Raw genomic sequence first — 230,686 nt, forward strand, 5'->3', positions numbered from 1 at the left:
GTATTAATCAACAAAAATTTATTGTTAGTAAATTTCAGCTTTATAAACTCAATATGTCAATAGTGTGTCAGTATATTATGAATTGAGATCTTCTATTAAAATCTAATTAATAACATATTGTATGATGTTTTAACTCATTATTAATAACATTATAAAAAATAGGTTAGGGCATTATGACAATAAAAAGTTTAGGTCATTTGAATATTATTGTAGATGATATTGATTCTGCATCAAAATATTACTCATCGCTATTAAAAGCTGAACCACAACAAAGATTTCCAAACTTTAGAAATGAAGGTTTTTCAAAATCTGCTGGATTTATGGAAAGTCCTAATGATGTAGATGTATCAATAGAGTTTCTGAAAATTGATGAAAGTGATGTATTTATAGAATTGATGCAATATCATTGTCCTCAAGGTATCAACAATCAAAATCAATCAAAGCAAACGAATACGATTGGAAATATTGGACACGTATGCTTGAAAGTATCGAATATTGAAGATGAATTTAATCGAATAAAAAACCACCATGATGTTAGATTAATCTCTGATCATAACGAATATAAGCCATTTAAAATTTCAAATATAAATCAAGATGAGTTTTTCTTTTTTGATGAAGATGAAAATCAGAACCTACAGATGAAAAAAGAGGTCTGTCATATTATTAGTAATATAAAATATTTTTACTTCGTTGATAAATATGGAATTCAGTGGGAGTTTGAAGAAGGCCACACTGATATTGGTGGTTAGTTACAGGTCTACTTCCATCGCTTTATTGTTAAATGACTGTCCATAGTGGCAGTCTTTTTGTTTCAGGGAACGGCGTGATGTCTGCCAGAACATGTTCGATTGAATATGTTAAATGCTCCTATACATGTTTCCTTTTAGTTAGTTTGTGATGAGTTATGGAAATAGTTAGATATGTATCATTTGTTATTGATACATATCTAAGTGTTGAATAGTGCAATATTAGTGATAATTAACTGTGTTGTTCAATCTGTTTATGTTGATTTAACAAATGAGGTAATAATTGCATCGCAGCAACAGATCCAACAATAACAATAATACCAATGATTGATAACGAACTTAGATGGTGTGCTTTGATAAGACTTGGCCACCATCCCATTGCAACAACAAAGGCGGTCGATGTAAAACTGATCACCGGTGCTACGGCAACGACGGCACTGACTTGAGCTGCAGGCCAGAAAACTAATGCTTTTGCTAATGCACTATAAGCGATTAAGGTATTGAAGGCGCAAAATAGAGCAATACTCCAATCAAATCCCGTTAATGTCGTTAAGCGAGTAAAATCAGTTAATGGTGTGAGTAAAACCATACCAATTCCAAATACACACAGTAAAACGTTTGAGGTGGATAACTTAGCCATTAGTGATTTTTGTAGCAAGGTATAACATGCCCAAGATAGCGCTGAAAATTCAATAATGCCAACCCCAATTAAGACTTTACTTCCTGTGTTGATATGGCCACTTATATTGGGATGGAAGAAAAGAATAATGCCGATAGCTAAAGTGAATAAACACGAAAGTTGAATGGCACTTAAGCGTTCTTTAAAAAACAATAGGCTGCCAAAGGCGAGAAAAAAGGGGGCGACTTGAAAATTTAGCTGTGCTTCTCCTGGCGATAAGTATTTTAATGTTAAGACAAACGTAACATAGTTAAGCGTTAAAAAAACACCAGCAAATAAAAGTTTTATTGCCTCAATTTTTGTTATTTTTCTAAACTGGTTTAAATTATTAGAGGATAATTGAATTATAAATATAATAATAAAAGCGATAAAAAAACGGAACCAACTCAGTGATGTTGCATCAATGAATTCTTCAGAAAGTTTTAATGCAATAGGTAATATTCCCCAGAATAAAAGTGTAATACTACTATAAAGTAGGCCAAGTTTATTGTTTTTCATGATAATTATTCTTTATGTAATGATATAAATCGCAAGCAATATAAATGAAGTATTGAAAGTATTGTATGATAAATATCAAACGATAAGTTGTTGAACTTATATCTATATTTATTTCATTTATCTATATATTTATAAATAGTGGGTTTTGGTTTTAGATCTCGCTTTATAAGATTATGTTATAAAGAGAAGCTATGATTATAAATATTATCCCATATATTTTATGTATGATGCTATCAACGCAGTTGGTATTGAGTATAATTGCGAGATAATTAAGACGTGTGCATGTGTTAGTTCAACATCATGTATATAAGTAGTATTTAAAGGGTCGTTATGTCTAAAAAATATGAGTCAATGGTTGGTGATTATTGCATCGTTGTGAACGCAATTGAGTGTTATGTATCATCTAAAATTGCAGATTTTGAGTATTGGGATGCAGAAGTCACTAAATTTTTTATTGATACTGAATCTGCAAGCTATATGTATGATTATGTTGAAGCCGCTAATATTTTGGGTGTTTCAGAATTGCAAATGCAACATTTCTTAATCGTGCATTGCTGTTTAGGCGATTATTTAGATGGACTTATTGGTGATAAAGATCCAGAGGCTTGGGATATGAAAGATCAACAATTAGTCGTGACTTACAGTGACAGTTCAGAAGATGTATTCCAGATCGCTGATATTTGTGGCCTTATGGCTAAAACAGAAGCGGTAGGTTGGACTTTTGAGGATTTAGTGAAAGCGGAAAAAGAATTACAACAACAAGCCAAGCACTTAGCATAACAATAATGAGATATGTGCCATGATGTGACACATATCTCGTAACCATTTAAATCAGTCAGCGTTAATTAGTGATGGGCGCTAATAGCAACTTCGATACTGCTGTACTCGGTTTTTTGACCTAAAATAGTTAGCAGGTTAGTGGTTTCAACCAAACGTCGAAATCTTGGATGCTCAATATTAACAAAGACTAATGTGACATTACGGTGCGTCAGTTTTTGACTTAATACCTCAATCTTATCAACGGCCGTTAAATCCATATCACTGATACTACTGGCATCAATAATGATCAAATGCAGCAGTGGGCGAGTATTGGCGAGTTGTAAAATACGTTCTTCAAAATATGAAAAGGTCGTAAAATATAACGGCGCTGAAAAGTGAAGCACAGCAACATCTTCTTCAGTTGATAGATTATCTTCTGGATTTAAACGCGAGCGGTGTCCCCAATGGTCGCAGTTAGGCTCACGGAACAATTCTTCACAGTTTGGGCGAGTGATAATAAATACACTGTGTAGTAATGATAATAAAACGCCAAACATTACCCCAATATCAATTCGAAAAGTGACTATCATCAACATAGTCGCTAAACATAAGTAGAACTCTTGACGGTTTTGTTGGTAGATCCGCTTAATCTCAGTCCATTTGAAAATACTTAAGCCGACATACATTAAGATCCCCGCTAAGGTTGCTTTAGGGATTAAATGAAAAACGTTTTGAGCATAGAGTAATACCAGACAAATCACTGCTGCTGAAAAGAGTGCTGCCCATTTTGAGTATGCTCCAGTTTGTTGAATTAACATGCTGCGGGGTGGACTAGCATTACCTGGAAAGCCACCAATTAAGCCTGATAAAACAGAACCTAAGCCGATACCTGCAAAGTCGCGGTTAAAATTAGGGGTCGTATTACGGTCTTTAATGGTGTTAGAAACCGCCGATGTTTGGACAATACAAATCATTGCAATCAATAACGCTAATGGAAAAATAGTTAATGCTTGTTGCCACGGTAATCCAATAATTGCCCAATGCAGTTCAAACCCGGCAGGATTTGATAATGTTGGTATATGAATGTTGTTAGCATTTAACGCCATTTCAATTGTTATGCTTACCGTCAAGGCAACCAGTGCCGCGGGGAAGCGTTTATATTGGCGACTAAACCAAAAGATAAAGGCAAATACGCCACCACCAATTAAGGTTGTGATGACGTTAAGCTGTCCTATATTTAGTACTAAATGATATAGGGCTTGAAATGGTGATGCCAAATCATGCGGTAAGCCTAAAATAGAAGGCAGTTGGCTGACAATAATATGAATTGATACGCCAGCTAAAAAGCCTAATGTTACCGGGTAAGACAGTAAATTGGCGACCCAACCGAGTTTAAAAATATAAACTGCTAATAAGATCCCCCCAACAAGTAATGCTAATAATGAGGCGAGTGCCATGTATTGCGCACTGAACAATGCAGCATAACCTGCAAGACTCACGGCAAAAATAGGTGCAATGGTTGAATCTGCCCCACAAGATAAATAACGATTGCTGCCAAAAAGGAAAAAACCAACACTGGATACAACAAAAACGTATAAACCATAAATAACGGGGAAGCCTGCTAAATGTGCTGTTGCCATTTGAGCGGGTAACGCAATGGCTGCGACGGATAATCCTGCAAAAATATCCTGACGCCACGCCATCACATTATGTACTTTACTATGCATTTGATCGTTCGCTTTAAGATGACGTTATAAATTACGAGCATAATCGCATTCTTTATACGAATATCAAAATGTTAATGCATAAAATAGGTTGTAACATCTTGAATAGTTACAAGATGGTGATGATGTTACAACCTTTTATTAATATAGAAAAAGCTAAGCTAACGCTATTGGTGTTGTTGATTTCATTCTAATCATTAATGCGATCAATGGAGCAACGATAGCGAGCACTAAAACGCCGTTCCATCCTACGTGCTGATAAAGGTAGCCACCCGCGGCAGATCCTATTGCCATACCAATAAACATAAACGTGAATAAAATTGAATTAAGGCGTCCTCTTGCTTCAGGTTTTAAACTATAAACAATCGTTTGGTGTGACACTAATGTTGCGTTGATACCAAAGTCAAAAAGTATTACACATAAAACCAGCCATCCAATTTGAAGGTGTATAGTGAAGAGTGGAATAAATAGCATTGCGATAAATGATAAAATAACGATGCTAATACTGACTAAGAGTATTTTATGGGCGCCAATGCGATCTGATAATCCACCGATTAACGGTGCCGAGATAGCACCTGCTGCACCAGCTAAGCCGAAAGCGCCAGCAGTAGCGCTACCTAATCCATAATTATGCGACAAAAAGAGTGCTAGGGTTGTCCAAAAGGCACTAAAGGCAATTGATACGAAACATTGAGCAATAACGGATTGTCTTAACTGTGGGAATTGTTGCCATAGCGGCTTTAATGAAGCCATTATTTGTTTATATGTCAGCGTGTTTTGGGATGGCATCGTAGGTAATGAAAACCAAAAATAGATAATTAATACCATGATAATTGAAGCGGCAAGTTGGAATATTATCTCCCAACCCCAAAATTGACCAATAATACCGCTAAATACGCGGGATAAGAGTATTCCTGATAATAACCCGGTCATTACAATACCGACTGATTTTCCTCTTTGATTAGGCGGTGATATTACTGTACTAGCAAGGACGATATCTTGCGCGGATGTAGCTAAAATTCCAACACACAAACTCGTTATTAATAAGATTGGAAAGGTAGAAGAAAGGCTGCAGAGCCACAGTGCACCACAAAGAAGAACTAATTTAGAAATGATCAGTTTTTTTCGATTAACCATGTCTCCCAAAGGTACGAGAAAAAAGATCCCGAGTGCATAACCGATTTGAGTGAGCATCGCAACGAGTCCTGCTTCGCTGACTTTTACTTGGAAGGCATGTGATAATAATCCGATGATAGGCTGGTTATAATACATGGCAGAGACACTAAATCCAGCACCGACAGATAAGCCAAAGAGTTGCTTAAGAGGTAATGTTTGCTGTTTAGTCAGTGTGTAAGCTTTAAGAGTCATCGTGTGTCCGTTTGCGGAAAAAGATGAACGGAATATGCCTGAACGAATACCAATTTTATAGATGGCATAATCGTAATACTGTTATACACTCAGCGTATGAATATACAGACTCTAAAAAACCTCGACCGAATATTATTACTTAAAACATGGGTAAGAATTGTTGAAGCTGGAAGTTTAAGTGCTGCGGCTATCCAATTAAATACAACGCAACCGACGATCAGTCGACGATTGAAATCATTGGAACAAATTCTTAATTGCAAGTTAATGCTGCGCACTACGCATCAATTAAAATTAACCGATGAAGGGGACAGTTGTTATCAGCAAGCTAAACAATTATTGGCGCAGTGGTCAATATTAGAAGATTCGGTAGTGAACGATACGGCTACCCTTAAAGGGCGATTGAGAGTAAGGGTACCTCATGCTTTTGGTCAGAAACAGTTAGTTAAGCCGTTAATAGAATACCTTACGATGTATCCAGAAATGCGTGTTGATTGGTTGTTGAATGATACCTTACCTGATTTTCTTTCAGATAATATAGATTGCGCTATTCATGTAGGCGCTGTTACAACTCCAAATGTAGTTGCTAAACTCATCGCACATGTTCCTCGTATTGTGGTTGCTGCTCCTTCACTGATCGAAAAATACGGGAAAATTAATAATATTACTGAACTACAGCAATGGCCATGGATTACGATTAGTAGTTTTTATAACAATGAGCTAACGTTAAAGAATACCGCTTGCGATACAACCTCTATATTAGAATTAGATCCTATTCTATCGACAGATAACCTGTATTCTGCTGTCGAATGCGTCAAGGATGGCTTAGGGATCAGTACCGTCTCTTCATGGTTAGTTGAACCTTACTTACTAACAGGTCAACTTGTACATATTGCTGAAGGGTGGCAAGCTGATCCATTACCGATTTATTTGGTATATCCCTACTCAAATTATTACTCAAAAAGACTGCGATTATTTATGGAAATAATGACCGCAGGGATTCAAAGTATGGTAGAAATAGATCAAAAAATTTCATAATAACAATATGATGATTTGTTATTTAGGCATACGCACCATGACACTGAAATCGCCATTGACAGATTGCGTTATCGATAATCGATAGTTATTTATTTTACAAATGTTACTAACGATCGATAGCCCTAGACCATAGCGGCTATCGTTTGATCTTGAGCTGTCATATTGATACAAAGGTTGGATTAACTTTTCGAGTTCGGTTGTTGAGTAGTGAATGGTCGCGATATTAACGACTTCGATACTGATTTGTTGTGTATTGTCTAAGACATTAATTTTAATATTGTCATCGGGTAAGCTATAAAATAAGGCATTATCAATTAGGTTTGTTAAGATTGTTTTTAGACTAAATTCATCGGCAATAATTGCTGATTTAAGCTGGATATTTATTGTCATTCTGCTCGTAATATTAGAATATTTAAAGGCTAATCTTTGTTGAATTTCATCTAATAATACCATCATATAAAGCGGTTCTTTGTACAGCTCAATCGTTGACGATGTACGTTGAAGTAATAATAAATTTTCGACAATTATTCGCATTCTATTAGATATTTGCAAAATATCATCAGTAAATGTTTTAGCTAATCGCTCATCATCAGGAAAGCGCTGGTGGACTTCTGTTAGTGTAATCAGCTCGGCGATAGGGGTTTTTATTTCGTGGGCAATATCTGATGTGATGCGCTTTTCATTTTCAATACTATTACGATTAATGGCTAAGAAATTATTTAATTCGTTAATTATTAGATCAATTTCAGAGTAATGTTTATTGCCATCAAAAATAAAATGCTTATTTGAATCGTCATTATTGTTATTGAAGGTTTTAATTTGTTGGTTTAATGAATCTAAAGGCAGCAAGCCTTGGCTAACAATTTTTTTAGTCACAATTCGAATGATGACCATTGATAATAAAAAGCTGCCAATCAGCAAAAGATCTAATATCCCTGTTATACGATTAAGGCTTTTGGTTGAGGTTGCGACGGTGATATACATATAGTCACTTGATCCATCTTTGTTTCGATGAATATATGACGATAAAAGCGCTTGCCCTGGTGTATTATTTGGCATGATTATTTGAACAAGCTGATGTGAGTTAGTTGCAATTTTAGTGTGGCGTAGGTTTAGTTCAGGGTAGGGGTGAAGATTGGCCGAACGTTTGATCGTTTGATTGTTTTTCCAGATTTGATAGAAATAATGGCTACTAGAATTATCGACAATGGGAGTGACATCATCATGGAGCAGGACTTTTATCTGCTCCATTTTCTCTTTTAGTCCAGTTTTGAATTGTTGTTGAGCCCAATCATCAATACTAGTATCAATAAATGTATACACAATGATGATAAATAATCCAAAAATAGCGGAAATGGTATTAATTAAGTTTCTTTTTATTGAGCGTGTTTTAATCATTATTAACTCTCAATATAGTAGCCAAAACCACGTTTGTTTTTAAGTGGAAAAGTCGCTGTAATTGGGTGGGATTTTATTTTTTTCCGTATAGTAGAAATATGCGCTTCAATGGTGTTTTTAGAAATATAATCGAAATTATTGGCAATATTATCGCTGATCATGGCTGTACTCATCACTTGATTCGGATGATTAAAGAGGTATTCAATAATTTTAAATTCATTAGGTGTGAGATCAATATCGATCGCTTCATAACGCAAACTCATCGTGTTTGAGTCTAAAATAAAGTTATTAATTGTTATGGTGTTGGTGAAATTATTAATAATACCGCGCCGAGAAATAGCAATAACTCTGGCGTGCAGTTCATCAAAAGAAAAAGGTTTAGTAAGGTAATCGTCTGCACCTTGCAGTAATCCATTAATGCGATCTTGGTGTTGACTGTTGGCTGAAAGGATAATAACTCGAGTTTGTAGCGCAGATTGCCTTAATTGCTTGAGTATCTCCATGCCATCAATACCCGGCAGCATCAGATCTAAGATGATAATATCGTAAGGATTATTAAGTGCTAAGCTGAGTCCATCGGTACCGTTACTTGCCTCATCGGTTGTGATCCCTAAGTTATTGAACCCAACAACTAAACTACGGCGCAACGGTGAGGAATCTTCAATAATCAATAGTTTCATTATAAACTCAACGTAAAAATGTATACTCATACGGGATGTATAAGTATACATTAAATCATAGTGTTACCTTAGTCGTTTATGGTTTAACTCTACAACTAGCACTAATATCAAGTGCAGGGTTGATAACGTTAGATTGCACACCATAAAGGCCTAATAAGCTATGGAACAAATTATCTTGTGATAAATGACCAACGTCTTCTTTCGCTTTTAAACAGCTAAGATTAATGCCTTTTTGCTGAGCATATTGAGTGGGGATCCATAATAGCCACGGCACATGTTTTTGTTCTTTCGGTGCAATAGGGTAAGGCGCGCCGTGAAGATAAAACCCATTTTCACCGAGTGATTCACCATGGTCGGACATATATAACATTGCGACATTGTATTTATTTTCATTTTTCTTCAATAGCTTAATAACTTGTTCGTCTACATAGTCAGTATAGAGAATGGTATTGTCATAAACATTTTTGATTTCTTGGTCGGTACAATTTTCAATATCACTACGGTTACAAGATGGTTTGAAGCGATCAAACTGTTTTGGGTAACGTTGGTAATATGTCGGGCCGTGGCTACCGATAAGGTGTAAAACCAGCAATTTATTCTTATCATCTTTGTGTATAAAGGCTGCTGCTTTACTCAGCATTACGCCATCATAACAACTGGTGCCGTCACAATATTGGTTATGTTTTGATGTATCAGTTGTAACATAAGGCATTCTATCTGCAACGCCTTTTGAGCCACCATCATTGTCTATCCACAACACCTCTGCGCCTGCACGGTGAATAATATCAACAGCGTTATCTTGACTATAAGCACGATCTTGATTGTAGTGAGCGCGAGTTAGGTTAGAGAACATACAAGGCACTGACAATGCCGTATATGTGCCACACGACTGAACATTTTTAAATGAAATTATACCTTCATTTTTAGTATAAGGATTGGTATCTCGATCATAACCGTTATAGGCATAATCATAGGTACGAGCCGTTTCACCGAGCACCATTACAAACAATGTTGGCTTGTGGTTTTTCGTGGAGGGTAATGTCGCATCTAAGCCTTGTTTTTTATAAGGCAAAGGTTTGTAGATGAATTCTTTGTATAAGTATTTACCACCGGCGTAAACATGGCCAGGTATGATCATTCGGTTTAAATAATGGTTATTACGCCCAACGGCAGCATAACTTTTGTAGTTAGTTAGCGCGATAATAAGTAGGGCTGTGGTGGCAATACCAATAAGCATAATACGAGCGATGATTTCTTTAATAAATGATTCACGTTTAGTGATCTTAACGCAAGCAATCCAAATACTTGGCACTATACCAAATACCACAATATAGGTTATAGAATGCAAATTCACATATGACATTGCTTCATCAGAGCGTGTTTGGAAGATGCTTTCGATAACCGCATTATCAAATAAAGTGTGGTAATTGACTTCAGCAAATAATGCCATTGATGACGTTATTACTAAAAAGATCATGATGGCTTTAAACACATACGGCCAGCATAAACAGCTAAAAATAATGATAAAAGCGGCAATTAAAACAATGGGTGCTGTATAGGGAAAAAGTGGATTTGATACCGTATGGCTTAACGAAAAGATCTTTGCTAATGTCGGAAAATTGAAGCATAGAGTGAAATAAAGAGACAGCCATACAATAAAGCTGGTCATTTTTAAGTGAAAAATTTTGCGCATTGTTTATTCTTTATTAGTTAACGGATGACGCTATTATCTACAGCATAACTTAAGACTTACTTAAGACTATTCAGTTGGTAGTATGAAAGAATAGTGCAGTGTTTACTAGAGAATGAAGTCAGTAGGATATCAAATGAATGGTCTTAATTTTTATTATGGTATCTAATGATTTTATTTATACTTTATGCATAATCAAAAATATTAGGCAATGGTTTTAGTATAAAAAAGTGTAAAATGAAGTCATTATATATGTCTTTATGGTATTGATGGTGGGCGGTGGATACTATTGTGGCTTACGGTGCTTTGTTGTTAATTTTTATGTGTTAGTAGGTTAAAGCACCGTAATTGGTAAAATATTAGTTATTTTCGAAATCATTACTTGCTAGGGGAGTTGGTTGATACGGTTTAGCTCCTAAAGGGTTTGGTTTAGAAAATAGGTATCCCTGATACATTTCTATATTTAGATTTGTTAATAACTTAAAAACACTTTCGGTTTCTACACCTTCGGCAATAATAGGTAAGTTAAAATATTGTATTAACGTTACCATTGCTTGTAATGACTTTAATTTAGATAAATTAGTGTCAATATCACGTACAAAAAGTCTATCAATTTTTACGTAATCAAAAGGGTGATCAAATAGGCGGTCATTAATGTTTTTATCGCAGCCAAAATCATCTAGAGCAATTTTTATACCTTTCACTTTTAAATAATGTAAGGTCATTCTAAAATTATCTATATTTTCTAGATCATCATTTTCTAATATTTCAATAACAACATTGATAGATTGATTTAATGTTACCAGTAAATGGATGACTGGTGTCGTTAAACTATGGCTATAGATATTTATAGAAATAAATAATCCATTGTTATTATGAGGCTTAAAGTGATCGATTAGCTGTAATAAAATGCTATTGGTTAAGTTTTCAGATAGTCGCTGGTCATCTTTTATTATCGGTATGAACTCTGAGGGTAACCGGATTTCGTGGTCTGATACAATCCAACGAGAAAGCGCTTCAAAACCAACTAAGTTTTTGTTTACATTAACTATTGTCTGTATGAAAGGTTGTATTTTTCCTGTTGAAATGGCATCGGTTATTTGTGTTTTTGTAATTTCAATGCTGTTCATATTGTACCATTAAGATAAATGATTGTTTTTGTGTTTTTTTATTAGTGATTCTAATATTTTTAGGTAATGATTTTTTTCTGCTTCTGTTTTTCCTCTTAATAAAAAGGCAATATGATCTAACTTACTTAGGTTATGCTCATTATAGAAAAAAGTAATTTTTTTATTTGTAATCAAAGAAATATTAAAGAGTAAGTCAGCACGTGGAATTCGTGTTCCATTTTCAATGTCAATATATGATTGCCTTGATATGTTTAATAAATTAGACATTTCTAGTTGTGATATTTTTAACTCGGAACGGGCTTTTTTTATTTTGTTATGCATAAATTTTAAATGTCACCTCCAGTTTTTAAATTTATTATTATAGATAGTTCATTAATTTTAAAATTGTATATTTCTAGGAATTGTTCGATATCCGATAAGTCATTGTTCAATATTTTCTGTTGTATGAAATTGCGCATTATTTTTATAGACATTAACGTCTTTTTATAATGTATTTCTATCATAAATCTCGCTAATGGTATCAAGTTCGATCTTGTTGATTAATAATAATAAAACATCATCAGCATTAAGGTTATTGTCAGTGATAATGGTTTCTATTTTTTTTATATATTTATCCTCAGAATGATAAAAATAACTAATTTCCATTTCTGACAATAGAGATAGTTTTTTTATAATGTCTGCTTTAGGTGAAATCTGGCCTCGTTCAATTCTAACTAACGTACTTCTTGATATTCCTAAAGCAAGGGCCATATCGTTCTGCGATAGTTTTAATGAATACCTAAGTCTAAGTATTTTTATATTCATTTAAATATGCTGGGTAGGCAGATTGTTTAGGTATTCTACAATATGGTTATGTTTTTTTTAAATGAAATAATCAAAAAATTATGCTTTTGTATTAAAAATACGACACGGGGAAAAAACATAATCTGAGAAAGGTTATTCCATTAAGGGATGTTTTGTTTCTTGTAAGGGATAGTTGTTTATATTAACTAATAATTATTTTTTGAATAAGAAGTCGTTTTTGTTGATTTATTATGCGGTTGGTTTTTGTTCTTAGTTTTCAAATTGTATCATATGATAATAAACGCTAATTCTTTATCTTTATAAATGTGACAACCCTGTTTCAAATGAAACATTTGCTATTACTTATTTGCTCGTAACGAATACGGAAAAATTTATAATCCGCATGTTTTTGATCTCGTCAGATCATATGTTCGGAGTTAATTATAAATGAAAAAGCTTGCACTTAAAGCCGTAGCAATTGCAGTATTAACCACTTCATTAACGGGTTGTATTGGCCAAATGGGTGCGTCAAAGGTGGTAACTAAAGCCAACTTGTCTGCTGTTGATAACCGTTATGGGCGTGCGGGATTGTATGTATTGCTGAGCCCTGTGTACGGCATTGCAGCAACGGCCGATTTATTTATCTTCAATTCAATTGAATTTTGGACCGGTAAAAACCCAATTACGGGAAAATCACCAGCAGTTGCTGACATGAAACTGAATACATTTTTGAAAATCAACAATATGTTAGATCGTTCATTAACCACAGTGCCATTAGCAAGTGTACAAAATAGTGATATTGAAGCTGCTACATTTAAACAGCTTGATGATAAGACGTTAGAAATGCAAGTGTCTCATAGTGGTGGGGCAATAACGCTATTACGTGGAGAGAAAGCAGGCGATGCTGTGAATTTTTATCTCGACGGTGAGTTTATTACTGCAGTTACCGTTGCAGAACTTGGCCAGTATGCTGATCTGCAAGCGTAGTAATGGTTTGCTTTTTAATAGATAAATATGTAAATCCTGAATCAATATATTGACTATTAAACCGTATATCTCATCGAGATATGCGGTTTTTTCATTTTAAACAATGAGTTATGTGTTATTTCACGTAGGTGGTGATTTCGTAAAACTTACATTGTCCGCTTTTGGTTATTAATTGTCGAAAGAGCTATATTATGCTAGTAAGATACTGGATATAGTAGATAGCAAGTCAAGGGAATTAAATAAAAAAACGAACTACATCTTGATAACTATAATTTTTTTTGTTTTTTGATTAATTAATACTACTCTTGTTTGAGCGAGTATGCAGAATTAACTAGAATCGCAGAGGGACAATTTATGACTACATTTAACACACAACAATTAGAAAAAATGCGCACTCAGGAAGGTTTTATCGCTGCACTAGATCAAAGTGGTGGTAGTACTCCTAAGGCTTTAAAAGCTTATGGTATCGAAGAAAGTGCCTATAGCAATGATGAGCAAATGTTTGACTTAGTGCATGCCATGCGTTCTCGTATTATTACTAGCCCTGCGTTTAGTGGCGATAAAGTTATCGGCGCTATTTTATTTGAAAATACGCTAGATCGTGAAATTGAAGGTAAACCTTCTTCACTTTACCTTTGGGAAGATAAAGGAGTATTACCTTTCCTTAAAGTAGACCAAGGTCTTGAAGATAAGGTGAATGGCGTTCAACTAATGAAGCCTATTGTTGGTCTTGAAGCTCTAGTTGCTAAAGCTAAGAGCAAAGATGTATTTGGTACCAAGATGCGCTCTGTTATTTGGGACGCAAATGAAGCTGGTATCAAAGCGGTTGTAGCTCAGCAGATCGAAGTCGCTAAAACGATTATTGCAGGTGGCTTAGTACCAATTATTGAGCCAGAAGTTAGCATTGATAGTCCAGAAAAAGCACAAGCAGAAGTTATTCTACGTCGCGAGTTAATGGCACAGCTTGATCAACTTAGTGATGATCAATTAGTGATGCTAAAATTAACATTGCCAGAGCAAGCTAATTTATACAGTGATTTAATTGCACATAAGAATGTTGTTAAAGTTGTTGCGTTATCAGGTGGTTTCCCGTTAATGCAAGCATGTGAAAAATTAGCAGCTAATAATGGTATCATTGCTAGTTTCTCTCGTGTATTAACTGATGATTTATTTGCTGATCAAGCTCAAGCCGATTTTGATGCAGCATTAGCAAAAACAATTGAGCCAATTTATCAAGCATCTCGCTCATAAGTTGCTATAATCTTTGACAATAATAATGCGTATTTATTCATTTAAATATTGTTGAATATAGTCAAACGTTACAAAATAATATAAAAATCGATGTAGGATATAATGTGCATATTTATTAAGTATGTATATTATGTCCTGCATCTTTTTGTGCTATAGATATAATAACTTATGATCTAATCATTGCGATATTAATTTACTATGAGATCGATGGAACAGAAATACTTCTTAAATAATGATATGCTATGAAAAGTGGTAAGAATATATAATCACAGTAGTTATAGGAGTTACTTTGAGGTTTTTAAAAAAGCTATTTTTGAGTAATTGGAGTACTGAATTTAGATGTGTTAGACCAGCAATTACTATTCAAAATGATCATTTAAAAGCTGTTTGGAATGATGAAAAAGAGAATACATTTGGTATTGAACGTCTATTTAAATTATTTCTAGTATTATCCTCTTATGTATTTCCAGGGTTATACCTTCGTCATATATCTGGTAAATTTGGTTTGTTGCCTCGAAAAATTTGTTCAGAGGTTTATGTTATATTTAAATTGATAACACCAATTATTATTTTTAGATGTAACTTAGAGGATTCAATTTTTGCAATTATTCTTATTAGTTATCTTCTACTTGAAACATTATTATATTTACTAGGTGTTATCTTTCTTTCTGATATATATAGCCCTCCGATATCTAAAAAACGCTCTTATTTAATGCTTGTAATTAACTATATAGAAGTGTGTTTGGGATTTGCTGTGCTTTATAAAGCAACGGGTGGAGTGAGTGAATTAGTGTCTAATTTTGATGCTATTTATTTTAGTTTTATAACGGCGACAACGATTGGTTATGGTCATATGGCTCCAATAGGGCATGATGCTAAAGCATTAGCTATTATTCACTCGATGTATAATTTTATCTTTATTGGACTTGTTCTAAGTAACTTTGCTTTTAATATTACTTATAAAGATGGTACTTATCGGGTAAAAGAAAACAAAAATAAATCAGAAACTGTAAATCTAAAAAAAGAATAAATATAGCCCTCAAATATGAGGGCTAATGTCGCTTAGATACTATAAAAATGGAGACTATTAAAACTAAGGTAATGTTATTTTTTCTTCAGTCGTAGTACGTGAACTGCAGCCAAGCGAATCTTCCATTCTTGGACATTTACCACCAAAACGATGATGGGTTGTCGTGATAGTCATAGTATGGTCTGCTGAATTTATCTCTTTAATCGTGTAACTAGTATCTGTGCGTTCTTTAGTCAGCAGTACCTTATCATTATTGATGTTTTTTATGACTAATTTGCCATTATTAGAACCACCACCAGGTTGCGGATAATTAGGTAATAACGACGAATTTTCTAAATAAACGACACGTGTATTATTAGCATAGAAATGTGCATTAGCGGGTGCTAGATAATGTTGTGTTGATGTCGCAAGTTGCTGCTTGCTATTTTGAATAATAATATCATAGCCATAATTAATGCTACCACCACCAGCACCTGCTGGCTCCATCATTGCTTTTAATATTAGGTTGTTACCATTGGGGCTAAATTTATAAGGAACAAAAATAGCACCACTATTTCCTGTTCTACTTGTTGGCGCTAATGTGCCGATAATATAGGGGTGTTGATTATTAGCATCAGAGGCAACAAGTTTTAACTGCCATTTATTACAGCGGTTATTTTTGAGTATACTGCATCCAGCAAAAGTTCTTATAACAGTATTACATTGTGGGTTAACTAAAGATTTAACGTAAACATACTGACTTGGAATCAGTTGCGTTATATTTTTCGTTGGCTTAATGCTGATTGTAGGGCATTGCTTAATATTACTTTTTACTGTATTGACATATTGTCGTAATGAACTATTTACGCGTCGCCATTTTTTACTGACAGTTGCTAACGCTGTAACTTGATTTTTAATATCATACAGTTGACGTTGTAAGCTAATACGGATACAACCTTTCATATATTCTAATGTGGTACATTGTTTTTTTATTTGTTCACGCCATTGATTTTGAGTATTTGTTATAACAACATTATCGACAAGACTATGGGCTTTTTTTAATTGTGTATATTGTTGCTCAACCTGATGATTCATTTTTGTTAATTCAGGAGATGCGCAAATTGTTTTTTCGATAGCGGACGTTAACTGACTGCATTTTTGTGGCTCAGCATTTACATTAGTACTGACTATAGCTGAGGATAAAGCAATAACGACAGATAATAATTTCGAGCGAGAAGAGAATGGCATGATAATGTCCTTCATATTTTTATCAGTTATGTTATTGGCGTTATTTTTCCGTATTACTAAAAATAATCAGTTAAATATTAGAACTGATAACAGTATTTATGTGTCATCTTGTGCGTTACCGCCTGATAGTAGTACATCAACTTATAAAATAGCAAACCATTGTTTATTGGTTTTTTTTATCGATCAAAAAAAGCGCCTGTTATTATTAGAGGCGCTTAGTGGTTTAATAGCTTTGTGTAATAACGTTAATTAATGACTACGGCGAGGGCCTTTACTGACTAATTCTTTACCGTTCTCAAACACATCATCGCTAATCCAACGTCCGTAAATCAGCTGATGTTGGTTATTAAAAACAGCGACAAAGTGACGACCATCAGCATTGTTAGTTGCCATACCGATACCTTCAACCCCTTGTAGACCAAGGCCACCACTTTCAATTGAAAGTAGAAACGCTTCTAGTTCTTCAAGACTATCGATAACACTTAGTTCATTATTAATCATGTTGTACTCTTTGAGTGATTACTTGTTGCAATAGTTCATTTTAAGTAAATTCTTCTAATTAGACTAGCCTAATTATGATAACGCTATCTGTAAGCGTGGCTGATTAGCTATTTACCAGTGTAGATAAAATCATAATTGTTTAGATAATATTAATGCAGCGACAATAAGGCCATCTTGCTGTTGATGACTTCCGCCAATATAGGCATCAGCAATTGAGCTAGTATTGGTAGATAACCATAGGGTGCCATCTGATTTAATAATCGCATTGGCAACGGTACCGTGGTTATCCTGTAGCCAAATTTGGTTGTTATTTTTAAGGATAGCAAAAGGAGGCTGACTACTAATTTCATTCACCCATATTTTATTATTTTGAATAACAATTACCCCTTGGTTATTGCTCAACGCTTGAGTGATTTTATTTTTATTCATTTGGTGAAATATAATGAAATTAGGTGCTTGAGTATGGTTATTTGATAACCATATTTGGTTGTTTTTTATGACGGCATTGGGGGTGATATTTTTATGATTGCTATTTAGCCAGATATTACCATCGGCGAAGGCATTGCTAGAAAATAGTATTAGGGTCAATATTGCGATGTATATTCTTTTCATTGGGCTATTACCGTATTAGAGGTATAGATAATATACAGTATTAGTAACGAATTGTGATATGCGAATAAGAATAATCAATAACTTTTGGTTGCTAGTTTGATGGGGGTATTCATGCTATACAATGAATATTCAATAACATATGGGTGACACATTGAGGGAGTAACATGTCTAGTAATAAAATAAATACTCAACTGATTACTGCTGGACGATCAAAGAAATTTGGTCAAGGTGCGGTAAACAGTGTTATTCAACGAGCATCATCATTAGTGTTCGATTCCGTTGCAGATAAAAAGCAAGCTACAGCCAATCGTGCCAATGGTGAATTGTTTTATGGTCGTCGCGGTACATTAACGCATTTCTCATTACAGCAAGCGATGGTTGAAATAGAAGGTGGGGCAGGGTGCTACCTTTATCCTTGTGGTGCAGCCGCGGTTGCTAACTCTATTTTAGCGTTTGTGGGCGCTGGTGATCATCTCTTAATGACTGGGGCGGCTTATGAGCCAACGCAAGAGTTTTGCAATGTAGTGTTAAAAGGACTCAATGTTGACACAACGTATTATGATCCGTTGATTGGTGCTGATATTGCTGACAAAGTGCAACCTAATACAAAAGTTGTATTTTTAGAATCACCAAGTTCGATCACGATGGAAGTACAAGATATTCCTTCTATTGTTAAAGCAGTCAGAGCAATAAATCCAGAAGCAGTGATCATTGTTGATAATACTTGGGCTGCTGGGGTGCTATTTAAAGCGTTAGATCATGATGTGGATATTTCGGTTCAAGCAGGCACAAAATATATTGTCGGTCATTCTGATGCAATGTTAGGGACTGCTGTTGCAAATAGTCGCTGTTGGAATCAGTTACAAGAGCGATCATATTTAATGGGGCAGATGGTTGATGCCGATACCGCTTATGTTGCTGCTAGAGGTTTACGTACGATGGGAGTACGTTTAAAGCAACATCATGAAAGTAGTATCAAAATTGCTGAATGGTTAGCACAACACCCTCAAGTTGAACGCGTCAATCACCCTGCTTTACCTAGCTGTAAGGGGCATGAATTCTTTATGCGAGATTTTAGTGGGAGCTGTGGGCTATTTTCTTTTGTACTCAAAAAGCGTTTAGATAGCCAACAAATAGCTAACTTTCTCGATAACTTTAAACATTTTAGTATGGCTTATTCATGGGGAGGCTATGAGTCTCTTATTTTAGCTAATCAACCTGAAGAACTTAATCGTATTCGTCCTGCTGGTAAGGTTGATTTTAGCGGTACCTTGGTACGGGTTCATATTGGTTTAGAAGATTGTGATGATTTGTTAGATGATCTTGAACAAGGTCTATCACGGATTACTTAATTTTATAAACGTCTTAACATTGGTGTGTTAAGACGTTTTATTGATTGGTTTTGGCTATTGCAATAATAGCTGTAAATATTACGTTACACATTATGTTTCCTTCTCGATTTAAAATTAAAAATATCATTATAATACAATAGGTTAATTTTAACTGAAAAATCAAGATTAACTTATAGACCTCTTTTTGTCTTAATTTGGGCATTTTGTGGCTTATATTATTTTATCAGTCAGTATTGCTATGAAAACAGGAGAGTGATATCTTTATTGACATAGGCAATAATGATTATCAATAAGATTAAGGTGTTTAAGAAACACGCTAATGATGCAATGTTCTTATTGAAGTATATAAATTATTGATAGCTAAAATTATCATTTCATATTTATTTGAGTATTAATTCTCAGTCACTTTTTTATTGGAATGATTATGAATAAAACTATTATTAATAAATTTATATATTTTCCTGAAATTTATTAGCGCCGTTCTAAATATCAAAATATAATATAGAGGTTGCTATGAAAAATACTCGAATTGTTTTAATCCGTCATGGTCAAAGTCAATGGAATAAAGAAAATCGCTTTACCGGCTGGGCAAACGTACCATTAACTGAGCAAGGCGAAACTGAAGCACACTCTGCAGGTCAAAAACTAAAAGAAAATAATTTCAATTTTGACTTTTGTTATACATCAATGTTGAATCGCGCTATTAAAACGCTTGCAATTGTACTTGAAGAACTTGATTTACTTTGGTTACCTGTTGATCACTGCTGGCAGTTAAATGAACGTCATTATGGTAATTTACAAGGTTTGAATAAAGCAGAAACAGCAGAAAAATTTGGTGATGATCAAGTATTCATTTGGCGTAGAAGCTATGATACGCCGCCACCAGCTGTTGATACTTCAAGCCCTTATTATCCAGGTAATGATAAACGTTATGCGAATCTAACTGTTGACGAGTTACCTGTTGGCGAATCATTAAAAGATACTTATGAGCGTGTTATTCCATTCTGGAACGAAGAAATTGTACCTAAAATCAATAGTGGTGCAGATATTCTGATTGCAGCGCATGGTAATAGCTTACGTGCATTAATGAAGCATCTTAGTGATATCGCTGATGATGAAATAACTCAGGTGGAAATTCCTACTGGAGTACCGCTAGTCTATGAATTAGACAGCAATTTGAAAGCAATAAAATATTATTATTTATAAGAGTACTTAAGTACTTAAGAGTTAATGTCAAAGATAAAGCCTCAGTTAATACTGAGGCTTTTTTATATGAGAAAGAGAGTCGTTATGATGAACAACTGATCTCAAGGTGTTTACCCCAATTCGGTGGTAATTGAGCTAATACTTCAGCGTCTTTATGCTCATCAAAAGGGTGCGCTAGAATGGTAATTAACTGTTCAATCAGCTGAAAATCACCTTGTTCTGCTTCTTCAATTGCTTGCTGTGCAAGGTAATTACGCAGAATATATTTTGGATTATGCTGTAGCATTATAGTTAAGCGTTGGCTGGTGTTAGGTTCGAGCAGCAATCGTTGTTGGTAACCTATTAACCATGTTTTAAGCCTTGAGGTGCATGAGAATAGTGAGGTAAATAGGTGCTCACTGTAGGGCAGTTCATCCATGGCTATATAGGATAATGTTCTAAAGAATAACGTGTAATCAACGTGATGTTGTTTCAGTAATTGAAATAGATCTGAAAATAATACGGTATCAGTATCGTCTGCAATGGTTAATCCCAATTTTTGGCGCATATTATGGCTATATTGCTGCTGTAGTTCGGTTTGATAATGTTCTAAACCATGATCTATCTCGGTTTTATCAAGTAATGGCGTAAGAGCGTAACCTAAAGCTGATAAGTTCCATAAGGCGATTGCAGGTTGTTGGTCAAAGGCATAACGTCCAGAGTAATCTGAATGATTACAAATATAACTCGGTTCATAATCGTCAATAAATCCAAACGGCCCATAATCAAATGTTAGCCCTAAGATCGACATGTTATCGGTATTCATGACGCCATGTGCAAACCCAACGGCTTGCCAAGCCGCTATCATTGTTGCTGTCCGCTGACATATTTGTTTAAACATCGCGGCGTAAGGGGCGGCTTCTGTCAGTAATGCAGGAAAATGATGTTCAATGACATAGTCAGCTAATTGCTGTAATTCATCATGTTGGCCAGTATAAAAAAGGTACTCAAAATGGCCAAAGCGGATATGGCTTTCAGCAACGCGAATTAGCGTGGCAGCAGTTTCTATTTTTTCTCGTATAACAGGCGTTTGGCTGCCAATGATCGCTAATGCATGAGTTGTCGCTATACCGAGTCCTTCCATGGCTGCACTCGCAAGATATTCACGAACAGAAGAGCGTAATACCGCTCGCCCATCTCCCATTCTTGAATAAGGCGTTTTACCTGAGCCTTTTAAATGCAAGTCCCACTTTTTACCATTACTGGTAAGTACTTCTCCTAGTAGTAGCCCTCGGCCATCACCAAGATCTGGATTATATTGTCCAAATTGATGACCACAATATTTCATCGCTAATGGCGACAATCCAGCTAAGGTTGTATTACCACTAAAGATATTGATAAAGCTTGGGTCTAGAGCAGTAGTGGAAGCTAGCTCAAGTTTTTCTGCAACAAGTGGATTAAAATGTATAAGAAAAGGGTTATCTAAAGGTTGGGCTGCAACTTGAGTACCTAATGATGTAGGAAGGTCGCTATAGCTATTAGCAAACGTCAGCGTTGAAAGTGTTTTCATGGGCATACCTATAGCCTAAAAAGGGTGCTATTTAAGCTTATCGAGTTATGACAAATAAACAAGGGATGAAAAGTAGGGTTATTAGACAAAATAACTATTAATTAAACTATTTTAAAAGATAAAAAATAAAGCAATAGCTACCAATAAATATAAAACAGCCGTTATTCATAAACTATTCATAGAGTATGTTTTATAAATAAAGAAAGATACTCATCTCAATTAATATATAGGATGTTATTTAACCTAATTAGGTTTTATTTTATTTGTTATATTTTCTTTTTTGTAAATTTAGATTTAAAATATGCATGTAATAATTTGTTAAATCTTATTTTTCAACAATTAAAGTTGTCGCTGGCCTTATTTAAAGGCAATTTGTCATACTTATTGGTCATATAAGGAATGATAACGATGACAAATGAAACTTTTTTCCAAAACCTATTATCTCATGCTGATGTAATTATTAATGGCTCTCGACCTTGGGACCTACAAGTTCATGACGAACGTTTATATGAACGAGTATTAAAAGACGGTTCATTAGGCTTTGGCGAAAGTTATATGGATGGCTGGTGGAGTTGTGATGCGATTGATGAAATGATTAATCGTATATTACATGCTCGTATTGATGAAAAACTTGATTTATCCGCTAAACTGGCCGTTGGCTTGAAAATTGGCGCATCAAAAGTAAAACATCTTTTTAATCGTCAGAGTATCGATAGAGTAACTAAGGATGTACCTTTCCATTATGATCTAGGTAATGATTTATTTGAATCAATGCTTGATAAACGCATGACATATACTTGTGGGTATTGGAGAGATGCAAATGATTTGGATAGTGCTCAAGAAGCAAAGCTTGATTTAGTTTGTCGTAAAATGGGATTAAAACCTGGAATGCGATTGCTAGATATTGGTTGTGGCTGGGGTAGCTTTATGATTTATGCCGCAGAGAATTATGGTGTAATTTGTGATGGCTTAACGCTTTCAAAAGAACAGGCAGCATTAGGGCAACAGCGAGCAGATGATCTAAACCTTCCAGTGAAATTCATTTTACAAGATTATCGCTTACATAAACCAGAACAACCTTACGATCGCGTTGTGTCTATCGGTATGATGGAACATGTGGGTCCTGAGAATTATGAAGATTATTTTAAAGCAGCACATCGTTACCTTGCTGATGATGGTATCTTCTTATTACACACCATTGGTAGTCCAAACTCTAAAACAGAAACTGATGCGTGGATTAATAAATACATATTCCCTAACGGTGTCGTGCCATCAATGACGCAGATTGGTTCTGCGACAGAAGATTATTTTAATATTGAAGATGTGCAAAATATCGGTCCTGATTATGATAAAACCTTAGTTGCATGGAACGATAAATTTGAACAAAATTGGCCTCAAATATCAGAACGTTACGGTGAGAAATTTTATCGTATGTGGCGTTATTATTTATTATCGTGTGCTGGTGCATTCCGTTGCCGTGATTTGAATGTATGGCAATTTGGTTTGACGAAAAAAGGTGCTGAATTACCTTTGTGTGTACGTTCTAACTAAATAGAGTGCCATTAATAAAAATGCCCTCGTGATGAGGGCATTTTTGTCTTTGTTATGAATTGGCGACGTCGAGCGCTTTTTTAGGCTTCGATTTTTTAGGTTCTGGCGTAGTAATAGCTTCAATATCAATGATTTTTGAACGACTCATGATGATTTTCCAGCGTTGAATTCTGACTGTTTTATCTTCATCTGTTTCCTGAGTGATCAAGTTAATTAAATGTCTTTTTTCAACAGATTCTTTAGTTACTTGGCCATCATTAAGTTGATATAACCGTTGTGAACCTTTTTCCATTAATGAAGCGACCGCTCGTAGATCAAGAATGATCGATTCGCGCGTTTGTTCATAACCACTTAAGAATTTAGTCGGTGACATTCTGGTGGTACTTTTATAATGCAAAATGGTCTCTTCACGGTGAGATACATTGTGCTTACGAGTTTTACGAATAACATCCGCTAAACTGTCGTAATTAACAAACTCTAACCATTCAAGTTGTCGTCCAATGACGTGTCCAGTATTAGCATCGAAAAATTGTTTTCTCCAACGTGCTTTTCCTTTGCGCATCCATCGCCACAACATCGTTTTTAAGTCGTCTTTAAATACTTCACGTGCCGCATAAATAAAAGATAAAACCACAATAAACGAGGCGGTAATATCGCCTAACATGCCTCGCGCTTTGATCAGTATTAAAGTAACAAAAATCATCACAATACCGGCGGCTGCACCCGTGACAATTTTGCGAGTATTCTTACCTAGCTCAACAGTTTTTTCATTCATAGTGACAGGGTATTCAATTAAGCGGCGTAATAATCGCATCTTATTCGACATTCGTGTCGGATCTTGCATTGCTTTGGTTGAGTTGTAATTGTTATCTATTCGGTGCTGGGCTTCTTTTTGGCACAGTTCTAATAATTGTGGTTTAATTTCATTGTACTCACCACCACGGGGTAAGTGGGCGATAAGTTGCAGAAAGCGTTGCTCTGTAAACCATGATAAATAGTTATCAATATTTTCATAATATTTAAGCAATTTTTTATCAGTTGGAATGTTACGGCGTAACCGCTTTAGAATGCGAGCGGCTAACTGCGCAGCTTCTTCAATCTCTTCTTGCTTAGATTCGCTACTATCGCCTAACAATTGCTGCGTTGTTTTTTCCAAGGCTAACGCATATTGGTAGGCATAAAGGCTTAAACTTAAACGATACTGCTCGATAGAGAGTTTGCCACGACTTGCGAGACGGCTATGTACTAATGGCAGATGATTGATATCACTGAAATAAGTACGCTTGCCATGAATGGCATTATGATAAAACTCTTCTTCAGAGATGATATTGGCATTTAGCCCAAGTTCACCTGGGATAAATATGAACATATCAAGCTGTCGATTAGTTGTTTCATGAATCACATGAGATATTTTGAGTTTATGCCCATCTTTTTTATCGACAGTAATCACTTTTTATTTGCTCTCCAATGGCTAATGCTAAACGGCATAAAGTGGCTTTCCTTGAGATTATATTAGAATAATTTTTTGTCCATTATTTATAAATCACAATTATTGATGCTAATTGAGTCAAAAAACATCAAATAATTGCAGATAGGTTGGGCGAAGGTTAACAACATCACGTATAATACCGACATCATAAGCGCAACCCGCGCATTATAGCGCATTGCCTAGTCAGCGGTAGACATTAATAATCGCTGCTAATAAATTGATTGATAAAGATATTGAACCAACTGCACTGTAAGCGTGTTGTTGCCTATATAGAGAGTACCTGATACATGATTAAAATTGGACAATACAACACACTAGAAGTTATCAAATTGGTAGATTTTGGTGTGTTTCTTAATGGCGGTGATGATTTCGGTAATATTTTGTTACCAAAGAACACTGTGCCAGCAGGTACTAAGCTCGGCGACAAGCTTAAAGTTTTCATTTACTTCGATTCTGAAGATGAAGTGATTGCAACTACTGACGAACCATTGGTTGAAGTTGGTGGATTTGCAAAACTGCGTATTGTTGGTGCAACGACTATCGGCGCATTTGCTGATTGGGGTCTACGTAAAGACTTGCTAATTCCGTTTAGTGAGCAACGTCGTCGCTTAGAAGAAGGCGAAGAAGTCATGGTTCGTGTATATACGGATCGTGCATCAGGCCGTATTGTAGGCTCAACTAAGTTTAATCGTTTCCTTGATCTTACTCCTGCTAATTATAAAGTGGGTCAAGAAGTACAAGTGATCATTGCTGAAACAACTGAGTTGGGTTACAAAGCGGTTATTAATGGTGAGCATTGGGGTTTATTCTTTAAAACAGAAGCGTTTGGTAAGCTGTTTATTGGTAAGCAACTAAAAGCTTACGTTCAAGAAATTCGTCCAGATGGTAAAATTAACCTATCACTACAAAAAGTAGGCTTAGGCAAAGTTGATGACTTAGCTGATAAGATTCTAACGTCGCTTGAAATTAAAGGTGGTTTTATTCCGGTAAGTGATAAATCAAGCCCTGATGAGATCTTCCGTGTATTCCGTACGAGTAAAGCAACGTTTAAGAAAACTATCGGTGGCCTTTATAAGAAGGGTTTAATTATTATCGAGAAAGATGGTATTCGTCTTAACGACAACGATTAATCACTGCCTGTATTAGTGAAGATAATAAAAACCGACATTCAACTAGAAATAGTTAAAGGTGTCGGTTTTTTTATGAATCTATATTGTGGGTTATTCGTCTTTTTCGTGGAGTAGCTTTTCGAATTTAGTCATATTCCAGCCCATCAGCACACTATCCCCAATTTTTATAACGGGAACAGATCGTGCACCAGTACGACTTAACTCTTTTCTGCCTTGTGGTGTTGCGACGTCAACTAAACGAAAAGGGTAGCTCTTGGTTTTCATATATTGCTGTGCATCTTTACAGTGAGCACAGTTTTTTTGAGTAAACAGAGTAATACGTTTCATAATAATTAATTCGTTTCTCTATTAGCCGCACACCGAACAGTTTGGTTGCTTCATCAATTTCATTTCGCGCCAACTCATGCTCATCGCGTCTAACATTAAGATCTTACCTGTTAACGGTGTACCGACATTGGCTGCAACTTTAATCGCTTCCATTGCTTGTACTGCACCAACAATACCGACAACTGGCGACATAATCCCGGCTTCAACACAAGTTAATGTTTGCTGACCAAAAAGGGCACTTAGACATTGATAGCAAGGTTCACCATCGCGATAGCTATAGACACTTATTTGACCTTCCATGCGAATAGCGGCACCTGAAATAAGTGGTGTTTTAGCGGCAAAGCATAAGCGGTTAAGTTGGTTACGAGTATCAACGTTATCACAACAATCTAGCACTAAGCTGTGTTGTTGAATGAGTGGCAATAACTCGTCATCAGTTAATCGTTTAGCTATGGTCTCAACAGTTAAATAAGGGTTTATAGCAGTTAATGCGTGTTTAGCTGATTCAACCTTGAGCATCCCGACAGTGGCATCAGTATGTAAGACTTGGCGTTGTAAGTTAGAAACCTCAACCTTATCGTCATCAATAAGTGTAATTTTTCCCACACCAGCAGCAGCAAGGTATTGAGAGGAAGCACAGCCTAAACCTCCAGCACCTAAAATTAACATTGATGAGGCTTTTAATGCTTCTTGGCCTTCAAAGTCAAATTGGCGCAGAATAATCTGGCGATTATAGCGCAGCATTTCGTCATCTGATAATTCAGCACTAGTATGTTGTTCTGTTGTCATAAGTGAAATTACCGTTGTTAGCTGTTTATTCGAGCGCAAGCGCAGTTGATAATGTATTAGCCGTTTATGGGTAGATTAATGATCGGCTAATACATTAATGACAAATTAGTACATGGTGTGGTTAAACATTTCAATGGTCACTAATTCACCTGCTTCAACGCGACCGCGATCTTGTTCTAGGACGACAAAGCAGTTGGCATGGTGCATCGAACTAAATGCCCCAGAGCCTTGATTGCCTGTTGTCGCAACTTCAAATTGGCCGTCACTGTTAATACTATAAATACCACGTTGGAAGTCAGTGCGCCCTGGACGTTTCTTAAACATCGATGTTGCTTTAGCTTGTAAACGTACTGGTGGTTGGTATTGGCTATGACCTGCTAGTTTTGCCAGCATAGGTTGTACTAATTGGTATAAGGTTAGCATTGCTGATACTGGGTTACCTGGAAGGCCACAGAACCATGCATTATTAATGGTACCAAACGCAAATGGTTTACCTGGTTTCATCGCTATTTTCCAAAAACCGATTTGACCTTCTTGATCTAAAATATCTTTGGTGTAATCAGCTTCACCGACACTAACGCCACCAGATGTAACCACAACATCAGCTTCTGTTGACGCTGTAATAAATGCTTGGCGTAGTTTTTCAGGACAATCCGCAATAATACCTAGGTCGAGTACATCACAACCAAATTTTTCTAATAATGCTTTCATGCCATAACGGTTACTATCGTAAATTTGACCAGCAGCAAGCGCTTCACCAACAGGGCGTAATTCATCACCAGTCGAGAAAAAAGCCACTTTAGGGCGGCGATATACTGCGAAAGAAGCAATACCTAATGACGCTAGTAGTGGCATTTCACGAGCAGTTAAACGCGTACCTTTAACTAAAACAGTTTCACCATAATGGACATCATCACCAATAGGGCGAATATTATCGTTAGCTTTTGGCTTGATGTTAAATTGAATATTATCGCCATCGACTTGGGTTTCTTCCTGCATGATAACGACATCGGCACCGGCGGGAATTTCAGCGCCAGTCATAATGCGTACGCATTGGCCTGCTTCACAAGTACCAGTGAAAGGAATACCTGCAAATGACTTACCGATCATGGTTAATGTATTGCTCTGTTCAAGATCTGCCACTCGAAGCGCGTAACCATCCATAGCTGAATTAGCAAAAGGAGGCACATTAATAGGAGAAAGAATATCTTCGGCAAGCACCATGTCCATTGCATCAGCTAATGCCACTGTGGTGATTGTTGTTAATGGTGAAACTTGAGTCATAATATTATCTAACGCAGTTTCAATCGTCATTAAACCTGGTACGTCGCAGCATCCCATAATCGTGTCCATTTTATTTATTAGTAATAATGAAGGAGAGCAGGTCTGAAAAATTCTCAGTTTATATTTTTCTGAGTTTTTACTAAGTATTGTTCAGAACGCTAGTTTATGCGTAGTTTACCCTTTATTGACTACCTCTGTAAGGGATTGAATATACTAAAATACACTTGAAGTGGATGACCATAGGAAATTTGGTGGTGAAATTATTCTCATTTGGAGGTATTCTGCTAGGGATTTTAGTGCTGGCAAGGTCAGAAGGGTATGTCTTTTTATTCTACCTAGGTCAGCTGGAGGAAGAGAATGACAGCATTAAGTGTATCTGCAATACAAGTACGTGACGCCTTAGCCGCCCGTGGCCTAGAAACCCCTATGACGGCTGATGTTGTAAGTCGTGAAGAAAAGAAAGAAAAAATTGAATACCATATGCGTGAAGTTTTATCGCTATTAGCGTTAGATCTTACCGATGATAGTTTGGTTGAAACGCCACACCGTATTGCAAAGATGTATGTCGATGAAATTTTTTCAGGTTTGGATTACACCAATTTCCCTAAAATTACAGTGATTGAAAATAAAATGAACTGTGATGAAATGGTGCGAGTAAAAGACATTACGTTAACCAGTACTTGTGAACACCATTTAGTTACTATTGATGGTAAGGCAACGATTGCTTATATTCCGCGCGGAAAAATCATTGGTTTATCTAAAATTAATCGTATAGTACGCTTCTTTTCTCAGCGGCCACAAGTGCAGGAACGTTTAACTCAGCAAGTTTTAGTGGCATTACAAACGTTACTTGAGAGTGAAGATGTTGCTGTTACCATTGATGCCACACACTATTGTGTTAAATCTCGTGGTGTGATGGATGCGACAAGTGTGACGACAACGACTGCGTTAGGGGGAATTTTTAAACGTAACTCTGCTACACGTGCTGAGTTTCTAAGTGGAATTCGTTAATCGTTAATCGTCGTGATAACTGATTGTTATATAAATGCCCGTCAATAGATTATTGGCTGGCATTTTTTATTTATATCCTAAGGATAATAGATGGATCTGATTAAGCTTTCTCGTATTAGCATGAAGCACCTTATTACCCTGCATGTGATGTTAGATACTCTGAGTGTGACAGATTGTGCCCAACGATTGTGTGTTAGTCCTTCATCCGTTAGTAAAACATTGAGTCAGCTTCGAGATACATTGAATGATGAGTTGTTTTATCGTAATGGTAATCGCTTGGTTTCGACACCATTAGCGCGCCGTCTAGGACCAACAGTGCATCAGATGATCAGTGATATGAATCAGATCATGACCCAAGAAGAATTTGATGTCGCCAATTATGCGGGCAGTTTTTCGTTGTCAATGCGAGAAAGTACATTTGAATTAATTGCGGCACCATTGTGTGAGCATGTATTGAAACTAGCCCCTAATATTCGATTAGATATTTGGTCTAAAGATAATATCGGTGTCAGTGGATTAGCGAAAGGAGTGTTGGATTTTATAATCTTGCCTCATGATCTCAGTCAGCCACCGAACATCGATAATAACTTAGTCTGGGAAACGTTATTTACTGATGAAATGGTGTGTTTAATGTCACATCAGCATCCATTAGCGACTCAGTCTCTGACGATTGATGATTACTTGCAGTACGATCATATTGGTATTGTTGATAATGATCTCAGTGTGCCATTTTTTGAAATGCAGCTCGCACAGCAACACCGTAAGCGTAAAGTGATGGTTAATGTTGCAGATTTTGGGGTTGCAGCAACGCTGTGCAAAAATACTGAGTTATTGTTTACCTGTTCAAAAAAATGGGCTGAAGTAGCAGCGCAGGCACAATCATTAATCATGAAAGAACTGCCGTTTAATTATGGTCAAGTTGCTTATAGTTTAGTGTGGTATCAACCGAGCATGAATGATCCTGCGTTGCGATGGTTATATCAACAAATCACCACAGTAGGACAACAAATAGGGCTGGGTGAATAAATGATTAAGTAACAAGAGATATAACAATAAAAGTCAGTGATGATCAGATAATCACCACTGATAATGGGTTTTAGAGGGGGTTATACATACACACTTGGTAGTATCAGATTGGCGACACCACGGTCAGTCAGTAATGCTGCTAATGTTTCAATGTCGTCTTTTTTACATGTTGTCCAGTTGAGAGATTCACCGGTAACCCCATGGTGCTGAAAAGCATTGAGCTTAATTCGTACACTATCATCCAACGTCATTAAATAAGCAGCAATATCATCGATATATTGCTCATAATCTGTGATTCCTGGAATCTGCAATAAGCGTACTTCGTATAGTTTTTGGTGTTGGCTTAGCCAATTAATACTTGCTAATACTCGATTATTATCACGAGCTGTTAACCAGCGATGGGTAGTGTTATTCCATGCCTTTAAATCAATCATTGCCCCATCAAGGTAGGGTAATACTGTTTGCCAGCCTGTAATACTTAAACTGCCATTACTGTCGATCATACAGCTCAAGTGTTGCAAGGTCGGATCGGACTTTATCGCTTTAAATAATGCAATAATATACGGTAATTGTAATGTCGCCTCACCACCCGTTACTGTAATACCATTGATAAAGAACAAATTATCTCTAATCAATATTAAGGTATCTGCGACAGTTAACTGCTGTGTTTTAGGTGTTGATTGTTTATTACATGCAGTTAGGCACGCATCACACTCAGTACACGTCGTCATTTGCCATACAACAAACGGTTTATTGTTTTGTGTCGTAAGTTGTAATGATTGCGTTGGACAACTCGGAACGCAATCACCACATTGATTACACATATCAATTGTTTGCGGGTTATGACAATTTTTGCAGCGGTAGTTACACCCCTGCAAAAACAACACCATACGATTACCCGGGCCATCAACACATGAGTAGTTCAATATTTTGCTGACTGTGGCAGAAATCATAGTATGTGTATCTTTAATTTATTTTGTTGGGTAAACAGGTGACATTTCACGGCTAACAACACGCGGTTGACGCTCTAGGATACGTGTGTTTTCAGACGCTTCTGTCCCTAACCATGTTGTATTAGTACGAGAACCTTCTTCTTTAAACTTCGAAATATCAGATAGTTTAACCATGTAACCAGTTACACGGACCAAGTCGTTACTGGCCACGTTAGCGGTAAACTCTCGAAAACCTAATGCAAGTGCCCCTTTACATAACTGCATCAATGCCAGTGGATTGTTCTTGATAGTTTCTTCGATTGTTAAGATTTCACTGATACCAGATACGTAGTATTTATGGTGTGCAGCAAGCGCCTTAATGTGAACAACTGGATCTGGTTCTGTACCGTAAGGAATACGAATCCCTGGTGTTACTTCGTGGTCGCAACTAATCCCACCTTGTGAATGTAATAGAGCTCGACCTTTTAAGCCGTGTTTTACTGGCGTGGTAGTTACGATTTCATTCAATGCTTCACTGATTTGCAGTGCGATAGCATTTGCTTCTTCATTGTGACCGTATTTAGCGGTTGAGCCTGATTTTTCCATCAATATGTTTACCGCTTCAGCCATACCATAGATGCCAAACATTGGTGCAAAACGGTCTTCATTGATCAAACCTTCAGTGGTTAAGAAACCAGTAAAGAAGTTTGATTCTTCATGTAAGAAGGCTGAACGAGCTTCAATAAGTTCAAACATCAAGGTACTGTAATGTGGCAGGGTCGTGGTTAGAAACTCTTCAATGGTATTACTACGTAGTGCGACTTCTTTTAAATTCATACGTACGAGAGTATTAGCACCACCAGCAACGGGCAGTGAGTTATAGCAACTGACGATACCAAAACCAGGTGCACCAAAAGCTTCTGAGAACATAGGGTAGTTAGCAATGTGTGGCTTACTGCATTCACAAATGTTGTCACACGCTTGCTGTAATAGGCTTTCGGGCGTGATTTGTGGGTCGTACATAAAGGTTAAGTTTGGTGCTACTTGCTTAAGCTCGGCATCAATTTTCAAAATCATACGACAAACAATGTTGTCTGTTGGACCAATGTTTACGTGCATGAAAGCATCAGGTAGCGTGCGGTCAAGCATGATCCAGAAATTTTTCAGCTTACGATATAAAACCTCTTCGCTAACATCAGCAACAAATGGTAGTAAGATTTCGTCAAGTTGGCCAAGATAAACTGGAATGTTTGTAACTGATGGTACGTGATGATAAATAATTGTTAGTAGGTTAATTGCTTCATCTAAATTCGTTGCGGGTTCAAGTTCTAGATATTCTGAACCTTGTTGTAAAAATTTAGCATAATCAGGAAGAACATAACGAGGCTTGAATGGAGCGTTGCCTTCAAACATATCACAAAATATGCCAGCATCTTTTGCTGCTAAAACGTCGGCAGAAATTGGCATATAGTCTACAATTGCTTCAGCTTCTAATGATAGGAACAATGTTTTTTGTTTCGCACTTAATGTTGCATCAGTAATGATATTTTTAATTTTAGTTTGTAGTGACATTGCTATGTTCTTCTTATATCCATAAGTTTTGTGCGGCTAATCTAACGCATGAAGTCTATTTCCAGAAGTGAAAAAGATAGAATAATGTTTTTCCAAAATTGAAATCCATAACGGTAATCTCTATAAAAAGGAATCCATAATGAAAAAGCAGTTAGTCGTGACCACGCTGGTGGTAAGTAGTTTGACTCTCATCGGATGTTCACAAGATGAAAAGCCTATATCAGAGTCTGTAAGTAAGGCTAATCCCGCATCAGTATATTGTGCCGATCAAGGTGGCAAGGTGGTAATGAAACAAGAAGAGAAAGGGACGGTTGGTTATTGTCATTTAAGTAATGGTAAAGTGGTTGAAGAGTGGATTTTGTATCGAGAAAATAACAAATAAGCTTAATTATTAAGCTGAAATTATACGGAAAAACGAAATTCGTATTTTTTTCACATTGATATTAAGTTTTAATAAAAGAATGTTTTTTATAGTGCTATATTAAATTTAACGAATTAAAATGCTATAAAATCAAATTGTTGTACTTGCTATTTCTAATTTTTAAAGATAAAAAATCATGATAGGGCATAATTAATTTTTAAAGTTCCATTTTTTGAATTGTATCATTTGCTAAAATTTGTCTAAATATAGCAAGTTAGTTTTTTATAAACTATGGATTGCCGTCATTGCATATCAAGTAAGATAAGCTGTAATGCTAGGTATGGTGTATTTCATTCTATTATATAGGTAAGGATCGCTTTGACGATGTTAAATCCTCAACGTATTGTTGCTAAGCGTGTTAGCAAACTTTTAGTTTTGTCGCTGATGGTTCCTGGTAGTGTTTTTGCTGCTGAAGTGAGCCCTGCTGTTCCACAAAATGTCGCTGCCGTTGCACCGAATAATGTGCAGGTTGTTGGCCCAAGTACAGTACTACCTACAATGCCTGTTGGTGTGAGAAAAGCACCGTTAACAACAGGTAGTGTTGATTGGTCTTCATTAAATAATCAACATTTACTGAGTACAAAAATGTTGTGTGGTAACACGACGAGTAATGTGTGCTTTACAACACAAATAGAACAAGCTTATGCGCAAAATAAATTCTACCCACTTTGGCAAAACGCAGCGTTACGTAATGAATTTGAATTGCAGCTAAAAGCACTCGCAGATACTAATATGTTATCTGGTATTCGTCAGCGTCTTACTGAAATGCACCGATTAGAAAAAGAGGGTAATCAACAAGGTTATGATCTTTTAGCTACCGATACTTATTATGTCTATCGCGCATTCCTAAATTATATTGCTCATCACCGTGATGTATTGTTCTTATCTCAGCCTGTAAATATGAGCCAAGTAATGGTTCAATATGGCGGCGGTGAGGATGCTTACCCAATGACAATGGCGAAGCTTAAAACATATCGTCCTACCTATATTCCATTTGAATCAACCATGAAAATGATTGAGAAGTACCAACAATTGGCACCTCATCATTTAACCAGTGCAAGTTTTAAATCTGTCGTTTATCGTCCAGGAGATGTGTTACCTAATGGACATGAAGTGGTACAGGTTCTTTATCATTTAGGTGATTTAAGCCAAGCTGATCATGATACGTTATCAGTACAACCAACAGTGGCTAATTCAGGAGCATTGTTAGCGAGTCTTAAATTATTCCAGCAACGTCATGGCTTAGTACCTGATGGTATTGTAGGCCCAGCTACAATCAAGCAATTAGTGGTGCCATACAGTGATATTGCGCGGTTATTAGCGTTAAATACTTTGCGTGTTTCAGCATTAAATCGTCATAACGATAAGCGTGCTCATATTTGGGTTAATATTCCTAACTATAAGTTAGAACTGTACGATAACGGTAAAAAAGTATTTGAATCAAAAGTGATTGTAGGGCGTGATACGCGTCCAACGAATTTATTCTCATCAGCAATCACGACCATGGTAGTAAATCCATATTGGAACGTGCCTATTACGATTAAACAGCATGATGTGATTCCAAAAGTTAAGATTTCTCGTGATTATTTGAAAGAGCATAATATGCAGATTTTAAATAGCTGGAGTGATCGTACTGTTGTTCCACCAAGTAGTATTGATTGGGCGACAGTAAATCCAAAAACATTCCCGCATGAATTCCAACAAGGCCCAGGTCCTCATAACTCATTGGGTAATGTGAAATTCTTGATGCCAAATGATTACGCTATCTTCTTGCATGATACGCCATCACATGGTTTGTTTAACCGTAATAAACGTGACTTGAGTTCTGGTTGTGTTCGAGTTGAACGTGCAGATGATTTGGCAAATTATGTTATCGATTATCAAAAGCGTAGTAATATTGCGCCTTTTAAAACAATGTTGGATACAAAGCAGCATAAGGTTGTAAGTCTTTCAAAACGTATTGATGTTGATTTTGTTTACTTAACCGCATGGGTTGATCAGAATGGTCATCTACAAATGCGTAATGATATTTATGGTTATGACTCACCACGAGCAACGCCTATCAAAACAAAGTTCATCACTATGAAAGATTTTGTTAAACGCTAAATTATTGCTAATTATGTAATATATATTAAAGCCAGCACTTAGGTGTTGGCTTTTTTTATGTGCTAAATGTATTTACTCAGGGTAGAATTTAGCGATTATTTTGAAATCAATATTGTCAGGGTGTCGTGTGTGGCACAACGAGGAAGTAATGTTAAAAGCTATTTTTTTAGATATGGATGAAACATTATGCGCGACATCGATTGCAGATAAACAGGCATTGGCTACTTTAAAACATTATGTCCAATCCCAATTTCCGACCTTGAATGCAGATGTTTTTTGTCAACGTTATATTGCAGGTGTTTATAAACAGCTTAACAATGAATTTCCACAATTAGTGGCGTTATTAGATAATGAATTGCTGTTTAGGCAAACGTTAGTACAGACCTTATTTGCTCAACAACAATTAACTATTACCGTTGAGCAAGCTGTCGTTATTCAAGCTTCATTTGATGATGGTCGAATGGCAGGGTTTGATTTCTTTCCTGAAGTAAAAGCGATGTTAGCTTCTTTGCGTCAACATTATAAGCTGGTGGTGATTACTAATGGCCCTATCTTTTCGCAACATCCTAAACTTGCCGCGACAGCGATGGATGAGCATGTCGATTATATTATTGTTGGCGGGGAAGAACCGGCAGAAAAACCGGCGTTAAGTATTTTCCAAAAAGCATTAGATTTAGTGGGTTGTCAGCCAAATGAAGCGTTACATATGGGTGACTCATTAACGGCAGATATTGCTGGGGCAAACAATGCTGGTATTGCTAGCGTGTGGGTTGATACAGGCAAAGCAAGTGATCACGATAAGCTTTCACAAATTACACCAATGTATATTGTGACTGAACCTCAGCAACTATTAGATGTGATTACTCAACATTTTGCGTAGTTATCAAATCTTATTGAATAGCAAATAAAAATGCCACTGCAGTTAGCAGTGGCATTTTTTGTTTAATCAGTTAATCGTAGTGATTATTGTTCGGTTGTTTCAAGCTTACGTGTTTTCCATAGTGATGCGCTGATAGCTATCGTGATGGAAAGAATGATCACGCAAAGTGAAATAACTGTTGGAATCGCATATGGCGAACCGACAAGTAACATTTTGATACCGATGAAACTTAAAATGAAGGCTAAAGCAACACGTAAGTAACAGAAACGGGTTAGCATACCTTCTAATACGAAATATAGTGAACGTAAGCCAAGTAGGGCAAACACGTTAGCAGTAAAGACGAGGAATGCTTCTTGCGTAACAGCAAAAATAGCAGGAATCGAATCTAGTGCGAACATCACATCGGTAAGTGCAATAACCGCGACTACCACTAATAATGGTGTTGCAAGCCAGCCTTTATCGTCTTTGACGAACATTTTATGATCATGGTAATCGTCAGTAATTCTAAAAAATCGCTTTACGAGGCGAACAGGCGCTGAATTTGAGAAATCTTCTTGTTCTTCCTCACCTTCACGCCAAAGCTTAAAGCCAGTGTAAAGTAAGAAAACAGCGAAGATATAAAGGATCCAGTGGTAGTCTGCTAATAGTTTAGCACCAACGCCAATCATACCAGCACGTAAGATGAGAGCGCCAACAATACCAAGCATTAGAATACGAGGACGTAAACGTTCTGGTACCGCAAATTGACCAAAAATTAGCGCAAAGACGAATAAGTTATCAACACTTAGAGATTTTTCTAATAAGTAGCCAGTAATAAATGATGTTGCTGCTTGTTTATTTGTATATGTGCTCTCTGGTGCCATTTGTGGCCAATATAGGTAAATAAAGCCCATAAAAATGAAGGCTAAAAATACCCAAAAAACACTCCAAAGTGCAGCTGTTTTAATCGATATTTTACCACCACGTGTTTGGTACAAATCGAGCGCAAGCATTAATATTGTTAATACAGCAAACCCTTCATAACTAAAAATACTCATAGAGTTCTCTCTTTATATAAATTTCTGGCGTGATAATTTATTGCTATTAGTTTTGTTGTTTATTTGAATTTGTAAAATAATAGAGTTAAACAAAAACAAGTTTCATAACAATATGTTATTACGCAGAATAAAATACGAAAGGTATGCCATAGGCGAGCCTAAACAAAACCTTCCGCGCATTAAAAAAAACCCACGCAATTATATTGCATAGGTTCGATTACATTTTTATGTAAACGATAATGGCATTGGTCTCGTCAAAATGGTGCTAGCAGCGATATCTATGGCTGACATCGGTACTGCAAGCAAATCCATTCACGGCTGCCGGAAGCTTATGGCTTCGAGATGACGACAGGCGAACAAATGTGACTACTCCCCAAACGGGGCAATTTTAGACTTGTACGCGATAAGTTACCAGTCGTTTTTGAGGTTAATTTGGCGCAATATCTTAAATTGCTTCAATTTGGTGCGATTGCGTGTGAATTTGATGAATAAAATATCGTTTAATTATTTAGTTGTGTGGAATAGGCAGCTTAGTTCGCTGACAATATGCTCAAAAATGAAGTTTATGTTGCACTGCAAGTACGGTCACTAATTCTTAATATGAGCACGATACGATAAATGCTGTTTTGGTCTATACCAATAAAGGGCGATTAATGGACTCTTCAAATCAACAAAAAACATTTACACCGTACTGGTTTAGTGAAGCATTAGCACAAGAACCAAACAGTTATCCCATACCACTTGAGAATGATATCCAAACAGATATTTGCATTGTTGGTGGTGGCTATACGGGGTTATGGACTGCAATATTATTAAAGCAGCAACAGCCTGAGCTAGATATTGTCGTCATTGATAAAGGACTTTGTGGGAGTGGCGCATCTGGACGTAATGGCGGCTGTATGCTGACATGGTCTACAAAATATACTTCAATGAAAAAGCTCTATGGTGAACAAGAAGCAGTTCGGCTAGTGAAAGCATCAGAGCAGGCAGTGTATGCAATAGATGATTTTTGTCGTGAGTATAATATTGATGCCCAATTACGTCTAAATGGCACTTTATATACTGCGACTAACAGCGCACAACAAGGTGGTATGGATGCTGTTATGGCACAACTTGATAAGCATCAAATAAATAGTTGGCAACAATGGCAGCACGAGCATGTTCAGCAGGCTGCGGGGTCAGCATTACATCGTGAGGGATTCTTTTCTCCTGCTGCAGCGAGTGTACAACCTGCATTGCTTGCCCGTGGTTTAAAACGTGTAGCAGAGCAGTTAGGCGTAAAGATTTATGAAAATACGCCAATGGAAGCGATTAGCACTGATTCACCAGTGACGATTACGACCCCTAACGCTGATATTTTTGCGAATAAAGTCGTATTAGCATTAAATGCGTGGATGCTCGAGAAGTTTCCGCAGTTTAAGCGCAGCGTGGTATTAGTGTCTTCTGATATGGCGATCACTGAGCAGATCCCACAAAAACTATTTGAAACAGGTTTAAAAGACGGTAAAACAGTCATTGATTCACGCATTTTTGTGCATTATTACCGTAGTACGCCTGATGGACGGTTGATGTTAGGTAAAGGCGGAAATCATTTTGCTTTTGCGAATAAAATTTCAGCTGTTTTTGATCAGCCTAGCCGTTACACGCCGTTGTTACGTCAATCATTTAATCGTATTTTTCCCTCATTACAGCAACAACCTTTTGCAGCAACATGGACAGGAGCGTCTGATCGCTCGACAACGGGATTGCCTTTTTTTGGTCATTTAAATAATCATAAGGATATCGTTTATGGGCTTGGTTACTCTGGTAATGGTGTTGCTCAAACATGGATTGGCGGCCAAATTCTGGCATCATTAGTGTTAGAGCAGCAGAATCAATGGAGTCAATGCGGACTTGTTTCTGGTCCTAAAGGTTATTTCCCACCTGAGCCGATACGTTGGATAGGGGCAATGCTAGTGCGTAATGCGATTCGACGTAAAGAAACTGCTGAAGATAATGAGCAACAGCCATTTTGGATTGATATGCAATTGGCTAAATTTGCGAATGCAGCAGGGAAGGCGGATAAACGTTAATTTGTTAGCGTTGTTAGTCAGAATTTAGATGAGCTAACATGTTAGCTCATTTTTTTTTGCGTTGTTTTATGTAAGCATGCTGATGATAAAGTCGCAAGGGACTCAATACGAATAGCATCATGACGCCAATATTCTAAGTCACAATCGATTAAATTATCATGTTGATCATAATTGAGTCGTTCAACAAACATTGCTGGACTTCCAGCCGTTGCTCGTAATGCACTCGCAGTATTACCGTTAAGCGAGGTTGTACTGATGCGAAAGCGGGTTTTAGTGTAGATCCGTTGATAGTGCTCGCGGTAGGTTACTGTTAATGAATGGGTAATATCGTGTTTGAGTAAGTCAGGAAAAAATTCGGGTAGAATATAATTGGTGACCACTACCACTGGGCGGCTATCGAGAGAACGTAATCGTTCAATACGGTAAACGCTGTCGTTGGTTGTAATATTGAGTAATGTGGCAATATGCTGATTCGCATGAATCAATTGTGCAGATAATAACACTGAATGTGGTTTTCTATCTTGAGCAATTGCCATTGCTGCAAATTCAGTGGTGTAATTAGGATCATAGATAAGTGCTGGTGGAGATACAAACCAACCGCGGCGATCTTCTCGGTAAATCTTACCCTCTGATTCTAATAATGCTAATGCCTCCCTTAAGGTAATTCGGGTGGTATTAAATGACTCTGCAAGTTTTCTTTCTGCGGGAAGTTTATGGCCGATTTGTAGTATGCCTGTGTTTATTTGTTGGTTGATGGCATCCTTAATTTTTAAATATTGCACCAGTATTCTCTTTATATAAGTACTCATATGAGCGAATGAAAAAATAAGCCATGGTAACTTAAGTTACAATAACCTCAGTTATCATAACCATAGATTATCATGGCTAATAATTATACCCAGTAGTGGCTTTTTAGTTGTTGTTTTTAATTAAGATTAACGTTTACGCCATGCTTGAGTATGAGTTTCCAACCAATGCCCAATTCCAATATGCCCAAGTTTTACCAAGGCGGCAGTGAGTAAAATCATGACAGCCATTGCTGCTGCAGGACCTGTTTGTCCTGCATCATCCATATTAAGCACAGAAACAGAAGCTGGCATCGTATCGGCACCGTATAGGAAAACGATGGCAGAAGTTGTTGTCATTGCATTAATAAACAGATACACCATGATTTCTAAAATCGCAGGGGCACATACAGGTACGGTGACCTTAAAAAATGTTTTATATTGCGGTAGGTTAATTGATGCGGAAATAGCCTCGACTTCTGCGGGGAGTTGTTTAAGAGCGGTAACCGCTGTCATATGTCCTACCGTATAGTAGTGAACTACAGTGTTAATCACTAAAATAGTTAAAGTGCCGTAAAGCATTGATAATGGATTATGACTAGTATTAAAAAAGAAAATATAACCTAGGCCTAATACCATGCCGGGTACAGCCATAGGTACAATTGCTAACATTTGTAATAGGTTACGTAGTGGCCCAAGAGAACGGCCTTTTTCAATACAGTACGCGCCAATAAATACAGTTACAGTGCCAATAGTCGCGACTAATGTGCCTAACTTTAGTGAGTTAAAATAAGGTTGCCAGCCATCAGTGCTAAATTGTGAAAAGTCATAATTGTGCAGACTGATCGTTAAATTCCAAGGCCAAAATGTGACGAAAGATCCGTAGATCGCCATCCCAATAATAGTGATAATAGAAATACTGATAACGGCACAAAAAAATAAACAGGCTGTGTCTCGAATAATATTTTTTTGAGGTATATAAGCCACTGATCGGGAATCGAATAATCCTTTTTGTTTTTTTTGTACCCAACGGTCAGCGCCAAAAGCAAATAAAGCAGGGATTAACAGTATTACGCTTGTTACCGCACCCATTGAAAAGTTTTGTTGTCCAACGACTTGCTTAAAAATATCAGTAGCTAAAATATTATAGCTTCCACCAATGACTTTAGGTACACAGAAATCACATACGACCAATGTGAAAACAACAATAATGGCACTAATTAGGCCATATTTAGCGCCAGGGAGAGTGACAATAAAAAAGGTTTTTATTGGCGAAGTATTGAGAGCCTGTGCTGCTTCATAAAGGCGGGCGTCAGAAGTACGTAATGAGGTTTTTATTATCATTAAAGCATGTGGGAAACACCAAAATGTTAAACCAATGGTGATACCTATAGGGCCGTATACTGAATGCCCCATTAAGATATCTTTTGCTATACCTTGATTACCTAATAAGTAAATAAGACTAATACCGGGTAATAATGATGGCGCTAAAATAGGTGCCGATCCCAACACATTAAATAGACTTTTAAATGGCATACAACTTCGAGTTAATGCGTAAGCAAAGCCAAATGCTAACACGCTAACTAAGCTCGTAACCATAACACCAATAAAGAGGGTATTACGTAATGACTGCCACATTGCTGATGACGAAAAGTAGTCTCTAAAATTGTTCAGGCCGATAAATTGTCCACTGTTACTTTGGAGGCTTTTAAGTAGCATGGTAAAAAGTGGCGCAAGAATAAATACACTCATGCCAATCGTTAATAAAATTAAAATAGTTGCTAAAAGAAGGTTATCGCGACTTAAACTGTGACGAAAAAGCGTTAATTTAGTTGTCAGTGTTTTTTGGGGTAATAGCGCGGTGGTATGAGTGGGTAATATTGAAGCCATGATGATAATTCCTATTGCCAACGATCAGCACTGAGCACTAAAAATATGCGTGTGCTTATGATTAAGGTTTACGTTGAGGTAATGACCTTCTTCTAACGCTAAACGGCGTAATTCTCGAATAGGAACATCAACTTTGATGTTATTATGGTTATGGATTCCACGTATTTTACAATTGGCGCGCACATAAGTACCTTGGAATTCAAGATCTTCAATTTGGACAGGAAAAGAGGACGCAGAATGATGACCATTTTCTGTGAAGTGGAGATCCTCTGGGCGTAAACCCATCTCAAATCTATCACCACGTTTTAGGCTATTGCATGGTTTGGGTAAGAGTGTTTCACCTATTCGAATACAACTATCACTCACAACAGAACTGCTAATAAAGTTCATGTTACCAACAAATTCGGCAACGAAACGAGAGGCTGGTTGTTGGTATATTTGTTGGGGAGTACCTATTTGCTCGATGACACCATGATTCATGACCACGATTCGGTCAGCCATCGCTAGAGCTTCTTCTTGATCATGGGTGACCATAATTGTGGTAATTCCCAATTTACGCTGAAGTTGACAGATTTCATCACGTAAATGGGTTCGAACCTTAGCATCTAGTGCCGATAACGGTTCATCTAATAATAATAATCCTGGAGATAGAGCTAAAGCACGTGCGAGTGCAATACGTTGCTGTTGGCCGCCTGATAGTTGATTGGGATATTTGATACCAGAATCAGGCAAGCCAATCAGATCTAACCAATATTGAACGACTTCATCGGTTTGTTTTATATTTTTTCCTTGGTTTCTTAATCCGAGTCCAATATTTTCAGCTACGGTAAGATTAGGAAATAAAGCGTAAGATTGAAAAACAATCCCAAAATCACGTTTTTCAGGTGCGAGAAAAGTCGTTTCTATACCATTTTGCTCAATGTAACCAGAACTCGCTAAATCCATTCCAGCAATAGCCCGCAATAAGGTCGTTTTACCGCATCCAGAAGGTCCTAGAAAGCAGATGAATTCTCCTTTATAAATTTCCAAGGAGATATTATTTAATGCAGTAAATTGACCAAAATGCTTACAAACATTGTTAACTTTAAGGTAAGTATCCATATTATTTAACTCTTTAAAATTGGTATATACCAAATCTAGAGGTAAAGCGTGACACTTCAATGACGTAAGTTTGACGTTAATAAGACAGCAGTAAATCAGTATATTTGTTTTAAATAACGCAAAAACCCACAGCAAGTGATCGCTATGGGTATTGTTCTTTATTGGTATATATTATTAATTATGATTTTGGCTCTGATTTGCTATCAAATTTTTGCGACCATAATTTAAGAATGGCAGTGCGGTGGGAGGCCATCTTAGAAAAATCCATATTAGCCATTGCTTGCTCTACATTGGGATAGTTGGCAATTGGGTGAGATTCGGATTTGATACCAACAACGGGATAAAATTGATTATAGAGTTTATTCGCATCAGTAGACACCGACCAATCAACTAGGCGTTTTGCGGCATCGGACTGAGTATTAATGAGACCGACAGCTTCAGCTTCCCAGCCAACACCTTCTTTAGGCAAGATAATATCAATTGGAGCTCCTTGATTTTTTAAGGTCGCACCACGAATAGCCATTGAAATACCAATAGCAACTTCACCTTGAGCCGCTTGTACACAAGGCTTAGAACCTGAATGGGTATAATGATCGATATTTTTATCAAGTTCGGTCATATAAGCCCAGCCGGCTTTATCACCCATTGATTGTAGCCAAGCTGAAACTTGCATATAACCAGTGCCTGATGAGGCAGGGTTTGGCATGGCAATATGACCTTGATATTGCGGTTTAAGTAAATCTTGCCATGATGTTGGCTTTTCTAGTCCTAATTGTTTAGCAACGACTTCGTTATAGCAAACGGCAATAAAAAAGGCATCATTACCAAACCATGCTTTATTGGGTTGGGGGTCGATAAGGTTAGGTCTTATCGACTCAATTCCTTTCGGTGTATAGGCTTTTAAAATGCCATTATCTTTAAGTAATGCCATTGATGAACCCGCTAACCCCCATACAACATCTGCACGTGGAGCGTCTTTTTCTGCGAGTAATTTAGCGGTCATTATTCCTGTCGAATCACGGACCCATTTAATTGTAATATCTGGGTTTGCTTGTTCAAAACCCTGCTTGAATTTAGCTAGCATATCCGTTTCAAAAGCACTATAGACTGTGAGTTGTTCCGCAGCAAAAGCATGCGGTGTCGATAGTGTGGCAATGGCAGCTAATGGGGCAAGTATCCAGCGGTTTTTCATTAAACGATCTCCATGATATGAAATTTCACAATATTGATGTTAAATCGTATTGGTATGTACCAGTTTGAATGCTACTGATGCTAGAGCGGAGATATGACATTTCTATTATTAATAAATGGCACTTTTAATGCGGTTTTATTGGCTTTATATGACAGCATAAAAACAGCAAATAGGGTTTGTGAATGTTTTATTAACTCTGATTCTGAGGGATTTACAGGATCAACTGGATGCCGTTATAGTTTTGTCATCTGGTATAGTCCAAATGGAATTTATGATGGAAAAAACAACCAACCAATATTTGCTATTAACCCCTGGGCCCTTAACAACAACGGCCACTGTTCGAGCTGCAATGCTTCAAGATTGGTGTACATGGGATGATGATTATAACCAAGATATTGTTGAAGTTATTCGTGCTGAACTGGTGAAATTAGCGACTAAACATCAAGGCTATACCTCAGTGTTGATGCAGGGTAGTGGCAGTGCATCAGTAGAAGCCACTATCGGTTCAGTAATGACGGATGATGATAAATTATTAGTGGTAAGCAATGGTACTTATGGCGAACGAATGGGAGAAATTGCCCAATATTTAAAAATTGATCATCACGTTATTAGGCTGGCTGAAACTGAGTATCCAACAGCTACCCAAATTGCAGATATCTTAGATGCTGACAATACAATTACCCATGTTGCGATGGTGCATTGCGAAACGACAACTGGAATGTTAAATCCTATTGCCGCTATTTGTGATGTCGTAAAAACACGTAATAAAATTATGATCCTTGATGCGATGTCGAGTTTTGGCGGAATTCCATTGGATATTGGTGAGTTAGGGATTGATTTTATGATCAGTTCAGCCAATAAATGTATTCAAGGTGTACCAGGATTTGCATTTGTTATAGCTAAACAATCACAACTTGAATTATGTGAAGGGCGTGCGCGATCATTAGCTTTTGATCTATATGCACAATGGCAATGTATGCAACAGCATCAGGGGAAATGGCGTTTTACCTCTCCAACGCATACAGTACGAGCTTTTTATCAAGCGATAATTGAATTAAAGCAAGAAGGTGGAGTGAATGTTCGTCATCAACGTTATTTAACGAATCAATATTTATTAGTTAGCGGAATGCAAAATTTAGGTTTTCGTTGTTTGCTTAGTGAAGATTTACATTCTCCAATTATCACATCATTTTTATCGCCAACAGATCCAAGGTACGACTTTAAACTTTTTTATAATGAACTAAAAAATAAAGGCTTTGTTATATATCCCGGCAAGGTTTCAAATGCCGATTGTTTCCGTATTGGTAATATCGGTGATGTATATCCAGATGATATTAACCGTTTAATTGCAGTAATTAAAACATCAATGTATTGGCGTGATGAAAATTAATATTCATGAAAATTCAGATTCTATCTAATTAAATATATAAGGAAATAATAATGAAACAAGTTCAAGCTGTCATTTTCGATTTAGCGGGTACTGTCGTTGATTTTGGTTCATTCGCACCAACAACTATTTTTGTTGAGGCTTTTCGACGCGGATTTGACTTTGATATATCACTCACTGAAGCACGAGTGCCGATGGGGCTAGGTAAATGGGATCATATAAAAGCTGTTGGTGAATTACCTGAGGTTGCAGCACGCTGGCTGGCGCAGTTTAATCGTCCAATGACAGTTGCGGATATCAATATAATTTATGACACCTTTATGCCATTACAAATAGCTAAAGTTGAAGATCATGCTGAATTAATTCCGCATACAGAACAAGTGATGAGTCAATTACGATCACAAAATATTAAAATTGGTGCTTGTACGGGTTATCCAAGAGCAGTCTTAAATGCTTTGCTGCCAGCATTAAAGGATAATGGTTTTAATCCTGATTATGTTGTAGCAACTGATGATTTAATCGTTGGAGGACGACCTGCACCTTATATGGTATTAAAGAATATGATTGAATTGGGTGTCGATGATGTAAAAACATGTGTCAAAGTAGATGACTCGGCTCCTGGCATTATGGAAGGTAAAAATGCAGGCGTGTGGACAGTTGCATTGCTATTGTCTGGTAATGAGGCTGGAATGACGTTAGCTGAGTATCAAGCTGCGGATTTGGCTACTTTAGCTCAGGCGCGCGATATTGCTCAAAAGGCTTTTAGTCACTCAAAACCTGATTATATGATTGATACAATAGCTGATTTACCAACCGTTATTCGCGAAATTAATGAGAAATTAGCATCTGGAGAAAGGCCTTCTTAAAACGAATGGCCGCTGGTGGCATTTATTAAAATTATTGCTATCAGCTATTTTTAGAGTAGTGAGGGATTTTGTATATTAGTTGCTTTTTTATAATATCTAGAATGTACACTCATTGTTAAATAATTGTTTTTTCATGTGTTTTTATTTATTTATCTGTGTTGTTTTTGTGATATTAGTCGCATATTTTAATTGTGATATGTACAATTAAAATTGATATAGACGTATAGTAATTACATTCGTTAGTCCTATTAACGATGTATAGATTATATGATAATGAATATTATGTTTCTGACTAAGGATAGCTATGGAAGCAGTAATTGATAACGTTGCAGAAAATACGATTATTTATGATTATACAGGTTTCCTGTCTAAATCATGTCAGCAACGTTTGTCATTTATAGATGTTCTAAAATATCTAATCCCTTCATTTGAAGTGGCAGTAAAAACAACGGAAAAAAATCCTTTATCTTGTGCTGAGCAATTAGAAAAAAAAGCATTAAAAGTGTTATCAACTAATGTTAGTGACACACATAATTTAATTCGATTGTTATATTTAGCTAAGCAAGAGGGCATTAAGCAGCTTATTGTTTATCTTCCATACTCTCTTGATGAACAACAAATAAAGGAATTAGATAATAGAATTAATGGCACTATTGAATTTGTTCAGGGTAATAGTGAGCAACTATTGTTTAATTTAGATTAAAGTTATTAATAAAAAAGGTGACGATTACTGTCACCTTTTTTGTTGGGGCGTACTTTCTTTTTACCAGAATAACCATGTAAATACAGTTAAAAAGATAATACAGACGATATTTAAATAAAATCCGACTCGCATCATCTCACTTTGTTTTATATAACCCGTACTAAATACAATTGCATTTGGTGGTGTCGCAACAGGTAACATAAATGCACAAGATGCACTAATTGCAATTAAGGCTGATAATATAACGGGTGATACGCCAAGTGCTTCAGCCACTGTTGCAAAAACAGGGACAAGTAAAGCAGCACTCGCGGTATTACTAGCAAACTCAGTAAGAAAGACGACAAAAATTGCTACACAGAGAATCGTTAATAAAAGACCCGCTTGCTGTAACATATCACTTAGAGCAGTAGCAAGAAAGACGCTAGTTCCCGTTGCTTTAAGAATATTACTTAAGCAAATACCGCCTCCAAAGAGTAGTAATACACCCCAGTCTGTTGAATTTTTTATATCTTTCCACTCTACAACTCTTGATACGGCTAGCATTATAATTGCGCTTAAAGCCACCAAGGTATCAAACTTGGAATAACCACCTAAAAAAGCATTAATAGGGTTACTGAAAATCCACAAAGTCACTGTCACTAAAAAGATTGCCATAGTGATTAACTTACCGTTACTCCATTGGATTTGATTATGATTTAGCTCAAATTGATGGTTTAGGTCCGGTTTTAATGTCACATACAGTAATGCGACAGTAAGAGGTAATAGAATAATTGTAACGGGTACACCAAATGCCATCCATTCTGTAAAGCTTAAACCTACTTCAGCTGCTGCAATGGCGTTTGGTGGGCTACCGACAATCGTTGCTATACCACCAATGCTGGCACAATAAGCTGTGCCTAAAAGGACAAACACATACGTTTTGTGACCACTCTTAGTATTCACTTTACTTAGGACACCAAGTACAAGTGGTAACATCATCGCGGTCGTCGCAGTGTTGCTGATCCACATTGATAATCCAGCGGTAACACCAAAAAGCATAAATACGGCAACTGACATCCTGCCTTTTGCCGCAATGAGAACTTTATCTGCGATAACTTGGTCAAGTTGTTGTTTATGCAAGGCCGCAGCAAGTGCAAATCCTCCTAGAAATAAGAAGATGATTGGATTAGAAAAACTGGCTAACGCTTTGGAAGTATCAAAAATGCCAAATCCAACGGCAAATAGAGGTACGAGTAGGGCAGTAATACTGACATGAATAGCTTCAGTCAACCACATAACGGCAACGAAAAATAGAATGCTTAAACCAATAACAACATTACGTTCAAAAGGTAATGTATTGAGGAGAATAAGCATCATTAAGCTATTGCCAATAAGGATTAAACTGTTTCTATTTAATAGCCAATGTTTGAGCGTAAGTGTAAGGGTTGTCATAGGTGAATCTTCCATATATTGAGGCTACATTATTTTTATAGTTAGCTTTAATTCGCGGAAGTGATAATACGTTGTGTTGAGGTGGTGTTAATGTGATGGGGTTATATTAATAAGGTTATAGTTGTTTGTTTTTTGTGGTTATTGTGATCTTGCTGTGATTTCTTGTTTTATTTTTTATAGCGGATTGTTGTGGTTTTACTGCTGTTGGGCTTTATAAAATTTTGTAAAATATAGTCAGTGCAGAGGATTTTTATCTATGCTAGCATTGAAAATGCAACACGATGTTTATTTTGGTTTTCATTATGGTTAGTGAACAATGAAAGAAAAAAAATTGTGTTTAACTAAAAAAATTCACAAAGAGGCTCAAGAGCATATGCGACTTGTCCGTAATCGAGTCTTTGCGCAAGTGAATAGTAAGAAACCTAGTTAGTTATTTTTTGAATAATAGATAACGATAAGCCAGACGCATTTATAATGTGGCTGGCTTTTTTAATGTGCAGATATTGATGGTTGTGGTGTAGTTGTTACTGCTGAAGAGGGGGAGATTATATCAACAGCGACCTTTTCAGTTGTAGGCAATGGGGCTTGTTTAAATGTCGCTTTTATTACTGGATCTATAATGGGTACTTTAGGACCTAAGAATTTAGGTTGTACATGTAGGATAAATAAATCAATCATCGCTTTGACACGAGCAAATACTTCACGCACTCGAATTTTAAAACTAGCAATACCGCGGCGAGGTTCTTTAACCGCTAAGCAGGTAGCATTGATGTTGTAGTGATCAGCAATGAATAATGCGCGTTCACAATGGAACTGCTGAGTAATGATAACAAAATGGTTTGTATCAAAGACTTCTTTTGCTCGAACAATAGAATCAAGAGTACGAAAGCCAGCATAATCCAACACAATCTCATCTTTAGCCACACCAGCTTTTAATAAGTCACGCTTCATTGTACGAGGTTCATTATATGAACGATGAGCATTGTCACCACTGACTAAAAAAACATCTACTTTGTGTTTTTTATATAGGTCGACAGCAGCAGACATACGATAGGCATAGTAGGGATTAAGCGTTTTAGCGATATATTTACTGGTTCCCAGTACTAACCCTACGTTATAAGACGGTAGTTTAGCTGGGTCGTGGTAAATTCGACTTTCTGTTTGTGCAGAAACCCAACGATCAAGTAACAACAATGTCGCAACAAAGATGATAAAGAGAACTGCAGTAATGCGAATGATGTTGAGCAGTTTCATAATTATCCAAACTCAAAATATAATGCTTTATTAATATCTTACCTCAATAATTTATATTTTTGTCTAAAAAAGCCAAAACAGTAGTGCTAATAGAGATAGTTTGTGGATTTTGTGCGCAACCTCATGCCTTAAATCGCTTTTAGCAAAAAATCCGAAGCGTTAAATAACACTTCGGATGTTAGTGATAAATTGATATTGGGCTTAGAACGAAGTACGTTTGTAACGGCGATATTCCGATTTCCAGAAGTTCGCGTCAATTTTTTCGCGAATACGCTCATCAGAATTTTTAGGTGCTTTATGTTGCTCAACCGCTTTTTTCGCAACAGCAAAAGCAATTTTACGAGAGACTATTTGAATGTCTTCTAGGCCTGGTAATAATGGACCTTCGCCATGAATGCCTAATGGTGAACATTCAGCTAAAGCTCGACTACTTTCCATTAACATTTCGTTTGTTACGCGACGAGCATTAACAGCAAGAACACCTAAACCAATACCAGGGAAAATATAACTATTATTACATTGAACGATTGGGTAAGTTTTACCCTCATAAATGACGGGATCAAATGGTGATCCTGTTGCAACTAACGCATTACCTTCAGTCCAATGAATCAAGTCAAACGGTGTTGCTTCAACACGACTGGTTGGGTTCGATAGTGGGAAGATGATTGGACGTGGGCAATGTGCGTACATTTCACGGATCACTTCTTCACTGAATAATCCAGGTACACCAGAAACACCGATTAACACTGTTGGTTTTGCATTACGCATCACATCTAACAATGAAATATTACTATCGAGTAGTTCCCAATCTTGGATATTAGTGTTTTTCTGGATCAATGCTTGCTGGAAGTTAAGCAAGTTTGGCATGTTTTCAACTAATAAGCCCCAGCGATCGACCATAAATACTTGGCTACGTGCTTGCTCATCAGTAATACCATCAGCAACCATTTGTGCAATAATCGCTTCAGCAATACCACAACCAGCAGAGCCTGCACCTAAGAAGGCTACACGTTGATCTGATAATTTGCTGCCAGCAGCCTTACATGCAGCTAATAATGAACCAACAGTGACAGCTGCTGTACCTTGAATATCATCGTTAAAACAACACACTTTATCTTTGTAACGTTCAAGCAATGGCATTGCATTTTTTTGAGCAAAATCTTCAAACTGAATTAATGCTTCAGGCCAACGGTGCTTAACTGCTTGAATAAAGTCATCTACAAAGTTGTCATATTCTTTGCCAGTAATACGAGCATGACGCCAGCCCATGTACATTGGATCAGATAAACGTTGTGGGTTATTTGTACCTACATCAAGTACTACTGGTAAGGTGTAAGCTGGACTAATACCACCACAAGCTGTGTAAAGTGACAGTTTACCGATTGGGATTCCCATACCGCCAATACCCTGATCACCAAGACCTAAAATACGCTCACCATCAGTAACAACAATTACTTTTACATTTTGACGAGAGGCATTGTTAAGCATGTCATCAATACGATCACGGTTCGGGTATGAAATAAATAAACCTCGACCACGACGATAAATATTTGAGAAATCTTCACATGCAGAGCCAACTGTCGGCGTGTAGATGATCGGCATCATTTCTGTGATGTGATTTTCTACAAGACGGTAAAAAAGTGTTTCATTAGTATCTTGGATATTGCGCAAGTAAATATGCTTATCCATATCATTATCGAATTTTTGATATTGCTGATAAGCACGATCAGTTTGCTCTTCGATTGATTCAATAGCTTCAGGAAGAAGACCTTCTAGATTGAAGAACATACGCTCTTCAACAGAGAATGCGCTGCCTTTATTTAACAATGGCGTCTCAAGAAGTATTGGGCCGGCGTAAGGAATGTATAGAGGTCTTTTATGGTTGTTCATACGATAAACTCTGTTGCTATTAGCCAGAAAAAGGACTGAGAATTTCAATGCTGCTAATGCTAGAACTTCATCGTTGATAATTCAAAGGGTAGAGTGATTTATTTCGAGAAAGCGGTCATATTTCTGATGTTTATTTTATTAGGACGTGAATTTTTGACTGGTTTTTGCAACAATCAATCGTTTTATAAAATAAAAGCCCTTAAGTAAGGGCTTTTATTTATGAGATACGTTCAATGGCGGTACCGCCATCGAAACATGATCATCTTATTATTATTTTGCTGTTATTGGGATCAATAATGCCAAGGGAACTTACTGAAATCTTGATCGCGTTTTTCAAGGAAAGCATCACGGCCTTCTTGAGCTTCTTCCGATGCGTAAGCTAATCGTGTTGCTTCACCGGCAAATAATTGCTGACCGACAAGGCCATCATCAGGTAAGTTAAAACCATATTTAAGCATGCGCATTGCTGTTGGGGATTTACTATTAATTTCTTTCGCCCAACGAAGAGCTTCTTCTTCAAGCTTAAAATGATCAACCACTTTGTTAACCATACCCATGTCATAGGCTTCTTGAGCACTGTAGTTAAAGCCACAAAAGAAGATTTCACGAGCACGTTTTTGACCAATCATTTTCGCTAAATATGCAGAACCATAACCAGAATCAAATGATGCAACATCAGGATCGGTTTGCTTAAAGACTGCGTGCTCTTTAGAAGCGAGGGTTAAGTCACACACAACATGCAGACTATGACCACCACCAACAGCCCAACCAGGGACAACAGCAATTACAACTTTCGGCATAAAGCGAATAAGGCGTTGTACTTCAAGGATATGTAATCGACCCATACGAGCAACATCAGCAGTTCCTTCTTCAGCGCCTTCGTATTTATAGCCATCTTTACCACGAATACGTTGATCACCACCTGATGAGAAAGACCACTGTCCTTTATGAGATGGGCCATTACCAGTAATTAACACACAGCCTACATCTGACCATTGACGAGCATGATCAAGCGCGGTGTAAAGTTCATCGACAGTTTTAGGACGAAAGGCATTTAAGCAATCAGGGCGATCAATGGCAATACGTACAGTGCCATGCGCTTTAGCACGATGGTAAGTGATATCTTCAAAGTTAAAGCCCGGAACGGCTTCCCATAATTCAGGGTTAAAAATGGTTTTGGTAGTCATACGACGCAGCCTCCATAAGTAGATGTTGTAAGGCTAGGGAGTTACAGCAAAAAGTCAATTATTGAGGGGATAAACTGACATATTTACTGAAATTAACCACTGATTGTTTATGTAATCAGCAACTATGAAAGCTGTACAATGACAATACCATTGAATATTGTCACAATAAGGCAGTCAAAATCAGTAATAGATTGAATTATGTACTCTTCATTGCCTATCGATAGTATTAAGTCCGATTTTTTAGCGGCATTATCTCAACAGCATATAGTGGTTGAAGCTGAAACAGGATCTGGAAAATCAACCCGTTTACCATTATGGGCAGCAGAATTAGGCCGAGTGCTGGTGGTTGAGCCACGACGAGTAGCTTGTACCTCATTAGCGGAATACTTAACCACCAAGGCTGCAAACCCTTCTCTGATTTCAGTAGGTTACGCAATCCGTTTTGAACAACATTTTGATGCGAGTACCCAGGTAGTGTTTGCAACACCTGGTGTCGCCTTACGCTGGTTAAGTGATGATCAGTTAGCGCATTTTGATACCGTGATTATTGATGAATTTCATGAACGTCGTTGGGATACTGATTTACTGCTGGCATTATTAAAGCAGCGTCAAAGTCATCGTTTGGTTGCGACATCAGCCACCATGGATAGCCAACGCCTTGTTGAGTATTTAGAGGCGACTCACTTACATGCAGCAGGACGTAATTTCATGGTAGATGTTTATTACCATGCGAATGATAACCAAACCATGCCTAGTGGTGATCATCTAGAGCAACGAATCGTTAAGTTAGTGAGTCAGCATTATGATACTCATCAAGATATTTTAGTATTTTTACCTGGCAGAAAAGAAATTACGGCCGTAACTCAAGCACTAAGACGCTATTTTACTGATGCAGTTGCAGCCGATGAGATGGATGTTATTCCATTACATGCTTCTGTTACTGATGATGAACGTCAACGAGCATTAACGGCAAGCGAGAAACAACGTATTATTTTAGCCACTAATGTTGCTGAAACATCACTAACGATTCCCGGTGTAACGTTGATCATTGATTCTGGATTAGAACGTCGTACCCACCAGCGTAATGGACGGACGGTATTATCATTACATGCAATTTCAAAAGCGAGTGCTGAACAGCGTAAAGGGCGTGCTGGTCGTGTGAAAGATGGGGTTTGTATACGTTTATATGGTAAAGCTGCACCGTTGGAACGGTTAACACCAGCAGAATTACAACGTGAAGAATTGGTTGAACCTTATTTAGCTGCTTTGTGCTGTGATGCTCAATTTTCACAGCTATCATTTATAGATTCTTTACCTGAAAAAACATTAGCAAGTGCGTTTCAAGCATTACAAGCAATGAATGCGGTAACCGAGGATGAAGTCGTCACTGATTATGGTCGTCGTTTGTATCAGTTACCAATTGATAGTTTATTTGCCCATTTAATAACAGCAATGCCAGATCGCCGTCATCAAGAAGCGATGGTTGATTTAGCGGCAGCATTATCTATTCCACAAAAATTATGGCAACCCCCTAAATCAGAGCAAGATCAACACGCATTATGGTTATGGCTTGGACAGCAATACTGTGATGCTACGGCATTGATTAAAATTGTGCGAGCAGATGTCGTGCCTGAATGGCTAACAGTTGATGACAATATGCGTGTAGAAGCGCGACTGTTAGCAGCCAAAATGCGAGAAGTGTTGCAATTACCACAATTAGAAGTGGCGAGTGCATTTCGTCGTCAGTCATGGATTGAAGCTGTAATGGCCGCTGTTCCTGAGCTGGTGTATGTACGTCGAGAGCGGCGCCGACAAGCATTAGGCAATGGTTTTAATGAAGTAACATTAAGCCGTGATACCTTATTTGGTATAGAACATGATCAGTCCACTGAAGCAGCGGTAGTTTTTGATCAATTTGCTTTACCTGGAAAAGGCATCAAGCAAAATATTGTGTTGGCCACTTGCGTTTCTCCAGTGACGTTGTCACAAATGGTGGCGCTTGATTTGGGTGATAAACAACAAGGACAAACCGTTGAAGCCGGTGCTGGGCACTTTCAAACAGCCATTGAACGAGTTTATGCAGGACGAGTTATTGATACTCAATGGCAAGATGTTAGTGGTGAGGCGGCAGGTGTCGCTATTGTTAATTTAATTTTAGCCAATGAAGTATTAGAAGGGCTAGCTGCGCGCTTAAGCATTGATATTAAACAATGGAATTTATATTTAGGTTTAGGGCGTTATCAAGCTGATATTTGTCAGCGAGAGCCAGAGGTGATTGATCTAGCGTTGTGGTTATCACAACAAATTGCAGATCTTGGGATTGAAACAATTGATGATATTGCTTTATTCAGTGCCGAGGATTTTATTTTTGAGGGGATCCCTGACTGGGAACGTGAAGAGTTTGATAATCAATACCCTCACAGTGTTAATTTGAATGATTTTGAGATGCGGATAGAGTATCAAATCAGTCGTAAAACCGTGATTGCTCATTATCAACAAGGTAATCGTAAGCAAGATCCTAAGCGGTGGGAGTTACCACGCTGGCAGGGGTGGCGGATTAAATATAAGAAAGCGAGTCGTACCATTGATATTCACTAATTTTCTTGTAGATAATAACCACGGTAGCAAATAACTACCGTGGTATTGCTTTGATTACGCATTATATTATGACGCTAATTTACCCGCATTGATTTTTGCGCGAATATATTCGGAGTGATCTAAGTAGATCAGATCAGAGACTTGTCTGATCACGGCTTCTTCAAGAGGATCAATAACACCATCGGCATAAGCTACTTGCCACATTGCTTCAATCAGTTGGTAACGTTGAGGTTGTGATAATTCACGTAATTTATTCGTGAACTCATACAAAGATACTGATTGTTGGCTCTGTTGTTGCGCTTGACTAAGTAATATTGTTGCTTGCTCTTCTGTTGTATCAAGCAGCTTAATTAATAGTTGTGTTTTTGCTTGTTCTTCTCGTGGGTCACGATCATGATCTGCATTAGCTACTTCACATAAAAGTGAGGCCATCGCTAAATTCAGTGTCGGCGTATCGACTGCGCCAGCACTTGCACTTTCATTCATAACTTGTCTAAACAAAGTTCGTAATGTTGAAAACATTGTGGCCCTTATTTTGATGATAATTGCGTATAACTAACCTCTAAGTTTATATCGAGATGCTATAAAAATGAAAGTCGCTAAATATACGTTTGCAGTTTTATACGTTATATCCATTTGCGGCGATAAAAGAGTGCGAGCTGTAGAATTAAGACTCCGACTAATAATCCACAGAAGATTGAAAATGATAAATGATCTTCTGCACCAGGAATTCCATCAAGGTTGACTCCAAATAAACCTGTTAGAAAACCGAGCGGTAAGAATACGGTGGTGATTAGAGAGAGAAAATATAAACGCTGATTTAAAGCTTCTGACTGTAAACTCATTAATTCTTCTTGAGTCACATTAGCACGTTCACGAATGGCATTAAGATCATCTAGCGCATGACTGATTTTTTCATTTACTTCATGGATTTTTTGGCGCTCAGATAAAGAAAGTAGTGGTGTTTCAATAGTGATCAATTTTGCTAATGCGTCGCGTTGAGGTGTAACCGAATGACGTAATTTAACGGTTTCGCGGCGTAAGACGGCGATATTATTACGTAGATTCATTCCACTATCTGTCATCACTTGGTCTTCGAGTTCAGTTAATTGCTCATCAAGCGTATCAATGACCTTCATTTTATGACTCGCGAGATGATCGCATAAACTTAAAATAAAGTTGCCAATAGAAGTTGGGCCAAACCCTCCTTCAATATGAGCTGCTATACGTGAGATAGCCACAACCGGTTGATTTGAAGTGGTAATAATGAGGCTTTTAGTGAAATAGCCTCGGATAGAAAGCATTTTATCCGACGGCTTAGCTTGTGCATCTTTATCAATATCGACACCGCGTAACGCTAAAAAAAATCCGTCTTTAGTTTGATTAAGACGAGGGCGATCACGATCGTTAATGAGTGAGTCTTTTTCGATATCAGGCAGATGGCTTTGCTGTATCCACTGTTGTGCTTGTGGTTGGGTAAAATTAAGGTGTAACCACAACAAACCATCATCTGCTTGCCAGTTATTAATTTTATCAAGGGTTAGTGCCTGTTTGGGATGATCGCTATTGAGTTGATAACAGTAAGCAAAGCAATTTGGCATGGTGGTTCCCTTTAATAGCATTCGTACTTAAATCTTATTTATTTTATGACTATAAGCTTAACCGATATAAGTCATCGATAGAAAATAAAATAAATAAAGCTTATTAATTCTAGAGTTTACTGCTCAAGATTTAGTCTGAAATCGAGTTCTAAATTGGCGTGGGCTAAAAGAACTCCAAACTTTAAACCGAGTGCTAAAATTAGTGGGATTAGGGTAACCGCAAAAATCACTGATATGTTGAATTGGCCATGAAGTCGTGGTTAATAACCCCGCAGCATGCTCCATACGTAGATGGGTTAAGTGTTCAATCGGCGCATGATTATAGTATTGCTGACATAAACGATGTAAATGCGGTTCGGAACAAGGGTACATTGCAGCGAGATCTTTTACTTGCCAAAGATGATGTAATTGCCGTTTAGCGTGTTGAAACACATGTTCTAATCGCTGTAAGGCTAACGGTGAGTGAGGGGCGGTACGGTTGGCAACCAGTAAACAAAGTTGTTCGGTGATATTCGTTGAAAGCTGATCGACTAACGGGTAACCCAAACAGAGAGCTTGTTGAAGACAACTGATAGTTTGAAACAATAATTCTCCTGATTGTGATTGATGGTAGGTTATTTCATGGGGTAAACGCTGATCCCAGTAGTTATGTTGTTCTAACATTACCCATGCCATATCCCAAATAAGATCATTGTTATCATCGGGATTGATATCAAAGCCGTTTTCATATCCAGGTGGAACATAGATAACATGACCGGGTTGTAAGTCCCATTGCTTATCTGTACTGCTTAGCATTCCACGTCCTTTTATGGTGAACAATAGCATGTGCATGTCAGGGTTACGTCGGTAAATAGTAAAGGCTTCTTTACCGTAATTAACGCCACATTGAATAATATGCTTTTGTTCTAATGCTAATGATTGTACTTGGTCAATAATGATTGATTGACACAGCGGTGAAATATTCAAATGTTCAAACCATGCCATTAAAAAGTCCTTATTTAATTAAAGTTGATAGTTTGGCAAACGTTTTTGATTACTTAGAATAACCGTAAATTCGTAACACTAGGTATGATCATTGTCACAACGAAACCGTAAATTGGGTATTTAATCATGACAACATGGCGTACATCTGCAGATAAAAACTTTTGGCAAAAAACATGGCGATTAGCATTACCTGTTTCGATGCAGTCAATGCTGTTTGCATTATTGGGTTTAGTCGATGTACTTATGGTTTCTAAATTAGGCGAATCTTCAGTTGCGGCTGTAGGTATTGGCAACCGTATCTTCTTTTTTAATTTGTTGCTGGTGGTCGGTGTTAGTGGTGCCGTTGGGGTACTCGCTGCTCAATATTTTGGCGCTGGTAGAATGGACGGTGTAAGACGAACCCTATTGCAATCTTGGGTGTGTGCAATTGTGTTTACATTGCCTTTTGCGATTATCTACCGTTTATTTCCACAGCAAATTGTTGGTGTGATTAGTGATCAAGCCGATTTTGTTCTCCATGCTAGAGATTACCTCTACGTTTGCGGTTGGAGCATTATTTTTACCGCTATTGTGGTGCCATTAGAAGCGGCATTGCGTGCAGTAGGTGAAGCTAAAATGCCAACCTATGTTGGTTTAGTGGCAGTGTTATTAAACGCGACGCTAAATGCATTATTGATTTTTGGTTTATATGGCTTTCCTGAAATGGGTGTAGCTGGCGCTGCGTTAGGGACGACGATTTCGCGTGGTATTCAAACGGTTATTTTATTGGTCGTGACCTATTATCGTCATCGAGAAATCTTGCCTCAAGCGATTGATATTGATACAGCTAAAACGCCACACGCACGTAAACGTTATTTTGCTATTGCATTACCAATGATCATTCATGATGCAGGTTGGGCAATGGGAGTCTTAGTTTATAGTGTTATTTTTGCTCAGTTGGGAGTGACTGAACTGGCTATTATCAGCTTGTTATCACCGATAGAGGGGGTTCTTATCTCTGCCTTCATTGGTTTTGCTGTTGCCGCATCGACTATTTTAGGTCATGAATTAGGTGCCGAAAATTACCAACGTGCTTGGTATCAATCATGGTTTTTTATCGCGCTTAGCGTTTCAATGGCCTTGGTGTTGGGTATTGCGATTTGGTTAGCTAGTGACACTGTGAGTTTATGGTTGCAACGGGCCGATACGCCGAACTTAGCAATGTCGCTAAATGTGACTATGGTGCTGGCGTTGGGGTTATTCTTAAAAGTGTTTAATATGGTAGGTATTGGTGGCGTATTACGCAGTGGTGGTGATATTAAATACAGTATTTTCATTGATTTATTTGGTCAATGGGGAATAGGTATTCCACTGGCTATTTTTACTGGTGTGTTTTTGGGCTGGCCTTTGCATTGGGTATTAATGGCTATTTTGGCTGAAGAAGTCGTTAAAGTTGGTTTAACCGCTTATCGTATTCGAGGTCGTAAGTGGCTAGCGAATTTGGTTAATGATCACGACCAAGTATTAGTATCGGTATAGTTATTAGTAAAAGTGCTGTTTATAAGCAAGATATAGCCCATTTGTATGCAAGCAAATGGGCTTTTTTTATGATGGATTATGGCGTTATAGGTAATTGTCTTTTTAGCACACTGCAATGGCCTGATTTTGTGATAGAATTAACAAAAAATTTTGTAGTATATCTATACTCAACACATGCTTAAAATTTGCAGGTTGAGTTTTACTTAGTCATTGAAAAGTCAGGAATAACATTGAGTCAGTCTAATCAAACTCAACCAGACGTTTTGAATAATGAAAAAACGTTAAAAGCCGCGATTAAAGATTGCATGATGCGCGATCGTTTTCGGTTGCACAAACGTGTGCAAGGTGCGGCACGAATTAAAAATGAAAAAGCCAAGCACGCGGTATTTGATGAAATTGCGTTAGATATTGCTAAATCGATGCAAATGGTAGATTTACGCCGTAATCATCGTCCTAAAATTATTTACCCAGCTCAATTGCCGGTTAGTCAGAAAAAAGACGACATAGCAGAAGCGATTAAACATAATCAAGTGGTTATTGTTGCAGGTGAAACAGGCTCGGGTAAAACGACTCAGTTACCGAAGATCTGTCTAGAGCTTGGTCGTGGTACTCACGGTATGATTGGTCATACTCAGCCGCGCCGTCTTGCTGCGCGCTCTGTTGCCACCCGTATTGCTGAGGAAATGGAATGTGAACTTGGTTCGCATGTCGGTTATAAAGTACGTTTTAACGATCAAGTTTCTGAGCGTAGTCACGTTAAGCTAATGACTGACGGTATTTTGCTGGCTGAAATTCAGCATGATCGTTTTTTAAGCCAATATGACACCATCATTATCGATGAAGCGCACGAACGTAGCCTTAATATCGACTTTATCATGGGTTACTTACGCGAATTATTGCCGAAACGTCCAGATTTAAAAGTCATTATTACGTCGGCGACTATCGATCCTGAGCGTTTTTCAAAGCACTTTAATAATGCGCCTATTATTGAAGTATCAGGCCGTACTTTCCCTGTAGAAGTGCGTTACCGTCCTGTGGTTGAAGATGGTGATGATACTGATCGCGATCAGCTGGATGCTATTTTTGATGCGGTTGATGAGCTGTGCGATGAAGGCATGGGCGATATTCTGATCTTCATGAACGGTGAGCGTGAAATTCGTGATACCGCTGATGCATTGGAAAAACGTAATATACGTCATACTGAGATTTTGCCTTTGTATGCACGTTTATCAGCTAATGAACAAAATAGAGTGTTCCAGTCACACTCTGGTCGTCGTATTGTGCTATCGACCAACGTGGCGGAAACGTCACTAACAGTACCTGGGATCAAGTACGTTATCGATCCAGGTACAGCACGTATTAGTCGTTATAGCTATCGTACTAAAGTACAGCGTCTACCGATTGAAGCGATCTCACAAGCGAGTGCTAATCAGCGAATGGGTCGTTGTGGCCGTGTTCAAGAAGGTATCTGTATTCGTTTATATTCTGAGGATGATTTTTTATCACGCCCAGAGTTTACCGATCCAGAAATTCTACGTACTAACTTAGCATCCGTTATTCTGCAAATGACAGCGATTGGTTTAGGTGATATTCAAGCCTTTCCATTTGTTGAAGCGCCCGATAATCGCAATATTCAAGATGGTATTCGTCTGCTAGAAGAATTAGGGGCAATTAACCCTAAGGCGACAGATCCACGTAAGCGTTTATCTAACCTTGGACGTCAGTTAGCCCGTTTACCGATTGATCCACGTTTGGCTCGAATGGTTTTAGAAGCACCTAAAACAGGCTCATTGCGTGAAGTGATGATCATTGCCTGTGCGCTATCTATTCAAGATCCGCGTGAGCGTCCATCAGATAAGAAGCAACAGTCAGATGAGAAGCATCGTCGTTTTTACGATAAAGATTCTGATTTTGTTACTTTTGTAAACTTATGGAATTATATTCAAGAGCAGCAGAAAGAATTATCCAATAATCATTTTCGCCGTTTATGTAAAAAAGAGTTCTTAAACTATTTACGTATCCGTGAGTGGCAGGATATTTATTACCAAGTTAATCAAGTAGTCAAAGAACTTGAGTTAAAAATGAATGGTAATGAAGCTAGCTATGACGGCATCCATATTGCTCTGCTTAGTGGTTTGCTATCGCATATCGGTATGAAAGATCAAGAGAAGAATGAATATCAAGGTGCGCGTAATGCTCGCTTTAATATCTTCCCAGGATCGGGCATTTTTAAGAAGCAACCCAAATGGGTTATGGTTGCAGAGCTGGTTGAAACCTCACGTTTATGGGGACGGATTGGTGCAAAAATCCAGCCAGAATGGGTTGAGCCATTAGCCGAACATTTGATCAAACGTAGCTACAGTGAGCCACATTGGGAGAAAAAATCAGCCGCAGTACATGCGTTTGAAAAAGTTACCCTTTATGGTATTCCTGTCGTAGGTAAGCGTAAGGTTAACTACGGTAATATTGATCCTGCATTATCACGCGAAATATTCATTCGTTCAGCATTGGTTGAAGGGGATTGGGATACTAAGCATAAGTTCTATCAGCAAAACCGTAAATTATTGCGCGAAGTAGAAGAACTTGAGCATAAATCTCGTCGTCGTGACATTTTGATTGATGATGATGAGCTATTTGAGTTCTATGATCAACGTATTGATTTACAAGTAACTTCTGGGCGCCATTTTGATAGTTGGTGGAAAAAAGCCTCAAAAGAAAATCCAGAATTGCTTAACTTTGAACGTGAAATGCTCTTCCGTGGTGATGCCAGTCATGTAACAGATCTCGATTATCCTAACTTCTGGCACCAAGGTAACTTAAAACTAAAGTTAAGTTATCAATTTGAGCCTGGTGAAGATAACGATGGTGTTACTGTTCATGTACCGCTAGCGATTTTAAACCAAGTTAAACCTGATGGTTTTGATTGGCAGATCCCTGGTTTACGTCATGAACTTGTGGTTGCATTAATTAAATCATTGCCTAAGACGTTACGACGTAACTTTGTTCCAGCGCCTAACTATGCTGATGCTTTCCTTGCGCGTGTAAAGCCAATGGAAATGCCATTATTAGATGCGCTTGAGAAAGAACTTAAACGTATGACGGGTGTGACCTTAGTTCGCGAAGATTGGAAATTAGAGCAAATTCCTGATCACCTTAAAATTACCTATCGTGCTGTTGATCATCACAATCGTAAGTTACGTGAAAGCAAAGATATTTACGGCTTAAAAGATAACCTAAAAGAAAAAGTTCAAGAAACATTATCACAAGTAGCTGATGATGATATTGAACAAGAGGGTTTGAAAACGTGGAGTTTTGGTGCGTTACCTGAGCGTTATCAGCAAAAACGTGGTGGCTTTGAAGTTAAAGCTTTCCCTGCACTAACGGATAATAAAGATTCAGTTGGTATCAAACTATTTGAAACCGAAGAAGAGCAGCATAACGCAATGCAAGCCGGTCAACGTCGTTTGATTTTATTAAACGTACCGTCACCGATTAAATACTTGCACTCAAACTTGCCAAACAAATCAAAGTTAGGTTTGTACTTTAACCCGTATGGTCGTGTGCTAGATCTTATTGATGACTGCATTGCGTGTGGTATCGATAAGCTGATTGAACAAAAAGGCGGTTTAGCTTGGCAGCCTGAAACGTTTGAAGCGCTGAAAGAGTACGTACGTGCTGAACTCGGTGATACGGTAGTTGAAATTGCTAAGCAAGTAGAAGAAATTCTAACAACGGCATTTAATATCAGTAAACGCCTGAAAGGACGCATTGATTTACGCATGGCGTTTGCAATGTCTGATATTAAAGCACAAATAGAAAGTTTAATATTTAAAGGCTTTGCAACTGAGTGTGGTTGGAAGCGTTTACCCGATATTTTACGTTATATGCGTGCAATTGAACGCCGTATGGAAAAACTACCGATTGATCCAAATAAAGATCGAGTACATGTTTTAAAAATTGAATCAGTAGTTAATGATTATAAAGAGTTATTGAATAAGATCCCGAAAGGGCAGCCTGTACCAGATAAAGTAAAAGAGATCCGTTGGATGTTAGAAGAACTCCGCGTTAGTTTCTTTGCTCAACAGTTAGGCACACCTTATCCAATTTCTGATAAACGTGTTCGTAATGCGATTAATGAGTGCTAGTTATTTAGTTAACGCATAATCAAAATAGTATAAATAAAAAGGCCGATGCGATAACCGCAGCGGCCTTTTTTTCAGGGGGAATATCTACAGCTAGTGTGTTTGCGTTGCTGTTTTAGTCTCTGTCAGAGGCTGTTTTTTAGCGGCTTTTTTCTCGAAACGAGAGATCCACAAGTAAGCGAGCCCTGCAAATACAGCTGTCATAAAGACATTAATAAAGAAAGCCTTAACAAGGTTTACACCTGGAGGGAATGCCGATGCCGTCATACTCACCATAAAGATAACAATCAGTACCGACACCATACCCATGCCAAACATACGTGAGCCCATACGGAAATCGCGAGGGGTATCATCATGCTTTAAACGGAATACAAAGTATGCAACCATGATAAAGATTGGCGGTAACATTGCAGTACCTGCAGTTAGGTTAATTGCCGTACTCATCATTTCTTGTACTGATTCAGAACCAAAGCCGTTAGCAATAAGCATGACTAGTACAAAACCAAACTGCCACCATGCTGCGCGTACTGGTACACCATGCTTATTTAACTGGGTAGTTTTTTCGCCGTAAACACCTTTTGGTATTTCAGAGAAGTGAATTTTAACCGGTGCTGCAGTCCACATCATCATCGCACCAAACATTGCAATAAATAGTACGATACCAACAAAACGTCCGACTAATTCAGCTGAAAGGCCAAAGTAATGTGCCATGCCAGTAAAGATCTCAACCATACCACCAGAGTAAGTTAGATCGCCACGTGCTACAAACACGTTAACCAATAGTGAGCCAATAGCATACATGCTACCAATTATCACGCCTGCTGCGATAATTACTTTAATGAATGATTTCTGACCACCTTTAACATCGTTCAAATAAGCTGCTGCCGTTTCAGCACCACCAGCGGCTTGGAAAATCCAACACATAATACCCAATGTTGCCCAATTAATGGTTGGGGTCATTGCTTCAAGAGTAATAGGTTCTGCTGGTGGAGTATCGCCACTTAGCGCCATCAATGCACCAATAACGTAAATAGCAAACAGTGCAAATACACCATAGGCGACGATTTCAGAAATTTTACCTAGCCAAGATGCACCTTTGGTTGAAATATGCGTGGCAGCGGCAAAAAGAACAATTGAAATCATTGAGGTTACCATTGGCGAGAACGCATATTCATAACCCAACATAGCATAGGATGCGTAGGCAATAACGTTAGGTAACAATGAAATAAACCAAAATAAATTTACAAACCAGTATAAGAATGACCCCATGTAAGCGGCTTTCGTTCCTAGAGGTTGTTTGATCCAGTCATACATACCGGATTCAGAGTTTTTATTCGCAGAAACAAATTCAGCAATAATGAAAACAAAAGGAATGAAATAAACTAGCGTGGCAAAGAGAAAAATGGGGGCTGAACTTAACCCTAATTCGATGTTGTTATTAACAATATTTCGGACATTGAATACTGCTGCAAATGTCATAGACAGTAGAGCAAATTTTCCAATCGTACCGCGCATAGATTCAGACATAATGTCCTCCGTTGAATCAACTTTATGATAATTCAGGTGAGAATTATCTAAAGATGCGAGAAAGAAACCACTAAACTAATAACATTAAAACTATCAATTTAGTTAAGATGAAATGGATTTTAGTAAAACTTTTACTAAAATATAGGAGTGAAAACGTTTTCCTTTAACTAGGTCACAGTTTGTTGTTCATTGTGTGTCGACGATGTGATTTAGTTAAAAGTTGCTATCTGATCAGTAACAATAAAGAAAAATGTAGAAAAAATAAGGCTTGAATATATAAACAATAAAATAACCCTGATATATCAATTAATTATGTTTAATTAGTGAGAACTGCTGGCTAGGGGGACATATTGTTGGTTAAAAGGGGGGATTAATACGAAAAGACATTAGGTTATTGAGATCAGATGTGCGACAACCTCTCATTTTTAAAGTTACATATAATTTATACGTTGAAAAAAATGCTATTAGATTGATAAAATATCAAAAATATCAATAACTTTGGTCTAATGTATTTGTTTTTGAAATCTTATTCCAAATACTATTACGTGTAAGGGATTACGGGATTTTGAATAAAAGTAATATGTCTATTAAGCAATGTAGAGTAAATAACAGAAAACAGAATAATAGAATTATTTTAAATGTTTGCTGTCTTCTACTATCTATATTCATGATGGGATGTCAATCAACAACTCGACCTGATTGGTATAGCAATATTGCAGGTAATGATATTGATTATATTTATGCAGTTGGAGATGGTCGAAGTTTATCTAGCGCAAAAAAATCTGCTTTAAGTCAAATTAATGAGCAGTTATGGACACAAGTAAGTTCATCATCAGCATATATTGAGCAATTTAAACAAGTTAATGAAAACCAATTTAGTCATCAATCTGCAGATAATAGAATTAATACTCAATCAGCAGAAATGATATTTACAGGTATTGAGTTTCTCCAATCAGCGCAAGATGATGCTGGTTTTTTTGTTCAGGCTCGTATTAAACGTGAGAATATAAAAAACCAACTTAAAGCCGACCTTGGTGCAATTGAAGTTAGAGCCCAAATGATCCTTCAGCAAAAAGCTCATCAAGATTTGCTTATTTGGTGGTTAGCTAATAGAACAGTAGATCATTTATTTCGGCAGTATCAGGTGAAGGTAGGGGTTTTATCGGCATTAGATGTAACACTTGTGAATAAGATGACTTATTTACCTCAATTAGCGACTGAAGTTGAAAAAGTAAGATCATCGTTATTAATTAGAATTGTTTCTGATCATCGAGATCGAATAAGCATTGGTGTTTTACAAAAGCAATTGGCTTTAGAAGGTATTGCGACAATAGAGCAAACTAAGCCACAAATAACGCATACGATAATCATGAAATCTAATTATCGTCAGTCTATTGTTGGCGATGCATTTATTACTACAAAATTTACAGATCTAATAACGAATAATAAAAATGGCAAAACGTTATCAAAAAATGAAATTATTTCTAATGCTAATTCTTTAACGAATTATAAGGTTTCTAAAGATGGGGCAGAGCGCCATTTTTCTGAGCGCATGGTAGAAATGGGAATTTGGCAATCATTAGGGTTTTCTAATATCTAGTACACATGGAGTATAACGGTGTTTTTTAAAAAAGGACTGATAGCAGTCGCATTACTTTCGACAATTTCAGGATGTTCTTCGATGGATCCTGATCGCTTATGTTTGCCGTCAGAAAGAATTGAAATGAATAATGCGGAGGTACCTATTGTACCGAATAAGGATAGGAAAATTATTGTATTGCCAGTTGATATTCCTTTTCCCGAGTCTGCAGCTTATTCGTTAAAGGCTTTAATTCTCAATGAGTTAGAAGCGACTATTACAGAAATTGGTGGTCATGTCGTTGATAGAAAATTGGCCAGCAAATTAAAAAATGAAATTAAATTAGCGGAGCAAAGTGGTCGCTATAATACTAATGGCGTGCCGATTGCCGATATTGCTGTAATAACAGAAGTAACAGCAAGTAATCTGAGTTATTCATTTGAGAAAGAAAGGAAAAGAAAAACAAAAGATGGAGAAACAAAATATTATCCATCAAAATGTGAATTTGATGTTGATGTAAAAGCTATCACAAAAGTTATTTCTTTACCTGATATGTCGTTATTAGAACGTATTGAATTTTCTGGATCTGATTCAAGTTCAACAGAAACGCGGGATTCGGATTGTCCTATTTCTCAAGCTAAATATGTTGGCATGGCTAATGAAGCTGCGACTAATGCAATAAAGCATAGTTTCGATTTACAAAAGATGCTTGCGCCTATTGCACCAGTTATTGAGCTTCGTCAGTGTAGCGCTGGCAGCATGGTAAAAATCGGTATGGGAAGTAATAGGAAAATACGACCTGGTTCAGATATTATCTTTTCTCAAATTTATAAAAATGAATTAGGTGAAATTGAAACATATACGATAGGAGAGGGAAATGTAGTCGATATTGAGAATGATGGCATTAAACCAACATTTTCATGGGTAGCGATTGAAGAGGATCTTTCTTTAAAATTACGTCGTGGTGATGCAGCTAAAATTGTACCAGGATGTAGTCCACTTATGGATAGTAATTGTACAGTAGGGATGTGGTTAGATTTATGATTAATAAAACAATATTATCAATATTTATCGTCGGTGTATTAAGTTCATGTGCAAGTACAAGTACTACTACCATTGTTGAGAATCAAAATTTTTCGACTTGTACTTATCCTGATTCTCCAAAAGATAAAGCTCCAGCATGGATTTGCGATGTCATGCCATCAGATATATCTACAGCAGCCATGGGTTATGCTAAAAAAAATGCTGCTGGGTTATCTGTAATGCGCAAGGTCGCCATGAATGATGCGCGTGTTATGTTAGCATCACAGTTTGAAATTGACGTTAATAATATGTTCAAACAAGCGATGTCTGCTACAACAGAAACCGCGAACAATGATGGTATCGACAGTGTTAATGAAGCTGTATTTGAATCATTTGAAAATGCGACTAAAACTGTAGTTTCAAGATCACTGATTAATAGCAAAGTGCTAATGAGTCAGATGAGCCCTACTGGTGGTTTATATGTATTAGTTGGGATGAATGAACAAGCTTATAAAACGAACGTAAATTCAGTTGTGGCTGCAGTAGGTCAAGATTCAAAATTGTGGAAAAAATTCAACAATGAGAAAGCAGCTGAAAATTTAACTAAAGTATTAGATTCTCTAAAACAGATTTAGTTTCTCGTAAGTAATGTGTTATGAAATATAAGGTTATCTTTGAGATAACCTTTTTCTATGTGATTAGGATAATAAACATGGAATTGATAAACCGAAATATTATAACTATTGCGATTACTTCAATGCTAATGAGTAATACTGTTAGTGCGAAAGATCTCTTCGTTGAATTAGAATCAGAAAAAAAATATGTTAATTCGCTATCTAAAGAAAAAGTGGCAGAGTTTCATTTATGGTTAAATAATTATCTTGATGGCTATGAACAATGGCGTGACGCTTACATTAATGATCTAGATATTTATCGTTCTGCATTAATTGAACAGTGGGGGCGTGGAGATGTTTCAGATAAGAATAAATATGTAGAGTACAGTGATGATAATCAAGTTAAAAAGGTCATTGATTACGATAATAATACAGTAACCATTTCTGTACTTACAGATGAAATTATAAATGAAAAAAAAATAGCTCAATTAGTACCACAAAAATTAGATATTGATGGTATTAATATTAATTTATCTCAAGCAGATAAGCGTATTGAAACTGTTAATTATTCATTTGAAAATGAGAGAAAAGAAAAACGTTTCGTTATCGATCAAATAGAATCTCAAATGCAGCAATTAGATATACAAGCGGAACGATTAATTTTAGCTGAAACGGGTATTCCGCCATCATTTATTTATCAGAGGAGTAATGATAAAAAAGAAAAGTTATTACAATCGGGTAAAAAACGTTTATTAACAATAGTTGATTTATATGAAAAAAAGAGAACTGAATTAGGTATTGAAAGAGTAGAGAATAAACCTAAGTTAACAACACCTGAAACAAATAATAAAAGTGTTATTACTAGTCAATCAAAAATTAAGATAGAGATATTAGATTCTACATCTAAAAAAGAGTTTAATATTTTAGCGAAAGAAAAAAGTAATGATAAAGAGAGTGTAATAAAACCAAAGAAGATTGTTAGTTATAATCTATTATTACCAGCTAATAGTTTACAAAAAAGAGCAGCTCAATATCAGGCTATTGTTGATAAAGAAAGCAAACGTTGGTTGATAGATAGTGCCCTTATTATGGCAATTATACACAGTGAATCATCATTTAAATCTAATGCTAAATCATATATTCCTGCTTATGGATTAATGCAAGTAGTACCAACAAGTGCTGGTCATGATGTTAATAAATATATTCACAAAATCGATGCACCAATGGAAGTAAGTGATTTATATGTACCGTTAGTTAATGTGGAAACAGGTTCTGCATATCTTAATATTTTAAATAATCGTTATTTAAAAGCTATAACAAATGAACAAAGTAGAATGTATTGTATGATTGCAGCGTATAACACTGGGGCTGGTAATGTAGCTAGAGCCTTTAATAAAGATCGTTCTACTAATATAAATAAAGCTGCCATTGTTATTAATTCAATGAGCTCTCAACAAGTTTATGATCATTTAGTAAAAAATCTTCCTTATGATGAAACTAAAAATTACTTAAAAAAAGTTAATAATAGAATTGCATTATATAAATAGAAAAATATTAAGGACGTTAATAATGGTCATATTTAACGATGTAAAAATTAAGAAAGAAGTAATAGATAAACTGATTAATGACGATAATTCACAGAATAATATAAAACATAAATGGGCTAAAATAATTGCGTTTTTTTCGATTGTTGCTATTGCTTTTGGTGGGTTAAATGACACGATTGATGCTGTAGATAAAATATATAACATTACATTGTCACAATTTACGGATATACCATCACATAATAAATTGAGTAAGATTTATGTAAGAGCGTCTGAGGAATTATTAGATGATACTTTTGGAGCGCCATCATATATTAAAAAAACGACATCTGGCGACTTTATTAAATATTATAAAGATAAGAGATTTATATTGTCATCAGTGACTCGAGATGGTGCTATAGTTGCTTTTTTAGTTTTTCCTAAGAACAACTTTATTCCAAATACTTCTGAGCATGCAGGTGGCGATAATTTATTATTTACTCCATTTTCATCAAAAGAATCAGTAACGGATATTCGAGTAAATGCTTCACGCTCTGTTAGTTATTATATAGAAGAAAATCCAGTGGGAGAGTTTAGTAATCTTTATTCATCTATTGCTGGCTATAGTGAGTTTTTAATGCCACTTGATCAAGAAAAACAAAAACTATTCTATCGCTTATCTGAAGCGCTTGTTATTGGCGATAATGTCTCAGAATTAGTTGTGAACTTACGGAATAAAGTCATTCCTAATTTTTATGGGTATAGTATTGAAGGGCTTAATGATCTCGAATCAGCGATATTAACATTGACAGAATATCGACTGATGATGAAATAAGTAAAACCAGCCATCTTATCTAAGATGGCTGGTTTATTAAATTAACGTTCCCAGTATGCTTCTTCAAGACAATCTTCGCGTTCTGGTAAACCATGAGAAAGGCGAGGAGCGTGTTGAATTAGCACTTCGTAACTTACACGGTTTGAGTATTGGCAAATCTGGGAAAATGAAGAGTATGACAAAAACTGTGCAGTATGCTTAGCAGAGTTTGGTACATTGATTTTATGGAAACGGTTAGCAGACATGTCATGTAGTAGCGCTGACAGTGCAGCATCACCGGCACCGTTGGTATTTTTAATCTCGACTGGGCCACCAAGATAAGGTGCAATATGAGAGTAAACACGAATGGGGTTTTCACAATCAGCTTTTGCCATTGGACGACTAAATTCATATTTATTAAATTCAGCAATACGACCAGGCAATAATGGCAGCGTTGATTCACGCTTTAATTCATCATCAGTGTAACCTGCCATGTAAAGTCCGGCAGGACCCGCTGTACATAATACCATGTCAACCCATTCTAGCGCTTTATCTGCGGCCATCAGTGGATCTGTTTCGCCTGTAAGTGCTTCGGCTTCTTCTTCGTTCATTGCAATACAAGTTACGTGTTCTTTGATGAATTCAATCCACCATTCACGTTTGTCTTCAATAACGTATTTCGTACCAAGAGTAAGTACAACCGGTACATTATTCTTTTTAGCAAACTCAATCGCTTTAAGTGCAGCATCCTTCATTGGATCTGTGGGTTTACCGCGTACTAAATAAGAAGAAAGTACAAGAGCAGAAGCTTGTTTAAATGCACATTCAGGAATGCTATCAGGACTAAGTTGGTTCATTTGACCTTCGTTGATCGCAAACGTACGTTCACCATCTTTGGTGATCAACGTATAGCAACGACCAATAGGACCACAAACTGGCTGGAGGTAATCAAGATCAATACGACTAGAAGTATTGCAAAGGTAACGGTAAGCATAAGATCCAATTTGAAGATCTTTGCTCATTACCCCAAGTAGAATTGACTTATCATCAGCTAAAACTGAGTAATTATGTAACGTATTACCAATCGTATCACCAGGGTATTCATGGCTGATCAATTTACGTTCTTTCAACTCTTGATACAGTAGTTCAGCTTTATCTTCATCAAGAACTAAAGAGTGGCCTTTACTTAGAGCATGTCTGGCTAAGAAGTCATCGTCGACGCGCGCTTCAATATCAACAATCGTTTGACCTACGCCAACAAGATGTGATTTAGCTAACGGGTTTTCTTGTTGAATTTGAACAACCAATGGATCGCGAGCATTGACAGGGAAGTAATGCTTTGACTTACGTTGACCAGGAAATTTCATGTCTAAAGGCTATAGAAATAAGGGATTTTGATTCATTCTATCATGAAAATGAGAGATAAATCCCATTTCTTTGGTGTTCTTACCTTGAAATTGATTCTTTTGCCGCTTTTTTAAACGACTTGTTCAAAAAGCTATGGTTAGATGCTAATAACGCAAGTTTGTCGGTGCTTTTATTGTTCAATTCGTATTTTTAATTATAAATTAAGGATGTGTATTTATTGCTATAACTGGTTGTTAGAAGAGCTATTTATAAAAAAGCCGCAAAAGCGACTTTTTTTATTCAGAAACAATAAATTTAGTTTAAGCGTTTTAGTTCTTGTTGAGCACTTGTACCACCAACAGGTCGATTTACTGAAATAGAACGGCCTTTTTTCATGCCTTTTTCGTAATCATCTGTCAATGCTTTCATCGCTTCTTGAAGTTGTTTCTTGAACGTTTCTCTGTCTAAATTTTCAAACTGCTTATCGATGTAGTTTGCCATGCGTTGGTCATGGTCATCATCGGTATTTAACACTGGTAGTTTTTCTAGTGCGCCTTCAATCCAACCAGCAAGAAATGAGGATACGCGACGGGTTACTTCTTGGGTGCTAGTTCCTGTTCCTGCAAAGCTATTACGGAATTGACCTGTTTGTTGGTTCATTTCACGGTAAACAATATCAAATGCAAAGGCTGCGAAAATAGCACGCTCTGCTGCCCCGATAAATTCAGCTTGCTTTAATCCTTTGTAATTAGTGAGAACGCACTCAACCCCAAAGCGACGATTAATACCGCGAATAATTTTCAGAATTTGTGAGCTAATATCTGTCGGTAATAATGTTTTTGACTTTGTTTTGCCCATCTTAATGAATTCAATATCGTCTTTTTCTAGACCATATTTAAGCATGAGGCGGTGAGCCATACGAATGGCTTGGGCTGCTTCGTTTACATTTGCTGAATTACCCAACTCAAGGCATTTTGCAATTTTCTTGAGGGCCTTTCGCTTCTGTTCTGACATTAAACATACTCATGACTAAAAGAGGGCACATATTTTACCGCTTTATAGCCTCAGACTACAAGTATGTAATTGTGATAACTGTGCTAATTGATATTAATTGCGATAGGGGATTGATATTTAGTCATAAATAACCAAATTTAAGTATGAAAATGTGTTGTTTAAGAGACATGTTTTGTAAAAAATCTATCATTTAGTCGCATCATTGGATAAGACACTGACCGATCGTTCGTCATCTCAACGTCGAGGTACGAAAATATTCAGGATCGCTCACAGCGAACAGTGTTCCTAATTGAATATGATAAATACAAACGAGAAAGGCAACATAGTCTGCATATCAACCGTAAGTTACAGCGAGGTAACTTATGGTAAAGGGCATAACAAATCTAATTATCTTACTTGTTGATTTAGATAAAAGATAATTTAATAGGAATCAGTGTTTATCTATAAAATAATTATATTAATTTTATTTAATATGTATTTATTACTACGAATAAATATTTTCAGTTATTTAATTAATTTATTGGAGAGAGTATTTATAATAATTTCTTTAATCGTTAAATATATATTCAGCGGTAACACAAAAACGCTTTTGTTTATTAATATTCTATTAATTACTGACGCGGAATTGACGCCATCTTAACTTTACGTCATTTAAAAATACAAATTAAAGAGTAGCCTATTGGTATTAAGAATGAATTATGTGTAATTAATTTATGACGATAATATGCTTATATGTGTTTTGGTTTATAGTTATTGTTTATTTTATATTATACGTGTAAATGCTATCAACAGTATATTTGTCACATTTCTTCTTATATAAAATCAGATGTAAATATTTAAAGTAAAGGATTAGTAAAATGTCAATGATTTCAAAAATACCACTTAAGTTTTGTGTACCGTTATTAGCACTTGCATCTTGTGCTGTTCACGCAGATGAAACTAACCCCCAGCAATTTGTTTTTGGTAATTATGGTACATATTTAAAAAAACCTGTATTTAATTATGGGCCGACTGAATTTAAGACACATGCTGCGAATCAATACACAGTGGGTGCTGGTGCTATATTGAAGCAACATCATAGGGTTAAGTTCGGCTATACTTTTGGTGAGTTTAAAGCTGGTGAGCCTTCACAATACGCTCATACCAATATGTTATTTACACAGTATGATTATTTACTTCCGATAGCACGTAATATAAATCTTACAGCTGGTGCAATGGCGGGATATCAATTTGCTGCCCATAAAGTTGATAAAATAATGATAAATGGCCCTGTAATCGGAGCCCAAATTGGTGCGGAATATAGATATCAGCAAATAGGATTTGAACTTGGTTACCATTATAACGTCCATCTTAAAGATCATAAATATGAAGATGGTATTAAAACCACCCAAAAAGATGATCAAACTGTCACAATGGGAATAAACTATTATTTCCAATAACAGACTATCGTTAGTATTTTCATATTAGTAATAAAGGTACATTGTTTTTATATAGGCTACTATTGTTTTAGTAGCCTATGTAACCGTTTAAACATAAGGAACTGAAATAATAACTAAAATATTTGACTCTTCAGTGTTTCTATATAAGTTGGAAGTGAGACTTACAAGTAAATGAGGCAGTATGAAAAAGGAAATCTATCTTAATAGTATTTATAGTGGCAATGTTGAGTATTGTTACGGACTGAAAACGGCGATAAATAAGTCTTTAGTTGAGGGGCGGTTATATCTTTCGTTTGAAGGACTAGAAGGTGATGAATGTGCAGATTTACGTCATCATGGCGGGTTTGAGCGTGCGTTACATCAATATCCTTCAGAGCATTATGCTTATTGGCAACAAAAATATAGTTCAATTATGGATTGGGTCGTTCCTGGAATGGGAGAAAACTTAAGCTCTAACGGTATGACAGAGGAAACAGTTTGTTTAGGAGACCGTTATCAATGGGGAGAAGCCGTTATTGAAGTAAGTCAACCTCGCTCACCATGCTTTAAATTGAATAAACGGTGGGGTATCGATAACTTTTCTGCTGATATGCAGCAGGTAAGTCGTTGTGGTTGGTTTTATCGTGTTATTCAAACAGGAATGGTTAGTGTCGATGAGCCTCTGATATTAATTGCTCAGGAGCCTAATGCGATGACGTTACGTGAAGTTTGCGATATTTTCTTTGGTGATCCGTTAAATCAGAATAAACTTTTGATGTTAAAACAACAATGTAAATTGTCAGAAAGCTGGAAATGTAAGGTAATAGCTCGCCTTGAGAGTCAGGAAGTGGAGCGTTGGGATTTTCGGTTATTAGGTCATGAGGAAACTTTATAACGTCAAGAGTTTTAGGGTAGCCATTATTAAAAATAACGGCCCTAAATTTTACTTTATTACCAATAACGATCTACATTTTTTATGGCAGTTTATTAGTTGTAGGTTCACTTGGTATTGCAGTGTTGTTACACAAATATGCATTAGCAAACATGGTAACCGAGCTTGAGAAATCAAGTGATTGGTAGAGATAGATCGTATCACCACCTAATTGAGCTGCTTTACTACGCATTTGGTTTAATGTACCCCAAACCATATCTTTATCAGCATGGAACCAGTAATCATAAAAATGGCCTTCAGAGCCATATACTATGCCTAAACGTTGACAATTTTCTATTGCTTTTACATCATCCCAAATCACATCGACTTGATTAGACTCAGGAGTTGGAAAAGTAACACAGCCGCTTAATAGCAATGTTGAGGCTAACATTGAGCTAACCAGAATGTTTTTCATGTAAAGTTCACGAACAAAATAAATGTCGCGCGAGTGTATGTAAAATACCGCCACTAGCAAGCAAATAAAACCAAGATTCCGACGGATATAACATTAATATTATTGTGAATTGATGTTATGTGCCATTGAGCTACATTAAAGATTCTCAATTTTGGTAACCAAGCAATATTAGCTCAGATGAGATTGCATTGTTTCAACGATTCTTAGATAAAATGGTCAATAATCTTCGTGACAAATAATCATCTTGTTGTTGAACGCTAGTCTTTGCATAATACTCAACGTACTTTCAATCATAAATAGCAGATAAATGATTTCTTCATACCATAATATTGATGTGCCTTTTGACTATCGTCATACCTGTTGGTTCTGTGGTGAGCCGTATTTTGACAGTCATGCATTTATGGCTGTTCCAAATTATGATAATCAAACGTTGCCGATTATGCTGCCGTGTTGTCAGGAGTGTTTTTCTTTTGCCAATGCCATAAAAGTAAGCAGTTTAGATTTGCTACGTGACAAAGTAAAACAACAACTGCATAAGAAATACCATAAGCATTTACAAATTGGTGTTAACTGGACCAAAGAGGAACTCGAGTCTTCTGAAATGGATGGTAAAGCATTAGAAGGATTTCGTATTAGCGGCTGGAAAATGTTTGAGATAGCCAAAGAGCGAGTCAATTATGTTGGCTGGCCAATTAATATTGATGGGCTACCTTGCTATGATGTGACGACGACATACCAGTTTGAATATGATGGTATTATTTACACCAGTTTAAATCATGCAGTAACTCAGTTAGCAGCTTTATATGCCATTCCACAGCCTTATCTTGAGCAGGTGATTGAGCTGGTCGGGCGCGATAAAATGACTTATGCCTTACGCTTTTGTAAAACGACTTATGGTTATTCGCCTGCAGAGCGAGAGTCGAGCCTTGCTAGCTTACGAGCATTATTGGCAGAAGAGCAAGCTAATGCACAACCATCACGACGATTGATGCAAGAACAGCGTAAGGTTGCACTTACAGATATTAAACAATTGATGTTGTACCGTACTATTATTTCACCGTATGCAATTCAGTGGGCATTAGAGCGTGGTATTCAAACATTGGTAGAGTTAGCTGATCATGAAGAGGTGTTTTTTGAACATTTTGGTAAAGATTCAGAGCTCACTGCGTTTACTTATTTTAATGGTTTACAAATTTATTTTGAAAAACGCGAATTAGATCCATTATGGGCAGATAATGACGATCCAAATAGGGCGTTATTTAAGTAAGGCCGTTAAATAAAGAGGCCCGTTGATAAGTTTTTCTCTTTCGAGTTGAAACTAAATCAACGGGCTTTTTATTTGATTAACGAAAAGGATAAGGACGATTAATTATGTCGTGCCCAAACCATAGTACGGCCTTTGTCATCAAAAGCGACCACACTGTAACTGTCTTTTTGATCGCCGTACTCCATACCAGGGGATCCCATTGGCATACCACCTACAGCAAGTCCTTTCATACGTGTTGGCTTGTTAGCTAAAAATCGTTTGATGTCAGCTGCCGGAATATGCCCCTCAAAAGTGTAACCTTCAATTTGCGCAGTATGACAAGAAGCATACTCCGGCAATACACCTAGTTTAATTTTGATTGGGGTGAGGTTTTCTTGATAAACGTTCTCTAACTCAAAACCATTATCTTTCATATGCGTTACCCACTCTTTACAACAGCCACAATATGGCGATAGGTAATTAGTACCTTTGATGATAGGGGCCGTTGCTGCTGTCGCCGTTGCTGAAATAAAAAGAGTACAAGCTAACAGAGTGCGTTTGATGATCATGATGACATTCCTAAAATAACAAGTTTGCACATTAATAATGTAATGGGTGCAAAGTGGTAGATGATGTAACGAAGGTGCTTAATATTGAAATAGCCCTTACGCCATCGGTGGTTTTAGTAATGGTTCATGGTAATCGCGAGGAGGTTGGCATAACGCATTCATTAGTACTTCTGTACTACGGAATGATTGAAAACTAAAGCTAGAGAGCAGGGCTAGTTGATGGTGATGCTGTGATGAACAATCATTACCATTGCAGTCATCGTTGCAATTAGCAGTAAGAGGATTAATTACAGTCGTTGTGTTCTCACAGCAACTACTACTTTCCATACTGCTGCAATGTGATGCCGATGTTGGTGTTATTTTTGTGGTGTGCGCATACGCTGCATTGGTTAATACAGTTATGATCAGCACACTATGTACAATAAAATATAACCAACGACGTATCATTTTTATACTAACTATCCTTATGATAAGTGGGCATTATAGATGTAATGCTCAATTCAACAATAAATAACTTGTAATAAAGTATGAAATTGCTATGACTGTAATAGTTGTATGGATTGCGAGACACACATTCTTACAGCAAATTTATGGATGAATAAAATCAATTCGTTTAAATTCACGCTAGCGCAGTAGGATGAGTAACGTTGGGTTTATTCAATACGTTGAAAGCGTCTTAGGAAAGAAAATGGCATATACTGAAAATGATCGTCGAGTTTTGCACGATACATGGATGAGTTACAAAGCAAAAATGCGTATTACTCAAATAGAAATGGCTAAAAAGCTAGGGTTAACGCAACTTGAGTTTTCAGACATTCTGCGAGGGGGGACTATTATTCAACATCAGTTTGTTAATGACTTTTGTGGTATTTTGAATATTGATCCGGTGTTAATACTTCCCTCATTACGTGAAGCAGTTCAGAAGGGTACATTTACTCACTCTATCGTTAAAAATACTTTTATATTTGATGGTGAGATTAAAAAGGTAACCTATGTGGGTAATCAACTTGTTGTTGAATATGAGCATACACCAGCCGCTAGTTAAATATAATCTCATTTTTAATCTATAAAAAAAGGCTCATAGCATAATGCGATGAGCCTTTTTAGCGACTGTTATGATGTCAGGTTATTTCTTTTTTTTCTTTGTATGTTCGTCCCATTCTGGGATAAAGAAATAAAGTACTGCCGCTGAGAGTATGGAGCCCATTACATCAGAGGGGAAGTGCATACCTAGCCATAAACGGCTAATGCCGACACCTGTTGCCCAAATAATTAATCCGCCTGCAGCAAGATAATTACCTCTGCGAATAAAGAAACCGCCCCAGAATAGTACACAAATAGCAGCAAAAATCGTGTGACCCGATGGGAAAGAATAATTTGTTTCTCCTTCCCAGCTACGTAAACGCCAAGGGCTAACATATGCTTCTGCTTGTTTTACTACATTATCTTTAGCTACTGAATCTAAAGCATAGAAATCTTTTGGTGAATCGACTAGGTGTAAGTATTGCAGCTCGTAAGTATAAGGACGAGGAATGGCAGTTTCATGTTTCAATATCGTTTTAGTAGCGAAACTTAATACGAGCAGAATACCAAATTGAATCCATACCTTTGTGATGGTTTTTTTCGGTAATCGCAGAAATACAGGTATAAGGCATAGTAATGCTGCGGTGATAAGGAAAAATGGACTACCCGCACTATCAGTTAATAAAGCAAATGATATACCAGCCGCATTACTTACTGGTGTAGTTAATACTGGTACAGGGAAAATATGAATAGCGATAAAGAGCAGTAATGCAAATAAAGCTAATGCAATAAAGTTAGGTAGTTTTTTAGATATAAAAGTCATCATGGAGAAGGTTCAATCTTATCATTATATAATTGTTAAGTAAGCCATAAAAAAAAATGCAACTGTCATAAAATTGACATTTTTTCAAACGAGAGCCTTTTTCGCATAAATCATACTGAATGTCATTAAGAATATCATTGAGTAGCACATTCTATGCTTATTTGTCAGGTAAGGTTCATCTTTCTTATTTATTCAACAATGAGATAATAAATTGTGCGCATAAAGTTCACAAAACAAACGGTTGCCGTAATGTGAATTTTGTAATTTTTTTTAGTGTGTTCTTGTCATCTTTCTTAATCTGTGAAGGCTGTCACGCGAAATAGAGCAAACATTAAGAAAACTTAATGTTTAGCTTAAACTAAGTTTAGCTAACTACTGTATGGTTAACACATGCTTAAACAACATATGTTGTTTATTAATTTTGATGTGATGATATGGAGAAGGGAATGAGTATTCTTGGACATTTCCAAAAGCTCGGAAACGCGATAATGTTTCCGATCGCAGTACTGCCTATTGCTGGTATTTTATTGCGTATTGGACAACCCGATCTATTAAATATACCTTTTATTGCGGCAGGTGGTCAGGCAGTTTTCACAAACCTAGCACTGCTCTTTGCAATGGGTGTTGCTGGTGGTTTCTCGAAAGATAACTCAGCAGCAGCAGCAATTGCAGCAGCAGTTGGTTACTTCATTATGATGGCCGCAATGAAGACCCTTAATGCCGATGTCGACCCTGGTGTGGCTGGCGGTATTATTATTGGTGTGTGTGCTGGTCTGTTATACAACCGTTTCCATGCAATCAAATTGCCAGAGTTCCTAGGCTTCTTTGGTGGTAAGCGTTTTGTTCCTATCATCACTGGTTTAGTTGCACTGGTTCTTGCGTTCGCATTTAGCCTTGTATGGCCTCCAGTTCAAGATGCGATCAACCATTTAGGTAAGTGGATTCTTACTAGTGGTATGCCTGGTGAGTTTGTATACGGTGTTGCTAACCGTCTATTGATTCCACTTGGTTTGCACCACATTCTTAACAGTATGGTTTGGTTTGTATTTGGTAACTACACTGATCCTGCTACTGGTCAGATTGTTACGGGTGAAATCTCACGTTTCTTCGCTGGTGACCCATCTGCAGGACGTATTCTAAGTGGTTTCTTCCCTGTAGTAATGTTTGGTCTTCCAAGTGCTGCATTAGCATTCTATGTAACAGCTAAGAAAGAAAACAAGAAAGTTGTTGGCGGTATGTTATTGAGTGTGGCATTGACTGCATTCCTAACTGGTATCACTGAACCAATCGAATTCATGTTTATGTTCCTAGCACCTGGCTTGTACCTAGTACACGCTATTATGATGGGTATTAGTATTGTTGTTGCATCAATGCTTAATATTCACATGGCGTTTAGCTTCTCATCTGGCTTGATTGACTACGTTCTGAACTACAATGCTCCAGCAGCACATAATTCATGGGAAATCATTCCAATGGGTCTAGTGGTTGGTGCGATTTACTTCGTGATCTTTGTTGGTGCAATTAAGATGTTTAATCTTAAAACACCTGGCCGTGAAGATGCACCTGAAGAAGATTCAAACCCAGGTTCAGATAGCAAAGTTGATTTGGCACTACAATACCTAGAAGCACTAGGTGGTAAAGATAATCTAACTGATATCTCTGCTTGTATTACTCGTCTTCGCCTAGGTATTGTTGACCGTTCAATCATCAATGATGCTAAACTTAAGCAGTTAGGCGCTAAAGGTGTTGTAAATGTAGGCTCAAATAACCTTCAAGTTATTATTGGTCCACAAGCTGAAATTATTGCTAACCAAATGAAAGCAATGTAAGCATCATTGATTAAGCAAAATACAGAATTCGCGATTTCATAACTTCCCCCTATGGTCGCGTCAACGGTCTACCTTTGGTAGGCCGTTTTTTTTATCTCAAAAAACATCTGTGGACTGTGTATAATCATCGTAATTGAGCTGAATAGCGTTAAAGAGTGATAGGCTAAGTCTGGACATTAAATGAAAATATTAGTAATTGAAGATGATCTTACAACCCGTGAATTTGTTGCTCGAGGATTACGAGAGCATGGGTTTGTGGTTGATGAAGCTGAAGATGGTCATCAAGGATTAATGATGGCAACCAGTTGTGAATATCAGTTGATTGTTTTAGATCGAATGTTACCGCAATTAGATGGCTTAAAAGTTTTAGCGGCACTAAGAGCCACTGAAAATCAAACTCCAGTACTTATATTAAGTGCGATGGACAGTGTCGAAGATCGTGTTGTAGGGTTAACCGCGGGAAGTGATGACTATCTGACTAAACCGTTTGCATTAGCTGAACTAGTAGCACGCGCGAAAATTCTGGTTAAACGGAGCCAATCTATTGCTACTGTTTCGTCCGAATATAGTTATGACGATCTACGACTAGATATTAAATCGCATCGTGTATGGCGTGGCTCTCGACTGATTAATTTACAACAAAAGGAATTCTTGTTATTACAATATTTAATGGAACATGTTGAAAATGTGGTTTCTCGCATGAGCCTGTTTGAATCTGTTTGGAGTTACCATTTCGATCCGAAGACCAATGTCATTGATGTTCATATTGCTAATTTACGTAAAAAATTAGAACAAGAAGGTGAGCCAAGTTTAATTCATACCGTTCGAGGGGCTGGTTATGTCTTACGCCGGGTCTGAAAACCTGTCGCGATCAACCATTTTTAAAGTGTTGATGTATTTTATTACCTGTGTCGCTTTTATATTTATTCTATTTATTAATCAGGTAGTCGTTAGTTCTGAAACGTTTTATCATCAGCAATTGAAGCGTGATTTGGTTAATGAAGCCAATTTGTTCACGATGATGGTGAATAAAGGTGATACTTCTGGATTGTATAAAACAATAGCGCAACGTAAAAAAAACAATTCTACATTTAGTTATGTTGTACAGCCGATAAAACAGATCACTGATGATCCAGCTATGTACCCAGCAGCATCATTTATTTTTGGTCGCGGTAAAACTAGCCAGCTATCACAAGTCGTGACATTACCTTTGGGGATGGAGCTAGTAATAAGAATTAATCCGGAATTTATGCGTTCTTATCGGCAGACAGTTATTCCGATGTTACTTTCAGGCATTGCTGTTCCGGTTATCCTTATGTTGGCTGGCGCCTCCTTATTTGCGATTGTGATTCTAAAAAAGTTAGCCCGTGTGAATCATGGTATGAATCGGGTTATTTTAGGTGAAAAAGGGGTCAAGCTGCCAGTTAGTACTAATGATGATGAGTTTGATGTATTGACTATTCATCTCAATTTTTTGATTGAACAGGTAGAAAAAAAAGAAACTTCGCTTAAAGCGTTATCGGTCGGAATGGCACATGATTTACGAACGCCTATTGCACGAATGAAACTACGTTTAGAGCGATTATTGACACAAGAAACTTCACCACATACGCAAGAATTAGAAGCATGCCACGATGATTTGGAAGTTTTATTGGGCATGTTTAATGGTATGTTAGAAATTGCAAATTTAAACAGCGGTAAGCAGCAGATAGATAAGGAATGGGTTGATTTATCTCAAGTGTGTCGCGATGTAGTTGAATTTTTATTACCTATTTCAGAAGAGAAACAGCAGCAACTTACGTTTCGAGAAGATCAGCCATATCGATTACAGGGAGAGCCAAGTTTATTATTTCGGGCAGTATATAACTTGGTTGAAAATGCAATTAAATACACACCAGAGCAGGGTGTAATTAAAGTGATCGTTGATCATTTTGGTATTGTGGTTACTGATAATGGCATGGGTGTATCAGACGAAGATAAAGAGCTTATTCGTGAACCGATGTTTCGTGCTGATCGTAGCCGTACTCATCAAGGATTTGGCTTGGGGTTATCATTAGTTGAAGCTGTGGTTATTCGTCATAATGGCGAATTGGTTTTCAGTGATAATAATCCAGGTTTACGGTCACGATTATATTTACCGTTAGCGTCTGAATTAGTTTCAAAGAGCAGTGAATAATACGCTAAAATCACATGTAGCAAAAAGCCCAATCGATTTTCGATTGGGCTTTTTGTTGGAAAGAATCGTAAGACTTATTAGCGATTGATAGCGTTAAATTTATCTTTACGTTCGTTAAAACGTGAAACTAAATCATCAATACCATCTTGGCAATAAGGTTTTAATCCACTCATTAACATACGTTTACTACCCGTACCAACAATCTCTCCATTTTCCTTAAAGCAGAAATGAAGTGTTACGCTACCGCGTTTACCTTCCACTTCAATGATAGAGTCAGTTAATTCAACGGTTGGCGCTGTAAGATCTAAACGTGTGAAATCAAGTTCCATACATTCATAGATCACTAATGGGCGAGTTGGATTGATCATGATATCTTTTGATTTCATCAAAGGTACCATGATGTGAGGGAAGTTCATCCCAGAAAATTGCACATAGTTTTTAGTGACTTGTGAAATTAATACATTATCCGTTGTTGTTTCACCACTGCGTATTACATCCATGTAGACTTTACCCTTACAGTCGATAACAGCTAGCTCTGTAGGGGATTTAATGTCTATAAGTAGGCAACTTGATTCATTGATCATGCCTGCAAATTCGAAACGCATTTTTTGGCTAAGGCCAACATTAGCTAAAAGAACCGAAAAAAGCAGATCGCCAGGTACACAAAAACGCTTGTTATCTTCATCGTGAATAGGGTTAAAGTCACCGGCTACGCGTTTTGCAAAATGGCTTGCTTGCTCACGAGTAAAAGATAATTCACCATCGTTATTTGAATAATATGAATCTAAAAACATGTTTACTTATAATACCTAAAAATAAGACTGTAGCTATTCTACAACATAAATATCACTTTAATGGTCTAGCCAGATGATATTAATGTAAATACATATATTGATAAAATAAATAGTAAAAGTACTGGACATAAAAAAGCCAAGTAAATCTAGTTGAGCTTGGCTTTTTTGGGAGGATGCTTTTATTTCTTATAAGCGTATGTCGAGTGGAATCACTGTAACTTTATCGCCAATTTGAGCATATTCTTGTTGTGGTGGAATCTCTATTAGGCAATTAGCCTCGCTCATTGAGCGTAAAATACCAGAACCCTGTGAGCCAATAGTTTGTACGCTAAGACGACCATTGGCATCCCATTTAAAATACCCACGCAAATATTCTGTTCGTCCAATACGAGAACGTAGCGGCTCTGCTGCAATAGCAGTATATGTTTGTGGTTGCCAATGTTGATAACCTTGCTGTTTGCGAATTGCTGGCTCAACAAATTGTAGGAATGTCACCATTACGGCAACAGGATTACCCGGTAAACCAAAGAATGGAATACCATTAATATGACCAAAGGCTAATGGGCGCCCTGGACGCATATTAATTCGCCAAAAATTAATTTCACCAAGTTTATCAAGTACCGTTTTGATATAGTCCGCATCACCAACAGACACGCCACCAGATGATAAAATCATATCAGCCTGTTGGCTAGCTTGGAGCAATGTGGCTTCCAGTGCAGCTTCACTGTCTTCAATGATTCCTAAATCGACTACCTCACAACCTAAACCCATCAGTAAAGCAAATACGCTATAGCGATTTGAATCGTAAATACAGTTTTGTTGCTGAGATTCGCCAGGTGCTTGTACTTCATCACCCGTTGAGAAAATAGCAACTCGAATAGGGGAGTTGATGGTGATTTTATTAAGCCCAAGTGACGCTATCATTCCAAGTTCTGGTGCAGTGATTGTTTGTCCTTTTGCAACCGCCACTTGACCAATAGCGAGATCTTCACCAGCTAATCGCACATTTTGACCAGCTTTAATCGCACCCATACTAAGATTGAATGTGACAGTGTCACCATCTTGCTGTGCTTGCTCACGCATAATGACCGTATCTGCATCTTGTGGAACTGGTGCGCCAGTCATAATGCGGACAGCTTCACCGACTTGTAACGGCTGTGAGTAATGATGTCCAGCCAAAACCTGACCGACAACAGTATAACTATTTAGCGCTATATCGGCGCTACGAATAGCATAACCGTCCATTGCTGAATTGGTATGCTGAGGTACATTAACGGGTGAGTGAATATCAGTATGTACTATATGACCCAGTGCTTGTTTAAGCTCAACCGTTTGAGGATTTTCAAGTGGTTTTATTTGATCAAGAATGCGTGTACGGCCTTCATTAACTGACAACATACCTTGTGGTTGAATATCATCACAGCTAGCTATTTGGGTTTGATGAGATTGTGATGATGATTGGCAACTGAACTGAACCACAAAATCTGTTAATTGGTCGATATCATCTATATTTATTTGCGGTAAGCTTGAATCTATTTGGGTATCACTTGCAATCGCAATAATATTGCTATCATCTTGATATAACCACGGCTTATTAATGATTTTCCTGCGTAATTCAATTTTTGGGAAATCAAGTTTTTTAAATCCTTCAACTAAAATGAGATCGAGTTGGCTTTGATCTAATTGGCGAATCAAATGCGGTAAGGTCGCTTCAGTTGCTGGTGTTTCTGTAATTAACGCACGACGATACCGAGAAGAGATTAGCATTTGAGCCGCACCCGCTTTTCGCAATCGGTAGCTGTCTTTACCTTGCTGATCAATATCAAAATCATGGTGTGCGTGTTTGATTACGGCGACACGGAGGCCACGTTCGACTAATTTCGGTAATATCGCTTCAATAAGGGTTGTTTTACCTGTGCCACTGAATGCAGCAAAGCCTAATAAGGGTACTGATGCGTTAATTTGATTCATGGCGTACTCCAAATTGTGATAATTCCTCTGGGGTATTAAGGTTAATGAAGGCATCTGCTTGGTCGCTGAAATCAACGGTGATCATATTACATTGACGATAAAGCAAAATGATTTTGCGATCACCATTGGCTAAAAAGGCTTCTAGTTTAGGAAGAATACGGCGATGAAGCAGTGTCACTACCGGTTGAATATGCTCACCGTTGTGAGCCACTGCGATATCAGTATCGGGTTGACATGCTGTAGCCATTCGAGCAACTAAATCATGGGGTAATTGCGGACAATCACAAGGCACAAAGCCAATCCAGTCGTTATTAATGTGATGCAGTGCAGCGTGCATTCCACCTAATGGGCCAGGGTAGTTTTCAATGCTATCACCGAAGACATCACCGTATTGGCGGTAGATATCCTGATTACGGTTAGCGTTGATACTGATATGTGATGTTTGTGGTGCAAGTGTATCAATAACATGTTGAATAAATGGCTGGCCTGCAAGTTCAATCAAGCCTTTATCGTTGCCCCCCATACGGCTGGCTTGGCCACCAGCTAAAATTATCCAATGGGTCTGTTCAGGCGTAGGCATAATTATCCTTATTGTTTTTGATATTTGTAACGAGTTGGAGATCGGCTCGTTCAATTAATTGAGTATCATTGATTGTCCACTGACGACGACAAAGTGCAGTCAGTGCATTCTGCTGATGGCTAGTAATGACCAAACTGGTGCCACGTGACAATAAATCTTCCGCTAGAATAACTTGGCGATTGATGGATTCTTGATCCATGCTGGCACTAGATTCATCCATTAATAGCACACTGGGTTTGAGTACCCATGCTCGTGCCATTGCTACACGTTGGCGTTCACCACCTGACAAAACAGAAATATGTTCATTAGCAAGCGTTTCAAGACCGACCATACGCAAAGCATTAATGGCTTCATTACGGCGCTTTTGACGGTCTTTAATTGCAAATCTTAGCCCATAGCATACATTGTTAAACACTGTTGCATCAAACATATACGGCGTTTGATGGAGATAGATGATACTCCCTTCATAACGGCCACTAAAGAGCCGTCTAAAAAAAGTATGCTGATGAATATTAATACTGCCAGTGGTGGGTTTTTGTAAGCCAGCTAACACTTTCAATAATGTTGTTTTCCCAACACCATTATCACCGGTTAAATAGATAGCTTCTCTAGGGGCTAAATTAAGCAGTGGAATATGAAACAGTAATCGACTTTTAAAACGGACTGAAAGGTCGAGTGCCTGAATGGATGCATGAGTCATAATGAGGCCTCGGCTTAGTTAGTGCGCAAATGAGCTTTGCCACGGGCAATAGATAAAATAAAGTTTAGACCTAAGGCTAAAATAAGTAACACCATTCCTAAGGCAACACCTTGAGCAAATGCACCTTTTGAGCTTTCAAGGGCAATTGCAGTCGGAATATTTCGAGTTGAATTTAAAATATTACCACCCACCATCATGGAGCAACCGACTTCAGTGATTACTCTGCTGAAAGAAGCAACAATCGCTGCAAGTAATGGAAATCGGCTTTCCCACATTAAACTCAGTAATGCACGTGGATAACTAGAGCCTAAGGTGAGTGCTGTTTCCCATGCGCGACGATCGCTATTTTGAAATGCCGCATGCATCATAGAAATAAGTAAAGGAAAACAGATCATTACTTGGCCTAAAATCATCGCTTTTTGAGTAAAGAGCATTTGCCAATCGCCTAATGGCCCTGCTCGTGATAACAACATGTAAAGTAGTAAACCAATCACTACCGTCGGCACTGATTGTAAGGTATTCATTAAAGAGAGTATTAGCCAACGCCCTGGGAACTTACCGTAAGCTAATGCGAAGGCAATTAAGAGCGAGGGAATAATAACTAAGGCGATGGCAAAAAGAGACACTGAAAATGACACTCCGACAATGCCCCAAAGTGCGCTATCGCCGCTAAAGAGAAGTTGAGTCGCTTGCTGAGTTGTCTGCCAAATATTCATGCTAATGTTTTTTTTAACCTAAAAAGTACGCCGATGATGTCATCATTAATGTTATTAGCATTAAGTCTAAGGCCCTATGCTATAACTGTGATCCCATAATGTTTTATGTATCAAATAAACAATCATCGACGAAATGTCATATTAAATTAAGTTGTTATCGTTATTGTGTTTGAGCATCTGCAACGAATAATTGCTTACCGTGGCGTTGGTAATTATTGATTAACTTTTGGGCTTTTGGATTCACTAACCAATCACTGAATGTTTTAGCACCTTGGTAGTTAAGATCTGGGTAACGACTAGGATTAATCAAAATAACTTGGTATGGGTTAAATAAACGCTTATCGCCCTCAACCATAATTTCCAGATCAAGTTTGGTTTCATAGGCTAACCATGTGCCACGATCAGTTAATGTGTAGGCCTGTAATTCAGATGCCATATTCAGGGTTGGTCCCATTCCTTGGCCAACCGCTTTATAACCACCGAAATTAGGTTCTATTTTTGTTTGCGCCCAGATATTGAGTTCTTTTTTATTGGTCCCTGAATCATCTCCACGAGATATAAACACAGCGTTATCCGTAGCAATTTCTTTTAATGCGTGTGCAACATCTTTATCGCCTTTAATTTTTGCTGGATCATTTTTAGGACCGACTAAGACGAAATCGTTGTACATTAAATTACGCGGTAAAACCCCAAAGCCTTTTTCAACAAATTGGGCTTCTGATTGTGGTGCATGAGTCATAACTAAATCAACATCACCATGTTCACCCATACGTAATGCTTTGCCTGTGCCTGCCGCTAATACTTCGACCTTATAGCCTGTGTCTTTAGTAAATACAGGTAATAAGTAATCGAGTAATCCTGAGTGATAAGTGCTGGTGGTCGTCGCTAGGCGCACTGTTTTGTTCGCTGTTGTTTCTGTGGTTGCATAAGCCATGGTTGCTGATGCGCAGCTAAGAATAACGAAAGTGGTTTTTAATAAGTTCATCAACGTTCCTGATCGATTGGTTTACATTAAAAAGTCTTGAGATGATAAGTCGTTAGTGCTTGATGCCTAAAAAGTGCGGCAAAATGACTCACATCATCTTAATAAATAGCGCTGCTCAGCTATAAGCAAGTAAAGTGCCATCTTTCGAATGTTGATGAATAAGGTTAATTATGTGATTTAGGTATCAATTATTACATGGAATAGGTTAAAGATAACCGAAGTTAAACAGAATGATAAAACAGTTTTGACTTAATGATTAGCCGTGAGACAAAATGTCGCAAATTTTAATTCGGTTAAAATGTCCCTATGTCTATGTCTGATTTTAGTTTGTCTTCATCTTGGGCTGCGGTTTCTGTATTAGTGGTTGATGATGAACCGGGAATGCGCACGATTTTAAAAAAAGCCTTAAGTAAAAAATTTGCTCAAGTTGATACCGCTGGAAGTATTGAAGAAGCTGAAGAAATTCGTAAGCGCTGTCATTTTGATTTATTAATTGTTGATATTAACTTGCCTGGCCGTTCTGGTATTGAATGGCATGAGGCGTTTGATCCGACAACCCGTCGTAGTGATGTGATTTTTATGACGGGGTATGCTGATTTAGAAATGGCCATTCAAGCGTTACGTGCTGGTGCGTCTGATTTTATTCTTAAGCCATTTAACCTTGATCAAATGATGCAGTCAGTGAATCGTTGTATTGAAAGGCGTTTAGTTGAACGTCAAAACTTTGCGTTACAGCGTGACGTTGAGCGGAGCTACCCAGTTAATATTATTGGTGATGCGCCTGCGACACAGCAAATGAAAAAACTGATTGCTCAAGTGGCGCCATCTATTGCCGCTGTATTAGTTGAAGGCGAATCGGGAACAGGTAAAGAATTGGTTGCGCGCGCATTACATCAATTAAGTAAGCGTACAGGGCCTTTTGTGCCTATTAACTGTGGAGCGATTGCTCCAGAACTTTTAGAAAGTGAATTGTTTGGTCATGTATCAGGCGCTTTTACTGGTGCGAAGAAAAGCCGAGAAGGTCTGTTTCGAGTGGCGAATAACGGCACTTTATTTTTAGATGAAATTGGTGAAATGCCATTGGCAATGCAGTCTTCCTTATTACGTGCATTAGAACAAAAAGCCATTCGTCCTGTAGGTTCAGAGCGAGAAATTCAAATTGATGTCCGTATTGTTGCTGCAACAAATCGTAATTTAAAGCTTGAAGTAGAGGAAGGCCGCTTTCGGCGTGATTTGTATTATCGATTAAATGTTCTAACGATTGATTTGCCCTCATTACGTGAGCGCGTAGAAGATATTCCGTCGTTAACCCATCATTTTACACTTCAATTATCAAAAGATCTGGGCATGAAAGCCATCAGCTGGACCCATGAAGATATTTTGGCGATGCAAGCCTATTCTTGGCCGGGAAATATTCGTGAATTACGCAATATGATGGAGCGTTGTATTTTATTAGGCAAGCCGCCTGCTGATTATTGGCGGGAGTTACAAGGTGATGCCTTACCTGTTACTGCTGTCGCGGCGACAGGTGGGCAGACGATAACAGCGATTGAGGTCGATCTAAATGCCGCTCATCCTCAACGCCCATGCCAATGTCATGATGAGGGTGAAGATCAATATTGTTACCCCGTCACTTGGACTTTAAAAGAAGTTGAGAAAGCGCATATCATGCAGGTTGTCGATGCTAGTGAAGGTAATAAATCAGCAGCAGCGCGTCAGCTTGGTGTCGCAAGAAAAACCTTAGAGCGTAAATATAAAGAATGGACAGACGAGTTACTATAAGGTTAAGGCTATGAAAGTAAAAACATTTGTCTTCATGTGGTTACGGCGCTTTAAAACGATGGTGCGTTATCGACTATTAGTGCTTACCTCTGTTCCTATTTTTCTTACGCTACTAGCTTTAATTGGCATAACTTGCTATTGGACGGTGACATATACCTGGCAAAGTGCATTGATGAATGTAAAAGCGGATTTAGCGGTTGCCCACCATAGTATGGTGCTTTTGAAAAAAGAGCAGCGGATGGAATTGCAAGCATTGGCTAATTCTTACGATTTTCAACGGCGATTACGGTTTGATGAAACAACATTACCGCAGTGGGTACATCTGCAAAATCAACAATATCAGTTAGATTTTGTGGTGTTACATCCTGTGAGTGATATTGGAATATTTTCAGCGCAAGAGCAAAGATTATTGCGTGCAGGGAAAGATCAGACTTTTTTCCAAGTATTAGATCGCAGTGCTTTATTTGAGTTAAATCATGATTTACCAGCACGCGCACAATTACCATTATTAAAAGAAGGCACGATTGAACACAAAGGGCTGGTTAGTCGCAGTTTAGTTCCAATCTTTAATCATCAAGGTGAGCTTAAATGGATTTTAGATGGCGGGATTTTATTAAATAACAGTACGTTGCTGGTGGATCGTATTCGTGATTTGGTTTATGCCGCAGATACATTGCCGAAAGGAAGTCTGGGGACGGTAACATTGTTTATGGGGGATGTGCGTATTAGCACTAATGTGCCGTTAGACAGTGCTAATCTTATCGGTCGTGCTGTGGGTACACGAGTTTCTGAAGATGTGCGGCAAACAGTTTTACAGCAAGGGCAAACCTTCGTTGATCGCGCTTTTGTTTATGATAGTTGGTATGTGTCAGCTTATGAGCCTTTACATGCGAATGATGGCAAAGTGATTGGCATGCTTTATACCGGTTATTTGCAATGGCCATTAATTCATCGTTATTTAACCAATATTATAGAAATGAGTGTCAGCATCTTTCTTGTCTTGTTATTTACGAGCATTATCGTTTACCGAGGTTCCCGTGATTTGTTTTTACCGATTGAGAAAATTTATCAAGTCGCTAAAGCCGTTCAAATGGGGCTAAAACGTCGAGTTGGTAAACTAGATTTATGTGATGGGCATGAATTACAGATATTGGGTGAGCAATTTGATTCAATGTTGGATCAATTAGAGCAACGCAATGGTTTGATTAAACTAGCAGCGATAGAACTAGAAGAAAAAGTCGAACAACGTACTCAGAGTTTACATCAAAAAACGGAAGAGTTAGAACGTCATATTCGATTATTGCATCAAGCACGTTCAAAGTTAGTCGCAACGGAAAAGCTAGCCGCATTAGGTGAGTTAACGGCTGGTATTGCTCATGAAATTAATAATCCAATCGCAGTAATTTTAGGCAATATTGAATTAATTCAGTTGGAGTTAGGCGACAATACTGCCGAAGTTCAAGAAGAGCTGACTGCTATTCATTTACAAATTGATCGTATTCGGAACATTACTCGTAGCTTACTGCAATATAGCCGTCAAGGTGGAGTACAAGATGAAGTGACATGGCATCACTTAAACTTAATTGTTGAAGAGAGCCTCACATTAGTACGTTCTGGTACTAAAAAAATGGATATTCAGTTTGAAGTCAACCTTGCCGCTAAATGCAGTGTTGAAGTTAATCGCCATCAATTATTACAAGTGCTGGTTAATTTGCAGATGAATGGTATCCATGCGATGGATGACAAAGGGGTATTAAAGATAACCACCGATGATTGGTTTGATGAAAATGGAGAACTACGTGGCGCAATGGTTGCAATTACTGATCATGGTTGCGGTATTTCAGAACAAAACATGAAGCGTATCTTTGATCCTTTTTTCACCACGCGTCGTTCAGGTACAGGACTCGGTTTATCAGTCAGTCAAAGTATTATCGCTAATGCTGGTGGAGAGATGACGGTTGAATCAGTAGAAGGTCAAGGCTCAACGTTTATTGTCTATCTCAAGCATAAAAAAGAATGCCCTAGTGAGCTAGATCTTCAAGTGACAGTGTAACATAAAAGAATGTGCGTTATAACAAAAGCCCCTTGGTAATCGCATGTTTATTGCAATTACCAAGGGGCTTTTTGTCACTTTTTTAGTTATTGTAATACAACGAGTTGTTACATCAGAGATAAGCCAATAATAAGAAACAGTGACGCGGAAAGAGATATTCGGCTAATAAGGCCTAATGAAGAAGGGGTGATCATTTCTGTATGCTGCATAAGCGATCCTTTTATTTTAAGAATATTTAAAGCATAGTTTATAGATCAATATCATACTGTTTTAATGTTCACTATTGAGATATAAAACGCGATGGAAGAATCGCGATCATCTTTAATAACTCAATGATCGCGATATTAGGTTGTAGCTTGTTAGATAAATTTCATTTCAGTCCATGGTTCTGATGGGCGACTTAATAAATAGCCAGATTGCCAGCCCCATTGCTGGTGGGCTTTAATAAAGGCTTTAGCATCAAATGGTGCGCCGTTGGCACGACCAAAGCGGGCACTGATAGTTAAATTTTTAATATCATTGCTGTTAGCGACTTTACCGTCAACAGAGCCTGCTGGTGTGAATGGTACGTTCCATACTGCCGCTGGATCAGATACGTAAGGTTGCGAATCTTTGTCGTATTCAGCACAGATATTACGTGATGATGCATCAATCTTATTAAGGTAGACGTCGTAGGTATCACCAAGCATTTTTTGACCAACAGCAACGTCAATTTTACCGTTGTATTTATGCATCAATTGGATCCAACGTAAACGACGCGCACCTTCTTGTTGACGAATATCGTTGTAGTCAACATCAGAACCTTCAATATAACGTAGACGAGGATCGACAGAGACATTTTCGCCAGTGAAGTAACCAGATTTTAGTTCATTGAAGTATTGGTAGACACGACCTTGACCAAATTTAGCAATGTGGTTGTTATTAATATCACCAATTAACCATGTATTGGCGTAGCCGCCGTTGTTGCCTTTTTCTTCAAGTTTGATCCAGCTATCAATATTATTGGCATATTGGCTTGCTTCACGGACACGGATAAACTCAGGAATGCCACCAGCTTTCCAATCCATAACATTTGCCAATGTGGTTTCAACAACCGCTAGACCTGCACCTGTTTCCCAGAAGTCAGTACCAGACTCAATCATCCCCGGTGCTGTTTGGAAGGCCATTTTGTAGCCTTTGTCTGGTGTTATATCAAGAATGACGTTAGAAAATTGACCAGACCAGAAATCATTAAAGGTTTCATGACCAATTACGATACCTTTATTATCAGTGGCTTTACCTGTTGCGATAAAAGCACTGCAATTACCTTTAGCGCCTTCAATATTGGCGCTGTTTTTACTTAGCCCAATATTGTTCGAGTCCATTTCCGCTTTAGTATATGGGGCTGGGAATGCGGATGCGTTAATTAAACCAGGATCAACCCACTTGGTATAATTATGCATCCCCACTGAAGGCCACCAGTAGCCAGTAAGCTCGATCATGTCGTTCCAAGTAATGATGTCAGCTAGAGTGACATGCAAGCCTGCCGCATTTAGGCCTTTTGCAATACCTTCCATTTCTTGGCGAAGTTCAGTTGGGATCTTATCTTTAGTTTGCTCTAATGCGGCTTTTTGCCATGAGCTGTAAGGGACACCTGTTGTTAGGTAGGTCATGCTCCAGCTATCTTTCCACGCTAATTTAAAATCAGGCGCGATGAGGTAGCCATATTGGAAGCCACGATCAAAAGCATTACCTTTAATTCCGACATGCCACCAGCCATTTTTTTTCTCTAATTTGGCTTGATCAACGATTTGTTGTTGCTCGGCCGTTAGTTTTGTTTTGTATAGTTCACCAGTAACAGGGGCGGTGATTTGGGCTAATAACGCTTTAGGCGGATATTGGGTTAGGTTTTGTGAGTGTGTTGTTGCGTTGGCATAACTAACAGAAGCAAGAGAAATAATACAAGCGAGTAGTGTTTTTTTGCCAAGATGATGTTTCAAAGGGTTATTCATAATAAGTATGTTGATTGAGGTAAATGAGTGGGGTTAATCATCCTCCTTTTTCTCTATGCAACAAGAGACAGCTAACTTGCGGTTGTTTTATAAAATGTAAATATATAATGCCATTTTTTATATAACTCTCACGGGTTGAAAATACAAAAAAAAGCGTTAATTTTTAATGATAACCAAATGATTTAGTTACTAATAGTGGTTTAATTGAGATGTAAGGTTGCTAAATATTGAGTCATTAAATAATGGATAACGGCAATGGCTTAATGAGAGCGACGTACGTATAAGTTTAAATATTTTATAGGTTATTGATGTTGAGTGAGTAAAAATTATTATTTATCCATTCTCTGTAAAATCCCTACAAAAAAGCCAGCATCTTGAATGCTGGCTTTTTTGGTTATGAACTAACACCAATCGTTATTTTGTTAATTCTTTCAATTTTTGCTGTTGGTAGTATTTAGCGTCAGCAGTAATGGCTTTGCTTTTACCTGTTTGTAGCCATTGCTTAATGCGGCCAGCATCACCGATTGGCGTTAGCTTACCTTGTGAATCAAGCATGACCATTAGGATCTTTTTACCATCAATAGTGGTAACCATTGCTAGACAACGACCCGCTTCATCAAGGTAACCTGTCTTACTTAAATTTACGTCCCATTTTTTACCACGCACAAGCGCGTTAGTATTGGTGTAGCCTAATTTATAACGAGGATGCGTAAAGTAAGCAGTATGCACTGCACCATTAGTGCTGTAATTACGAATTTCAGGGTATTTGTAAGCCGCACGTACCATCTTAGCAACATCAGATGCTGTTGATTGGTTTTTAGGGTTTAGGCCTGAACTGTCAACGAAGTGTGTGTGTGTCATTCCCAGAGCTTTTGCTTTAGCGTTCATTGCACGAATAAATGCGTTGTAGCCACCTGGGTAGTTAGCAGCAAGGGCAGCAGCTGCTAAATTTTCAGATGACATTAATGCAATGTGCATTGTTTCGCCACGGCTTAACTCAGAACCAACACGAACACGAGAATATGTATTGTACATATGCTCTCTATCCGTTTTAGTGAAAGTGATTTTTTGGTTAAGCGGAAGTTTGGCATCTAATGTCACCATTGCAGTCATTAGCTTTGTCAGTGAAGCAATTGGCATCACGACATTGGAATTTTTTCGGTAAAGTGTTTTTCCTGAACTTAAATCGATAACATAATTACTTACCGAAGCCGTCTGAAGATTACTTGGGTTAAGTTTGCTGGTGTTGATACTTGCGAAAGAAGAAAAACTGATACTTGCAAGTGTAAAAAATAAAATCAAAGCGTTGCGCACAATGGCTCCTTGGAATCCCATTTAGAGAGGGGAATAGTTATCTTATTATTGTCTTCCTTTCAATTGTATTTAAGCAAGTCATGTTTGTGTTAATCCTTTTAGAATTGTTCATAAAACCAGCAGTCAAACCAATGTCACTAATTAAACATTATTCAAAAAAATAATTGTTTAGAATATTAATTCTAAAAGTGATTTTGAAGCATTAAATGACTGTTAAAAGTCGGTCGAATTAGCATTACAAATTTTAGGATAGTATTTAAGTAGGAATATTTTCTTGATGATTGCTATTTTCATTTGGTTTTTTTAGTGATTCTATTTTTGATGGCTTTTTCTGTGGGAGGTATCTGGCTCTGTCACTATTAATGCTTGCATTAAGGCCATCTGCTGATGACCTTTGCTGGAAGTGTTAAAATCAATTAGCACTCCATACTTGTTGCCCTGTACGCGTAAAATTATAGCCGCCCAATTGATCACCATGAGCTTGAATTTCACCTTGGGTTAATGATTGTAATAACTGTTGTTGTAAGGTGCGGAAGTAAATATTTTTAGGTATTACAAGTTCAAAGGCTTCAGTACAGAGGGGGATAAATCCCAACCCAAATTCTCCAGCAGTACTTTGACTGGCACAGCCTATATCTGCTTGTCCTCTCGCAATCGCAGAGGCCAACTCTCGTTCACTGTTGCAGCAATCGACTTGATTTAGCATTGTCATATCATAGCCATGACCATGAATCCATTCTTCTAAAGCTCGCATACTACCAGCGCCTTGTTGACGCAATGCCCAGCGCCAACGAGGTGATAATAATTCATGACGTTGAATAGAACGACTATTAACGGCTTCAGCAACGATAGGGCTAACTACCAGCCCTTGTTTTCGCTCAAAAGCATGGACTAAGACCCAGTTTTTATGGCCTGGATATTGTTGTAGTAATGCAGGATGACGTAAGCTAGCTTCCTCAACATTCCCCCAATGAATAGCGCAAATATCAACGTGGCCTTTACTTAACATTGCTAACCCTTGACGTGTACCTGTTGAGGTATAGCCAACCAATGCAGTACTGCCAAGTTGATTGGCCATTTTACCGACAACACACTGTAATAGAGGATCATCAGAGCCCGCAATCAGTAAGCGATCGGTTAGCACACCGTTATGACAAGATTCTAATAACCATTTATCGAGCATTGCTTTAGGAAATAACCATTTCCCTGTGACTTTAGTGGCGGGTAGTAAACCTTCATTGGCTAAGGCGTATACTTTCTTCTCATTAAGATCGAGATATTCAGCGACTAACTTGGCGTTCATGAATTCAGGAAAGTTAGCCATTAGTCTTGATTCCTTTCAATAGCGTTACCTTTAACATCAAGTTCAATGTTGTTGCTACCGTTATAGATTTGAAAGCGTAGCCCTTTAGCACGCGCAATCATGGTAATACCTAATTTTTTAGCCAGATCGTAGCCCATTTGAGTCGCGCCAGAGCGAGAAAGTAACACTGGAATCCCCATTTGAGCCACTTTGATAACCATTTCAGAGGTTAAGCGACCTGTCGTGTAGAAAATTTTATCGTCACCGGTTTGTTGCTGTAACCACATTTCACCCGCCAAGGTATCGACGGCATTATGACGACCTACATCTTCTACAAACGATAATATTTCGGTGCCTTTACATACGGCACACCCATGTACCGCACCCGCGGCTTTATAAGTTTCATTGTGATGGGTTAATGCTTCAAGGAGCCCATATAACATCGATTGTTTAATTTGCGGTTGCGGTAGCGTAATACCTTCGAGTTTTTTCATGACATTGCCATACATGGTGCCTTGCCCACAGCCAGAGGTGACGGTTTTCTTTTCTAATTGCTGAGCAAGGTTCTCTGTATTTTCTTTGGTAATAACAACTGCGGCATTGGTTTGCCAATCAATCATCACCGATTCAATAGCACTAAGATCATTAATAAAGCCTTGGTTTTTTAAATAACCTAATACTAATGCTGAGGGGCGTTCACCTAAGGTCATTAAGGTGACGACTTCAACCCAATTAAGGTAAACCGTTAAGGGGTGCTCACAAGCAATCTCTTTTGTTTGTTGGTCGCCATATTCATCAACAATTTCTACTGACATAGTTTGCTGCACTGTTGCTTGTGTTTTTATTATTTTAGGCAATGTCGCCATCTGAAATTCCTGCGTAATAAGTTTATATACATCTAAGAAGGCATATAGGAACTAAAACCTAAGCAAGGACTGTTCCACTATTATCTAAATAAAACCAATACGCAGTTAATTAATAAAAACAAATAAAAATGCGTATATTTCATGTGGTTTTTTGTTGTTGGTCTAATATTTGCTTATATCTAATAAGTAGCGAAATAACGCTTATCATTAAAAGTTATGAAATAACAACATAAAGGCAGAGCAAAATCTGTCAGTAGGAGTAGATGTGCCAAAACAAGCAGAATTAGAATTAAAGAAAAATGAACATGTTTGGCCTATTAATTTTCGCCTACAAGCAGAAGAACGCCAAGTAGGTCGTTGGACAACATATGCATGGACGATTGAAGATATTTGTTTGTATGAAGAAGATCTTATCTCTGCGGTGGAAGTAGCAACTATAGGCGCAGGTAACTATATGATGCCTTTAGAACTTTTCCGTGATGAACGCATGGAGTATCGATTTAATCTTAATTCGCAAAGCCCGCATTTATTCTTTATTTGTGCTGAAGAAAATGAGCAATTAAAACCTGTTTTAGTGACCGCCGCGCAAGGTGTTGCTGCTCGTTATATGGATGGTGATTATGTTGTTTTACACATAGAAATTCCATTAGCGGTTCAAGCATGGATGGAAGCGTTTTTAGGTCGTCATGGCGAATTATTTGAATTTAAACGTAAACGTGGCGGCGATAAGAAAAAAGGACGCTCAAGTGGCAACTAATTTTTTTCAACGTTGGTCCAATCGTAAGTTAACTCCGGGTGAAAAGACAGAGTCGACTATTACGGATACTGAAGCCGTTGATGATTCGATAATCTTTGAATCTGAGCATATTGAGACTCCCGAGAATATAACAATTGATGAGGTAACGAATCCTAATAGTAAACACCCATCATCAGTTGATTCATCAACGATTCCATCAAGTTCTGTAGCAGAAGAACCGATTATTGAATTGACGATTGATGATGCAGATAAAGTGACTTATGAATCTGGTGTTGCGTCATTTATGCAACAACAAGTGACTAAATCTGTTAAGAAAGCGGCTTTGAGGAAATTGTTTCATTCTGAAGAGTTTAATTATATCAGTGACATGGATGATAGTACTGAAGATTTTAGCAATATGCAGGGTTTGGCACCAGAGATCGCATCACAAATGCGTGGTTGGATAAATACTGCAACAGAGACAGCAACAGAACAATTGAAAAACGATGGAATATCAGCATTAACATCGACATCCTCACCAACACTTGATGCTGTCGATCCTATTGCTGGTGGTTCTACGCATTCAGCAGTTACTGATTCCGAGTTAAATACCGGCGGTGACAATATCGTTGCTGCAACAACAGATCATTCGACAGTAACTCATACTGCTATAGAGAGTAATGATACAGAGGATGATTTGTTAGTTAATAACCTCGAAGCTATTAATCCTGATGATGATGCACTCCCTACGGCAGATTTATCGTTAACACCAATTATTAATGGTCACGAGCATAAGTCATAACACAAAAAATAGAATAGTTAGTTAGCCATTAATACTATTCGTAAAAATACACTGGGACAAAAAGGGAATACGACCAAAATCATAAAGAGAGACAATTTGGCGCGTTAGTTCGCTACAGGTAAGACAAAATGTCTCATTGCTCAATAGCAAAATATGATCGTTATGATTTTAGTTCCTTTTAGGTCATTTTATTCCGTGAAAAGTTGGATCGGTTATTGCTCTATTAGAGAGTAGAAGAAAAATTATTATCTTCCAACGACACTGATTAGCGGTAGTGAGCATACAGGAATAACAATGTTAAAAAGTACATTAAATGCATTTACTGATACTAATGGTGTAGCACGAGCTACGGCTATTACAGGAACAGTGGAACTTGCCAATCTTATTCCGCCTACAGTGACGTATGAAAGTCGTGGTAATTTATTGATTATTGGTACGGCAGAGCAACTACTTCAACTTGCGGATCAATTTTCAACATTAAACAGTGTGACGTTACTGGCGACTGATTCAAACACATCTCATACCCAAACAGCCCATACGCTGTATTACAGTCAAGCTATTACCGTAAAAGGTTATCTTGGTGCATTTGATGTTTATTGTCGCATAGGGCATGAGACCACTGCCGTCGATACTAATTTAGCGAAAATCGCTATTGGCCGTGAATGCTTTGATATTGTGGTTGATATGACGGCAACGGGGGTGATGAATGTCGAAATTCCTGCGGCTGGTTATTATGCGGTGGGTCAACGTTCTGAAGCTCAAGTCTCTGCAAAATTAGCAGCGCTGGTGGATGAACTACCGGCCATGATTGGTACGTTTGATAAACCTAAATATTTTCGCCTTAATCCTGATCTTTGTGCGCATTCATCGAGAAGCATAAAAGGGTGTGGTCGTTGTATTGATGCCTGTCCTGCTGGAGCATTAAGTTCAGATGGGGTTGCTATTGCGATTGATCCTTACCTTTGTCAGGGAGTAGGAACATGTGCGACGGCATGTCCAACAGAAGCTATTAGTTATGCCTTACCTGATCCTCAAATTACCCAAAACTTTGTTCATAGTGTTTTAGCGCGTTATAAACAAGAAGGTGGTCAAACGCCAACACTCTTACTTTATGGTGAGCGTGATACCGATGCTGTCGCTCATGCACTTACTGAGCTTCCTTCATGTGTTATTACGCTTGCATTAGAAGAGTTAGCCACGGTAGGTATTGATACTTGGTTTAGTGCTTTAGCTTATGGAGCGCATCAAGTTTTGTTAGCGACGAATACAAAATATATTCCAGCGACCATTGATACTGTATTAACCAATGAATTAACGATTGCGCAAAATTTCTTAACTGAATTAGGTTATGACGCTGATCGCATTTGTTTATTCGATTTTTCTGATAGTGCTCATTTTAAGGGCTATGAATCCACACTTATTACTCCGATTGAAGCCGCACTAACAGGCACTAAGCGTGAAAAACTCTTTACTGTTTTAGAAACCTTAAATCAATCAAGTCCTGCACAACCAACACATTCAGCTGTAACGTCGAATGCTCCTTATGGTTCTGTGACATGTGAAACTGATGATTGTACGTTATGTATGAGTTGTGTATCTGTTTGTCCAACACGTGCTTTGCATGCCATTGGTGATCGTCCGGGATTATTATTTGTAGAACAAGATTGTATTCAATGTGGCATGTGTGAAAAAGCGTGTCCTGAAAAAGTGATTACCCTTGAAGCTGGCTTTAATTGGGATTGGCAAGCACGTAAAGCCGATAAGCTTATTCATGAAGAACCCGCAGCCTGTTGTATTAGTTGTGGAAAGCCTTTTGCCCCTGCATCTATGGTGAAAATGTTGACAGAAAAACTTCAAAGTCATTCACATTTTCAAGGAGAAGCTATTCGTCGTCTATCTATGTGTGAAGATTGTCGTGTTCGCGATATTTTCGAAAAGATGGAACAAGATCCACAAAGTCAGGTAAGGGTATAAGGTCATTATATGGAAAATGCAGCTATGAATTATCACGCTAATCTTGCTGATCAAGACGATTTATTACGTATTGAAATTTATAACATGTTAGCACATTTATGTCGTCAAGCTCCTGAGCAATCGGTGCTTGAATTTCTTGCTAATCTTGATGTGGATACTGCACAAACATTTCAACGTCAAACCATGGCATCAGCTTGGCCTTTATTAAAATTAGCAGCTCAAAAAACGACACTTCTTAGTGTTGAAGAAGAATATCAAGATGTTTTTATTGGTATTGGTCGTGGGGAAGTTATTCCATTTGGTTCATGGTATTTAACCGGATCTTTAATGGAAATGCCTTTGGCTTACTTACGTCAAGACTTAAAGCAACTTGGCTTTGAACGTGCTCAATCTGTCATTGAACCAGAAGATCATATTTCAGCTTTGCTAGAAGTTATGGCAATGCTGGTGGAGGGGGGCAATGAACAGCTTCAACAAACATTCTTTAATCGTCATCTTGCACAATGGTGTGAGAAATTTTGCACGGATTTAAAGGCAGCAAAAAGTGCTGTCTTTTATACCGCGGTTGGTGAATTAGCATGGCAATTTTTAACGATTGAGAAAACCCGTTTCTTAGAATCCCAATAAAAAGATACTCGCTATAATAAAAAATCGACACCTATTAATGAGTGTGGCGATAGAGGAGCAAACGCAATGAGTGAGCAAAAAACAAATAATAGTCGTCGCCAATTATTAAAAAATATTGGTTTGTCTGTTGCTGCGGGCGCTGTCGTTGCTGGAACGACAACGGCTGTTCAAGCATCAACAACTGAGACGGATAAGAAAGATCCTAAAACAAAAAAAGGGTATCACGAAACCCAACATATTCGTGATTACTACAATACCCTATAAGCGGAGCCTTAAATGAAACTAACTAAACGTTCCGATAAAGTGAGCAAGGATGAAAACCAATTAGGTATTTCTCGTCGTTCTTTTATTCGTAATTCTTCTCTTGCCGCTGCTGGTGGCGTTGCTGGTGCGAGCCTTTTTGCTCCGAGTTTTATGCGTAAAGCGGAAGCTTTTCCTGAAGCTGATTACAGTGCACCTAAAGTTGTTAAACGCACAATCTGTTCTCATTGTTCTGTGGGTTGTGGCATCTATGCTGAAACTCAAGATGGTGTGTGGACTCATCAGGAACCTGCTTTTGATCATCCTTTTAATGCTGGTGGGCACTGTGCAAAAGGAGCGGCGTTACGTGAGCATGGTCATGGTGCTAGACGTGTAAAATACCCAATGAAGCTGGTTAATGGTAAGTGGAAAAAACTGAGTTGGGAGCAAGCGTTAGACGAAGTTAGCCAGCAAGTGCTAAAAATTCGTGAAGAGTCTGGCCCTGATTCCGTTTATTTTTTAGGTTCAGCTAAACATAACAACGAACAAGCCTATTTATTCCGTAAAATGGTATCGCTATGGGGCTCGAATAACGTCGATCACCAAGCACGTATTTGTCACTCAACCACGGTTGCAGGTGTAGCAAATACATGGGGTTATGGCGCAATGACCAACTCTTTGAACGATATGCATAACTGTAAGTCGATTCTATTTATTGGTTCTAACCCAGCAGAAGCTCACCCTGTAGCAATGCAACATATTCTGATCGCGAAAGAAACTAACGGTTGTAAAATTGTAGTGGTTGATCCGCGTCGCACTCGTACGGCTGCGAAAGCGGATCATTATGTTTCGTTACGTCCAGGTACAGATGTTGCCTTTGTATGGGGCGTGCTTTACCACATTTTCAATAATGGTTGGGAAGATAAAGAATTTATTCGTCAACGTGTTTACGGCATGGATGAAGTGCGTGAGCAAGTGGCGAAATGGAACCCGAAAGAAGTTGAGCGTGTAACGGGCGCACCGGAAGATCAAGTTTATCAAACAGCGAAAATGTTGTCTGAAAACCGTCCTGGTTGTGTTGTTTGGTGTATGGGTGGTACGCAACATACAACGGGTAATAACAATACTCGCGCTTACTGTATTCTTGAATTAGCTCTTGGCAACATGGGGAAGTCAGGCGGCGGTGCAAATATTTTCCGTGGTCACGATAACGTTCAAGGTGCGACGGACTTTGGGGTGCTATCTGATAATTTACCTGGTTATTATGGTTTATCAGAAGGCGCTTGGAAACACTGGGCTGAAGTGTGGGATATAGATTATTCATGGCTACAAGGCCGTTTTGATCAGAATACCTATAACGGTAAAAAGCCAATGAACAGCGCCGGTATTCCCGTATCACGTTGGATTGATGGTGTTTTAGAAAATAAAGATAAGATTGAACAACGCGATAATATTCGTGCGATGTTCTATTGGGGCCATGCGGTTAACTCACAAACCCGTGGTCCTGAGATGAAAACCGCGATGGAAAAACTGGATATGATGGTTATTGTTGACCCATACCCAGGTGTTGCGGCAGTGATGAATGGTCGTACAGACAATGTATATCTCTTCCCTGCAACCACACAGTTTGAAACTTATGGTTCTGTAACCGCAACTAACCGTTCTATCCAATGGCGTGATCAAGTCATTGAGCCATTGTTTGATTCAAAACCTGATCACGAAATTATGTACCTATTAACCAAGCGTCTTGGTTTCTCTGAGCAATTATTCAAACACATAAAAGTTGAGAATGATCAGCCGAGTATTGAAGATATTACTCGTGAATATAACAAAGGTATGTGGACTATTGGTTACACAGGCCAAAGCCCTGAACGATTGAAAGAGCACCAGCAAAACTGGGGTACATTTGATCACACCACACTTGAAGCTATTGGCGGCCCTGCAAATGGTGAAACCTATGGCCTACCGTGGCCATGTTGGGGTACGCCAGAGATGAAGCATCCAGGTACACACATTCTTTATGATACGTCAAAAACAGTAGCAGAAGGTGGCGGTAATTTCCGTGCCCGTTTTGGTGTTGAGCGTAATGGTGAGAGTTTATTGGCTGATGATAGTTATTCATTAGGTTGTGAACTTGAGGATGGCTACCCTGAATTTACCGCTAAAATGCTTAAGCAATTAGGGTGGTGGGATGAGCTGACAGCCACAGAGAAAGCCGCTGCTGAAGGTAAGAATTGGAAAACTGACCTTTCGGGTGGTATTCAGCGTGTGGCTATTAAGCATGGTTGTATTCCATTTGGTAATGCTAAAGCTCGTACTGTGGTATGGACATTCCCTGATGCAGTGCCTATTCACCGTGAACCACTGTACACACCACGTCGTGATCTATTGCCTGAATACCAAACATGGGATGACAGCAAAGCGATGTTCCGTTTACCAACACTTTATAAGTCTATTCAAGAAAAAGATGTATCAAAAGAATATCCAATTATTCTGACTTCTGGTCGTCTTGTGGAATATGAAGGTGGTGGTGAAGAGACACGTTCAAACCCATGGTTAGCTGAATTACAACAAGAGATGTTTGTAGAAATTAACCTCAAAGATGCTAATGACATTGGTATTCGAGACGGTGAAATGGTGTGGGTTGAAGGTGCAGAGAAAGGGCGCATTAAAGTGAAAGCGATGGTAACGCCACGTGTTCGCGAAGGGTTGGCTTTCTTACCATTCCACTTTGGTGGTGAATTTGAAGGTGTTAGTTTACGCGATCGTTACCCTGAAGGTTGTGCGCCTTATGTTTCAGGTGAAGCGGCAAACACTGCAACCACTTATGGTTATGATCCTGTTACCCAAATGCAAGAAACCAAAGTTACTTTGTGTAAAATCACTAAAGCGTAAGGAGTCACCTGATGGCACGTATGAAATTTCTTTGTGACTCTAAGCGTTGTATTGAGTGCAATGGTTGTGTAACGGCGTGTAAAAATGCTAACTCAGAAGCTGTGGGTTGGGGTATTCAGCGTCGGCGCGTTGTTACCTTAAATGATGGTCTTCCAGGGGAAACCTCAATCTCTGTAGCATGCATGCATTGTAGTGATGCGCCATGTATGGCGGTATGTCCTGCTGATTGTTTTAGCCAAACAGAAGATGGCATTGTGCAGCACGATAAAGATTTATGTATCGGCTGTGGTTATTGCTTATTTGCTTGTCCATTTGGTGCGCCACAATTTCCTAAGCAAGAAGCTTTTGCTGAGCGTGGCAAAATGGATAAGTGTACTTACTGTTCTGGCGGTCCAAATACTGAACCGGGCTCTGAGCAAGAACGTTTGCAATATGGTGCAAATCGGATTGCAGAAGGTAAGTTGCCAATGTGCGCTTCAATGTGTGCAACTAAGTCACTGCTTGCTGGCGATGCTGAAAAAATATCTGAAATTTTCAGTAAGCGTGTTGTTGCTCGTGGTGCTAAAGATGCGGGTTGGGCCAGCACTGATGATTTAGCTTACGATGCAAGTAAAGTACGTAAAGCTTAATCATCTTAAGATGGGCTTAAGGTTATATTTAAGCCCATTTATAGACTTGTTGTAATAGTTTGGCAGCCCCGTTTTTAGGTGTGCCAATTAATCCGCTTTCTGAAGTGGACAGGAGCTTTAATGACTAAGCGAATTCAACGCTGGTTAACTATCATGGTTACCGCATTAATAATGGCATTTTCGGTATCCACTATGGCAAGTGGTAGTGATGCGAAGACAGCTGGTGAAGCCGTAGTAAAAAAAGAAGTGATCGGTTTTGCTGGAGCTGATTATTGGCGAATGGTGAAAGATGGGGAAAAGGGCTACACCACATCTGGTTGGCCTGAGCACGATGTATTGATCAGTGTTCCTGGACAAACATGGTATATCCTCAAAGAAAAGTGGATGTCACCGTTAGGTGCATTAGCCATTTTTGGTAGTCTTGTGATGGTGACGTTGGCTTATGTCGTCATTGGACCGCTTAAATTAAGTAAGCCTAAAACAGGGCGCAAAATAAAGCGTTGGAGCCGTATTGATAGGGCATTGCACTGGAGTATGGCATTTACCTTTCTTACTTTAGGGTTCAGTGGTTTAACGCTCGTTTATGGTAAACACTTTATTAAGCCAATTGTTCCTACTGAAATTTGGGGATGGATCATTTTAGCTGCCAAACAATATCATAACTATATGGGGCCTATTTTTGCGATTCTATTGCTTGCAGTATTGGTTAAGTGGTGGCGTAAAAGTACCTTTAATAAAGTCGATCTTGAGTGGTTTAAGAAAATGGGCGGTATGGTAGGTAAGCATAAAGGCTCGCATCCATCTGCTGGTTTCTCTAACGGTGGTGAGAAAGTTATTTTCTGGTTATTGATTATCTTTGGATTTTCGATTGCTGCCAGTGGTTTTGTGTTAGATTTCCCTATATTTGATCAAACTCGCCGTGATATGGAGTTATCAAACTTACTCCATATGCTATCAGCACTTATTCTAATCTGTGGCTTTATCTTCCATATTTATATTGGTTTATTTGGTATGGAAGCTGGTCTCGATGGTATGGTTACAGGTGAAGTTGATGAAACGTGGGCACGTGAACATCATAACTTGTGGTTTGATGAGGTGAAAGATTTACCTGAAAATCAACCAGGCTATGAACCAGAAAAAACGGTTTCAGATAAACCTAAACCATCAGTCGATAGTTAAGGTTAAGCATTAAAAACAAGGCCGACACAATCCATTGTGTCGGTTTTTTTATGGTCATAATTTGTCGTTAATGACAATAAAGTATTCCTTACACTAACGTCTAATAAAAAACACCGTTAAATCATATAAAATCAGTGGTATAAATAGGTTAGCAGGTTAATCATTATTACCAACATAAGGATGTTGTTATGTTATTTCCTTACAAAAATATTGTCGTGCTAACGGGGGCAGGCATTTCAGCTGAGTCGGGGATCCGTACTTTTCGTGCTGCAGACGGATTATGGGAAGAGCATCGAGTTGAAGATGTCGCAACCCCTGAAGGATATCAACGAGATCCTGAATTGGTACAAGCTTTTTATAACGCTCGTCGAGCACAGATAGAAAACGGATCTGTTACTCCTAATGCTGCTCATTATGCATTGGCAAAATTAGAAGCTGAATTAGACGGTACAGTAACTATTGTTACTCAGAATATCGACAACCTCCACGAACGAGCGGGTAGTCATAATGTTATTCATATGCATGGTGAGCTATTAAAAGTACGTTGTTGCGAGTCAGGCCAAACATTAGAGTGGCATGGTGATTTGCATACCAGTGATCATTGCCACTGTTGCCAGATTGCAGCACCGTTACGACCTGATATTGTGTGGTTTGGCGAAATGCCTATTGATATGGATAAAATTCATGATGCGATAGTGAAAGCGGATTTGTTTATTGCTATTGGAACATCAGGTAATGTTTATCCTGCAGCAGGGTTTGTCCATGAAGCATCATTGCAAGGAGCGCATACGATAGAGCTTAATTTAGAACCAAGTAATGTTGAAAATGAATTTGAAGAGAAACGTTATGGTAAGGCCTCTGAATTGGTGCCAGCTTATGTCGATGAACTATTAAAAGCGCAAGAGTAAAATTCATTTATCGCCATAATAAAAAACCGAGCTAAATGCTCGGTTTTTTGTATTTCACTAACTAATAGCAGCGATTATTCGCCAGCTTTTAGTTTTTGGAAGTACTCTTCGTAAACTTCAGTCATAGGACCAACACTGTTCTGCCATTCGCCAGCATCCATCACTGATTGTGGTGGATAGATGCTTGGATCATTTACGAAACTTGCAGGTAATAGCTTCTTCGCTGCCTCAACAGGTGTTGGGTAACCGATTTGTAGCGCAATTTTTGCTGCAATATCTGGACGAAGTAAGAAGTTGATCATCTTGTATGCATTATCAACGTGCTTGGCATTGATTGGAATCGCAAGGTTGTCCATCCAGAAGATAGCGCCTTCTTTTGGCCATACGATATCAATTGGAGCACCTTCTTTACGTGCCATGTATGCAGAGCCATTCCATAGCATACCTAATGACGTTTCACCTGCCATATAAGGGTTTGCAGGGAAGTCAGAGTTAAATACTAATACATTAGGCATTAGTTTTTTAAGTTCTTCGTAAGCGGCTTTAATTTGCTTCGGATCTTGCGTATTACCAGAGTAGCCTAATTTACGTAATGCAATTTGGAACACTTCACGTGCATCATCCATCATCATTAACTGACCCTGCCACTTAGGATCCCATAAATCAGCCCAGCTAGTGATTTTTGATTTATCAATCACATCAGTGTTAACACCGATGCCTGTTGCACCCCAAATGTAGGGAATTGAGTAATTGTTGTTAGGATCAAAAGGTTTATTTAAATAGTTTTTACCGATACCAGCAAAATTAGGGATTTTTGATTTGTCGATTTTCTTCAGCATACCTTCCTTACTCATTTTAGAAACGTAGTAAGTTGAAGGAACAATTAAATCGTAGCCTTTATCGTAAGTTTTTAATTTAGCGTACATGGTCTCATTCGACTCATAAGTCGAATAAATTACTTTAATACCGGTTTCTTTTGTGAACTGTTCTAGTACATCGTTAGGGATGTATTCAGACCAGTTGTAAAAGTATAACTTATTACTATCTGAATCTGCGGCTGTAGCAATGTTCGAATACATTGATACCGCACAAACTGCACCGGCCATCATTAAAGACCATTTTTTCATTGTTGTTAGCTCCTAACTAAACAGGATATCGAGAATGTTCTCTAGCGGCTTAAACCGCTTCTCCTAATTTTGTATTGTTTAAAATAGCATGCTTTTTAAACAAATATGAATTGGTATACGTGGCTAGTATAGCAGATAAAATCATACCTCCATCACAAATATAAACAGTTGAATGAGATATTTGTTTGCATAGCATTGATTAATAACAGGTAGTTAACTTTTATATAATATTGTTATACAAATGGATAAGAGAAGATTGTATAAAATCAGAAAAAACCGCCAAATTTGGCGGTTTAAATGAAACATTTTACTGATTTGCTTTTAACTCTAAAAAATAAGTTTCATAGCGAATATTCATTTCGCCCACTGAATCTTGCCATTCTCCACGATCCAGATCTGCTTGGGGTGGGAATAATGTTGGGTTATCTTTATATTTAGCATTCGATTTTTCAACGGCAGTGAGATAGCCCGTCTGCTCCGATATTTGTGCTGCAATATCTGGACGTAATAGGAAATCAATCATCTTATGGGCAGCATCAACATTTTGTGCATTTTTAGCAATAGCTAAACTATCAACCCAAAAAATCCCACCTTCTTTAGGCCAAATAAGTTTAATTGGTAATCCTTCTTTTTGCGCGGCTGCTGCAGAACCATTCCATAGCATGCCTAAACCAACCTCACCAGCTAGGTAGGGTACTGCTGGATTATCTGAGTTAAAGACTAATACATTAGGCATTAATTTTTTTAATTCTTCTTTAGCCTCATCAATCTCTTTAGGATTAGTTGTATTGCCTGAGTAACCTAATTTGCGTAATGCAATATGGAACACCTCACGAGTATCGTCCATTAGCATTAATTGACCTTTAAGTTCTGGGCTCCATAAATCAGCCCAACTATCAAAGTCATCAGGGTTATACATATCAGTGTTTACGGCAAGGCCTGTCATGGCAATAACATGAGGAATAGAATAATCGTTATTAGGATCAAACGGCTTATTTAGGTAATTGCTATCTAATTGATTAAAGTTGGTAAGTTTGGTCTTATCAATTTTTTGTAGCATCCCTTCATCACGCATTTTTGCTACAAAATAGGTTGATGGCACTACTAAATCATAACTACTTGGATGCGCTAGCAATTTTGAATACATTGTTTCGTTCGATTCGTAAGTCGAATAAATTACTTTAATGCCCGTTTCTTTTGTGAATTGCTCGCGCAGTTCAGTCGAGATGTAGGGGCCCCAGTTCATAAATACTAATTGTTTATCTTTAGTATTTTCAGCAAAAACATTGATGCTTGCAGATAGCAGCACAGTACTAATAAAAAGGGATGGCCATTTTTTCATTAACGTATCTTCATCATGATTTGAGAGAAAAGAGGAGCGCAATTTAGAGCAAGTTTGATGAGATTAGTAGTAAAAAAATGTGTCCATTTGTAACCGGATATTTGGCTGCTAATTAAAGAATAAATGAGAAGGGATGTATAAAAAAATGGCTAACTTTAAGTAAGTTAGCCATTCAATAATCGTTAAAGCGTTTAGATTACTTTTTTTCTCTTGCGAGTAATTGCGAACAAATTACAAGGAATAATGAAATGACCAGCATAATGGTTGCTAATGCATTAACCTCTGGAGAAATACCAACTTTAACCATTGAGTAAATCTTTAAAGGTAGAATTTCATAACTCGGCCCAGTAACGAACGAGCTCACAATTACGTCATCAAGTGACAGTGTAAAGCTTAGTAACCAACCAGCAGCAACAGCAGGTTTAGCTAGTGGTAGGATAATTTTCTTTAAAATTACCCATTCACTTGCACCTAAGTCACGCGCGGCTTCAAGCATTTTTACATCGAAACCTTTCAAACGACTATAAACAGTTACTACAACAAACGGCAGACAAAAAGTAATATGCGATAGTAATAACGTTAAGAAACCAAGATTAGCCCCAAGTAATAGGAACAAAGCCAGTAACGAGATTGCCATTACAATATCAGGAGACATCATTACTAAAAATAACATACCTGACACGAACTTCTTGCCTTTGAAGTTATAACGAAATAGGGCAACAGCTGTCAAACTACCAATCAACGATGCTGCAGTTGCTGAAATCACGGCAATTGTAATTGAGTGCCCAGCAGCTTGCATCAAGCTATCATTATTGACGAGTTCTTCATACCACTTGGTGGTAAAGCCACCCCATTTCATACCAAACTTACTGGCATTAAATGAGTTAACGATCAAGATTATAATAGGGGCATATAAAAATGCATATACCACTGACATAAAGCTGAATTTAAAGAAACGACCCATTATTCAAGCTCCACTTTCTTGTTCAGTAATTTTCCTGCTCGATAGTAGGCATATAGCATAATTGCCATCGCTAACGTCAGTGCGATACTGGTTGCAGAGCCGAATGGCCAGTCTCGCGCATTGAGCACTTGACTCTTAATCACGTTACCAATTAGTAAGTTTTTCGCGCCACCAAGTAGATCTGCTACATAGAACATACCTAATGCAGGTAGCAACACTAATAAACAACCAGCAATTATACCTGGCATTGTTAGTGGGAAAATAACTTTGATAAATGTTTGAAACTTATTCGCACCTAAATCTCGAGCGGCTTCGATATAGTTATTATCAAGCTTTTCTATGGCCGAGTACAAAGGTAACACCATGAATGGCAATAGAATGTAAACTAAGCCGATCATTACTGCATATTCGGTGTACATGATGCGAATGGGCTTATCGATAATATCTAAGTACATTAACGCATTATTTAGAATACCACGTGTACCGAGCATCAGCTTTAAGCCATATGTACGGATTAGCGAGTTAGTCCAAAAGGGTACAATAACCAAAAACAGCATAAATGGACGCCATTTTTCAGGCATCTTGGCAATGGCATACGCAAAAGGGTAACCAATCAACAAACATAATAACGTTGCTGTAATTGCCATATTAAATGAGTGCAAAAGTACTTTTGCATACATTGGATCGAAAAGACGTTCGTAGTTATCTAGTGTGAACACCATTTTGATCAGGTTTGCATCATCACGGGTTAAAAAACTCGTGCCGATAATCATAAGGTTTGGTACAAATACAAACAGTAGTAACCAACTTACAACAATCGTTATGATGATGTTTTGGAGATTAAACTTCTTGCTCATCTGCTAGCACCACTTCCCAACTTTCAACCCAAGTAATGGCAACTTTTTGATCAAGAGAGTGGTCTACGTCAGGATCATCTTCATTGAAGAACTCACTAACCATTACCGATTTTCCTGAATCTAGCTGTACCACAGAATCAAGCGTCATACCTTTATAGGTACGCTCTTTAACTTTGCCTAAAATGCCCGTTGTTTGATCGCCGTTATGAATTTCTTCAATACGAATATCTTCTGGACGTAAAAGCACTTTCACTTTATCGCCAATGGCAACATCAAGTTCACAGTGAATTAAAGAGTGACGACCTTCTAAATCTGCCATAATACGCTTACTGTCTAAGCGTTCTTTAACGATAGCATCAAACACGTTGATTTCGCCGATAAAGTGAGCAACAAACAGGTTGGTCGGCTCTTCGTAAATTTCACGAGGACTGCCATCTTGTTCAACATAACCATCACGCATAACGATGATACGGTCGGACATTGAAAGTGCTTCTTCCTGATCGTGAGTTACGAAAATAAAGGTAATGCCAAGTTTTCGCTGAAGTTGTTTCAGTTCAAGCTGCATTTGTTTACGTAATTTGTAATCAAGTGCAGAAAGTGATTCATCAAGCAAAAGAACTTTTGGTTTGTTAACAACTGCGCGTGCAATCGCAACACGTTGTTGTTGACCACCTGACAATTGATGAGGTTTACGAGGGGCAAATTTATCAAGTTGCACCATACGCAATGCTTCCATAACTCGAGGTTCAATTTCACTCGATGGCACTTTTTGCATGCGTAAACCAAACGCGACGTTCTCAAACACTGTCATATGTGGAAACAGTGCATAACTCTGAAACACCGTATTAACTAGACGTTGTTCAGCTGGAATGTCAGTAACATCTTTGCCATCGATTGTGATCTGCCCATTATCAGCAGTCTCAAAACCAGCAATTAGACGAAGTACTGTGGTTTTACCACAGCCTGATGGACCTAGGATGGTTAAAAATTCACCATCGTTTACGTCTAGGTCCAAACCTGTAATGATTTGCTTACCGTCAAAGCTTTTGCTAAGACCCTTCAGCTGGATTACAGGTTTCTTAGATGTTTTTGCAACGTTCAATTCTACGTTATCTCCACCTTGGGACTGATTGGTTAAGCCCCAATATTTTGGCTAAAATTAGGGGCGCATAATAGACCTGTAGTCTTTCAATTTAAAGCGTTTTCTCACTAAATTTATAGATTAACTGCTACTTACGTTAATGATAGCACGTTGATTCCTAGCAATAGGGGCACTATTACAAATAATACTGAAAAAATAAATTACGATTCAGTCAATAATAATAACGCTTTATTTTTACGCCCAAAAATTTATTACTTATGTTCAATCATAGTGAATGCGTTTCTTATAAAATAGAAAAAAGCGGTAGTTATCGCCTTACGATTGATTTATTGTCCGTTTTTCATGCAGTAACGGGGGGTTGAAATAAATTTTTACGCGAATAGTGTTTTTGTACAATGATGAGTAACGTACAATACGCTTACACAAATAATGATGATATGAGTATGAAAGAGACAACTAAAAAAAGTTTTCATGTTGGCGGTTCAATCGAAAAAGCAATGGTTGGCGATGTTGAGCTACAGCCAATAGCTGTTCTTCAAGAAGCGTTTAAGATAACAGCAAAGAATTTCACTAAGTTTTTACCTGCTGTTATTTGTTTGTTTATTGCACAGATTGCATTGTTACTTTTAAGCCTAAAAATACAGTTAGGTAACCCTAGTGTATTTTTTGACGCCTTTATTACGGGAAAGGGATTTACAGCAGATATTTTGAAAGCAGGCTTTATGGCTAACTTTTGGTCTGATGTTTTGATTGCTCCTTTATATGTTGGTGTTAGCTTAATGGCGCTTAATCATTCAGTAGGGCTACCAACGAAACCTAGTCAAATCGTTAAAGGTTTTTCGTTCACATTAGTATCTATTATTACTATGTTATTAATTTCCTCAATTCAGGGGATTGGTAGCAGTATCTTCCCATTGGTAGGGTTATTTTTAACAATGGCATTAAGCATGGCCATTTTACTCGTATGTGAGAAGCGAGTAACACCGATTAAAGCGATTCAATATTCATTTATGGCGACTGTTCGAAAAGTTATGCCAATGACTGCAATTTATTTAGTCGTAATGATCTTGTTTTTTGTATCTATTGTTACTGCGGGTATTGGTTTAATTTGGACATTACCATTTTTCTTTAATGTGAAAGCTATTATCTATCGTAATATGTTTGGTATTACATTACAGGTTACAGCAGCAATACCAAAAGTGGATGGGAATAAACCTGAATCAAAGTCTGATAATAATGTCAGTGAGCCGATTAACAATGATACGTTTAATGCGTAATTTAATGATAATAGCTCCAAAAAGCTCCTTTAAATAAGGGGCTTTTTTTTAACACAAAAACCTAACGCACTATAACTTTATAATTGTATCATTATTTCAAAATATCAATCTATTTAAAATAGTCAAAAACTATATGAATTTAAGAAGTAGTGCCTCTTATTTAAAAACAGGGACTAATTTTACAAAAAAGAATCACAAATGATGATGTATCTCAATGCCATTTGCTAACTATTCAATAATAATATTATTAATAGTAAATAGTGGCAGTACAAGCTGTCAGCTTCAGCAATAAAGGTTATTTAATGGATAAGTTAATAGAACGTTTTTTACGATATGTGAGCTTTGATACTCAATCTAACGGTGCAGTTTCCTCTTGTCCTAGTACATCAGGACAGCGTGTATTAGCTGAAGTGCTTCAATCGGAAATGGTTGAACTTGGACTCAGTGACATTTCTCTAGATGATAATGGCTATATTACTGCACGATTACCCGCAAATATGGCGGGTGATATTCCAGCAATTGGCTTTATTGCTCATATGGATACAGCACCGGATGCATCAGGTAAAAATGTTCGTCCACAGCTGGTTGAAAACTACCGCGGTGGTGATATTGCTTTAGGAATAGGGGATGAGGTGTTATCACCATTCCAATATCCCGATCTTAATAAGTTACATGGTCACAATATTATTACGACAGACGGAACAACCTTGCTCGGTGCTGATAATAAAGCGGGAGTTGCTGAGATAATGACGGCTATCGCTTATCTTATTGCTAACCCTAACATTAAGCATGGTGATATTTGCATTGGTTTTACACCTGATGAAGAAATCGGGCGTGGTGCGAATCTGTTTGACGTTGAAAAATTTGGGGCGCAGTGGGCTTATACTATCGATGGTGGTCCAATTGGTGAGTTGGAGTATGAAAACTTCAATGCAACCTCTGCAGATGTTATTTGCCATGGCGTAAATGTACATCCAGGTACAGCAAAAAATAAAATGGTTAACTCCATGAATATTGCGGCACAGTTTCAATTAATGATGCCAGCAGATGAAACGCCTGAATGCACTGATGGTTATCAAGGTTTTTATCACCTTAAATCAATGAACCCATCAGTTGCTCGCACTGAGCTTGGCTACATTATTCGCGATTTTAGCCGTGAAGGGCAGGAACAGCGCAAAGCCTTTATGCAACAGAAAGTTGATGAACTAAATCTACAGCTTGAAAAAGGGCGCGTAGAGTTGGTGTTGACCGATTCATATTTCAATATGCGTGAAATGGTAGAGCCATACCCACATATTATTGAATTAGCGAAATCAGCAATGATTGAATGCGATATACAACCAGAGATCAAACCGATTCGAGGTGGTACAGATGGTGCGCGTTTATCATTTAAAGGATTACCATGCCCGAATATCTTTACTGGCGGTTATAACTTTCATGGTATTCATGAGTTTATTACTGTCGAAGGGATGGAAAAGGCAGTGAATGTGATCGTAAAATTAGCTGAAAAAACAGCAGAAAAATATAGCTGATTTAACAATCAATAAATGCCCTTTATTTAAAGGGCATTTTTATAAATGAAATTATGCTCTTAAGAAAAGTAGAGATAAAAATGAAAAAAGTCGTTGTGCGATTTGAAGAACGAACAATATCTAATCTATCACCTTGTTAATTATCAGCCATTTAGACGTTAACGAAACTAAAGATGATTTCTCTATTGGTTTTACAATATAGTCGTCCATTATCTTATGTATGTCAGAGGCAATTTGCTCTCCATATTCGCCTGATAAAGCTATGATTGGCAAAGTATTATCTATTTTTTTTATCTGTTTAGCTGCATCAATTCCATTCATTCCTGGCATATGAATATCCATAAAAATCAGATCGATATTATTTTTTTTGACTTGTTCTATTGCCTCATATCCTGATGCAGCTTGTATAACATTGACCCCTTCTTTAGATAGATATGCTTTCACTAATAATCTATTAGCGTGCATATCGTCAACAACTAGGACTGTTTTATCATTAAGGTTTCCTAGTGGGGCAAATTTTGCGTCATTGATTATAGCTTCTAGTGAACACTCAAAAGCTAATGCTCCGTTAAGTGTATCAATATAGCCTTGTGCATGTTTAGAAACAGAGACACGATCGTTATTTAAATTTATTGAAGTACTATTAAAAATAAAAAGCGGTGTTATTTGAGCTAAATGACCATATTTTCCTTCACGTAGCATATTTATTTGATCGTAATGAGTAATGTATAGTCGATGATCTATTACTATAAAATTAAATGGGTGGTCTTTAAGACTTGTAAAACTCAGGTAGGGATCATTAGAGCATTCAATATCCATATTGAGCCCATTAAAATTCTCGGTAAGTTTTTTACTCAATCTAGGTGTACTTAAAATCAAACATGATTGACCTGATAAGTGTTGCTTAATTCTTGGGTTAGTTAGTTCGCCATTAGACTGAATATTGATTGCAGGGAAGGTGAGTGTGAACTCGGTGAATTCACCTAAAATAGAGCGGCAAGAGATTGAGCCACTAAATGATTCCATTACTTTCTGACAATAAGCTAAACCAAGACCATTACCTGAAATTTTCCCAAAAGAATAAAATTCATCAAATAAGTTTTCTAATTGCTCTTCTGTAATTCCAGGCCCAGTGTCACGAACATGTATCTTATTCTGTTTAAGCCCTTTTTCAAATTTAATAGTGATATGGCTCTCAGGAAAAGAGTCAAAATAATAGGCCGCATTTTTTAATAAATTAAATAAAACAAAACTAAATAAGGTATCAGAACCATAAAAATAAAAATCATTTGTTGTCTCAAGATGAATACGTTTCTTATGCTCTTCACTATAAAGACTAAAGTCATTGAGTGCTTGTGAGGTAAGAGATGCTGCAGAATAATGTTGGAAAAATGAAGTACTAATAGAGGAGCCACGTAATTCATCTAAAATAACATCGATAAATTGTGTACCTAATTGTAATGCTTTTTTGCCTTCAGATAATTCCTGATGAATTTTTTCAATCTCAATTGTCGCAAGTGAGTTTATTGATTTTTTATGGGCGCTTAAGAAGTCAGAATCAATTTTCTCAAAGTGATATTTGATTTTTGATAATGGGTTACGTATTTCATGCGCGATTGAACCTGCCAAAACTTGAGATTTACGCACTTTTTCTTCTGTGTTTATAAAACGATTAGCTCTTTCAAAAAGCCTTTGTAGTCCCATTATTTCTTCACAAGAAAATAATTCGTTGCTCATTTCTTTAGAGGTTATATAGAAATGAGTTATTTTTTTGTTCTCATCTAGTATAGGAACAACTAATGTTACATCCATTTTATGAAGTTGTTCTGAGACAAGGTGTAAGTGATTGTCTGCTGAGATATTATCATTTAACAACACATCTAGGTCTTGTTTTAATAGAATATTTCTTCCAGTCTTAAAGTAATCTCTCAGCAATTGGTTCTTATTTGACACTTGTAGAATAAGGCCATTATTAGAACAAATTACTGCATTCAGTCTTGAAATTCCCAAATCTGTTGAAATTTTAAATTCACTTATTATTTTTGTGATATTTTCAACTGGATTTCCTTTCTTATGATAAATGATTTTATTTGAAATTAGGCGAACTAAACGTAATGTTCTATTCCAAAAAAAGCCAGTAATTAATGTCCATAAAACCAAGAAAAATGGTGTTTCCTTTATGTGATATAATTCTAATAATATGACTGGAACTATATAAAATATAATATTAATGAAAGAGCTTGATGTAATAAATATTATATATTTTAAAGAGTAGAATCTACTATTGAATAAGGCGTAGCCTATTAAAAAGACTTCTATTACTGATAGGGCAGGAGGTAGCCAAGCCGCTGAGAAATTATGAAAAATCACTGCTGCTATGAAGTGAATTAAAAAGGTAGAGGAGATAAAAGCAATTATTCCTGTAATCATGTATTTTGCTTTTACTCTATTTATACAGGTATTATTTTTATGTAGGATTAATAAATTTATTATTGTTAACAAAAGTATTATTATTAACATTCCAAAGAAAATAAAACTTAACGCTCCAAAATTTATAGAAAATACCCCAATTGCCTTAATATCAATTGATATAATATTTATTTTAGGGATTATATTTGTAAGCAAGGTTATAATTATGCTTGTATATAATAGAAATTTTTGTGTATATGTGAGGCTAAAGTTTTCTTTTATTGATGTTATTCTACATGAAAACAAGTAAGCAAAAATGAAGGCTAATCCGGAGAAAATGTTCGCAGCCAGTGCTATGTTAACTGCAACCATATCGCTTCTTTCAATAAGAAGAGATGATTGAAAGTAGGCATTGGATAAAATCCACAATGAAATAAAAGAAGTGTAAATGATATAAGGGAAATATATACGTTTATCATGAGAAAGTGATGGTTTGCTGTATAAAAAACGAGCAAAATATCCAGTCCATACGGCTATTACAGCAGAAATCGCGACCAAAAAGATCGCGATAATATTTGTTGTAACAGCTTGATATAAATCAGCCATGAATTCCTGTTCTTTCAAGCTTACGCATAGTTATAATCCTTTTGTTGTAACTTCTGAAGTTACATTCCTTGAATATTTTACTCATAACCTCAGTTAGAACAATTCCCTGGTATGTTTTTAGTTTAGTTCCTTCAACGTGTTGGCTGCAAACGGAAATATATGGGCTTATTTCACAATTTTCAGAATTAACCGAATGATAAAAGCCTAATATTGATGGTTGCTCTACAATGGTATAGGCGATCTTTAATCCTATATTATATAATTCTATGGTCAAATACTTAAGTGTTAAGAAAAGAATGAAATTCAGTTTCTTATTTTCCCCACTTATTGCCATTCTTATTATCTCGCATACAAGATCTTTATTCTTTACCGATTGTAGCATTTTCCTATCTAGATTTTTAATTCTTTTTTCTTGTGCCAAATAATTGACATCATCTTCATACATACCGCAATTATTTAATGTATTTAGATTCTCATTTGATAGCTCAATTGTCCAATTTTCTGTTTGAAAAAATGGTTGAAAAGTTAACCACTTGTGCTGATTATTCCCCCGTTGAATAAGAGCCGTCGATAATAACAATGGTAATTCGCCATTATTTTCTTGGTATAGGATAAAGTGTTCACTGCTTAAAGACACATCTAAACAATAAAGCATTTCATACCAATGCTGTTGTTTGATAAATGTTTCTATGTTTATTAGTAGGTTAGCTGAAGATAGATCCAGTGCAACATTACTAAATGCTGTATGAAATAGTCGCGTATCATTTTCGATGTTACTAACAATTTCATATTTATAACTATCATCCTCATCACAGGTGTTTGAAAGCACAAAGTGTTCAACTTTATGGTTGTTTTGAGTTTTTGTAGCTTTTGACGTTATTTTATAACATTCATAAGTAGCCCAACACTCAAGAATATTTTCAAAATATTTAGTTGCACACTTTTCAATGAGTCTAAATAGTGGCGGTAAACCAAATAATAAATTTTCACTTATATTTTTTTTAGCAATATATGATGTTAATATTGTATATAAATTTCCTTTTAGAGGTCTTTTGGTGTGATTTTTTTCAATTTCTTTTATTCGGTATGAGACAATCTTTTGGAAAATATCAATATTACCGCTTATTTCTATGTAAGTATCAATTGCGCATAAAAGTTCATTCTGATTATTTTTGTTTACGTTAACACTATTTTTTAATAAGGACTTTAGCTCAAGTTCTACGTGGGCGCTATCGTTTAAACTTTTTTCTTTAAGTAAGTACATTTTCTTAACCTCGACTAATAAAATATCTAGTTAAGTGTACTTATATGCATTGTTTCTTATAATTGTAATTTTGTAAAAAAAATTTTTTTAGTTTAATGTTCCAAGTATACGTGTTTAGTGATGAATTTATATTTATCAGACTATCTTTTATATATAGAGATTCTGAAGCAACTAATCACATAGGATTCCCATTGTTAAATATCCTACAGATAAGCCCCATGTAGTTACGCTAAACCCTGCAATTAAGTATGTTATTAACCACCAAAAATGGGTTAGTGAAAAGCGAGCAGAAAAAAAGGAGCGCTATCATTTTCAGAGCAAGCTCAGTAATTAATAATCCTGCTGATGTTTAAATGCAAGACATACCAACTCCCATAGCGAATCAGACTATAGCTATTGCAGTTTGTGCTTCGTTACCGTTCAGAATCTTATGCACATAAACCACGGTATTAACTAATACCACCGCTGATGCACTCGCCGCTGATAGGTAAGCAAACCACAATGATTTAAGAGAGGGATGGTTTAAGTAATTCTTAATGTTTCCTAATACTGATGAAATATTAACAGTGTCAGAGCGATCGATTATGACTTTAGAAGCTTACACGTAAATATTGATACAGCAGAAACAATAAATGTTATTGCATCAAATATAAATAAAGACCAACAATTAAAAAAAGAGCGGTAAGAAGTGGGCTCAACAACTGCTATAAATCATAAGCCATTCTGTTGTGTATTGATGCTTGAGCGGCAAAATCGTTGGGAGCGTCGATTGAAATAGTGGTGTATAAGAAAAAAGATTAAAACATTATTCAAACTAAGGTACGGAATAAATAGCTGCACCTTAGTTTGGATACTTAAAAACGAATTGCTTACTCGTGATCTGTACCTTTAAGCATTTCGTTTAGCTTTTTCAAAATAGTATGAACGGCGTGTCCTTTTGTCACTTCACCACCTTGCTCAACGTCAATTTTCTGCTTGCCGTATAAGCCTGTTTCTTCTTCAGCGATATGAAGCCAGTCTGGATGCCAGTAAAAAGATTGACCGCCATCTGTGATCCAATTATGTACACCACAGTTCTCACCACGGTAGTTAAGATCTTTAGCTTGGTAAGCCATAATTTATCCTTTGTTTTATAGTTAGTTATTTCAGAACAATATAGAAAATCAGAACACTAAACCGTGATCTAAGTATAATATTTATCGTGTATGTAACCAATTATTAATGCGTAGTGTGATATATACTTTCTGGAACTGTCTTGTCGCAGATTTACAGTTCCACTATGCCTACTGATGAAATCCACACCATTTTAAAATATGTTCAGCAAGTGCCTGATTGTGACATTGTGTTGTGCGGTAAAACTCAGCTTATACTGAAGCCACCAGCGAACGAGCTCTTAACGAAATTCGTAAATATTATAATAACTGGTGATACTCACCAAGTTGTTGTTAGTGCAAAGATTTGGCTTGATTTAATGCATAAGACAGCATCAAAAGGCACCGCGATAAGGCATTTACAAAAATAATTTGGTTTTACGTTCAAAGAAAGTATGAGTTTTGGTGACTTTTGCGTACCATTCGATGGGATCGGTATAATCTCTGCTAACCTTAAGCCTATTTTTATTGGGCTCTCTAATACAAATAGCGCATTAAAATGATTGTCATAAAAAGGTGCGAGACGCGTTTCACTAAATTATGACGCCTAATGACTGAGTGAGGATCACTTTAAAATATGAATAATAAAGCCATAGTGAGTTATGTCTGGCTGTTGTAAAAACACTATGGCTAATATCGAAACTTACTGGTTATAACGTTCCATTAAATGTTCTTTAAAGAAACGAGGATTTAATGTATCACCCGTCGCTTGTTTAACTAATTCATCCGTTGAAAGCGTACATCCTTTTGACCAGATATTCGTTTCAAGCCATGCGAAAATAGGTGATAAATCTCCTGATGTGATTGCAGCTTCAACATCGACTACTTTCTTCATCGCAGCCATAAACTGCGCAGCATACATTGCACCTAAAGTATAGCTAGGGAAATAGCCAAAGCTACCGTCGGTCCAGTGAATATCTTGCATGCAACCATCTTTAAAATTACCCAATGTCGATAGGCCAAGATATTGAGTCATTTTTTGATCCCAAATAATCGGAATATCATCAACCTCAATATTACCCTCAATCAAATCACGTTCTATTTCATAACGTAAAATAACATGCGCAGGGTAGGTGACTTCATCCGCATCAACACGAATAAAACCCGGTTTAACTCGCGTATTCATTAGGTACAGGTTCTCAACAGATAATGAACTATCTTTTGAATTAAAAGCCTGTTGAATCATAGGCGCTAATAAACGACTAAATGACGAACTACGCGATAATTGCATTTCACAAAATAAACTTTGTGATTCGTGTATCCCCATTGAGCGTGCCTCACCAACAGGTAGATCACGCCATTGTTTAGGTAAACCTTGTTCATAACGCGCATGACCTGTTTCATGGATAACGCCCATGAGTGCAGACGTGAAATCACTTTCATCATAGCGGGTAGTAATACGTACATCCGTTGGTACGCCACCACAAAATGGATGAGTACTGATATCTAATCGACCATGTTCAAAATCAAAGCCGAGTAATTTCATCGCTTCAAGGCTTAGCGCTTGTTGTTGTTCGATAGAAAACGGAGCTGATAGTGGTAATACGGCGTCACTCGTCTGTTTAGCTTCTACTTGTTGGATTAATTGAGGTAGCCATGATTTTACATCTGCAAAAATACCGTCTAATACAGCAGATGTCATACCTGGCTCATAAATATCTAATAATGCATCATAGCGACTTAATCCCGTCGCTTGTGCACGAATAGATGCTTCTTTACGGGCTAATTCAACAACAGGTTTCAAATTAGCTTTAAAACCTTCCCAATCATTCTCTTTACGTTGTGAACGCCAAGCATGTTCACATTGAGAACCTGTAAGTGATTGTTGCTCTACAAGATCTGCGGGTAAAATATTTTGCATCGTCCATTGACGTTTAAGAGCTAAAAGACTAATACGTTGCTCTGGTGTGAGATCTTCTGTCTCTGCTTTTGTAAACCAATCTTCTAGGTAATCGGCAGTTGCTAGTTCATGAGAAATAACGGCAAGTTCAGCCATTGCTTCTGAGCGCGCTTGTGCACCACCATTAGGCATGATTGCAGCCTGATCCCAACCGCAAATAGCATTGAGATGCCCAAGGCGAGAAAGTTTTTTAGCATGACGTTCTAATTTATTGTAATAGTTCATACTTGTTCCTAATTGATAAACAGCAATAAAATAAATTTAACCCAACTTTTCACTATTTAATAGAAATACTCTATGTGTCGAGTAATAAAAATGCGAACATAGCAGTAATTATTAATTTAAAATGAAAATAAGCAGTAATTAATTGCTATTAATGATTTATATTTAGCGCTATTAACGTTATAAATGTAATTAGTAATAGCAATTAGTAAGACAATGTTACGAAGTCCTGTTTTATTATATTTTTTCGCTATACTGGCAATCATATAAATACCTATTAGGTTATTATCTGCAAGTCCTCAATAGCTATGTAGATTGATATTATCGTTTTTTAAAGGAATTTTGCCTCACATGGAAAAGACGACTCGGTTTTTCTCTCTGGTTGGTGCTACAGCGCTTTACTCTTTATCATTTTCAGCGTCTGCAGCTATGCCGACGGTAGTGCCTGATGCACCAACGTTAAGTGCTAAAGGCTATGTATTGATGGATTACAATACAGGTAAGGTTCTCGTAGAAAAAGATGCTAACGTTAGACTAAATCCAGCTAGCTTGACGAAATTAATGACAAGTTATGTCGCTGGTCAAGAAATGAAGCAGGGTAACATCAGCGATAAAGATCGTGTTGTTATTAGCCGTAATGCTTGGGCTAAAAATTTCCCTGATTCTTCAAAAATGTTCATTGAAGTAGGTAGTGAAGTACCTCTAATGGATCTATTCCGTGGCTTGATTGTTCAGTCAGGTAACGATGCGAGTGTCGCAATAGCAGAACATGTTGCTGGCTCTGAGCAATCTTTCGTGAGTTTAATGAACTCATGGGCGAAAAAGCTAGGTATGAATAATTCTCATTTTGCTAACCCGCATGGTTTAGATCATGGAGACTTATATACAACGCCTTATGATATAGCGCTACTTGGTCAAGCTCTTATCCGTGATTTACCTACAATTTACCCGTTGTACAGTGAAAAATCATTTACTTATAATAACATTACCCAACGTAATCGTAATGGCTTGTTAAATGATCCAAGCATGAATGTTGACGGTATGAAGACAGGTTACACCAGCGGAGCAGGTTATAGCCTAACCAGTTCAGCGACTGAAGGTGACATGCGCTTGATTGCTGTTGTTATGGGTACAAAAAGTACCAAAACACGTGAAATTGAGAGTAAACAATTATTAAACTATGGTTTCCGCTTTTTTGAAACAGTAACGCCACACAAAGCGGGCGATGAAATCATAACTGAACGCGTATGGTTTGGTGATAAAGATCAGGTTAAATTAGGCGTCGATGAAACAAGTTATGTGACCCTGTCACGTAATGACACTAAGAAACTGACAGCTAGTGTTGAATTGAATAGTGAACTTGAAGCACCTATTGCTAAAGGTCAGCAAGTTGGTGAAATTATTTACTCGGTAAATGATAAAGAAGTAGGCAAACAACCACTTGTTGCCCTAGAGCCTGTTGATGAAGGTAGTTTCTTTAGCCGTATCATTGATCAAGTACATAAATTTGTGATGAGCTTTTTTAAGTAATTACGATTTCATTTAACGTAAAAAAGCCCAGCCATTGTGCGCTGGGCTTTTTTATTGCGCATAGCTATTTCCAGTCAACAATAAAATACGTATAATTCACGCCCTATAAATTCTTATCCCGCAATTCTACTATCGATGTTGTCGGTAGTTCGAGAAGTAGTAATGAATCAGACAGATAACCGTAAAGAAACACTTGAATATAACAAACTTCAAAAACGTCTTCGCCGCAATATGGGTAACGCCATTATTGATTACAACATGATCGAAGAAGGTGATGTTGTTATGGCATGTATTAGTGGTGGCAAAGATTCATTTGCGATGCTGGATATTCTGCTTAATTTACAGAAAGCGGCGCCTATTAATTTTGACGTTGTCGCGGTTAACCTTGATCAAAAGCAACCTGGATTTCCTGAGCATATTTTGCCAGAGTATTTTCAAAGCTTAAATATTCCTTACTACATTGTCGATAAAGATACTTATTCTGTTGTTAAAGAAAAAGTTGAAGAAGGCAAGACAACCTGTGGCTTATGTTCACGTTTACGCCGTGGTACGTTGTATTCATTTGCTGAGAAAATTGGTGCGACTAAAATTGCATTAGGACACCATTTAGACGATATCGTTGAAACATTATTCTTAAATATGTTCCATGGCTCACGCTTAAAAGCAATGCCACCTAAATTGCGTTCAGATGATGGCCGTAACGTAGTAATTCGTCCGTTAACATACTGCCGTGAAAAAGATCTGATCAAATACGCAGAATATAAGCAGTTCCCAATTATTCCTTGTAACCTTTGTGGTTCACAAGAGAATCTACAGCGTCAAAGTATTAAAGCAATGTTGATTGATTGGGATAAAAAGACACCGGGTCGTGTTGATGCTATTTTCAAATCAATTCAAAATATTAGCCCAAGTCAGTTGGCAGATAAGAACTTGTTTGATTTTGTTAATTTACCATTGGATCGTGAAGGTGATAGGGCTGAATATGCTTTCACCGAAGCAACTGTATCATCGACTAATATTGATGAAAATATGTTCATTGATGTAACTAACGTTTAACGACGGTTGTTAATAAAACGACACCTTACTAATGAGTCGGTGTCGTTTTACTATTTTATGTTTAAGAATTTCTCAGAAAATTGTTGTCTGTTTTTATTAATTGCTTGATTATTATTATCAATTAACTGATCTTTACTTGCTATCCAGCCTTTATTTTTTATTGTTCTTAAATGATATTCTTGTTTATCATCAGTAATAAAACTTCCTTCCGTAATTGCTTTAATTTGCGTTATTTTGCCTATATCTTGACGCTGAGTATTTTGTAATTCCCATACCACAATATCGTTCTTTTTCCTTTGAATCGATGCAATTATAATTTGTTGTTTACCCTTATCTGGCAATGAGAGTATTAGGCTATCACCGATAGCTAACTGTTTAAGCAATGTTGTATCGACTTGTATTATGGTGGAATCACTAGGTAAAAATATTTGCTGCTCTAATTCAATTTGCTCTTTTAAGTTCGGCAGATAAATCCATAAGTCACTACCAGTTAATAAATTAATATTACTGTCGATTGCTAATGATTGACTGCTTTCCATCAATGAGGGTGATTCATTATCATCATGGAATGGATTACTTACTAAGAGATTGTTATCAGATAAAGGTATAACTAGTGTGTCATTATCTCTCTTTGCAATAAGCTCATCAAAATTGTCAGGTATAGGTAAAACCCCATTGCTATGGTCATTAGCCTTAACAGTAGGAGAGCTATGTCTAACCTTAATATCTATTGATGAGGAAGGAGGCGCATAGTAAGCATAATAAACATACATACCAACAACCATCATAGAGAGAAGAGAGATATAACGCTTATTCATTTTATTACTCAGTAATATTTAAATGTACGTTAAGGCGGAGGTCGTGTTTAAAGCGACGATAATGTAACCCTCGAACCGTGATAGGAAAACTACCTTTATATTCTCCTATGTCTAATTTTGGGTTATCGTCAGCAATAAAACTTATTCTAAGCTCACCATAAATAGGCCCAGTCTTACGGCAATAAGCTGCGTTATTCATCATCGACCAACCACAGCCGAGATAACGTTCACCTCGTAAAATAATGCTTTTTACCGCTCCTGTTTGGTTATTTTTTACATCAACATTGATTTTGCTATACAGACCAGTACGCCGACTCCATTGTGGTCTATTTGTCCCTATTTTATTAGGTGACTGATAATAGACTGTGCCATGTATCGTACGCTCGAATCGTTCACTTATAAAAGGTGATTCTGCTGTTATTGTGCCATCAATTGGTAGGGCTTCATTAATAGTGATATCAGCATTTATAGTGACAGTATCATTATAATTACGGTTATAAAGACTTTTAGCACTAAAAGTAAATTCGCCACTATAGCGACCTATAGGTAAATTAGGGTTATCTTTTTGATCAAAGTGTAATTTTAATTGACCAAGGTTTGCAGCTGGATAACACCAAGCACTATTATTAATTTTACCCCATCCACAATGTGTTTTACGTTGTCCTTGTAACCACACAAGATAAGCAATATTTGTTTGTTGGTGAATAAGTTTAGTTGAAAATAATGTAGTAGCATTAGGATAACGCCATATATAACGAGTAGGGCCATTAATCACATTGTTATTTTTTAAATAGTAAATGGATCCTCTTACATTTTTCTCTAACGGATCCGTTTCTAAGATGGTTTTCTCTGTTAATAGAAAGATAGGTTCTTTTGTATCAGTGGGGATATCGTCAACTGTTTTTAACATCGGAACAATACTTTGTAACCACGAACTATTTAAAGCAATGGGGGCATGGCCTGAATAACCGTATTGCCATCCAAACCACCATGATGAAATACCAACAGCAACATCGCTGCCTTTACGCTGTTGCCAAATGGCAGAGCCGCTATCACCAGGTGAAGCAAATGCCCATGATGGTGTGTTTTCAATTGCATGGTTAATTAGGCAATCTTGATATGAAAACCGTAATTGACCGGTACCACTACGTTTACCAAGCCAACCTAATTGACCTAAAGAACGCGATCCAAAAATACCAAAGCCTGTTAAATTTATAGCATCCAGCAAAAGGTCAGAATTGAAATGATTATCTATATATGGCTGCTTAATCACATTACCATTTTTATCTAACGGATCTGTAATTTTAGGGATTTTTGCTACAGCAATATCAGAACTACACCCTGTATATTTATTGAAGTAGTTTGTTGATATTCCTGAGCTAATTATGGTGCCATCATATAATTTGAAGCTAACATATTGACCTTGATGCTGGTCTTTGTGGTAACCATATAAGCAATGCGCAGCTGTTAAAATATAACTATATTGTTGATCACTGCCAAGCCAAGTCCCAGAACAATAACCTCGCCCAATAACCAATCCAACGTAATTATATTTTTGTTGATTTGCTTGTAAGTGCAATTTAGTGCTAACGTTGTTCACTAATACAGGATCTAAACTGCCACCTAGCTCAATATATTTGCTGTCATTAATACCAATAGAATATCCATTAAAAGAGAGTAAACATATAAATAGCACTACTATTTTATGAATCTTACACATAATGAACTACTTAATTACTAACTAATAGCTACAGTGTAGTGCAATATTCTTTATATAATTGTTTATTGATTTTTAGTAATCGTAAGAATCCATATCGATCATTTTTATTTATTGATATTATTAAAAAAACATATGTCTTAGGATTGAGAATGATCAAATCACAGTTAATTATACTGACAAGTCTTAGCGTAATAATTATGGGTTGTAGCTCACATCAAGCACAACAACTGGGATTTCAAGATAGTAGTGTTAACAGCTATGCTCGGCATATGTCTAATAGTCAACTTTGTGCCACTTATCTTGGTGAACGTTCAACAAATCAGACTCGTGTATCTTTGGCGGCAGAATGGCAGCATAGAAAACTAAGTCATGCTTATTGTTCAGAATTAGAAAATGAATGGTATTTAACTAAGTTTACTAAGTGGTTAATGAATGAAAAAGCAGCAAAGCCTAAATAATAAAAACGCCTCAATTGAGGCGTTTATTCAAAATAATAATATGACTTACTAATCAATTGAATTTGGCGCTAACGGGCTAATATAACCATCAGGTTTTAAGGCCAGTAAATCACAATTTAAACTATCTATAATATTCTCTGCAGTATTACCAATAAATACAGCTGACAACCCGGTACGACCAGTGGTACCAAGAATCACAAGTTCTGCATTAATTTCATCAGCAACTTTTGGAATAACATCTTCAGCTAAACCTTCTACAACATGCGTTTGCTCTTCGTCAATTGTGTACTTTTGACGTAAAGCTTTCATTGTCATCAAGTGATGTCCACGAACAGCGTCGGTGTATGATGCCGGATCAAACTCAGGTAATTCAATGGTAATATTTACTGGTGTTGCAGGGTAGGCATTAACTAAATTAACATGTGCATGAGTGATTGATGAGAAGGCAATGGCTTCTTTTACAATTTTATCGTTAAGATCTTCATGGGTTTCATCTTCAGCCGATAAATTCACACACGCAAGAACATTACCATTAGATGGCCAGTTTTCCCCTTTTACTAATAAGACAGGGATAGGGCATTTACGTAATAAATGCCAATCAGTTGGCGTAAAAATAACCGAACCTAATTTATCATGCTCATAGGTGGCTTTTATTAGTAAATCAATATCTTGGCTAAATACATCAGCTATAATAGATTCGTAAGGGCGATTATGCCATACGACTTTTATTTCGATGTTAATATCTTTATCTGTATGAGGTTCTATGATTTCTTTGAGCCATTCTTCACGTTGCATAACGACACCACGACGCATTGCATCACGTTCGTCTGAAGAAAGCATTGATGTCATTTCATACGAAAAGTCATAAATAGCGAGGAATATAATAATTTTCACATCATCACAAGTCTTAGCTAAATGAATAGCACGAGATATTGCAGGCTGTTGTTCTCGTTCAGGATCCGCAACAACAAGTATGTTTTTATATTTTTGCATAATAATGTCTCCCTACGGCAGAATCTCTTTTTGAATGAATAAAAACAAAGAGAACACCTTTACCGTTGCATTTGTCTGATACACTTTTAAATCAAGTGATTAAAAAATTAACATAATATTTACTGTACTCTAAAGTAACCAATATGGGGAGTAGTTTGAGCAAGAAAATGCAAAAATGGGACAAAGGAACAATTATATACATTCACAATACAGATAGATTGTTAATTAAGAAAGGTGATAGATATAAAAACAGGCACTAAATAATGCCTGTTTATAAATTGATTAGATAGGGTATTTTGCTACTACAAATTATTACTCTTGCTGACACCAGCAAGTTTTGCTAACTCATCATGATCTAGGATCGTAATGTATTTACCTTTTACACTTAACATTTCAGTTTTTTGAAAACGACCCAATAAGCGACTTATATATAGTTTCAACAGTTAAGCCTAAATAGTTACCAATGTCACCACGTGTCATGGTTAAACGGAACTCGCGAGGAGAGAAACCACGTTGAGAAAAACGTAATGATAAATTGTAAAGGAACGCAGCTAAACGCTCTTCTGCATTTTTCTTAGACAATAGTAAAATCATTTCTTGATCGCCTTTGATTTCACTACTCATCAAACGCATGATCTGTTGGCGAAGTTTTGGCATTTTACCTGATAAATCATCAAGAATTTCAAATGGTATTTCACATACCATTGATGTTTCTAATGATTGTGCAAAGCTAGGATGTTGCATTTCATTGATCGCATCAAAACCAACTAAATCACCGGCTAAGTGGAATGCAGTGATCTGCTCATCACCTTGCTCTGTAATAGTATAGCTTTTTATTGTACCTGAACGAATAGCATACAAAGATTTAAGCTCATCGCCAGCTTTAAAGAGTTCTTGACCTTTCTGAATCGGCTTTTTACGTTCAATTATTTGATCCAGCTGATCTAACTCTGATTCATTCAAAGTGAATGGAATACACAGTTGGCTAATGCTGCAATCTTGACAGTGAATAGCACACCCACCGGATTGAATGCGTTTTGTGGTGAATTTTTCTGAAATCATATGCCTATCTAACCAATTTGATGTAGGTCAATATTTTAACATATTATGAAGCAATATTACGAGTATTAAAAACCTTACCATATTTGATTGATTGCAATGTAACCAGTATGCATACCATAAATGATAATAAATAACGCATTACCACGTTTAAAGTAACTATTTTGGAGTAAAAATTTTAGTTTATCTGCGACGGTTCCTATAGCGAACATAGCCGGTAAAGTACCTAGACCAAAAGCTAACATGATAGTCATACCATTGATTGCACTTCCAGAGACTGCAGCCCATGTTAATGTTGAATAAACTAAACCACAAGGTAACCATCCCCAGAGAAAGCCAAAAGGAATGGCTTTAAAAGGTGATGTTAATGGTAAAAAATACTTAGTTATAGGTACAATATAACGCCATATACGGTGACCAATACGCTCAATATAAGTAAGACCAGACCACCATTTACCGATATATAGCCCTAATATAATCATCATGATAGAAGCTAAAATACGCAACAAAATCAATGTGCTACTTGAGTTGCTGAGAGTTGCAGCTTGAGCGACGGCTTGGCTAACAATTAATCCAGCTATCATATAGGCACTTATTCGACCTAAGTTATAGCATAATAAATATATCCAATGGTGTTGCGGTTTATCTGGCATCCCCATTGTTACTGCTGCCGCGATACCACCACACATGCTAATACAATGGCCTGCACCGGTTAAACCTATGATTAATGCCGTCAGAAAATTAAGTTCGATCATGACTAGAGTTTGATGATAACACTGCCTTTTTTGATGAAGTTTGAGACGAATTTTGGGGCTTTTCTAAATCATCATCAAACAAAATATCATAACCTCGACGCTCTAAATCATCAAATTGATTAGTCTTTACTGCCCATAAAAAGACAGAAATTGCGAGGCAAACAAAAATAAGTGCAATAGGTATTAACATGTAAAGAATTGACATTTATTTTAATAACCTTAAAGAATTTGATACAACAATAATAGAACTTGTAGACATACCTATAACTGCAATATAGGGAGCAACAAGACCAATTATAGCTAATGGTAGAATAATTAAATTATAGCCTAATGCCCACACCAGATTTTCATGAATAATATTACGTGTCCGTAATGCCAATTGTCGTGCGGCAATGATAGGTAATAATCGATCACCTAATAACACTATATCTGCCGATGACTTAGCAATATCGGTACCACCACTTAACGCAATAGAAAGGTGAGCCCCGGCCAAAACGGGTGCATCATTAACACCATCACCAATCATTAATGAAATATCAGTCGATGGTATTTTTTGCAAGTAATTCAACTTGCTTATTGGGGTCATATTCGCTTGTAAATGGTCAATATCTAATTGTTGCGCTACTCGTTGAGCATTAACAGAGCAATCGCCTGTTAACATTGTGACTTTCATTCCTTGTTGTTTTAAAGCATTAACTAATTGTTTGCTATCTTTACGTATTGGATCTTCAATTTTAAAAGCAGCAATAATACGTTTATTGCATGATAACCATATCGAGTAGTCATTAAGGTGTTGATTGTTAGTAGCAGGAGGATGCGTAGATTGGTTGTGACTGACAAATTCGTACTTACCAATTCGCCATTGTTGTTGATTTATAGTACCACTTAAACCATGACCAATTACATTTTCAACTTTATCAAATAGTGCTGTTTTTGCTTGATAAGGTATAAACATTTTTGCGATCGGGTGATTTGCATAGCGTTCTAACTCTGCTGCGTACATTAGAATATCTGCAGTGGAATGCTGACCAAATACTTTGGTTGTAACGAGTTGAACATTACCTTCGGTTAAGGTACCTGTTTTATCTAATATAACATGATTTACTTTGCACAATGTTTCCAATACGTGGCCGCGACGAACCAATAATCCTAGTCGTCCTAATGACGATGTTGAACAAGTTATTGCTGTTGGTGTAGCAAGCGATAATGCACAAGGGCAGGTAGCAACTAATACAGCTAATGTTATCCATAATGCATCTTGTGGGCGATAGATATACCAATAAAGCCATGTTGAAAGCGCAATGACTAAAATTGCTGCAACAAAATAGCGTGCAACAGTATCAGCAATTAAAGCTATTTGGGGTTTTGAATATAATGCATGATCTTGTAAACGGACAATATTGGAAATTAATGAGTCTTTACGATCATGCATGACCCTAACAGAAATATTGCCATCGACATTAATTGTACCAGCAAATACAGTATCGTTTTCAGTTCGTTGAACCGCAACAGATTCTCCCGTTAGCATTGACTCATTAATAGTTGTTCTGCCTTTAACAATGATTCCATCAGCCGGTAAACACTCACCAGGGAGAATTGTGACAACGTCACTTTTTTTAAGTGTTTTAGCTGCAACTTTCTTGCCTGAAATAAGCGTAGCCATTGTCGGAATAAGTTTTAATAAATTAGCACTTATAGCTGCAGCATGACGCCGAGCTCGCATTTCAAAAAAACGACCAAGCAAGAGGAAAAAAGTAAACATTGAAATTGATTCGAAAAAAACTTCACCTTGTTCAGTAATGGTGGCATATAAGCTGGCGCTATAAGCAAACAATAGAGCAATAGATACAGGCACATCCATACCTAAACTTAACGTCTTAATATTTCGCCAAGCATTACGATAAAAAGGGAGAGCTGAATATAATAAGACAGGGGTCGCTATCAATAAACTAATCCAACGTAAATAATTTTGAAAACTATTATCATGCTTATCTAAAACATCAAAATAAAGTGCAATAGCTATCATCATAATTTGCATTGTTGCAATACCAGCAATCCCTAACTTGTACAGATAATGACGCATAGTTTGTTGATAATTTTGTTCTTGAGAATCAACTTCAAAGGGAGCGGCTTGGTAGCCTAATTGATGAATAATAATCAGTAAATCGCTTAATTTTACAGTTGCTGCATCCCACACTAATAAAGCGCGATGAGTTGTAATATTCACTTCAATCGTGATGACACCTGCTTGTTTCTTCAATTGTTTTTCAATTAGCCACGCACATGCGGCACAAGAAACGCCATCAACAGAAAGTGATATTTGTTTATGCTGTTGGTCATTTTCAATTACAAAGTCATCTTGAATATCTTGATGATCATAAAGTTGCAATGCTTGTAGGTTCGGAGGAATAATATTGGATTTTTGCGCAGTTTGAGTTCGATGTTCATAGTAATTAGTTAAGTTATTATCAACAATAAGCCTCGCTACTGCTTCACATCCCGCACAACATAAGTGTCGTGACTCTCCTAAAATCTCAAGATGAAATTGACACTCTTGAGATATTGGTTCATCACAATGATAACAACGTTGAATAGGCGGCGGTGTTATACTGTTTAAAGTCATTCCTTGTTATACCTATGTATTAATATAGGAAAAGTATTGGCTCCTTATAAGGTTAGCACTTAATATCAGATATGAATTTTTTTAGTCATTTAATAGCTAAATAGTAATAACAAAGGAATACATAAGAAATGGCAGCACAAAAATTAACCAGGGGAAGATTAATTCAAATTATTGTTTTAATGATCGTTTTAATTACTGCATTTGTTTGGAGAACAGTAACATATCAAGCACAACCTATAACAAAAGTTCAAGCGAAGGTCTGTAGTTTAAATGCGGGAAATTGTTTATTTAATATTAATAATAAAACAGTTACAGTCGCATTATTACCTGTAGCGCCGAAAGCTGATATACCGCTTATATTGAATATTAAAACTGTTGATATAAAACCTAGTGCAAATGTAAGTGGTGTTAGTATGAATATGGGTACCTTACCAATTATATTTAAACAAAAAAATGATGGTTGGAGCGGTGAGTTTATAGTCCCTCAATGCACCCATGACAATATGACATGGGTTATCGATATTAAGGTTGATGACAATATATATTCGTCAAAATTTACAGTAACTAAATAAGATAAGTAGTGCTATTTTTCACTATATATCAAATACAGAGTAAATATTAATGGTAAATGTTTACTCTGTATAAATCATTTTTTTTGTCATCCCGCCATCGATAACAAAATTTTGCCCTGTAATAAAACCAGATTGAGAACAGACTAAAAACTCAATCATTTCTGCAATATCGTCTGTATTACCAACACGACCAACAAGATGTTGTTGATGGTCTGCGCTATTTAAAATTTCGTTAGATGAATTGATCCACCCAGGCGATATACAATTTACTTTAATTTCCGGTCCTAAACTAACCGCTAATGCATGAGTTAATGAAACAATACCACCTTTAGTTGCACTATAAGCCTCTGTATTTGCTTCTGATTGAAGTGCTCGCGTTGATGCAATATTAATAACATTACCATGTGAGATCTTTAATAATGGTAAGCATTGTTGAGTGATCATTAAAGGAGCAGTTAAGTTAATATCAATAATACGTTGCCATTCATCCAATGGTAAAGACGCTAATGGTGTATTGTAAGGATTAGCAATCGCTGCATTATTAATAAGTCCATTGAGTCGACCAAACTGTAATGTTACTTCATTAATAATTGCTGTCATTTCATTTTTATTAGTCACATCAGCAGGCCAAAATCTAATTTTCGGGTTATCTGCAACTAGTTGATGGCCAGCATCAATATCTATATCGACAGCAATTACAATATTATTTTTTTTAGATAAATACTGACAAATACCTTTACCGATACCTTTTGCACCACCAGTAACTAATATAACATTTTGAACAATTGAATATGACATAACGCTCCTTGAGTCTATTAACTGTATACTATGATAGGTGATAATAGGTTAATTCATAATAATAAGATAAAAAATAATAATTAAAAATGATTTGTTTACTGATCATATTAAGAAAAATGATTATTATAAGGAAAAATTAAAAAGATATGGCTATGGATATTGCAACAAGTTTTTCAGTGCTAAATAATTCTCATGATGCGATCGTTGACGCGATTAATAAATTAGATGAGAAAATAGCACCTCCATCATTACTTTTGTTGTATTTTTCGGAAAATTACGATTACGACGTTTTACAATTAATATTAACGAAGCGCTACCCAAATACACCGTTTCTCGCATGTTCATCATGTCAGGGGTTTATGACGGAGGAAGGATATATTAATGGCCAAGGTATCGCACTTTGGGCTATTAATGATATTGTTGGTGCTTATGGGACATCTATTGTTTCATCTAACAGCTCTATTTTTAATATTGCTCGCCAAGCAATACTTAAAGCAATTAATAATAGTGGTCGCCTTGGTGAAGCACCAACATTAATTTTACTTCATGCGACACCAGGATATGAAGAAGAGGTGATTAGAGGAATAGAAGATGTTGTTGGTAAAAACATTGCCATCATTGGTGGTAGTGCGGCTGATGATCATGTTCAAGGTAAATGGCAGATATTTAACCAAGAACAACAAACACAACAGGGTATAGGCATTGCTGTTTTTTATCCAAATTGTGAAGTAAGTTTTTCTTTTCACTCAGGTTATGCTGCAACTTCATATTCAGCCATTGCCACAAAAGTGCAAGGTCGAGAGTTAATTGAATTAGATTATCAGCCAGCTGCGGATATTTATCAAAAATGGATAAAACAAAGTTTTGACGCAAACAGTAGTATTATTAATGAAAGTAGTTTAAATCCTCTCGGACGCTTAGTCGGAGAAATTCATGATTTACCTTATTTCAAATTAGCACATCCTTTAATGGTAACTAAAACCAATGGTTTAAAAATGTTTGCCTCTATCATTGAGGGTGAGCGTTTATATTTCATGACTGGTACAGATGAACGATTAATAACTCGAGCAGGTCGAGTTGTTACTGCAACAAATGGAATTAAATTAGACCCAATTGGTGGCCTAACAATATATTGCGCAGGTTGCATGCTTAAAGTTCAAAAACGTATGAAAGAGGTCGCATTGTTTGTAAAGATTGCGATGCATGACAAACCTTTTGTTTGCCCATTTACTTTTGGTGAGCAGGGGCAATTCGTTACTGGTGAGAATGCACATGGTAATTTAATGATTTCAGCTGTTGTTTTTCATAGGGACTAATAATTATGATTGGTTTTGATTCAGAAAAACTACAAGAAACATTATTAGATCTTCAGCGCAGTCAAGAGAGAGAAAATCAATTACGGATAGAGAATGCAGCAATTCTTGAAGGCGTTTCTGCAATGGCTGGCGCAAATAATAAGCGTCAAGTTTTTAATAGTTTATTAGAAGTTTTACGGAAGTTTATTGCTTTTGATAATGCGATAGTTCTAACTCGTGACGACGAGGCTTCAGATTTACATGTTTTAATGAGTACTGTTACAACGCTTGATTTTAGCCATTGGCAAGTCGGAAGTACATTTAATCGCTGTATAAATGGGGAGTGTATTGCATTATATTCTCCCAAAGACATTGAAGAATTTAAAAATAAAAGCTCTGATTTATTAGATATATGTAATTCAAGTTTGATTACTGGGGTAAAAATCAGTTCTGGCGATGCTATGATTATTCTAATGAGCACCGAAAAAGGACATTTCACTTCTAGTTGTCGACGTGTTTTAAATAGATTTAGACCATTACTTGAACGCGCAATTATTGATATTGATTATCGAGAGCGATTGCAATCGTTAGTTACAGCACGAACACAAGAACTCACTCATAGCCAACAACGTTTTAAAGATTTTGCGCGTACTGTTGGTGATTGGTTCTGGGAGATAGACACTGATTATAACTTTAGCTATATTTCAGCGTCTCATATTGCTAACCATTTAATAGATAATGATAATATCATGGCATTCTTTGATGGCCATGAGGATTTTAAACAAAAATTTCGATTACAATTACAGCAAAATCAGTCATTTGAAGATCTTGAGTGGCAATTAGTCATAGACGGAAAAAAACAATGGCTCAGTTTTAGTGGTACTCCTTACTATAATAAACGTGGATTGCTGCTTGGTTATCGTGGTACAGCAAAAAATATAAGTGTCAGAAAAAAACGGTTATGTGATTTACAGCAAGCTCGCCAGCAAGCAGAATCTGCAAATAAAGCTAAATCACAATTTATAGCAATGATGAGCCATGAAATAAGAACGCCATTAAATGCTGTATTAGGTTTAATGGATCTATTATCATCCTCAGGCCTAGAAAATGAGCAACAACAATGGTTAGGACAAATGGAGCAATCAGCACATTTACTCTTAACTATTATCAATGATATCCTCGACTTATCTAGAATTGAATCTGGTAGCTTTGAATTATTCAATAGTAATATTAATTTTTCAGACAGTATTACCTTGGTTAAAAATCAACTTCAGCCAGAAGCCAATAAGAAAAACATACTATTACAATGCGATATTGATAAATCCATTCCTGAATATATTTTTGCAGATAAAAATCGCATCATTCAAATCATGTTTAACCTTATTGGTAATGCTATAAAATTTACTAATATTGGCTCTGTTAAAATAGTTGCACGTAAGATAGATAATAATATTGAAGTTTCTGTTTTAGATACAGGTATTGGAATTGCTGATGATGCATTGGAAAATCTCTTTAATCCATTTCATCAAGCTGATGGTAGCATTACCCGTAAGTATGGTGGTACAGGATTAGGATTAACGATTAGTCAGTTATTGATAAAAAAAATGAAGGGAACTATCACAATTAAAAGTGAGTTAGCTGTTGGTAGTTGTTTTACCGTTACATTTCCTATTCATCCTGCAGAAGTTAAAATAGATAATCCAACTGAAAAAAAACAAATAAAATTAATACAATCACTTAATATATTGCTCGTAGAAGATAGTCTTACAAACCAGCTTGTTGCTAGGTTAATGTTAGAACGGCGAGGACATCAGGTTACGATAACTAATCATGGCCAAGAAGCAATATTAAAACTGTTACAGTGTCACAGATCATTTGATTTAGTGCTAATGGATATATCAATGCCCGTTTTAGATGGGTTAGAAGCAACTAAATACATCAGAAAGCTCAATATTGATACGCCAATCGTCGCATTAACTGCAAATGCTATGCAGAATGATCAATTTCTGTACCAGCAAACAGGAATGAATGGTTTTTTAGCTAAGCCAATTCAACCAGAAGAGCTAGATCTAATGCTCGTAAAATATCAGATTTTAAAACAAGTAACATAACATTAGTTATACATGATCAAGACAGCTGGGATTTTTCTAAATATTCAAATAACTAAGTACGATCAAAAACTGACTGTGTTAAACACAGTCAGTTTTTAGTTCATAAGTAATTAAGATCTAATTTAAGTACCAAGCAAATGTAATGTGCGGCAGTATTTAAATTAGGTGTTAATTACCTATTTTATGGTAAATAGCCAATACTGTTAAATAGCGAGAGTTTAACGATATACAGATCGTTAAAGAGGGAGGTAATAAAGAGCAGTTCAAAGAAAGATAGTCATTATATCCCACTACTTAATACCTTATTTAACATAATATACATAATGCGCACTTAAGTGTCAGGTTATTATCGGTGTTTCTTTCTAGGCCGTTTGGCTTTATTCTTTGATACTGGGCTTAGGTTCATTAGTTGCTGACTTAAGGTTTTCATTTGGAGCCTTGTTGCAGATTGGAACATTAGACTTAACTCTTACTGGTTTTTTCGTATCAACATAATCAACCGTGTCACCATAAACTGTAAATACCTAGCCGCATAAAGTGTACGATTGTCGATTTCTAAAAGATTACTTCCAAGTCGATAAACCGTTGTTAGAGAAACAGCAAGATGTTCAGCTAATTGAGATTGGTTCAAACCAAGCAATAATCGAATACCTTGAAACCCCATGGAACGCTCTAAAACATAACATCCCTAATAATGTAGTATGTTTCATACTGGAACATAATGGTAATTACGTTTATTGGTTTTCATTGATGATGCCACTGAAAAACTGATGAAGTTACGATTTAGCGAAACATAATCTGCGTTTGATTACATGGTTGCCACTCGTGAATATGTTGAACACATGGTAAATCCACTGCTTTTTACAGTGATCGGCATGCCTCCTTTCATGTCATTAAACGGATGTAGAAACTAATAGCAGAACTTAAAGATTGTACAAATAGCCCTCAAGCCAAAGTCAGTGTTGAGCGCGTGAACAAAACCTTACAAGATCGCTTAGTCAAAGAAATTCACTTACAACACATTGATCGAATGTGTGGCTCCCCGACTTTATCACTGATTTCAACCAACGTTTTACTAAGCTGCTCAATAGACATGCATCGGCCATTACGCGAATCGGAAAATGAATTACATGATATTTTTGCATGGCAAGAGCAAAAAAATATGGTCATCGAAAATTAGGATTTAAAGTATTTGATAAGATCGAGGATATTGATAAAGGTTAGGTGATTGATAACAAACCTTTGGGTGCAGTATTGAAATTTTCCCAGGCTAAACAGCAACAATATGACCAACAGCAAACACGTCGTCGAAGCAAAAAAGCTGTGACTTCCCTACTTTTCCCCCTATGAACTACCTTAAAAGGATACATTTTAAAATAGAGAAAACAAAGGTGTCGGGTTCTTATACCTAGTTCGTTGGTCTAGCTCTTTGATGACGGCTTATATTCATTAGTTAATGAGTCACCGATAAATTCTTATTTTTCTATTTGATATTTACTGATCAATTTGAGCTAAACTAATATGTTATTGTCAGATCTAATACCTGCTATAAAGATTTTAGTTCTGTGTTATAAGACCATGACTTATCAGCACAAGAAAAATAATTGAGCGCCATCGTCTCAATATTTGATAAGAATAATACATCAATAGATGATGATATTAGGATTCCGAATTTAAAACGAAAACCTTGAGTCTATCAACCATGTTATCGTTACACTTATATAGAGCATTAGTATTAATATTGATTACGACTTATGTTGCCTGTTCGCGGAGTATGTCTTTGATTATTACACCTACGACTCGCAAGTATATAATCGCATGTTCATTTCAGTGTTCTGATTAAGACCTGATTGAACATGCGAGCAAACATTAAAAGATCGTTTAGTTAAATCTATCTCTCTATTTAATTAATCCAAATGTTAGTTCGAAATTTTCTTGAGTAAAATGACCATCATCACCGAAAAAAACGCCTTAATAGTTAAATTTTAAGCCTTGGAAATTTAACCATCAACAGGAAAAAGTTCTGACTTCCCTGCTCTATAAATCATTAATACTGATATTGAAAGCGAAAAATGTCTTCATTTAATGTTGTAAGCTAAGAATTTCTGTATCCATAGTTCACTCAATTAATTTTGTTATTGCCTTTATCTAGATATGCTTAATCTTAATATATTTTTCATAATCACTTAGATATAAGACAATTAAGTATAGATAACTGAAGTATTGGTCTAAAAAAACATCTATTCTATCGTATTATTATAGCTTTTATGATAGTTATACTTGTTTCACAATTGCATATTTAGCGGTTTTGTATAAAATACTAAGGCGCTTTATCTATTTTGATACGGTGAATTTGATGACAATTTAGCTATCGATTTATAGCTAAAACTGATAGATAAGAATAAAAATGAACGATGAAGTAAACGACGGTTGTAAACGTCTTGGGCGTTTCGATGTTGATTTTGCACGTAGAACCATAACGCGAATTAGTGATGGCGCTTTTATTAAAGCTTCACGCTCAGAAACCTTAATTTTCACTCTTCTTGCTGAGTCTGCTAATAATACAATATATAGAGAAGTATTATTGGCTGAATGTTGGCAAGGAAAAATTGTTACTAATAATTCGCTAACAGTTGCAATTAAAAATTTACGTACTGCTTTTTCAAAAATTGGCGAGAATAAAATAATAACAACAGAGCCTAAATTAGGTTATTGTATTCGACAATCTGCACTTATTGATGACGGCTCTCACCCACCTAAAAGTGATGAGATTAGTTGCGAAGAAAAAAACACGCGACCTTTAATTGAAGTTCAACCTGTTGTTGCTAAAGAAAAAGTAGAAAATTCAAAAAAAATAAAAATATTAACGCCACGAATATGTAATATTAATGTTTTTGAGATTATTGTTGGCATTGCTTTTTTCTTTGCTACATTAACAATATGTTATCGTTTTTTATTTTTCATTGATACTACCTCTGTTGAGGGGTTACCTGTTATATACAATGGTGCTGATTTACCAAAACCGGTCCAAAATGCTATTTTACAGAATGATAATAGTAGTATAAGCAGATGGTATGCGTTTCCTATTAATAAATCATGTAATTATTATCAGTTATTTAGTGTAAGTAATGATCATTTTATTAATTACTCACCTACTATAAAACAGGAAATTTGTAGTGTTAAATAAAGCGCTTATAGGCATTGTTAGTGCTCTTGTTTTTTTGATTGTACAGGCAATAATTAGCTCCGTTAATACTAAGGCTACTTATGAGTTTTCAATAAATAATAATATTGAACAAAAAGAAACATTAAAATTAACATTAAATGATGGTCATGCGTCTATGCTGATTTCTCGTAATTCAAATAGGCAAGACTTTATCCATTTTGATGGTTTATTTTTACGATTTCAAAATCATTATTATTTATTTGGCATTGAACATATAGATAATAATTCTCAATTCATGTTCAGTAGTTTTTTTATTGATTCATTACGTTCAGGAGAAGCTATTTATATACCACGCTCTCCTTCTTTGTGTTTGGATAAAGATTTTTCTGATTTATTATTAGGCAAAAAAATAAGTGTTTAATATAGTAAAAGTCATTGTGAGATGGCTTTTATTTTTAATAAAACTATAAAGTTATAGTGCGTTAGAATAAAAGATTCACGTCTATGTATCTTCTTGTTATTATAAATATTCAATAAGGAGTAACTATGGCTATTACCATTAGAGATATCGATCAGCATTATTATATGATCGAAGCATTAAAGTCTCTGACAGAAACAAATGTAACAACGAAAGCATTAATAAAAGGTGGTTATTTAGCCGTTGAAATCGGTGAACAATTAGAACAAGAGACTAATCGACGTCTAAAAGCAGAAAAAGAACTAGCTGAATTAAAAGAAAAAGTTGCCCTTTTTATCCAAAGTAAAGAAGCTTTAATTAAATCTATTAATTGATAGACTTAGTCCAAGGAGTTAATCCTTGGACTAATTATTATTATCAACTACAACTAATTCATCAAACCCTGTATTGCTATCATATTCACGCTCAAAGTTTAAATTATTAAACGCTACCATACATAATTCCGTTGTATAGTGGACAATACAACCAGGCATTAAATGTCCCCCATATACACACCCTTTTCCATCAGCAACGGAAATGTGGATATGAACGTGCTGTGGTGTTAATGTTCCTGACAACGTTATAATTTCTAAAGGCCCTTCTAGATTTAATACATTATTCTCGTCCGCTAATCTGATTTTAGCTTTAGATAAGCATCCAACCCCACTTAATAATGAGCCCGCTTGAATACTATTTTTCTGAACAAATTCCAGTAATGAATAACGTAAGTCATCCCCTTGTAATAATCGTTTCGCATAAGGTGTCATTATTTGTAACCTTTTCATTCATAATAAAAACGTTATCTTATCGATAACGTTTCATTTTAACTCTAGTCGCCTATGCTCTCTTTCCGCGTTTTGAGGTGGGTATATTGTGCGGAAATACATTTTTAATACGTTGTTTAATTTTGTTTGGGATATTTTTTGAAAAATCTAATTTTGTAACAAATCGTGTTTTATATACTTTTACTCGCCCTGAAAATGGTGTTTTATGAGCAATATCTCGGCAAGCTATTTGAAATCCCGTTGGTACTTGTCCTTTTGTCTTAATAAGTTCACCATCTTTAAACTCTAGTACCATTATAGGACGATCCTTAAATACAAGGAAAACAACTACAATAGCTAATAAAAGAACATATTCCATTACACACTCCCTAATAGTAAAGTTTAACTTGAAAGAGAAGTACCAACGACTTAATCAAAAAGTAAATTATTCAAAAGAATCTGAATTAAGTAGTTGGTTGAGATCATTCTTTAAATCAGAAACTTTTTGACTTGCTTGCTCTGTACGAGAGCTTTCGCTAATCAAATATTCGATAGTATCCGATAACGTTGAACCCAACTCTTGCGATTTTTCCGCTAGCTTTTCCCAAACACGGTAATCCAAATCAATTGACTTCTTTCTTGTATGCATCTGCTCTGAATTAAAATGTCGCTTCCGTTTAGCCCTAATAGCTTGCTTTAGTTTATTCTCTAAATCACGGGACATATTGTTATCAATCCACTCGATAACTTTGGTTGGTTCGTGTTCAATATCAAGTAATATTTTTACCGCTGCATTCGCTTCACTTTGATCTATAAAGCTTGTTATTGCCTCTCCTTCTTTCCATTTCTTAACCAAATAAGTCCATTTCCAACCTGCTTCAAGGTTCTCAAGTTGCTGATATTTCATAGGATTGATAATTCTCAAACTATTTAAACTGACCGTTACAGTGTAACTCCAGAGAAGTAAAATAACAATCTATTCCCCCAATATTAAATAACCTTAATATTGAAATTTAAATATAGACGATAAGTGTCTATTATGAGTCCTTTGATTGCTTTATACTGCACATCTTTTCACAGTAACAATAGAAATCATAAATTTATGCATGAAGAATCTTGGCGTAACATGTTTCCTGATTACAGCCCATACCAGCACGTTTTAGATCAATATGATGATTTAGACCCTACTATGGTTGGCATCCTTCAGTCCCGCCTATCAGATGCTGTACGCCGCTTCACCGCGATGAATTTACAGCCACGCATTCTACGCATTACGGCTTCCGATAACACGTTATATCGTGATTACATTATTGAATTGCTAAAAAAAAGCATTAATAAATCAAGCAACGATAATGAAAATACCGTAAAACAGCCAATCATCACTGCCGGTGACAACGTCACTCATGAAAAGCTATTTGGCGCAGTTTACCCAGCTAAAAACGGTGAAACACAACCTCAGCTAAAGTACGGCTTACTCCATCAAGCACATAACGGTTATCTCGTTTTATCTATTACCGCAATTTTAAGCGATCCAAGCTTATGGCCACAATTAAAAAACGTATTAACGGATGGTCAACTCGAATGGCATCCCATCACTAATAAGCAGCTCTATACTATACCAGCAGCAGAAACAGTTAATGTTAAGCTTATAATTATTGGCGAACGTTATCTAATGGCTGAGCTTGATACAGCGGAGCCAGATTTAAGCGATGGCTTAGCAATGTATGGTGAATTTGAGCAAGATTTATTACTTAATGAAGCTACACTGACAGATTACTTGAGCTACATTAAAGGTATTGGTGCTCATTATGGTTTGCCAGAACTTGCCGACTCTGATGCGATTAACGCGATATTACAGGCAGCTGCTCGCCATGCTGAAGACCAAACACGGTTACCTTTGTGCCCATTATGGCATTTAAATTTACTTTCAGAAGCTGCTGTAGAATCTGAAGGAAAACCAATCACAGCTCTGCACATCAAAGCGTCATTAAGAGCAAAAGAATATAGAGAATCATATTTACCTGAGCGTGCAATTGCAGATATTCACCATGGCCAAGTGCTCATAGCGACTGAAGGTGAAGAAGTAGGACAAGTTAATGGCCTAACTGTTGTTGAAATGCCAGGACACCCGAATGCTTATGGCGAACCGGCTCGTATTTCTTGTGTGGTTCACTTTGGTGATGGTGATATTGCAGATGTTGAACGTAAAGTTGAACTCGGCGGTAACATTCATGCAAAAGGCATGATGATTATGCAAGCCTTTGTCGCAACGGCATTAGACTTAGATCAGGCTCTTCCCTATTCAGCATCAATTGTATTTGAACAATCCTATTCTGAAGTTGATGGTGACAGTGCTTCTCTTGCTGAGCTTTGTGCACTTATGTCAGCATTATCGTCACAACCAATTAATCAAGAAGTCGCAGTTACTGGTGCTGTCGATCAATTTGGTCGTGTGCAAGCTGTTGGCGGTATTAACCAAAAAATTGAAGGGTTCTATAAGGTTTGTGTGCACCGAGGCCTTACAGGTAATCAGGGTGTAATTTTACCACATACCAATTTATCGAACCTTTGCTTAAATGATGAAGTTATTGAAGCTATTAAGGCAAAACAATTCCATATTTGGGCAGTAAATAACGTTGATGAGGCTATTCCTCGTCTTACAGGTAAACCTTTCCGTAGTGAAAATGAAGATGATGAAACAATCCTCTCTTTAATTGAAGAGCGTATTGATTATTTCCATCATGGTGACCTTTCAAATGAGGTTGGTGTTATTAATCGACTACGATTAATGATTTCCAACTGGTTGGGCCAGAACTGATCCGAGTTGTTTAGCGTACACGTGTAAGCTAAATTGCTTGCATACTTTTGAAGGAGTAAATGATTCTAATGACACGCCAGAATTCTTATACACACGAAGAACTAGTTGCATGTGGTAAAAGCGAACTATACGGTCCTGAATTTCCATCACTACCAGTAGATAATATGCTGATGATTGACCGTGTTGTTAATATCTCTGCAGAAGGTGGAGACCACGGCAAAGGTTTTATCCATGCGGAATTAGATATCAATCCTGATCTATGGTTCTTTAAATGCCACTTTATCGGTGACCCTGTTATGCCAGGCTGTCTTGGCCTAGATGCTATGTGGCAACTTGTTGGCTTCTTCCTTGGTTGGTCAGGCGGTGAAGGCAAAGGTCGAGCTCTTGGTGTAGGTGAAGTTAAATTCACAGGCCAAGTCTTACCAACAGCGAAAAAAGTAACCTATGACATTCAGTTTAAGCGTGTTATTAACCGTAAGCTTATTATGGGTGTTGCTGATGGCCGTGTACTTGTTGACGGTAAAGAAATCTATGTTGCTAAAGATCTAAAAGTAGGTCTTTTTAAAGATACTGACAACTTTTAATTCTTTTCCAATTTTAATACTAAAGCCCTGAAGTCTTCTTCAGGGCTTTTTTTTTAATACTTTTTCACAGTAATATATTATTTAGTCCACCAGCAATAACATCAAAAAAATATAGTAAAAGACTCATCATCCTTCCTATCATTATTGCCATCTTATTGAGTAACTAATAACAGTAAAATATAAATAGATGGCTTTTTATCGTGTGGTTATAAAAACCCAATCTTTAAAATGATAGCAATAATATATATTGGTAATAAAAAGCCCCTTCTCCTAAGGGGCATCAGAAAGGTTAACCATGAGGGAGGTTATCTTATTTATAGAGACCTTGTTGCATTTCCTCTCTTGCGTCTCGCCAACCGCCTAACCAATTCGTACGGGCGTCTGTACCGTTGTACGGACAATCATCTGTAGAACGGCCATTCAAACCGGCTTGATAACCTCGAGCTTGTGCGCGTTCTAAACGATCCCGCTTTTGTCTCTTCATAGTTCGATCCTCATTCCTTATCTGTTGGTACTTTTCATCACACTAAAGTAATGACGGAGTGTTTTAACTCCTTTATTAAAAATGGGTCAAATTTCTAAATTGATCAAGCCTAAAAACAAAACGGGCTCACAAATTGTGAGCCCGATATAATTAAACAATTTAATTAAAAAATTATTTTCTTCTTCTGAAACCAATAAAGCCTAACGCTGTCAAAGCAAGAATGCCAAGTGAACCACCAGAACGTTTAAACGGTTGTTCATCATCATTAGCACGTTCTTGAATATCACTAACTGTTGCATTAGCTATAGGAACTAACTTTACAGCGACTTGTTGCTCTGTAACGCTACAACGTGCAAGCTTACTTAGATTTTCATAACCACCTTTACAATAATATGCCGTTGCTGCAATCACGCCTGCATTATTAATGCCAGTAGCATCCATAATACGGTATGAGTTAGCAATAGAGTTAGCGGCACCATTATCGTTAGTCAGATCATCAAGCATCCAAGCACCACCAGCCTTTAATGGGCCTTGAGCTGCACCATTAATGTAAGTAAATGCACGATGACGCGCTTCTGCGCCGTTACTCGCCTGAATATCAACCCAACCAACAACTTGATCATTATTATTGATCGCAGCTGCATTACTGTTTGAATTGTTGAAGAAAATTGAAGGAACTAGCTGATCTAAGAACTTAGCAGAACCATCACCCACTTTGTAAATAAAGGCGCGTTGTGGTTTCTCACCATTCCCTTTTGCATCACCTACAATCACAGATTGGCTATTAACACCATTAGCTATAGTATAAGTAAAATCACGATCATCACCTGGTTTAATAGATAATCCAGGAATTAGAGTACGAGTCCATGATGATAAGTTACCCGCTGACGCTGTAAAATACGCAGCCTGCATTGCATAAAAGTCATTATTAACATCAGTAGTCGAATAGCCAACCGCAATTGGATTGCCATTATTTAATGCAACAGCTTGGGCAGATGCTTGGAATGATAACGTATCATTATCTTTATCAATAACGGCTAAACCATCACGGTTATCGCCACTAGCAACAGTAATTGCATGAGATGTCACTGTACCATCAGCATTAACTAGCCAAACTGCAGCTTCATTAGCAAACGTACTAAACTGGCATTCCCAATTCTGATAAAGATTATTAGATGGATTAGTTGCACATTGTCTAAATGCATCAAAATTTAGATCTAGTGGGCTATCTTTTAAAATATCACCTGAACTTGGTAATTTATCGGTATCTTCACGATAGTTACCATCTCTATCTTTAGCATAAAAACTTGGCGCATAAGATGATGAACCAACTACAAGCAATTTACCGTCTGACATAGCAACAGCATCATTCGCTTGAGTTTGTCCCATATTCGAAACAAGTTCATTCGATGTCGTTACAGGTGCTAATTGAATTGATTGCCCATCTGTATTAACAAAGCCACGCTTGCTAAATGCTCTAGGCATACCTGAATCATTTTTAAACAATGCAGATGATGTAATACCATAAACAAAGTCAGTACCTACAGCACCTTTTACAATAGTATCTGTAGTATCTGCAATAATATGACCAAGATTCGCTTTCTGAGTGCCATTATAGTCTGCAATCGTAGACGCAAATGTATTAACTGGTGCACCATCAACTAAACCTTGAGCATTTGAATGGTAGCCATTAACCCAAGCAGCTTGTTTTTTCTGTAAGCCACCTAAGCCTTGGCCATTCCACTCATCACCATCAGCATATCCATCACCGAAGAAACGCTTCTCAGCCCAAGTCTCACAAGTGCCATAACCTAAGTTATTGCTACAATAGATATTCAGTTGATTTAAATTAGTTATCTGTTGGTTATTTTGATTATACGGTGTGGTATCAGCAATTGGTGTACCTTCTGTACCGCGAAGAGCTTCACCCGTAACTTTATATGTTTCACTTGTACAATCAGCCGTAAAGCAACTTGGATCAGTCCCTGAGTCTTGAATGCCAGTACTTGAGTATAAAAGCGGAGCATCTGATTGTGCCGTATCAAAATATGGCTGATCTTTTAATGTACTATTCTGGTCAACAGGTACAACTGTATACACAGCAGCATTGGCTTGTGAGGCACCCGCGATTAAAATAGCAAGTGTAGAAAGCTTTAATATCTTATGTGGCATTAGGATTCCTTTTGCATCGCGTCCAGCTCTTCCCATCGTTCAAAAGCTACTTCAAATTCTTCTTCAAGCTTAGCTAAAGCTGTAAGCGTTGTTTGAGTATCATTTTTCGGATCCGAGAAAAACGCAGGATCATTAACTTGTTCCTGCAATTTTGCGATTTCATTTTCTAAGTCTTCAATTTTTTGCGGTAAGCCTGCTAACTCATGTTGAAGCGTAAAAGATAACTTCTTACCTGCACGTTTAGGTGTTACTTCTTGCTGCTTTTGTTCTTGTTCAGCTTTTTTCTTTTTTGCTAATTCAATTTGAGCAGCCTGCTCTTTTGCTTGATTTGCATAAGAATTAGCGCGCTGAGATTGAGCATCATGGTAACCGCCAACGTATTCGTTAACAACGCCATCCCCCTCAAAAATCCAGCTTGTTGTCACAGTATTATCAACAAATTGACGATCGTGACTCACTAAAAGCAATGTTCCTTGATAATTGGCAAGAATATCTTCCAAAAGTTCCAATGTTTCGATATCTAGATCATTGGTTGGTTCATCGAGAACCAATAAATTATTAGGTTTAAGGAACAATTTTGCCAATAATAAACGGTTTTTCTCACCACCAGAAAGTGCTTTAACTGGTGTACGAGCACGGCGTGGGTGGAATAAGAAATCTTGCAAGTAGCCTAATGCATGACGTGTTTTACCATTAATAGTTACTTCTTGCTTACCATCAGCAAGGTTATCCATTACCGTCTTCTCTGGATCTAGAATTTCACGGTATTGGTCAAAGTAAGCCACTTCTAGTTTAGTACCACAGTGGAAATCACCTTCTGTTGCTTGTAATTTATCAAGCATCACTTTAATCAGCGTACTCTTACCACAGCCGTTAGGACCAATTAATGCAATACGATCGCCGCGCATGACATTAAAGCTAAAGTCTTTAACGATTTGCTTATCACCGTAACTATAACCGATATTTTTAGCTTCAAAGACAATCTTACCTGAGCGGTTAGCATCTTGTAGCTGCATATCGGCCTTACCGACAACATCACGACGCTCACTACGCTCATTACGTAATGCTTTAAGCGCACGTACACGACCTTCATTACGCGTACGACGGGCTTTGATACCTTGACGGATCCATACTTCTTCTTGCGCCAGTTTCTTATCAAATAACGCGTTTTGTTCTTCTTCTACACGTAATAATTCAGTTTTAGCGTCTAAGTAAGCTTCATAGTCACCAGGGAAAGACACTAATTGACCACGATCTAAATCGATAATACGTGTTGCCATTGAACGGATAAATGCGCGGTCATGCGAAATAAAGATAATTGAACCACGGAAGTCTTTTAGGAAACCTTCTAACCATTCAATCGTTGTTACATCTAAGTGGTTAGTTGGCTCATCCAATAGTAAAATATCAGGGTCACATACAAGCGCACGAGCAAGTGCTGCTTTACGTTGCCAGCCACCAGAAAGGTCAGTTAACAGCGTATGTGGTTCTAATTTTAAGCTTTCTAGTACAGCGGCAATACGTGTATCAAGCTGCCAACCATTGTGATGATCAACTTGTTCTTGGATACGTGCTAACTTATTAATGTTTGCTTCACTAGGATCTTCTGTTACTAAATCTAACTGATGATGATATTCACGCAGTACACGACCCGCATCAGCAAGACCTTCTGCAACATAATCAAATACTGAACCTTCAGCATTACGTGGTGGATCTTGCTCTAAGCGTGAAACCACCAACTCGTTTTGACGTTGAATACTACCGTCATCAAGTAATACCTCACCAGCAATCACTTTCATTAATGTCGATTTACCTGCGCCATTACGGCCAACAAGACAAACTCGCTCATGAGAGTGAAGAAGGAATTCTGCTTTATCAAGTAGAGCATGATCGCCGTAGGCTAGTTGGGCGTTACTGATTTTAATTAGTGCCATCTTATTTTAACCAAGCTTATAAGTAGTTAACCATGCCGCTAACCTATTTCTGTCAAACGGCCAATGGAGTTCTGGCATCGAAATAGTGTGATCATGATTTTGAACTGAGAGTACGGGTATAGTTACACCGTAACGAGAGAATAAAGCATCATCAAACGCGATATCGATGATGCTTACTTGATGCTGCACTCCCATCTCCACCAGCAAACCATAAGCTTGCTCGCAGAGATGACATCCTTGTGTGCTATAAAGTGTGATTAGCACTTAGTCTTCCTTGTGAGTAATAATCCAACAGTTATGGATTTGCTTATTTTTAGCGAAATCAAGTGGTAATGTCTTATCTGAAATATTCTTAGCTTGTAAGCCAAGTTCAGTCAGTTTTTCAAGATCCATCTTGAAATGACGCTTATTGTTAGAGAATACAATCTGTCCATCTGGACGCAGCATACGCTTTAGATTTTCCATCAACATGATGTGATCACGTTCGATATCAAAAGTCTGCTTCATTCGCTTAGAGTTTGAGAACGTTGGTGGATCGATAAAAATCAGATCAAACGTATCATCAACTTCTTGTAACCATTGTAGACAATCTGCCTGCACAAACTCATGTTGATCACCAAGCTGATTATTAAGCTCCATGTTCTCTTGAGCCCAACGCAAGTACGTATTTGACATATCAACGGTTGTGGTTGATTTAGCACCACCTACTGCAGCATGAACCGTTGCAGATCCTGTGTATGCGAACAAGTTAAGGAAATCTTTACCTGCTGCCATCTGACCTAACATACGACGAGTAATACGGTGATCTAAGAATAAGCCTGTATCAAGGTAATCATAAAGATTTACTTTAAACTTAATACCGTATTCATCAACGATCATGTGACGTTCAGCACTTGATAGTTTTTGGTATTGATTGCGGCCTTTTTGACGCTCACGTACTTTTAAAATAACTTTATTTGGCTCAACACCCGTTACTTCAATAGTGGCACGTAATACATCCATAATACGGCGACGTGCTGTTTCTTCAGAAACTGTCTTTGGTGCTGCATATTCTTGAATGATTAGGTAATCATTGTATTTATCAATAGCAGCGTTGTAGTTAGGTAAATCCGCATCATAAATACGGTAACACTCAACGCCTTCACGCTTAGCCCACTTACCTAACTTCGCGATATTCTTCTTCAGACGGTTAGCAAAATCAGGAGCGACGTCTTCTTGAACAATAACGCCTTCTTTCTCGCCGTCTTCTTTCTTAACACTACCAGCAGTAATTAAGTATGTTTTAAGTACACAATCAAGTGCACCGTTACTTAATTTAAATTGTTTGTCTGCACGCATACGCATACAACTTAACAATTCATTAGATCCTGAATAGATAGCTGCAACAGAACCTTCAAAGGCAAGCTTTAAACGGTTACCAAACTCTTTGTACAATGAGATAAGCTCAGATGTTGTGCCTAAACGCTCACCGTAAGGAGGGTTACAAAGAATAATACCTGTTTCAAACCCTTCTGGACGAATCAGTTGTGTCGCATCACCGTATGCAAAGTCAATTAAACCTTTCACACCAGCACGGCCAGCATTATCACGAGCAATTGCTAATACACGTTGATCCATTTCACGACCAAAGAATTTAGTCGTTACTTTCGCAGGACCACGACGCGCTTTAACCGTCGCTTCAGCATGAATCTCTAGCCAAGCTTCTTTGTCAAAATCTTTAATTGACTCAAAGCCCCAACGCTTACGTTTAAGACCTGGTGCAATTTCAGCAGCCATCATAGCAGCTTCAATGACTAACGTACCTGAGCCACACATTGGATCTAGCAATGCTGTTTCTGGTGTCCAGCCACTTTTCATAACCAATGCAGCAGCATGTGTTTCACGTAATGGCGCTCGGCCGGCTTCGCTACGGTAACCACGTTGGTGTAAACCACTGCCAGCCATATCTAGGCCAAGAATACCTTTCTCTCCAGAAAGACGCATATGAATACGTAGATCTGGATTTTCACGATCGATATTTGGACGACGAAGATCCGCTTTAGTAAAACGATCAACAATCGCATCTTTGATTTTCATCGCGCCGTATTGGCTATTACGGATTTCACGGTTTGTACCATTGAAATCAACCACAATACGCGTATTGCTATCAAAGTGGCTCATCCAATTAATCGCCGTTGCACCTAAGTATAAGTCCATATCATCACGGACATTAAACTCACTCAACACTTGGATGATTCGAGAGGAGATACGAGTCCATAGACAGCAACGATAAGCCATTGCTTGATCTGCTTTAAAACGGACACCGGCATGCACAACTTGAATGTTCTGTGCACCTAATTGTTCTAATTCATCCGCAAGCAAGTTTTCTAGGCCGCGGGAAGTAATCGCTAAATATTGATTCATGGCGTTCTTTTCACACTAATATTGCATCGAATTATAACTGAAATCACATTAAATACCTCGCTTTTACCACAATCAATTCGTTAATTAGATGAAAAAATAAACCATTGATAACCAATGACCATTCCCGACCCATTATTTGAACATAAATTCAGCGCATATTTTTGCCTTCAGTATTGTTTGTTTTTACACTTGTAATTATCCACCCACGTGAACAATTAACAACTAAACCCGATTTTAAACACTTCAAAAATAGGGGTGAAAACATTGTTCACACAAGAGCACACCAACTAATCAATTGAATTTTAATAATAAATAACAACCAAAACCTATTAGCATAAGACTATTAAGCGACATAAAAGCCTGTGTTATTAATGGAAAATATCACAGTGGAATAAATGGAATATCTCTGGGTAAATTTATTGATTCGACGATCTTTCACTCTAAAATAAGGAAATTATTTGATTTAATATGACATTAACAACAATAAAAATAGCGATTTTGACTATGCTGTTAGGATAATAATGGTTGTTTTTTATGCTTAAATGATCATTTTTTTGATATTGATCACACTACTATTTATGTCTAGTTTCAACTTCTTTATTCCTTTTTATATAAGCCACCAGCAAGATCAGCTTAAGATCTAACAAAATTTTCTTCTCTATCGCTCCATTTTTTAGCCTCAAATAGCTTAATATCACTATTGATGTAAATTAAATAACAATGAAGAAAGTATGTGTTTATCTCGGTACGAGAAAGCATGGCAAGATTAACAATCGTAGATGTAAGAGCATTAATTGCGCAGGAATAACGAGGTTATAAGTAATTATGATCGAGGAGAAAAAGCAGAGAATAGATAATGATATTAATAACACACAATAGTAATTAGGGAGTTACATAAGAGTAACTCCCTACCCTACTAGAGCAAAGTCCATTGGCATACTCCCTGAATATGATGACATACGATTATTCATAACACGGATTGTATCTGAAAAACTAAGCATCTTATTATTATCTAACTTTATTGGTGTAACATCAGCTAGCATACAAAGACTTGAATTTCCGTCATTTTCAACAACAACAAAACGTGCACAACCATAAGCCGTTTTTAAAATAACCACTTCTCCCCAATGAGGATTAAGTCCAATTTGTGGTGTGAAAAACCAACTTTTTGCCATCAACGGTTTTTGAAAGCGGTACGCTGCGACAGCATTTAACGCCAATTCAGATTTACGCGCTTCCGATAATGGTAAACCAACCATCCCCTCTTTAAATGTTTGATAAGCAGCAACATCTGCCACCGTAAAAACTTGCTTTGAAATAGACATTGTTTCAGCAATTAATTGCTTTGATGGTATAGAAACACAAAACAATAATTCATTACCAAGATCTAGCATCAATACCTTTCTTTCAACATCAAACTGCCAATACCAGTAATTATTTGGAGTTAGCATATCCCCTCCCTTACTTGCTATATTTCGATATTATAAACAAAATTTTACTGCACAAATGACATATTAAAAGAGGAAGGTTTAATCAGTTACTTTAGGGGGTTTAGTGCGCAGACATAAAAAAACCAAATTGAACATTATATTCAATTTGGTTTAATAGCTAAGGATGAGCTTACATTATAAGATTGTATTAAAGACCATTAACAATATCTTTTACTAATCGTGGGCCATGGTAAATAAAGCCAGTATAAACTTGAACTAATTGAGCGCCGGCTTGCATTTTCTCACGAGCAGCCATTGCTGAATCAATACCACCTACACCAATGATCGGTAATGCACCGTCTAAGGCAATTGCCATTTTACGAATAACTTCGGTGCTTTTATTTTGTAATGGACGACCACTTAGTCCGCCCATTTCATCACAATGATCCATTCCTTCAACCAAGGTACGATCTAATGTGGTATTTGTACCAATAACGCCATCAATGTTATTACGAATTAATGACTCACAAACCTGAACGATTTCTTGATCATCAAGATCTGGTGCGATCTTAAGTGCTAATGGTACATACTTACCGTGTTTTTCGGCTAGTTCGGTTTGTTTTTGTTTTAGTTGTGATAGCAAATCATCTAATGCTTCACCATATTGAAGCGAACGTAATCCCGGCGTATTTGGCGATGAAATATTGACAGCGATATAACCTGCATATTGATAGACTTTTTCCATACAGATTAGATAGTCTTCAGCACCCTTTTCTATTGGCGTGTCTTTATTTTTACCGATGTTAATACCAATAACACCGTCATAGGTTGATTTCTTTACGTTCTCTACTAAATTATCAACGCCAAGGTTATTAAAACCAAAACGGTTGATAATACCTTCTGCTGGAATTAAGCGGAATAAACGAGGCTTATCATTACCTGACTGAGGGCGTGGTGTTACAGTGCCGACTTCAACAAAACCAAATCCCATCGCGCCAAATGCATCAATACATTCGCCATTTTTATCAAGGCCAGCAGCTAGACCAACAGGATTTTTAAAAGTAATGCCCATAACTTCAACTGGACGTTCAGGTACCTGTTGACGATAGAAGATATCAAGTGGAGTGCCAGTAAAGCGAGAAAAGTTTTGAATAGCGAGGTCGTGTGCTTTTTCTGCATCCAACTGGAAAATAGCGGATCGTGCGATGCGATATAACATTATAACTCCATTAAAAATCCCGTATAAACGGGGTGGTATTATTCACAGTTATAACGCTAAATACAATCCTTATTCATTTGATTATTATCAATAAAACAGCAGCTTATATTTTATGTCAATATTTACAATGAGTTATAAATAGCTCTTATTTAAAATAATTGTTATTAAAAGCAAACGTTTTCGTAGCTGCTGCCAAAAACCCACAGCAAGACACATGTTGATCACGAAAAAACAACCAATAAAGTACATTTTTATTACTTAAAATAACGCGTTCTGATTATTCAGCTGATTTAGAATGAATATTTAATAATGTTAACTCTCTTAGTGCTACGGCAAATTTAGCAAATTCATGCACTGTCCCTATTTTAAATTCCGTTAATACACTTTCCCAACGCTTAATCGGAACAGGATGTTGATCAATCCATTGCCGTACACACTCTTCTGGCTGAGAGGCTGTATTTTGAATAACTGAAATAGTGAGTTGTCGTTGTTGCCAATCGAGCTCTTCCCTAAATGATGCTCGTGCCAATGCTTGCCAGTGATTATCTACGGGTTGATTATTAATTTGTTTCAAAAACCAGTGTAATGATAAATCAACACCAACAATAAAATACACGCGAGCAATATGGCTTACATCCTGTTGTTGATGATCTGCAATTTGACCAATATCCATCGCACAATATAAACTTGATAGCCGCACAATATCATTAGCCAAACTTTGAGGTACACCGACGTTTATCAAACGTTGAGCTTGCTGTTGATGCTCTTGTACTTCGTCCGTGACAAGGTAACTTTCTAAGTTTTCCCGTAAATCAATAATATAAGGCGTATAGAAACTGATCTGTTGTTCTATCGTTAACTTTCTATCTTGATTACGTAACAGCCATCGCGTTATTCGGCGTAACATTCGACGACATTGAAACAGCATGTCGTATTGTGTCTCTGTGGCAACTTGGTTATCTAATCGACGAATAGCGCTATACAGTTCAGGAAAATTGAATATTTCACGTCCCACAACATACGCAGATGCAATATCCGTTATTAATGAGCCTGTCTCTTCATGTAGCCGCGTAACAAAATTACACCCCATTTCATTCGACATCTGATTAGCTAATGCTGTCGCTATAATTTCTTTAGTTAACGGATGATGATTCATTTGTGGGTGATATCGTTGTAATGCTGATGGAAAATATTTCGCTAACTGGTTACGGTGAAAAGCTTCATTAGCAATATCATCACTCTCTAATTGTTGTTTTAAGACCATTTTCCCATAAGCCACCAGCACTGATAGTTCAGGCCGAGTCAGACCTATTCCTGCTTTTTCTCGTTCAATTAAAGTTTCATCATCAGGTAAATACTCAAGACAACGGTCCAATTTCCCTATTCGCTCTAAATGATGAATAAAACGAATTTGTTCTTTCAGTAATACCGTCTTCTGGTATTGAGTAACCGATATTGATTCACTTTGACAATAAGCATCAGCTAATACTTGTTGACTCACATCGGCTTCCATCTTATCCAATAACACATTGCGCTGCTTATAAGTCAAATCACCAGCAACAACGAGGCTATTTAATAAGATTTTTATATTTACTTCATTATCAGAGCAGTCAACACCCCCGACATTATCAATAAAATCACAATTAACCCTTCCCCCTTGTTTAGCATACTCAATCCGTCCTAATTGAGTTAGGCCGAGGTTGCCACCTTCCCCAACAATCTTTGCTTTTAATTGATTACCATTAATTCGTAATCCATCATTCGCACGATCGCCAACATCAGTATTTGATTCTGTTTCTGCTTTAATATAGGTACCAATACCGCCATTCCACAACAAATCAACATCCATCATCAAAATCAATTGAATCAATTCATTCGGGGTACAGCTGTGTTTTTTTGTTTGCAGTAATTTTTTTATCTCTGGCGTAAGTTTAATCGCCTTGCTACGACGAGAAAACACACCGCCACCAGCCGAAATGAGTGTTGAATTATAATCTTGCCAACTAGACCGTGGTAATTCAAATAAGCGCTGCCTTTCTTGAGTACTGGCCTGTTCATCTGGTGCTGGATCAATGAAAATATGTTGATGATTAAAAGCAGCAATTAAACAAACATGAGGTGAAAGTAACATACCATTACCAAACACATCACCGGCCATATCACCAATACCAACGCAGGTAAATGGCGTCGTTTGACAATTAATCCCTAATTCACGGAAATGCCGTTTAACTGATTCCCATCCTCCTTTCGCAGTAATGCCCATCTGCTTATGGTCATAACCATGTGATCCTCCAGAGGCAAAGGCATCACCTAACCATAGTTGATAATCTGCAGAGATTGAATTAGCTAAATCAGAAAAAGTGGCAGTGCCTTTATCTGCAGCAACAACCAAATAAGGATCATCGTCATCATGGCAACGAACATCTACCGGTGCAACAACCTTACCTTCTATAATATTGTCAGTCACATCAAGTAGCGCTTCTATAAAATGTTTATAACAACGCATACCTTCATGAGTGACTTCTTCTCGCGTTTTTAATTGCAGTTGCCGTTTACATACAAAGCCACCTTTAGCCCCCACAGGTACGATTACCGTATTTTTTACTTGCTGTGCTTTCACTAAACCTAATATTTCGGTTCTAAAATCTTCCTGTCTATCCGACCAACGCAGCCCACCACGAGCAATTTTACCTGCCCGTAAATGCACTCCTTCAATATCAGGTGCATACACAAAAATTTCAAACATTGGAATGGGGGCTGGAATGTCGGGAATATTAGTGGGTAATAGTTTTACAGCTAAACAATGCTTAGGTTGATAGTCACTATCATGTTGATAATAATTAGTGCGAACAGTTGCTAGAATCATATCGATATAACGTCGAATAATACGATCATCATCTAAACTTTCTACCAATTCTAACTTTTGCTCTAATTTTGACACTAACGCTTGCTCGTTTTTGAGTGAATGATTGCATTTTGTATTAAAGCGTAACTGAAACAGCTTTACTAAATCGCATGCAATATCACTATGGTACGTTAACGTATCTTCAATATATTGCTGACTAAATGGAAACCCGACTTGGCGCATATAGCGAGCGTAACAACGCAAAATAGTCACTTCTCGCCCAGTTAATCCTGCATTTAGCACTAATCGATTAAAACCATCACTCTCAAGTGTTCCTTGCCAAATCAAAGCCAATGCATTTTGAAACCGATCTCTTGCTTCTATTAAATCAATACCACCACGGCGGCTATGTAGCATTGAAAAATCAAGCACCCAATAAACGGTATTCTTTGCCGTTATAACTTGATATGGAGATTCACCAACAACACGTAAACCTAAGTTCTCCAACATTGGCATGACATCAGAAAGGTAGATGGGTTGAGTTCGGTGAAAAAGTTTAAGTTTAACGACACAAGAATCTGAAGCTTCTTCTTGGGGTCGATAAAATAGCATGCCAAGCTTGTTAGTATCGCTTAGCTGTTCTAATTGAAGTACATCCGCGACAGCATAACCGGGTAGCATTTGTTCTTTATAAGATCGAGGAAATGCATTGGCATAATTTTTAGCCACCGCAATACCTTTACTTTCACCAAGATTAGCGACTAAAGCATGAGTTAATCTGTCTTCCCACAATGAAGCGACTTCTACCAAATTATGCTCAATCTCTTTAACATCAATATCGCTATTATTGTTATCAACTCGCACAATATAATGCGTTCGAGCTAACCGACTCTCTGAAAAAAACGTCGTAAACTCAACATGTTCATTAGACCCAAGATACGCTTTTAATATCCGTTGCGTCTTTCGCCTTAGCTCAGTGTTATAGCGTTCTTTACTGACATACACCATGCATGAAAAAAAACGACCAAAGGGATCTCGCCGAATAAATAACCGTAATAAATCACGATTTTGCATCTGTACGACGCCCATCCCCACAGTTAGCATTTCATTTTCATTCGCTTGAATAAGCTCATCGCGAGGATAGGTTTCTAATATGTTATTTAACGCTTTCCACGAATAAGATCCAGGTGAATATCCACTGGCTTGTAAGATACGACTAACACGATTACGTATTAAAGGAATATTACTGACGGTTTGATGATAAGCACTTGAGGCGTATAAGCCAATAAAGCGGTGCTCCCCAATAATATTGCCTTCAATATCAAATCGTTTAATACCAACATAATCAATATAAGCTGGACGATGAATACGTGACTTACCATTACTCTTGGTAAGAATAAGTACTTCAGGTTTTTGTGCCTCAATACGTGCAGATTCAGGAAGGCTAGATAATCTAAATGAAGCCGCTGATGTGGTTTTAGTGAGTAGCCCTAAACCAGTATGTTTAACCGGTGTTAATTCATAATCGCCATCTACAACGCTAAGATCATAAGTATGATAGCCCATAAAGGTAAAATTATGCTGAGTTAACCAATCAATGAACTCGAGTGCTTCTTGGCTATGTTCCTTTGAAATAGGTAAATCATGATCTTGCAATTCAGACGCTATTTGCAGTAACTTTTGTTGCATTGGCTGCCAATCATGTACCACCAGCGTAATGTCTTTTAATAAAGAAGTTAACTCCCGCTTTAATTGCGCTATTTCGGCTTTTGTAGGTAAACGATCAACCTCAATATGAAATAAAGTTTGTGGATCGCCATCATCACTACAAGCCTTAATAATTTGTCCATCATCATCACGTTGAAAGCGATACGGTCCATTAAGCATTAAATGGCTTGTTATATCGAGTCGATCTAACACCATTCGAACAGAATCAACTAAAAATGGCTGATCCGGTGTCACAATCTCAACCACGGTATGAGTCGATTTCCAGCCATGAAGACTAACACTTGGGTTGTAAACTCTAACAGAGATCTGATCCGGTTTGTTCATAGCCAAATGTTGCCATAAACTCAGGATCGCACCATAAAGATCAGATTCGTTACGCTGTAACAGGTCGTCATCGGCGAGCTGCCCTAATAGTTGCTGGGCGAGTGTCATAACTAAAACACGTTGAGGGGGCTTTACTTTTTCAGCAATTAAGTCATACACTTTTTCAAGTAAAACGGGGACGATATTGTCGGGTGCAGTCATGCATATGCTCCAACATCTTTATAATTATACTAATAAGTATAGAGTTTGATGCTGGGGGCGTAACTTTTTAGAGGAGTATTAATCTAAATACGTTCAATTGTCTCGAATTTGTTATCGCTATTAACTAAAACACGAAATTTTCCAGCTATACCTGCATGAGTTAAAAATCCACGTAACCTCACCGCTGGCAATTGAAGCTTTAATCCCGTATCGGTTAATACCACCACACTACTTGCGGCACCAGAATAGTGCTGTAAGAATATATTGTAGCTAATATTAACGTTAAACGTAAAACTGCGCATAACTTATTAACCTATATCTAAAGATTTAAAAATATTATAAAACAATAGCATAAAATAAAAGCCAGTCACTATTTTAGTGGCTGGCTTTAGTTTCATAACCATTTAAATCACGAATGATTATTTTTGGTCAAGTGCTTTTTGTACTTTTTCAAATAAGTCTTTTGCCAGATTATCCATGGCAGCTAACTTTTCAAGTTGAGCACGCATCAATTGTTGACGACTCACATCGTAATGACGAAGTTTAAGCAATGGCTCAATTAAACGCGCAGCAACTTGCGGATTACTGGTGTTTAAAATCACTAATATCTCAGTTAAAAATTCATAGCCAGAACCATCTTTAGCATGAAAATGTACCGGATTATTAGCACTAAAACCTGCAACTAAACTACGGGTGCGATTTGGGTTTTTAAGGCTAAATGTTGGGTGATTCATAGTATTACGTACATTCTCTAATGCATCAGCAGCAGGATTTGTACCTTGCAACATAAACCATTTATCCATCACTAAACCATCATGGCTCCACTTATCACTAAAGTCAGCCATTTGCGCAGCACGACAACTAAGTTGCGCATTATTTGCAGCCGACATTGCGGCCATTGTATCTGTCATGTTATCTGCTGCTTTATATTGCGCAGCAACTAATGCATTTCCTTGCTCTGTATATGCAAGGTATGACAAGCATTTATTACGCAGTGCACGTTGTGCCATTGCCGCATGATCGAGGCTATATTTAGCTTGAGTTAAGCTATGATAAATTGCGCTAAACTCATCTTCCATCTCAGTGGCTAATAATTGCGTAAATGCGCCAGCAACCTGATTAATCGCATCCACATCAACAGTTGTATACCAACCTGCAATTTCATTTTCACTTGGCAGAGTTAGCATTTCAGCAATAAAAGCTGGATCAAGATTTTCATCCAGTAATGCGCCACGGAAAGCATCAATAACCGCGTCAGGTAATGTAATATTTTGACCCTGTTGTACACGTTCTACATTTTGGCGGATATATTTTGCCAATAACATTTGACCCGCATCCCAACGAGCAAATTCATTAGATGCGTGAACCATTAAGAAAATAAGTTCATCATCAGTGTAGTCATATTCTAAAATTACCGGAGCAGAAAACTCACGTAGCATAGAAATAACAGGTTGCTCGACTACATTATCAAACACAAATGTTTGCTCGGCTTCTTTTACATCAAGTACATGATGTACCGATTGGCCATTACTCTGTAAAGCAATCACTTCACCTTTGCTATTGTATAACTCAATATCAAAAGGAATATGTAACGGCTGCTTTTCAACTTGCTCAGCCGTAGCTGGTGTCTGTTGGCGAATAGTTACAGCGTAACTCGCCTTCTCCGCATCATAAGCTGTTGATACTGTTACAACAGGCGTACCTGCTTGACTGTACCAACGACGGAAACGGCTAAGATCAATTCCCGATGCATCTTCCATTGCTTGTGCAAAATCATCACACGTTGCAGCAGTGCCATCATGACGCTCAAAATACAGCTTCATGCCAGCTTGGAAGTTTGCTTCACCTAATAAAGTATGAAGCATGCGGATCACCTCACTACCCTTTTCATACACAGTTAAGGTATAGAAATTATTCATCTGAATCACTTTTTCAGGACGAATTGGGTGTGACATTGGACCACGATCTTCAGCGAATTGTGGTCCACGAACAATACGTACATTAGCAATACGGTTAACAGGTCGAGAGCCCAAATCAGACGAAAACTCTTGATCACGGAACACCGTTAAGCCTTCTTTTAAACTCAATTGGAACCAATCACGACAAGTAACGCGGTTACCGGTCCAATTATGGAAATATTCATGACCAATAACGGCTTCAATACCTTGATAATCAGTATCTGTAGCGGTGTTTGGATTGGCTAATACAAATTTAGAGTTAAAGACATTAAGACCTTTATTCTCCATTGCGCCCATATTAAAGAAATCAACCGCCACAATCATGTAGATATCAAGATCGTATTCAAGACCGAAACGTTCTTCATCCCACTTCATTGAGTTTTTAAGGGATGTCATCGCATAATCGGCACGATCAAGATTGCCCTTATCGACAAAAATCTCTAGTGCAACATCACGTCCGCTCATAGTGGTAAATGTGTCACGTAAGACATCGAAATCACCGGCAACAAGTGCAAATAAGTAAGATGGTTTAGGGAATGGGTCTTGCCACTGAACCCAATGACGCCCATTATCAAGCTCACCTTCTGCAATACGATTACCATTGCTTAGCATGTAAGGAAAAGCGGCTTTATCTGCAATAATTTTAGTCGTGAAACGTGCTAAAACATCTGGACGATCTAAATAAAACGTTATACGACGGAAACCTTCTGCTTCACACTGGGTACAGAAACCACCACCAGATTTATATAGACCTTCAAGTAAGGTATTGGCTTCAGGATTAATTTCAGTCGTAATCGCCAATTCAAAATCAGCAGGAAGGTTTGTTAACGTTAAATGTCCTGACTGCTGGTGGTAATCTTGCCAAGCTTGACCATTCACACTCACGTTAATTAATGTTAAATCATCACCGTCTAACACTAACTCAGCGTCCGCTTGTTCGCTAAGACGTACTACATGACTAATGGCAACAACAGTGGTCTTGGTATCATTAAGGTCAAATGTCAGATCAATATCAGTAATGGTATAATCAGGCGAACGATAGTCTGAACGATATTTTGCTGCTGGTTGAGTCACAGTAGAATGTTCTGTCATTATTTGAAATCCTTTATGATTAGCTCCAATGCTAAATGCACGAGCTACCGATTAATGTTGACTGTTATATAATTGATATTGTGTCACCAATAACACTTTTCAAGCTTGAATTCATAGACAATATTTATTATCGCTAACGTAATCGTTTACGTATATTAATAGCAATACACGTTGAGATGATTAATGCAACAGTCACAATAGGTAAACTTGATATTCCTTGACGTAGTTAACCTCTTAGGTCACAATCTCACACCAGTTAAATAGTTTAGTTATTTATTTACTAAGTCTTATAAACCATGTCCAAGACATTGAATTTAAAGATCCTATAATTATAAAAATAAATTCTTTAAGTTTATTAATTTGAGTATCTACTACCAGATATGAATAATAACAGACACAATAATGGGGTTATCGACTCCCTGCTTGATACTGATGCTTATAAACTGCATATGCAACAAGCCGTTTTCCATCAATACCCAGGCGTTGAAGCTGTGGCAGAATTTCATTGCCGTAGCGAAGAAGATTTACGTCCGTATGCTGCTGAAATTAAAGCACAAATTGATCAAATTGCGACCTTATCTTTCACTCAAGGTGAACTTGACTTCTTATCGACTCTGACTTTCTTTCATGCCGATTACCTTGCGTTTCTAAAAGATTTCAAACTTAATGCAAATGATGTTGAAATTGATACCTCCGGTGATCAATTAGCAATTACTATTCGTGGCACATGGCTGAGTATCATTTTATGGGAAGTACCTTTACTTGCCATTATTTGTGAAATTCGCTGTAAACATCTTTACCCACAAGCCACTACAGCGATGGCAATTGAGCAGTTAAAATCAAAAATTGACCGCTTCTATCACGACGCTAAAAAGTGTGATTTAAGCCAATTTGCGTTAGTTGACTTTGGTACTCGTCGCCGTTTTTCAAAAGATGTTCACCATCATGTTGTTGATTATTTAAAAGACAATATGCCTGAATTTAAAGGAACATCGAACTACTATCTTGCTTACACGCGTGGTTTAACACCTGTCGGTACTCAAGCACATGAATGGTTCCAAGCACATCAACAACTTTCAGGTGAATTGGCTGATTCCCAGCAACTAGCCCTTAATCGTTGGTTACAAGAATATCCTCATGATTTAGGCATTGCGTTAACTGACTGTATCAACATGGATGCATTCTTACGCGATTTCGATCAACGCCTTTCAGAGCGCTTTATTGGTTTACGCCATGATAGTGGTGACCCTATTTCTTGGGGTGAAAAAGCCATTACGCACTATAAATCTTTAGGTATTGACCCAAAAACTAAATCTTTAGTATTTTCAGATAGCCTAACACTTGATAAAGCATTAGTTATTTATAAACACTTTAATGATCATATCAATGTTAGTTTCGGTATCGGTACTCAACTCACCTGTGATTTACCTGGTGTTAAAACACTAAATGTTGTTTTAAAATTGACGGAATGTGAAGGTCGACCAGTAGCAAAGATTTCTGATGAACCAGGAAAGAGCATTTGTCGTGATGAAAACTATCTAGACCAGCTACGTACTGCTTTTAAACTAGTCAACGAATAATTGGCTACAAAAGATAAAGTTATCATTCAATAAAAAAGCGAACAATCATTGTTCGCTTTTTTATGCTTTTAATACCATACTAATACAACCCATCGTTGCTATTACTCTCGACTTAATATTGCTTCCATTCCAAAATGCTTGTTGGTAAGCGTTAAAGTGTTATGTCCATTTAATACAAAATAACTGTCATGTTGCCCTTCTTCATACAATAATACTATCTGATCATCTTCTAAATAATACACACCTCGGTGCTCTTTCTTTTTCCCTGCTTGATTAGATATTTCAGCCGAAAATAAAAAATCAGGACGTAAAGATAATGCAAACTCTGAAATATTATCAGCTACATCTTGTCCTGAAATAGTTTCTGTTCGCCAATTTCCAGCTAAATGTTCAGGTGCAAGTTTGGTGAAGTGAGCACCATCAAGAACAAACCGATTATAATTAAGCAAATAGGTATGCATTTGATCATCATCACCAGATGAAAAGAAAGTGATATTGGTATCATCAATATCATAGTTACCCGTCCACTGCTCAACTTTGCCATCAATCCGTAATAATCGCATCGAAAAGTGATAGTCTGATTTAAACATTACATGCATTGCACGATAACTTTCACCATCACTTTCTATACCCTCTTGTTGATTACTAAACCAATACCAATTACCTAATAAAAAGGGGTAGTCAAATTCAGTAATATCATCAGCAATCGAATTTACACTGAACAAGCTCAAGATAAATAACCAGAAAAAATAAAACGTCTTCATCATACGCATTTCCCCTTGCTGAATATTTTAGCTTTTGTATTTCCCCTTCAAATTGCAGAGGTCTCATACTTAAAGCTAGTTGGGAAACCTAATTTTCGATGAAAAATATGCTGATTATCACACTTTATGATTTAATCTCTCTCAATAATAATACAAAAAATCACAGACAAAAAAAGCGCTCCTAAGAGCGCTTTAATAATAGAGACATCAACAAGATAATGTCATTCCGTATCATACTTACGATTGTTTTTGATTACTAAAATCAGCTGTTATCGCAATGGCTTCATCAAGATAAACATCTGGAGCTTCATAATCTTTCGGCACCGCATCCAAATCAGCAAAAGGCTTTTCACCTAACACTTTTTGACGTTTATTTAAGCGGGCTAAACGATCAGCATCCTCTTTATCTTGTTCAGCTATACGTGTCTTTTCATTCAATGAAATTGTATTGATATCTTTTTCCTTTTTATAGGTAATAATATCTTCATTGATAAAACCAAATTCCATATTATTTTTAATACGGGTTTGGTGCTCAGCTGTTAGTATCGGTACAAGCGTACTATAGTCATGTAACTTCTGATAACCTGCTGGTTTAATACTATCCCAAGGTAATGCATTATCCTCAACACTTTCTCCCGTTTCAGATGGATCAATCGCTGAAGGGAAAGAAATATCAGGTACAACACCTAGGTTTTGAGTACTTCCACCATTAATACGGTAAAATTTTTGGATAGTATATTGAACATGGCCTAATGGTTTATCAAATAAATCATAAAGATGATTTAACGATCGGTGTTGTTGCACCGTACCTTTACCAAAAGATTGCTCGCCTAAAACAATAGCACGTCCATAATCTTGCATTGCTGCAGCAAAAATCTCTGAAGCAGATGCACTATAGCGGTTAACTAATACAGTCAACGGCCCATCAAACGAAATTTGATCGTCTGAATCACCATTTACTTTAATTCGACCATAACTGTCTCGCACTTGCACAACCGGCCCACTCGAAATAAATAAACCTGTTAACGCAGTCGCTTCAGTTAAAGCACCACCGCCATTATTACGTAAGTCGATTACAACACCATCAACATTCTGATCATTCAATTTAATCAGTTCTTTTTTGGTATCTTTTGATAATCCCACATAAAAGCTTGGAATTTCAAGCACACCGATCTTTTTACCATCGATAGTTTTCACTTCCGACTTAGCAGCACGATCTTCAAGACGAATCTTATCTCGTACAATCGTTACGGTGTAACTCTTTGCATTATTGCCTTCAGGTAATATATCCAGAATAACCTTACTGCCTTTCGGCCCTTTGATTAACTGAACAACATCATCAAGACGCCAACCAATTACATCAACAACTTTCTTGCCTTCTTGACCAACGCCAATAATGCGATCACCTGCTGCTATTTTTTTCGAACTCGCAGCTGGTCCACCAGCAACTAAAGAACGGATCTTGGTATAATCATCTTCTACCTGTAATACTGCGCCAATTCCTTCTAATGACAGATTCATCTCTGCCTGAAATTGTTCAGCATTGCGTGGCGATAAATAACTTGTATGTGGATCGACTTCACGTGAGAAAGCATTCATATATAACTGAAATACATCTTCACTATGAGTTTGTGTTAGACGCTTAATTGCATTGTTATAACGTTTAGTTAACGTTTTTTGAATCTCAGGCCATTCTTTACCTGCAAGTTTAAGATTTAACGCGTCGTATTTAACTCGTTGTCGCCAAATCTCATTCAATTCAGTGCTGTTTTTCGGCCATTCAAGTTCTGAACGATCAATAACAAAATCATCTTTATCATCAAACTTTATTTCGGTATCAAGTTGAGTAAGTGCAAATTGATAACGTTCAAAACGACGTTGAAGGACTTTGTTAAAAATATCAAATGCAGCTGATGTATTCCCTGATTTCAGTTGATCATCTAACTGATTTTTCCATTTTCCAAACTGTTCAACATCTGTTGCGTCAAGAAAGCTTTTATTATAATCAAGCATTTCAATATAACGATTGAATACTTGTCCAGAGAACTGATCATCAAGTGCAAAATGCTTATAGTGAGAACGCGTATAACGCGAAGCCACCCTAGTGCTCGCGGTTGCATGCTGTTTTTCAGGAGCAAGGTGCGGCACATCACTTAATGAATACTTAGCCTCAGCGGCTTGAACCGAAGCTGCTAGCATCATGCCAGCAGCTATCAGTGAGAAACGGAATCGACAATTCATGTGTCGCGCATTCTCCTTTATGAACGCAAGTGCCCCGCTTTAACAGCCATTACTAGACCGTTATTTAAACGAACTCGCACATCGTCCTTGTTAATTTCAACAATAGTCGCAGGCATATTACCAGAACCCATGTTCACTTGAACATTTTTGCCTACAATTACTTCATCAGCATTCAGTACACGTGTCGTCTCTACAGGCTTCTTCTTAATAGTAGCTGTTTTTGGCTTCACATTACTAGATTTAGCTGTTTTAGCTCGAGTTTTTTTAACTTCGCCTTCTTTAGCCGCTTTAGCAATTGCTTGCTCTTTACGACGAGTGCGTACTTTAGCTTTGCTTTCTTCTAAAGCTTTAAGCGCATGATCTACGTGCTCTTGCTCTAGAACATCACAATCATTACCATCTAGATCAACACGGTTCACACCCGCTTTAACACCGTGAAGGTAACGCCAAGAAGATGTGTATTGACGTAAAGCTGTACGTAGTTGAGTCTTGCTTACTTTTGGATCTTCATTAAGACGCTCTGCAAGGTCTTGGAAAATACCAATCTTAAGTGGCTTCGCTTCACCTTCAACAGTGAAACATTTTGGGAAACGCTCAGCGATGTATGCAATAACTTCTTTACTGTTCGTTAACTTTTCAGAGTTTTCCATGGAGTTTCCTGACATAAACGAGGATTGCTCGTTATTTGTGCTTTGTTCAAAAAGAAATAGTGCTGCTATTATAATTACCTAACGCGGAAAAACCACCGAAAGCATGAAATTAGAGTACTTTTTGTAGTGCTTCTACGAAAGAAACTAGACCTCGTTCATCATTTTGGTCAAATCTTGACAAAATTGGGCTATCAATATCCAACACACCGATTAATTTTCCATTCACTGTTAGTGGAATAACTATCTCAGAATTACTTACAGCATCGCAAGCAATGTGCCCTGGAAAAGTATGTACATCCGCAATCCGCTGTACTTTGTTCTCAGAAATAGCGGTACCACAAACGCCTCGCCCAACCGGAATACGCACACATGCAGGATTTCCTTGAAATGGGCCCAAGACTAATTGGTCTTGTTTGAGCAAATAAAACCCAACCCAATTAATTTGTTCTAACTCCATATTTAATAACGCACTAATATTAGACATATTAGCGATAAGATCTGTTTCACCTTCAATTAATGCCAATGCTTGTTGGGTGAGGCGATTATAAAAAGCGATTGTATTTTCCATAGCTTACTCCGTATATAGCCGTTAGAATAGCAAGAATAATATTGATAATAGGAATTATTCTCACTGTGAAAGATAAGAACCATCTTATGATTAATTGGTCTTGGTTACTACTACAAGCGAAACTACATAAACCAAGATTAATTATTGCGAACATTATTGCCGTTATCGCAACCTTGATCAGCGTACCCATTCCACTTCTGATGCCGTTAATGGTTGATGAAGTTTTATTGCACAAACCAGGCGAAGGCATTACCTATCTAAATACCCTTTTACCATCTGCTTGGCATAATGCAACTGGTTACATTCTTTTAGTGCTTGTTCTGGTTGTATTAATGCGTACGTTCAGCCAAGCGCTGAATATACTGCAAAGTCGACAATTTACATTAGTATCAAAAGACATAACCTATAACCTGCGCCAACATTTACTCGATAAATTAGGCCGTATAAGCATGCGACAATATGAAGAACGCGGTAGTGGCGGTATTAGCTCCCACCTTATTACTGATGTCGAGACGATTGATAAATTTGTTGGTGATACATTAAGCCGTTTTATTATTGGACTATTAACTGTTATCGGTACGGCTGGTGTCCTCTTATGGCTTGATTGGAAACTTGGGCTCTTTATTCTTATTATCAATCCGGTTGTTGTCTATGCCTCTAAATTGATGGGCAACCGAGTTAAAAACCTCAAACGTAAAGAAAACCAATCTTACGAAAAGTTCCAACATCGTTTAATAGAGGTATTAGATGGCCTTTATCAATTACGGGCATCTAATCGGGAACGTGACTTTTTAGAACAATTAAAAGGTAATGCTAGTGATATTCGTCATAGTGCAGATAAATATGCATGGCAATCAGAAGCAGCTGGTCGTGTTTCCTTTTTATTATTCTTGATTGGTTTTGAAATTTTTCGTGCTGCCGCTATGCTCATGGTGCTATTTAGTAACTTAACCATTGGTGAAATGTTAGCTGTATTTAGTTACTTATGGTTTATGTTAGGCCCTATTCAAGAATTATTAGGGATTCAATTTGCTTGGTATGGCGCCTCTGCAGCAATGCAGCGTCTCAACAGTTTATTAGCCTTAGAAGAAGAAACGCGTCTACCGGCAACGGTTTACCCTTTTAATGATGATGAGACCATTGCGATTAAAATTCGCAACTTACATTTTTCTTATGATAACGACAAAGAAGTACTCTGCGGTTTGAATCTCGATATTCCCGCAGGAAAACGAGTAGCATTAGTTGGAACCTCTGGTGGCGGAAAATCAACATTAATTCAATTACTATTAGGTATCTATCAAAAAAGTAGCGGTGATATTTTAATCAATAATCACCCTATTGAAGCTGTTAGCTACGAAGCACTGCGTGAAAAAATGGCAGTCGTATTACAGCAACCAGTACTATTTAATGAAACGTTACGTCATAACTTAACACTTGGAGCGCCATACAGTGATGATGAATTATGGCAAGCTTTAGATATAGCTCAATTAACCGATGTAACTGAACGCCTAACTCACGGATTAGATACTGAAATTGGCCGTCAAGGCATTCGCTTATCTGGTGGGCAACGACAGCGACTGGCTATTGCGCGTATGATACTCTCTAATCCTGAGTTTGTTATCTTAGATGAAGCCACTTCAGCGCTAGATACATCAACAGAAGCCGCTTTACATACTGCTCTCAATACTTTTTTGAAGAATAAAACGACCTTAATTGTTGCCCATCGTTTATCTGCAGTGAAACAGGCTGATATTATTTATGTACTTGAAGACGGCTTAGTTAGCCAATCAGGGACACATTTAGAACTGATCAATAAACACGGTCTTTATCAAACACTTTATGGATCAATTCAATCAGCGGAAATCGCCACGAATGGCAGCAATCCTCACGAAGCAGTAGCCAGCGTCAACACAAAATAATATAGTGTGCACCAATCGGCGCTCATTGATAGTTGTTATTGTTTTTCTATTAACAATAAGTGACTAACAACTCAATGAGCGCTTTTGTACACCTTATAACTAAAGGAAGAAACGCACCATGTCGAAGGCTCGACGCTGCCCAGGCTGCGATTTACTTGTGTTGCCAGAAACAGCAACTCAAGGACACAGTGCCTATTGTCCACGTTGTCATACTCGACTCTATCGCGGCGGTATTGCGCGCTTTAATGCAGAATTAGCGATTGCGGTTGCCTGTCTTATTCTTTATATCCCTACGATTAGCCTACCGTTAGTTACCATTCGTTTAATTGGCCAAATGATCCCTGCAACACTAACCTCTGGAACCGTTGCACTTGCTCCAACCTTTCCTGCTGTTGCGATATTAATTCTCTTTTGTAGCGCAATAGCGCCATTATTACTAATCAGTGCTGTTTTAGGAGCACAGTTCTCGTTACGTTTTCGACAATTACGATTATTTAAGCTATCACTATGGATCCTCTCACATTTAAAACAATGGGCAATGCTGGAAGTCTTTTTAATTAGCTTAGCTATTTCATGTTTTAAAATGCAAGAAGTCGCAGAAATTTATGTCGGAGTTGGGCTTTATTGCTTGATCAGTATGCAGATTTTATTATCGGTATTGTTAACTAAAATCAGTGTCCGTCGTTATTGGGATGCTTGGCAGCCAGAAAATGAACATATCAGTGACAAACTTGATACTGTCTGTCATAGCTGTCACTTAACCCAAGAAGCTCTACCGCATTGTCGTCGTTGTGGCAGTCAATTACATCACAGAATCCCTAAATCACTTCAAAAAACATGGGCATATCTCATTACCGCTAGTATTTTCATCTTACCAGCAAACCTTTACCCCATTTCTATTTTTATGAATAACGGTAAACGTATTGAAGATACCATCTTTTCAGGGGTCGCAGGTTTAGTAAAAACAGGAATGACCAGTATTGCCATCATTATCTTTGTTGCCAGTATTGTTGTTCCCGTCGCTAAAATCATTGGGTTAGCGTATATATTATTATGCATTCAATTTAAACAGCGTAGCCAACGCCTACAACGCATGCGTATTTTTCGCATAGTGCATTGGATTGGAAAATGGTCTGTTATGGATCTTTTTGTAATAGCGATTATGGTCGCTTTAATCGATCGTGGACAACTTCTTGATTTTACACCGGGACCAGGCGCCATTGCTTTCGGTGTAGTCGTTATTTTAACAATGTTAGCAGCAGAGAGCTTAGATTCTCGTCTAATCTGGGACAAATATGAACAACGAACCAAATAACGAGCAACCACAACAGGTTAGTATTCGCCGTGATCGCGGCTTATCCCCTTTATGGTTATTACCAATACTGGCAATTATTGTCGCTGGGTGGTTATTATATAAAGCAGTTAATGAGGGTGGAGAACGTATTCAAATCCACTTTAATGATGCTGTTGGTTTAGTCGCGGGGCGTACCACTATCCGTTACCAAGGATTAGAAGTTGGTATCGTGCGTGATGTAACTTTATCGAAAGATCTTAAAAGTATCTATGTTTCTGCTGATATCTACCCAGAAGCAGTAAAAACATTACGTACACACACACGGTTTTGGTTGGTCAAACCCAAAGCCTCTATTACCGGTATTTCTGGCTTAGATGCATTAGTTTCAGGTAACTATATTGCCCTTCAACCGGGAACAGGTGATGAAGCAACAAAGTTTACAGCGTTAGAAAATCAACCTGCAAATATGCCCACAAATGATGGTTTAACCTTACAATTAAAAGCACCTAATTTAGGCTCTCTCAGTATTGGCTCCCAAATTTTTTATAAAAAGATCCCTGTCGGTGAAATTTATAACTACACCCTTAGTGCTAATAAAAAAGAAGTGCTTATTGACGCACTAATAAAACCACGTTATGCCAACCTCGTCACTAACAAGAGCCGTTTCTGGAATGTCAGTGGGGTCAGTGCCAATATCGGTTTTAGTGGTGTCGATGTCCAATTTGAAAGTTTATCTGCATTAATCGCCGGAGCGATTGCCTTTGATTCTCCCGATGCAGGTAAGCCAATTGATGAAGGACATTTATTTAACCTGTATTCTGATATTAATACTGCTGGTCGTGGTATCGCTATCACAATCACCCTTCCTGATAATAATAATATCAGTAATTCAGGTGCGCCGATTATGTATCGCGGCCTGCAAATTGGTAAGATTTCAGATTTAAAACTGGATGATAAAACCAATAAAATTATTGCCCATGCCGCCATAGAACCGAGCATGAGTGATTTACTTAATAATGGCTCACGGTTATTGCTAGAAGAAGCACAAGTTTCACTCACTGGTGTCAAAAATATTGGTAACCTTGTTCGTGGTAATTATTTACGCTTAATTCCCGGCGAAGGTAAAAAAGCACGTCATTTTACAGCTATCACCCAAAATACGCTTGAAGAGCAGCAACCAGGTGTCGCTGTTTTCTCACTATTTGCTGATCAAAGCTATGGCTTAAAAGCAGGAACAAAATTACGTTACCGCGGAATTGATGTTGGTCATATAACAACAGTGAAACTCGATGGTAATCGGGTGCGATTAGAAACATTAATTCAACCGCAATATACCCATTTAATTCGCTCTCATAGTCGTTTCTTTATTGACGGCGGTATTAAGGCCAATATCAGTAACAGCGGCGTAGATGTTTCTATTCCAGCAGCAGATCAATTGATCAGTAGTGCCATAAGCTTTACATCTAATGGTAAAGAAGGAATACAAAAGAGTTACTCTCTCTTTAAAGATAAACATCTAGCCAAACTTGCGGATGAAAAGTTAAAAGGCTTCACTTCTATTACACTTGTAGCTGATAACTTACCAGCAATCTCTGAAGGCAGCCCGGTGCTTTACCGTAACTTACAAGTCGGTGAAATCACCAGTTTTGCACTTAAAACATCAGGGGTTGAGATAAAACTTAATATACAAAAGAAATATCGTCATTTAATCGATAATAATACTGTGTTTTGGAATCGCTCAGGCGTTGAAGTTGAGGCTGGGCTTAACGGCGTTAAAATCAAAGCAGCGCCACTCTCGACATTATTAAAAGGCGGGATTGCATTCGATTCAATAAAAGGTGTTACTAACCGTTCTGGTCATGACTATAAACTTTACCCTAGCCTAAGTGATGCCCAACATTTTGGTGCAATGATTACGTTAACGGCTGATGATGCACGTTCGATTTCAAAATCAACAGCGATCAAATATCAAGGCGTTGTCATTGGTAAGGTTGATAATATTGAGCCTAACTTTGAACATAATAATGTCACAATAAAAGCACGCTTATTCCCTCAATACGCAAAAGTAGTTGCGCGTAAAGATAGCTATTTCTGGGTGGTAAAACCAAAGATAAGTTTAAATGGCAGCGAAAACCTAGACTCACTATTAAGCTCATACATTGCTGTACAGCCAGGTAAGGGCTTAACATCTCATACTTTCAAATTAGGTTCTGCCGAATTATTTGATGCAGGCAAAACCTTTATTTTAGAAAGTGAAGAAAGAGGTTCAGTCAGCGAAGGTACTCCATTGCTTTATCGTGATATTCAAGTAGGACAAGTTATTAAAGTCGCTTTAGGCGCATTAGCCGATCGCGTTTTAATTACCGTCCAAATTGAACAAAAATACCGTCACCTTATTCGTGCTAATAGTGTATTTTGGAATGCATCAGGACTAAACGTTGATATCGGTATTACTGGCGCAAAAGTAAAAGCCGGCACTTTTGATAGTTTGCTTCGTGGTGGTATTTCATTTGCTACGCCAGCAACACACCCACTCGCGCCATTAGCAAAACAAAATAAACACTTCCTACTCAATAAAGAAGTAAACCCCAAATGGCTTAGTTGGCGAACGGCTATTCCTATCAAGTAACTATTTAAGCAACAAATAATTAAGGGGCATTTAATGCCCCTTTTTTAATATTTAATGTTTAAAAAAACACCATACTAACGTCCTATATGATAATGAAAATTGTTCATATGCATAACAATCTTAGAAGCACAGATAGCTGATATAAATTTGCCACTGTTTAGTATAGAATTCTGACATTGCCAGTTTGACTGAGAGTGCTACCTTGCATCCTAATATCTATATTCCTGACGCTTTTATTGATCTAATCAAGCATACAATGCCAGAAAACTTGAGTATTGATGAATTTATTAGCTGTTGTAAAACACCGTTACGTCGCAGTATTCGTGTAAATACGCTCAAGATAAGCGTGGCTGATTTTCTTACTCGTATTGCAGATAAAGATTGGACACTAACCCCCATTCCTTGGTGTGAAACCGGATTCTGGATTAAGCGCGAGGATGAAGAGAGTGTTTCATTAGGTAATACAGCAGAGCATATGGCGGGGTTATTCTATATTCAAGAAGCCAGCTCTATGATGCCAGTAACCGCTCTACTCAATAATAATGATGCACTTGATTGTGTTCTCGATATGGCATCAGCGCCCGGTTCAAAAACAACCCAGATTGCTTGCGCTATGCAAAACCGAGGCGCGCTGGTTGCTAATGAACTTGCAGCGAGTCGAATTAAAGTATTACACGCCAACCTGCAACGTTGTGGCGTACATAACGCAGCATTAACACACTTTGATGGTTGTGTTTTTGGCACATGGGCACCTGAAGCTTTTGACTCTATTTTACTCGATGCACCCTGCTCTGGTGAAGGTGCTATTCGTAAAGATGATGATGCAATGGCAAACTGGAGCCTTGAGTCAATTGATGAAATTGCAGCAGTACAACGTAATTTAATTATTAGTGCTTTTCAGGCTTTAAAACCCGGTGGTGTCATGGTGTACTCAACATGTACCCTTAACCAACGTGAAAACCAAGAGGTCTGCCATTATCTAAAAGAAACCTTTGGTGATGCGGTTGAATTTGAGTCTTTAAGTGACTTATTTGATGGTGCAGAAAAAGCATTAACGGCTGATGGCTTTTTACACGTTTACCCTCAGGTTTTTGATAGTGAAGGATTTTTTGTTGCTCGCATTCGAAAACATGCCTCTGTTGAAACAGATCCAGTTAAAAAGCGAATGGGTAAATTCCCATTTAGCCAAGTGAAAGCCGATGAGCAGCAGATCATAGCCCAGCAACTTAATACTGATCTTAATATCACCTTATCAACTAACAGTGATATTTGGCTACGAGATAAAGAAGTGTGGCTATTTCCTTCACAACTTAAACATTTAATTGGCGAAATTCGTTTCCAACGTATCGGTATTAAATTAGCTGAACAACACAAAAAAGGCTATCGCTGGCAGCATGAGGCCATCATGACACTTGCTACGGGTAAAGAATCGGTTGCGATAGCACTAACTGCACCACAAGCAAAAGAGTGGTTTATGGGACGAGATATTCGTCCAGAGAACCTTACAGGTAAAGGCGAAGTAATTGTAACATATCGTGATTACCCTATTGGCATTGGTAAATGGGTCGGTAATCGAATCAAGAATGGCTTACCTCGCGAATTAGTACGGGACACTAACTTGTTTGATATCTGATTATATTCAACTTGTTAGCATTAGCTGGTGGTTTATTGACTAAATAAACAATTATTTTTGATTAAAACTGGCAATTCATCAAAGCTAAACTAATATTGATAGTGTAACCGAATTCTATACATAAACCAGTTAGCGCAAGGCTCATCACGAGCCTGTTCCCCTAAGCCCGACACAGGAATCGTTTCGGGCTCTTTTTATCTTCGTTACATCACTATCTTTAGTTATATTACTAACCAATAAGCAAAAAAAACCTGAGCATATAGCTCAGGTCTTAATTAGCCACAAACAAAATATTAGTTCTGTTTGTGTGCTGTAATTTCTGCTTTTCTAAGGTCTTTAACGTTCTTGCTAACGTCACGACGCTCTTTAGATAACTCAGCACTGATGATGATATGATCATCAACACGATCTTCGTAATCGCCTTTCATGTTTTCAATGATCTCTAAAATTTGATCATGGCTCATATCTGGCTTGATATAATCCAACATGTTTTCTAGTAATTCTACACGCTTACGGTTATCACGAATTTTACGATCGTTATCAAGGATTTCGCGCTTAAGTTTGTTTTTACGGCGAGCCTGACGAACAAGTTCAAGGATGTTGTTCATGTTTTGTCCTTAGTCTGAAAATAAAGCCTTGTGAAACTGATTTAATGCTAATAATTAGGAAAAATGCACTTCCTAGTACATAACCGTCGAGTCTCAGTTTTTTTCTAAAATCGGTTATATCAGAAAATCTGCTGTAAACTCAAGTAATACCCGAAGATTATCGACTAGATGGTGAGTTAACATACGCTTAAAGAACCTTTCTTGTTTGGATTATGCCCTTTCCTATTCGAGTTTGCTTTGATTTCGTTCAATAATATTTAAGAGAATGTCTGACGAAGAAGACATTTAAATAAACTTTCTAAGAAATTATCATGACACCGGTATTATTACTTTCTTTGTTTACAAAAAAAGTAAATTTGATTTGCAAATCACCAATCAACGCCTAATCTTCATAGTAGACCAGTACTTATTTACAGTTAAAGCAATCTGAACAAGGATATCTTCGCTGTCATCTTCATGATCAGCAACAGAGTTCAAAGCTCAAATCGCTCCGTAATCTGATATTGGCTATACCGTGTGATGAATAGATTTATCAGGAGACAACATGTCAAAAGCAACAGGTACCGTTAAGTGGTTCAACGAAGAAAAAGGTTTTGGTTTTATCACTCAAGATGACGGCGGTGCTGATGTATTTGTACACTTCCGTGCGATTAGTGGTGATGGCTTTAAAACCTTAACTGAAGGCCAAAAAGTGTCTTACGAAACAGAACAGGGTCCTAAGGGTCTTCAAGCTGCAAACGTTGAAAGAGCCTAGTAATTTAACCTTGAATATCTACAAAAATAAAGGGCTCATTCAGCCCTTTTTCTGCTTCTAATCCTGCTCGTTTATATAGACACCACGCCTTTGAGCAACATAAATGCAAGCTTAATACACGCTAATATTATTTGATATATAAAGAAAATACATATCCAACATCCCCTAATATCCTCGCACTCACCATACGCACACCGACTCATATAAGTTAAACATATTATTTTGTTAAAGTGGTCACATTATTGACCTGTTCTTACAAGAGAAACTTGCCCTTTCAATATGAAAATGGCCTAATACTCATGGTTTTATTAAAGGCCTATTTATGCAACAAATTGAAATAGAAAACTTCGATACACTGTTCAAATATTCACAGTTGTCCTGAAGCGCTTCATTATTCTTTTGTACATAAGTAAAACAGCGTAATGTGCGCTACTAATTTATTTTTCAGGAGACATAACATGTCTAAAGCAACTGGTATCGTTAAGTGGTTCAACGATGAGAAAGGTTTCGGTTTTATCACTCAAGACAACGGCGGCGCTGACGTATTCGTTCACTTCCGTGCTATCACTGGCGAAGGCTTCAAGTCTCTAGCTGAAGGTCAGAAGGTTTCTTTTGACGTTGAGCAAGGCCAAAAAGGTCCTCAAGCTGCTAACGTTGAGCGTGCTTAATTTTTCAACGAACAGTTGAAAGAAGTAAAGGGTATCTTAGATACCCTTTTTTTATATCAGTAAATCACACCACAACATAGACCATTTTGACTCGTGGCTGCTCCTGACCAAAATAATCACTCTCTTGTTCAACCTCCATAAAACCTAGCTGCTGATACAGTTTCTTCGCATGATTATCAGGATGAACCGTAAGCCATAATTTTTCACAGCCCGCTAATTGATTCATTGCTACTTTCATCAATTGTTTACCTACTCCGCTCCCCTGCACGCTTGTATCTACCGCTAAGGCCAGTATCCATCCTTCTGATACAACTAATGACGTATTATTAAACTGAGGCGCGCACAGTACATAACCGACAATATTATCATGATCTCGTGCGACGAAGAAACCAGCGGGCCAACAATCATAGGCTTGGCGAATAAAAAAATCAGGGTAACAATAATCACCAAACAAGCGCTGCTCTAACTGATACACAGCCTGCACATCTTCTTTTTTTGCGACATCAATTGTAATTATTTGAACCACAGTATTCCTTTACTCATTATTTTTCTTACTTCCATAAAAAAACCAGTGACGCATAAACGCCACTGGCTTTAGAAAATAATATCTAGCTATTATTTATCAGCACGACTCATGAACTTGTGTTCAGTTGTGTTGATTTTGATTTTTTCGCCATTTGCAATGTATTCAGGAACTTGAACAACAAGACCTGTAGATAATGTTGCAGGCTTAGTACGAGCACTTGCAGATGCGCCTTTAATTGAAGGGTCTGTTTCAACAATTGTTAGTTCTACCGTTGCTGGTAGCTCTAGCGCAACAGGTGCACCATCAACAGTCAATACTTCAATACCTTTAGTATCTTCATTGATGAAAAGCAATTCTTCCGCAATTGCATCTTTTGAGAAAGTGTATGGAGTGTAATCTTCATCATCCATAAATACATATTCTTCGCCATCGATGTATGAGAAAGATGCTTTCTGACGACGGAAGTCTGCTAATGTAATCATCTCATCAGCTTTGAAGCTAACATCTGATTTTGAGCCCGTTGCAACATCATAAATACGCATACGGTAAAGACTTGCGCCTGCACGACCACTAGGCGTTAGCTTAGTAATTTCTTTAACTAAAGCTACTTTACCGTTAAGTTCAATAGCAGCAAATTTTTTAATATCACTAGCCTTTGGCATGATCATTATTCCAAAAATAAATAGTGGTGAGAAATTACACCAAGATACAGATTTATAGCAAGTAATATGATAGTCCAAAGTCTATTTTTTTGCATTGATATACCAACATGGTTAATAGATAGCCAAGACAATAATTATAGAATTTCATTATCTTTGTATAACAGAATCAATCTACCCATAAAAGAATAATACATACCCAATGCGAATATATTATTGTAAATCTTCCAAAAAGCGTGATAATAGCAAACTACACATATTTTAGAGCGTTACCAAAATGGCAAATACATCTCCAACTCTCCGCGATTACGCCAAGATTATTTACCCCGATAGTACAGCTGAACAATATTCACCACTTTGGAGTTATCGCGCTAAATTCGTACTTCGAGCGACTTATTATCATAATGCTTTTCAGCTTATAGCCTCTAGTATTACCCCTTCTTTGCTGGAAACATTATGTAAGCAGTGCCCTCGATTTTTAGAAAAATCCTTTCGTCCTTATATTGTTAATGACAGTAGTGCGATAGAGAGAGCACAGTTTGTCGTACAACATTATCAATTTGTAAGCGAAAAATTACCGGCACATATCCGTGACGAAATTTATGTTAATGAGAATGGATTAACACTATTTGATTTTACTGTTGGTGAAATAGATTATTCTTTTAAATTAGTATTTCACGCACGTTATCAAAAAGAAGGCGATATGAGCCTGCTTTTATTTAATGACATAGATAAAAACTTTTATACCCTTACCTTTTCAGTGCGGGATATAGAAGGACAACGTCAGTTAGTGATTGGTGGTTTACAGGGGCCATCAAGTAGTCCTGAAAATAACCTTAAAATAAAAGCATTAACCAAAACATTACATGGTCAGCGCCCTAAAGACTTAATGATCAAAATCATTACACTTATTGCTAACATTTGGCAGGTTGACACGCTACTTGCTGTTAAAAGTGACTCTCATGCTTACTCAGCTAAGCGATACAGTAAAGGACGCGTTACAGCTAATTATGATAAACATTGGCAAGCATTAGGTGGGACCGAGTTTGACCGACATTTCTATACATTAGGCTTAGAGGATATTCGTCGCAATCCTGAAGATATCTCTCGCCCTAAACGCGCTATGTATCGCCGCCGTTATGAATGGCTTGATACTATCAACGAGATACTCCAACAAAAAATCAGTTTGTAGTTCCTTTACTATAACTGCCCTAATAACCACAGAGATCAATCTCCTCTGTGGTTAAAGCGCTACCATTAATAGCTGCAAATGCGATGTATTAGATTATTAAGGTAATACTAACTGACTCACATCAGTTAAAACCCAGGCGCTATTATGTTCAACAAAACCAATTTTAGAATAATACCCTTCAGCTTTAGGTGCGGATAATAAAACTATTTTACAACTCTCAGATACTGATTCTGCCGTAACTAAAATAAGATATTTACCAATACCCATTGATTGAATACTTTCATCAACCGCAAGATCTGATAGATAGCAGCAATAGTGAAAATCTGTCATTGAACGAGCAATACCGACAAGTTGATCGTCAACCCATGCCGTTACAACCAAATTACTATTTTCAAGCATGCCTTTTATTATAGTTTCATTTTCCGTTGGCCTTCGCTCACCCAAAGCAGTTTTATTCACTAATTCAATATATTGATTTGGCGTAATAGGATGATTAACTTTATATTCAATTTCCATCTTAACCCTTTAATACTAGCTCGATGTTTTAACAACATACTACAGCCTTAAAGTGACATTGAGTTGATCGAATGTCCATTATATATGGATTTCTGTATTATTTATTATTTAGTAATCACTCCGCACACTAAACGAGCCCCACTACCACCATGTTGATGAGGATGATCGGCATGATTATCACCGCCAGCGTGTACCATCAATGAGCGATCTACTAAATCTGCAAGTTTTAATCGAGGTGCAAGTACTGGCTCTGTTGCATCACCGTAAGTATCAACATATAGCGGTGGTAAGTCACCAAGATGGTTATCAGTAGTCCAAGAATAACCATGCTTACCGGTAAGCATTGGATCATAATGCCCTCCAGCAGCACCTGCTGCTATTGTTCTCCCACCTTCTTTAGTTTCTTCACATGATGGGTTTTCATGTAAATGGAAACCATGTAAGCCAGTTGATAAATCTGATAAATGTGGTGTAAACACTACACCATATTGTGATTGTTGCGCGGTAATATAACCGATCGATTTACCTGAATTAAGATCTTTCATATCAATCTTAATAAGATCGGTGGCATTAACATTAAATGAAATCAAAAATAAGCAAAAGGATAATAAAAAAGTTACCATAAATTCATCCATAAATTTAATAAAGTAATTCCATATTAATATCGTTAAACATTAACATAATCGGTAATTATTAAATTATAGACAGCTTTTATATCTTCGTTAGGAACGAAATGACAATATGATTAAATAAAATAGCAACGTGATATTTTTATCGTCACGTTGCTAGCTACATTTTACTTACTTTCAGATGTATAACTAGAATATGAGCAGTAATAACAACCATTTGATTGAGGGTATATTTTTTTTGCAGCATCTAATGCGGTACTACATGCGGTATGATAACCAAGAGCATCACAATTTTTTACACCAGGACTGTGGCTACATGTTGCAGTATGTATTTCATGATCGCCATTATCTTGCGCATTTTTATCAACATAAAACAAACTCATAATCACCTCTGAATATTAGTATATTGAGAAAAGACATTACTCCTATAAAATTATAGGAGATACTCAATAATCCCAATAATTAGATTCACATCACTATCAGTGGTAAATATTAACCATTAAATATTAATACTGTGATTTAATCGATTTATTTAAGCATGTATTAATGCGATTAAGCCACTGCTAGGCGTGGCAAACAACCTCAATAATTTTTATGCTTAAATAAAATCAATTAACATACCTATTCGCGGTGGTTTATTTTAAGATTTTTTCTTTAATAATGGTCATTACGCCTTGATCATTATTACTTGGAGCATGAAAACGCGCCAATTGTTTGATCTCAGGATGAGCATTATCCATCGCATAACTGAAGTAAGTTTCTTTTAGCATTTCGACATCATTTAAAAAGTCACCAAAACTCATACTTTCTTCAAATGTAAAATTGAAAATACGTTGTAATTCCTTAATAGCAGCCCCTTTAGATGCCGTTTTATGCATAACATCCAACCAAATCTTTGCACTTACAACAACTTGGTGAGTCTGTGAATATAAGGGAGATATGATTGGATATATATACTGCTCTGTGCCGTTGAAATTTAGCACTGCAATTTTAATAAATTCATCATCAACAGCAAATAAATCACTAACAATTTCAAGGTTATGATAGTACTTGTTAATTTCTTCTAATGCCTGTGTATCTGTTGTTTCTGTATAAGCAGAATTTTTACCACACAAGACAATGAAGGTATTATCAATCGCTTTAACTCTAGTAATAATGGTATGAATTTCAGATGTTGGAATGGTTGAGCTATAGAGTTCTTTGCCTTGGTACATAACCAACGTACCATTCTCTGCAATAAACACCATTTTGTCTTTAACTGGTTCAAAAGTATTAACTAAACTCTGATACTGTCGACCTGATGCCGCTGAAAATAAAACATCTTTAGTATGAAGTGCATCGAATACATCATAAAAATCAGCAGGAAGATTTTTATCATCATTTAGTAATGTGCCATCCATATCTGTTGCTATAAATTTTATTGAAGACGTCATATACAATTATTACTCCGATATTTAATGTTATCAATACCTCACATTCTACCTGTTAATGATGTCAATTTTCACCAAAAACACACATAAAATGTCATAGATACAAATCGAGTAATATGAAAAATACTAACTATTTACCTAATTAATCTAAAAAACACCACTACATAACATAGTAGTGTTTTGATATTTACACTACGAGCGATGATCATCACTCCTCTTATGCTTTGGTGTAGGTTTTACTTTAGCATCACAGCAGCCACCAACATTTTCTTTTTTTGCTTTTAGGTATAACTGTATAAATAAAAAGAACATAAAAAATAAAAATACAACAACAGAAATAACGATATATAGAGGAAATAACTCATCGGTACTCATAGAACCCCCTTATCTAACCCTTTCAATTTATCAATAAGTTAATTAAAAACTAATCTATTAATAATATTTGTCAAGGGAATCATAACTTAATCATCATACCTCTATAACAAATTTAAAATGCTTACTAGTTACACTGTAACACTTTTTGTTTAATAACAGTAATAACACCTTGTTCATTATTACTTGGAGCAATAAAGCGTGCTAATTCTTTAATCTCAGGATGGGCATTACTCATCGCATGGCTAAAATAGGTTTCGTTTAGCATTTCAACATCATTAAAGAAATCACCAAAACTCATACTATTTTCAAACGTAAATCCAAATTTGTTACGCATTGCTTTTATTGCTTGGCCTTTTGATGCTTTCTTATCCATAAAATCTAACCACGTTTCACCACTTACAACAACTTGGTGTGTTGCTGCGAACAAAGGCGCAACAAAAGGATAAACATGCTCTTCTGTGCCCTTTAAGTTTAATACTGATATTTTAATAAACTCATCATCAACATCTAATAAATCATCAACGAATGCTATTTGATGACAATACTTCATTATTTCTTGCTGAGCTTGTTCATTTTTAGTTTCGGTGTAAGCTGATTTTTTTCCGCATAACACAATATGGCTATCTTCAATGTTACGTACAACATCAATAATTGAGTCAATCTCAGACTTAGGGATCGTAACGCTATAAAGCTCCTTCCCTTGATACATAACTAGAGTTCCATTTTCAGCAATAAACAATACCTTATCTTTAATCGGTTCCAGCATATTTAACAATGTAAAGTATTGACGTCCAGAAGCTGCAGCAAAGAGTACATTTTTCTCATCAAGTGCCTTAAATACATCAAAAAAATCACATGGAAGTTCATTAGTATCGCTCAGTAAAGTACCGTCCATGTCTGTTGCAATAAATTTTATACAAGATGTCATTACTGTTACTACTCCGATAATGGCTAAACTAATCTAGTGACAATATCTTACCCACAAATTCCCCATAAGAATATAAAGCAACACTATTTCTATTCAAATAGTGCTGCTGAATATTTATAGCGTAGTAGTTATTTCATAATTAACGTTATCACTTATCCGCAGCTGCTAATAACTTTTGTTGAAAAGTCAGCATCCCTGCTGTCTGCTTTATTAATACACCAGAATGAGATTTATCAGCCGAACCATTCACCATGTACCTTTGCAGCGATAAATTATTAGATTTAGTCTTATCAAATCGAACATTACCCATAAAATCACCATCTTTGGCCGATACGGTATAAGACGTTAAGCTAATAACAATCAAAAAAACATACTTAATATATTTCATAACTGTCCCCTATTAAGACTTACAACCTAATAATTTTTTATTATGCTCAACAACCATAATTGCAATGGCTAGAAATAAAATATCTTTGACTAAAAAGAAGCTTGTCGTCGGCACCCCATCGACAATTTTCCATGTGTCAGGCGTTGTAAATAAAAAGCTCAGTGTCACAATAAAAATAATGCTTGAGGCTAATCCTGAAAAATAACCGACTCTAGGATTAAAAAAACCATAAATAAGTCCACCAGCCACAACGATTTCACTAAAACCAACAAGGTTAGATACCATTTGGACAGACAAAAAGTTATATGCCCACCCCATTAGTGGGTGGTTTTTAATTAAAGGTTCAATTGCTGCCGCTTCAGTTGGTGTAAATTTAAAAATACCAATCCACAATAAAACTAGCACAACACCGAAAACACCTAATTTATAACCAAATGTCGTTGCTGATGATACTGCTGGTACTGATGTATGTTGACTTAAACTATTCATATTAGACCCTTCAAACTAAACTAAACTGTTCAGTCCAATTTAGTTATAAATAAATCTGCTGTCAACACTTTTGAACTAAACAGTTTATTTTGATATGATCTGACCAATGAAAAAAGAGGTCTACGAAATGAGCAAACAACAAGAAAAACGACTCAATATTATCAATAAAACAATTACATTATGTGCACAATATGGCTTTCATGGCACCAGCATGGATAGCATTACTACCGCTACCGGAGTATCTAAAGCAACCATTTATAAGTATTTTATTTCAAAAGAAAATCTTATAAAAGAAGCATTAATAATGTTCAGTGAACGTGCATTGAACCACTTAAATATTGTTTTTTCTGATCCAACACTAACGTTAGAACAAAAGCTCTCAGAACGATTTGAAATATTAGTAACATTAATGAAAGATGATTTATTTAATGGCTGTTACTTTCAATTGGCGTACAGCGAATTTAATCATACCGATATTACCATTGCTGATATTTGCAGCGGTTATAAAAAAACTCGAGTAAATATGATTCAAGCTTTATTAACTAAGCATAATATTAATGATCCTGAACTAAAGTCACAACAAGCAGAGTTGATTTTTAATGGATTATTGGCATCGTTACAAATAACAAAAAACACGCAACTAATACCGATGGCAAAAGCAATGTATCTTGATGCTATTTTTAAAGATTAATGCATGAAACATAAACTATTTACCATCATTGTTATACGTTAGCTTTTAAAAACACTATTTATACCGTAGGCGAATTATAGTTTTGCACTATGTCACAATTTAATGATAATTTCCTTTGCTAAAAACCATTGTAGTGCCATAAGATGAATATATATGTGTTATTGATAGGTAAATAACCATTACGAAATATGGTTTATCATTACTTTTAAGCACGGTTTTTAATAAAAAGGCATATCGATATGAAAAATTATTTTGTGTTCTCTCTACTCTTCATCTCAACATCAGTATTGGCTAATACTGATGTATTAAATTCTAAATTTCATAATCCAAATAATAAAAAAGTAATACAAAAGGTCTCTAAACCAGCGATCAACAGCAATAGAATAATAAACCCTAAATTTCACCACCCTGATAATAAAGAACATCATGTGATAAAAAAAACCAAAAAGATCCCCGCATCCGTTCCTGCTCTTTAATTATCTAATTACCATAATTATTAAAAATGAGCACAATGACGTGCTCATTTATTGTATATTTATCATGTAATTACAGCATGTAACACACCAATTCCCCCTACCCTAGAACCCGCTCATTAATCATTAAAAATGAACAATGGCAGATAAGACACTCATGAAGTCATATCACCTTGCTAACAAAGCTTCATTCTCTCCACAATAAAAAATACCACACCAACATAAATAAAAACCAACATTCTCATTTTTTAAACTAAGCTTGGTAACAACATTCGCTTTTACGACCAAACTACAAGGATAGAATGAGATGGCATTACTTGATTTTGTACGCGATATTGGCAACAAACTATTTAGCAATGAAGATGAAGCACCAGAGAAAATTACCCAACATATCGAGAATAACAATCCAGGATTGACTGACTTAAAAGTTGAAGTAAAAGATGGCGTAGCAACCCTTTCTGGCACAGCGAATAGTGCTGTAGCCAAAGAAAAAGCCATTTTGATGGCGGGTAATACCGCAGGAATTGAATCTATTGTTGATAATCTCAATGCGCCAGCTGCCACCGAAACCGTAAAATATTACGAAGTACAATCGGGTGACAGTTTATGGAAAATAGCAGAAAAGACGCTAGGCAATGGCGCTGATTATCAAAAAATCTTTGATGCTAACCAAGAAGTTATTATCGATCCTGACAAAATATTCCCAGGTCAAAAGCTTCGCATACCAACAACTGCTTAATATAAATAGAGGTGAACATCATGGATATTAATCAATTATTACGCGTTGGTGCTCAACTATTCTCACAATCTCAAGCAAATACTACAGGATTAAACGAAAATACAATTACTTCAGCATTATCACATTTATTCGGTGGCGATAGTAATGGCAAAGGTATTGATTTAGAAAGTATAATTCAATCACTTAATGGCGCGGGGTTGGCTAATATCGCAGCTTCTTGGCTTGGTAATGGTGACAATGAAGCTATTTCTGCCACTGACATTGGTAATATCTTTAACCAAGACCAATTATCAAATTTTGCCAATGAGGTTAAATTACCACAAAGCGAAGCGATAACGGGTTTGCAGGAGACATTGCCAGGTATGATAGATAAAGCTAGTCCTAACGGTGATATTGCAGGAGAGCTTTTTCAAGCGGTTGGAGGCATGGATGGACTGCTCAACATAGCCTCAAATATTTTCGGAAAAAAGTAATTAATCAAATAGTCATTTGAAAAAGGAATCGATGTTATTACAACGAACTGGCATTAATAATTTCATCGATTCCTTTATTTTATCGCATTATTTCTGGGCACTAACACCCATCAAGTGATCAACCTTTTGCACGTTCTTAAAGCCAACCGCTTTTAATCGACGAATAACACCATCAACAAAGCCACTGCCCTTTTTCATAATATGTGGGTTACCAGTGTAATGGAAAAGACGTCCATCTTGACGAAGTACACGGTAGATTTCGCTATAAAACTCTTCGCTATACAACTCACCAGCAAGAGAAAAACGCGGTGGATCGTGAATAACGGCATCAAATGACATTGAAGGCATGGTCGTGATCAATTCAAAGCTACTGCCTTGTCGTTGCTCAATACCCTCGTTATTCAAATCACGAGACCAAGGATTGAGTGCACGTAATCCCATCACTGACTCACTGAGCTCAATGGTCAACACTTTTTTAGCACCTAAACGGTGTGCAGCAATCGCTGCGTAACCTAAACCACTGCAACAATCGAGTACATTATCACCACAACGTACAGCTTGTTTAGCCATATCTGAAGCACTTACAAACGGATCAGTTCCTTTAGATATGTGCATCTTAACACCGCTAATTTCAAGCAGCGGTGCGCCTTCTGTAGGTGCTAACTTATAGTAACCAACACTGCGATCTTCAATCGGTTCCATATCGCCATCACTACAAAGATAAATTCTTTGTGTCTTTTTGACGATTTTTTTAAGATCAGCAATAGACAGTATATTGTCTTCGTCAAGAATTAAACCTTCAGCGCTAACAGAGTAATCCTGCTCAGAAAGATGAAGATCAGTCGAGAGATGGACACTTGATTGTCCTTTAGCGATAGCATCTAACGCCTGTTGGGCATTTTTTGTATGAAGATAGTAGCCAAGCATAGTTCGTTTATCTAATTAAAAACACTGCTCGCATTATAACATAAAATAGCGCAGCCATATCTCAATCGTTATAAACCTACCCCGACTAATTTTAAGTTAATACAACATTACACTTTAAGTTAGGTATTTTACTGTTATCAATACGACCAATCGAAATGTTGGTATTATGTTGCTTAATACGCAAAAATGTTTCAATAATAAAACAAGGTTTATCAATATCATTATTTAATTATCCATAATAATGATTATAAAGAACCGCCTCAAATTAATTCCCCCTACAAATCCAGTGCCATTTAATCAATCGCCGAGATTCTAATGTAGAATAACCACCAATAAAAGTGAATAAATATCATAATGATATGACTTTATATCCACATGAAAAAACAATAATTAATTAAATTATTAGAAGGCTATCCCATTTCTTAATATTAGACGTGATTCTTATTGTTGAGTAGATTACTGTAAAAAAAACAATGCAATTATTTACATTGTCTTTGGGTGTTATTTCCTGCTTTATTAACACTGAATAATTAAATAAAGGACTGTCATGAACAAAGCATTTTTGTTATTAACGTTACTACTCCCATCTGCTGCAATCGCTTCTAATAACGTTAACAATACTGAAAATTATCCATCGATACAAAACCCGTCTACCTATACTAATAATACTTATACCTATGTTAAGTGTTGGTATAGAACGAGTGTAAGTCATGATGAACCAGCCACTGATTGGATTTGGGCTAAAAATACAGATGGCAGTTATTATAAACTTCCGGGTTATTGGTGGTCGTCTATTTCATTTAAAAATATGTTTTACACCGATGTGGCAAATAAAGATATTAAGCAACGTTGTGAAGCTTCAATTGATACTAATAATAAAAATGCAGACATTACTTTTTATGCCTCAGATATAAAATCCTCTTATAGCCATACTATTTGGAGTAATGACAAAATCACCCACTCCAATGCGATCAATAAGATCGTTGCTTTTGGTGATAGTCTTTCTGATACAGGTAATACCTTTAATGGTTCACAATGGTTATTCCCTAACAGTAATAGCTGGTTCCTTGGTCATTTTAGCAATGGCTTAGTATGGACAGAATATTTGGCTAACGCTAAACACTTACCTTTATATAACTGGGCTGTTGGTGGTGCTGCAGGCGTTAATGAATATGGCATTCTTACTGGAATTTATGACCAAATATCATCTTTCAATACGTATATGAAATCGGCAAAAAATTATAATATCGGCAATACTCTATTTACCTTAGAGTTTGGCCTTAATGATTTTATGAATTATGGTCGCAACGTGACACAAGTAAAGAGTGATTACAGTACAGCGCTTATTCGTTTAACTGATGTTGGAGCCAAAAATATTTTACTTATGACATTGCCAGATGCCAGCAAAGCACCTCAATTTAAATATTCATCAGCAGAAAAAGTTGCTCTTGTGAGTAAACAAATCAAGCAGTTCAATGCATTTATAAAAGAACAAGCAGCGTATTATAAAGCAAAAGGTATTAATATTACTTTAGTTGATGCATATAAGATGTTTGAAAATGTAACGTCTAATCCACAAAAATACGGTTTTATTAACGCTAAAGATGCTTGTATGGATATTAACCGCAGTTCATCAAAAGACTATTTAATTAGCCACAACCTAACAAATGATTGCGCACAAAATGGTTCAGATAAATACGTATTCTGGGGAGTAACTCATCCAACAACAGCGATGCATAAATATATTGCTCAACAAATAATCAATCAATTGTCAGTAAACTAATTATCCTAAAATATTGGCACTAACTATTTTTTAGTGCCAATAATATAAAACCATTAATAAATTACGCTATTAGCCACTAAAGTCTGACACTGAATAGTTAATATCTGTGTCGATAATTTAATTACACATTACTCATCAATTGTACTTGCTTGATTATCGTTGCAATACCAATAGACCGTGTTGGCGTTAAGTGCTGAGTTAACCCTAATTGTTCGAACCACGCATCAATATCAAACTCAGCTATTTGCTGACGACTCTTTTGATCATAAGCAATAATAATTAACGCCAATAAACCTTTCACAATCGCTGCATCACTATTTGCTGCTAGGTGAATCAGATTATCGTTTGGGGTTAATGTGATCCAAACGCTACTTTGACAACCTCGAATTTTATGATCATTCGTTTGTTCATTTAAAGGTAATATACAAAAACGATCACCAAGTTCAATAAGGTATAAATATTTATCTTCCCAGTTAGAACAGCGCTGAAAATTTTGTAATACTTTTTGGGGCGTCATTGTTGAACTCATGACTTATCCTAATAACTGTTTAATACGCTGCAAACGATCAACAAAGACATCAATATCCTGACTATCGTTATATAGTCCAACCGATGCTCGGCACACTACTGATTGTTCTAAGCGTTGCAATAACGGCATAGCACAATGGTGACCCGTTCGAATCGCTACTCCATAATTATCTAAAAAACTACCGATATCAAAAGCATGATGGTTGCCTAAATTAAATGAAATTACACCGACACGGTTAGCTCTCTTGCCGTATATCGAAAGAGCATCGACACTTCGCATTTGTTCTTCAGCGTAACGAATTAACCTATCTTCATGCTGAATAATCGCATCCATACCAATATGATTAATATAATTAATCGCCTCACTCAGCCCTAAGATTCCAGCAATATTAGGTGTACCAGCTTCAAATCGCCACGGCGAAGTTTGATACGTTGTCCCCATTGGCAATTGAACACGGTCAATCATCGCACCACCACCTTCCCATGGAGGTAGCGTATTGATCCACTGCTTTGCAATATAAAGAACACCAATTCCTGTTGGACCATAAAGTTTATGCCCAGAAAAAGCATAAAAATCACAACCAATATCTTGTACATCAACAGCTTGATGCATAATACCTTGCGCACCATCAATCAATACCGCAGCGCCAAATTGATGAGCAATCGCTGTAGCAGCTTTAATCGGGTTAATACAACCCAATACATTAGAAACATGTGATAACGCTAATAACTTGGTTTTTTTACTCAGTAAGTGGCGTAAATCATCCAACTCCAACGTATGTTCAGCGGTCATTTTCCAGATTTTAATTGTTAAACCTAACCTCTCAGCCAACATTTGCCATGGAACGATATTTGAGTGGTGCTCCATATCAGTAATAATAATTTCATCACCAGCTTGAGCACATGTAGGAAGAAAAGTATTTGCCACTAAATTGATCGCTTCAGTGGTTCCTTTGGTAAAGATAATCTGATCGCTAGATGTAGCCTTTACAAACTCAGCCACTGTTTGACGTGCTTGTTCCATATTATGGGTTGCATTAGCACTTAACCGATGAACACCTCGATGCACTGTTGCATATTCATGAGTATAAAAGCGCTGTATGCGCTCAATCACCGTTAATGGTGTTTGTGCAGTCGCAGCACTATCGAGATAAATTAAAGGCAGTGTATTATGAATATTATTCAGTGTAGGAAAATCACTTCGCCAAGGGCTGTTAAACATTATTTCCGCACTCCAGCTTTTGCGTTACATGCTGCAATAAATACTGACGAATATTATTTAACGTCACTTTTTCACACACTTGAGCAGCAAAAGCTTTGGTAATCATCTGCTCAGCTAATGGTTTAGGAATACCACGAGCTTGAAGGTAAAATACCTGTTCAGGATCTATTTTTCCTGTTGTTGCACCATGACTACATTTTACGTCATCAGCATAAATTTCTAACTTAGGACGGCTATTCACTTGTGATTTTGTACTTAACAACAAGTTATGATTATCCATTTGGCCATCGGTTTTAATTGCGCCTTGATTAACATAAATCATACCGTCAAACACACCAACCCCTTCGCCTAATCCTACGATTTTATGCAATTGCTGGCTGTGACAATGTGGTGCACTATGGTGTAAGAAAGTTCGGCTATCAAAACATTCACTCGATGTCGGTAATGCCAAACTATTAAAGCTGACATCACATCCCACATCACCAAGTTCGGTACTTAATTGATGACGGATTAACTGACCCGATAATAAAAATGTACTGCTGCTTACATTAACATCACGGCCTGTTTTTATATCGTTGTGAGCCAAATGATACTGCTCGCGACCCGCTTCTATTAACTTAATATGTTCAAGTCGAGCACCATCAGCAATAGTGGTTGATAATCGAGAAAGCGTAACGCCCTGTGTATCAGATGATGAAATATGGTGTTCTACCAATTGACATGATGCCAACTTTTCAAGCCGTAGATGATGTCGAACTGAAGTCACTTCCCCTACTTTACTATTACTAAAATGAAGCAAGTAAATCGGCTTATCTACAGTCACTTTCGCAGCAATAGTAATAAATAATCCATCTTTTGCTGTCGCATCTGTTAATTCAGAGGTAAATTCAGGCCTTATTGCATCATTGGTAGATTCATCACTCTTCAGCCATTGCTCAAAACGTTGGATCTCAACACCTGCAATAACATCCGATAAATCGGAAGCAAACTTGCCATCAATAAAGATAAGTCGATAACCGTCATCTTTCCATAGCATTACATCTGACTTTGAAAGCACTGTTGTTGATTTCACTGATGTAAAATCAACATCATTAAATTTAGCCAGTGAGGTATATTTCCAATCTTCATCTGTTCCCATTGGCAAACCAAGTTGGAGCAGATTATTCCAATGTGTACATTGCCACGCTGAATCTTGAACCAGTGGCTGTAACCGCATTAAAGCAAGATCAGAATTACTCTGCAGAGATCCAGCCATAGCCTTTTTCCTCAAGTTCTTTCGCTAATAAATAATCACCTGATTTCACAATCTTGCCCTTCACCATAACATGCACATAATCTGGCTTAATGTAATCAAGAATGCGTTGATAATGGGTAACAACAATAAATGCACGCTGACCGTCACGCAGCGCATTCACTCCTTCAGAAACCGCTTTCAATGCATCAATATCTAACCCTGAGTCTGTCTCATCTAAAATACAGAGGTTGGGTGCAAGAACTGCCATTTGTAAAATATCATTGCGTTTTTTCTCTCCACCAGAGAAGCCTTCATTAACGGAACGATCCAATAGTTGCAGCGGCATTTTTAATAACTGCGCTTTCTCTTCTAATAAGTCTTCAAAATCAAACCGATCTATTTCCTGCAAGCCTTTATATTTGCGAATGCCATTCAGTGCAGTGCGTAAAAATAATTTATTACTGACGCCTGGAATTTCAACTGGGTATTGAAAGGCTAAAAACACACCTTCACCAGCGCGCTCATCGGCATCTAACTCAATTAAATCTTTAGTCTCAAACTGAATAGCACCTTGAGTGATTGTATAATCATCTTTACCCGCTAATGTCGCCGAAAGCGTACTTTTACCCGAACCATTAGGCCCCATAATGGCATGCACCTCACCGGGACGCACAGTTAGGTTAATTCCTTTAAGGATCTCGTTATCATCAACTGCAACATGTAAATCTGTAATTTTTAGCATAATCAATTAACCCACACTGTGTTCAAGACTAATAGCAAGTAACTTCTGAGCATCAACAGCAAACTCTAACGGTAATTCTGAGAATACGTCTTTGCAGAATCCGTTTACAATCATAGAAATAGCATCATCCTCACTAATTCCTCGCTGCACACAATAAAACAGCTGATCTTCACCTATTCTTGAAGTAGTTGCCTCATGCTCTATTTGAACCGTTGGATTACTCACTTCGACAGTAGGAAACGTATGGGCACCGCATTGATCGCCAATCAACATCGAATCACACTGAGTATAATTTCGTGCGCCTTCCGCCGTTGCGAGTATCTTTACCAAGCCACGGTAAGTGTTGTCGCTTTTACCCGCAGAGATCCCCTTTGATATAATCGTTGACTTGGTATTCTTACCAATATGGATCATCTTGGTGCCGGTATCGGCTTTCTGTGATCCATTAGTCAATGCAACCGAGAAAAACTCACCGACAGAGTTATCACCTTTAAGAATGACACTTGGATATTTCCACGTAATCGCCGAGCCTGTCTCTGACTGTGTCCATGACATCTTACTGTTAGCGCCTTCACACACAGCCCGCTTAGTAACAAAATTTAAAATACCACCAGCAGTACCTTCTTCACCTGCAAACCAATTTTGAACTGTAGAATATTTTACTTCTGCATCTTGGTGGATTATGACTTCAACCACAGCAGCATGTAGCTGATAAGTATCGCGTACAGGTGCTGAACAGCCTTCGATATAACTGATATAAGCACCTTGATCTGCAACTAAAATAGTCCGCTCAAATTGCCCAGTCTTAGCTTGATTTATTCTAAAATAAGTTGATAGCTCACGAGGGCAACGCACGCCTGGTGGAACATAAATAAACGTACCATCAGATGCTACTGCCGCATTCAGTGCCGCAAAAAAGTTATCTTTAGCTGGCACAACAGTGCCTAAATAACGTTGAACCAATTGAGGATATTGCTTAATAGCATCACTGAAAGAACAAAATATAATACCGAGCTCGCTAAGTTCTTGATGATATGTCGTTGCCACAGAAACCGAGTCAAAAATAGCATCGACGGCAATACCTGAGCCTTCATGTACAGGTACGCCTAACTGTTCAAAGGCATCAGCAACTTCTTTGGTTAGAAAGTCATTGTCACTATCTTGCTGATTATCATCATTACACTGACTACAACTTGGCGCTGAATAATAACTATAATCTTGGTAATCCAGCTCAGGATAGGTCGCTTTTAACCAATGCGGCTCGGTCATCGTCTGCCACTGCTTAAAAGCATTTAACCGAAATGCTAACATCCATTCGGGCTCATCTCGACGTGCAGAAATTGCTCGAATAACATCTTCATCAATACCTTTTTCAAGCGTATCACTGGCAATATCGGTATAGAAACCTTCTTTATAACCTTTATGATTCAGTGCCATATCGATATCTTGTTGAATTTCTGGACTATTCATTAACTAAATTCCAAAGCTCTCACCACAACCACATTCTGTTTTAACGTTTGGATTGCGATAAATAAAAGATTGATTTAAACCCTGACGAACAAAATCGATCTCAGTACCATCAAATATGGGTAAAGCACTTAATACGACATAAAAAACACAACCATTAGATTCAAATCGAACATCGTCAGCCTGAGGATTGTCTAGTTGCTCTATAACATAGGCATATCCCGTACACCCTGATGTTTTCACAGAGAAACGAACAACTAATCCAGCTTGTGACAACGTTAAAATCCTTTTCGCGGCAGAGGAAGTTGCCGTAACACCACACCATGTTTCATCTTGCAAAGAAAACTCTTCCACACCTTGATAATGGTTTGTCATTGCTACATCTCCTTGGCAATAAATTCGTTTTAGATAATAATGATTATCAATATCAAATCAACCATGAATAATATATGCCTAATTACAAAAAATACACGATTAACAACATGTGGTAAAAAAAAACCTTGAGAACACAAGATATAGGTGTCAATATGATAATGATTATCGTTCAGATAGTTATTAACATCAATTAGGTGAGACGTAATATGACTATTCTTGTTTATTCCAAACCAAGTTGCATGCAATGTGTTGCAACAAAAAGAGCACTTGATACTCGAGGTATTGATTATCAAAGTATTGATTTAAGCCAAGATGAAAGTGCATTGGAAAAAGTAATTCAGCTTGGATATCGAGAAGCGCCTGTTGTGATCACAGGAACAAAACATTGGAGTGGATTTCGCCCTGATTTAATTGAACAACTATGTGCAAGTTGATCTATTTTTCAAGTCAGTCTGGTAATACTCAGCGCTTTATTGAAAAGCTTAATTTGAACGCAATCCGCTTACCAATAAACGCTGACACAATGCCCCCCACTTCAGAAGAACCTTTTGTTTTGATATGCCCAACCTATGCCGATGGTTATGGGCGTAATGCTGTACCTAAGAGTGTGATTCGATTTTTAAATAACCCTAAAAATAGATCACTACTTAAAGGGATCATTGCACCTGGTAATCGAAATTTTGGTTCATTGTTCGCACAAGCTGGGGATGTGATTGCACAAAAATGTCAAGTTCCAGTGCTTTATCGATTTGAGCTCGCGGGTACGGAGCAGGATGTATTACGCGTTCGGGAAGGACTTAAACGATTTTGGTTAACGTTATGACTAACAACAAAAAAAATGATTCTACTAGTCTCGATTATCACGCATTAAATGCCATGTTAAATTTAGTAGATAATAAGGGTGAAATTCAATTTACGGCAGATAAACAAGCCGTTCGACAATATTTCTTGCAGCACGTAAATAAAAACACATTAATGTTTGATAACTTACGTCAAAAGGTAAATTACTTAACGACTGAACATTATTACGAAACTGCTATTTTTTCAGCTTATTCATGGCCGTTTTTAGAGCAGATTTGGCAAGCTGCATTTAAGGTTAAATTTAGATTTGAAACCTTTCTCGGTGCATATAAATTTTATACATCTTATGCACTCAAAACACGTGATGGTAAACAATACCTCGAACGGTTTGAAGATCGAGTCGTAATGACCGCCCTATTACTTGCTCAAGGTAATGAAACACTTGCAATGCAATTAATGCAAGAAATCATCAATGGTCGCTTTCAGCCAGCAACACCAACATTTACCAATGCCGGTAAATGCAGTCGCGGAGAGTTAATTTCATGTTTTTTACTCAGAATTGAAGACAACATGGAAAGCATTGGTCGTGCCGTTAATTCATCGCTGCAATTGTCACGCCGAGGAGGCGGAGTCGCATTAATGCTATCCAATTTACGTGGCTATGGTGCGCCAATTAAAGGTATTGAAAACCAATCATCCGGTGTAGTGCCAGTTATGAAATTACTCGAAGACAGTTTTTCATACGCTAACCAGCTTGGTGCTCGCCAAGGCGCTGGCGCAGTTTATCTTCACGCTCATCATCCTGATATTCTGCGCTTTCTTGATACTAAACGTGAAAATGCCGATGAAAAAATACGCATTAAAACCTTAAGTTTAGGGGTGGTTATTCCTGATATTACCTTTGAACTTGCGAAAAATAACCAACAGATGTGCCTATTTTCGCCGTATGACATCGAAAAAGTGTATGGGAAACCATTATCGGAAATTTCAATTAGCGAGTTATATCATGAAATGGTCGCTGATGAACGCATAGGTAAAACACAGATCAATGCGCGTCAATTTTTCCAAACACTGGCTGAAGTACAGTTCGAGTCAGGTTATCCTTACATTATGTTTGAAGATACCGTCAATCAAGCTAACCCTATTGATGGTCGTATTTCAATGTCAAATTTATGCTCTGAAATTCTGCAAATTAATGAAGCATCAACCTATAACGATGATCTTAGCTACCAACATCTAGGTGCTGATATTTCATGTAATCTTGGCTCATTAAATATTGCTAAAGCATTGGATGGCAACAACCTTTCACAGTCAGTTGAAATTGCAATTCGTGCTTTAAATGCGGTCTCAGAAATGAGTAACATCAATAGCGTGCCGTCAGTACGTAAAGGCAACGAAGAGAGTCATGCTATCGGATTAGGCCAAATGAATCTGCATGGTTTCCTCGCCCGTGAGCACATTTATTATGGTAGCCAAGAAGCCTTAGACTTTACTAATGTCTATTTTGCAACGGTACTCTATCATTGCCTACGAACATCCAACCAACTCGCGATTGAAAAACAGGCAACATTTAAAGGCTTTCGACAGTCACAGTATGCCAGCGGTCAATTTTTCGATAAATATTTAGCGAATGATTTCTCGGCTAAAACATCACGTATTAAGCAGCTCTTAATCCAATTTAAGATTGATATTCCAACTCAAAAACAGTGGGCACAACTTAAACAATCCGTCATGGTTCATGGCTTATATAATCGTAACTTGCAGGCAATTCCACCTACAGGTTCAATCAGTTATATCAACAATTCAACGGCGTCTATTCATCCGATTATATCGAAAATAGAAATTCGTAAAGAAGCTAAGATTGGTAGAGTTTACTATCCAGCTCCTTATCTAACCAATGACAATCAGCACTTCTATCAAGATGCGTACGAGATCGGTGTGACTGCCATTATTGATACCTATGCCGTTGCCACTCAGCATGTAGATCAAGGCTTATCGTTAACCTTATTTTTTCCAGATACCGCAACTACACGGGATATCAACAAAGCACAAATTTACGCTTGGAAAAACAACATTAAGACTCTGTATTACATTAGATTACGTCAAAAAGCACTGGAAGGTACGCAAGTTGAAGGTTGCGTTTCTTGTAGTTTATAAGGAAAAGTTATCATGAACTCTCAAGCATCTTACCCTCTTGCTCGTGCTATTAACTGGAATCAACTCGAAGATGATAAAGATCTCGAAATATGGAACAGATTAACCGTTAACTTCTGGCTACCTGAAAAAGTCCCGTTATCTAATGACATTGAAAGCTGGTCACAATTAACAGATCACGAACAACAACTGACTATTCGTGTTTTTACTGGGCTAACACTACTCGACACGATACAAAATACTATCGGCGCGCCAACGTTGATACCTGACGCATTAACACCTCACGAAGAAGCGGTTTTAACCAATATTGCCTTTATGGAAGCAGTACATGCACGCAGTTATTCTTCTGTTTTCTCAACCCTATGTACGACGCCACAAATTAATGAGGCCTTTAAGTGGTCGGAAGAAAATGAATTATTACAGCGAAAAGCACATTTGATTTTACAACAATACAATGCGGTCGAATCGCCACTTAAAAAGAAGATTGCCAGTGTCTTTTTAGAAAGCTTTTTGTTTTATTCTGGTTTTTATCTGCCGATGTATTGGTCAAGCCGAGGTAAACTCACTAATACTGCTGATTTGATCCGCTTAATCATTCGTGATGAAGCGATACATGGCTATTACATCGGCTATAAATTCCAGAAAAAATACCAGACACTGACTGAAACAGAACAAGCTGAACTTAAAGACTATGCTTTTTCACTCTTATTTGAGTTATATGATGTTGAATGTAAGTACACTGAAGAGCTTTATAGTAGCGTAGGTTTAGTAGAAGATACCAAGCAGTTTCTCCACTATAACGCCAATAAAGCCCTAATGAATTTAGGCTTTGAACCACTTTTCCCAGATGAACTATGCCAAGTTAACCCAGTGATCATGGCTGCATTATCACCGAACGCTGATGAAAATCATGATTTTTTCTCAGGCTCTGGATCATCCTATGTGATCGGCCAAACTGTTGCGACAGAAGACACTGATTGGGATTTTTAAAACATTATAAATCAATCATATAGAAAAACTACCTATCAATAGGTAGAAATATTGTTTGACGTAAAAAACAAACCACCCTATATTTAAAATCAATGAAGCGAAGCATGAACCATTTAATTAAACTGCTCGCTTCTTTTTTTATCACCACCACCTACCAATCAGTAGGTAGTTAAGTAAAGGGTTACATTATGTTTACTACATCATCAATTGCACTTATCGTTGGCGGTTCATCAGGCATGGGGAAAGCAACCGCTGAACGCTTATTAACCGCAGGGGTTCCTGTAATGATTCTATCGCATAATGCAGAAAATCTTGCCACAGCAAAAGCCGATTTAGAACAACGTACTAGTGGTACTGTTGAAACAGCACAAGTCGATTTATACAACCTTACCGACGTTAACACTTTCATTAATCAGCTGGAAAATGAATCCCGTCATATTGGTTATCTAGTTAACGCCGCTGGTTTTTTTAAACCCGTTAGTTTTCTAGAGCATACAGAAAAAGATTATGATCTTCAGTTAGATATCAACAAATCATTTTTCTTCATTACTCAAGCTGTTGCAAAAAACATGCAGCGGCATGGTAGCGGGTCAATCGTAAATATTGGTTCAATGTGGGCACATCAAGCCATTAAAGCAACACCATCATCAGCTTACTCAATGCAAAAAGCCGCCTTACATGCCTTCACTCGTAATTTAGCGATGGAATTAGCTAACGACAATATTCGAGCAAATGCTGTCGCCCCTGCTGTTGTACTTTCAACTATCTATAAATCATTCATTGCTGAAGATGAAATTGAGTCAGCTTTACAAGGATTTAATGAGTTTCACCCTATTGGGCACATTGGTACGCCCAATGATATCGCAGATGCGATTGAGTTTTTACTATCAGATAAAGCAAAATGGATCACAGGTACTGTACTTGATGTCGATGGTGGTGTAATGGCAGGACGCAATTAATTCGCCTTAAGATAGCCGTCATATTTTGCTCAATAATGGCGATTAATGCATCGCCATTACCTTTCTACTCATAGGTAGAAAAATTGTTATCTTTGGTATTAAATGATAAATTGTGGGTTCTCTTTAAAATGTGAATATCAATTATGAAAGAAATTAATCCGACGGCAGCAAAAATCGCAGATATTGCCGAAAAATATATCCAATGTCGTGGTTTTAATGGTTTTAGTTTTCGTGATATTCAAGACGAGCTGGGTATAAAAACAGCCAGTATTCATTATCATTATAAAACTAAACAAGATTTAGCTATTGTGGTGTTTGAACGTTATCTTGAACGCTATAAAACAGCATTAATTACAATTGAACAACAACAGTTAACTGCTGTAGATAAACTAAAAGCATTAGCCGATATTTTTATTACTGTACGTAATGAAGGTAAACTTTGTTTATGTGGTATGTATGCATCCGATTTTTACTCTCTTACCGATAGTCTAGAAACCCAACTTAATCGATTCGTTACTTTTAATGAACAATGGATAACACAAGTAATAACTGATGGGATAACTAAAGGTGAATTTCCACCACAGTTAGTTGCTTCAGAGGCTGCTCGACTTTATTTTGTATCGCTAGAAGGTTGTATGTTAATTTCACAATTTAAAGACACTAACTATATTCAAACAGTAGTTAACAATTACTTTAATGTTGTTTTAAACACACCTTTTTGAATTTCGATAACTTTTTGAGTTTCGATAAAAAGAAAGAATATTAACTATCAATATTCTTTCCCTACAAAAATTAAATAAATTATATACCTTAAGACACTAATTACTCATCAAGTTATTAATTTATAACACCACAAACAAGCCTAGCCCCACCGCCACCAAGAGGCTTAGGATGATCAGAATGATTATCACCTCCCGCATGGATCATTAAAGCGCGTCCTTTTAAATCAGATAACTTTAATCTAGGCGCTAAAACTGGTTGTTCAACATTGCCTTTCATGTCGACATAAAGTGGAGGTAAATCACCTAGATGGTTGTCGTTTGTCCATGCATAGCCATGTTTATTCGTTTTCATCGGATCATAATGGCCACCAGCCGCACCACCTAAAACAGTTTTACCCATTTTTTCAGACGTACCACATGATGGATTAACGTGAACATGAAAACCATGTATTCCAGCAGGTAGATTTGTAAGGTGAGGTGTAAAAACAACACCATATTTTGTTTGTTCAGCTGAAATAGTGCCTACTATTTTTCCAGTATCAAGATCTGTCATTTTAACTGATAGATCAGCAGCACTCACATTGATGGAAGCTAAAAGTAATGTCGATAATAATATTTTTTTCATTATGTAACATCCTAGTTGTATTTAATTCACGAATAGCTATATCATGAAACAATAATACAACCTAAGAATAAAAACACATATAGCTAATCGATTTTTCCGATTAAGCGAGCGTAAAGATCGCTTATAATTATTCTATTTAAAATAACTTATTAAATATCAATACATCAGGTATATGTCGATTTCTCAACACATACCCTTTTTCATTCGCTATTAATGATATTATCAAATTTAAAAAGTACTTAATATTTTAATTGAGCTTACTTTATTATCGAACCCTGTCGCATTGCCGTCACCGCCTTTTCGAGTATAGAAGCCACCAGTATAATTTGTCCCCTCATAAAAACGCACAGTCCAACCGCTAGGAATATCATAAGAAGACATTCGGTTATCAAAATTATAAATACTCAAATTAGGCTCATCATGAGTAATATTTACTGATGTTCCCATTTGGTTATTACTGCTATAAATTGAGATGCCATTACTTCGGTTAGTATCAATACCGAAAGCCAGTGATGACGCAACACACTGCGCTTCTTTAGCTTTACAAAAAATACTATTTTCACCTTGAGATTTTTCACAGCGTTGTTTTACCTTATAACGCGCAATATCCTCAGTGATACCAACATCAGCAAAAACATCACGGAATGGTTGCAGAGTGCAAACATAAACTCGACTACTATTACCACCATTATTGTTATTAAGATTATTTACATTTTTAAACTCAACATGTAAACCGGCTTGTGAAGCAGTACTGAAACCTAAAAGAGTGGTTAAAAAGATTATTTTTTTCATGACTACTTATCTACCGTAGTAAACAATATTACTACTACAAAGGGTTAGTGTATTTACTGCATAATAGCAGTAATTATCACCTTTGAATATAATACACTGTACAAATATTTCAATTTGGAATAAAAAACAACCACTTTAGAATGTTTGATCTATTTTATATAATCGCCATGATGGGTATTACTTTAAATAGCTTCATGTTTAATAATCATATATAAAATTGTTGATAGGCTGATTACAAATAAGCACGTTCAATGGTCATACAGATATAATGTGTATTCTTATGTAGCATACGACATTAAGAAAAGACCAAGCGACATGTTAAAAATAGTTTTCTATTGGCTTAAAAAATTTATTAAAGATCCATTTTCTCATTTCCTAATTGCAGGTGCGATCCTGTTTATTTGCTATTCGTTCTATCATTCAGGTCCGTCTTTAAATGAAGTGATAATCACACCATCTCAAATCACTCAACAAAAACGAGACGACACAACGTACTTTGGCAGTGCACCCTCACACGCAATGTTAAACAACGATATAAATCAGGTTATCTTGCAACGCATTCTATCTCAAGAAGCGCTAAAGCTCGGGTTAGAGAAAGGCGATCCAAATCTTAATGCAATGCTAATGCAACGATTCATTTCTTACACGACTCAAATTGCAAAAATTAATGCTGCAGATACCAAACTATTGCACAGCTATTACTTAACACATCGTCAAAACTACCGCTATCCAGATATGTATTCTCTATGCTATCACTTTCTATCATCACAAAAGGAAGCACATCCAGTTACAGCTCCAATTTCTTACCAGTGTTTAAGCAATATAACTAAAAAAGCATTACTCACTAAACTTGGTAATTCAATAATAACCACATTAAATATGATCACACCTAAAAAATGGTCAAATCCAGTAAGTACTCCGTTTGGTCCAATTACGGTTAAATTAATCCAACACAAAAAAGCAGGAATTCTGAGTTTTAAAGATGCGAAATCTCTCTTAACTAACGACTACACCAATGATGTTATAGATAAAAAAATAGCCGACGTAATAAAAGAATACCGCATTCAGCTTCCAACTAACTCTGGCATTAACGTAACAACAAAGACCTTACTTAAAAATGTATAAGAACAACGTTTACACTGCCCTATGCGCGGTTATATATATAGCATTTAGTTTGATATGGAGTCCGCAAGTACAGGCACATCCCTATCAACCTGCTGTTGGATTAATCAGCCAAATAAATAACTATCAATATGAATTAACCCTCAAACTGCCTGTGGTTGCTGGAGAGCACACAAATATTACGCCAAAACTTCCCCATGGTGGAAAAATTCATCTATTAAGCTCTCAAAATAGTCTTGATGGTTTTGGTATGGATCTGCACCGTTATTTATTGGTATTTCCGCCTCAAGATACAACGCCAGATATTGAATTCCAAGGATTAAACAATATCCAGCTCCTGACTCAAGTCACCAAAAAAAATGGTCAAATAAACACATTAGAACTTTATAAGGGTCATAATAACTTACGACTAGCGGGAAAAGTCAGCACTTGGTCTACCGTGAAACTATTTGTAACGTTAGGCATAACCCATATATTAACAGGCATCGACCACCTTATGTTTGTCGCTGGCCTACTGCTCTTTACCCGTGATTTTCGTACCTTCTTAAAGGCCATCACTTGCTTTACATTGGCACACAGTATTACGTTAAGCCTGTCGGCACTCAATTTCATTCATGTACCCGAACCGCCAGTTGAAGCAGGCATCGCATTGAGTATCTTGTTTTTATGCTATGAGTTAACTCGACCTAACAATAAAGAACAACCGACATTAAGCCGACGATTCCCGTGGATAATATCGTTTTCATTTGGACTCTTGCATGGCTTAGGCTTTGCAAGCGCACTTAAAGAGGCAGGACTGCAACAAACCAGTATTCCTTTAGCACTCGCATGTTTTAATGTCGGCGTTGAAATCGGACAGCTCATCTTTCTGAGTATACTGCTGACGTTACTCAAAATTTGCTCAAAAATCGCATTTTTTCAAAAGAGTATATTCCGGCAAGTACCGCTATACATCATGGGGATTATGGCTTCATTCTGGTTTATTCAGCGGGTTTACATCGTCTTTCACTAAATCTGATATGGCTAAAACGCCATTAATTAGCTCGCAATGATAGCAAATAAAGCAGGCTAACCTTAACCAACGAAAACTATTAAGCAATTGAATATATTAATATTTAAAACAACAAATCATTAATCGTAATCAAACATTTTATTTTTATCTGTGGTCAACGGCGCTATGGCTATGATAGTCATAGCACTCTAAAAATAAAATAACAGTCAATCAGCTAAGGAAGTTATATGTATATTGCAATGAACCGCTTTAAAATTCGTTTAGGCTCTGAACAAGAATTTATTGATATCTGGAAAAATCGCGAAACTTATCTCGATACTGTCCCTGGTTTCCAATCCTTTAATTTACTGCAAGGCGCATCGAATGATGAATATACATTGTTCGCATCTCATTCAGTATGGGACTCTCGCCAAGCATTTGAAGGTTGGACTCAGTCAGAACAATTCCGCAAAGCCCATGCGAATGCGCGTGGTAACAAAGAAATCTATTTAGGCGCTCCAAACTTCGAGGGTTTTGAAACCTGCCTTTAATCTCTAAAGAACTTGTAAATCAATGCCCAAATACTTTATATACAAAGTATTTGGGTTATTGTGGGTAGGGTTACTACGACTTAACGAGTAGCTTAAATTTAGCCATTAGCTAACAATGAATAATAGGAATATCGCTCCATCTTGTTAATACGTTGCGAAGCTGTTTAGATTCAAATCGCTCACCAATAAGCTTTGTCCCTTGACTGGCCAAAAACATAGTTCTACGACCAAACTTAGTATTAAGCCCGTCTAATGCCTCCATTAATCGTTCATCATGTTTAGGAGCAAAGAGATCCGCTTGTTCAAACCTCGCATCCGTTAATGATATAGCCCCCACTCCAAACTTATAGATTGGTATAAATGCACCATTAGGAAGCAATTGCGGCATGTGTTCGGCTAATAACTTTAAAAAACAGATCGTGTCATTGCTTGGGTAATCGAGTGTAATATTAATGCTTGCTGAATGTCGATATTGGTCGTAAGTACTTGTACTACAAAAATATTGGATAGTTTTAATATTTGATTGCTGCTTTCTCGCCTTTTCACACACCTCATGAATATGAAAACTGATCGCCTGCTGTAAGTCCTGAGCATTATGGATTCGGTCACGTTTTGAACGGCTAGAAAATATCTGCTGTTTAGGCTCAGGAAGTTGTCGCCAGCTCAATATCTTATCACCATGTAATTCGCGAATAAGGGCAACCATCGGCTTACCAAAATCACGTTGTATTTTCTTTAAATCCATCTGCTTAAGTTGCAATGCTGTATTAATCCCTATGGCTTGTAGTTTAGTAGTAGACGCCTTACCCACTCCCCACAACTCACCCACAGGCATAATATCTAACACCTTATCAATCTGTTCTATATTATCTAACACGCAGATCCCTTTATAACCAGGAACCTTCTTCGCGCACCAACTCGCTACCTTAGCTAAAGTACAATTCAGACTGGCTGCAGCGCCGATAGGTAACCGCGTTTCCTTATACACTTGTCGTCGTAAATCAGTCATGAACTGAAGGGGGTCAGGAATACCAGAAATATCAGCAAAGCATTCATCAATACTATAAACATGAGAAATTGGTAAAGCACGTTCTAAGATAGTATGCATACATCGAGATAAGCCACCAAACAGATTGAAGTTAGCATCAACAACGGCGACATTATTCTGCTCAATAATGGTCTTATATTCAAAAATAGGCCCAAACTTCTTAATACCTAAATCTGTCGCTCGTCGACTGGCCGCAATAATAATTCCATCTTTACCACTTAGAACGACTACTGGCCTTTCGCGTAATTCTGGCTGATAGACAGCAGCACAACTTGCATAAAAACGTGTTCCATCAAAAATAGCGATAAGGCTCATTGCAGTAATGCCCTAAAAAGAATCACGGTTTTAGTTACTACCCCCTCCACAGAAAATGGCCGTTGAATCGGCATTGAAATGCCATACCCATCTTCTAAAGTACCTTCAGAGAAGTTTAATCGCCGACAATAGAACGTACTTTTCTGATAAACAACGGCAATATCCCCATCTTTATAATCAACATGACGTTCAATAACGTTTAACGATCCATTGGGGATACCGAGAGGCAGCATATTATTACCCACAGCCTGACTAATAAAGCTGGTTTCAGGACTGGCTATCAACAAAGAATTAAGGCTTTTACTTAAATCCACAATATTGAGATCAGGTAACACTGATTTACCTCGGTGGAACTTAATAATTGCAATTAATACACCAAGCATCAGCATATCTTCATTCCAAACAACCTTATCTAGCGGAATTAAGCACTGCTCAGCATTAAGTTCAATCAGTATGACATCGCCTTTTTCTGGGTGAAGAGAAGCATCGACGATAGCCCAGTCGTTACGGTGTAACAAGTTATAACGATCAAACTCTGTTTTAGTGTAAATAAATGTTGATGCCGGATGATGAATAATGTCACCAAGATCGAGCGGATATTCAAGATAGGCCTTAGATTGGTTTTCAAACCCAGTAAATGCTGACACGTTAACCACTGGTTGTTTATACAGGTTTTTTATAATATCACAGTAATGCGGACTCAGAAACGGTAATCATCACGCTGATGACTTCCACTTAATAAGGGGAATACAACAAGATAAACAGACGTAGCTAGGGTTATTAACAAAAGGCACAACCACCGTTTTTCATCCCCTATTCGCAGACCATAAACGGTGGTATTACTCATTCACTTTATTAATACTTTTTGTTCCATAAACACCGAATCTCATTTCTATTTTTTGATACATCTTAACCATTCGTTTTAATACCATAATCATTAAGTGTAACGGTCCTACCACTCTATTATTTACCAACAAAAGAATATGGATTCACTTCTTGAAAGAGTCATGACCTTACGCAAAAAGCACGCAACAACCGCAACTATAAAATTGGATACCACCCACTTCGTTTTCTATATAATCATCGTTACAACAATATTTAAGCTTTATTAAAAATAGCCACCACATATATCCACCTAAACTTGTTAAATAATAGTTATATTTAAACAATCATTAACATAGACGCTATCTTATATATCTAATTTTGTGATAACTATTGAATAATTAGACTGTTAGCGTAAATTATTCGCATAAATATTGTGTATAGCACTGCAATTCTTACATCCACAGTAAATGACGTTGAGCCCGTTAAGCAGCTGATTAAGGTGTGATTGACTCATTATAAACGCATCATTGGAAGCTACCCTAGACTCTACAGTCTGATCACTGTCAATGATTATCATGATTTTATAACTCAATCGTCGTTAAGCAATCGCCATGAAAGTGCATATGTTTAAGCGCCTATATAAAAAAGGCCGCTATTATTAGCGACCTTTTAATATTCTGTCCAAATTTTGGATTTTTTCATCATAACGCTATAGCGGCATTATTAACCCAAGAGTTATTTTCTTTTGTTGCTAATAGTTTACCAACAATATCTCTTAATTCTATTTTAACAGTAAAGAATGGAGCAAAAGAAGATGATGATATTTTTGCTCCTCTTAAACCATTCATAAATACAGTTTCTGACTTTATTATTTTATTAGCGTCATCAAAGTACATTATATTATATGCTGACATTTATATTTCTCATTTAAAAATTAAAAAGTTACTAATTAAATTATCACTATTATTCCATTAACGAATAAAATAATAATATTAGTATTTTTATCACGTTATTTTATTAAGCTGCCGATGCAGGTTAATATAATTAATTTCGAGGTATCAATAGACAAAAAACAAATCCCACAAGAGATCTTTAGGTCGTTTTTTGACCTTCAGTCAATGCCTTAAAGCCTTCTGAAACGGTAGCTAGAAAGTGAACAAATACGTCAACACCACCATTGTCTTGACTCAGAAAACTAAAACCTTTCTCTTCATTAAACCATTTTACTAAACCCAGTGTTTTATTAGACATAATTTGCCCTTATATGAAAATCCATAAATTTATCGTGAAAAATATCAATTTACTAAGCGCTGAATTATTGAATATGACTAAGAAGTTAAGGGAAACACAGAGGATGGCAACAATAACGAAGATATTCTGAGGGTTCTACTTTTACTTAATGTTTCATTAATCACTCTGAACAACAGAGCCGTTACACTAGAACACTTAAATTAGAATATGTACAGGCTTATTTCATCAAACAGCAAAGATAAATCATCACATATGATTTTATGATTAATCCTTTTTTCTATGCGAAATAATATTTATTTTTATATCTATTATCTAAATTACCTGTAGAATAGCCTTGGTTTAGACAACAAACTATTAATTAAATATTTAATCGAAAAGCCTCTCAGTTTCTTTTCTATTTAACTCACCTACCCTGCGATAGTTTTTTCTTCATTATTAATTTAGATTTTTGTCTTTGCACCAACCTTATAATATAACGAGACTATTATGCGTAAACCTGGACGAAAAATCGGAAAAAAAATAAGAAAAAATGCTTTTGAAGATCGATTTGCTCTCATCGTAGAAGACTACAATAAAGCCAAAGAAATACTAGATTCTTTGATTGTAGGAACAGCAGAATACGATAAACAAAAGAAAGAATGTAATCACCTTTTCGCACACGCAGAGCGTTGTATAAATTCTGGAAAATAATAAAAACTTAATTATTCCTCACAAGATTAGCTCCCCTATTTATCCCCTTGTGGCATTTCAACATTAGACTGATTTTTTAACTTTTTTGAGTCCCCATACCATGAAATTAATGACTTTCCGATCTGAATGTATTTGCGGCACAGCGACTATCCCAGCCCTTCTGTCAAAGTTAGGTGTAAAGATCCACAAAGCAAAAGCAGTAAATGATCATTCAGCTGAGACTAAATGCCACAAATGGGAAATGGATGTTTACACAATAGAAGTACAAGATAACCACACCTTGGAAAGCTTACGTGAACTAATGGCGAGAGTAATTGAGCAAGAAGGTATGTTCTTAGATATGCACAAATGCTACCAGACATTAAATCTTGGTACATCTCCAAGTGAAATCTATCAATAGATAGAGCTATCTATTGAAATTAAACATAATTACCTCTTATCGGTTGGTCGACTCACAATCTCATCCTATAAAACAAGTCTATAAGTTTCACTCATTCTACAAATCATCTTTGGGCTTTCGTAAAGGTCGGCTCAAAATGATAGCCCAGATAACATAGAAATATTTAAGGACAATTAATGATTACCATTAACTTTCGCCTACCACACGGTAATACAGAAAACTTTGAACAGAAGTTTGTTGCTTATACAAAGGCTGGAGCTTTTCTTCAAGACGAAGATGGCGAAAACAAGGTAATAATACCTGCTTATAACGTGCTATCGGTAACTCTGAAGTACGGCGATCTAAATACGCAACTGAAAAAGGATCTGAAGTCAGCAGAACCAACAAAGATTGAGGATTACAAAGACTCAACTAAGCTAATGGAAGCTCTCCTTAAAACGAATAAAGAAGAATAACGAACCTTAGTGATGGCATGTAAACCTTCCATCGCTAATTTTTTCAATACACATTATTTCTATACAGCCCCGCCTCATTAAACTTAAACGCATTTCTTGCTGCTTCACTATTTCTACAATACTTACGTCATACTATTCGATATCACCAGTAATTAATTAAAAGAAAATACGCTATTTCAATACTATGATTAATGCAGTAATTATCCATGTGCAAAGTAAATATCCCTTTAAATAGATATAGCAATATCAGATATTAAGTTTACATTATCTATGCTATGCAGCATGCTTATGTTTGATTTCTAACCTTTACTTTAATGGATCTGTTTTATCATGAGTCAAGCAATGCTAACTATTATTCTGCCTTTATCTCTAGCTTGGATGATGTATTGCGTTGGCCTGACGCTAAAATTAGATGACTTTAAGCGTATTAGATCTTTTCCTCTAAAAATAACAGCTGGTCTAATAACGCAATTGATCGGCTTACCTATTATTGCCTATGGCTTTATTCACTTTTTAGGATTACCTGAACCCATCGCAATTGGTCTTTGGCTACTAGCATTAGCACCAGGAGGAGCTTCATCAAATACAATTACTTATTTAAGTGGTGGCGATGCTGCATTATCAATTAGTATGACAGCATTAAGTAGCCTTATTATCCCATTTAGTCTTCCTTTAATGTTGCCATTAGTACTTACTGATGCGCATTTAGTCATGCCAATAAAGATTGCGATACTTCAATTAGTAGCAGTGACTATAGTACCGACAACTATCGGTATGGTGATGAGAGCTTACATATCAGCAATATGGTTTAAAAACTTTATTAAAGTATCGGGAAAATCAGCATTATGGGCGTTATTTTTTACGGTATTTGTAACGTTACTTGCCAATTTATCAGTTTTTGAACAACTATTTTCCATTGCATCAGTCGCTGTTTTGTCCTTATGTCTCTGTGGAGGAGCACTAGGGGCAATAGTCGCAAAGGTAATCGGTGGCGATAATACGGTAATAAAAACGTTTTCCATTGAAGTCGGCATTCAAAATGCGGGTACCGCAATCTTTGTCGCAGTAGTACAATTACAACGACCAGATCTTGCAGTTACACCATTGCTCTACGGTATTCTTATGAATATTCCAGCATTGATGCTAATTTATTGGCATAAATCTCATAAAGAAATAACAATTTAAGTCTCTTTTTATAGATAAATTGCAGATACAAAAAGACCGCCACTATAGACGGTCTTTTTGTATCATATCGATATATGTACATTAATAAGACTTAACCCATTATTGGACAAAAACGTATTAGCTGTCGATTGAAAGCTTTTATTACGCGCTAAATCCATTCCTGCTTATCTTGAGAAATCGTAATTGTTGTTTCAATTTCACCAGTGTGGGCTGTAGATGCTGGTTCGATCATCATAAAATGAGTATCCGGTTTAGCGACAGGACAATGTTCAATACCTTTCGGAACAATATACATTTCACCTGGATTTAAAACTATATTACCAGCTTGAAGCTTTAAAGTTAGTTGGCCTTTAAAGACAACAAATAACTCATCTTCGTTATCATGCTTGTGCCAAACTAACTCTCCGCTACCTTTGGCAATTTTTACCAGTTGACCATTTGACTCAGCAATAATTTTAGGTGTCCATTGTTCATCGAATAGCCCAAACTTTTCATTAATGTTAATTTTACTCATAAGTTACAACCTTATCGTATAGTGCCTCTGCATGCCAATACTTAGCACTAAGGAGTGCAAGCATGCGTTTACGTCCTGGTGATGACTAAGGCTTAGCCAAGTAATGCACCGCCATCAATATCAATCACAGTCCCTGTCATATAAGAATTATTAATAAGAAGCAGATATGCCTTTGCTACGTCACTAACCTCACCTACTTTACCTACCGGCAAGCTATTTTTAGTACGCTCATACAGGGTGTCTCTATCGTATTCATTCATACCTTGGTAAGCTTCAGTTTTTATTAAACCAGGGCTGACAGCATTAACTCGAATAGGAGCCAGTTCTTTAGCCAGTACTTTAGTGGTAGCTTCCATTGCAGCATTAATGGCTGTTTTCACATAAGTATTAGCAACGACTTTACGCGACAACATGCCAGAAGTCAGAGTTATAGAGCCCCCTTTCTTGATGTAACGCACTGCATGTTTTACTGAGTTAATTGTGCCCCAGAACTTAGTATTAAAGGCAGATTGCGCTTGGGAAACTTCAACATCCACTACTTTACCGGCTGGAGCATAAGAGCCAGCTGTAACGATAAGGTGATCGAACGCACCGATATTTTCAAAGTAGTCGCACACAGATTGTGCGTTGCAGATATCTAATCCAGTTTTACGGCTCGCAACATGTACGATGGCGTTATCATGTTCTAATTGTTTAGCCAATTCGGCACCAATGCCTGATGTACCACCAATGAGCACATAAACTATTTGCTCCAATTTCATAATTTTTTGTCCTTACCTTGTTTTGATAGGAACAGTATATTATTTTAAATAAACTTGATAATTATGTAACATTTGAATTAATTATTTAGTTTAACTAAACAATAATATTAAAGGATAAGGTATGGACAAATTTTCTGATATGACGCTGTTTGCCAGTATCATCAAAAATCAAGGATTAGCAGCGGCGGGCAGAGAATTAGGTTTATCCCCTGCCGCGGTAACAATAAGACTACAAGCATTAGAAGAACGCTATAGGGTTAAGTTGCTCAATCGTAGTACCAGACATATTTCTTTGACTGACTCTGGGGCTATGTATTATCAAGCTTGTCTGGAAATTATCGACAGCGTCAAAGAGACGGAAAACTTGCTCCAAACAGGAACCACAGAAGTACGTGGAATACTAAAAATCTCTGCACCTCGAGATATTGGTAAACAATATATCTCACCGATATTATCGGAGTTTAGTGAATTATATCCTGATGTGATCCCTTACTTATACTTGAACGATAATTTGTCCAACTTGGCAGAATCTGGGCTGGATGTTGTAATTCGTTACGGAGAATTAGCAGACAGCAACCTCATCTCTCGAAAACTCGCTTCTAGTCGACGCGTTTTGTGTGCTTCTCCTCAGTATCTTGCAAACAAAGGCACTCCAATTACGCCACAAGATTTAGCCGAACATAATTGCTTAGCGATGGTGCGCAATAACGAGGAAATGAAAACATGGCATTTTCAAGACGAAGAATTGCACAACGTAATTACTGTGGTACCAAAGCGTTTTTCAGATGATGGTGAAGTCATTCGACAGTGGGCATTAGATGGCGCAGGCATTGCGTTAAAATCAATCCTTGATATTCAAGAAGACATTAAACAGCAGCGACTAGTCACTGTACTCAATGGCTACATGAAAAACTTCAACGCATTCACTTCTTCTGCTAACGCCGACTTAAATGTGATTTACCTCAGTCGCCAGTATCAACCTAAGAGACTTCGATTGTTTCTTGATTTTTTAATTGAACGTTTTGCTGAAATATTAAAGTAACACGAATATTTATTGTGAGTTTGGCCAATTTTTTATCTAAATATTCAATGCTAACTATTCTTTTATAAAGAAGACGACACATATTACCCAGTGTCGTCTTACTAATAACCCACCACATATTTTCTCTACGCTAGGTAACACCATCATAGAGTATAGCTTTAGAGAACCTAATATTCTTCTACCCAAAGTAATGCCCATTTGATCTTTTACGTATCAATAATAAATTAAAATATTTATTTGAATTAATTTATAAAAAACTTAACTTATCTTTAAATTAGATTGAATATAAATTAAACGTCTTATACTTTATATTTAGAAAATAAAACAAATTCATTCGGTACTTATATGTTTTATGAACATAATGATACATTTATAAAATTAAAAAAAGAAAACTGTCATTTTTATAAATTATTTATTCAATATAATGTCTTAGATAAAGCAATCTTAAAGCTTGAAAATAACTTCAATGATATCTTAGAGTTAAAACAAATACAATTAGATCTAAAGTACAAGATGTTTTCTATTATTAGAGATGAAGAAGAATATAATTTACAAAAAAATGAAAAACCTTTATCTATGGTAAATACTTGTAGTGATTGGAATAATATTGAACAAGATGATTTTGCTAATTAGTAAAAACGTTTATAAAAATCATGTTGTACCTTTAAACATAACACCTCCCTATTACGCTGCTATTTACCAACAGAATAATAGGGATTTAGTTATTTAAAGAGACATCCTCTTTACGCTAAAAGGATACAACATCCACATACACAGATAATTATATCACCAGCTTCATTTTCTAAACACTCATCCCCATCACAACAAGATTTAGGATTTATTAAAAAGAATCTACACATACCCCACCTAAATTTGTAAAACCAACGCCATAACCAATTAACAACCAGCATAATAAAGATATTACGTATCCAAATTTGTGATGATTATTGTACTATGAGAATGTTATCTCTAATTATTCGTATTACTGTTATATGCAATATATCCGATTTATAAGCCATTGCATGAGTAGTACTGTAAGATACGCTAAACGTCAATTTCGGGATTAAAGTCACGCCCCCAAGAGTGTAGACTGAGCATTGCTATCCTTAACTACAAAACGTAAACTCTGATGTCGTTAAATGATAAGTAAATCGTCGTTGTTAGCTTTTTATGGTTAAATTACTGACTCTGTTGTATTGAAAATGCCAACATAGCGTATATTCATAAAGAATCGCTGAATATTGCTTATTCTGTTTTGCAAAACAGAAGTTAATAATAACCGTTTATTAGAGGTAGTTAGAATTCACAAAAATAGATTGAAAATAAGATGATTCAGCATCTAGTCCAATAGGGCTAATGTGTATATCCGTCATTCTATTCAATGCATAGAAATCAGGTTTTTGAGCAGGTGTAGCCCCTAATAACAAAGCAATGGCTACTAGTTCTGGAGGGAAAAAAACTTGAATTTGAAGACTATCTTTATGCATAACTGAAATGGGGCATTTAAAAAACGCACCTAGTGGTAAGCCATTGAAGTAATCAACTACAGCTGTTGAAATTTGAATCTCTGTATTGAGAGCCTCGCTTGGCGTATTTATATAATCAATATTTAAAACATTCCACGTCATACCTAACACCCGTATTATTCAATTATAACTTACTCAATAACTATAGATATCAATATAAGATTCGTTAGTTTTTTATCTGATACAAACTAACTATTATTTCTCGCAAAGTTTGTTTGAGTACTAATTTCGACCGCAAAATTCTTTATATTTTGTTGTATATGTTTCAGAACAATAACACCAACGCCCGGCTATAAATCTTTTATAAAAGAGCTTTTCACATCCTTGTAAATCCATTTAACCGTATTACGAAAGCAAACTTAAACCCACGGTTCGAAAAGCTTATTTACACTACTTCATGTGCATAATGATTCAATACATATTTACAATTTATCTTCCATTAAATGCGATCAGTATCACACTTACTGTTTTATTTAAGTGGAATATACCTCTTTAAGGTATTTCTCAAACACAACCATTATGGTTGAAATGTATAACTTAGGACGTTCAAATGACTCAAGAAGAATACCATCTACACGGAATAATTCGCTTATCTATAAAACCTCATTAAAAAGGCATAAAAAAACCACCGCGCCTTTCGGTGCAGTGGTTCTGGTATGGCTTCCAATCATGTAATTGATACGTACTAACAGTATTTTTGATTACTTAACATCATTAAGATATTGCCAATAGTTATTATAAATAAAGGTGATTAATGATCCCCTTTACTATATCCATCCCTCAAAGATGATGGCTCATTTGATTTTTTCAACCTTAAATCAATAGCTTGTTTGATTTCATCTGCTGCATATTTATCCATAGAAAACATTTCTTCTGTGTTTCTACCTGGGATTTTCCCGAATTCATCACTAGGAATAAAATATCCATAAGAAGCATTGGCTAACCCAACAAATAATTTATATTTGCCGTCCATTTCATGCTTAATCGGTAGTCCTAATCGTGATAATGCTTCACCAGGGAAGGTTAATAAGCTGACATCTTTACCGATATGTGCATATTTTAAATCAACAGAAACTTGCTTTTTATCATCCAAATTAATATCCAATACGCCATTTTGTTGCAGCTGAAGCATAGCGGTATTGGTTACAGCATGATTGAATGAAATTGTTGAAACATCGAGTGATCCCCTCACTTTTTTCTTTTCTTTCTCTGATTCAAGGATTGCATTCGCGGCTAAATTTCCGACTTCCTCTGCTTTTTCAAACGTTCTATCTGAAGTATTAAATTGAGCGTCACCCAAAATACCATTGACAAATATTGTCATTCCCCCTCTATTGCGCTCAATCTTTGTTCTTAAGCTATCAATATAATCACTACTATATTGCATATTGTTGCCATCTAATATGGTGGGATGTGCACTTAAGTTAACTAGTGTAGCAATAGGTTGATTTGTTTTCCTATTGTTGAAAAAAAGTGTAGTAACACTATCATCGACAACATCCCAACCTCTGCGATTAGAGACAGGTACACGAGTTTGTGCTGCAAACGTTTTTACAACTTTAGCCGTGGATTGCGCTTGAATGATAGATCTAGCTGCCATATCAACAATTCGGTTGCGATATTCTTTATCAACACCGCCCCATATTCCTTGGTAATCGAGCCCTGCGTGAGTATGTGTGGCAATAATGACCAGATTTCTAGTATCTAATCTATCGGTCAGTTCGCTTACGCGTTGCCTAATATCGTGAATGATGGAATCGCCAATACCCGTGGTATCAAAAACTAACATCGATAATTGCGTCTTCTTACTTGCCATATAAAGCGCGCGTACAGATAAATAGTCATGCGTTTCTGTCACACCACAGCGAGGATTAGTTAATGGTAAACCGTACCCTCCCATGCAGCTGTCAGAAAGTTCTGACGAGGTAGGTGTTATATTTTCTTTCCATACACCGACTTTTATCGCAGCGAAAGAAAGTTGTGGTGTCAAAAGAAAAATAAAGATAATGCAAAATGTTTTCATCGACTTTTCTCGTTATTGATAGAAAGGAACAAGCATTTAATTTTAAAATAGGAAAGAAAAATCCCTATTTATAAACCAATATCCGATATAACTGTAATAGCTATAAATGCACTTATAATTGCTTTACGTATCTTATGTTCTTTTATATTGAATGTAAGAGAACATGTTCATGGTAAACGAAGATATATAGACCGGGATATGCTCGATTTTATTTTATCATTTACAAATTAAGTAAATAACATATTATTATCGTGATCTACTTCAAGTTAAATAACTATAATCACCTTATATATTTACCATGATTTTATAAATACATAAAAACACCTTGATGAGTAGCCATTTAATAACAGCCCCTTATTCCTAAAGACAAGCATAAAAAAGCCACATCCCTTTCGGGTGCGGCTTTAGATAATGGAATTAGAGTATTTTAGATTCAGGTAGAATCAAGACGACAGCTACACTATAAAAAAGGGAGAAGTTCTGCTAGTTATATCCACTTCCATGTGGTTTTTGTCCTTATCTACACGTCATGTTTCATATTGATACATACTTATACACTATATTTATTAGAGTAAATATTCTTATTTTTAATATAACATGCAAAATTAAACGCCTATAAAATCAATTTGTTGCTGAAGATTTATCATGAAAAAATCAATTTCATAAATAAAATAACGCCAGAAACCCGCAAATAGCAGTCACTCAAGGCATAATATTATTATGCGGTAACATTTAGAGGCAACAAAGGCTGCCTAAGCGACCTACTGAAAATTAGCTTAAGCCATTGTTTTTAAATATTATCATCAAGAATTTTATGTTTTATTCTCGGTAATACTATTGAATTGACTCTACTACGCTGCTTGTAACTATTTGATATACAATCGCTAAATGACTTTCTTCGTCACTTAGGACTCTTCAGGGCAAAATTCGTTATTAATTCCATTAAATCAGAATAAACTAAATCGTCCTCAATTGACTGAATGACACTATTCTGCATCATTTATAACTAATAAAAGAATACGTTTTTATGCTTTGCTCTAAAAATAAATAGACTTTTTTCTAATATAGATATTAAATAAAAGCTCTTATTAGCATGTAAGGATATTAATGTATGAAATGTTTGTGTTGCCCTCAACCACTAAGGACTTCACTTAGTGCTCAAAAAAATGGTACTTACTATAAATCTTGCCCTGAGTGCTCAGATTTTGATTCTGAACATGTATTCTACCCATTAGAAGCATTTGGAAATAGAGACGTACTAGGTACAGAAATACAGTCATGGTGTATAAGCTGTAGAAGAAGAGCTGAAAGTGAGCGTAAAATTGCGCTTGATTTAATGAGGGATCCTAATTACACAAGGGTATATATTTTTGAAAAATTAAAATGCCGCCAGTTACTTAACAACTAGGTTACACTTAAGGCCGAATTAGGAGAAAATTTGGACCTTTATAATTAACCCTATAAATAATTATTTTCATTTTTAATACTCATCCCATTAAATATTCCTTATAAGAATTTATTTAATTCATCTACTCTTTTTTATTCCATCACAATTACGTGATTGCACATTGGATGATCTAACATACTTATTTCAAGCACCAGTAAGCTTATATGATAAAATCAATTAATATAATAACATTACCAGCAAATATTAACTTCTACTTAAATGGCCAATACTGTTAGATCATATATAAACCAATACATTAACTTTCATTTCAATTCACATTGACGAATAAACAAATTCAAATTTGTCATTCATTCGAACATAACTATCTCTCACTAAATCTCCCTTTCCCAAACCGTCTTCAATATCTCTCGCATGATTTAGCAAAGATTCACATACAATGTAATCACCCCCCCAATTCCGACTATATTGCTGCTTTGCGTTGGTTGCGTTCTGCTATGAATAAACACTAATGGACAGAAATTGGTTAGGCTATTTAGGCTGGTAGGTATTAGGAAACGTATGAGTAATGTCAGCTTAAGTGGCATTTATGAAGATCCTATGTTTCTTTGGTGTTTCTTATCATCCCAGATAAATATCATTTGATTAAAAACAATATGGCTTAATAAAAAAACCGATATGTTATTAGCATATCGGTTTTCTCGTTTTATCTTATTATTTGTAGTGGTTCTAGTGAATGCTACCAATACGGTTGAAGCGAACCCCATTCGGTAACCAACTTGGCCACATTGAATCTGCGTCATGATTGAAGGTAAAGCTGATCCAAATAAAGGTCGCTTTGCCAACTAAGTTCTGCTCTGGCATAAAGCCCCAGTAACGGCTGTCTAAACTGTTATCTCGGTTATCACCCATCGCAAAGTAATGGCCTTTTGGTACAACCCACTCGCCCATTGGTGAACCTGGCTGTTGGTAATAACTGTAAATTTGTTCTGGTAATGCAGGATCACGCAAAATATGGTGATTCACTTTACCTAGTTGCTCGTTGTATTCATTTAACTGTACGCCTTGCTCAGTAAAGTTAGTTAAGCCAACATATTGTTTGGGTACTTCTTGCGCGACAGGACATACTTTCTGACCATTACAAGCCGGTTTAATATAAAGGGTTTTGTTTTGGTAAATAACGGTGTCACCCGGTAAACCAACAACACGTTTGATTAAATCGATCTTCGGGTTTGATGGATCAATAAATACTGTAATGTCACCACGTTGCGGTTTACCCGTAGGGATTAGTGTTTTGTGGAAAATAGGATCGCGTAGCCCGTAAGCGAATTTTTCTACGCCAATAAAATCACCAGGTAACAAGGTTGGCTGCATTGAACCACTTGGAATTTGAAAAGGTTCGATAATAAATGATCGAATAATTAAAATAGCAAACAACACCGGAAACATTGAGCGTGCTTGAGCAACCCAACCTGATGTACTCTCCTGTGTCTGCCCTTCTCGTTTAGGTCTCCATACAAACTTATCTAACGCGAAAACAATACCTGTTATTAAGGTCGCGAGAGTAAGAATGAGTGAGAAAAATTCTGCTGCATTGAATATTGAAAGCATGTACGATCCCAAAAAATGTGTAAATAAAATAATCTATGAATAATAGTACTGCTTATTGAACATGATTAATGTGCGAAATAAAATGGTTAGATTTTGTAAACTATGATCTCACCTTGTTCGTCATTATTTTAATAGCTTAAACGGCTACGACGCGCAATTCTGAGAGATGAGCTACCGATGATCTATCACATGTTTAAGCATTAATGATACCCATATAAAGACACAAAAAATAACCCTACAACACGCGGATAGTAGATTCCCTATCGCCCTCACGGCATTCACTGTAGGGAATGACGAACAGGAAGGCTTTATTTTCCCTAAAAACTGGCCTCTATTAGGTCAGTTACGGGATACTTAGCCTTATAACGTATAGCTTTAAAATAATATTAAGTTGTGATGCAGCATGTCATTGATTGCTATAACTTGATATTGAGCCAACGGCTTTTAGAAAAACTATGAAAAAAACCAACGAATCAAGCTTGTACTGGATTGACTCTAATACGTAACTTGTAACCATTTGATATTAAAGAGCTAAATAACCTTTCAAATTACTTAGGACACTTCAGGGACAAAGCCACGTTTTAATTTTATTAAGTGAGTATAGATTAGATCGTCCTCCAGCATCTGAACACTATGATTCAACACAGCTTAATTTATATTTTAGCTTGAATTTACCCACCATTTTTTACCAAAAAATATCTTTTTAATAGTTTTCGCTTATTTTTACTGGCGATTTTTTACTTCGTGACTATAGTTATTATGTACAGATAAATAACAACAGTAATAATATTATTATTATCGTTATTGATAATACATAACACTGTTTAATCATATTTATTATTCTTATAGGATTATTATGAAAACTGATTTCGATTCCAAATTAGAGCATTTAGAAGAAATTATTAATCGTTGTCTTTGTCTTTTTGCAAAAATTGATATTAGTGAAAGTGAGCCAATTAATCTTTGTAGGAAAATGGTTTATGGTGAATTAACTACAAAAGACGTCCAAGGTGATTTTGAACTATGTTTATCCATTAATAGTGGTTTGGGATTATTATCAACATTTGAAGAGCAAGCGGAACATTTTGATTTTCAAGATGAATTAGAAATAATTAATTATTTCCAAGCTTTATTGAAGAATTTAAACTCTTTATTGATATTATATACTAATGAGAATGTTATTGGTTTTCATGGCTTTGGTGATTACGGGTATTCTGAGTATTTAGACTCATCTGATTTTGATCGACTAGCATCAAAGAATATAAGCAGTCCAACATCATTAATGTCAAATAAATATTTTGACGATGAACTTAGATTTAAAGATGATTTCGAGTGCGACTATATAGATAAGAATAAAGCTATTTCTTGGTTAAAAGATCGTAGACATTTCAAACCAATTATTGAAGTTGACATATCATTAGATAACCCTAATGATATAGAATTCACTACATACGAAGATCCTTATTTAAGCATTGAAAAGTATATAAACCGCCTAGTAGAAAAGAATAAAAAAGTAGAATACTATTCAAATTTACTGAAAAGTCATAACAATAATTTTTATGACTTACTAAATGACAATCATGCAATTTTAGAATTAAATGAATTACTCTCTTTAGACTTCCTATCATTTTGCAGTAAAGTTAATGATGCAAAAAATATAGTTATTGAAAAAGAAAAAGAAAAAGAAAGTATTTTTTTAGATTTTAAAAATAATAAAAACATTAGTTATATTGATGTTGTCGATTATATTATTAAAATTGGTGGATATTCACACAAAAATATAACAGAAACAAAATATATTAAACCAATGATTATTGGTGAAAATGTTATTGCTATAGAAAAAACAAAAAAAGTAAATATATGGTTACAAAAAAAAATATGCACAACGTCATTAACAAGTTTTAATACTACAGAATATGATAAAGTTGAAAAAAATGCTCATATTTATGGACGAAACAGTAATTTAAAAAAAATACCTGAACTTGCATATGATACTTTATTTAAAGTGAAAGTTCTTAATGGAGAAGAAGTAATAAAATTAATTTCAATTATAACAAAATAAATCTAATACTATATCGGATATTATTATGTATTTATCTAAACATGTACAACAACGAATGATAGAGCGAGGATTAACTATCAATGATATTGACTTAGCAATTAAATATGGGCTTATTGTAAAAAATAAATCAAGGGAAGATAATGTAGTTACATTTGAAAGAAATGGTATTTATGTTATCGCAACAAATGGGTGGGAACCGTCTGTAATTACAGCTTTTGTGAAAGAATACTACTAATAAGGTCTTATAATATGTTGTTATCTAAATTTAGAGATTCAATAGAAAATTTAACCTTTCCATTAAATGAATTACCTAATTCATTATTATTACAGGAAAATCAATCACTAACTATATACTACGCTCCTTTTGATTATATTAACTTATCTGCAAAAATTGTTATTTGTGGTATTACACCAGGCTTACAACAAGCACAAATTGCTTTGCAGAATGCACAACAACAACTTTCAATTAATGCTCCGTTAGACGTTGTTTATAAATCATCAAAAGAAACAGCCAGTTTCGCAGGATCTATGCGTAAGAATTTAATACGTATGTTAAATTATATTGGATTACATGAACATCTGGGGATTCATAACTGTAAAGAGTTATTTAGCTCTCGAAAAGATTTAGTACATTACACTTCCGTCTTACGTTACCCTGTATTTGTAAATGGAAAAAACTATAGTGGCCGTACACCAAAAATGTTGAATTCACCATTACTACGAAATGTGATTGAACAGTATCTCGGTGACGAACTATGTCAATTATCACCTGATACTTTATATCTTCCATTAGGTGATTCGGTAGCTGATGTGCTGTATTTTATGGCTGATAATGGCTATATCGAACGTAATCAAATTTTAGCAGGTATGCCACATCCATCAGGGGCTAATGCTGAAAGAATTGCTTTTTTCTTAGGTGAAAAGTCTGAAAACTCATTATCTATAAAAACTAACCCAGATATTATTTTAGAAAAAAAACGATTACTAATAAATACATTATCTTCACTTTGAACAATTATAAACAATTTGATATTAATTTATAAAAAATAAATATTGTTATTAAAAATTTATTATACTGATATAAGTTTTATTAGGTGATAAAGTAATGTTTATATCATAAGGACGCTTCCATTAAAGAGTTTCCCATAAAATACACGAGAGTTATTTAATTCAAGGAGATTTTATATGAAAAATAGAATAAATCGCGTTCCAGTTTCCACAGAAGAAACATGTTGTATTCCTTTTAATAAAGGTCAAAAAGCAAAAGCTGGATATAAGGTTGGCGAAACACCTGTGAAAGATAATGGTGCTTATATCCAAGATTTTGACGATGCACTCAATGCTATGAGAATAATGTATTGTGCTGGGTGGCGTGATTACGGTAAAGGAAATACCCAAAGTGCTCATAAAGCCATTGGTTGGATTAATTATAATGATGCAGAGTTACTACTATCTGAAAAAAACAATTCCAAACGTATTTCACTCTTTAACTCTTTAACTGATGTAACTAAATAGTAAACAAATTTTACATTGAATAACGAAACACTAGAATTCTATCAAGCTCATGTGAATATCTTGGTGTTAAATATTGAATCTAGATTATTTTTATCCCAAACATATTATATGATTAACGTTACGCATCACGCTCTACCCTTCACTACCGAAAATAGGCAGAATCGCTAACCTCGGTGGTGGTGGTTAAGAGCGTCGAAAATTTTTATTTCCCGAGAGTTGGACTCGTTAGCACAATTTGCTCTTTCGGAAGAACCTAGACATTAATTCCTATCTAAACCAATGAACCCTGTAGTAATATCTTTCAACAAACTTTCCAACTGCTCTGCGAATAAAACAGTTACGCCATCAATATCTTTAAAATCTTCTTCTGGATGATCATCTTCAAGACAGCAAGTGACAATGACGTATTTATCTATAACAGTGAAGTTTTCATTATTCCAGTAATCAGCTTTTTGAATCTGTTTAATAGCGCCATCACTCATTAATCCACGGTAATCCTTCACTTGGATAGCAATACCGTAACTCTTCCCAAGTAAACCAGGTAATGTAATGAGGATATCCGTACCATGATCCTTCTCAGCAGGCCCACCAGTACGCTCAACTAAAATTGGCTCAGGTAAAATCTTTCTAATACCTTCAACTAATGCGTATTCCCACTCTTCATTAGAAAATTGCTTATTCATCTGTTGATAGAAACTATTATAAAAATTCGTTTGTTCAAGAGATTTACTTATATTATCAGTGAGAAGATTATTAAAACGGTTACTAAAACCAATCGAATCAATTAAAAGTTCATCATGATTAATAAGCGCTTCAATACTGTCTTTACAATGACTCATATTCCAAAAGCGATTAACCTGTTTTAAGCTCGCTCTTAGATCCCCCAATACGTTCGTATTTGTTCTATTAAAACTTTTAATCAAACGAGCAGGGAAAATATGCCCAAAGTCCTCTAGCTCAGGATGAATGAAAAAATCATAACCTTCATCAAAATCTTGTGTCGCTTCAACGATTGCAACTTCATTCCATGTCGGTAATCGAGGTACTAATAATATGTCACCTTTCTTTACCTTACGAAAAATAGGTAGATTGCGACGAGCGCCACTATCCATCGTGAGCTGCCTTAGATTCTGCTCATCATCCCATCCCCAACCCTGTCTTAACTTACCTTCTGCCAACTCTTGACGGAAAAAGTCAATCTTCGTTTTATCAATTCGGTAACCCCAATAATTTCTAGACATTTAACGCACCCTAAATTCAGTAAAATAAGCCGCACAGTGTAATCTTACTATTTCTAAAACAAATATATATAAAACAAAACTCATACCTCAATCACAATAATCGACTGCAGAACTTTCAACTGGGTTTTACTCAATTTTATTAGACCAACTTTCTAAGCATTATATTGACGATTAAACCGACCTATTACTGTTTCCATCTGACGTTCAATGTTCTTCAAACGTAAATCTTTATCTTTAGATGGGATGTAGACGAAATCCTTACACAACTACTACCTCTTGCTCTTTAATATATGGATACAAAAAAACCCTGCCATTTCTGACAGGGTTCGTCTGGATGTTAACAGTTACTGGCTAACTTTTTTTGTTATCACCCTAATCATTTGCATTACAACTAGAAGGAAAATAAACATGAAAAGAAAAGCTAGAAAACCATACCCCAGCGACATGTTTCTCATACTTACAAGATCTAATGCTGACAGTGATAAGGAAGATGAAAAGGCTGATAGCACAATTACATTTATGACTGCCATCCCGAAAAGTAAGCTAGCCCAAAAGATTGGAGTTAACGACTTCCTATTTACAGTAAATAACTTGTCATCCCTTTTTGCTTCAAAAAAAAGAATTCGACCTAACATATATGAGACCAGCAGCCATAGCGCTACATAGCCTAATGAAAAAGTAATAACTAGTGGGGAATAGATGCTCGCATTAGAAAATATTGGTATGGAAAATCTTACCGCTTGAATTGCACCAAAAAATATAATTATGAGTATTGGGTAATACACTAAGCCACGAGTAATCTTATGAAGATTCATTAAATACCCCTAATAAAACGATGAATCTAAACCATTCACCATGTAAATACCGTGATCTACTCCTTACTTTACAACCACAAAAACCTGCCATCTCTGACAGGGTTAATTTGGGCACTAATTACGACCAAGAATGCCACCTAAAGGTAACAACCGAATGTCTTACAACATCGCAGTCAGAACAAGAACGCCAACAAATGCAGATAGAAGCCGATGCTAAAGCACAAGCAAAGGTTGAGGCTAAACAGGAAATATTATCCACTAGCGAAGAAAGTAAGCAAAGTGATGTGATTGCCAAAGCAGATTATGATAATGATAAAGTTACAGAAAAAGACGACTTCTTCTTTGATTATTACATCTCACATGACTCAGAAAAATTAAGACTTATTCATGATTTACTTAGCAACTCCGAATATAAAAAACACATAGCAAGAAGTTATGATCCGGAGATTAAAGCTCTTTGTGATGAACTGAAAAACGAAGAGTTAGTTGACCAACAAAGACTATCTGTATTAACTGATTTTATTATTCAGTTTCAATAAAGTTATACATCACACCGTTGTTAAAAATTGCAGGCATAACATCCATCAATGTAACTATTTTATTGGTGTTTTTATTTACAGTTTTAGAGAAGTTTGTTTTATAAAAATAGTATGTCTTAGGTAATTTACTTGATATTTCTTTAATCAATTCATTATAGTTAACAACATTAATGTCAATATTCATAGCTTTCAAAATACCGTTAAAATCGATAGTACCATAAGGTGCTCTACCAGAATCAAATCCATAATTTGATGTTACTGTATG

The 230,686-nt window shown here is 36.8% G+C and carries 203 protein-coding genes and 4 pseudogenes (1 of these 207 cut by a window edge); 92 read left to right on the forward strand and 115 right to left on the reverse strand.

From position 1 onward, the window contains the following. The first annotated feature begins 173 nt into the window (after positions 1–173). On the forward strand, positions 174–749 hold the full coding sequence (locus C0W29_RS00005) for a VOC family protein (RefSeq protein WP_045044558.1): 576 nt from the start codon (positions 174–176) through the stop codon (positions 747–749). 229 nt (positions 750–978) lie between these two features. Here the strand turns inward: C0W29_RS00005 and C0W29_RS00010 are convergent, their stop codons facing one another. Then, positions 979–1,923, reverse strand: a complete 945-nt coding sequence (locus C0W29_RS00010; protein ID WP_045044557.1) for a DMT family transporter — start codon at positions 1,921–1,923, stop codon at positions 979–981. A 330-nt stretch (positions 1,924–2,253) separates the two neighbouring features. Between C0W29_RS00010 and C0W29_RS00015 the strand changes: the two genes are divergently transcribed. After that, entirely contained in the window at positions 2,254–2,703 is a 450-nt protein-coding gene (locus tag C0W29_RS00015) for a hypothetical protein (protein ID WP_045042095.1), read from the forward strand. A 65-nt stretch (positions 2,704–2,768) separates the two neighbouring features. Here C0W29_RS00015 and C0W29_RS00020 read toward each other — a convergent pair whose 3' ends face one another. Both C0W29_RS00020 and C0W29_RS00025 read right to left on the reverse strand, forming a co-directional pair. Next, positions 2,769–4,409 (reverse strand): SulP family inorganic anion transporter, encoded by a 1,641-nt coding sequence (locus C0W29_RS00020; RefSeq protein ID WP_052671573.1) that lies wholly within the window; start codon positions 4,407–4,409, stop codon positions 2,769–2,771. Positions 4,410–4,562: 153 nt separating this feature from the next. Continuing rightward, the gene (locus C0W29_RS00025) at positions 4,563–5,774 is read right to left on the reverse strand and encodes an MFS transporter (protein WP_045042092.1); all 1,212 of its coding nucleotides are present in this window, start codon (positions 5,772–5,774) and stop codon (positions 4,563–4,565) included. 96 nt (positions 5,775–5,870) lie between these two features. On the opposite strand from C0W29_RS00025, the gene C0W29_RS00030 reads away from it, so the two are divergent. Continuing rightward, a complete protein-coding gene (locus C0W29_RS00030; protein ID WP_045042091.1) occupies positions 5,871–6,809 on the forward strand; it encodes a LysR family transcriptional regulator in 939 nt (312 codons plus the stop codon). 18 nt (positions 6,810–6,827) lie between these two features. Here C0W29_RS00030 and C0W29_RS00035 read toward each other — a convergent pair whose 3' ends face one another. The 6 genes from C0W29_RS00035 to C0W29_RS00060 all read right to left on the reverse strand — a co-directional run bounded on the left by C0W29_RS00035 (position 6,828) and on the right by C0W29_RS00060 (position 12,511). Then, positions 6,828–8,207 (reverse strand): sensor histidine kinase, encoded by a 1,380-nt coding sequence (locus tag C0W29_RS00035; protein ID WP_045042090.1) that lies wholly within the window; start codon positions 8,205–8,207, stop codon positions 6,828–6,830. A gap of 2 nt (positions 8,208–8,209) precedes the next feature. Next, positions 8,210–8,887, reverse strand: a complete 678-nt coding sequence (locus C0W29_RS00040) for a response regulator transcription factor (protein WP_045042089.1) — start codon at positions 8,885–8,887, stop codon at positions 8,210–8,212. Between the two features lie 76 nt (positions 8,888–8,963). Then, positions 8,964–10,580, reverse strand: coding sequence for a phosphoethanolamine transferase (locus C0W29_RS00045; protein WP_235868987.1), 1,617 nt, complete (start codon positions 10,578–10,580; stop codon positions 8,964–8,966). Positions 10,581–10,936: 356 nt separating this feature from the next. Then, entirely contained in the window at positions 10,937–11,707 is a 771-nt protein-coding gene (locus C0W29_RS00050; RefSeq protein WP_045044556.1) for an EAL domain-containing protein, read from the reverse strand. Positions 11,708–11,716: 9 nt separating this feature from the next. Next, entirely contained in the window at positions 11,717–12,028 is a 312-nt protein-coding gene (locus C0W29_RS00055) for a helix-turn-helix transcriptional regulator (RefSeq protein WP_045042087.1), read from the reverse strand. Between the two features lie 162 nt (positions 12,029–12,190). Beyond that, positions 12,191–12,511, reverse strand: coding sequence for a helix-turn-helix domain-containing protein (locus C0W29_RS00060; protein ID WP_045044555.1), 321 nt, complete (start codon positions 12,509–12,511; stop codon positions 12,191–12,193). Between the two features lie 426 nt (positions 12,512–12,937). Here C0W29_RS00060 and C0W29_RS00065 point away from each other — a divergent pair, with 426 nt between their 5' ends. From C0W29_RS00065 to C0W29_RS00075, 3 genes are all read left to right on the forward strand, one after another. Continuing rightward, the gene (locus tag C0W29_RS00065; protein ID WP_045044554.1) at positions 12,938–13,477 is read left to right on the forward strand and encodes a DUF3332 domain-containing protein; all 540 of its coding nucleotides are present in this window, start codon (positions 12,938–12,940) and stop codon (positions 13,475–13,477) included. Positions 13,478–13,831: 354 nt separating this feature from the next. Next, positions 13,832–14,728, forward strand: a complete 897-nt coding sequence (locus tag C0W29_RS00070) for a fructose bisphosphate aldolase (RefSeq protein ID WP_045042084.1) — start codon at positions 13,832–13,834, stop codon at positions 14,726–14,728. Between the two features lie 289 nt (positions 14,729–15,017). Next, on the forward strand, positions 15,018–15,758 hold the full coding sequence (locus C0W29_RS00075) for a potassium channel family protein (protein ID WP_045044553.1): 741 nt from the start codon (positions 15,018–15,020) through the stop codon (positions 15,756–15,758). A 63-nt stretch (positions 15,759–15,821) separates the two neighbouring features. Here the strand turns inward: C0W29_RS00075 and C0W29_RS00080 are convergent, their stop codons facing one another. The 3 genes from C0W29_RS00080 to C0W29_RS00095 form a co-directional block, all read right to left on the reverse strand. Continuing rightward, complete coding sequence (locus C0W29_RS00080) at positions 15,822–16,985, reverse strand: lysozyme inhibitor LprI family protein (protein ID WP_107174211.1); 1,164 nt, start codon at positions 16,983–16,985, stop codon at positions 15,822–15,824. A 249-nt stretch (positions 16,986–17,234) separates the two neighbouring features. Further along, the gene (locus C0W29_RS00090; protein WP_036796391.1) at positions 17,235–17,483 is read right to left on the reverse strand and encodes a hypothetical protein; all 249 of its coding nucleotides are present in this window, start codon (positions 17,481–17,483) and stop codon (positions 17,235–17,237) included. 132 nt (positions 17,484–17,615) lie between these two features. Further along, complete coding sequence (locus C0W29_RS00095; protein WP_107251411.1) at positions 17,616–18,098, reverse strand: hypothetical protein; 483 nt, start codon at positions 18,096–18,098, stop codon at positions 17,616–17,618. Between the two features lie 164 nt (positions 18,099–18,262). Here C0W29_RS00095 and metC point away from each other — a divergent pair, with 164 nt between their 5' ends. Both metC and gpmA read left to right on the forward strand, forming a co-directional pair. Next, on the forward strand, positions 18,263–19,450 hold the full coding sequence (gene metC, locus C0W29_RS00100; protein WP_045044550.1) for a cystathionine beta-lyase: 1,188 nt from the start codon (positions 18,263–18,265) through the stop codon (positions 19,448–19,450). 513 nt (positions 19,451–19,963) lie between these two features. Continuing rightward, complete coding sequence (gpmA, locus tag C0W29_RS00105) at positions 19,964–20,656, forward strand: 2,3-diphosphoglycerate-dependent phosphoglycerate mutase (RefSeq protein ID WP_036794833.1); 693 nt, start codon at positions 19,964–19,966, stop codon at positions 20,654–20,656. Positions 20,657–20,738: 82 nt separating this feature from the next. On the opposite strand, the gene C0W29_RS00110 is transcribed toward gpmA, so the two are convergent. After that, on the reverse strand, positions 20,739–22,205 hold the full coding sequence (locus tag C0W29_RS00110) for a protein adenylyltransferase SelO (protein ID WP_045042078.1): 1,467 nt from the start codon (positions 22,203–22,205) through the stop codon (positions 20,739–20,741). Between the two features lie 408 nt (positions 22,206–22,613). Between C0W29_RS00110 and cfa the strand changes: the two genes are divergently transcribed. After that, positions 22,614–23,756, forward strand: coding sequence for a cyclopropane fatty acyl phospholipid synthase (gene cfa, locus C0W29_RS00115; protein ID WP_045042077.1), 1,143 nt, complete (start codon positions 22,614–22,616; stop codon positions 23,754–23,756). Positions 23,757–23,808: 52 nt separating this feature from the next. Here the strand turns inward: cfa and C0W29_RS00120 are convergent, their stop codons facing one another. Then, positions 23,809–25,206, reverse strand: a complete 1,398-nt coding sequence (locus C0W29_RS00120; protein WP_036794829.1) for a hypothetical protein — start codon at positions 25,204–25,206, stop codon at positions 23,809–23,811. A gap of 326 nt (positions 25,207–25,532) precedes the next feature. Here C0W29_RS00120 and C0W29_RS00125 point away from each other — a divergent pair, with 326 nt between their 5' ends. After that, entirely contained in the window at positions 25,533–26,375 is an 843-nt protein-coding gene (locus tag C0W29_RS00125) for a CvfB family protein (RefSeq protein ID WP_045044549.1), read from the forward strand. 90 nt (positions 26,376–26,465) lie between these two features. On the opposite strand, the gene C0W29_RS00130 is transcribed toward C0W29_RS00125, so the two are convergent. From C0W29_RS00130 to moeA, 3 genes are all read right to left on the reverse strand, one after another. Continuing rightward, positions 26,466–26,702 carry a glutaredoxin family protein gene (locus tag C0W29_RS00130; protein ID WP_045044548.1) on the reverse strand — a complete coding sequence of 79 codons (237 nt, stop codon included), beginning with the start codon at positions 26,700–26,702 and terminating at the stop codon, positions 26,466–26,468. Between the two features lie 21 nt (positions 26,703–26,723). Then, complete coding sequence (moeB, locus tag C0W29_RS00135) at positions 26,724–27,491, reverse strand: molybdopterin-synthase adenylyltransferase MoeB (protein ID WP_045042074.1); 768 nt, start codon at positions 27,489–27,491, stop codon at positions 26,724–26,726. Between the two features lie 105 nt (positions 27,492–27,596). Then, entirely contained in the window at positions 27,597–28,832 is a 1,236-nt protein-coding gene (gene moeA, locus C0W29_RS00140; protein WP_065190782.1) for a molybdopterin molybdotransferase MoeA, read from the reverse strand. A gap of 300 nt (positions 28,833–29,132) precedes the next feature. Between moeA and folE the strand changes: the two genes are divergently transcribed. Together folE and C0W29_RS00150 are read left to right on the forward strand one after the other, a co-directional pair. Beyond that, entirely contained in the window at positions 29,133–29,786 is a 654-nt protein-coding gene (folE, locus tag C0W29_RS00145; RefSeq protein WP_045044546.1) for a GTP cyclohydrolase I FolE, read from the forward strand. A gap of 90 nt (positions 29,787–29,876) precedes the next feature. Next, positions 29,877–30,812: a LysR family transcriptional regulator gene (locus tag C0W29_RS00150; protein WP_045044545.1), complete on the forward strand. Its 936-nt coding sequence runs from the start codon at positions 29,877–29,879 to the stop codon at positions 30,810–30,812. 80 nt (positions 30,813–30,892) lie between these two features. On the opposite strand, the gene C0W29_RS00155 is transcribed toward C0W29_RS00150, so the two are convergent. Then, complete coding sequence (locus C0W29_RS00155; protein ID WP_045044544.1) at positions 30,893–31,765, reverse strand: YjjW family glycine radical enzyme activase; 873 nt, start codon at positions 31,763–31,765, stop codon at positions 30,893–30,895. 18 nt (positions 31,766–31,783) lie between these two features. Then, the gene (locus tag C0W29_RS00160; RefSeq protein WP_045042071.1) at positions 31,784–33,316 is read right to left on the reverse strand and encodes a YjjI family glycine radical enzyme; all 1,533 of its coding nucleotides are present in this window, start codon (positions 33,314–33,316) and stop codon (positions 31,784–31,786) included. Between the two features lie 139 nt (positions 33,317–33,455). On the opposite strand from C0W29_RS00160, the gene C0W29_RS00165 reads away from it, so the two are divergent. From C0W29_RS00165 to C0W29_RS00175, 3 genes are all read left to right on the forward strand, one after another. Then, entirely contained in the window at positions 33,456–33,698 is a 243-nt protein-coding gene (locus C0W29_RS00165; RefSeq protein ID WP_045042070.1) for a putative hemolysin, read from the forward strand. Positions 33,699–34,061: 363 nt separating this feature from the next. Next, positions 34,062–35,843, forward strand: coding sequence for a L,D-transpeptidase family protein (locus C0W29_RS00170; RefSeq protein WP_045042069.1), 1,782 nt, complete (start codon positions 34,062–34,064; stop codon positions 35,841–35,843). A 148-nt stretch (positions 35,844–35,991) separates the two neighbouring features. Beyond that, on the forward strand, positions 35,992–36,723 hold the full coding sequence (locus C0W29_RS00175) for an HAD family hydrolase (protein WP_045042068.1): 732 nt from the start codon (positions 35,992–35,994) through the stop codon (positions 36,721–36,723). 83 nt (positions 36,724–36,806) lie between these two features. Here C0W29_RS00175 and C0W29_RS00180 read toward each other — a convergent pair whose 3' ends face one another. Then, positions 36,807–37,760 (reverse strand): TerC family protein, encoded by a 954-nt coding sequence (locus tag C0W29_RS00180; protein WP_045042067.1) that lies wholly within the window; start codon positions 37,758–37,760, stop codon positions 36,807–36,809. Between the two features lie 653 nt (positions 37,761–38,413). Here C0W29_RS00180 and C0W29_RS00185 point away from each other — a divergent pair. Continuing rightward, a complete protein-coding gene (locus tag C0W29_RS00185) occupies positions 38,414–39,832 on the forward strand; it encodes an FAD-dependent oxidoreductase (RefSeq protein ID WP_045042066.1) in 1,419 nt (472 codons plus the stop codon). A 41-nt stretch (positions 39,833–39,873) separates the two neighbouring features. Here the strand turns inward: C0W29_RS00185 and phnR are convergent, their stop codons facing one another. The 4 genes from phnR to C0W29_RS00205 all read right to left on the reverse strand — a co-directional run bounded on the left by phnR (position 39,874) and on the right by C0W29_RS00205 (position 44,800). Then, positions 39,874–40,614 (reverse strand): phosphonate utilization transcriptional regulator PhnR, encoded by a 741-nt coding sequence (gene phnR, locus C0W29_RS00190; RefSeq protein ID WP_045072038.1) that lies wholly within the window; start codon positions 40,612–40,614, stop codon positions 39,874–39,876. A gap of 153 nt (positions 40,615–40,767) precedes the next feature. Then, positions 40,768–42,507, reverse strand: coding sequence for a putative 2-aminoethylphosphonate ABC transporter permease subunit (locus C0W29_RS00195; protein WP_107174210.1), 1,740 nt, complete (start codon positions 42,505–42,507; stop codon positions 40,768–40,770). Between the two features lie 24 nt (positions 42,508–42,531). Continuing rightward, positions 42,532–43,608 carry a putative 2-aminoethylphosphonate ABC transporter ATP-binding protein gene (locus C0W29_RS00200; RefSeq protein WP_036794804.1) on the reverse strand — a complete coding sequence of 359 codons (1,077 nt, stop codon included), beginning with the start codon at positions 43,606–43,608 and terminating at the stop codon, positions 42,532–42,534. 178 nt (positions 43,609–43,786) lie between these two features. Further along, the gene (locus tag C0W29_RS00205; RefSeq protein WP_045044543.1) at positions 43,787–44,800 is read right to left on the reverse strand and encodes a putative 2-aminoethylphosphonate ABC transporter substrate-binding protein; all 1,014 of its coding nucleotides are present in this window, start codon (positions 44,798–44,800) and stop codon (positions 43,787–43,789) included. Positions 44,801–45,074: 274 nt separating this feature from the next. Between C0W29_RS00205 and phnW the strand changes: the two genes are divergently transcribed. The 3 genes from phnW to C0W29_RS00220 all read left to right on the forward strand — a co-directional run bounded on the left by phnW (position 45,075) and on the right by C0W29_RS00220 (position 47,756). Further along, positions 45,075–46,190 (forward strand): 2-aminoethylphosphonate--pyruvate transaminase, encoded by a 1,116-nt coding sequence (gene phnW, locus C0W29_RS00210; RefSeq protein ID WP_373455696.1) that lies wholly within the window; start codon positions 45,075–45,077, stop codon positions 46,188–46,190. 50 nt (positions 46,191–46,240) lie between these two features. Beyond that, on the forward strand, positions 46,241–47,053 hold the full coding sequence (phnX, locus tag C0W29_RS00215) for a phosphonoacetaldehyde hydrolase (RefSeq protein WP_045042062.1): 813 nt from the start codon (positions 46,241–46,243) through the stop codon (positions 47,051–47,053). A 304-nt stretch (positions 47,054–47,357) separates the two neighbouring features. Next, the gene (locus C0W29_RS00220) at positions 47,358–47,756 is read left to right on the forward strand and encodes a hypothetical protein (RefSeq protein WP_045042061.1); all 399 of its coding nucleotides are present in this window, start codon (positions 47,358–47,360) and stop codon (positions 47,754–47,756) included. Between the two features lie 60 nt (positions 47,757–47,816). Here C0W29_RS00220 and C0W29_RS00225 read toward each other — a convergent pair whose 3' ends face one another. From C0W29_RS00225 to C0W29_RS00240, 4 genes are all read right to left on the reverse strand, one after another. Beyond that, positions 47,817–49,187 carry an SLC13 family permease gene (locus tag C0W29_RS00225; protein WP_045044541.1) on the reverse strand — a complete coding sequence of 457 codons (1,371 nt, stop codon included), beginning with the start codon at positions 49,185–49,187 and terminating at the stop codon, positions 47,817–47,819. Positions 49,188–49,676: 489 nt separating this feature from the next. Further along, positions 49,677–50,441, reverse strand: a complete 765-nt coding sequence (locus C0W29_RS00230; RefSeq protein WP_045044540.1) for a SanA/YdcF family protein — start codon at positions 50,439–50,441, stop codon at positions 49,677–49,679. 201 nt (positions 50,442–50,642) lie between these two features. Continuing rightward, entirely contained in the window at positions 50,643–52,331 is a 1,689-nt protein-coding gene (locus C0W29_RS00235) for an NAD-dependent malic enzyme (protein ID WP_045042058.1), read from the reverse strand. A 290-nt stretch (positions 52,332–52,621) separates the two neighbouring features. Beyond that, positions 52,622–53,518 carry a 1,4-dihydroxy-2-naphthoyl-CoA synthase gene (locus C0W29_RS00240; protein WP_045044539.1) on the reverse strand — a complete coding sequence of 299 codons (897 nt, stop codon included), beginning with the start codon at positions 53,516–53,518 and terminating at the stop codon, positions 52,622–52,624. A 198-nt stretch (positions 53,519–53,716) separates the two neighbouring features. On the opposite strand from C0W29_RS00240, the gene C0W29_RS00245 reads away from it, so the two are divergent. Continuing rightward, a complete protein-coding gene (locus tag C0W29_RS00245) occupies positions 53,717–56,116 on the forward strand; it encodes a helicase-related protein (protein ID WP_045044538.1) in 2,400 nt (799 codons plus the stop codon). A 66-nt stretch (positions 56,117–56,182) separates the two neighbouring features. Here C0W29_RS00245 and C0W29_RS00250 read toward each other — a convergent pair whose 3' ends face one another. From C0W29_RS00250 to C0W29_RS00260, 3 genes are all read right to left on the reverse strand, one after another. Next, a complete protein-coding gene (locus C0W29_RS00250) occupies positions 56,183–56,638 on the reverse strand; it encodes a tellurite resistance TerB family protein (RefSeq protein ID WP_036794785.1) in 456 nt (151 codons plus the stop codon). Between the two features lie 104 nt (positions 56,639–56,742). Then, entirely contained in the window at positions 56,743–57,717 is a 975-nt protein-coding gene (locus C0W29_RS00255) for a zinc transporter ZntB (RefSeq protein ID WP_045044537.1), read from the reverse strand. A gap of 123 nt (positions 57,718–57,840) precedes the next feature. Continuing rightward, positions 57,841–58,701 (reverse strand): AraC family transcriptional regulator, encoded by an 861-nt coding sequence (locus C0W29_RS00260; protein ID WP_045044536.1) that lies wholly within the window; start codon positions 58,699–58,701, stop codon positions 57,841–57,843. Between the two features lie 126 nt (positions 58,702–58,827). Here C0W29_RS00260 and C0W29_RS00265 point away from each other — a divergent pair, with 126 nt between their 5' ends. Both C0W29_RS00265 and hrpA read left to right on the forward strand, forming a co-directional pair. Then, complete coding sequence (locus tag C0W29_RS00265; RefSeq protein WP_045044535.1) at positions 58,828–60,219, forward strand: MATE family efflux transporter; 1,392 nt, start codon at positions 58,828–58,830, stop codon at positions 60,217–60,219. Between the two features lie 263 nt (positions 60,220–60,482). Next, the gene (gene hrpA / locus C0W29_RS00270; protein ID WP_373455563.1) at positions 60,483–64,364 is read left to right on the forward strand and encodes an ATP-dependent RNA helicase HrpA; all 3,882 of its coding nucleotides are present in this window, start codon (positions 60,483–60,485) and stop codon (positions 64,362–64,364) included. A gap of 90 nt (positions 64,365–64,454) precedes the next feature. On the opposite strand, the gene C0W29_RS00275 is transcribed toward hrpA, so the two are convergent. Then, the gene (locus tag C0W29_RS00275) at positions 64,455–65,888 is read right to left on the reverse strand and encodes an amino acid permease (protein ID WP_045042052.1); all 1,434 of its coding nucleotides are present in this window, start codon (positions 65,886–65,888) and stop codon (positions 64,455–64,457) included. A gap of 565 nt (positions 65,889–66,453) precedes the next feature. Between C0W29_RS00275 and C0W29_RS00280 the strand changes: the two genes are divergently transcribed. The 5 genes from C0W29_RS00280 to C0W29_RS00300 all read left to right on the forward strand — a co-directional run bounded on the left by C0W29_RS00280 (position 66,454) and on the right by C0W29_RS00300 (position 71,462). Continuing rightward, entirely contained in the window at positions 66,454–67,488 is a 1,035-nt protein-coding gene (locus tag C0W29_RS00280; RefSeq protein ID WP_146146387.1) for an LPP20 family lipoprotein, read from the forward strand. A gap of 81 nt (positions 67,489–67,569) precedes the next feature. Beyond that, the gene (locus tag C0W29_RS00285) at positions 67,570–68,511 is read left to right on the forward strand and encodes a hypothetical protein (protein ID WP_045042050.1); all 942 of its coding nucleotides are present in this window, start codon (positions 67,570–67,572) and stop codon (positions 68,509–68,511) included. Beyond that, positions 68,511–69,125, forward strand: coding sequence for an LPP20 family lipoprotein (locus C0W29_RS00290; protein ID WP_173425715.1), 615 nt, complete (start codon positions 68,511–68,513; stop codon positions 69,123–69,125). Before C0W29_RS00285 ends, C0W29_RS00290 begins: the two co-directional genes overlap by 1 nt. Before the next feature lie 77 nt (positions 69,126–69,202). Continuing rightward, positions 69,203–70,651, forward strand: a complete 1,449-nt coding sequence (locus C0W29_RS00295; protein ID WP_181318124.1) for a transglycosylase SLT domain-containing protein — start codon at positions 69,203–69,205, stop codon at positions 70,649–70,651. A gap of 19 nt (positions 70,652–70,670) precedes the next feature. Then, complete coding sequence (locus C0W29_RS00300) at positions 70,671–71,462, forward strand: ETEC_3214 domain-containing protein (RefSeq protein WP_107174212.1); 792 nt, start codon at positions 70,671–70,673, stop codon at positions 71,460–71,462. A 41-nt stretch (positions 71,463–71,503) separates the two neighbouring features. Here the strand turns inward: C0W29_RS00300 and C0W29_RS00305 are convergent, their stop codons facing one another. Continuing rightward, complete coding sequence (locus tag C0W29_RS00305) at positions 71,504–72,808, reverse strand: inosine/guanosine kinase (RefSeq protein ID WP_036794766.1); 1,305 nt, start codon at positions 72,806–72,808, stop codon at positions 71,504–71,506. A gap of 295 nt (positions 72,809–73,103) precedes the next feature. Then, positions 73,104–73,802, reverse strand: coding sequence for a DUF2786 domain-containing protein (locus tag C0W29_RS00310; RefSeq protein WP_036794764.1), 699 nt, complete (start codon positions 73,800–73,802; stop codon positions 73,104–73,106). Positions 73,803–74,659: 857 nt separating this feature from the next. Here C0W29_RS00310 and C0W29_RS00315 point away from each other — a divergent pair. Then, a complete protein-coding gene (locus tag C0W29_RS00315) occupies positions 74,660–75,241 on the forward strand; it encodes a hypothetical protein (protein WP_052671572.1) in 582 nt (193 codons plus the stop codon). A 181-nt stretch (positions 75,242–75,422) separates the two neighbouring features. Further along, complete coding sequence (locus tag C0W29_RS00320) at positions 75,423–76,115, forward strand: MOSC domain-containing protein (protein WP_045042048.1); 693 nt, start codon at positions 75,423–75,425, stop codon at positions 76,113–76,115. A gap of 79 nt (positions 76,116–76,194) precedes the next feature. On the opposite strand, the gene C0W29_RS00325 is transcribed toward C0W29_RS00320, so the two are convergent. Continuing rightward, entirely contained in the window at positions 76,195–76,566 is a 372-nt protein-coding gene (locus C0W29_RS00325) for a DUF4156 domain-containing protein (RefSeq protein WP_045042047.1), read from the reverse strand. Between the two features lie 307 nt (positions 76,567–76,873). Between C0W29_RS00325 and C0W29_RS00330 the strand changes: the two genes are divergently transcribed. Continuing rightward, on the forward strand, positions 76,874–77,833 hold the full coding sequence (locus C0W29_RS00330; protein WP_045044533.1) for a hypothetical protein: 960 nt from the start codon (positions 76,874–76,876) through the stop codon (positions 77,831–77,833). A gap of 98 nt (positions 77,834–77,931) precedes the next feature. Here the strand turns inward: C0W29_RS00330 and C0W29_RS00335 are convergent, their stop codons facing one another. Then, on the reverse strand, positions 77,932–78,381 hold the full coding sequence (locus C0W29_RS00335) for a DUF411 domain-containing protein (protein WP_045042045.1): 450 nt from the start codon (positions 78,379–78,381) through the stop codon (positions 77,932–77,934). Between the two features lie 96 nt (positions 78,382–78,477). After that, positions 78,478–78,828 (reverse strand): hypothetical protein, encoded by a 351-nt coding sequence (locus C0W29_RS00340; protein ID WP_045044532.1) that lies wholly within the window; start codon positions 78,826–78,828, stop codon positions 78,478–78,480. Between the two features lie 241 nt (positions 78,829–79,069). Between C0W29_RS00340 and C0W29_RS00345 the strand changes: the two genes are divergently transcribed. After that, a complete protein-coding gene (locus tag C0W29_RS00345) occupies positions 79,070–79,426 on the forward strand; it encodes a helix-turn-helix domain-containing protein (RefSeq protein WP_045042043.1) in 357 nt (118 codons plus the stop codon). A gap of 81 nt (positions 79,427–79,507) precedes the next feature. Here C0W29_RS00345 and C0W29_RS00350 read toward each other — a convergent pair whose 3' ends face one another. Continuing rightward, complete coding sequence (locus tag C0W29_RS00350; RefSeq protein WP_045044531.1) at positions 79,508–80,230, reverse strand: phosphatase PAP2 family protein; 723 nt, start codon at positions 80,228–80,230, stop codon at positions 79,508–79,510. A gap of 443 nt (positions 80,231–80,673) precedes the next feature. On the opposite strand from C0W29_RS00350, the gene nagE reads away from it, so the two are divergent. The 3 genes from nagE (at position 80,674) to C0W29_RS00365 (ending at position 84,232) form a co-directional block, all read left to right on the forward strand. Next, a complete protein-coding gene (gene nagE / locus C0W29_RS00355) occupies positions 80,674–82,056 on the forward strand; it encodes an N-acetylglucosamine-specific PTS transporter subunit IIBC (RefSeq protein ID WP_045042041.1) in 1,383 nt (460 codons plus the stop codon). A gap of 180 nt (positions 82,057–82,236) precedes the next feature. Next, positions 82,237–82,914, forward strand: coding sequence for a winged helix-turn-helix domain-containing protein (locus tag C0W29_RS00360; RefSeq protein ID WP_045042040.1), 678 nt, complete (start codon positions 82,237–82,239; stop codon positions 82,912–82,914). Beyond that, positions 82,895–84,232 (forward strand): sensor histidine kinase, encoded by a 1,338-nt coding sequence (locus C0W29_RS00365; protein WP_036794747.1) that lies wholly within the window; start codon positions 82,895–82,897, stop codon positions 84,230–84,232. Before C0W29_RS00360 ends, C0W29_RS00365 begins: the two co-directional genes overlap by 20 nt. A 77-nt stretch (positions 84,233–84,309) precedes the next feature. Here the strand turns inward: C0W29_RS00365 and C0W29_RS00370 are convergent, their stop codons facing one another. The 6 genes from C0W29_RS00370 to C0W29_RS00395 all read right to left on the reverse strand — a co-directional run bounded on the left by C0W29_RS00370 (position 84,310) and on the right by C0W29_RS00395 (position 89,927). Continuing rightward, positions 84,310–85,026 carry a DUF3581 domain-containing protein gene (locus C0W29_RS00370; protein WP_036794745.1) on the reverse strand — a complete coding sequence of 239 codons (717 nt, stop codon included), beginning with the start codon at positions 85,024–85,026 and terminating at the stop codon, positions 84,310–84,312. Positions 85,027–85,212: 186 nt separating this feature from the next. Next, entirely contained in the window at positions 85,213–86,997 is a 1,785-nt protein-coding gene (locus tag C0W29_RS00375; RefSeq protein WP_045044530.1) for a bifunctional molybdopterin-guanine dinucleotide biosynthesis adaptor protein MobB/molybdopterin molybdotransferase MoeA, read from the reverse strand. Beyond that, complete coding sequence (gene mobA / locus C0W29_RS00380) at positions 86,984–87,577, reverse strand: molybdenum cofactor guanylyltransferase MobA (protein WP_045044529.1); 594 nt, start codon at positions 87,575–87,577, stop codon at positions 86,984–86,986. The genes C0W29_RS00375 and mobA overlap by 14 nt, the downstream gene beginning before the upstream one ends. Beyond that, on the reverse strand, positions 87,564–88,277 hold the full coding sequence (locus tag C0W29_RS00385; RefSeq protein WP_045042036.1) for an ATP-binding cassette domain-containing protein: 714 nt from the start codon (positions 88,275–88,277) through the stop codon (positions 87,564–87,566). The genes mobA and C0W29_RS00385 overlap by 14 nt, the downstream gene beginning before the upstream one ends. 14 nt (positions 88,278–88,291) lie before the next feature. Next, entirely contained in the window at positions 88,292–88,993 is a 702-nt protein-coding gene (locus C0W29_RS00390) for an ABC transporter permease (protein WP_036794739.1), read from the reverse strand. Positions 88,994–89,153: 160 nt separating this feature from the next. Beyond that, on the reverse strand, positions 89,154–89,927 hold the full coding sequence (locus C0W29_RS00395) for an ABC transporter substrate-binding protein (protein ID WP_248783027.1): 774 nt from the start codon (positions 89,925–89,927) through the stop codon (positions 89,154–89,156). Between the two features lie 363 nt (positions 89,928–90,290). Here C0W29_RS00395 and C0W29_RS00400 point away from each other — a divergent pair, with 363 nt between their 5' ends. Together C0W29_RS00400 and C0W29_RS00405 are read left to right on the forward strand one after the other, a co-directional pair. Then, the gene (locus C0W29_RS00400; protein ID WP_045042035.1) at positions 90,291–91,760 is read left to right on the forward strand and encodes a sigma-54-dependent transcriptional regulator; all 1,470 of its coding nucleotides are present in this window, start codon (positions 90,291–90,293) and stop codon (positions 91,758–91,760) included. Positions 91,761–91,770: 10 nt separating this feature from the next. Next, a complete protein-coding gene (locus tag C0W29_RS00405; protein ID WP_045044527.1) occupies positions 91,771–93,813 on the forward strand; it encodes a sensor histidine kinase in 2,043 nt (680 codons plus the stop codon). Positions 93,814–94,172: 359 nt separating this feature from the next. Here the strand turns inward: C0W29_RS00405 and C0W29_RS00410 are convergent, their stop codons facing one another. The 4 genes from C0W29_RS00410 to fdhD all read right to left on the reverse strand — a co-directional run bounded on the left by C0W29_RS00410 (position 94,173) and on the right by fdhD (position 99,287). Further along, positions 94,173–95,792: a C45 family autoproteolytic acyltransferase/hydolase gene (locus C0W29_RS00410; protein WP_201798118.1), complete on the reverse strand. Its 1,620-nt coding sequence runs from the start codon at positions 95,790–95,792 to the stop codon at positions 94,173–94,175. A 426-nt stretch (positions 95,793–96,218) separates the two neighbouring features. Continuing rightward, positions 96,219–97,118 carry a D-alanyl-D-alanine endopeptidase gene (pbpG, locus tag C0W29_RS00415; protein ID WP_045042119.1) on the reverse strand — a complete coding sequence of 300 codons (900 nt, stop codon included), beginning with the start codon at positions 97,116–97,118 and terminating at the stop codon, positions 96,219–96,221. A 412-nt stretch (positions 97,119–97,530) separates the two neighbouring features. After that, positions 97,531–98,442: a helix-turn-helix transcriptional regulator gene (locus tag C0W29_RS00420; RefSeq protein WP_045044526.1), complete on the reverse strand. Its 912-nt coding sequence runs from the start codon at positions 98,440–98,442 to the stop codon at positions 97,531–97,533. Then, positions 98,442–99,287, reverse strand: coding sequence for a formate dehydrogenase accessory sulfurtransferase FdhD (gene fdhD, locus C0W29_RS00425; protein ID WP_036794732.1), 846 nt, complete (start codon positions 99,285–99,287; stop codon positions 98,442–98,444). The genes C0W29_RS00420 and fdhD overlap by 1 nt, the downstream gene beginning before the upstream one ends. Before the next feature lie 265 nt (positions 99,288–99,552). Here fdhD and C0W29_RS00430 point away from each other — a divergent pair, with 265 nt between their 5' ends. From C0W29_RS00430 to cobB, 9 genes and pseudogenes are all read left to right on the forward strand, one after another. Continuing rightward, positions 99,553–100,044, forward strand: coding sequence for a DUF3305 domain-containing protein (locus tag C0W29_RS00430; RefSeq protein ID WP_036794730.1), 492 nt, complete (start codon positions 99,553–99,555; stop codon positions 100,042–100,044). Continuing rightward, positions 100,034–100,825, forward strand: coding sequence for a DUF3306 domain-containing protein (locus C0W29_RS00435; RefSeq protein ID WP_052671569.1), 792 nt, complete (start codon positions 100,034–100,036; stop codon positions 100,823–100,825). The genes C0W29_RS00430 and C0W29_RS00435 overlap by 11 nt, the downstream gene beginning before the upstream one ends. A gap of 294 nt (positions 100,826–101,119) precedes the next feature. Then, on the forward strand, positions 101,120–102,799 hold the full coding sequence (locus C0W29_RS00440; RefSeq protein WP_045044525.1) for a 4Fe-4S binding protein: 1,680 nt from the start codon (positions 101,120–101,122) through the stop codon (positions 102,797–102,799). Positions 102,800–102,808: 9 nt separating this feature from the next. Next, positions 102,809–103,426 (forward strand): TorD/DmsD family molecular chaperone, encoded by a 618-nt coding sequence (locus C0W29_RS00445; RefSeq protein ID WP_045042031.1) that lies wholly within the window; start codon positions 102,809–102,811, stop codon positions 103,424–103,426. A 66-nt stretch (positions 103,427–103,492) separates the two neighbouring features. Continuing rightward, positions 103,493–103,690, forward strand: coding sequence for a twin-arginine translocation signal domain-containing protein (locus tag C0W29_RS00450; protein WP_036794725.1), 198 nt, complete (start codon positions 103,493–103,495; stop codon positions 103,688–103,690). Between the two features lie 12 nt (positions 103,691–103,702). Further along, complete coding sequence (locus C0W29_RS00455; RefSeq protein ID WP_045044524.1) at positions 103,703–106,561, forward strand: formate dehydrogenase subunit alpha; 2,859 nt, start codon at positions 103,703–103,705, stop codon at positions 106,559–106,561. An 11-nt stretch (positions 106,562–106,572) separates the two neighbouring features. Further along, positions 106,573–107,190 carry a formate dehydrogenase FDH3 subunit beta gene (fdh3B, locus tag C0W29_RS00460; RefSeq protein ID WP_036794720.1) on the forward strand — a complete coding sequence of 206 codons (618 nt, stop codon included), beginning with the start codon at positions 106,573–106,575 and terminating at the stop codon, positions 107,188–107,190. A gap of 171 nt (positions 107,191–107,361) precedes the next feature. Continuing rightward, positions 107,362–108,369 (forward strand): formate dehydrogenase subunit gamma, encoded by a 1,008-nt coding sequence (locus C0W29_RS00465; protein ID WP_235861985.1) that lies wholly within the window; start codon positions 107,362–107,364, stop codon positions 108,367–108,369. A 179-nt stretch (positions 108,370–108,548) separates the two neighbouring features. Beyond that, positions 108,549–109,277: pseudogene (cobB, locus tag C0W29_RS00470) on the forward strand (Sir2 family NAD+-dependent deacetylase); the annotation flags it as partial. 74 nt (positions 109,278–109,351) lie between these two features. On the opposite strand, the gene C0W29_RS00475 reads toward cobB, so the two are convergent. The 5 genes from C0W29_RS00475 to potA form a co-directional block, all read right to left on the reverse strand. Continuing rightward, the gene (locus C0W29_RS00475; RefSeq protein ID WP_045042028.1) at positions 109,352–110,404 is read right to left on the reverse strand and encodes an extracellular solute-binding protein; all 1,053 of its coding nucleotides are present in this window, start codon (positions 110,402–110,404) and stop codon (positions 109,352–109,354) included. Between the two features lie 307 nt (positions 110,405–110,711). Beyond that, positions 110,712–111,746, reverse strand: coding sequence for an extracellular solute-binding protein (locus C0W29_RS00480; RefSeq protein WP_045042027.1), 1,035 nt, complete (start codon positions 111,744–111,746; stop codon positions 110,712–110,714). Positions 111,747–111,942: 196 nt separating this feature from the next. Further along, positions 111,943–112,710, reverse strand: a complete 768-nt coding sequence (gene potC / locus C0W29_RS00485; RefSeq protein WP_036794711.1) for a spermidine/putrescine ABC transporter permease PotC — start codon at positions 112,708–112,710, stop codon at positions 111,943–111,945. After that, on the reverse strand, positions 112,710–113,567 hold the full coding sequence (potB, locus tag C0W29_RS00490; protein WP_036794710.1) for a spermidine/putrescine ABC transporter permease PotB: 858 nt from the start codon (positions 113,565–113,567) through the stop codon (positions 112,710–112,712). The genes potC and potB overlap by 1 nt, the downstream gene beginning before the upstream one ends. Continuing rightward, positions 113,551–114,669 (reverse strand): spermidine/putrescine ABC transporter ATP-binding protein PotA, encoded by a 1,119-nt coding sequence (gene potA / locus C0W29_RS00495; RefSeq protein WP_036794708.1) that lies wholly within the window; start codon positions 114,667–114,669, stop codon positions 113,551–113,553. The genes potB and potA overlap by 17 nt, the downstream gene beginning before the upstream one ends. A gap of 443 nt (positions 114,670–115,112) precedes the next feature. On the opposite strand from potA, the gene C0W29_RS00500 reads away from it, so the two are divergent. Further along, positions 115,113–115,946 carry a DUF2189 domain-containing protein gene (locus tag C0W29_RS00500; RefSeq protein WP_045044596.1) on the forward strand — a complete coding sequence of 278 codons (834 nt, stop codon included), beginning with the start codon at positions 115,113–115,115 and terminating at the stop codon, positions 115,944–115,946. Positions 115,947–116,248: 302 nt separating this feature from the next. After that, positions 116,249–117,478, forward strand: a complete 1,230-nt coding sequence (gene pepT, locus C0W29_RS00505) for a peptidase T (RefSeq protein ID WP_045044523.1) — start codon at positions 116,249–116,251, stop codon at positions 117,476–117,478. A 120-nt stretch (positions 117,479–117,598) separates the two neighbouring features. On the opposite strand, the gene C0W29_RS00510 is transcribed toward pepT, so the two are convergent. The 5 genes and pseudogenes from C0W29_RS00510 to C0W29_RS00540 all read right to left on the reverse strand — a co-directional run bounded on the left by C0W29_RS00510 (position 117,599) and on the right by C0W29_RS00540 (position 125,033). Next, a complete protein-coding gene (locus tag C0W29_RS00510) occupies positions 117,599–120,493 on the reverse strand; it encodes a hybrid sensor histidine kinase/response regulator (protein ID WP_107174208.1) in 2,895 nt (964 codons plus the stop codon). Further along, complete coding sequence (locus C0W29_RS00515) at positions 120,486–121,757, reverse strand: acyl-homoserine-lactone synthase (protein WP_045044522.1); 1,272 nt, start codon at positions 121,755–121,757, stop codon at positions 120,486–120,488. Before C0W29_RS00515 ends, C0W29_RS00510 begins: the two co-directional genes overlap by 8 nt. Before the next feature lie 869 nt (positions 121,758–122,626). Beyond that, complete coding sequence (locus C0W29_RS00525) at positions 122,627–122,872, reverse strand: hypothetical protein (protein WP_045042024.1); 246 nt, start codon at positions 122,870–122,872, stop codon at positions 122,627–122,629. Positions 122,873–123,320: 448 nt separating this feature from the next. Continuing rightward, a pseudogene (locus tag C0W29_RS21965) lies at positions 123,321–123,431 on the reverse strand (flavin oxidoreductase); the annotation flags it as partial. Positions 123,432–123,551: 120 nt separating this feature from the next. Next, positions 123,552–125,033, reverse strand: a complete 1,482-nt coding sequence (locus C0W29_RS00540; protein ID WP_045044521.1) for a carboxypeptidase M32 — start codon at positions 125,031–125,033, stop codon at positions 123,552–123,554. 348 nt (positions 125,034–125,381) lie between these two features. Between C0W29_RS00540 and C0W29_RS00545 the strand changes: the two genes are divergently transcribed. Then, positions 125,382–126,560 carry a D-alanyl-D-alanine carboxypeptidase family protein gene (locus tag C0W29_RS00545; RefSeq protein WP_045044520.1) on the forward strand — a complete coding sequence of 393 codons (1,179 nt, stop codon included), beginning with the start codon at positions 125,382–125,384 and terminating at the stop codon, positions 126,558–126,560. A 162-nt stretch (positions 126,561–126,722) separates the two neighbouring features. Then, positions 126,723–127,616 carry a tRNA 2-thiocytidine(32) synthetase TtcA gene (gene ttcA, locus C0W29_RS00550; RefSeq protein ID WP_045042021.1) on the forward strand — a complete coding sequence of 298 codons (894 nt, stop codon included), beginning with the start codon at positions 126,723–126,725 and terminating at the stop codon, positions 127,614–127,616. 50 nt (positions 127,617–127,666) lie between these two features. Here the strand turns inward: ttcA and C0W29_RS00555 are convergent, their stop codons facing one another. Together C0W29_RS00555 and C0W29_RS00560 are read right to left on the reverse strand one after the other, a co-directional pair. Next, positions 127,667–128,434, reverse strand: a complete 768-nt coding sequence (locus tag C0W29_RS00555) for a hypothetical protein (RefSeq protein WP_052671565.1) — start codon at positions 128,432–128,434, stop codon at positions 127,667–127,669. A gap of 4 nt (positions 128,435–128,438) precedes the next feature. Further along, positions 128,439–130,154, reverse strand: a complete 1,716-nt coding sequence (locus C0W29_RS00560; protein WP_045044519.1) for a trypsin-like serine protease — start codon at positions 130,152–130,154, stop codon at positions 128,439–128,441. Positions 130,155–130,303: 149 nt separating this feature from the next. Between C0W29_RS00560 and C0W29_RS00565 the strand changes: the two genes are divergently transcribed. Continuing rightward, a complete protein-coding gene (locus C0W29_RS00565) occupies positions 130,304–130,612 on the forward strand; it encodes a hypothetical protein (RefSeq protein WP_045044518.1) in 309 nt (102 codons plus the stop codon). A 48-nt stretch (positions 130,613–130,660) separates the two neighbouring features. On the opposite strand, the gene uspE is transcribed toward C0W29_RS00565, so the two are convergent. The 5 genes and pseudogenes from uspE to C0W29_RS00590 form a co-directional block, all read right to left on the reverse strand. Continuing rightward, a complete protein-coding gene (gene uspE / locus C0W29_RS00570) occupies positions 130,661–131,605 on the reverse strand; it encodes a universal stress protein UspE (RefSeq protein ID WP_045044517.1) in 945 nt (314 codons plus the stop codon). A gap of 302 nt (positions 131,606–131,907) precedes the next feature. Then, a pseudogene (locus tag C0W29_RS00575) lies at positions 131,908–132,667 on the reverse strand (FNR family transcription factor). A 74-nt stretch (positions 132,668–132,741) separates the two neighbouring features. After that, on the reverse strand, positions 132,742–133,419 hold the full coding sequence (locus C0W29_RS00580; protein WP_045042018.1) for a sulfite exporter TauE/SafE family protein: 678 nt from the start codon (positions 133,417–133,419) through the stop codon (positions 132,742–132,744). Beyond that, complete coding sequence (ccoS, locus tag C0W29_RS00585) at positions 133,406–133,624, reverse strand: cbb3-type cytochrome oxidase assembly protein CcoS (RefSeq protein WP_045042017.1); 219 nt, start codon at positions 133,622–133,624, stop codon at positions 133,406–133,408. Before ccoS ends, C0W29_RS00580 begins: the two co-directional genes overlap by 14 nt. Beyond that, positions 133,625–136,042, reverse strand: coding sequence for a heavy metal translocating P-type ATPase (locus C0W29_RS00590; protein ID WP_045067060.1), 2,418 nt, complete (start codon positions 136,040–136,042; stop codon positions 133,625–133,627). 128 nt (positions 136,043–136,170) lie between these two features. Here C0W29_RS00590 and C0W29_RS00595 point away from each other — a divergent pair, with 128 nt between their 5' ends. Further along, the gene (locus C0W29_RS00595) at positions 136,171–136,614 is read left to right on the forward strand and encodes a hypothetical protein (protein ID WP_045042016.1); all 444 of its coding nucleotides are present in this window, start codon (positions 136,171–136,173) and stop codon (positions 136,612–136,614) included. A gap of 60 nt (positions 136,615–136,674) precedes the next feature. Here the strand turns inward: C0W29_RS00595 and C0W29_RS00600 are convergent, their stop codons facing one another. Next, on the reverse strand, positions 136,675–137,412 hold the full coding sequence (locus tag C0W29_RS00600; RefSeq protein WP_045042015.1) for an SDR family oxidoreductase: 738 nt from the start codon (positions 137,410–137,412) through the stop codon (positions 136,675–136,677). Between the two features lie 152 nt (positions 137,413–137,564). On the opposite strand from C0W29_RS00600, the gene C0W29_RS00605 reads away from it, so the two are divergent. Both C0W29_RS00605 and C0W29_RS00610 read left to right on the forward strand, forming a co-directional pair. Further along, entirely contained in the window at positions 137,565–138,728 is a 1,164-nt protein-coding gene (locus C0W29_RS00605; protein WP_036796368.1) for an FIST signal transduction protein, read from the forward strand. A gap of 5 nt (positions 138,729–138,733) precedes the next feature. Beyond that, positions 138,734–140,818 carry an ATP-binding protein gene (locus C0W29_RS00610; RefSeq protein WP_045067062.1) on the forward strand — a complete coding sequence of 695 codons (2,085 nt, stop codon included), beginning with the start codon at positions 138,734–138,736 and terminating at the stop codon, positions 140,816–140,818. Between the two features lie 469 nt (positions 140,819–141,287). Here C0W29_RS00610 and C0W29_RS00615 read toward each other — a convergent pair whose 3' ends face one another. Next, entirely contained in the window at positions 141,288–141,482 is a 195-nt protein-coding gene (locus C0W29_RS00615) for a hypothetical protein (RefSeq protein WP_045044516.1), read from the reverse strand. Between the two features lie 70 nt (positions 141,483–141,552). On the opposite strand from C0W29_RS00615, the pseudogene C0W29_RS21970 reads away from it, so the two are divergent. From C0W29_RS21970 to C0W29_RS00635, 4 genes and pseudogenes are all read left to right on the forward strand, one after another. Further along, positions 141,553–141,892, forward strand: a pseudogene (locus C0W29_RS21970) (ISNCY family transposase); the annotation flags it as partial. A 1,333-nt stretch (positions 141,893–143,225) separates the two neighbouring features. Continuing rightward, positions 143,226–144,005: a winged helix-turn-helix domain-containing protein gene (locus C0W29_RS00625; RefSeq protein ID WP_045044515.1), complete on the forward strand. Its 780-nt coding sequence runs from the start codon at positions 143,226–143,228 to the stop codon at positions 144,003–144,005. Continuing rightward, entirely contained in the window at positions 143,995–144,405 is a 411-nt protein-coding gene (locus C0W29_RS00630) for a hypothetical protein (RefSeq protein ID WP_052671563.1), read from the forward strand. Before C0W29_RS00625 ends, C0W29_RS00630 begins: the two co-directional genes overlap by 11 nt. Before the next feature lie 125 nt (positions 144,406–144,530). Further along, entirely contained in the window at positions 144,531–144,776 is a 246-nt protein-coding gene (locus tag C0W29_RS00635) for a hypothetical protein (RefSeq protein WP_045042012.1), read from the forward strand. A 30-nt stretch (positions 144,777–144,806) separates the two neighbouring features. On the opposite strand, the gene C0W29_RS00640 is transcribed toward C0W29_RS00635, so the two are convergent. From C0W29_RS00640 to matP, 3 genes are all read right to left on the reverse strand, one after another. Continuing rightward, a complete protein-coding gene (locus C0W29_RS00640; protein ID WP_173425426.1) occupies positions 144,807–145,211 on the reverse strand; it encodes a PPC domain-containing DNA-binding protein in 405 nt (134 codons plus the stop codon). Between the two features lie 67 nt (positions 145,212–145,278). Further along, positions 145,279–145,584 carry a DUF3634 family protein gene (locus tag C0W29_RS00645; RefSeq protein WP_036794672.1) on the reverse strand — a complete coding sequence of 102 codons (306 nt, stop codon included), beginning with the start codon at positions 145,582–145,584 and terminating at the stop codon, positions 145,279–145,281. A gap of 66 nt (positions 145,585–145,650) precedes the next feature. Beyond that, positions 145,651–146,112: a macrodomain Ter protein MatP gene (gene matP / locus C0W29_RS00650; RefSeq protein WP_036794671.1), complete on the reverse strand. Its 462-nt coding sequence runs from the start codon at positions 146,110–146,112 to the stop codon at positions 145,651–145,653. 195 nt (positions 146,113–146,307) lie between these two features. Here matP and C0W29_RS00655 point away from each other — a divergent pair, with 195 nt between their 5' ends. Together C0W29_RS00655 and fabA are read left to right on the forward strand one after the other, a co-directional pair. Then, positions 146,308–148,023: an AAA family ATPase gene (locus C0W29_RS00655; protein WP_045042010.1), complete on the forward strand. Its 1,716-nt coding sequence runs from the start codon at positions 146,308–146,310 to the stop codon at positions 148,021–148,023. A 68-nt stretch (positions 148,024–148,091) separates the two neighbouring features. After that, on the forward strand, positions 148,092–148,607 hold the full coding sequence (gene fabA, locus C0W29_RS00660; RefSeq protein ID WP_036794669.1) for a 3-hydroxyacyl-[acyl-carrier-protein] dehydratase FabA: 516 nt from the start codon (positions 148,092–148,094) through the stop codon (positions 148,605–148,607). Between the two features lie 310 nt (positions 148,608–148,917). On the opposite strand, the gene rmf is transcribed toward fabA, so the two are convergent. The 10 genes from rmf to pepN all read right to left on the reverse strand — a co-directional run bounded on the left by rmf (position 148,918) and on the right by pepN (position 166,397). Beyond that, positions 148,918–149,091 (reverse strand): ribosome modulation factor, encoded by a 174-nt coding sequence (gene rmf / locus C0W29_RS00665; protein ID WP_036794667.1) that lies wholly within the window; start codon positions 149,089–149,091, stop codon positions 148,918–148,920. A gap of 171 nt (positions 149,092–149,262) precedes the next feature. Next, entirely contained in the window at positions 149,263–151,263 is a 2,001-nt protein-coding gene (locus tag C0W29_RS00670; RefSeq protein WP_045044514.1) for a DUF3466 family protein, read from the reverse strand. Further along, positions 151,263–153,197, reverse strand: a complete 1,935-nt coding sequence (gene uup, locus C0W29_RS00675; RefSeq protein WP_036794664.1) for an ATP-binding cassette ATPase Uup — start codon at positions 153,195–153,197, stop codon at positions 151,263–151,265. Before uup ends, C0W29_RS00670 begins: the two co-directional genes overlap by 1 nt. A 6-nt stretch (positions 153,198–153,203) precedes the next feature. After that, entirely contained in the window at positions 153,204–153,461 is a 258-nt protein-coding gene (locus C0W29_RS00680) for a glutaredoxin family protein (RefSeq protein ID WP_036794662.1), read from the reverse strand. Then, the gene (rlmKL, locus tag C0W29_RS00685) at positions 153,462–155,600 is read right to left on the reverse strand and encodes a bifunctional 23S rRNA (guanine(2069)-N(7))-methyltransferase RlmK/23S rRNA (guanine(2445)-N(2))-methyltransferase RlmL (protein ID WP_045042008.1); all 2,139 of its coding nucleotides are present in this window, start codon (positions 155,598–155,600) and stop codon (positions 153,462–153,464) included. 908 nt (positions 155,601–156,508) lie between these two features. Next, positions 156,509–157,051: a cell division protein ZapC gene (locus C0W29_RS00690; RefSeq protein ID WP_045044513.1), complete on the reverse strand. Its 543-nt coding sequence runs from the start codon at positions 157,049–157,051 to the stop codon at positions 156,509–156,511. 187 nt (positions 157,052–157,238) lie between these two features. After that, on the reverse strand, positions 157,239–158,249 hold the full coding sequence (pyrD, locus tag C0W29_RS00695) for a quinone-dependent dihydroorotate dehydrogenase (protein ID WP_045042006.1): 1,011 nt from the start codon (positions 158,247–158,249) through the stop codon (positions 157,239–157,241). Between the two features lie 277 nt (positions 158,250–158,526). Further along, a complete protein-coding gene (locus C0W29_RS00700; protein ID WP_107174213.1) occupies positions 158,527–163,347 on the reverse strand; it encodes an NAD-glutamate dehydrogenase in 4,821 nt (1,606 codons plus the stop codon). Between the two features lie 83 nt (positions 163,348–163,430). Continuing rightward, on the reverse strand, positions 163,431–163,649 hold the full coding sequence (locus C0W29_RS00705; protein ID WP_045042005.1) for a DUF2835 domain-containing protein: 219 nt from the start codon (positions 163,647–163,649) through the stop codon (positions 163,431–163,433). A 117-nt stretch (positions 163,650–163,766) separates the two neighbouring features. After that, a complete protein-coding gene (gene pepN / locus C0W29_RS00710; protein WP_045042004.1) occupies positions 163,767–166,397 on the reverse strand; it encodes an aminopeptidase N in 2,631 nt (876 codons plus the stop codon). A gap of 380 nt (positions 166,398–166,777) precedes the next feature. On the opposite strand from pepN, the gene pncB reads away from it, so the two are divergent. Then, on the forward strand, positions 166,778–167,977 hold the full coding sequence (gene pncB / locus C0W29_RS00715; protein WP_045044512.1) for a nicotinate phosphoribosyltransferase: 1,200 nt from the start codon (positions 166,778–166,780) through the stop codon (positions 167,975–167,977). A 101-nt stretch (positions 167,978–168,078) separates the two neighbouring features. Here pncB and C0W29_RS00720 read toward each other — a convergent pair whose 3' ends face one another. The 4 genes from C0W29_RS00720 to C0W29_RS00735 form a co-directional block, all read right to left on the reverse strand. After that, positions 168,079–168,744: a lipocalin family protein gene (locus C0W29_RS00720; RefSeq protein ID WP_045044511.1), complete on the reverse strand. Its 666-nt coding sequence runs from the start codon at positions 168,742–168,744 to the stop codon at positions 168,079–168,081. 234 nt (positions 168,745–168,978) lie between these two features. Continuing rightward, positions 168,979–170,982, reverse strand: coding sequence for a carboxy terminal-processing peptidase (prc, locus tag C0W29_RS00725; RefSeq protein ID WP_045042002.1), 2,004 nt, complete (start codon positions 170,980–170,982; stop codon positions 168,979–168,981). A 17-nt stretch (positions 170,983–170,999) separates the two neighbouring features. Continuing rightward, positions 171,000–171,632 carry an RNA chaperone ProQ gene (proQ, locus tag C0W29_RS00730; protein WP_045067066.1) on the reverse strand — a complete coding sequence of 211 codons (633 nt, stop codon included), beginning with the start codon at positions 171,630–171,632 and terminating at the stop codon, positions 171,000–171,002. Between the two features lie 109 nt (positions 171,633–171,741). Beyond that, positions 171,742–172,200, reverse strand: a complete 459-nt coding sequence (locus tag C0W29_RS00735) for a GAF domain-containing protein (protein ID WP_045042001.1) — start codon at positions 172,198–172,200, stop codon at positions 171,742–171,744. Positions 172,201–172,286: 86 nt separating this feature from the next. Here C0W29_RS00735 and C0W29_RS00740 point away from each other — a divergent pair, with 86 nt between their 5' ends. The 4 genes from C0W29_RS00740 (at position 172,287) to rsmF (ending at position 179,675) form a co-directional block, all read left to right on the forward strand. Beyond that, entirely contained in the window at positions 172,287–174,119 is a 1,833-nt protein-coding gene (locus C0W29_RS00740) for an ABC transporter ATP-binding protein (protein WP_045044510.1), read from the forward strand. A 118-nt stretch (positions 174,120–174,237) separates the two neighbouring features. Continuing rightward, complete coding sequence (locus C0W29_RS00745) at positions 174,238–175,434, forward strand: paraquat-inducible protein A (RefSeq protein WP_045041999.1); 1,197 nt, start codon at positions 174,238–174,240, stop codon at positions 175,432–175,434. Next, positions 175,415–178,042, forward strand: a complete 2,628-nt coding sequence (locus C0W29_RS00750) for an MlaD family protein (RefSeq protein WP_045041998.1) — start codon at positions 175,415–175,417, stop codon at positions 178,040–178,042. The genes C0W29_RS00745 and C0W29_RS00750 overlap by 20 nt, the downstream gene beginning before the upstream one ends. Before the next feature lie 202 nt (positions 178,043–178,244). Next, complete coding sequence (gene rsmF, locus C0W29_RS00755; RefSeq protein WP_045044509.1) at positions 178,245–179,675, forward strand: 16S rRNA (cytosine(1407)-C(5))-methyltransferase RsmF; 1,431 nt, start codon at positions 178,245–178,247, stop codon at positions 179,673–179,675. A 293-nt stretch (positions 179,676–179,968) separates the two neighbouring features. On the opposite strand, the gene C0W29_RS00760 is transcribed toward rsmF, so the two are convergent. Then, positions 179,969–180,283, reverse strand: a complete 315-nt coding sequence (locus tag C0W29_RS00760) for a DUF496 family protein (protein WP_045041996.1) — start codon at positions 180,281–180,283, stop codon at positions 179,969–179,971. Positions 180,284–180,827: 544 nt separating this feature from the next. Here C0W29_RS00760 and cspE (C0W29_RS00765) point away from each other — a divergent pair. Together cspE (C0W29_RS00765) and cspE (C0W29_RS00770) are read left to right on the forward strand one after the other, a co-directional pair. Next, entirely contained in the window at positions 180,828–181,037 is a 210-nt protein-coding gene (gene cspE / locus C0W29_RS00765; RefSeq protein ID WP_036794625.1) for a transcription antiterminator/RNA stability regulator CspE, read from the forward strand. A 458-nt stretch (positions 181,038–181,495) separates the two neighbouring features. Then, a complete protein-coding gene (gene cspE, locus C0W29_RS00770) occupies positions 181,496–181,705 on the forward strand; it encodes a transcription antiterminator/RNA stability regulator CspE (protein WP_036794623.1) in 210 nt (69 codons plus the stop codon). 64 nt (positions 181,706–181,769) lie between these two features. Here the strand turns inward: cspE (C0W29_RS00770) and C0W29_RS00775 are convergent, their stop codons facing one another. Beyond that, positions 181,770–182,231: a GNAT family N-acetyltransferase gene (locus tag C0W29_RS00775; protein ID WP_052671562.1), complete on the reverse strand. Its 462-nt coding sequence runs from the start codon at positions 182,229–182,231 to the stop codon at positions 181,770–181,772. An 89-nt stretch (positions 182,232–182,320) separates the two neighbouring features. Continuing rightward, complete coding sequence (efpL, locus tag C0W29_RS00780; RefSeq protein WP_036794621.1) at positions 182,321–182,893, reverse strand: elongation factor P-like protein EfpL; 573 nt, start codon at positions 182,891–182,893, stop codon at positions 182,321–182,323. A gap of 274 nt (positions 182,894–183,167) precedes the next feature. Here efpL and C0W29_RS00785 point away from each other — a divergent pair, with 274 nt between their 5' ends. Then, a complete protein-coding gene (locus tag C0W29_RS00785; protein WP_045041995.1) occupies positions 183,168–184,082 on the forward strand; it encodes a VirK/YbjX family protein in 915 nt (304 codons plus the stop codon). Positions 184,083–184,178: 96 nt separating this feature from the next. Here the strand turns inward: C0W29_RS00785 and C0W29_RS00790 are convergent, their stop codons facing one another. The 8 genes from C0W29_RS00790 to C0W29_RS00825 form a co-directional block, all read right to left on the reverse strand. Further along, entirely contained in the window at positions 184,179–184,598 is a 420-nt protein-coding gene (locus tag C0W29_RS00790; protein WP_045041994.1) for a GNAT family N-acetyltransferase, read from the reverse strand. 104 nt (positions 184,599–184,702) lie between these two features. Then, positions 184,703–185,221 carry a superoxide dismutase family protein gene (locus C0W29_RS00795; protein WP_045044593.1) on the reverse strand — a complete coding sequence of 173 codons (519 nt, stop codon included), beginning with the start codon at positions 185,219–185,221 and terminating at the stop codon, positions 184,703–184,705. 173 nt (positions 185,222–185,394) lie between these two features. Continuing rightward, complete coding sequence (locus C0W29_RS00800) at positions 185,395–185,610, reverse strand: hypothetical protein (RefSeq protein WP_036794616.1); 216 nt, start codon at positions 185,608–185,610, stop codon at positions 185,395–185,397. Between the two features lie 252 nt (positions 185,611–185,862). Further along, entirely contained in the window at positions 185,863–186,660 is a 798-nt protein-coding gene (locus tag C0W29_RS00805) for a Cof-type HAD-IIB family hydrolase (RefSeq protein WP_045044508.1), read from the reverse strand. A 189-nt stretch (positions 186,661–186,849) separates the two neighbouring features. Beyond that, a complete protein-coding gene (locus tag C0W29_RS00810; protein WP_045044507.1) occupies positions 186,850–187,032 on the reverse strand; it encodes a hypothetical protein in 183 nt (60 codons plus the stop codon). A 124-nt stretch (positions 187,033–187,156) separates the two neighbouring features. After that, a complete protein-coding gene (locus C0W29_RS00815) occupies positions 187,157–187,960 on the reverse strand; it encodes a Cof-type HAD-IIB family hydrolase (protein ID WP_045044506.1) in 804 nt (267 codons plus the stop codon). Positions 187,961–188,108: 148 nt separating this feature from the next. Continuing rightward, entirely contained in the window at positions 188,109–188,348 is a 240-nt protein-coding gene (locus C0W29_RS00820) for a hypothetical protein (protein ID WP_045044505.1), read from the reverse strand. Positions 188,349–188,360: 12 nt separating this feature from the next. Then, on the reverse strand, positions 188,361–188,837 hold the full coding sequence (locus tag C0W29_RS00825) for a DUF417 family protein (protein WP_045044504.1): 477 nt from the start codon (positions 188,835–188,837) through the stop codon (positions 188,361–188,363). A 127-nt stretch (positions 188,838–188,964) separates the two neighbouring features. Here C0W29_RS00825 and C0W29_RS00830 point away from each other — a divergent pair, with 127 nt between their 5' ends. The 3 genes from C0W29_RS00830 to C0W29_RS00845 all read left to right on the forward strand — a co-directional run bounded on the left by C0W29_RS00830 (position 188,965) and on the right by C0W29_RS00845 (position 191,213). Continuing rightward, entirely contained in the window at positions 188,965–189,528 is a 564-nt protein-coding gene (locus C0W29_RS00830; protein ID WP_045041989.1) for a TetR/AcrR family transcriptional regulator, read from the forward strand. A gap of 780 nt (positions 189,529–190,308) precedes the next feature. Beyond that, complete coding sequence (gene lysM, locus C0W29_RS00840) at positions 190,309–190,740, forward strand: peptidoglycan-binding protein LysM (RefSeq protein ID WP_045044503.1); 432 nt, start codon at positions 190,309–190,311, stop codon at positions 190,738–190,740. 20 nt (positions 190,741–190,760) lie between these two features. Next, positions 190,761–191,213, forward strand: a complete 453-nt coding sequence (locus C0W29_RS00845) for a YidB family protein (protein WP_045041986.1) — start codon at positions 190,761–190,763, stop codon at positions 191,211–191,213. Positions 191,214–191,300: 87 nt separating this feature from the next. Here the strand turns inward: C0W29_RS00845 and C0W29_RS00850 are convergent, their stop codons facing one another. Beyond that, on the reverse strand, positions 191,301–192,140 hold the full coding sequence (locus C0W29_RS00850; RefSeq protein WP_045041985.1) for a class I SAM-dependent methyltransferase: 840 nt from the start codon (positions 192,138–192,140) through the stop codon (positions 191,301–191,303). A gap of 547 nt (positions 192,141–192,687) precedes the next feature. On the opposite strand from C0W29_RS00850, the gene C0W29_RS00855 reads away from it, so the two are divergent. After that, positions 192,688–193,923 carry an SGNH/GDSL hydrolase family protein gene (locus tag C0W29_RS00855; protein WP_045041984.1) on the forward strand — a complete coding sequence of 412 codons (1,236 nt, stop codon included), beginning with the start codon at positions 192,688–192,690 and terminating at the stop codon, positions 193,921–193,923. Positions 193,924–194,044: 121 nt separating this feature from the next. Here the strand turns inward: C0W29_RS00855 and sufE are convergent, their stop codons facing one another. From sufE to C0W29_RS00885, 6 genes are read right to left on the reverse strand one after another with little or no spacing between them, the layout of a single operon-like run. Further along, a complete protein-coding gene (sufE, locus tag C0W29_RS00860; RefSeq protein ID WP_036794599.1) occupies positions 194,045–194,452 on the reverse strand; it encodes a cysteine desulfuration protein SufE in 408 nt (135 codons plus the stop codon). Between the two features lie 3 nt (positions 194,453–194,455). Then, the gene (locus C0W29_RS00865; RefSeq protein ID WP_045044502.1) at positions 194,456–195,673 is read right to left on the reverse strand and encodes a SufS family cysteine desulfurase; all 1,218 of its coding nucleotides are present in this window, start codon (positions 195,671–195,673) and stop codon (positions 194,456–194,458) included. After that, the gene (sufD, locus tag C0W29_RS00870) at positions 195,666–196,928 is read right to left on the reverse strand and encodes a Fe-S cluster assembly protein SufD (RefSeq protein WP_045041982.1); all 1,263 of its coding nucleotides are present in this window, start codon (positions 196,926–196,928) and stop codon (positions 195,666–195,668) included. The genes C0W29_RS00865 and sufD overlap by 8 nt, the downstream gene beginning before the upstream one ends. Continuing rightward, positions 196,906–197,649, reverse strand: coding sequence for a Fe-S cluster assembly ATPase SufC (gene sufC, locus C0W29_RS00875; protein ID WP_036794595.1), 744 nt, complete (start codon positions 197,647–197,649; stop codon positions 196,906–196,908). Before sufC ends, sufD begins: the two co-directional genes overlap by 23 nt. A 6-nt stretch (positions 197,650–197,655) precedes the next feature. Then, on the reverse strand, positions 197,656–199,119 hold the full coding sequence (gene sufB / locus C0W29_RS00880) for a Fe-S cluster assembly protein SufB (protein ID WP_045044501.1): 1,464 nt from the start codon (positions 199,117–199,119) through the stop codon (positions 197,656–197,658). 3 nt (positions 199,120–199,122) lie between these two features. After that, positions 199,123–199,491 carry an iron-sulfur cluster assembly accessory protein gene (locus C0W29_RS00885; RefSeq protein WP_045041981.1) on the reverse strand — a complete coding sequence of 123 codons (369 nt, stop codon included), beginning with the start codon at positions 199,489–199,491 and terminating at the stop codon, positions 199,123–199,125. 206 nt (positions 199,492–199,697) lie between these two features. On the opposite strand from C0W29_RS00885, the gene nrdH reads away from it, so the two are divergent. From nrdH to C0W29_RS00915, 6 genes are all read left to right on the forward strand, one after another. Further along, complete coding sequence (gene nrdH, locus C0W29_RS00890; protein WP_036794591.1) at positions 199,698–199,925, forward strand: glutaredoxin-like protein NrdH; 228 nt, start codon at positions 199,698–199,700, stop codon at positions 199,923–199,925. Next, positions 199,913–200,314 (forward strand): class Ib ribonucleoside-diphosphate reductase assembly flavoprotein NrdI, encoded by a 402-nt coding sequence (gene nrdI, locus C0W29_RS00895; RefSeq protein ID WP_036794588.1) that lies wholly within the window; start codon positions 199,913–199,915, stop codon positions 200,312–200,314. Before nrdH ends, nrdI begins: the two co-directional genes overlap by 13 nt. Beyond that, positions 200,311–202,449, forward strand: coding sequence for a class 1b ribonucleoside-diphosphate reductase subunit alpha (nrdE, locus tag C0W29_RS00900; RefSeq protein WP_045041980.1), 2,139 nt, complete (start codon positions 200,311–200,313; stop codon positions 202,447–202,449). The genes nrdI and nrdE overlap by 4 nt, the downstream gene beginning before the upstream one ends. A 12-nt stretch (positions 202,450–202,461) precedes the next feature. Next, positions 202,462–203,436 (forward strand): class 1b ribonucleoside-diphosphate reductase subunit beta, encoded by a 975-nt coding sequence (gene nrdF / locus C0W29_RS00905; protein ID WP_045044500.1) that lies wholly within the window; start codon positions 202,462–202,464, stop codon positions 203,434–203,436. 188 nt (positions 203,437–203,624) lie between these two features. Then, a complete protein-coding gene (locus C0W29_RS00910; protein ID WP_045044499.1) occupies positions 203,625–204,395 on the forward strand; it encodes an SDR family NAD(P)-dependent oxidoreductase in 771 nt (256 codons plus the stop codon). Positions 204,396–204,538: 143 nt separating this feature from the next. Next, complete coding sequence (locus C0W29_RS00915; protein ID WP_045041977.1) at positions 204,539–205,117, forward strand: TetR/AcrR family transcriptional regulator; 579 nt, start codon at positions 204,539–204,541, stop codon at positions 205,115–205,117. 115 nt (positions 205,118–205,232) lie between these two features. Here C0W29_RS00915 and C0W29_RS00920 read toward each other — a convergent pair whose 3' ends face one another. After that, a complete protein-coding gene (locus C0W29_RS00920; RefSeq protein ID WP_107174214.1) occupies positions 205,233–205,742 on the reverse strand; it encodes a superoxide dismutase family protein in 510 nt (169 codons plus the stop codon). A 228-nt stretch (positions 205,743–205,970) separates the two neighbouring features. Continuing rightward, positions 205,971–206,534 carry a beta/gamma crystallin-related protein gene (locus C0W29_RS00925; RefSeq protein WP_045041976.1) on the reverse strand — a complete coding sequence of 188 codons (564 nt, stop codon included), beginning with the start codon at positions 206,532–206,534 and terminating at the stop codon, positions 205,971–205,973. Between the two features lie 315 nt (positions 206,535–206,849). On the opposite strand from C0W29_RS00925, the gene C0W29_RS00930 reads away from it, so the two are divergent. From C0W29_RS00930 to C0W29_RS00940, 3 genes are all read left to right on the forward strand, one after another. After that, on the forward strand, positions 206,850–207,659 hold the full coding sequence (locus C0W29_RS00930; protein ID WP_107174215.1) for a peptidyl-prolyl cis-trans isomerase: 810 nt from the start codon (positions 206,850–206,852) through the stop codon (positions 207,657–207,659). Then, on the forward strand, positions 207,652–208,668 hold the full coding sequence (locus C0W29_RS00935; protein ID WP_045041974.1) for a HupE/UreJ family protein: 1,017 nt from the start codon (positions 207,652–207,654) through the stop codon (positions 208,666–208,668). Before C0W29_RS00930 ends, C0W29_RS00935 begins: the two co-directional genes overlap by 8 nt. A gap of 227 nt (positions 208,669–208,895) precedes the next feature. Next, positions 208,896–209,198, forward strand: coding sequence for an antibiotic biosynthesis monooxygenase family protein (locus tag C0W29_RS00940; protein WP_036794569.1), 303 nt, complete (start codon positions 208,896–208,898; stop codon positions 209,196–209,198). 109 nt (positions 209,199–209,307) lie between these two features. Here C0W29_RS00940 and C0W29_RS00945 read toward each other — a convergent pair whose 3' ends face one another. The 4 genes from C0W29_RS00945 to C0W29_RS00960 form a co-directional block, all read right to left on the reverse strand. Further along, positions 209,308–210,561 (reverse strand): Y-family DNA polymerase, encoded by a 1,254-nt coding sequence (locus C0W29_RS00945; protein WP_036794567.1) that lies wholly within the window; start codon positions 210,559–210,561, stop codon positions 209,308–209,310. After that, a complete protein-coding gene (locus C0W29_RS00950) occupies positions 210,558–211,208 on the reverse strand; it encodes a S24 family peptidase (protein ID WP_045044498.1) in 651 nt (216 codons plus the stop codon). The genes C0W29_RS00945 and C0W29_RS00950 overlap by 4 nt, the downstream gene beginning before the upstream one ends. A gap of 879 nt (positions 211,209–212,087) precedes the next feature. Further along, positions 212,088–212,300: a hypothetical protein gene (locus tag C0W29_RS00955; RefSeq protein ID WP_045041971.1), complete on the reverse strand. Its 213-nt coding sequence runs from the start codon at positions 212,298–212,300 to the stop codon at positions 212,088–212,090. Positions 212,301–212,478: 178 nt separating this feature from the next. Then, positions 212,479–212,637: a cold shock domain-containing protein gene (locus tag C0W29_RS00960; RefSeq protein WP_045044497.1), complete on the reverse strand. Its 159-nt coding sequence runs from the start codon at positions 212,635–212,637 to the stop codon at positions 212,479–212,481. Between the two features lie 486 nt (positions 212,638–213,123). Between C0W29_RS00960 and C0W29_RS00965 the strand changes: the two genes are divergently transcribed. From C0W29_RS00965 to C0W29_RS00980, 4 genes are all read left to right on the forward strand, one after another. Next, positions 213,124–213,327 carry a hypothetical protein gene (locus C0W29_RS00965; protein ID WP_045044496.1) on the forward strand — a complete coding sequence of 68 codons (204 nt, stop codon included), beginning with the start codon at positions 213,124–213,126 and terminating at the stop codon, positions 213,325–213,327. 109 nt (positions 213,328–213,436) lie between these two features. Then, positions 213,437–213,727 carry a hypothetical protein gene (locus tag C0W29_RS00970; RefSeq protein WP_235868988.1) on the forward strand — a complete coding sequence of 97 codons (291 nt, stop codon included), beginning with the start codon at positions 213,437–213,439 and terminating at the stop codon, positions 213,725–213,727. A 176-nt stretch (positions 213,728–213,903) separates the two neighbouring features. Next, positions 213,904–214,182 carry a hypothetical protein gene (locus tag C0W29_RS00975; RefSeq protein ID WP_045041968.1) on the forward strand — a complete coding sequence of 93 codons (279 nt, stop codon included), beginning with the start codon at positions 213,904–213,906 and terminating at the stop codon, positions 214,180–214,182. Between the two features lie 330 nt (positions 214,183–214,512). Continuing rightward, positions 214,513–215,367, forward strand: coding sequence for a bile acid:sodium symporter family protein (locus tag C0W29_RS00980; RefSeq protein ID WP_045044495.1), 855 nt, complete (start codon positions 214,513–214,515; stop codon positions 215,365–215,367). 148 nt (positions 215,368–215,515) lie between these two features. On the opposite strand, the gene C0W29_RS00985 is transcribed toward C0W29_RS00980, so the two are convergent. Both C0W29_RS00985 and C0W29_RS00990 read right to left on the reverse strand, forming a co-directional pair. Continuing rightward, positions 215,516–215,881 (reverse strand): cupin domain-containing protein, encoded by a 366-nt coding sequence (locus tag C0W29_RS00985; protein WP_045041966.1) that lies wholly within the window; start codon positions 215,879–215,881, stop codon positions 215,516–215,518. Positions 215,882–215,973: 92 nt separating this feature from the next. Then, positions 215,974–216,642, reverse strand: a complete 669-nt coding sequence (locus tag C0W29_RS00990; protein ID WP_045044494.1) for an SDR family oxidoreductase — start codon at positions 216,640–216,642, stop codon at positions 215,974–215,976. Positions 216,643–216,763: 121 nt separating this feature from the next. On the opposite strand from C0W29_RS00990, the gene C0W29_RS00995 reads away from it, so the two are divergent. Both C0W29_RS00995 and C0W29_RS01000 read left to right on the forward strand, forming a co-directional pair. Continuing rightward, on the forward strand, positions 216,764–217,684 hold the full coding sequence (locus tag C0W29_RS00995) for a LysR family transcriptional regulator (protein ID WP_045044493.1): 921 nt from the start codon (positions 216,764–216,766) through the stop codon (positions 217,682–217,684). Between the two features lie 345 nt (positions 217,685–218,029). Continuing rightward, the gene (locus tag C0W29_RS01000) at positions 218,030–218,317 is read left to right on the forward strand and encodes a YdcH family protein (protein ID WP_045044492.1); all 288 of its coding nucleotides are present in this window, start codon (positions 218,030–218,032) and stop codon (positions 218,315–218,317) included. A 653-nt stretch (positions 218,318–218,970) separates the two neighbouring features. Here the strand turns inward: C0W29_RS01000 and C0W29_RS01005 are convergent. The 3 genes from C0W29_RS01005 to lepB form a co-directional block, all read right to left on the reverse strand. Further along, positions 218,971–219,312 carry a hypothetical protein gene (locus tag C0W29_RS01005; RefSeq protein WP_045044491.1) on the reverse strand — a complete coding sequence of 114 codons (342 nt, stop codon included), beginning with the start codon at positions 219,310–219,312 and terminating at the stop codon, positions 218,971–218,973. Between the two features lie 649 nt (positions 219,313–219,961). Further along, entirely contained in the window at positions 219,962–221,233 is a 1,272-nt protein-coding gene (locus tag C0W29_RS01010) for a hypothetical protein (protein ID WP_045044490.1), read from the reverse strand. A 2,134-nt stretch (positions 221,234–223,367) separates the two neighbouring features. After that, positions 223,368–224,249, reverse strand: coding sequence for a signal peptidase I (gene lepB / locus C0W29_RS01015; RefSeq protein WP_045041959.1), 882 nt, complete (start codon positions 224,247–224,249; stop codon positions 223,368–223,370). An 856-nt stretch (positions 224,250–225,105) separates the two neighbouring features. Between lepB and C0W29_RS01020 the strand changes: the two genes are divergently transcribed. From C0W29_RS01020 to C0W29_RS01035, 4 genes are all read left to right on the forward strand, one after another. Next, complete coding sequence (locus tag C0W29_RS01020; protein WP_107277781.1) at positions 225,106–226,311, forward strand: hypothetical protein; 1,206 nt, start codon at positions 225,106–225,108, stop codon at positions 226,309–226,311. A 25-nt stretch (positions 226,312–226,336) separates the two neighbouring features. Continuing rightward, positions 226,337–226,546: a DUF4258 domain-containing protein gene (locus C0W29_RS01025; RefSeq protein WP_045041957.1), complete on the forward strand. Its 210-nt coding sequence runs from the start codon at positions 226,337–226,339 to the stop codon at positions 226,544–226,546. Positions 226,547–226,560: 14 nt separating this feature from the next. Then, positions 226,561–227,322, forward strand: a complete 762-nt coding sequence (locus C0W29_RS01030) for a hypothetical protein (RefSeq protein ID WP_045044488.1) — start codon at positions 226,561–226,563, stop codon at positions 227,320–227,322. A gap of 174 nt (positions 227,323–227,496) precedes the next feature. Further along, positions 227,497–227,826, forward strand: a complete 330-nt coding sequence (locus C0W29_RS01035; protein ID WP_045041955.1) for a hypothetical protein — start codon at positions 227,497–227,499, stop codon at positions 227,824–227,826. A gap of 260 nt (positions 227,827–228,086) precedes the next feature. On the opposite strand, the gene C0W29_RS01040 is transcribed toward C0W29_RS01035, so the two are convergent. Beyond that, entirely contained in the window at positions 228,087–229,067 is a 981-nt protein-coding gene (locus C0W29_RS01040; RefSeq protein ID WP_045041954.1) for a hypothetical protein, read from the reverse strand. A 408-nt stretch (positions 229,068–229,475) separates the two neighbouring features. Between C0W29_RS01040 and C0W29_RS01045 the strand changes: the two genes are divergently transcribed. Further along, the gene (locus tag C0W29_RS01045) at positions 229,476–229,733 is read left to right on the forward strand and encodes a hypothetical protein (protein ID WP_045072049.1); all 258 of its coding nucleotides are present in this window, start codon (positions 229,476–229,478) and stop codon (positions 229,731–229,733) included. Positions 229,734–230,076: 343 nt separating this feature from the next. Further along, a complete protein-coding gene (locus C0W29_RS01050) occupies positions 230,077–230,421 on the forward strand; it encodes a hypothetical protein (RefSeq protein WP_065190737.1) in 345 nt (114 codons plus the stop codon). On the opposite strand, the gene C0W29_RS01055 is transcribed toward C0W29_RS01050, so the two are convergent. After that, on the reverse strand, positions 230,405–230,686 hold the end of the coding sequence (locus C0W29_RS01055; protein WP_045044487.1) for a hypothetical protein. The gene runs 660 nt beyond the window's last position; 282 of the gene's 942 nt are visible here — the last part of the coding sequence; its start codon lies beyond the right edge, outside the window; it ends in the stop codon at positions 230,405–230,407. The two genes, C0W29_RS01050 and C0W29_RS01055, sit on opposite strands and share 17 nt — an antisense overlap.

Origin of the sequence: Photobacterium kishitanii, from assembly GCF_003026355.1 — a bacterium.
In the GTDB taxonomy this organism is placed as follows: domain Bacteria; phylum Pseudomonadota; class Gammaproteobacteria; order Enterobacterales; family Vibrionaceae; genus Photobacterium; species Photobacterium kishitanii.

What these genes read in the sequence shown, in the direction of transcription:
- C0W29_RS00005 (WP_045044558.1), top strand. Translation starts at nt 174, where the DNA reads ATGACAATAAAAAGTTTAGGTCATTTGAATATTATTGTAGATGATATT.
- C0W29_RS00010 (WP_045044557.1), bottom strand. Translation starts at nt 1,923, where the DNA reads ATGAAAAACAATAAACTTGGCCTACTTTATAGTAGTATTACACTTTTA.
- C0W29_RS00015 (WP_045042095.1), top strand. Translation starts at nt 2,254, where the DNA reads ATGTCTAAAAAATATGAGTCAATGGTTGGTGATTATTGCATCGTTGTG.
- C0W29_RS00020 (WP_052671573.1), bottom strand. Translation starts at nt 4,409, where the DNA reads ATGCATAGTAAAGTACATAATGTGATGGCGTGGCGTCAGGATATTTTT.
- C0W29_RS00025 (WP_045042092.1), bottom strand. Translation starts at nt 5,774, where the DNA reads ATGACTCTTAAAGCTTACACACTGACTAAACAGCAAACATTACCTCTT.
- C0W29_RS00030 (WP_045042091.1), top strand. Translation starts at nt 5,871, where the DNA reads ATGAATATACAGACTCTAAAAAACCTCGACCGAATATTATTACTTAAA.
- C0W29_RS00035 (WP_045042090.1), bottom strand. Translation starts at nt 8,207, where the DNA reads ATGATTAAAACACGCTCAATAAAAAGAAACTTAATTAATACCATTTCC.
- C0W29_RS00040 (WP_045042089.1), bottom strand. Translation starts at nt 8,887, where the DNA reads ATGAAACTATTGATTATTGAAGATTCCTCACCGTTGCGCCGTAGTTTA.
- C0W29_RS00045 (WP_235868987.1), bottom strand. Translation starts at nt 10,580, where the DNA reads ATGCGCAAAATTTTTCACTTAAAAATGACCAGCTTTATTGTATGGCTG.
- C0W29_RS00050 (WP_045044556.1), bottom strand. Translation starts at nt 11,707, where the DNA reads ATGAACAGCATTGAAATTACAAAAACACAAATAACCGATGCCATTTCA.
- C0W29_RS00055 (WP_045042087.1), bottom strand. Translation starts at nt 12,028, where the DNA reads ATGCATAACAAAATAAAAAAAGCCCGTTCCGAGTTAAAAATATCACAA.
- C0W29_RS00060 (WP_045044555.1), bottom strand. Translation starts at nt 12,511, where the DNA reads ATGAATATAAAAATACTTAGACTTAGGTATTCATTAAAACTATCGCAG.
- C0W29_RS00065 (WP_045044554.1), top strand. Translation starts at nt 12,938, where the DNA reads ATGAAAAAGCTTGCACTTAAAGCCGTAGCAATTGCAGTATTAACCACT.
- C0W29_RS00070 (WP_045042084.1), top strand. Translation starts at nt 13,832, where the DNA reads ATGACTACATTTAACACACAACAATTAGAAAAAATGCGCACTCAGGAA.
- C0W29_RS00080 (WP_107174211.1), bottom strand. Translation starts at nt 16,985, where the DNA reads ATGCCATTCTCTTCTCGCTCGAAATTATTATCTGTCGTTATTGCTTTA.
- C0W29_RS00095 (WP_107251411.1), bottom strand. Translation starts at nt 18,098, where the DNA reads ATGAAAAGAATATACATCGCAATATTGACCCTAATACTATTTTCTAGC.
- metC (WP_045044550.1), top strand. Translation starts at nt 18,263, where the DNA reads ATGTCTAGTAATAAAATAAATACTCAACTGATTACTGCTGGACGATCA.
- gpmA (WP_036794833.1), top strand. Translation starts at nt 19,964, where the DNA reads ATGAAAAATACTCGAATTGTTTTAATCCGTCATGGTCAAAGTCAATGG.
- C0W29_RS00110 (WP_045042078.1), bottom strand. Translation starts at nt 22,205, where the DNA reads ATGAAAACACTTTCAACGCTGACGTTTGCTAATAGCTATAGCGACCTT.
- cfa (WP_045042077.1), top strand. Translation starts at nt 22,614, where the DNA reads ATGACAAATGAAACTTTTTTCCAAAACCTATTATCTCATGCTGATGTA.
- C0W29_RS00125 (WP_045044549.1), top strand. Translation starts at nt 25,533, where the DNA reads ATGATTAAAATTGGACAATACAACACACTAGAAGTTATCAAATTGGTA.
- C0W29_RS00130 (WP_045044548.1), bottom strand. Translation starts at nt 26,702, where the DNA reads ATGAAACGTATTACTCTGTTTACTCAAAAAAACTGTGCTCACTGTAAA.
- moeB (WP_045042074.1), bottom strand. Translation starts at nt 27,491, where the DNA reads ATGACAACAGAACAACATACTAGTGCTGAATTATCAGATGACGAAATG.
- moeA (WP_065190782.1), bottom strand. Translation starts at nt 28,832, where the DNA reads ATGGGATGCTGCGACGTACCAGGTTTAATGACGATTGAAACTGCGTTA.
- folE (WP_045044546.1), top strand. Translation starts at nt 29,133, where the DNA reads ATGACAGCATTAAGTGTATCTGCAATACAAGTACGTGACGCCTTAGCC.
- C0W29_RS00150 (WP_045044545.1), top strand. Translation starts at nt 29,877, where the DNA reads ATGGATCTGATTAAGCTTTCTCGTATTAGCATGAAGCACCTTATTACC.
- C0W29_RS00155 (WP_045044544.1), bottom strand. Translation starts at nt 31,765, where the DNA reads ATGATTTCTGCCACAGTCAGCAAAATATTGAACTACTCATGTGTTGAT.
- C0W29_RS00160 (WP_045042071.1), bottom strand. Translation starts at nt 33,316, where the DNA reads ATGTCACTACAAACTAAAATTAAAAATATCATTACTGATGCAACATTA.
- C0W29_RS00165 (WP_045042070.1), top strand. Translation starts at nt 33,456, where the DNA reads ATGAAAAAGCAGTTAGTCGTGACCACGCTGGTGGTAAGTAGTTTGACT.
- C0W29_RS00170 (WP_045042069.1), top strand. Translation starts at nt 34,062, where the DNA reads ATGTTAAATCCTCAACGTATTGTTGCTAAGCGTGTTAGCAAACTTTTA.
- C0W29_RS00175 (WP_045042068.1), top strand. Translation starts at nt 35,992, where the DNA reads ATGTTAAAAGCTATTTTTTTAGATATGGATGAAACATTATGCGCGACA.
- C0W29_RS00180 (WP_045042067.1), bottom strand. Translation starts at nt 37,760, where the DNA reads ATGAGTATTTTTAGTTATGAAGGGTTTGCTGTATTAACAATATTAATG.
- C0W29_RS00185 (WP_045042066.1), top strand. Translation starts at nt 38,414, where the DNA reads ATGGACTCTTCAAATCAACAAAAAACATTTACACCGTACTGGTTTAGT.
- C0W29_RS00195 (WP_107174210.1), bottom strand. Translation starts at nt 42,507, where the DNA reads ATGGCTTCAATATTACCCACTCATACCACCGCGCTATTACCCCAAAAA.
- C0W29_RS00200 (WP_036794804.1), bottom strand. Translation starts at nt 43,608, where the DNA reads ATGGATACTTACCTTAAAGTTAACAATGTTTGTAAGCATTTTGGTCAA.
- C0W29_RS00205 (WP_045044543.1), bottom strand. Translation starts at nt 44,800, where the DNA reads ATGAAAAACCGCTGGATACTTGCCCCATTAGCTGCCATTGCCACACTA.
- phnW (WP_373455696.1), top strand. Translation starts at nt 45,075, where the DNA reads ATGGAAAAAACAACCAACCAATATTTGCTATTAACCCCTGGGCCCTTA.
- phnX (WP_045042062.1), top strand. Translation starts at nt 46,241, where the DNA reads ATGAAACAAGTTCAAGCTGTCATTTTCGATTTAGCGGGTACTGTCGTT.
- C0W29_RS00220 (WP_045042061.1), top strand. Translation starts at nt 47,358, where the DNA reads ATGGAAGCAGTAATTGATAACGTTGCAGAAAATACGATTATTTATGAT.
- C0W29_RS00225 (WP_045044541.1), bottom strand. Translation starts at nt 49,187, where the DNA reads ATGACAACCCTTACACTTACGCTCAAACATTGGCTATTAAATAGAAAC.
- C0W29_RS00230 (WP_045044540.1), bottom strand. Translation starts at nt 50,441, where the DNA reads ATGAAACTGCTCAACATCATTCGCATTACTGCAGTTCTCTTTATCATC.
- C0W29_RS00235 (WP_045042058.1), bottom strand. Translation starts at nt 52,331, where the DNA reads ATGAACAACCATAAAAGACCTCTATACATTCCTTACGCCGGCCCAATA.
- C0W29_RS00240 (WP_045044539.1), bottom strand. Translation starts at nt 53,518, where the DNA reads ATGACTACCAAAACCATTTTTAACCCTGAATTATGGGAAGCCGTTCCG.
- C0W29_RS00245 (WP_045044538.1), top strand. Translation starts at nt 53,717, where the DNA reads ATGTACTCTTCATTGCCTATCGATAGTATTAAGTCCGATTTTTTAGCG.
- C0W29_RS00250 (WP_036794785.1), bottom strand. Translation starts at nt 56,638, where the DNA reads ATGTTTTCAACATTACGAACTTTGTTTAGACAAGTTATGAATGAAAGT.
- C0W29_RS00255 (WP_045044537.1), bottom strand. Translation starts at nt 57,717, where the DNA reads ATGCCAAATTGCTTTGCTTACTGTTATCAACTCAATAGCGATCATCCC.
- C0W29_RS00260 (WP_045044536.1), bottom strand. Translation starts at nt 58,701, where the DNA reads ATGGCATGGTTTGAACATTTGAATATTTCACCGCTGTGTCAATCAATC.
- C0W29_RS00265 (WP_045044535.1), top strand. Translation starts at nt 58,828, where the DNA reads ATGACAACATGGCGTACATCTGCAGATAAAAACTTTTGGCAAAAAACA.
- C0W29_RS00275 (WP_045042052.1), bottom strand. Translation starts at nt 65,888, where the DNA reads ATGTCTGAATCTATGCGCGGTACGATTGGAAAATTTGCTCTACTGTCT.
- C0W29_RS00285 (WP_045042050.1), top strand. Translation starts at nt 67,570, where the DNA reads ATGGATCCTGATCGCTTATGTTTGCCGTCAGAAAGAATTGAAATGAAT.
- C0W29_RS00295 (WP_181318124.1), top strand. Translation starts at nt 69,203, where the DNA reads ATGGAATTGATAAACCGAAATATTATAACTATTGCGATTACTTCAATG.
- C0W29_RS00305 (WP_036794766.1), bottom strand. Translation starts at nt 72,808, where the DNA reads ATGAAATTTCCTGGTCAACGTAAGTCAAAGCATTACTTCCCTGTCAAT.
- C0W29_RS00310 (WP_036794764.1), bottom strand. Translation starts at nt 73,802, where the DNA reads ATGTCAGAACAGAAGCGAAAGGCCCTCAAGAAAATTGCAAAATGCCTT.
- C0W29_RS00315 (WP_052671572.1), top strand. Translation starts at nt 74,660, where the DNA reads ATGTCAATGATTTCAAAAATACCACTTAAGTTTTGTGTACCGTTATTA.
- C0W29_RS00320 (WP_045042048.1), top strand. Translation starts at nt 75,423, where the DNA reads ATGAAAAAGGAAATCTATCTTAATAGTATTTATAGTGGCAATGTTGAG.
- C0W29_RS00325 (WP_045042047.1), bottom strand. Translation starts at nt 76,566, where the DNA reads ATGAAAAACATTCTGGTTAGCTCAATGTTAGCCTCAACATTGCTATTA.
- C0W29_RS00330 (WP_045044533.1), top strand. Translation starts at nt 76,874, where the DNA reads ATGATTTCTTCATACCATAATATTGATGTGCCTTTTGACTATCGTCAT.
- C0W29_RS00335 (WP_045042045.1), bottom strand. Translation starts at nt 78,381, where the DNA reads ATGATCATCAAACGCACTCTGTTAGCTTGTACTCTTTTTATTTCAGCA.
- C0W29_RS00340 (WP_045044532.1), bottom strand. Translation starts at nt 78,828, where the DNA reads ATGATACGTCGTTGGTTATATTTTATTGTACATAGTGTGCTGATCATA.
- C0W29_RS00345 (WP_045042043.1), top strand. Translation starts at nt 79,070, where the DNA reads ATGGCATATACTGAAAATGATCGTCGAGTTTTGCACGATACATGGATG.
- C0W29_RS00350 (WP_045044531.1), bottom strand. Translation starts at nt 80,230, where the DNA reads ATGATGACTTTTATATCTAAAAAACTACCTAACTTTATTGCATTAGCT.
- nagE (WP_045042041.1), top strand. Translation starts at nt 80,674, where the DNA reads ATGAGTATTCTTGGACATTTCCAAAAGCTCGGAAACGCGATAATGTTT.
- C0W29_RS00360 (WP_045042040.1), top strand. Translation starts at nt 82,237, where the DNA reads ATGAAAATATTAGTAATTGAAGATGATCTTACAACCCGTGAATTTGTT.
- C0W29_RS00365 (WP_036794747.1), top strand. Translation starts at nt 82,895, where the DNA reads ATGTCTTACGCCGGGTCTGAAAACCTGTCGCGATCAACCATTTTTAAA.
- C0W29_RS00370 (WP_036794745.1), bottom strand. Translation starts at nt 85,026, where the DNA reads ATGTTTTTAGATTCATATTATTCAAATAACGATGGTGAATTATCTTTT.
- C0W29_RS00375 (WP_045044530.1), bottom strand. Translation starts at nt 86,997, where the DNA reads ATGAATCAAATTAACGCATCAGTACCCTTATTAGGCTTTGCTGCATTC.
- mobA (WP_045044529.1), bottom strand. Translation starts at nt 87,577, where the DNA reads ATGCCTACGCCTGAACAGACCCATTGGATAATTTTAGCTGGTGGCCAA.
- C0W29_RS00385 (WP_045042036.1), bottom strand. Translation starts at nt 88,277, where the DNA reads ATGACTCATGCATCCATTCAGGCACTCGACCTTTCAGTCCGTTTTAAA.
- C0W29_RS00390 (WP_036794739.1), bottom strand. Translation starts at nt 88,993, where the DNA reads ATGAATATTTGGCAGACAACTCAGCAAGCGACTCAACTTCTCTTTAGC.
- C0W29_RS00395 (WP_248783027.1), bottom strand. Translation starts at nt 89,927, where the DNA reads ATGGCTTATGCAACCACAGAAACAACAGCGAACAAAACAGTGCGCCTA.
- C0W29_RS00400 (WP_045042035.1), top strand. Translation starts at nt 90,291, where the DNA reads ATGTCTGATTTTAGTTTGTCTTCATCTTGGGCTGCGGTTTCTGTATTA.
- C0W29_RS00405 (WP_045044527.1), top strand. Translation starts at nt 91,771, where the DNA reads ATGAAAGTAAAAACATTTGTCTTCATGTGGTTACGGCGCTTTAAAACG.
- C0W29_RS00420 (WP_045044526.1), bottom strand. Translation starts at nt 98,442, where the DNA reads ATGGCTAACTTTCCTGAATTCATGAACGCCAAGTTAGTCGCTGAATAT.
- fdhD (WP_036794732.1), bottom strand. Translation starts at nt 99,287, where the DNA reads ATGGCGACATTGCCTAAAATAATAAAAACACAAGCAACAGTGCAGCAA.
- C0W29_RS00440 (WP_045044525.1), top strand. Translation starts at nt 101,120, where the DNA reads ATGTTAAAAAGTACATTAAATGCATTTACTGATACTAATGGTGTAGCA.
- C0W29_RS00445 (WP_045042031.1), top strand. Translation starts at nt 102,809, where the DNA reads ATGGAAAATGCAGCTATGAATTATCACGCTAATCTTGCTGATCAAGAC.
- C0W29_RS00450 (WP_036794725.1), top strand. Translation starts at nt 103,493, where the DNA reads ATGAGTGAGCAAAAAACAAATAATAGTCGTCGCCAATTATTAAAAAAT.
- C0W29_RS00455 (WP_045044524.1), top strand. Translation starts at nt 103,703, where the DNA reads ATGAAACTAACTAAACGTTCCGATAAAGTGAGCAAGGATGAAAACCAA.
- fdh3B (WP_036794720.1), top strand. Translation starts at nt 106,573, where the DNA reads ATGGCACGTATGAAATTTCTTTGTGACTCTAAGCGTTGTATTGAGTGC.
- C0W29_RS00465 (WP_235861985.1), top strand. Translation starts at nt 107,362, where the DNA reads ATGGCATTTTCGGTATCCACTATGGCAAGTGGTAGTGATGCGAAGACA.
- C0W29_RS00475 (WP_045042028.1), bottom strand. Translation starts at nt 110,404, where the DNA reads ATGAAAAAATGGTCTTTAATGATGGCCGGTGCAGTTTGTGCGGTATCA.
- C0W29_RS00480 (WP_045042027.1), bottom strand. Translation starts at nt 111,746, where the DNA reads ATGAAAAAATGGCCATCCCTTTTTATTAGTACTGTGCTGCTATCTGCA.
- potC (WP_036794711.1), bottom strand. Translation starts at nt 112,710, where the DNA reads ATGGGTCGTTTCTTTAAATTCAGCTTTATGTCAGTGGTATATGCATTT.
- potB (WP_036794710.1), bottom strand. Translation starts at nt 113,567, where the DNA reads ATGAGCAAGAAGTTTAATCTCCAAAACATCATCATAACGATTGTTGTA.
- C0W29_RS00500 (WP_045044596.1), top strand. Translation starts at nt 115,113, where the DNA reads ATGAAAGAGACAACTAAAAAAAGTTTTCATGTTGGCGGTTCAATCGAA.
- pepT (WP_045044523.1), top strand. Translation starts at nt 116,249, where the DNA reads ATGGATAAGTTAATAGAACGTTTTTTACGATATGTGAGCTTTGATACT.
- C0W29_RS00510 (WP_107174208.1), bottom strand. Translation starts at nt 120,493, where the DNA reads ATGGCTGATTTATATCAAGCTGTTACAACAAATATTATCGCGATCTTT.
- C0W29_RS00515 (WP_045044522.1), bottom strand. Translation starts at nt 121,757, where the DNA reads ATGTACTTACTTAAAGAAAAAAGTTTAAACGATAGCGCCCACGTAGAA.
- C0W29_RS00525 (WP_045042024.1), bottom strand. Translation starts at nt 122,872, where the DNA reads ATGGCTTACCAAGCTAAAGATCTTAACTACCGTGGTGAGAACTGTGGT.
- C0W29_RS00540 (WP_045044521.1), bottom strand. Translation starts at nt 125,033, where the DNA reads ATGAACTATTACAATAAATTAGAACGTCATGCTAAAAAACTTTCTCGC.
- C0W29_RS00545 (WP_045044520.1), top strand. Translation starts at nt 125,382, where the DNA reads ATGGAAAAGACGACTCGGTTTTTCTCTCTGGTTGGTGCTACAGCGCTT.
- ttcA (WP_045042021.1), top strand. Translation starts at nt 126,723, where the DNA reads ATGAATCAGACAGATAACCGTAAAGAAACACTTGAATATAACAAACTT.
- C0W29_RS00555 (WP_052671565.1), bottom strand. Translation starts at nt 128,434, where the DNA reads ATGAATAAGCGTTATATCTCTCTTCTCTCTATGATGGTTGTTGGTATG.
- C0W29_RS00560 (WP_045044519.1), bottom strand. Translation starts at nt 130,154, where the DNA reads ATGTGTAAGATTCATAAAATAGTAGTGCTATTTATATGTTTACTCTCT.
- C0W29_RS00565 (WP_045044518.1), top strand. Translation starts at nt 130,304, where the DNA reads ATGATCAAATCACAGTTAATTATACTGACAAGTCTTAGCGTAATAATT.
- uspE (WP_045044517.1), bottom strand. Translation starts at nt 131,605, where the DNA reads ATGCAAAAATATAAAAACATACTTGTTGTTGCGGATCCTGAACGAGAA.
- C0W29_RS00580 (WP_045042018.1), bottom strand. Translation starts at nt 133,419, where the DNA reads ATGATCGAACTTAATTTTCTGACGGCATTAATCATAGGTTTAACCGGT.
- ccoS (WP_045042017.1), bottom strand. Translation starts at nt 133,624, where the DNA reads ATGTCAATTCTTTACATGTTAATACCTATTGCACTTATTTTTGTTTGC.
- C0W29_RS00590 (WP_045067060.1), bottom strand. Translation starts at nt 136,042, where the DNA reads ATGACTTTAAACAGTATAACACCGCCGCCTATTCAACGTTGTTATCAT.
- C0W29_RS00595 (WP_045042016.1), top strand. Translation starts at nt 136,171, where the DNA reads ATGGCAGCACAAAAATTAACCAGGGGAAGATTAATTCAAATTATTGTT.
- C0W29_RS00600 (WP_045042015.1), bottom strand. Translation starts at nt 137,412, where the DNA reads ATGTCATATTCAATTGTTCAAAATGTTATATTAGTTACTGGTGGTGCA.
- C0W29_RS00605 (WP_036796368.1), top strand. Translation starts at nt 137,565, where the DNA reads ATGGATATTGCAACAAGTTTTTCAGTGCTAAATAATTCTCATGATGCG.
- C0W29_RS00610 (WP_045067062.1), top strand. Translation starts at nt 138,734, where the DNA reads ATGATTGGTTTTGATTCAGAAAAACTACAAGAAACATTATTAGATCTT.
- C0W29_RS00615 (WP_045044516.1), bottom strand. Translation starts at nt 141,482, where the DNA reads ATGGGGTTTCAAGGTATTCGATTATTGCTTGGTTTGAACCAATCTCAA.
- C0W29_RS00625 (WP_045044515.1), top strand. Translation starts at nt 143,226, where the DNA reads ATGAACGATGAAGTAAACGACGGTTGTAAACGTCTTGGGCGTTTCGAT.
- C0W29_RS00635 (WP_045042012.1), top strand. Translation starts at nt 144,531, where the DNA reads ATGGCTATTACCATTAGAGATATCGATCAGCATTATTATATGATCGAA.
- C0W29_RS00645 (WP_036794672.1), bottom strand. Translation starts at nt 145,584, where the DNA reads ATGGAATATGTTCTTTTATTAGCTATTGTAGTTGTTTTCCTTGTATTT.
- matP (WP_036794671.1), bottom strand. Translation starts at nt 146,112, where the DNA reads ATGAAATATCAGCAACTTGAGAACCTTGAAGCAGGTTGGAAATGGACT.
- C0W29_RS00655 (WP_045042010.1), top strand. Translation starts at nt 146,308, where the DNA reads ATGCATGAAGAATCTTGGCGTAACATGTTTCCTGATTACAGCCCATAC.
- fabA (WP_036794669.1), top strand. Translation starts at nt 148,092, where the DNA reads ATGACACGCCAGAATTCTTATACACACGAAGAACTAGTTGCATGTGGT.
- rmf (WP_036794667.1), bottom strand. Translation starts at nt 149,091, where the DNA reads ATGAAGAGACAAAAGCGGGATCGTTTAGAACGCGCACAAGCTCGAGGT.
- C0W29_RS00670 (WP_045044514.1), bottom strand. Translation starts at nt 151,263, where the DNA reads ATGCCACATAAGATATTAAAGCTTTCTACACTTGCTATTTTAATCGCG.
- uup (WP_036794664.1), bottom strand. Translation starts at nt 153,197, where the DNA reads ATGGCACTAATTAAAATCAGTAACGCCCAACTAGCCTACGGCGATCAT.
- rlmKL (WP_045042008.1), bottom strand. Translation starts at nt 155,600, where the DNA reads ATGAATCAATATTTAGCGATTACTTCCCGCGGCCTAGAAAACTTGCTT.
- C0W29_RS00690 (WP_045044513.1), bottom strand. Translation starts at nt 157,051, where the DNA reads ATGCTAACTCCAAATAATTACTGGTATTGGCAGTTTGATGTTGAAAGA.
- pyrD (WP_045042006.1), bottom strand. Translation starts at nt 158,249, where the DNA reads ATGTTATATCGCATCGCACGATCCGCTATTTTCCAGTTGGATGCAGAA.
- C0W29_RS00700 (WP_107174213.1), bottom strand. Translation starts at nt 163,347, where the DNA reads ATGACTGCACCCGACAATATCGTCCCCGTTTTACTTGAAAAAGTGTAT.
- C0W29_RS00705 (WP_045042005.1), bottom strand. Translation starts at nt 163,649, where the DNA reads ATGCGCAGTTTTACGTTTAACGTTAATATTAGCTACAATATATTCTTA.
- pepN (WP_045042004.1), bottom strand. Translation starts at nt 166,397, where the DNA reads ATGACAGAACATTCTACTGTGACTCAACCAGCAGCAAAATATCGTTCA.
- pncB (WP_045044512.1), top strand. Translation starts at nt 166,778, where the DNA reads ATGAATAATAACAGACACAATAATGGGGTTATCGACTCCCTGCTTGAT.
- C0W29_RS00720 (WP_045044511.1), bottom strand. Translation starts at nt 168,744, where the DNA reads ATGATGAAGACGTTTTATTTTTTCTGGTTATTTATCTTGAGCTTGTTC.
- prc (WP_045042002.1), bottom strand. Translation starts at nt 170,982, where the DNA reads ATGAATTGTCGATTCCGTTTCTCACTGATAGCTGCTGGCATGATGCTA.
- proQ (WP_045067066.1), bottom strand. Translation starts at nt 171,632, where the DNA reads ATGGAAAACTCTGAAAAGTTAACGAACAGTAAAGAAGTTATTGCATAC.
- C0W29_RS00735 (WP_045042001.1), bottom strand. Translation starts at nt 172,200, where the DNA reads ATGGAAAATACAATCGCTTTTTATAATCGCCTCACCCAACAAGCATTG.
- C0W29_RS00740 (WP_045044510.1), top strand. Translation starts at nt 172,287, where the DNA reads ATGATTAATTGGTCTTGGTTACTACTACAAGCGAAACTACATAAACCA.
- C0W29_RS00745 (WP_045041999.1), top strand. Translation starts at nt 174,238, where the DNA reads ATGTCGAAGGCTCGACGCTGCCCAGGCTGCGATTTACTTGTGTTGCCA.
- C0W29_RS00750 (WP_045041998.1), top strand. Translation starts at nt 175,415, where the DNA reads ATGAACAACGAACCAAATAACGAGCAACCACAACAGGTTAGTATTCGC.
- C0W29_RS00760 (WP_045041996.1), bottom strand. Translation starts at nt 180,283, where the DNA reads ATGAACAACATCCTTGAACTTGTTCGTCAGGCTCGCCGTAAAAACAAA.
- cspE (WP_036794625.1), top strand. Translation starts at nt 180,828, where the DNA reads ATGTCAAAAGCAACAGGTACCGTTAAGTGGTTCAACGAAGAAAAAGGT.
- cspE (WP_036794623.1), top strand. Translation starts at nt 181,496, where the DNA reads ATGTCTAAAGCAACTGGTATCGTTAAGTGGTTCAACGATGAGAAAGGT.
- efpL (WP_036794621.1), bottom strand. Translation starts at nt 182,893, where the DNA reads ATGCCAAAGGCTAGTGATATTAAAAAATTTGCTGCTATTGAACTTAAC.
- C0W29_RS00785 (WP_045041995.1), top strand. Translation starts at nt 183,168, where the DNA reads ATGGCAAATACATCTCCAACTCTCCGCGATTACGCCAAGATTATTTAC.
- C0W29_RS00790 (WP_045041994.1), bottom strand. Translation starts at nt 184,598, where the DNA reads ATGGAAATTGAATATAAAGTTAATCATCCTATTACGCCAAATCAATAT.
- C0W29_RS00795 (WP_045044593.1), bottom strand. Translation starts at nt 185,221, where the DNA reads ATGGTAACTTTTTTATTATCCTTTTGCTTATTTTTGATTTCATTTAAT.
- C0W29_RS00800 (WP_036794616.1), bottom strand. Translation starts at nt 185,610, where the DNA reads ATGAGTTTGTTTTATGTTGATAAAAATGCGCAAGATAATGGCGATCAT.
- C0W29_RS00805 (WP_045044508.1), bottom strand. Translation starts at nt 186,660, where the DNA reads ATGACGTCTTCAATAAAATTTATAGCAACAGATATGGATGGCACATTA.
- C0W29_RS00810 (WP_045044507.1), bottom strand. Translation starts at nt 187,032, where the DNA reads ATGAGTACCGATGAGTTATTTCCTCTATATATCGTTATTTCTGTTGTT.
- C0W29_RS00815 (WP_045044506.1), bottom strand. Translation starts at nt 187,960, where the DNA reads ATGACATCTTGTATAAAATTTATTGCAACAGACATGGACGGTACTTTA.
- C0W29_RS00820 (WP_045044505.1), bottom strand. Translation starts at nt 188,348, where the DNA reads ATGAAATATATTAAGTATGTTTTTTTGATTGTTATTAGCTTAACGTCT.
- C0W29_RS00825 (WP_045044504.1), bottom strand. Translation starts at nt 188,837, where the DNA reads ATGAATAGTTTAAGTCAACATACATCAGTACCAGCAGTATCATCAGCA.
- C0W29_RS00830 (WP_045041989.1), top strand. Translation starts at nt 188,965, where the DNA reads ATGAGCAAACAACAAGAAAAACGACTCAATATTATCAATAAAACAATT.
- lysM (WP_045044503.1), top strand. Translation starts at nt 190,309, where the DNA reads ATGGCATTACTTGATTTTGTACGCGATATTGGCAACAAACTATTTAGC.
- C0W29_RS00845 (WP_045041986.1), top strand. Translation starts at nt 190,761, where the DNA reads ATGGATATTAATCAATTATTACGCGTTGGTGCTCAACTATTCTCACAA.
- C0W29_RS00850 (WP_045041985.1), bottom strand. Translation starts at nt 192,140, where the DNA reads ATGCTTGGCTACTATCTTCATACAAAAAATGCCCAACAGGCGTTAGAT.
- C0W29_RS00855 (WP_045041984.1), top strand. Translation starts at nt 192,688, where the DNA reads ATGAACAAAGCATTTTTGTTATTAACGTTACTACTCCCATCTGCTGCA.
- sufE (WP_036794599.1), bottom strand. Translation starts at nt 194,452, where the DNA reads ATGAGTTCAACAATGACGCCCCAAAAAGTATTACAAAATTTTCAGCGC.
- C0W29_RS00865 (WP_045044502.1), bottom strand. Translation starts at nt 195,673, where the DNA reads ATGTTTAACAGCCCTTGGCGAAGTGATTTTCCTACACTGAATAATATT.
- sufD (WP_045041982.1), bottom strand. Translation starts at nt 196,928, where the DNA reads ATGGCTGGATCTCTGCAGAGTAATTCTGATCTTGCTTTAATGCGGTTA.
- sufC (WP_036794595.1), bottom strand. Translation starts at nt 197,649, where the DNA reads ATGCTAAAAATTACAGATTTACATGTTGCAGTTGATGATAACGAGATC.
- sufB (WP_045044501.1), bottom strand. Translation starts at nt 199,119, where the DNA reads ATGAATAGTCCAGAAATTCAACAAGATATCGATATGGCACTGAATCAT.
- C0W29_RS00885 (WP_045041981.1), bottom strand. Translation starts at nt 199,491, where the DNA reads ATGACAAACCATTATCAAGGTGTGGAAGAGTTTTCTTTGCAAGATGAA.
- nrdH (WP_036794591.1), top strand. Translation starts at nt 199,698, where the DNA reads ATGACTATTCTTGTTTATTCCAAACCAAGTTGCATGCAATGTGTTGCA.
- nrdI (WP_036794588.1), top strand. Translation starts at nt 199,913, where the DNA reads ATGTGCAAGTTGATCTATTTTTCAAGTCAGTCTGGTAATACTCAGCGC.
- nrdE (WP_045041980.1), top strand. Translation starts at nt 200,311, where the DNA reads ATGACTAACAACAAAAAAAATGATTCTACTAGTCTCGATTATCACGCA.
- nrdF (WP_045044500.1), top strand. Translation starts at nt 202,462, where the DNA reads ATGAACTCTCAAGCATCTTACCCTCTTGCTCGTGCTATTAACTGGAAT.
- C0W29_RS00910 (WP_045044499.1), top strand. Translation starts at nt 203,625, where the DNA reads ATGTTTACTACATCATCAATTGCACTTATCGTTGGCGGTTCATCAGGC.
- C0W29_RS00915 (WP_045041977.1), top strand. Translation starts at nt 204,539, where the DNA reads ATGAAAGAAATTAATCCGACGGCAGCAAAAATCGCAGATATTGCCGAA.
- C0W29_RS00920 (WP_107174214.1), bottom strand. Translation starts at nt 205,742, where the DNA reads ATGAAAAAAATATTATTATCGACATTACTTTTAGCTTCCATCAATGTG.
- C0W29_RS00925 (WP_045041976.1), bottom strand. Translation starts at nt 206,534, where the DNA reads ATGAAAAAAATAATCTTTTTAACCACTCTTTTAGGTTTCAGTACTGCT.
- C0W29_RS00930 (WP_107174215.1), top strand. Translation starts at nt 206,850, where the DNA reads ATGTTAAAAATAGTTTTCTATTGGCTTAAAAAATTTATTAAAGATCCA.
- C0W29_RS00935 (WP_045041974.1), top strand. Translation starts at nt 207,652, where the DNA reads ATGTATAAGAACAACGTTTACACTGCCCTATGCGCGGTTATATATATA.
- C0W29_RS00940 (WP_036794569.1), top strand. Translation starts at nt 208,896, where the DNA reads ATGTATATTGCAATGAACCGCTTTAAAATTCGTTTAGGCTCTGAACAA.
- C0W29_RS00945 (WP_036794567.1), bottom strand. Translation starts at nt 210,561, where the DNA reads ATGAGCCTTATCGCTATTTTTGATGGAACACGTTTTTATGCAAGTTGT.
- C0W29_RS00955 (WP_045041971.1), bottom strand. Translation starts at nt 212,300, where the DNA reads ATGTCAGCATATAATATAATGTACTTTGATGACGCTAATAAAATAATA.
- C0W29_RS00960 (WP_045044497.1), bottom strand. Translation starts at nt 212,637, where the DNA reads ATGTCTAATAAAACACTGGGTTTAGTAAAATGGTTTAATGAAGAGAAA.
- C0W29_RS00965 (WP_045044496.1), top strand. Translation starts at nt 213,124, where the DNA reads ATGCGTAAACCTGGACGAAAAATCGGAAAAAAAATAAGAAAAAATGCT.
- C0W29_RS00970 (WP_235868988.1), top strand. Translation starts at nt 213,437, where the DNA reads ATGACTTTCCGATCTGAATGTATTTGCGGCACAGCGACTATCCCAGCC.
- C0W29_RS00975 (WP_045041968.1), top strand. Translation starts at nt 213,904, where the DNA reads ATGATTACCATTAACTTTCGCCTACCACACGGTAATACAGAAAACTTT.
- C0W29_RS00980 (WP_045044495.1), top strand. Translation starts at nt 214,513, where the DNA reads ATGAGTCAAGCAATGCTAACTATTATTCTGCCTTTATCTCTAGCTTGG.
- C0W29_RS00985 (WP_045041966.1), bottom strand. Translation starts at nt 215,881, where the DNA reads ATGAGTAAAATTAACATTAATGAAAAGTTTGGGCTATTCGATGAACAA.
- C0W29_RS00990 (WP_045044494.1), bottom strand. Translation starts at nt 216,642, where the DNA reads ATGAAATTGGAGCAAATAGTTTATGTGCTCATTGGTGGTACATCAGGC.
- C0W29_RS00995 (WP_045044493.1), top strand. Translation starts at nt 216,764, where the DNA reads ATGGACAAATTTTCTGATATGACGCTGTTTGCCAGTATCATCAAAAAT.
- C0W29_RS01000 (WP_045044492.1), top strand. Translation starts at nt 218,030, where the DNA reads ATGTTTTATGAACATAATGATACATTTATAAAATTAAAAAAAGAAAAC.
- C0W29_RS01005 (WP_045044491.1), bottom strand. Translation starts at nt 219,312, where the DNA reads ATGACGTGGAATGTTTTAAATATTGATTATATAAATACGCCAAGCGAG.
- C0W29_RS01010 (WP_045044490.1), bottom strand. Translation starts at nt 221,233, where the DNA reads ATGAAAACATTTTGCATTATCTTTATTTTTCTTTTGACACCACAACTT.
- lepB (WP_045041959.1), bottom strand. Translation starts at nt 224,249, where the DNA reads ATGCTTTCAATATTCAATGCAGCAGAATTTTTCTCACTCATTCTTACT.
- C0W29_RS01020 (WP_107277781.1), top strand. Translation starts at nt 225,106, where the DNA reads ATGAAAACTGATTTCGATTCCAAATTAGAGCATTTAGAAGAAATTATT.
- C0W29_RS01025 (WP_045041957.1), top strand. Translation starts at nt 226,337, where the DNA reads ATGTATTTATCTAAACATGTACAACAACGAATGATAGAGCGAGGATTA.
- C0W29_RS01030 (WP_045044488.1), top strand. Translation starts at nt 226,561, where the DNA reads ATGTTGTTATCTAAATTTAGAGATTCAATAGAAAATTTAACCTTTCCA.
- C0W29_RS01035 (WP_045041955.1), top strand. Translation starts at nt 227,497, where the DNA reads ATGAAAAATAGAATAAATCGCGTTCCAGTTTCCACAGAAGAAACATGT.
- C0W29_RS01040 (WP_045041954.1), bottom strand. Translation starts at nt 229,067, where the DNA reads ATGTCTAGAAATTATTGGGGTTACCGAATTGATAAAACGAAGATTGAC.
- C0W29_RS01045 (WP_045072049.1), top strand. Translation starts at nt 229,476, where the DNA reads ATGAAAAGAAAAGCTAGAAAACCATACCCCAGCGACATGTTTCTCATA.
- C0W29_RS01050 (WP_065190737.1), top strand. Translation starts at nt 230,077, where the DNA reads ATGCAGATAGAAGCCGATGCTAAAGCACAAGCAAAGGTTGAGGCTAAA.